This window comes from Clostridium sp. 1001283B150225_161107_B6 (assembly GCF_015556325.1).
GTDB lineage: Bacteria > Bacillota > Clostridia > Lachnospirales > Lachnospiraceae > Enterocloster.
The window spans coordinates 1-230686 of sequence record NZ_JADNMD010000007.1; the positions used below are offsets into that span (position 1 = coordinate 1).

Genomic DNA, 230686 nt, shown 5'->3' on the forward strand with positions numbered 1-230686 from the left:
CCTGGTGTACCGGTTTCTTTTCTCTTGCCATAATAAAAGGCCTCCTATGATTTTTTATTTTATCATAGAAGACCTTTGGCTAATACCTATTTACAGAAAAATTTTCATACACTCGGAAAAACAGGCTGGTCAGAGGGCTCTGGCAGGTATTGGTGAGGGTGACGGTAAAACGGACGGTTTCCCCCACATTGGCAGTCTGGCGGTCAACGGTCTTGACCGGAATAAACCGGGGTACCTGTATCTCGTTAAAGGAGATATCGTCAATGGCATAGTCGTTTCCAATCACTTCAGGACCTTCACTTAAAAATTCAACGGTAAGACGGGTGTTGTTCCGGGAATTAACAACACTGCCAATCTGTTTCCATTCCGGTGCATTCAGATTTGGTGGTATCAGCGCTCCCAGAGTCGCGCTGTAGAGAATGCCGCCATTCTCGTCCAGGACACGTACACCCAGCTGCGGGTCCGGGTAACCGGTAACTTTAAAGAGATTCAGAATCCATGCCGTAAACAGATAACTGGTGTTTGGCTGTACGGTTACAATATCCCGGAAGAAAACTGTGCCGGGATTATCCCCGTTTACAACCATCATCCGTCCTGTTTCGGTGCCGGTGGTATGGTCTGCAATACGCCACCAGGCGCCGATGGCCTGGCTCAGAGCATTATTCATGATATTCTGGACCGTGTATTGGCCGCCAAAGGGCGTATAGGTGTCAGGATTTGGCAGTACGTAGGTGAAATCCGGCGTTACCCCCGGGTATGGTTCAGTGGGAGCGCCGGTATTGGCCGGCGTACCCTGGGGGAAAAACCCAAAGGTCCCATTGTCAGCTGCCTGGATTAGGTTGCTGCCGGAAATGACAGCGCAGGGGTCCAGTATGGTCTGGACCGGGGTATAGATAACGGGTCCGTTTAAAAAGTCCTGGTTGGACAGCCCTGCACTGGTTACTGTTACATACAGGGTATCCGGGGTGACGGAATCCAGGTTGGTGGCTCCGGCTGGCGGATTGCCGGCAGCGGTAATGGGCGGATTGATTCCCTGGGGAATGCTGCCCGGCTCTGCAAGGGAAAAATCGCCGGGTGTGGCAAAGCCGCCTGTGGTTCCATAGGATTCCACAATCCTGTATTCGCCGTTTGGAACATTGATAAAGGAATAGTTGCCGGCAGAGTCAGTCAAAACAGTAAGCCTTAGGCTTGTGCTGATATTCTGAAGCACCACCGGGATATTAGCGAGGCCCGAGTCGCCCCCGGAAATCGTGGCGCTTCGGTCCCGGTCAAAGATTACGCGGCCTGATATGGTAGCCATTGAGATATCCCACCTTTCAATTATGGTTTAAATGCCCGTTTGCGGGCGGAAAACAGATACAAGTTCATGATGTCCTCTCTATAAGAATATGCTGGATTTGGACGAGGTGTGCCTGCTCCGGGTAGATATGAAGAGCGGAATGTGGTAAACTTGAGTGAAAGACGTTTATGGAGGAAAATAGAAGGGTATGGTGAAAAAGATGGTTAAGAAAGAGATGGTATCAAAAACAGATTTAATGAACCTACTGGACCTGATGGAGTCAATATCAGGTATGGGGTACTGGCTGGACGGCGGCTGGGGCGTGGATGTGCTGGTTGGGAAACAGACCAGGGAGCACAGGGACGCGGACATCAACTTTGACGCCCGGTATACAGATGCATTGCTGGAAACATTGATTACCCATGGTTATGAAATTACCACGGACTGGCGTCCTGTGCGGATAGAACTCTGCCACCCGGAGCTGGGCTATGCAGACATCCATCCCTTTGTAATCAATGAGGACGGAACCGCAAAGCAGGCGGACCTGGAAGGCGGGTGGTATGAATTTGAAGCTGATTACTTTGGAAAGGCGGTTTTTGAGGGCAGGACCATACCGTGTATCTCGGCAAAGGGACAGAAGATATTCCATACAGGATATGAACTCAGGGAAGTTGACAAGCATGATATCAGGAATATTGACAATTTGCTCTCCGGTGGCGGGGCATCCGACGGTAAACTGCCGGATGGCGGCCTGTCTGAGGATGGGCGCCATAATTAGCAGGGAGGTTTCCATATGCCGGGTGCAACAATAGCAGAGCGGTTATCCTCGTATCTTAGAAAAAAGAATGAATCCATGCCGTCCCGTACATATGAGCCATTGTCGGATGCCCATGCCGCGTATATAAAGGATTTGGTGAAGCGGGCAGGGAAAAAGGATGAAAACAGGGATGTTTTCGGTTCATCAAGGCATGGGTATAAACTGAATCCCACCGTGACGCGGGAGGAGGTACGGCAGTTTGAGGAGCGATTTCATCTGACCCTTCCGGATGAATATGTATTCTTCCTTACCAAGGTGGGAAATGGCGGGGCCGGGCCGTATTACGGCCTCTATTCCCTGGAAAGCCTGCCAATGTACGCGGGATGCCTGGAGTCCTATGACGACAGGGATAAGGATGGCCTGCCTGCATTCATTGACCGGGATATGAGTCCCGGTGACTGGGCACGGGCCATGGAAGAGTTAGAGGAAACGGATGACGATGAAGCATATAATGCCAGAATGAAGCAGGTCTGTTCCGGCCTGCTGGTCATCGGGACCCAGGGATGCACCTGCGATAATCTGCTGATGTGGAAGGGGAGCGAGAAGGGAAAAATTGTATACATGGATTGGAATCTGGAACCGGAATACGGCCCTTTTTTTACAGGACATACATTTCTGGAGTGGTATGAGCAGTTTTTCCTGGAAATTCTGGCCGGACACGACCTTGTATCCTATGGTTATATCAGCCTGAAATCGGAGCAGGAGCTCAGGCAGGAATATGCGGGCGCTGTCCGGACAGAAGACAAACTGCGGATTCTGTCCGGTTTCCATAAGTTCAGGGAGGCGGAGCCTGAAACCATTGAGCTGCTGATGCAGCGGGACAGACCGGAGACAGATGGAGCCAAGGGAGAGCTGCTGTTCAGGCTGGCGCCGATGAAGGGCCTGGAGGTATTTGAAGAGACCTTGGCGGGAAACCATCCCCAGGGAGCCGTGTCCTGTGCAAGAAGAATGCCGGACCAGTATAAAGACAGGTTTTATGAAAAAATGGTCCGTTTACTGTACCGGCCTGACATAAAGGATAAGTCCAGGATTCTATTTTTCCTGGGAGACTGCAGCTGCAGGAAAGCATCTGATTTGGCTGATTTTGCGGAACATAGTGAAAACAGCATCCAGGACAGGCGGACAGCTGTCTGCGTGATGGGAGGGTGCCCGGATAAGCTGGATTTCATTGAATTATTTGCAGGACTGATGCGGGGAGAGGATTACTGGCTGGCTCACGCCGCATTGCAGGCAATGTCCCGTACCTCCTGTCCGGAGCTGACGGACACATATAAGTGGATGGGGGAGCGGTATAAGGGAGACAGCACAATGGAGTCCAATCTGAAGATTGCGTTTAAGACAAATAAGGTTGCAGATTATACGTTAATAAATCGGAATCAATAGGATTGGGGAAACATGATAATGAAAAAGACAGGGGATATGAAAAATCCTCTGTCTTTCTGTTTTTATAATACCACGAAAACACCCGAAAATCAAGACTTGTAATGCTCCTGCCCCCGCCGTATCATGGGTATCCACTTTAAGGAGGGGTGACGCATATGGGAGAAACAGGGACTTTTTTTATGCTGCTGCAGCAGGAGAAAAGCCGCAGGGAATTAGCGGAGATTCTGGCCTGCAATGAGGAAACGGCCCGGTTCGGGCTGGCACTGTCACAGATGGAGGCGCAGGAACTGGCAGTATGCCGCAACGAGAGCCTGAGAAGATGGCAGCGGGTGGAATTTGGCAGGGGAATACTGGAAAAGCTGCTTTGCGGCAATCCGCCCCTGGCAGGTGCACGTCTGATACTGGAATATCTGAGGGGAATCCGCCTGGAAGCAGATTTTCTGAGTTGCTTTGAACCGGGGATGTGCGCAGAATTAGCCTGTATTTTGAAGGAAAATCCAGGGAGGAAATTACGCTGGATATGGAGAAGGCCATAATACGGGTGATTAACGGAACCGTGGGCATGGTTCCGTATTCATCCATGCCGTCATCCACAGGTGCTGCCCCGTGGAGCCATGTGGTTATAAAGGCGTATTTTCTTCGTGCAGCCAAAGGATTCGGAACACGGATTTGGAACGGACTCCAACAGGACTGCATGGCAGCTGTGATGCATCAGTGTTGCATACATCCCCCTCTCTTTGTTGCATACATGTTACACAATTATCAAAGTTACTTTTAGGGCTGCCATTCCTTCTGGCCGGAAACCCTTGTATTTAAAATGGTTCTCCCTGTTTTTGGTTCATTTCCTCAAGAGGCTGCTTTTGGCATAATATTTGCTAATATATGTTAATAGCAGCAGCTTTATCGGATAAGCATGGGAAATGAAAATATAAAACAGAAAGGAATTGCGCGGTATGGATTACACAACTTTATTGAAGAACAGCGGCGGAAAAAAGTCGAGAGTAGGTATCATTGGTGCGACCCGCGGTTATGGCTATACACTGCTGGCACAGATTCCAAAGGTTGATTCTATGGAATTGAGGCTGATTTCTTCACGGCACGTGACTGAATGTATAGAAGTGCTGACCGGGTTAGGGTATGCTGAAGACAGCATTATCATATGTGAAAATAAAGAGCAGGTCCGGGATGCGGCCAGGGACGCGGTCATTATTGTACATGATTACAGGCTGGTTTTGGAAAGTGATATAACGGCATTGGTGGAGTGCACCGGCAATACGGCCGTGAGTTCAGAGGTAGCAGAGGATGCTTTAAAAAAGGGAATCAATGTATACATGGTTTCCAAAGAAACCGACAGTGTCTGCGGTCCGGTTTTAAACCATATTGCTGACGAGTGCGGAACGGTGTATTCCCTTGTAAACGGTGACCAGCCGCGAAATCTTCTGGACCTTTATTCATGGGGCAGGATTCTGGGATTGGAAATCATAGCAGCCGGAAAGGCCAGTGAGTATGACTTTGTCTGGAATCCGGATACCTGTCAGTTTACCTATATGGAGGGCGAGGAGAAACCCCAGGAGAATATACCGGGACTCAGGGAGTTTTGGAACTATGAAGGACGGGAAACACTTGAGGGGCGCCGAAAGGTGCTGGATAAGTATATGGCTGTCATATCTGCGGACCTTTGTGAGATGAACCTTGTTTCCAATGTGACAGGACTGCTTCCCGCGGACGCACGTTTGAATTATCCGGTTGCCAAAATCAGCGAACTGGCGGATATCTTCATTCCTGAGGAGGACGGAGGAATCCTGAAAAAGACAGGGGTCGTGGATGTGTTCTGCAACCTGAGGGCACCGGATGAAGCAAGCTTTGCAGGAGGTGTATTCATCATTATAAAGTGTGAAAATAAAACCGTGTGGAATCTGCTCGCAAGCAAAGGCCATGTGGTAAGCAGAAATGGCAGATATGCCTGTGTCTATCTCCCCTACCATTATATGGGACTTGAGACGCCTCTGTCCATCCTTCTGGGGGATATGCTGGGAATAGGAACCCACAGGGAATGCCGTCAGGTTTCTGTGATGACAGGAGTTGCCCAGAGGGATTTGGCAAAGGGAACTGTCTTAAAAGTGCAGGGGCATCATCATTCCATTGACGGTCTGGTACCTGAGTTGTGGGAGCTTAAGGATGCAGAGAACATTGCGCCGTTCTACTTGCTGAACGGTATGGAGCTTCTTAGGGATATAAAGGCTGGAGAACCCATAACAAGGGACGCAGTGGACTTGTCAGGAAGCCTGCCGTATGAATTATATAACAAGGGGACAAAGCTTTAAGGAGCTGTCATGGGTAAGGCAGTCATATATACAATATGCTGCAAGGATATGCTGCGGGACTGGCGCTGGTTGGTTTTGCAGCATTATCATTTTTGCAGGTTTAACTGAAACTGGATTTGACGTATAATGATTCAAAGGACTATTTCATAATAACAGGAGGAAGACTATGCCAATATTCGGATGTGTAGCCGATGATTTTACAGGCGCCAGCGATGCAGCCTCATTTCTGGTAAAGGGAGGCATGTCGGTCCAGCTCTTTAACGGTATTCCGGAAAAAGGAAGCAGGATTGCAGAGGGAGTACAGGCCATTGTGATTGCGCTTAAGTCCAGGACCCAGAACACCAGGGAGGCTGTGGCGGATACCATGGAGTCCCTGGAATGGCTGAAGGAGCAGGGTGCTGAGAAGTTTTATCTGAAATACTGCTCCACCTTTGACTCAACACCTCAGGGGAATATTGGCCCTGTTGCGGATGCGGCCATGGAATTTCTTGGCACGCCCTATACGGTCCTGTGTCCGGCGCTGCCGGTCAACGGACGGGCGGTAAGGAACGGGAAACTGTATGTGGGCGGGGTTCCGCTGCATGAAAGCCCTATGAAGAACCATCCTCTGACCCCCATGTGGGACTGCAGAATCGCCAACTTGATGGAGCCTCAGAGCAAATATCCCTGTGTGGAGCTCTGGAAGGAGCAGATGGACGGGCCTGCTGATGAAATCCGCGCCATGTGCATGGGGCAGTCAGGGGCACAGGCGCATTTTTACGTAATACCGGATTATCAGGATATGGCGGATGGGGAGCGGATTGTGGAGCTGTTCGGGGACCTGCCCCTGCTGACAGGGGGAAGCGGGATTCTGGAGCCACTGGCAAAGCGCCTGAGCAAACATCAGGAAATGCCGCCGGAGCTGGACATCCAGGCGGAAGGACCGGCCATCCTGCTGGCAGGCAGCTGTTCTAAGGCTACCCTTGGGCAGATTGGCTATTATCAGGCGCACGGAGGACTCAGCTATAAGATGGACCCCATAGCCATGCTTGAGGGCAGGGAGACGCCGGAGGATGCCTGGAGGTTTGTGAGGGAAAACTGGGGAACCCCGGTGCTGGTGTACAGCTCAGATACAGCCCAAAACGTGAAAGACGTGCAGCGGTACGGCCAGGAGCATGTGGCCCGGATGCTGGAGCAGGCAGCCGCTGAGCTGGCGGAACGGGCTGTGGCCCATGGAATCAGGAGAGTGGTGGTGGCAGGGGGAGAGACATCAGGCGCAGTGACAAAGCGGCTGGGATTTTCTTCTTACCGGATTGGCGCCAGCGTTGCGCCCGGAGTACCGGTCATGGTGCCCATGGAGAACAGGGAAATCCGGCTGGTGTTAAAGTCCGGGAATTTTGGGCAGGAGGAGTTTTTTGAAAAGGTATTGGAGATGACCCGGAGGGAGGAAGGATAGGGATGGACAAGGAATTAGGGCAGAATTTATTAGAGCAGAAATTAAAGGACGCGGTCTGGATTGGAAGAAGCCTGTTTGAACGGAACAAGACAGCCGGTTCATCGGCCAATATGAGTTTTATTCATGATGGAAGAATGTATATCAGCCGGAGCGGAAGCTGCTTTGGGAACATGAAGGAGGATGATTTCGCTGTTATGGATATGGACGGCACCTGTCTGAGCCGGAACAAGCCCAGCAAGGAGTGGCCCCTGCATCTGAAGGTATACCGGAAAAAACCGGAAACAGGCGCTGTCCTGCATACCCACGGCACCTATGGAGTGCTGTGGAGTTTTGTGCCTGCCTTGGACGAGACGGATGCAATCCCGGACCATACCCCATATCTGAAGATGAAGCTGGGAAGGGTGGGTCTGATACCCTATGAGAAACCAGGCTCCCAGGCGCTGTTTGACGCCTTTGAACAGCGCGTAATGGACAGTGACGGCTATCTTCTGAAACAGCACGGGGCAGTGGTGCCGGGAAAAAGTCTGATGGACGCCTTTTACTGCCTGGAAGAACTGGAGGAAAGCGCCAGGATTGCCTGGATGCTGAGGGCGGCAGGGGTGAGGTAAGCGCCGGGACTGCCTTGATTCGTTTTGCTGTTTCCCTTAACACGGCGTCGCCGCAGGCGTGCCCCTGGGTGTCATTGACGGGTTTGAACTTGTCCAGGTCAATATAGAAGACGGCAAAGGTAAAATACTGGTCACGGCAGCGTATATCCATGTATTCCTTCAACCGCCTGCGGTTAAACAACCCGGTCGGCATATCTGTCTCCTGTCAAATATAATCATACTGCCATTGTACCAAATTCCGGACATATTTTCTATATCATACCTTTAAATCAGGCGGCCCCGTCAAGGGGCCGTATTGTTTCTCCCAGCCGGTCCGGTTACACACTAGCTTCATTTGATGGCCTTTCCGGGTCATATGTACTTTAGGGATAGCAAGTCAGGCAAATACGTGATAAAATAAATAACAGCAGGCTTTTGACTTAACCATGGCTGTGTAACACAGCAGAAACCGGACAGGACGGAAAAAAGGAGCTCTGATATGAGAAATTCAATACAGGCAAAAAAGAGGATGGCGGGAGTGGCAGGTGTCCTGGTCTTTTTATGCTTGTTTTTTGTGCTTTCATGCAGCGATGCGCAGGCAGGTATCAGGAACGAAGATAAGGCGCAGGAAGGGGATAAGGTGCTCAGGGTGGCATTCCCGCCTGTGGAGGGAATGTCGGAGACAGACGGGAACGGGACCAGACACGGTATTGTGGTGGACTATCTGAATGAAATAGCAAAGTATACAGGCTGGCAGTACGAGTATATTGATACAACTGCGGAGGCCATGATTCCGGATTTTCTGGACGGGAAATACGACCTGATGGGCGGGACTTATTACCAGCCGGAGTTTGAACAGTATTTCGCCTATCCGGATTACAATACAGGCTACAGCAAAACCGTACTTCTGGCCCGCAGGGATGATGAGAGCATCAAGACTTATGACTGGAAGAGCATGGACGGCAAGACCATAGGCGTATATGAACAGGCTGTGGAGAATACGCGCAGGCTACAGGAATTCCTGGATTTTAACGGGATGGACTGCACCCTCAGATACCTTTCCAAGGAACAGCTGACAGATGGAAATCTTTATCTGCATCTGGCCAATAAGGAAGTGGACATGCTTCTGGGAAATAACTCAGATACAGCGGGACCCTTCCGGGTGGTTGCGGAATTTGACTCCCAGCCATATTATATTGTGACCACTCCGGGGAACCAGGAAATCCTGGATGGCATGAATATGGCTATGAGCAAGATTGTTGACTCCAATCCTAATTTTGCAGAGGAACGGTATAATGCCAATTTTCCGGACAGCGGCATTGAGAGTATTTACCTGAACGAGGAGGAACGGGCATATATCAGCGGAAAGCAGTGTGTGTCGGTTGCAGTGGTCAGGGACTGGCATCCCCTGTTCTGTCTGGAAACAGAAAGTGATATGCACAACGGACTGATTCCGGACGTGCTGGAGATTGTCACTGACTTTTCAGGGCTGGAATTCAGCTACGTATATACAGACACCTATGAGGAAGCCCTGGAGCTGGTACGGCAGGGCAGGGCGGATGTGCTGGGGGCATTCCTGGGTTCCGAGGAGGACGGGGCGGACATGCGGCTGGCTCTTACCAAGGCCTATGCATCCATGAGCGATATCATTGTCAGAAACAAGGGCGTCAGCTATCCTTCGGAGGGCCTGGTGGGGGCTATCATCGAAGGGCGCCGTCTGCCAAAAGGGTTAAAGGCGGATGAGGTCAGATATTTCCCCAATGTCAAGGCGGCGCTGAGGGCAGTAAACAATGGGGAGGTAGACTTTTTTTATGGGATATCCACCAAGATTGAGCACGAAATGCAGGCCAGCCACTATCCTAATGTGGTGCCAAATACACTGATTAACGACAGGAATGATATCTGCTTTGCAGTTACCAGACCGGTTGACGGCGAGCTGCTCCCTATCCTGAATAAGTCCATCAACAGTCTGAGCAGTGAGCAGAAAACAGCATTGACCAACCAGAACATGATAACCATTGGATCCAGCTCCGCTACCATCGTGAAGATGATATATGCGAACCCGGTGATGTTTGTGTCTGTTACGGTGTGCATTTTCCTGATAGTGATGGTCCTGGTAATGGCAGCTGCCCGTTCCAGGGTCCGTGCCGCCAGGATGCAGAGCAGCCTGGAACGGGCAGAGGCGGCCAGCCGGGCCAAGGGCGAATTCCTATCCAGGATGAGCCATGAGATACGTACGCCCATGAACGCTATTGTGGGGCTCAGCGATTTGACCTCAATGATGGAGGATGTGCCGGAGCCGGTAAGGGAGAACCTGAAGAAAATCAGGTCCTCCTCCCAGTACCTCCTGCGGCTGATTAGCGATATACTGGATATGAGCCGCATCGAGAGCGGCAAAATGACAGTGGCACACGAAGCCTTTTCCATGAAGGATACCATGGATGAGCTGGAGGGGATGATGACGGCAGAGGCTGTACGCCGGGGCCTGGAGTTTACAGTGGAAATGGATGTGGGAGACCATACCCTTATGGGGGATTCTATCCGTCTTCAGCAGGTCCTGACCAATCTGGCTTCCAATGCCTTTAAGTTTACACCGGCCGGCGGCAGCATCCGCATGCGGGTGACCCGGACCAGCTGCACGGACCGGCAGGTGACCTACAAGTTTCAGGTAATCGACAATGGCGTGGGTATATCTGAGGAGAACCAGAAACGCATATTCGGAGCCTTTGAGCAGGTGGGCCCCAATTACTCCAAGAGCCAGGGAACCGGACTGGGACTGGCTATCAGTAAGACCATTGTAGGGCTGATGGGAGGAGAGCTGAAGCTTAAGAGCGAGCCCGGTTATGGCAGTGAATTTTATTTTTCAGTTGTATTTCCCGTAGCAGGTCCGGATGCAAAAGACGGTCTGAAGCTGAAACAGGAGAAACGTCTGACAGACAGGTCAGCCGGCAGCCTGGAACACATGAACATCCTGCTGGCTGAGGATAATGACCTGAACGCGGAGATAGCCAGTGAGCTTCTGAAGATGAAGGGGGCCGCTGTGTGCAGGGCGGAGAATGGCAGACGGGCCGTGGAACTGTTTGCAGAGAGCAGCCCCGGGGTCTATCAGGCCATACTTATGGATATTCAGATGCCTGAAATGAACGGGCTGGAAGCCTGCCGCGCCATCCGGGGGATGCAGAGACAGGACGCTGCATCCATTCCCATTATTGCCATGACCGCTAATTCCTTTAAGGAGGATGCGGATGCGGCAGCAGAGGCAGGTATGGACGGCTTTGTGACCAAGCCCGTGGATGTGGAATATCTTTACCAGGTGCTAGAAGGCGCCCTGAAACGCTGACAAAGGGCGGAAGGCGGCAGGCTGATTGAGGACTGCCAGCGATTTTATGCCGCTGTCCGTATCCGGGCTGCCGGGCAGTGATGCACAGGTGATGCAGGAGCCGCTGTAGGTCCGGTAGAAGTATTCTTTGGAGGACAGGTTGATAAAGGCTGTGTACTGGGTGTAATCCGGGGTATCCCGGTCCGTGACAACAGGTCCCTTTGGAATGCTGACGCTTTCCATTATATGGAAACAGGCCGTGACTGCCTCCTCCCGGTCCGCAGGAACAGGCGTATGGGTTTTTAAGAAAGCAGTCCTGACGAACCTGGATGGAGGAGAGTAATCCCCAGGCAGGCCAATGCTTCCTCCGCCCTGTCCAAAGGGGGACAATTCCAGGCTGCCCCAGGTCTGTGTCTGCTTCTGCACAGGGGATGCATTCATGTAATTGCGCAGGTTGGCAAGGTGCCACTGAAAGTCGGGGCTGTTGGAAAGGACGCCTATGGGATTATCCATGAGATGGAGGCCGTCTGCCGTCTTTTCTATGACCATGGATTTGCCGGTCCTGTCCGCTATCAGCCAGTGAAGAGGTGCAATGGTTCCGGTTACAGAGTCCTCAGTGCCCACGATTTGGATGGTGCGCAGCAGGGAGGCTGCCTCCTCCACGGATGGGCTCAGGCCCAGGAGGAAGCCGGCCAGCTCCAGGGCAGAGATGGGTGGCCTGGACCGGTCTTTCAGATTCGGGGCGTCATACCGTGCATAACCCGGAAAGTAGAGCACAGCAGCTCCAAAGCCCATCTCATTGACTCCGTCTGTAAAGATGACAGGGGATATATCCTGTCCAATTCCCATGAAACGGTAACGGTTGCGGACCTGATGGGTGTTCAGGATGTTATTCCACTGATAGCCTTTGGGAACCACATACAATTCAGGTTCAAGAGGATAGGAAAAATCCATGGTCCGGCCAAAGTAAATATCCCCCTGGGCTGTCTGTGTGACGATAGCTGTGCACATGGGTGAAAACCTCCTTCATACGAAGTTTATAGAAGCTATGGTTATATATATTCCCTTTGGAGGAGGAACATTCCCGCCAAAGGTTTTTTGGTTTGGCGGATAGAAACCAAAACCATAAAACGGAACAGACAAAAACCACAGAATGAAGCACCCCCGGAACAGGCAGGGAATCCATTTCCCTTCCCGTTCCGGGGGTGTTTTTTGTTTGGAATCTGTTAATAACCCAGTTTTTTCCCAATCTTCAGTGCTGTATCCTTTACCAGGGCAACGTAGCGGTCCCGGTTCAGTTCCATGCGCGTGGTGGGACCTGAAATACTGATGGCCGCAATAGCCTGCCCCATGCTGACAACAGGGGCGGCGTAGCAGGTAAGCCCTGTCTCGGATTCCTCCTCGTCGCAGGCATAGCCCTGGGCGCGAATCTGAGGTATCAGCCGTTCCAGCTGTGAACGGGAGGGAATGGAGTTGGGGGTCTGCATGGTGAAGGGCGCTTGTTCCATGTAGGTGCCTATGACCTCCGGCGAGGAGTAGGCCAGCAGGGCCTTCCCGGTGGCCGTCATATGGGCTGTGCGGGTAAATCCCACCATGGACTGCATGCTTATGGTAGCAGTGCCGATTACCTTGTCTACAAAGATGATTTCCGTATCTGAATGCCAGGTGACCAGATGGGCTGTCTCTCCGGAAAGGGCTGACAGCTCCATCAGGAAAGGATGTATCAGCTCAATCAGTTCGGAGCGTTTGGTGACAATGGTTCCGATGCGGGCGAACTTGAAGCTTAAATGATACTTGGAGTTCCTGTCCTTTGACACATAGCCTTTGTGCTGCAGCGTGTACAGCAGGCGGAAAACCGTACTTTTTCCAAGATTCATATAAGCGGCCAGCTCGGCCAGCCCTAAATTGTCGTGTTCACAAAGCACATCTATGATTGCCAGTGCATTATTCACGGATTGCAGAAGGTATTTATCATCTGAGGTTTGTTCGGACATAAAATTTCCCTCCTTATAATTTGTATTTTTATTCTATCATAGATTCCTGAAAAAAGATATGTTTCATATAAAGAAACTATAGTTCATATAATAAAACAAAATTCACAAAAATCTTAGCTGATAACCAGGTAAATGTAAGGCTTATTTGTGAAAAACAATGAAAAATATGAAACTAATTGATTTGATATTTACAAATAAGATAAAAAGTTCTATAATCCATTTAGTTCATATAAAGAAACTATATTTCATATAGAGAAACAATGAAGGAGGAATTCAGAATGAAGAGGTTAAAATTCTATGGACTGGGCGGCCAGGGCGTTGTAACTGCCGGAAAAGTCCTGTCTTCAGCAGTGTCCCTGCATGAAGACAAGTATGCCATCACGGTTCCGGCATACGGCCATGAGCGGAGAGGGGCCCCGGTATTCACCGATGTGGTCATGGACGAAAAGCCTGTGCTGGTGAATTGTTTTGTGTATACACCCGATATCGTGGTGGTGATGGACGAGACAATCATCCAAAAGCATGTGGATGTGGCCCAGGGTATTACGGATGACACCGTTCTGGTGCTCAACGCATCCAGCGAGGCCGTTGCAAGAAAGTACCAGGAGGCATTTTCCTTTAAAACCATTTATTATGTCAACGCGACCCAGGTGGCATTGGACAATATTGGAAAGGGGATTCCCAACGGTTCCACCCTGGGGGCGCTGGCAAAGACCGGTGTGGTATCCATTGAATCTGTTGAGAAGGCATTGATTGAATTTTTTGGAGAGAAGGCAGGTGCGAAGAATGCAAAAGCAGCAAGAGACAGCTACAACCAGACAAGACAGATGTAACGTACAGGGGCCATGCGCCTACATATTTGACTCCGGCAACACGGGAAGCTGGAGACTGGAACGGCCAAAGGTGGACTACGATGCCTGCATTAAGTGCGGCACCTGCGCCATGTACTGTCCGGCCAATGTAATCACTGTGGACAAAGAAAAAAAGGAATGTATCGAAATCATGTGGGATTACTGTAAGGGGTGCGGAATCTGCGCCAATGAATGTCCCAGACATTGCATTACCATGATAGATGAGAGGAGTGTGGAATAATGGCTCATTACAAGATGTTGGATGGAAACGGGGCGGCAGTGGAAGCCATCAGGATGGCAAAGGTAAAGGTAGTCTCCGCCTACCCCATAACCCCTCAGAGCACCATTGCGGAAAAACTGTCTGAACTCTGTGACAGCGGGGAACTGGACGCAAAGTACATACGGGTGGAATCAGAGCACACAGCCATGAGCTGCGCCCTGGGAGCCCAGCTTACAGGAATCCGGTGCGCCACAGCAACTGCTTCCGTGGGGTTGGCCCTGATGCATGAGGTGCTGAATGTGGTTTCCGGCTGCCGCGTACCCATTGTGATGCCCGTGGTGAACCGTTCCCTGGCATCCCCCTGGAGCCTTTGGTGCGACCATCAGGACTCCATGGCTGAGAGGGACAGCGGATGGATTCAGCTGTACTGCGAGAATGTCCAGGATGTCTACGACACAATGATTATGGCCTACCGCATTGCGGAGGATGACCGGGTGCTGACGCCTGCCATGGTCTGTCTGGACGGATTTTTCCTTTCCCATTCCATGCAGAAGCTGGTGGTGCCGGAGCAGGAGGAAATCGACGCATTTGTAGGTGAATACGGTAAGAAGAACATGTATCTGGACCCTGCCAATCCTCTGGTCATCGACAACCTGACCGGCTCCAATGAGATTACCGAGATGAAGTACCAGCAGTCCAGGGGATTTGTGAATGCAGAGACTGTAATGGAAGAAGTGTTTGAGGAATTTGCGGCAAAATTCGGCCGCAGGAAATCCACGGTGGAAGGCTACAATATGGAGGACGCAGAGGCTGTGATTGTATGTCTGGGCTCCATGGCCGGAACAGCAAAATACATATCCGATAAACTGCGGGCCGAAGGCAGGAAGGTGGGCGTGGTGAAGGTGGTATCCTTCCGGCCGTTCCCTTACAGGAAACTGAGAAGCGTTATCGGAGACATTAAAAAGGTGGCTGTCCTGGACCGTACCACGGGATTTGGCGGACAGGGTACGCCCCTGTGGACAGAGACAAAGTCAGCCCTGCCTGGAGACTGTCTGGTCAAGGATTACATTGCAGGCCTGGCAGGCAGGGACATCAGCCTGGATACCATAACCAGGGTATACCAGGACATACTGGAAGGAGAGCCGTCAGAGGAGCCCGTCTGGATTGACTGTGACACGGAGCATGCAATGGGAATCAGGGAGGTGCGTAAAGCATGATAGATATAAGGACAGAATCAAAGGGATATGTGGCCCACGGCGTAAGCGCCTGCGCGGGCTGTGGTATGGAACTGATTATCCGCAATGTGCTGGATGTGCTGGGGCAGGACACCACCCTGGTCATTCCGCCGGGATGTTCCGCCTTATTCTGCGGATTTGGCTGCGAGACAGGAATCAAGGTGTCTGCCTTCCAGGGAAATCTGGAAAATTCGGCAGCCATTGCCACCGGTATACGGGCCGGATATGAGGTACAGGGAAACAACCACTCCCATGTGGTGGCATTTGCAGGCGACGGCGGGACCCTGGATATCGGACTGCAGTCCCTGTCCGGCATGATGGAGCGCGGGGAGGATGTGCTCTATATCTGCTATGACAACGAGGCATATATGAACACCGGAATCCAGGGCAGTTCCGCCACGCCTGTGGGGGCCTGGACCACCACCACTCCCGGAGGAAAGAGCGTGTGCAAGAAGGATTTACTGGGAATCGCCATGGCCCACGGTATTCCTTACTGCGCATCCGCCAGCATTGCCAACATACCGGACCTGCGCAAAAAAGTGCAGAAGGCAAAGGACATCAGGGGGCCGCGCCTGCTTCATATCTTTTGTCCGTGTCCAACCGGATGGGGCTATGAACCGGCCAAGAGCGTGGAGGTGGCCCGGATGGCAGTCCAGACAGGAGCATGGGTGCTCTATGAATGTGAGGACGGCAAGGTGCGGGTGACTGTGAAACCCAAGGAGTTAAAGCCTCTGGGTGAATACCTGAAGCTGCAGAAGCGTTTTAAGGGTATCACAGAGGAAGAGGTAAAGATATTCCAGGATTACATAACAGCAAACTATCAGAAACGGCTGGGAGCAGAATAAGAGAGGGCGCCCGCCCACAGGGCGCCGTAAGGGGGTAGCTATGGAACAAAAAAACGGGGTTAGAAAATATGTCTGGATGATAATTACGATTTTACTCTATGTGGTCTGCAGCAGGATGACTCCTCCTGAGGGATTGAGCGTGGAAGGGTGGAGGGCCATTGTGCTGATGGTGTGCGCCATCATTACCTGGGTCACTGAATTCATACCCATCGGCATATCATCCTGTTTGCTGCTGTTTATACCCGGACTGACCGGGGTACAGACCACGAATGTGATAATGCAGAATTTTGGAATCACCACCATCTTCTTTATGCTGTCCTCAGGTATCATTGCCAGGGCATTCATTGACTGCGGTCTGGGATACAGGATATCCCTGTATATCACCCCCATGCTGGGGAAGAAGAGCAGGATGGTGCTGTTAAGCTTCATGATATGCTCAGCAGTCATATCCACGGTGCTGGCGGATATCCCCACCACCATTATCCTCAGCGGAATCGGATACACCCTGTTAAAGGAAAACGGCTGTCTGCCCGGCAAGTCCAGATTCGGACGCAGCATGATGATGGGAATTCCCATTGCAGCCTGCCTGGGCGGGTTTGCCACGCCTGTTGGCAGCGGCATCAATGTGCTGTGCATCAACCTGTTAAAGAACATAGCGGGCCAGGATGTGACCTTTTTGCAGTGGACGCTGATTGGCGCACCACTGGCAGTGGTGCTGACCCTGCTGGCCTGGTTCATCCTCAGCGTGCTGGTGAAGCCGGAGATTGATGAGGTACAGGGACTGGATAATGTGAAGGAGAAGCGGAAAGAGCTGGGAAGCCTGACCCGCGATGAGATGAAGTTCTCCGTCATATTCGGCATTACCCTGCTGCTGTGGCTTACCCAGACATGGACAAAGCTGGATTTGACCCTGATATCACTGACCTGTTCTGCCGTATTCTTCCTTCCGAAGGTGGATTTAATGGACTGGAAGAAGGCAGTGGACGCCACCGGATGGGCCGGCCTTCTGATTGTAGGCGCTTCCAATGCCCTTGCCATGATTTTGAGCCAGCAGGGCAGCGCCGAGTGGATTAGCAACCAGTTCCTGGGAGGACTGGTGGGAAGCTCCATGCTGGTAATCATGCTGGTGGTGACTGCTTTTGGCCTGTTCATCCATTTCCTGGTACCGGTAGGCAATGCGGTGCTGGCTGTATGTGTGCCCCTGATTGTGATTCTTGCGGAGAAGGCGGGAATCAATCCCATGTATCTGGTACTGATTCTGGGCTACACATCCAAGTGCATTTTCCTTCTGCCTCTGGACCCTATACCCATGGCCACCTACGACTACGGCTATTGGAGGCTGGGCCAGATGACAAAGGTGGGATTTGTCATAGCAGTGCTGTGGATTCCCATTATGGTTGCCTTCATGTACGCAGCCATAGGGCTTCACATTATTTAGGAAGAACAGGAGAGACAGAACTATATGAAGGTGTATAAGATTGCTGCAATCAATCTTGGCTCCACATCCACCAAGATTGCCTACTATGAAAATGAGAACTGCGTGTTCAAGGACAGCATTGTCCATCCTGCCAGGGAGCTGGAAGGATTTTCAACCATATGGGAACAGTCTGAATTCAGGAAACAGGCCATTGAAGGCTATCTGAAGGAAAAAGGAATTCTCATATCCGGACTTGACGCGGTGGTTACCAGAGGCGGACACACAGAGCCCATAGTGGGCGGAGTGTACCGCATCACCAAAAAGATGCTGGAACAGTCCGCCAGTGAGAAATATGGGAATCACGCCACGGACCTGGGCCTTAAGCTGGCGTATGAGTTTTCCGGACAGGGACCCCAGGCATTTACCGTGGACCCTCCTACCACAGACGAATTTGAACCCCTGGCCCGCTACAGCGGACTGCCCCAGATTAAGCGCCGCAGCAGTTTCCATGTGCTGAACCACAGGGCTGCGGGCAGGCAGTATGCAAAGGATGCAGGAAAGGACTATAAAGACCTGAACCTGGTGGTTATCCACATGGGGGGAGGCATCAGCATTGCGGCACATAAAAAGGGCAGGCTGGTGGATGCCAACAATGCCATAGACGGGGACGGACCCTTTTCCACCAACCGGTGCTGCTCGGTGCCCATTGGAGATTTGATTAAAATGTGTTATTCTGGAACATATACATATACCGAAATCCGCAGGCTTATCAACGGAAACGCAGGTCTTATGGCATATGTAGGCGAAAATGACGTAAAGACCGTGGAAGAGAGGGCGGCGGCAGGGGACCAGGCCTGCGGCGAGGTGCTGGACGCCATGTGCTACCAGATTGCCAAGGAAATCGGGGCGGCAGCCACCGTACTCATGGGCCGGGTGGATGCCATTGTGTTCACCGGCGGCATTGCCCACTCCAGGCGGATTGTGGAGAGCGTATCGCGCAGGGTATCCTTCATTGCCCCCATTGCGGTTTATCCGGGGGAATATGAGATGCAGTCCCTGGGACTGAACACACTGGCAGCCCTGCGGGGGGAAGAAGAGATAAAGGAACTGAAGGATTGACCGGGTTGACGACAGGGAGGAGACACAATATGTTTCATAATTTCCAGGAAATGGAAGATTATATTAGGAGTCGGAATATCAGGAAACGCCTGGTATTGGCCAACGCCCATGACGATGATGTGCTGGAGGCTGTTGTCACAGCCAGGAGAAAGGGAGTCATAGAGCCCATCCTCATTGGTCTGGAAGACAGAATCAGGGAACTGCTGGCCGGCATGGGAGAGAAGGCTGAGGATTACCACATCATACCCTGCGGGGACGAGCGGGAGGCTGCCAGGATGGCCTGCAGAATGGTTAAGGACAAAGAAGCAGATATTCCCATGAAGGGTCTTATGCAGACAGCCAGCTTCATGCGGGCCATACTGGACAAGGAAGCATATGGGTTTGTGCCGGAGGGAGGCCAGCTGAGCCAGGCCACGGTAATGGAATACCAGGGCCGTCTGATGATTGCCACGGACTGTGCGGTAAATGTGGCGCCGGATTACAGCGAAAAGGTAAAAATTATCAATAATGCGGTAAAGCTGGCCGGAAAGCTGGGAATCCAGTGTCCAAAGGTGGCTGTAATCACCCCGGTGGAGGTGGTGAATCCCAAGATGCAGTCCACCATAGACGCAGCCATGCTGAGTATGGCTGCCCGGAGGGGCCAGATTAAAAACTGTCTGGTGGACGGTCCATTGGCCCTGGATAATGCCCTTTCAGCGGATGCGGCCAGACACAAGGGCATCACCAGCCAGGTGGCCGGACAGCCGGATATCCTGCTGATGCCGGATTTATGTGCAGGCAATATATTTACGAAATCCCTGACCTATTTTGCCCATATGGTATCCTCCGGCACCCTGAACGGCACCACAGTGCCTGTGGTTATGACCAGCAGGACGGATACGCCTGAGGATAAGTACGATTCCATTTTAACGGCCATCGTACAGGGATTATAAAGAAGTAAAAAAGAGGACAGTCTTTATGTGATGTCCGGACGGAGATGCCGGAAGGCGGGATGCATTAAGTGTCCCGCCTTTTAACTTGTCTTTTCCTCTGGGGCTGGTTATAATAAAATGAAATCAGGACACCGGGAAAAACGGATGATGTGCTGCACGGCGCCATAAGCAATTTCATTAAATACGAGAAGTGATTTGGAGAAAAGTATGGAATATCAATGGAATACAGTGACAGAGGAAGAGCTGAAGCATTTATATTATGAGGAAGGCATGACGGACAGGGAGATAGCGGAGCGGTTTGGAGTCTCCATGGGAAAGGTGGCCTATAAGAGAAGAAAGTATGGTATAACCATTAAAAATATGGTATACCAGGAATTCATGGATGAGAATTCAGAATTGTTTGCACAGCTGAATGAAAATTCCAGGGAACGACTGCTCAGAAAGGATAATATTGACGCCATTTCCAAGGCAGTGACCCACTATGTATTCAGGAATGGCCCGGTTGAGGACATGCACGCCAATGGACAGCTGTCGGAACAGGATATGAAGACATTGAACAAGTATATGGTGAACCGCATCGCAGGGCTGCTGACTGCGGCCATGGACGGAGACTGGCTGAATCTGGAACAGCTGTTTTCCTTTTACCGTTTCTTCGGCAGTGACTGGGATGCTGCGGTGCCTGATATGGAAACCATGAAGATGTTGATGGAGCGGATGAAGAAGCAGTGACTGGGCTGGAAAGAGGGAGACAGCGGGGATTCATCCGTCATATCAGAACGGTATCTTTTGGATACCATGGCACTTTATAGTGCGTAATTTACCATGTCCTGCGGGCCGGTTATAATAAAAGCAGATTGGGCGGCTGCCCTGGAAAGGATGGGATGACATTGAGTACCGGAAAGACCGGAGATTATCTTAAGATATTAAAGGACGAAATCCATTCTGCTGTGTTTGCCACTGTGGACAGGGACGGGCATCCTGCGGCCAGGGTCATTGATATTATGCTGGCGGATGAAAATACCCTGTATTTTATTACGGCTAAGGGCAAGGAGTTTTACCGGCAGCTGACAGAACAGAAGTATGTGGCCATCAGCGGAATGACCGGGGGCCAAGGCTCCCTCAGCAAAAAGGCCATATCCATCCAGGGCCGGGTGAAGGAGCTGGGGCCCGGACTGTTGGACCGTGTATTTGAAGAGAACCCTTATATGGCGGAGATATATCCTGACAGGGAAAGCCGCATGGCCCTGACTGTGTTCTGCATAACAGGGGGAAGGGGAGAGTATTTTGATTTGTCCGCAAAACCCATTATAAGACAGGGATTTTTAATTGGGGATTGGGATAGGGAAGAAGAGGTCGGATATTTTATCACCAGCCAATGCCGCGGATGCAGAATCTGCTATTCCAGATGTCCGCAGAAATGCATAACCATGGAACGGGTTCCGTTTGAGATACTTGGGGAACACTGCATCCGGTGCGGAAACTGTCTGGAGGTATGTCCCTTCGGCGCGGTGGAGCGCCGGTGAACCGGCTGGGCAGAACCCAGGAAATCAAACAAAGGAAGTGGGATAATGGAAGTCAGGGAACGGAATAAGGGGCTGTTGGAGCAGAACAAAGAGCAGTTAGAGCGGAACAAAGAGCTGCTGAGACAGCGTCTGGAACAGGCGGATGCCATTGTCATCGGTGCGGGCAGCGGCCTGTCCGCGGCAGCGGGCCTGACCTACGCCGGCAGGCGGTTTGAGGAGCATTTCCAGGAGTTTATAGAGAGGTACGGCATGAGGGACATGTACTCGGCGGGATTCTACCCGTTTCCTACCCAGGAGGAAAAATGGGCCTACTGGAGCCGCCACATTTATTATAACCGTTATGACATGCCGGCGGCAAAGCTGTACAGGGACCTGTATGGGATGATGAAGGATAAGAACCACTTTGTCCTGACCACCAATGTGGACCATCAGTTCTGGCTGGCCGGTTTTCAGGATGAGCGTATATTTGCAACCCAGGGTGATTACGGTTTGTTCCAGTGCAAACGGGCCTGCCATAAGAAGCTGTATGACAATGAATCCCTTGTCAGGGCCATGGTGAGGGAGCAGAAGGACTGCAGGATTCCCTCCGGTCTGGTGCCAAAGTGTCCTGTCTGCGGAGGCGATATGGAAGTGCACCTGCGGTGCGACGGTTATTTTGTGGAGGATGAGGCATGGTACAGGGCAGCGGTGCGTTATGAAACATTTCTGAGGAACAACCAGGAAAAACGTCTGGTTTTCCTGGAATTGGGAGTGGGAATGAACACGCCCGGCATCATCAAATATCCCTTCTGGCAGATGACAAAGCAGTGGGACAATGCATATTATGTCAGCATTAACCTGGAGCAGGCGTGGGCGCCGGCTGACATCATGGACCGGTCTTTGGTGCTGGGGGCGGACATTGCCGGTGTACTGGAGCATCTGACACCAGCATCTGCCGGAACGGATGATGGGAGCGGTATGCGGGAAAATGAGCCCGGTGCGCTTGAAAATAGGCCCGGTATGCAGGAAAGCAGTACCGGTTTCCGGGAAAGGAGCAGACAGTCATGAGGCAGATGGACCAGGAACAGCGTCTGGACTATATTGTGGACGCACTTAAGACAGATTCGGTCCTGTACAGGGATATGGAGGTGAGGCCGGGGGACAGGCGCAGGGTTATGCGCTCCCTGATGAATATCCGCATGCCCAAGCCCCTTCCGGCTGGTTTCCTGGAGATTCAGGATGAATTCCTGAGGGAGGAGGCCAGGGAAAAAGGAATTCTGGGTCTGGAGGATATACCGGATGTACAGGAACAGTATGGAAGCAGTATTCCCTTTGGGGACCGTATATCCATATGGCAGGGTGATATTACCCGCCTGCAGGTGGACGCCATTGTCAATGCGGCCAATTCCCGGATGCTGGGATGCTTTGTACCCTGTCACGGCTGCATTGATAATGCGATTCATTCCGCTGCGGGTCTGGGGCTGCGTGAAGCCTGCCGCCGGTACATGGACGAAAAGCGCAGGGAGGAACCGGATTATGAGGAGCCCGTTGGGAGGGCGGTTCTGACGCCGGGATTCTGCCTTCCCTGTAAGTATGTGATTCATACCGTGGGGCCAGTTGTGGGAATGAGGCTGACAGAAGAATTGAGACAGGATTTGAGGAACTGCTACTATTCCTGCATGGCTGCGGCTGCAGAACGGGGAATAAGGAGCATTGCCTTTTGCTGTATCTCTACCGGGGAATTCCATTTTCCCAATGATGAGGCGGCAGGGATTGCAGTGGATACAGCGGCAGAATTCCTGGAACAACGGCAAACAGCCTTTGACCGAATTATTTTTAATGTGTTTAAGGACGTGGACAGGAAACTATATGAGGGACTGTTATCATAAAAGGGTTATCAGCAAGAATGATTGCAGACAGCGGCAATCCTGTGGTACAATCCCGGCAGGCAGCGGATTGGCGGCGAAGGGGAGCCGTCCTATGACTGATGGAGTCCTGAAATAACATAGGGGAAATATGTCGTTAATAGACGATACGCAGACACACTAAAAGGAGTGCTCCGGCACCATTCTGATATACAGATGGTGCTTCGGAGACACTCCTTTTTTACCTGGCCTTATGCATTCTGCGTATTGCTGTCCGGCAGAGGCTTTTCACAGTACTTTCTGGAGGCTACGTATGCGCCTACCCAGCCCGCGAAGGCGCCCAGGGTCAGGATGAGCAGGAGAATCCAGGCTGTATTGTAGGAGCCGCTGGTATCATAGATGGCAGCCACCATAAGCGCGCCCAGGGAAAGGCCAATCTGTGAGAAGCTGTTGGCGATTCCGTATGCCTCGCCGTATTTTTCAGCGCCGAAGATGGCGGAGGTAATAAGAGGCGGAGTCACGGTGCCGATGGCATCTCCCAGGCCGAAGAGCAGGGCCATGATGTACAGCATGTTTATGTTCTGTCCAAAGAGGATGAAGATGAAGGACAGGGCAAAGGTGATGCATCCAAAGGCAGTGCTGGCCACAACGCCGAACCTGTCATTGAGCCATCCCAGCACCAGTTTGCCGAATATGCCAATCATGGAGTACATGGAGATGATTAAAGCCTGTACCTGGGGACCCTGAAGTTCCTCGATGGCCGGGGGAAAGTGGCCCAGGGAACCGGTATTAATCAGGCCGTTGCACAGCATGCCGAAGATAAAAAGGATGAAGAACACTTTTGTCCTGGATTCCTTTACACTGAGGGGAAATATAATATCTGCCTTTTTGGGGCTGCTTTTGGGCGCAGCCTCCTGTTGGGATACATCCTCGCTGCCGTAAGGCAGGAGTCCCATGTCCTCCGGGCGTTTCCTGAGAATGAACAGGGCAGCGGGAAGGGCCAGCACCAGGATGATGACTGCCATAATGCGGTAGGTGCTCCTCCAGCCGTAGGCTCCCAGCAGCCATGTGATGACAGGGCTGAAGATGGTGCCGCCCACTCCGATTCCGGCCATGGCAATGCTCATGGCAAGTCCCCTCTTTTTGATGAACCAGTTGGTAATCATCATGCTTACGGGAATCAGGGAGGCATTTAGGAAGAAAATGCCGGTGAAAAAGGAGGATATGTAAAGATGAATCACGTTGGTGGCAAGGGAGAAGGAGGCGTATGAAAGGACAAAGCCAATGATGCTGACGGTCTGGATACGCTTCATGTTGCCCCTTGCAAGCCTGGCGGACACCATGGGGGACAGGAAGATTCCCAGGCCCTGGAGAATGGTGTTGGCCAGGGTAAAGGCGCTTCTGGAAATCTGCAGCTCACCGGTGACCTGAATCAGGAATTTATTGCTGAGCGCCATGATGGGGGGCACCATGGTACATGTAATCATGAGACATCCAAAGACAACAAACCAGCCATAATATATTTTTTTGTGCTCCATTATGCGTTCCTCCTGTTCAGCCAGTTATATGCACAGGCTGCATGTACGGCGGCCCCGTAGGGCATGACGGTTTCATCGAATAATACCCCCGGATTGTGGTGCTGGACCGTACATCCTTCCACCCTGCATCCTATCATGAAGTAGACAGAGGGAACCTTCTCAGCCACACGGGCAAAGTCGTCGGAGGGCGTGACGGAGTAATCCGTGCGTTGGATGAAATCAGGCGTTATCTCTGAGGCGTAGCCTGCCAGCTCCCTGGTAAGGTCCGGGTCGGAATAGGTGGAGGGAACCTCGGAGAGGGATTCATATAAAACAGTGACTCCGAAGACCCTGCCCGTGTATTCGGTAATCTCATGCATTCTTTTTACCAGTCTGGCCCGCAGCTCCTTATTATAGGTGCGCAGGGTGCCCATGAGCACGGCGCTGTCAGGAATGATGTTGGAGGTGGAGCCTGCATTGAAGGCGCCCAGGGTAAGGCTTGCCTTCTCGCCCGGGTCGCATTCTCTGGCTATGAGATTCTGGAAGGCGCTGTAAATATGGAAGCCCACATTGATGGGGTCAATGCCCAGATGAGGCATGGCGCCATGGCAGCCCACGCCTTTTACCGTGATTTTAAAACCGTCGCAGGAGGATGTCATGAAGCCGGTGCCATAGTTGAGGGAGGGAACCGGGGTGTCTAACATCACATGTATACCCATGGCGGCATCCACTGTTGGATTGGACAGGAGTCCGGCTTTAATCATGTTTTCAGAGCCTGAGAAAACCTCTTCCGCGGGCTGGAACATCAGTTTCACGTTCCCCCGGAGTTCATCCCTGCGCTCGTACAGAATCCGGGCAGCCGCAAGCAGCATGGCGGTATGTATGTCGTGGCCGCAGTTATGGGCTGCACCCGTGACCGTCTTAAAGGGAAGGCTGTTGGTCTCATTCATAGGGAGGGCATCCATGTCAGCCCTGAGAAGAATGGTCTTACCAGGGTGTCCGCCTTCAATCAGGGCAGTGATGCCTGAGTCGCAGATTTCCTGGGGGGAAAGCCCTATAGAGGCAAGGCGTTCCATGACATATGCCGTTGTGCCGGGCAGGTGTTCGCCTGCTTCGGCGTGCTGGTGCAGATAATGGCGGTCCTTCTGCATCTGGTATTCAAGTTCCATTGCTCGCTGTAAGAATTCATTCATTATGGTACCCTCCTTAAAATATAAAAAGACTATATAGAGACATGTCTTTATTATAGCAAATATACTATGGTTGTCAAGGGAGTAAAAAAGATTTATATACAGAATTAACAAAGAAATAAGGTTTTTTTTATTTGGAGGGTGCGGATTTTACGTTGCTATGTTAAGATTAAGGGACAGAGCGGTTTTGGGAGGAATGAAATTGAAGAGGAAGATTGCAGTTATCGCAACAGAGTATATAAAGGAATTTCTCCAGTCCATGCTTGCGGATTTGGACTTTGATTACAGCATATTTACGTACAGGACATTTGCAGATATACAGCAGATTCATGAAAAGATAACCGATGAGTATGACGGCATTCTTACATCCGGCAGTTTTCCGGCCCACATGATACATCTTTACTATAAAGAAGAGAACCGTCCCATCTGTTTCTTCAATACGGATGAGGCTGCCCTGTACCGTTTGTTCCTGAAGCTGTTAAATGAGAACAGGAATCTGGATTTTACAAGGGTATACGCCGACATTGTGGAAGTCTTCGGCGTGGGTCTTAAGGATTTCGTGGAGGGGCGCAGCCCCATGCCTGATATCCGGGAGCTTTCAGAGGACGAGTTTGACATGGAGCGGATGCTTCAGATTGAGCAGGAGGAGTACAAAAAGCATGTAAGCCTCTGGGAGGAAGGAAAAATTGATTTATCCGTCACCCGGTTTTCCAGTATTATGCCGGCTCTTGTGGAGGCTGGTGTGAAGGTCTATTTTCCCTTCCCCGGCAAGCGGTATGTGGGGGAAGTGTGCGATAAGCTGCTCAATGAGATAGAGCGCAGGAAACTGGAGGAGCAGATACCGGGCGTCATCATTGTGAAGCTGTCGGAGCATGGTTCCGCAGACGAAATGTTCCAGGGACTGGATTACGATTACATGCGGCTTGAAAATCTTGTGATTGAATTTATAGGCGCGTCCATGATTGACTGTTCGGTGCACCGCCGCCATTACGGGCTTGAAATCGTGTCCACCAAGAAACATGTGGCCGGATGGACCGGAGATTTTAGGGAGGACCGGCTGAACGCCTTTCTGCGGGAGAAGAAGCTGTCAGCCCGTTTCAGCATAGGCTACGGCCTTGGAAACAGCCTTTCCCAGGCGCGGTTAAATGCCCTTGACGCCTGCCATGAGGCGGAACTGAAGCAGTCCCCGGCCTATCTGATTAATGAGCGGGAGCAAATCATCGGTCCCATGGGGGAGGCGGGCCAGCTTCTCATAAATGTGGACAACAGCCAGGTACTGGATGTACAGTCCAGGCTTTCACCCCTGACGGTAAAGAAAATATTCACAGCCATCAGCGCCTCTGACAAACAGGAAATCACGGCCAGGACCCTTGCCCTCAGACTGGGCATCACCAAACGCAGCGCCAACCGTTTTCTGGCCGTACTGGAGCAGGAGGGATATCTGAGGATTGCATATAAGACAAGGACCACCACCAAGGGACGGCCGGAGAGCGTGTATATAAGAACAGGACGGCCGGAGGTTCCGGAAGAAGAGCAGGGACAGCAGAGTGAACATTAACAATAGGGGAAAGTCATCGCAGGAACCATCAGCAGGGAGCATCAGCAGGGACCATCAGCAGGAACCATCAGCAGGAACCATGAAACAATGCGGAAATAGAACAAAAAACACAGCGCTTCCAGGCGGCATGGCCGGGAAAGGCTGTGTTTTTGCGTATATATGAATATATGTCTTACGATTTGTCTTCCGGAAGCTCATGTCCTCTGGTGATATGGTCCTTGATTGCACGGAAGCTCTCGGCGCTGACCACATGCTCAATGCGGCATGCATCCTCTGCGGCTGTCTTTTCATCCACCCCCAGATACATGAGCCACTGGGACAGCATGGTATGGCGCTCGTACATGGTCTCAGCAATTTCCTTCCCCATGCTGCTGAGGGTGATATGGCCTTGGTCATCCATGAGGATATAACCGTTTTCACGGAGATTCTTCATGGCTACACTGACACTGGGCTTGGAAAATGCCAGCTCGTTGGCAATGTCGATGGAGCGGACATAGGGGTTGCGGCGGCTTAAAATCAAGATTGTTTCCAGATAATTTTCAGCTGATTCCTGTATTTTCAATTTAATCAAATCCTCCCACTGATAGTAATTCGTTCGTTCTAAGTCTGCGGCAGCTATTATCTATTTTATCATACCCTGGAGGGAAACGCAAATTGGGAACTGAGCTGTAATTGCAAAAAACCCGCATTTAAATTGAAAAAAATTATTGACATTTCGGTTAACTGGTGCTAACCTAAATTTGCAGTTAGGATACCATAACTTTCCAGCTGCAATACGGATATAGGAAACAGAATCACATCAGGTTTCAGAAAGAGGAGTGATGGGTATGCCGTTGACAATGGTAAGGGAAGGTACGGTGACATCCATAGTCCGGGTGGGCGGTAAGGAAGAGGTAAAGCGTCATCTGGAGAACATGGGATTCGTACCGGGAGCAAGCGTGACTGTTGTTTCTGTTAACAATGGCAATGTGATTGTCAATGTAAAGGAATCAAGGGTTGCCATCAGCAAAGAGATGGCCAATAAGATTATGGTGTAAACTGGCCAAGGGTATGAAAAGGAAAGGAGCATGAATAAGATGCGCACATTGAAGGAAGTAAAATGCGGAAACACGGTATCGGTTGTTAAACTGCACGGAGAAGGGGCTGTAAAGCGCCGTATCATGGATATGGGCATTACAAAGGGGACAGAAGTCTATGTCCGCAAGGTGGCGCCTCTGGGGGACCCCGTGGAAGTAAATGTAAGGGGCTATGAGCTGTCCTTAAGGAAAGCGGATGCAGAGATGATTGAAGTGCAGTAGAAACTGCTTTTTTTTAAAGAACTGAGTTAGTTGAAACTAATTTGTTGATAAATTTTCTCAATAAGAAAATGAGGAGGATATGAAAATGTCAATCAAAATTGCTTTGGCCGGTAATCCCAACTGCGGAAAGACCACACTGTTTAATGGTCTCACCGGTTCCAATCAGTTTGTAGGTAACTGGCCTGGTGTCACGGTGGAAAAAAAGGAAGGCAAACTTAAGGGGAACAAGGATGTCATCATCATGGACCTTCCCGGTATTTATTCGCTGTCTCCCTATACCCTGGAGGAAGTGGTTGCCAGGAATTACCTGATTACCGAGCGTCCGGACGCCATACTGAACATTGTGGACGGAACCAATCTGGAGCGCAACCTGTACCTGACCACCCAGCTGATGGAACTGGGGATTCCCGTGCTGATGGCCGTCAACATGATGGATGTGGTTAAGAAGAGCGGGGACCAGATTAATATCGAGGCCCTGAGCAGGGAACTGGGCTGCCCGGTGGCGGAGATTTCCGCATTAAAGGGCACCGGCATCATGGAGGCTGCCAACAAGGCAGTGGAGCTGGCAAGGGACAGCAGGGCGTCTGTGCCGGTACACAAGTTTTCTTCTGATGTGGAGGCGTCCCTGGAGGAAATCGAGCAGTGCATCGGAGGCAATGTGCCTGAGGCACAGAAGCGTTTCTATGCCGTCAAGCTGTTTGAACGGGATGACAAGATTGCAGCACAGATGACCATGGTTCCGGATGTGGAGAGCATTGTAAAGCGTATAGAAGACACCATGGATGATGATGCTGAGAGCATCATTACCAATGAGCGCTATACATACATTACTTCCATCATTGGCAAGTGCTATAAAAAGAAGAGCAGGGAAAAACTGAGTATTTCCGACAAGATTGACCACATTGTCACCAACCGTTTCCTGGCCCTCCCAATCTTTGCAGTGGTAATGTGGATTGTTTACTATGTATCCGTATCCACAGTGGGAACCGCTGCAACCGACTGGGTCAACGACGGCCTGTTTGGCGAAGGCTGGTCCATGTTCGGCATGGATGTCCCTGGCATTCCGGTTGTGGCAGAAGGCTTCCTGGCGGCTGTTGGCTGCGCTGACTGGCTGTCCAGCCTGATTTTAGACGGTATCGTGGCCGGTGTTGGCGCTGTGCTGGGCTTTGTGCCTCAGATGCTGGTACTGTTCATTTTCCTTGCATTCCTTGAGTCCTGCGGTTACATGGCCAGGGTTGCATTCATTATGGACAGGATTTTCCGCAAGTTCGGACTGTCGGGAAAGTCCTTTATCCCAATGCTGATAGGAACCGGCTGCGGCGTTCCCGGAATCATGGCTTCCCGTACCATTGAGAATGACAGGGACCGTAAAATGACCATTATGACCACCACCTTTATTCCCTGCGGCGCCAAGCTTCCGATTATCGCATTGTTTGCAGGCGCGCTGTTCGGAGGCGCCTCCTGGGTTGCACCCAGCGCTTATTTCGTTGGAATCGCAGCCATTATCTGCTCCGGCATCATCTTAAAAAAGACGAAAATGTTTGCAGGGGACCCGGCGCCATTTGTAATGGAGCTTCCTGCCTACCATCTTCCCACTGTATCCAACGTACTGCGCAGCATGTGGGAGAGGGGCTGGTCATTCATCAAGAAGGCGGGAACCGTGATTCTGTTATCCACCATCTTTGTATGGTTTACATCCAGCTTCGGTTTTACGGACGGACACTTCGGGATGGTGGAAGATTTGTCTGACGGACTGCTGGCAACCATTGGCCAGGGCATTGCTTGGATATTTGCACCTCTGGGCTGGGGCAACTGGCAGGCGGCTGTTGCAGCCATCACAGGCCTGGTGGCAAAGGAGAACGTGGTTGGTACCTTCGGCATCCTTTACGGATTTGCAGAAGTGGCTGAGGACGGCGAGGAAATCTGGGGAACCCTTGCACAGAGCTTCACTGTGGCCAGCGCATACTCCTTCCTGGTATTTAACCTGTTGTGCGCGCCCTGCTTTGCAGCCATCGGCGCCATCAAGCGCGAGATGAACAATGCAAAGTGGACCTGGTTTGCAATCGGCTACCAGACCCTGCTGGCATACGCTGTTTCACTGTGCATCTACCAGCTGGGGAACTGGTTTATGACAGGAACCTTTGGAATCGGGGCAATTGCCGCAATTGCAGTAGTGGCTGGTTTTATTTATCTGCTGGTAAGGCCTTATAAAGAAAGCAGCTCCCTTAATGTAAGCATAAAGACAAAAGCAGCATCATAATGTGCCGCCGCAGGCAGACACGGCCTAAGGCCGGCCTGTGTGCGGGGCACCTGAAGGATAGAAGTGTCCGGAAAAGCTAAGGCAGGCATTTTCCGGACACATTCCGATTTAGCCGGTGGAAGGTGAGGAGGGAACTGACATGTGGCAGAAGGCACAGGTGATAGATGAGTTTCAGAGGAGGGGAATGCGGATTACAGAACAGCGTAAGATGCTCTTAGATGTTATACTGGAGGGAAACTGGACAAACTGCAAGGAGATTTTCTACGAGGCGCGGAAACGGGACCCGAAGCTGGGGATGGCCACTGTGTACAGGACTGTAAGTGCGCTGGAGGAAATCGGTGTACTGGTCCGTTCCTATCAATACTCCTTTGTGCCTGCCAGGGAAGACGAGGCAGAGGCCGTGTCCCGGGAGGCTAAATGAGCAAATTTCTCAATAACCTATGTTAGAATTGACTACCCCGGGGGGCGGAAGTTAGTATAAAAATAATAGGAGGGCAAAGGAATGATGGATTGTTTTAAATGTAAGAGAATAGGCCTTTTTTTAGGCGGCGTCCTGTTTGGAACAGCTGGCGTAAAGATTTTGGGAAGTGATGACGCCAAGAAGTTTTACATCAACTGCCTGGCAGCCGGATTAAGGGCTAAGGACTGTGTGATGACTACCGCTACCAATATCCAGGAGAACGCTGAGGACATTCTGGCAGAGGCTAAGGAAATCAATGCGCAGCGCTATCAGGAAGACGTATTTGAGGATGAGAGCGGGGAGGAAACCCCGGAGCAGACCGCAGAAGACTTAAAGGAAGCGGGGACAGCTCCTGCTGATACGGTTACAGCGTAGGATACAATCCGCCTGGGGAAGGATATCTCCGGGCGGTAATTTTTTCCGGAAAAGTGTCCGGCCAGGTTGAGAATAGGAGCTTAAAACAATGAAGTTTGTGATTAGACATGAGATAAGGGGAAGGGTAAGAATTCATTTTTATCAGAAGGATATGAGCATACGGCAGGCTGATTTGCTCCATTATTATATCTGTTCCCTTCCCGGGGTAAAGGCTGTCAGGGTATATGAGAGAACAGCGGATGCAGTGATTGTGTATGAGGGCGGTTCCGGGAAAATCCTGGAGGATATACAGCGGTTCTCTTATGAGAATCAGCGGATTCAGGAACTGGTGCCAAAGAACAGCGGCAGGGCCCTGAACCGGGAATACAAGGAAAAACTGGTGCAGAAGGTGGTGGTGCGGGCATTTACAAAGTCCCTCCTGCCGGCTCCGGTCCGGGCCGTCTATACGGCGGCCCACACCCTCCGGTATCTGATGAAGGGAATCCGGTGCCTGCTCAGGGGAAAGCTGGAGGTGGAGGTGCTGGACGCCACAGCCATTGCCGTCTCTGTGCTGAGAAGGGATTTTGACACAGCTGGTTCGGTCATGTTTCTCCTGGGAATCGGGGAGCTTCTGGAGGAATGGACCCGCAAAAAGTCTGTGGGCGACCTTGCCAGGAGCATGTCCCTGAATATTTCCAGGGTATGGCAGAATGTGGACGGAACAGAGGTCCTGGTCCCTGTTTCAAAAATCCGGGAGGGAGACCTGGTAACGGTCCACATGGGGAATGTCATCCCTCTGGACGGTGTGGTTGCCTCGGGGGATGCCATGGTGAACCAGGCGTCCATGACAGGGGAGTCCGTAGCTGTCAGGAAGGAAGAGGGTTCCTATGTGTATGCAGGGACAGCCGTTGAGGAGGGGGAGATTACCCTCCGGGTCAAAAAGGCGGCAGGCGACACCCGGTTTGAGCGTATTGTGACCATGATTGAGGAGTCGGAGCAGCTTAAGTCCACGGCAGAAGGCAAGGCAGCCACCCTGGCTGACGCCTTAGTCCCCTGGAGCCTGGGCGGAACCGCCCTGACGTGGCTTCTGACGCGCAATGTGACCAAGGCCCTGTCTATTCTGATGGTGGACTTCTCCTGCGCGCTGAAGCTGGCCATGCCCCTTTCCGTGCTCTCGGCCATGCGGGAGGCCAGCAGCTACCATATTACGGTAAAGGGCGGCAAATACATGGAGGCAGTGGCTGCTGCGGACACCATTGTCTTTGACAAGACAGGAACCCTGACAAAGGCCAGGCCCCAGGTGGCGGATGTGGTGGTATTCAACGGCATGAAGAAGGATGAGCTGCTGCGGATTGCGGCCTGCCTGGAGGAGCATTTTCCCCACTCCATGGCCAACGCGGTTGTCCATGAGGCGGTGAAACGGGGGCTGGTTCACAAGGAGATGCATTCCAGGGTGGATTATATGGTGGCCCATGGCATAGCCACCTATGTGGGCGATGAGAGGGTGGTGATAGGAAGCTATCACTTTGTATTTGAGGATGAGGGATGCAGGATACCGGAGGATAAAAGGGATGAGTTTGACAGCCTGCCCGCGGAATATTCCCATCTCTACCTTGCCATCGGAGGAAACCTGGCAGCTGTAATCTGCATTGAGGACCCGCTGAGGGATGAGGCGGATGCTGTCATTGCCGCCCTTCACAGGCAGGATATAACCAAGATTGTTATGATGACAGGGGACAGCGAACGCACGGCTGCCGCCATTGCCAGGCGTGTGGGAGTGGATGAATACGATTCAGAAGTCCTTCCTGAGGACAAGGCCAGGTTTGTGGAGGAAGAAAAGAGAAAGGGCCGCAGGGTTATTATGATTGGCGATGGAATCAATGATTCGCCGGCCCTGTCGGCTGCCGACGCTGGAATTGCCATCAGCGAGGGGGCTGAGATTGCCAGGGAGATAGCAGATATCACCATCTCCGAGGATAACCTGTTCCAGCTGGTGACACTGAGGGCCATCAGCCGGGGACTTATGGACCGGATTGACCGGAACTACCGGTTTGTCATCGGTTTTAACCTGGGCCTTATTCTTCTGGGAGTGGGAGGCGTCATAACCCCGGCCACGTCAGCCATGCTCCATAACACCTCCACGCTGGCCGTCAGCTTAAAGAGCATGACCAATCTTCTGGACTGATTTTTCGGGGCGTATACGGAGAAAAAATAAAATCCCCCTTCCTATATTTTACAATTAATTTAAGAATGGCAGAGAGTAAATGGACATCCGTTTATTTTCTGTCATTTTTTATGGACTATTTTGTGCCAAGTGCATAAAAACACATGCGGATTTTTGTGAAAAAGAAATGAACTGAACATAATTCTATTGCTTTTTTCTATGTTTGATGTTAAAATATAAACAAAGTTAATGACAGACCGGTTGATGAATTCGGGAGAGCTTACCGTCAGGTAACGCCGAAGGGGATGCGCAAACTCTCAGGCAAAAGAATCGAATTCGGACGGGACTCTGGAGAAGGTCACTAAATTGTGAATACCGATGAAGCAACCTGCGGCATAGCAGCAACCGCGTCAGGGAAACTTTCAGGTGAAAGGACAGAGGCAGACATCTACGCTATGTTTATGTCTGTCTCTGTTTTTTTGCAATTTTGGGGACTTCTTCGTTACCTGCATTGCGAAAACTCTACCAAGGATATACCTTAGCTTAAGAGCTATCACAGCGGTAACGGCGGTCTGTGGTGGGAAGCGGCCAAGGGATATCTGCGGAGAGCAAAAAACAGGAGGAACGTAGATTTATGACAATTATTACGGGGTTAGGATTACTATTATTGACGCTGGCAGCATTCTCACTTTTCAGCATGAAGGCACCCAAAGGTTCAGCGGCCATGTCGGGAATGGCCAATGCAGCAGTTGCAACTTTCCTGGTGGAGGCTGTCCACAGGTACATATCCGGAGATTTGCTTCACCTGGCATTTCTTGGAGAGACTGGTACCATATCGGGCAATATGGGCGGTGTGGCAGCGGCAATCATGGTACCGATTGGCATGGGTGTGAATCCTGTGTTTGCGGTAGTTGGAGGCGTTGCATTGGGGGGATACGGCATTCTTCCGGGATTCATCGCAGGATATGCAATTGGCTTTCTTGCACCGTTTATTGAGAAGCACCTTCCGCCGGGCCTGGATTCCGTGCTGGGAGCCCTCTTGATTGCGCCCATTGCCAGATTCATTGCTTTCCTGGTGGATCCGGCTGTAAATGCAGCCCTGGCTCACATCGGCGGCATGATTACGGCAGCTACCGAGCAGTCCCCCATTCTTATGGGACTTCTGCTGGGAGGCGTCATCAAGATGATTTGTACGTCGCCCCTCAGTTCCATGGCCCTCACCGCCATGCTGGGACTCACGGGACTGCCCATGGGCATTGCAGCCATTGCCTGCTTCGGCGGTTCCTTTACCAACGGCGTTATCTTTAAAATGCTCCACTTCGGGGATAACAGCAACGTAGCAGCTGTTATGATGGAGCCATTGACACAGGCGCATATTATTACAAAGCATCCCATACCGATTTACTGTTCCAATTTCTTCGGGGGAGGCTTTGCGGGAGTAGCCGCCGCATTCCTGGGCATCATCAACAATGCCCCGGGAACCGCTTCTCCCATACCGGGACTGCTGGCGCCCTTTGCCTTCAATCCGCCGTTAAAGGTACTGATGGCACTGCTGCTGGCCGGTATCAGCGGCACCCTGGCAGGCGTTGTGGGAGCCATTGCTTTCAAGAAGAAATATGATATGAAGCCGGAATTATCAGTCATTAATTCATTTGATGAGTAATAAGGAAGGGCGGGAACAGCCGGATGAGGAAACTTGTCCGGCTGTTTTTTTGCTCATGTTACAAAAGAAACAATATTAATAATTATTATTAATATTGTTTCTTGACAAACAGCCGGTGATTTGGTAAAATATAACTAAGTTAGTTAAAACTAATAAAGGAGCGGCACTTAAATACCAATATAAACCAAACCGCTGTAACCTGAATGGTTTGCCGGGTTATCAGCAAGATTATCAGAGAAGAACAGCGGGAGAACACCTAAAAACTATCATAAATAACAGGAGGAAACAATATGTCATTAATTGGAAAAGAAATCAGCGATTTTACAGTACAGGCCTATGCAGGCGGAGCGTTCAGGGAAGTAAAGAAATCAGACGTATTAGGCAAGTGGGCCGTATTCTTTTTCTATCCGGCGGATTTTACCTTTGTGTGCCCCACTGAGCTGGAGGACCTGGCTGATAAGTATGAGGATTTTAAAACAGCCGGCTGCGAGATATACAGCGTGTCCTGCGACAGCCATTTTGTCCACAAGGCATGGCACGATGCATCCAAGACCATCCGGAAAATCAATTACCCCATGCTGGCAGACCCCACGGGCAGACTGGCCAGGGATTTTGACGTGATGATAGAGGCGGACGGAATGGCTGAAAGAGGAAGCTTCATTGTGAATCCGGAAGGTAAGATTGTGGCCTACGAGGTTATTGCAGGCAATGTGGGCAGGAATGCGGACGAGTTGTTCAGACGTGTCCAGGCATCCCAGTTTGTGGCAGAACACGGCGACCAGGTGTGCCCTGCAAAGTGGCAGCCCGGAGCAGACACTTTAAAGCCAAGCCTGGATTTGGTAGGACTGATATAGGACAGCTGCCGGCACAGAGGACAGGTGCCCCGGGACCGGGGATTTTACAGCGGTGGGAATATTCTTTTCCACGGCGTTCCCGGCGGCCACGAGTTTCATTCCTTTGTGGTGGCCCTGTACCATATGGCAGGTCCCTGTTGGGGAAGGCGTAGGCAGAAATGGGGAGAGACACATCCTGCCGCCATAGTCTGTAGCACAACTGGCTCCACCAGGCTTACAGCCAGACAGTGGTCTATCTTTAAGCAGATTTACAATTTTCTGTATATGAAAGGATTGTTCTGAATTGTTAGAAAGCAGGCTCCGGGATGCAAATCCCAGAGCCGCTTTGTCTGCAGCAGTCTGAGGTGCTGCTGCAACAGCACCTTTTCTGCATAAAGGTCCCCGGGTTTAATGGAGGAACCTGGCAAAGGAGAGTTCACAGCCTCCGCCTGCCCGGCGGAAAATGTTGACGGCCCTGGACATAACATCGGAGTAATCCTGATTGCCTGTCTCTATTTCCAGATAGTCCAGGCCTGTACTGAAATGGGCCTGCTTGATATCGGGAAGCTCACTTATTTCCCGAAGGATTTCCCTGGCTTGATTATCTGCCAGTTTCTTTGATAAATGATAACTGCGTCCCATGATATTTGTCCTTTCTAATAATTGTTTTTGACAATTTGATGCATTTGGATTAGACTTGTCTAACTTAATCATACTCCAAATCGCATGATTTTAATCAGTTTATTTGAGAAGATTTTTCAAAAAATACAAAAAATGGTTTAATGAGAAAAGGTATCAGTTATATGCATTGACGGATGCCTTTTTTTGTAACATAATAACGATGTTATATAACAGTGTTATAAGGATATGGGGAAAGGACAGGGTGATTGACATGGGGGGCCGGGATAACAGCACAGCTGCAGCCATATTAGAGGCAGGGAAAAAGGAATTTCTTACATATGGATATGAAAAGGCATCCCTCAGGAGAATTGCAAAGGAGGCGTCGGTGACAACCGGAGCCATATACGGTTACTTTCCGGGAAAGAAAGCATTGTTTGACGCCCTGACAGCGGACACGGCAGAGGAACTGCTGGCCATGTATGATAAAGTGCACAAGGAATTTGCTTCCCTGCCGCCCGGATTGCAGCCTGCCCGGCTGAATGAGATTACAGAGCAGTATATTCCATGGATGGTGAATTATATCTATGACCATTTTGAGGTATTCAAACTGCTGCTGTGCTGCAGTGCGCCGGGGGTAAGGGAACGCTATTTTGACAGACTGGCAGCAGTGGAGGAGCAATCCTGCTGGGATTTTATCAATGCCATGGAGTCTTTGGGGCATACGGCAGCGGGGATGAGCAGTACGCTGATTCATATTTTATGCAGGTCCTTTTTCCAGCAGCTTCATGAATTTGTGTCCCATGACCTGCCAAGGGAACAGGCGGTCTCCTGCTCCCTCATCTTAAGCCGTTTCCAACATGCAGGATGGGTGCGCATCATGGGCCTGGATGTGTGAGTATGACAGAAATGGTGCAGGCTGCGGGCGGGAGAGAGGCTGCAGGCAGGAGAGAGGCTTAAGGCGGTAGAGAGGCTTAAGGCGGAAGCCTGACAGCCTTAATTTTATAACAAATGGTTAGTTGAAACTAATAAAAGGAGGATGAAAAAGTGGATGGTAAACGAAAGCATATTATGACACAGCTTCCTGATACAGGTAAGGTGACGCTCAAGACCTTTGCGGGAAAGCACAAATACCTGACGGGAGCAGGCTGCGTCCTGTCAGGAATCAGCGCAGTCATAAGCCTGGTGCCCTATCTGTGTATGTGGAAGGTGATAAAGCTGGCGGTGCTTAACTGGCCCGAGGGCCCGGACGGGGGAATGCTGGTTTACTGGGGATGGATGGCGGTGGCATCCTCGCTCCTCAGTATGCTGATCTATTTTGGAGCTCTGATGTGCACCCATATTTCTGCCTTCCGGACGGCCAGGAACATGAAAACAGTTGCCCTTCACCATCTGACAGAACTGCCTATTGGTTATTTTAAGGGGACCGGCAGCGGAAAGCTGCGCCGCATCATCGACGACGGAGCGGGCCAGACAGAGACGTATCTGGCCCATCAGCTGCCGGACCTGGCTGGTGCCCTGGTGACACCTGCGGCAGTGCTGGTTCTGCTTCTGGTGTTCGACTGGAGATTTGGCCTGATTAGTCTCATCCCCATGGCCGCAGGCGCATTTTTCCTGAGCCGGATGATGGGGACCGGAATGGCCGAGTGCATGAGGCAGTACCAGAATGCTCTGGAGGACATGAACAATGAGGCCGTGGAGTATGTGCGGGGAATACCTGTGGTGAAAACATTCCAGCAGAGCATTTTTTCCTTTAAAAGCTTTCACGATTCCATCATGCGCTACAAGGACTGGGCTGTGAATTATACCCTGTCCCTCAGGATACCTATGTGCTGTTATTCAGTCAGCATCAACGGCATTTTTGCCGTTCTCATACCAGCCGGGCTTCTTCTGGCAGGGGATGCGGCCAGGGGGGAAGCCTATGTGACAACGGTATTGGACCTGGTTTTTTATATCCTCTTTACGCCTGTCTGCGTGACCATGATGGATAAAATCATGTGGACCAGTGAAAATACCGTGGCTGCCAATGATGCCCTGGAGCGCATACTGAATATTATCAGGGAAAAACCCCTTCCTGAGCCAGGTGTTCCAAGGAAGCCTGAAAACCACAGGATTGAGATTAAGGACGTTTCCTTTTCCTATAATAAGGACGGGGTAAATGCCCTGGACCACGTGTCCCTTACCGTACCCCAGGGAGCAACCGCCGCAATGGTAGGGGCCTCGGGAAGCGGCAAGACCACCCTGGTCAGCCTGATTCCCAGGTTCTTTGACGTGGACAGGGGAAGCATATGCATCGGCGGCGTGGATGTGAGGGACATGGGGACAAAAGAGCTGATGAAGCAGGTCAGCTTTGTGTTCCAGGACAGCCGCCTCTTTAAGGACAGCCTGCTGAACAATATACGGGCGGCAAGGCCAAAGGCGGATAAGGAGGAGGTCATGAGGGCCGTGAAAGCAGCCAGGTGTGAGGACATCATTGAAAAGATGCCCCAGGGGCTGGATACGGTGGTGGGGACCAAGGGCGTGTACCTGTCAGGCGGGGAAATGCAGAGAATTGCCCTGGCCAGGGCAATCCTGAAGGATGCTCCCATTGTTCTCCTGGATGAAGCCACGGCATTTGCAGACCCGGATAATGAATATCTGATTCAGCAGGCATTTGAGAAGCTGGTGGAGGGCAAGACTGTGATTATGATTGCGCACAGACTGTCTACGGTGTGCAGGGCCGACTGTATCTTCGTGATGGAGGAAGGCAGGGTGGCTGAGCAGGGAAATCACGATGAACTTCTGAAGGCCCGGGGGCTGTATGCAAAAATGTGGAAGGATTATCAGACCTCAGTAGAGTGGAAGGTAGGTGGAATGGCATGAGCAAGTATCTGCAGAGAAAATTCGCATTGAGCGAACAGGGGGGAAGAGACCTGACAAAGGCCATATTTTCCTGCGCCCTAACTAATATGGGGCTGATTTTCCCCATGGGCATCCTGTTCCTGTTTCTGGAACGGCTGCTGGGCCCTCTGGTGGGTCTTAAGGCTCCTTCCATGGGGATGGCCGGGTATGTAATTATCAGCATTATCCTTTTGATATTAATATTTGTTTTTTGGAGAATCCAGTATAACGCTACCTTTGTGGCCTCCTATACGGAAAGCGCCAATATGCGCATCCGGCTGGCAGAACGGCTCAGGACCCTGCCCCTGTCCTTTTTTGGAAAGAGGGACCTGGCGGATTTAACCACCACCATTATGGCTGACAGCGCGTTTATTGAAAAGGCATTCTCCCATTTCATACCGGAACTCATAGGCGCATTTATATCCACGGCCTTCATTGGAGTGTGCCTTATGGCTGCTGACTGGCGGATGGGCCTGGCTGTGCTGTGGGTGGTTCCTGTGTCCTTTCTTCTGGCAGCAGGCACCCGGCCCATGGTGGACCGGGTGGAGCGCAGGCAGAAGGGGACGAAAATCGCTGCATCCGACGGTATCCAGGAGTGCATTGAGAATATTCAGGATATCAAGGCCAATAACCAGAAGGAGGAGTATCTGCAAGGACTGGACCGGAAGATTATGAATGTGGAGTCCATTACCATACGCCTGGAGCTGTTTAACGGCACCATGGTCACGGCGTCCCAGATGTTCCTGAAAGTCGGCATGGCCACCACGGTACTGGCGGGAGCCTCCCTGCTGTCATCCCGTTCCATTGACTTCATGCTGTTCCTCATGTTCATGGTGGCGTCTACCAGGCTGTACGGCCCTCTTAGCAGCTGTCTGCAGAACCTGTCGGCTGTGTATTCCACCCTTCTGGTGGTGGAACGGATGAAAGGAATTGAGGAACAGCCTGTCCAGCAGGGCAGTAAGGAAGCTGTCTATGATGGTTATGACATTGTGTTTGACCATGTGGGATTTTCCTATAAAGACGGGGAACCGGTTTTAAAGGATGTGTCCTTTACTGCAAAGCAGGGCCAGGTGACGGCTCTGGTCGGGCCGTCAGGCGGCGGAAAATCCACCAGTGCCAAGCTGGCAGCCAGGTTCTGGGATATTGACAGAGGGAAGATTACACTGGGGGGAACGGACATAAGCCAGATAGAGCCGGAGACACTGCTCAAAAGCTTTTCCATTGTGTTCCAGGATGTGGTCCTGTTTAACGATACCATCATGGAAAATATCCGGCTGGGCCGCAAAGGCGCATCCGACCAGGAGGTTATGGAAGCAGCCAGGGCAGCTCAGTGCGGGGAATTCATCCGCCGTCTGCCAAAGGGGTATGAGACACGGATTGGAGAAAATGGCTCCACTCTGTCCGGCGGTGAGCGCCAGCGGCTGTCTATTGCCAGGGCCCTCTTAAAGGATGCGCCCGTGATTCTCATGGATGAGGCCACGGCCTCGCTGGATGTGGAGAATGAGACGCAGGTACAGGAAGCCATATCCAATCTGGTTAGGAATAAGACTGTGCTGATAATTGCGCACAGAATGAGGACCGTGGCAGGAGCAGACCGGATTGTGGTGTTAAAGGATGGCTGCGTGGCAGAGCAGGGGACGCCGGAAGAACTGATGGAGCAAATGGGAATATACCGTCATATGGCGGAACTTCAGGGGAAGAGCCTGAACTGGAGTTTGTAGACAGATGGAAAGAGAAGGGCCGCCGGGAATGGATTTGGGTTCCGGCGGCCGAAATGAATGAGACAGGCGTGAAGTGGCTAATTATCAAGGGAAGCCTGCCAGATTAACCTGGCTCCCATGCCTGCCAGGTATTCCGTGCAATCCTGTAAAACCTCTGAATCAGGATACGCTTCCTTTAGGATTTGGGAAAGGGCAAGGGCCATTGTTCCTTTTCCGCCAATTACAATCTTATGGCCGTGGTTAAAGGTGATTGCTTTTGAACCCTTAAGCGCCTCCAAATCCAGAGCAACGACTGTTCCCAGGAGATAGCTGCCTAATTGCTGAGGCGAACGTTCGCAGAACAGATGAAGGACCCTGGTCAGAAATGCAGCTCTTCCAATACCTAATGCATGGCTGTTTCTGCAGCCGTTCAGGAGCCAATGTGTATCCAGCTCAGACTCATCTAAAAAGCTGCAGTTAACGGACGCTGCCAGTATGGTATTTAACGTAAGAGATGAGAGTATTTCGCCGCTCATTGATGTCATGCATCCGGTAATCCTGCATTTCTCATCTACGGATATATATTTGTTGTGGGAACCAGGAAGAATGAGCAGCATAGGGGTTCCCTTGTGATGGCGGCTCAATAAGGCCATGCTTTCTGTTTCCTCTCCGCGCATCATATCCATCCGGTCCACGGATTCGAAGTCCGGATGATTTACACGGTTTTTCACACCGGGTATAAAATGAATGGGCACAGGACTTACATCGGGAATCAATATGGTTTTTATGCCCTCGGCCAATTCTTTTAATCCGGCAGGTGTACTTAAATGAGCCAATTCATATAGTCCTGAGGAACTGGTAATCATACCGCATGCAAGGACGGATTCCACATCTGCCCAACAATGGCCCGAGGATTCCAATACCTGCTCCAGATTGAGTTTGAGCTGGGTCTTTAGAGCGTCATTTCCGTGTTCAATAGCGCCGTTGCGCGCCCCGATGCTTAATTTGCAGCCGGCTATGACCTGTTCTTCCCGGTTCCAAACCAGACAGCGGGTATTGGTGGTTCCTCCGTCTATTGTTATACATATATTTCCCATAGATATACCTGCTTTACTTGTTTTTGCTATATTGCTGTGTCCGCAATTTCTTTATAAGCTCTGGCCAGGGAGCTGATTTTCCGGAAGTCGCCGTCCTGTATAGCCTTTTTGTCGGCCAGGTTTCCTCCCACTGCAATCATGTGATAACCAGCCTGCAGCAGCTTTCCGGCATTTTCAAGATTGACCCCTCCCACAGCAGCAAACGGAATAAAACCCAGAGGGCCTTTTATCGCTTTGATATAATCTGCCCCCAGATTTCCGGCCGGGAATATTTTGACAATATCGGCGCCATTTTTATAAGCGTCTGCAATCTCCGAGGGGGTCATGGCTCCCGGCATGGAGAATAACCCCAATGCCTTGGTCTTTTTTATGGTTTCAGGGTCCATGTTGGGAGATATAATGTATTTTGCTCCGGCATTGGCCGCGGACTCGGCTTCTTCAGGACTTAATATGGTTCCGGCCCCCAGGAAAATCTGGTCTCCAAAAATCTCATGGGATTTTTGGATGGTTCGGAGGCTGGCTGCTTTGGCGGCAGGAGAGTTATGGCTTAACGGAATCTCAATGGCTTTGATGCCGCCATCCATCAAAGCGTTTATTACGTCTGCGATGTTCTCTGCATCCACATCCCTTAGGATGGCAATTATCCTGTTATCCAGTATATTCATAAGCATTTACCTCCCTATATGGAAAGCTTTCTGTTTCTGGCTGTCACTTCCCAAATATCAACTATTTTACCATCCAGGGCAACCAGGGCTTCAGGATACAGGGCGCTGGTGGGACAGATATGGGTGGGAATCACATATAATACAGTTCCGATAGCGGGCCTCTGGTCCTCATAGCCCTCTTCCATTTTCCAAATCCAATGTTCTTCATTCTGATTCAGGGGAGTGGCATGCCAGTCACCGATAAGACAGCCTCTGAGGCCGGGAGGGTCGGCGGCGATTCCTTTATAGCCCAAATCCAATGTAAAGAGTCCGGGAGCGCCATGACTGACAACACGGGTCATGAGCAATCCGGCAGGCGCAAAGGTTTCATCTGTAAATTTACTGGCGTAACCGAAGTCGGAGATAACGCCTGTGCCAGGTGACAGATAAACACGTTTATAGCGGGCATGACAGGGAAAAGAGGGGGTGCCGCCCATAACCAGAACCGGGCAGGGAAAGCCCGCCTGCTCCAGGGCGGCCACGGTTGTGAATACTGCCCGGTCTATTTCGTCCACTGCTTTTTCCCTGGCATCGTATTGGGCAATGCCGTTGTTGCCGTCATAGCAGTGAAGCCCCTGGACAGAGAGCCAGGGAAGATTACAGCAGTACCGGTAAAAATCCGGCAGTTTATCCATGGAAATCCCGGTTCTGTTGGTACCCATGTTGACGTCGGCCAAAAAATTCACCATGATTTCCTGGGTGCCGGCAGCGCTGTTAAGCAGTGAGACCTGCTCCCGGTCATCTCCAATGGCCCAGAAACGTGTGCCTGTATAGGTTTTAACTAATTCAAGAAACCGTTTTATGTTGGGCCCCACCAGCGGGTAAGCCACCAGTGCATCGGAAGCACCGCTTTCGGCAACCATCTGGGCTTCGGCTATGGTTGCGCATTTGAATCTTGTAATACCCATTTTAATCTGCAGCTCCACCAGCTTTTTCATTTTATGGGATTTCACATGGGGCCATAAACGGTTTGCATTGCCGGCGGCAGATATCATTTCAGTTATATTCTGCTCAATGATATCCTTATAATAGATTAAGCATGGGGTGATAATCTCGTCCGTGTGTTTAAGAAGATAACGGTTTTCGTCCATTCCTATCCCTCCTTCCCAATGTGAGACAGTCTGTATCAAATTTCGAATATGAACTCAATTTCCACTGAAATATTACCAGGTAATTCAATAGCAGAAATAGCAGACCTGGCGCCTACTCCGTTGTCATCACCAAATACGTCCTTTAAAAGCTGGGAAGCACCGTCAACCACAGCGGGCTGGGAATTGAATCCCGGAGCGCTGGCTACAAAGGCCAGAATCTTAACAACACTTTTGATCTTGTTTAAATCGCCCAGATATTCATGGAGCACGCTTAATGCATTCAGCGTGCAGATTCTGGCAGCCTCCTGTCCTTCTTCGATGGTACGTTCACTGCCCAGTTTTCCGGAGACAGCAGGCTGTCCATTGCGTGTAGCTCCCTGACCTGATATGAACAACAGATTTCCTACCTGTTTAACGGGTTTATAGATACCTCCTTTGGGCGGGCTTGGGGGCAATTCGTATCCTGATTTTCTGATATTTTCGTATACATCCATAGCATTATATCCTTTCTATCTTTTATTTTATTCTTTTTCCAAAACTGACCGCAGGAATGAACGGGTGCGTGCCTCTTTAGGCGCTGTGAACAACTCTTCAGGAGGCCCCTGCTCTATGATGTGGCTGTCCGCCATTACGATTACGCGGTCCGCCACCTCCTTGGCGAACTTCATCTCATGAGTCACGATAATCATTGTCATACCGTCCTTTGCCAGCTGGCGCATGACTTCCAGTACTTCTCCGATTAACTCCGGGTCCAGGGCAGAGGTGGGTTCGTCGAACAGCATGTATTCCGGATTCATGGCCAGTGCTCTGGCTATGGCAATGCGCTGCTGCTGACCGCCCGACAGCTGGGGGGGATAACTATACTTTTTGTCAGACAGCCCTACCTTTGCCAGAAGGTCATCCACCGTTTTATCCATGTCCTCTTTGGACATGCTCTGCACACGCTTAGGCCCCAGAGTGATGTTGTCATAGACATTCATATGAGGAAAGAGATTGAACTGTTGGAAAACCATACCAAGGTTGGCCCTGACCTTTCTGATTTGGCTGGATTTGCCGGTGAGAACCTGGCCATCCACCACGATTTCGCCCTTATCAGGAGTCTCCAGATGGTTGATGCAGCGCAGCAGCGTACTTTTTCCTGAACCGCTGGGGCCTATGATTACTACCACCTCGCCCTTGTTTACAGTCAGAGATACATCCTTCAGAACATCCAGAGCGCCAAAGGATTTATAAATATTTTTCACCTCAATCATAAGCCTGCCTTCCTTTCTGTCCACCCTACGTATTTTGAAAGCGGATAACATATAATGAAATAAATCACTGCCACAAGAATGTAAGTCTCAAAAGGATACCCTGTGACATTCATGATGGTTTTCCCTTCCCGCAGAAGTTCGGAATATCCAATGATGGATGCAATGGACGTATCTTTGATTAGTCCCAGATGAAAACCAATCAGTGCCGGCAGGGATATTTTAAAGGACTGCGGCAGTATGACGTCTCTGAGTACATCCAGTGGACGCAGGCCAATACATTTAGCGGCTTCCCACTGTCCCTTTGGAATGCTTTCGATTCCGGAGCGTATGATTTCCGCTATATAGGCGCCTCCGTACAAGGTGTATACTAATACTACAGCTGAAAAGATATCTATCTGTATTCCAAGATAAGCCAGGCCGTAATAACCCATAAACAGCTGCATGAGCAGAGGACATCCTCTGAATAATTCCACATATACCCTTAAAATGCCCCTGACACCCTTGTTTTTTAAGGTAAAGAGCATACCGCACATAACTCCTAAAAGGGTGCTGGTAATGATTACTGTGAGAGAAAGCTTAAGCGTAATCAGAAAACCGTCCAGCAGCAGCCTCCAATAGGAGAAAACTCGTAAAAAACCATCCATTTATTTTACCTCCCGCCGTTGCTGATACTTGGAAAGAACCGGTTGTTAACATATCTTAGGATTTTAGAGCAGAGCACCGACATAATATAGTAGATGCCAATAGCAAAGGTGAATAACTCCAGGGTTCGGAAATTCTGGGAATTCAGTATGGAGGCCACCTGGGTAAGGTCTTTGATGTCAAGAACGGAAAGCAGGCTCGTACCAAAGAGTATCATGATGAACTGATTAATAAGCGAAGGGAAAATGTTGCGCAGGGCCTGGGGAAAGATGACATCCAGAAAAGCGTGGATGGGCTTTAACCCCAGACAGTTGGCCGCTTCCCATTGGCCCTTGGGGATGGACTGGATACCGGAACGGACGATTTCCGCTATGTATGCTGTGTTGTTAATGGTCAGTCCCAGTATACCGGCGAACAAGGCAGGAAGATAAATCTTAAACTGGGGAAGTCCAAAATAGAGAAAGAAAATTTGAACCAGCATAGGGGTGTTGCGGATTAATTCCACATACACAGTTGCGATGCGGTAACCGGCTTTGTGCTGTCTGTTATACCGCAGAAATCCCACAACCGTTCCGAAAAACAGGGACAGCGCGAAGACGGTCAGGGTAAGTTCAAGGGATACAAGTGCACCTCTGAGCAGTGCCGGAAGATTTTCGATGGGAGTCCACCAATCCAGGAACATATTAACACCTCTTTCTATAGAATGGGGCTGCCGTAACGGAGCCCCATTTACTTTGATTAATATTGAGGATTTAAATCAAACGGCATTGGTTCCCCAAACCATTTTGAGTACATTTCATCATTTTTACCTGATACATTTGTGTTAAAGATGAAAAGGTTCAGGTAATTGAGCCAGTCCTGGTCGCCCTTTTTTACGCCGATTGCATTGTATTCCAGAGAAATCAGGGAATCGCCTACCACCTCAAGGTCATCATTCTGGGCTGCCTGGTATTGCTGGAAATTACTGTCCTCCAGGAAGGTGGCGCACTGGCCGTTCTTTACAGCCTGAAGTGCGTCTGCAGACGTTTCAAAGAAGACTACTTCAGCATTGGGGTTTAATGTTGCCATCAGTTCAGCATTTGTTGACCCCTTTGTAACGGCAACCTTCTTGCCCGTTAAATCGTCGACGGAATTAATCCCGCTGCCTTTTTTTACAAGAAGCCGTTCTCCGGCAACAACATAAGGATTTGAGAAATCAATCTTCTGTGCTCTCTCCAGTGTCCTTGTAAAGTTCCCGAATACAGCATCAACCTTGCCTGTCTCCAGGCTGGGAATCCTGGCGTCGGCAGTAACTTCCACAATCTCAACCTCCACACCTAAAGAATCCGCCAGTTCATGAATCATGTCCACATCATATCCCATGGGAGTGCCATCCTCTGATTTGTAGCCAAAGGGAGGGAAGGACAAAATGCATCCCACCGTCATCTTCCTCTCTTTCAGCACTTTCTGGAGGGTTCCTGTCTGGGAAGAGTTTCCCTGGGAGTCAGTTTTTTGCTGACATGCTGTCAGCCCCACTGCAACTGAAACCGCCATTACGACTGCTGCAATCCTTTTAATCTGTTTGATTTTTCTCATTACTACCTCGCCGTCCTTTCTTAATTTTCTACTCTTTGGTAGAAATTTTATTTCTAAATGGACTCTTTACGTTCACGTACTTCATCCAAATAGTTATACAAGGTAAATTTGGAGATTTCCAGAATCTGGCAGATTTTCGTACTGGATTTGCTGATGAGAAACGCTCCTCTGTCATCCAGAAAACGTAATACCTTCATTTTGTCTTCTTTGGTCATCTCGCTGACAGGTCTGCCAATCTTATTTATCCCCTGGTCTATTAGGTATACCAGTAAGTCAGATACATCCGTAGCAAAGAACTCTTCGTTGCTGTCCTTTTTATTCAGCTCTTCGGGAAGCGAAGCATCCAGATATTCCTTTATTTTGATTCTTTCGGATATATCTGTGTTAATGCACAGAGCGCCCAAAGCCTGTCCGTCATCATTCTTTATATACATGGTGGAGGACAACAGGACTTTTCCGTCCCTTGTGCGCGTGACATAGTTGCATTTCATATCGCTTGTAGCGGTTCCGCGTATCACTTCCAGGCCCAGGTTGCTGCCGCAGTCTCCAATCTTGCGGTTTGTGATATGTCCGTTTTCAATGGCTACCACACTATGGTCATAACCTTTTGACCAGTCATGCAGGATAAATTCTGACTCCATACCAAACTGATTTTTTAAAAGTTTAAGCAGGGTTTGGAAAAATGGCATCTCGTTCTCAATGGTCTTCATATAATTTCCTCCTAAGTATAAATGTACTTAGATTGTAACCCCAATGTTTTAAAAAATAAAGTTTTTATTATTTTACGAAAATTATTACTTTATGTTATATGTACGGTATAAGGTCAGGCCGGGAATTGCGCGGGCAGCGCAAAAGCCCCCTCACTGTTTTGAATCTATATTGACATTTTAAAATTAAAATTAATTTGATTTATTGCATTTTTAAAACTTTTAGTCTTTACACATTCAATATAGCAAATGTTTTGTTTTTTGTCAATTGTTAATTTTTTAATTATTTATTTTTCTTTTTTTGAATATTTTTTGAATTATGTGTACGATTTCCGGAAGGTTTTAGAAAACACTGTAAAAGGGAGAATGTAAAAAAGCCAGGGTTATTTGACGGGAAAAATCGAGATATAAGAGAAAACATGGCTTATGATAAGATATAAGACGCCTTATATTTATCATATTGCCATGTTGGTCAGATGATGGGGTATGCCTTATCTCTTTTTCTCTGCAATCAGGCAAATGCGGCCTTTCCGGCGGTCCTCGTCACACTGGATGCTGCTGAACCCTGCTTCCTGCAGATACTGTTCCAGCTGACTGCCGCTGTATACCGTCATTCCGTCTATGATTTTGCTCCACCTGTCGTCCTCCGGATTGCAGGCCTCGTTGCAAATCAGGAACAGACCGCCCGGCCTCAGCACGGTCAATACCTGCCGGAAGCAGGATGGCAGTCCGGGCCAGAAGTAGATGGTCTCAAACGCAGTTACCAGGTCAAAGGAGTCCGGTTCAAAGGGCAGGGAAGAGGCATCCCCCTGAAGGACCCGGCATCGGCCGGATTCAATAAAAGCCTGGTTTTTATGGGAGGATTGTTCCACACACAGAGGGGAATAATCCATTCCGGTGACCATGCCCTGAGGAAAACGGTTCAGCAGGGAGGTCAGATTGGCTCCCCCGCCGCATCCGATGTCCAGGGCGGATTGGCAGTCATTGAGGGACAGATGGGAGAAACCCCATTGGGAAAGGGACATATGTCCTTTATTCATCATATGAATCATCAGTTTCCCGGCAGTTCCCTTGGGTTTGCATGTGTTTTGAAAAAATCGTTTCAGCATTGTAATACCTCCTTAAAATGGTTAGAAAGAACTAACTTACTGCTTTAATAAAATGAGATTTCTTAGGAAATCCCATTTCTGCAGTATATATGCATTTGTTGCCTACTCTCCGCGGCCTTCAAATATATCCCTCCAGCCGCACAGGAAAAATCGCCTTAACTGGGCCGTATAGATTTGGGCTTCTTCACGGGGCATATTCCGAACCACGGTTTCAAAAATACCGGAATAAAAGGCGTTGGTCAGCATGTGCATCAGGTTATGGGAAAGACGTCCGGATTGGTAGACATCACTGCCGATTGTCCTGGCAAAGTTTACATTATACTCCATATCAATTTCCGCCAGCTGATTGATAAAATCCGCATACTCAGTTCCCTCTGAGCAGCCGGTGATGAGCTGGAAGTCAGAAAAATGGTCGTATATATAATCCACGAACCAGATGAATTTATCCTGTCCGTAGGTGTAGGCCTCCTGGTGCTGGATTGCGGAGGGCAGCCGGTGAAATGTCTCATGGGTGTCATGGAACCATTGGAGGAGTCCGTCTGCCGCAGGCGCTACAATAGCCCGAAACAGCCCGCTTTTACCTCCGAACCGGGTGTAGATGGAACCGGTGCTGGTTCCCGCATCTCCTGCAATGGACCGCAGGGATGCATTCTGGTAGCCCTTTGCCAGAAATTCACGGCGCGCGCATTCAAGAACCCTTTCGTACACGCCTTCTCTCTGCTTTGCCATGACTGCCTCCTTTCCCCTGCGTTGTATTCATAACACTGTTTTAAATGCTGTCTTGAATATAACACGGGAGAAGCGTGAATTCAATGGGGGCTTTGGCCGGTAAATGGGAAAAAAATGCAACAGGGAGCTTACTGAGAAAAAAACGCGTTTACTGTTCGCGGAAAATCTCCGGGCCGTTCACAGAAAATCCCCGGCCCGTTCACAGAAAGCTCACGGTTTTACGAGGATTTTTAAGGTTTGTTTCAGTTTGGACTGTTAGGATAAAAGCCATAGAAGATGAAGGAGGCAATGTGTATGACTCAGGAAATATTCAAACGTTATGAGAAAAAATATATGCTTACCGTGAAACAGTACAATGCGTTGATTCCGGCGCTGGAAAGGCAGATGATGGCGGACCATTACGGGGAACACACCATTTCCAATATTTACTTTGACACACGGGATTTTGAGCTGGTCAGACAATCCATTGAAAAGCCGGAATATAAGGAAAAGCTGCGGCTGAGGGCATATGGAAGGGTGACGGACAACAGTGTGGTATATGCGGAATTAAAGAAAAAGTTTGACGGGGTAGTATATAAACGCCGGATTCCCATGAACCTCTGCCAGGCCAGGAAATATCTGTATTACGGAATCAGGCGGCCTGAGGAGAGCCAGATATTAAAGGAAATTGATTATGTTATGAACCGGTATGATTTAAAACCGGCTGCCTATGTGGCATATAGCAGGGCTGCATATTACGGAAAGGAAAATGGAGAACTTAGGGTTACATTTGACCGGGATATCTGCTGCAGGTGCAGCGGACTGGAGCTGCAAAACGGGAAGTACGGCACAATGCTTCTGGATGGGGACCGGATTCTTATGGAGGTCAAAATACCGGGAGCTATGCCTGTATGGATGAGCAGGCTGTTTTCCGATATGGAGCTGTTCCCTGTATCCTATTCAAAGTATGGCGCCTATTATAAAGAATATCTGCACCGCGGTGCATTGGCGGAAGGAGGAAGAATCTGTGCTTGAGAGCGTATTGAGCGAAACCGTATACACTGGTATCACAATGGGACAATTTTTACTCTGTACCCTCGCATCGGTCCTGCTGGGCGCGGCGCTGGCTGCTGTCCATACATACAGGAACCGGTATTCCAGAAGCTTTATCCTTACCCTGGTGCTGCTGCCTGTTATGGTCCAGACAGTGATTATGCTGGTAAACGGAAATCTGGGTACCGGTGTGGCGGTTATGGGGGCCTTCAGTCTGGTGCGGTTCAGGTCCATGCCGGGCAATGCAAGGGAGATTGGAAGCATATTTCTGGCCATGGCCCTGGGGCTGGCTGCCGGAATGGGCTATCTGGGAACCGCGCTGCTTCTGATGATAGTGGCCGGCGGGATTACTATTTTTCTGGTATCCCTTCCGGCCGGCAGTGCAGGGAGGAAGGAATTGAAGGTTACCATACCGGAAAATCTGGATTATTCGGGAATTTTTGACGATATATTTGAGAAATACACTAGAAATTCAGAGCTTGTGCGGGTCAGGACTGTAAATATGGGCAGTCTCTATGAACTGTGCTACCACGTGGATTTAAAATCCGGGACAATTGAGAAGAACATGCTGGATGATATACGCTGCAGGAATGGAAACCTTACCATTGTCTGCGGCCGGCTGCCGGACAGCAGGGAAGAATTATAGGAGGATGTTTGTATGCATAGAGACAAAATAAGATACAGGAGATTTAGAAAAGCTGGCCTGGCAGCCGGTCTGGCAGGCGCCCTGCTTCTTGCCGGCTGTGCAAAAACAGCTGGCAAGGATGAGATAGGAGCGGGGGATACAGGGGGGTCAGAAGGGAATCAGACAGGGGCTTTTAGTGGGAATGGAAAGGAAACCTTAATTATAGGAAATGAAAATACAGTGACCATAGAAGGGGAGGGAGCGGCGGCGGACGGAGCCAATGTCACCATTTCTGCTGCCGGGACATACCGTTTAACAGGAAATATAGCAGAGGGAGGCGTGACGGTGGATGCGGGAAAGGAGGATGAGGTATTTCTGGTGCTGGATAATGTTTCTATTGCAAATTCCGGCTATTCTGCAATCTATGCCAGCCAAAGCGGGCTGCTGACCATTGTCCTGGAGGATGGTTCGGAAAACAAGGTATCTGACGGAAGTGCGTATGTCTATTTGCAGGCCGGGGAGGACGAGCCGGACGCAGCTATTTTCAGTAAGGACGATATGGTATTTGAGGGGAACGGCATGCTGGAAATCAGCGGTAATTATATGAACGGGATACGGGGAAAGGACGGGGTTATTATCAATTCCGGCACCTATGTCATTGATGCGGCAAAAGACGGCGTAAAGGGAAAGAATTTTGTGGAGGTGAATGGCGGAAGTCTTGCCATTACAGCGGGCAGCGATGGAATCCAGTCAAATAATGACACGGAGGAGGACAAGGGATATGTGAGAATTACCGGCGGTACCGTGGCCATAACAGCGGGAAAGAAAGGAATACTGGCTGAGACGCTGGTGGAGGTTGCTGGCGGAGCCATAACAGTGGAACAGAGCTATGAGGGACTGGAAGGGCTATGTGTAGAAATTACCGGAGGAACCATACGGATTCATTCAGAGGACGACGGAATCAATGCAGCAGGTGGCTCTGATGCCTCCGGGGTATCAAATGCAGAGGGGACAGATTCCTTTGGCAGCAGGCGGGGACCGGGCGGAGGTGCCTTTGATGTAACAGAGGGAGCTTACATCCGCATTTCAGGAGGAGACATAAGAATCAATGCCTCCGGAGATGGTATAGATTCCAACGGAGACTTGTTTCTGGAGGGGGGAACCGTCCTTGTGGAGGGACCTGAGAATGGCGGAAATGGTGCTCTGGATTACAACGGCACAGGAACCGTATCAGGCGGAACCATATTGGCTGTTGGAAGCGCAGGTATGTTCCAGACGTTTTCCGAGGACTCATCCCAGCCCATGCTGGTGGTTTTCTTTGATGAGAGTCAGAGTGCCGGAACAACCATATCAATCGAGGACAGTCAGGGGAATCAATTGACGGAAACAGCGGTTTCAAAGGAGTTTGAGGCATTGCTCTTCAGTTCACCGGATTTAAAAACCGGGGAGACTTATCACATAGCGGCCGGAGACCAGGATATCCAGGTGACGGTGGACCGTATATTAAATCAATATGGTACGCCATCCGGCGGCGGTTTTGGAAGAATGCCCGGCGGAGGGAACGGTACTTTTGAAAAAATCCCGGGACAAGGAGGCAGGGAAGGGAAGTTTGAAAGGGTACCGGAAGAAGGAAATGTTTCCGGCAAAGCCTCTGTAGTGGAAATACAGGAGACTTTGCTGGTGAAGAATCTGGGTGAGGGTATCCATGTGTTTGACGGGTCCGGATACATGAATGGGACGGCGTTTCTTGAATAGGCCGGTGAACCGGGGATTATCTGTTTATTCCAGTAAGGGCAGCCGCACCATAAAGAGATTGACACCGGAGCCATCTGTGCCGGCATCAATCTTTCCTCCGTGCTCATTTACAATGCTTTGGGCAATGGAAAGTCCAAGACCGTAGCCGGGAATATTGCTGCGGGTAGCATCTGCACGGTAAAAGCGGAGAAACAAGTGTTTGATTTCTTCTTTTGTGAGAGGCGTTCCCTCATCTGACACAGTGAGGAGCGCCTCTTTCGCGCCGTCCTTTTTCAGCGTCACACAGATAGAACCGTTTTCCCTGCTGTATTTGCAGGCGTTGTCAAGAAGGATATCTGACAGCTGCCGGAGTTTCTTCTCATCTCCATTTACCTGGAGCGAGGCTTCAATATCACAGGTGATGCGCTTGTCCATATCAAAGACAAGAGGTTCAAAGGCCATGAGGCTGCTGTTTACTATGAAGCTCAGGTCAACGGGCTTGTAGACTGCTGCTTCCTGTCCTGAGTCGCTTCGGGCGAGGGTGAGAAGGCTTTCTATCAGCTGTTTCATCCGCAGAGACTCAGCTTTTATGTGGCTTATTCGCTGCCGGTTTTGTCCATTGGGTATATTCCGGTCTTTTTCCAGCATATCCGCATTGGAGAGGATGACTGTGAGAGGAGTCTTCAGCTCATGGGAAGCGTCCGCGATAAACTGACGCTGCTGCTGCCAGGCAATTTCCACCGGCTTTACAGCCCAGCGGGAGAGAAGGGTGGAGAACAGGAAAAAAACGGCAAAGGAACATGCGCCGATAATGGAAGAGTGAATCACCTGCCAATAGAGAGAATTCTGCTCTTCGTATATATCGGCAAATACATACCGTACTGTTTGGCCGGGCATGGTTTTTCCGCGTAAATAACGCAGATGCAGGTCCTTTAGGGTGCCGGATTCACCACCTCTACTTTCTGCCAGGGAAACCAGGGTTTCGGCCTCCTGGCTTTCCGTACTCAGAAGCTGGTTCTTCACAACCGTATAATTGCCCTGCTTTATATCTACGACCATGAGAGGCAGCTCCTGTCTCCGGGGGCGGGAGGGATGGGGAGGGGGTGCCTGTCCCCTCGCACTGCCCGGGGGATTTTCCATCATGGCGGAATGAAGGGTGTCCATGCTTCTCTGGATATAGTTTATTTTTGTTGTGTAGTACAGTGTTATGAAGATGACAGCCAGAAGAAGGGTAACTATGGTCATCATGATGACTGAAAATTTCCATCTCAGTTTCCGTATCATACAGATACCTCCAGTTTATATCCAATGTTTCTCATAACAGAGATGCTGACTGAGGAACCCAGCAGAGCGAGTTTTTTGCGCAGAAATGATATGTAGGCTTCCACGCTGTTGGAATTTACGTTGGCGTCATATCCCCATACCTTAAGGAGAATGGTTTCCTTGGGGAGATACTGGCTGCTGTTCTGTATCAACAGGCTCATGAGTTCCAGCTCTTTGGCGCTTAAGGGTACGCTGCTGCTGCCGCAGCAGAGTTCGGGCATGGAAGGCGTGAGGATAAGGTCGCCGAAGGATAATGTGTCAGGTGCTATATCGCCGTGGCGCCTCAGCACGGTGCGCAGGCAGGCGAGGAATTCTTCTGTGGCAAAGGGCTTTGTCAGATAGTAGTCCGCGCCGGCATCCAATCCCCTGACCCGGTCTGACAGTTCCGACCTGGCAGTCAGCATGAGCACAGGCGTCATGCTGCGGGAGTTCCTCAGCCTTTTCAGGACTTCATAACCATCCATTCCGGGAAGCATTACATCCAGAACAATGGCGTCGTAAATACCGCTTTTAGCCAGCTCCAGCCCTTCTGCCCCATCGTGGGAGACATCGGTATAATATCCGGCCCCGCCTATCATGTCGGCTAATGTAAAAGCCAGCCGTTTCTCGTCTTCAATTACTAATATGCGCATGGAAGCCCTCCTGTTATCAAATGGAATGAGTCTATTATAACATGGAGAACAGGAGCAGAATTTTGAACTTTGTGTGAAATGTTGTGAATTTGATAAGCCTGTAGCATTAGGTTGAAGACAAAGAAAATGACGGCCCGGGGAAAATGACAGGGCCGGAAGGTGCGCGCAGGTGGAATGTGCTGTATGGAAGCGGTTTTGGCAGAGTAATAGAATAAAATCCATGAAGCTGCAGGTAAAAGAAGGCTTCATGGATTTTTTTGTGCACACAAATCAAATCTGCCGTAAAGATTGTATCTACGTGGCACGCTGTGTTTTTTATTTGGGCAGAATCTACTGTAAAGCGGGATGCGCACTATAATTTTATGCTTTCCCAACCGGAGCATACATCTTTGACAAAAGCGTCGGCGGCCTTTGCTACATCGCTTTTTAAAAGTGCGTCGATAATTGCTATATGATTATCGCAGCACAGGACCTTGATTTGCTGGTCCGAGAGGCCGCCGAAGCGGTTACGGTAAGCAATATAGCGGCTATTCATAGTTAAATCGGCAATTATCTTAACCTGGTCGTGAATAATACCCGGAATACATTCATCAAGCAGCCGGTGGAATTCAACATCCAGATAAAATAGCTCTATTAAATCAGGATTGCTTATGTACTTCATGTTTCGGAATCGGCTGAACTCCTCATGGAATTTATTGAGTTCTTCTTTGCTTATCAGATGTCCTGCACTTTCTATAACAAGTTTCCCAAGAGATGCCCTTGCTTTAAATATGATTTCCAGCTCAAAGGGAGTGAGTTCCCTGACAAATGTTCCGCGTTGTGGCTGTACTACCACATAACCGTCTCTCTCAAGAGCGGAAAGGGAAACGGAAATAGGAGTCCGGCTAACCTGGAGTTCCTCGGCAAGGCCGGCAATGCTAAGCTGCTGGCCAGGGTGAAGCTTATCAAATATAATCCTGTTTTTAATGATATTATAGGCGCGTTTATTCAATGCGGGCTCATTCGTGATGGAGTCCTCGTAACTTTTCTGATATTTTCCCATTGCTGTACCTTCTTTTCTTGACGTGTGACATTTTACATATGCAATATAAGTTTAGCACATATGGTAAAATAAAACAATAGAATTTTAGCGTGGATGTGGCGGGGGTTAAAATAAATTGGATAAAAGGTATAAAAATAAAAACAATAAACAAAATATATTAGATATATTGACAACAAAAGAAATGGGTGGTACTATCTAAACATAGACAACTAACATGTTAGTTAAAAATAAAACATGTTAATTAAAGCTAACTAACATGTTAGTAGGGGGAGCTTTGTGAATTTACTTAGGAAAGGAGAAGTATGCGGTTTGGATGTTGCATCAATATGGTTGCTTCAGAACCTGACGGAATTGGGACAGAGCATTTAAATGAATTGGAATATTTGGGATATGACTATGTTGAAATGCCGCTGTCAGAGATGATGGGGCTAGACGAGCAGAAGTTTTTAGAATTAAAGAGCAGGGTAGACCGGTTATCTATCAGATGTGAGGTCTGCAACAACTTTTTTCCAAAACACATAAGGCTGACAGGGCAGGAGGTTCATATGGATAGGATAATGAATTATGCCCGGCATGCCCTGACCCGCGCTGAAGCATTGGGGGCCGCATGTGTGGTGTTTGGAAGCGGAGCCGCTAAAAATGTCCCGGATGGGACTTCACTGGAAAACGGTTATCAGCAGATTGTAGAGCTGCTGAATCAAATTGCACCACTGGCGGAAGACAAAGGGATTATCATATGCATCGAACCATTGAGGAAACAGGAATGTAATCTTATTAACACTTTTAATGAGGGAAGCAGCCTGGCGGATGAAATTAACCACCCTAATATAAAAGTGTTGATTGATTATTTTCACATGATGGCTGAGAGGGAACCAATGAATCATCTGAGGAAACTTGGAAAGAAACATCTGGCGCATGTTCATTTTTCAAGTTCCGGAAGAGAATTTCCCGGATACCGGAAGGAGGCTGCTTATCATATTTTTTTTGATGCGCTGAGGGAGATTGAATATGATGGCAGGGTAAGCTGTGAGGCGTATTCCGGCAATTTTATAACAGAAGCTGCCATGGCATTGGAATTTTTGAAACATGTGGATGTAAAAGCGAAAGGAGGAGACAGTGGTGTATAGTAAGGAACTGATTGAGATGCTTGAAAAAAAGGCGCGGACCCTGCGGCGTGACGTGGTTATCAGTGTGGGAATAGGAGTAGCGGGCCATATAGGGGGCTCCAACTCTTCGGCTGATATTGTGGCTGCTCTTTATTTCTATAAGCTGAGACATGACCCGAAGAATCCTCACAGAAGGGACCGTGACCGGTTCCTGTTAAGCAAAGGCCATGTTGCAATCTTGCAGTATGCAGCATTGGCGGAATCTGGCTATTTTCCAGTGGAGGATTTGCCCCATACCAAGGAACTGGGGTCTTATCTGCAGGGACATCCGGACGTCCTTAAGACACCTGGTATAGAGGCCGGCACTGGCTCGCTGGGACAGGGATTATCCATAGGTCTGGGGATGGCGCTGGGACAAAAACTGGACGGGTTGGACAGAAAAACATATGTGCTTATAGGAGATGGTGAGATAGCGGAAGGACAAATATGGGAGGCAGCCATGGCGGCCAGCTCATTTAAGGCGGATAATCTGGTGGCTATTGTGGACCGGAATGGGCTGCAGGCAAATGGAAAGATAAAGGAAAGAATGGATTCCGGGAATATTGGGGCTAAATTCTTAAGCTTTGGCTGGAATGTCATGGAAATAGACGGCCACAATATGGAAGCGATACTAACAGCCCTGGATGGGGCGGACCGGGTGAAAGGGGTGCCTACGGTTATCATTGCAGATACGGTAAAAGGTAAAGGCCTGAGCTTTGCGGAAAATGTGGTTTCTTATCATAACGGCAAGCTGACTGAGGAAACTTATGTACAGGCGCTTGCTGAGCTGTCTGTATAGATTGGGGGGATTTTAATGAGTGAAACGAATCAGAGAATGGCTTATGGAAATACCTTAAAACTGTTAGGAAAAGATGATGAGCGGATTGTAGTTCTGGACGCGGACTTAGGCGGCTCTACCATGGGGAAAATATTTGAGGCGGCATATCCCGGGCGGCACTTTGAGATGGGGATTGCGGAGGCAAATATGACGAGTGTGGCAGCCGGACTGGCTCAAACCGGAAAGATACCATTCACAAATTCATTTGCGGTTTTTGCCGGAGGAAGGGCTTTTGACCAGATACGGCAGACCATTGCAATTGGCAGGCTGAATGTGAAAATATGCGGCGCTTCCTCGGGCCTCTCGGATTTTGGCGATGGTGCCACTCATCAGTGCGTGGAAGATATCGCCGTATTCCGGTCCATACCCAATATGACAGTGATTTGTCCGGCAGATGCAAATGAAACAGTGGAAGCTGTGAAAGCCATTGCTGCGTTTGAGGGCCCGTGCTACCTCAGACTGAATCGCAATGAATATGAAAATGTGACCCCGGAAGGGAAAAAATTTCAGATTGGCAAGCCTTATGTGATGAAGGAAGGTGACGAAATCGCTATATGCGCTACCGGTTATATGGTGGGAGAAGCACTGGCCGCGGCAGAGGTCCTGAAAGACGAGATAAGTGTAAGAGTAATAAATGTCCCAACGATTAAGCCTATTGATGAGGAAGTACTTATCAGCCTGCTTAAAGGATGCAGAGGGATTGTGACGGCTGAAGAACATACCGTGAGAGGCGGATTGGGCAGCGCGGTTGCTGAAATACTTAGGAAAAAGCCGGTTCCTATGGAATTTGTGGGTATTAAGGATGTGTTTGGCTGCAGCGCCCACTCCTACAGGGAGCTGTTAGAATACTATGAACTGACAGCGGATGCAGTGGCAGGAGCAGTCAGAAGCATTGCGGGAATTTGAGAGGAGTTGGATTTTATGAAAATTGGATTTATAGGTTTGGGTATCATGGGCAGACCCATGGCCAGGAATCTGGTAAGAGCCGGATATGATTTGACGGTATATGATTTGAATGCAGAAGCCGTGGCAGACTTGGTATCATGCGGCGCGAAGGCAGCAGGCAGCAGCAAGGAGGCATCTCTGGGAGCAGAGGCGGTTATTACTATGGTTCCCAACTCACCGCAGGTCAGGGAAGTGGTGTTGGGAAAGGATGGGGTGATAGAAGGTGCTTCCAAAGGAACAGTGCTTATTGACATGAGTTCCATTGACCCTACAGAGAGCAGAAAAATTGGAAAAGAGCTGGAAAAATTTGGGATTGACATGATGGATGCTCCGGTATCTGGCGGTGAGCCGAAGGCGATTGACGGTACTCTGTCCGTCATGGTAGGGGGAAGAGAGGAACAGTTTGACAGATGCTATGACATGCTGAAGGTCATGGCTGGGTCGGTTGTATATGTTGGAGCATTGGGAGCAGGCAATGTGGCAAAGCTGGCCAACCAGATTATAGTAGCAGTAAATATCGCAGCTGTCTCAGAGGCGCTGACCTTTGCAAAGAAGGCAGGGACGGACCCGGAGCTGGTATATCGGGCAATCAGGGGAGGTCTGGCTGGTTCTACTGTTTTGGATGCAAAAGCACCCATGATGCTTAAGGGGGATTTCAAACCGGGTTTTCGCATAGAACTGCATATAAAGGACCTGGGCAATGCGCTTAATGCAGCCCATGCAGTCAGCTCACCGGTAATGCTGACCGGCCAAATGATGGAAATCATGCAGGCCCTGAAAGCGGATGGACTGGAAAAAATGGACCATTCCTGCATTGTGAAATATTATGAAAAAATTTCTAATGTCACAATAAAATCATCAGAAGGGGAATGAGATTCAGCCATGAGAAAGGGGGAGGATGCCGATGGATGGACGGAATCGTGAACCAGTACTGAAGGCGGTTGATATTTCTAAGGCATTTTATTCCACACAGGCATTGCAAAAGGTTTCCTTTGAACTGCTTCCGGGAGAGGTACATGCACTGATGGGAGAAAATGGTGCAGGGAAATCTACTTTGGGTAAATGCATAACAGGAATTTACAAGCCAGATGAAGGGGAGGTGTATTACCAGGGAAGGAAAGTGTCGTATGATAATCCCAAATCGGCTCTGAATGATGGGATTGCAATCGTCCTGCAGGAGTTTAATACCATACCGCATTTGAGTGTGGCTGAGAATATCTTTCTTACAGATGAATCTTTTTACAAAAGAAGATGGATTGCGGATTACGAATCCATGGTGAGGAGGACAGATGAACTCCTGAGGTATTTTCATATGAGGGAATTCATAGACCCCATGGATAAGATGTCCAAACTTTCTGTTGCTGAAATGCAGATAGTGGAAATTATCAAGGCAATGTCCAAAGAAGCCAAGGTCATTATTTTAGATGAACCAACTGCCACTTTATCTGCCAGGGAAGTGGACCGTCTGTTTGACATGATTAGGGAATTGAAGGAAAAGGGTGTTGGGTTCATCATAGTTTCCCATCGGATTAATGAAATATATGAGATATCTGACCGGATTACTGTGTTCCGGGATGGCAGGCTGGTACTTTCGGGTGCAGTTACCAGCGAGCTTCAGGAGATGGAACTTATTAAGGCCATGGTCGGCCGGCAGATTGATGATTTATATGGTAAGGCTGTGCAGCGGGATGAGATGATATCCGATGAAATAGTACTTGATGTGCAGCATATAAGCGATGTACGGAATTTTGTAACAGACTGTTCATTCCAGGTGTATAAAGGTGAGATTCTTGGAATTGCAGGACTGGTAGGGGCGGGAAGAAGTGAACTTATGCGTTGTGTATTCGGGATTGATTCGCGTTCGGGTGGAAAAGTTATTTTTAAAGGAAAGGAAGTAAGGAAAGACTCAATAACGGCCAGTATAAAGGCTGGTATGTGCTTTCTTTCGGAGAAACGTAAGGAGGAAGGGCTTCATCAGGATATATCTATTATGCATAATTTGAATATGGTAATTCATGCAATAGCGGATAAACCATTCATCAGCCGCCGCCAGGAAGAAGATAATTGCAGGGAAATGGTTGAGCGTCTGAACATAAAAGTGGGAGAGCCTTTTAATAAAGTAAGCAGTTTGTCCGGCGGAAACCAGCAGAAAATTCTTTTGGGAAAATGGCTTCTTTCAAAGCCGGAACTGCTGATTATAGATGAGCCTACCAGAGGGATTGATGTAGCCTCTAAAAGTGAGATTTATGCAATACTGCGTGAACTGGCTAATAAAGGATATTCAATCATTATGATATCATCTGAGATGAATGAAATTCTCGGAGTAACGGACAGAACGCTGGTTGTGCGGGACGGAAGAATTGTTGGCAGGCTTAAGACTTCGGAGACCACAGAAGAACAGATTGGCTATTACGCTACTATGGGAAAGACAGGAGGGGATGAGTAAATGGATAACAATGCAAATGAGAAAGAGATTTCCTGGAGCGGAGAATATAAGAAGATGAGGCGCCAATGGGCGCTGCGCAATAACAGGACGGAATTAATCATGCTGGCAGTACTGCTGATTGGCTGTGTCATTATGTCCATGGTCTCGTCCACATTCTTATCAGTAGGAAATATTCTGAATATTTGTTCCCAGCAATCGACCACGGCTCTAATGGCAATCGGCATGACATTGGTTATTATCACGGGAGGAATTGACCTTTCGGTAGGTACCTTGCTCGGTTTTTCGGGCATGCTGGCAGCTATGAGACTGCAGGCCACCGGGAATATATTACAGGCCATCCTGACAGCATACGGTATTGCGCTGCTGATTGGCATCATCAACGGCTTTCTGGTTGGTTATATGAAGCTTCCCGCATTCATTGTTACCCTGGGGACACAGCAGATTTGTCAGAGCATGAATTATGTGGTAACGGACGGTTCTTCCGCATCCAAGTTTCCGGAAGTTTTTGGGTTTATCGGTAAGGGGAAATTGATTGGAACCATACCATTTTATCTTGTTATGATTATTGTGCTGTACGTTATTTTTATGGCTGTATTGACTAAGATGCGTTATGGGCGGTTTCTGTATGCCACGGGGTCTAATGAAGTAGCTGCCAGGATATCGGGTATCAAGACAAAAAAGGTGATTATGATTACATATATCATATCGGCGCTTACTGCGGCAACGGCAGGGCTGGTTATGATATCACGGCTAATGGCTTGTGACCCAACTTACGGGAAAAGTGCTGAGATGGATGTGATTGCAGCGGTTGTTATCGGCGGAACATTTATGTCGGGGGGAAAGGGAACCTTGTGGGGAACAGCAATTGGTGTTTTTATTGTTGGTGTTCTCAGAAATTCGTTGAACCTTCTGGGGGTAAATACGTTCTGGCAGGGAACAGCGATTGGCGTTGTGATTATTCTGGCGGTTTTGGCGGAACAGCTGTCGCATAAGAAAAAGGATAACTAATTAATAAGAAAATAAAATAAAAGTACAGGAGGAAATGAAAATGAGGAAAGCAACAGCAATGTTTATGGCAGCAGTGATGGCAGTCAGCCTGTCAGGATGCTCGGGCAGCAGTAAAACAGCGGATAATACGACTGCGGCAGGAACAGAAGCAAAGGAAACAACGGCAGAGGCGGTAACGGCTGCTGAGACAACACAGAAGGCGCAGGAAACAGAAAGCGATGCAGCGAAATCTGGTGAGAGCTACCATATTGCGTATCTGTGTCCGTCTATGGATACTCCTTTCTGGCGCTATATGGCAACCGGCGTTGAGAGGGAAGCAGAGAAATTGGGAAATGTTACGGTTACAACGTATGACAGTAAGAACAGCGCGGATATACAGTATACAAATGCTCAGGATGTTATAGTAAAAGGTGTTGACGGCATTGTAATCAGTCCTACAGATTCGGCATCCTGCGTAGCGGTGCTTGGTCTGGCCGAAGAGGCGGGAATACCAGTGGCAATCAGCGATATTGGAACAGACTCCGGTGAATACGTGACATTTATTAAGACAAATAATCTGAAAGGTGCGGAAGAAGGCGGCAAGTATCTGGCGTCCCTTCTCAAAGAAGGAGATAAGGTTGCTGAAATCGTAGGTCCCCAGGCGCGCCAGAATCAGCAGGACAGAAAAGCAGGATTTGAAAAGGGGGTTGGAACTGCGAATGTAGAGATTGTTGATTTCAGACAGATGGAACGTGAGAATCGAAGCGAGGGAGAGTCCTACGCCCAGGATTATCTGACAGCATATCCTGACCTGAAGGCGATTTTCTGTACGTCAGACGATGCATCGTTGGGAGTTCTGGCTGCATGTCAGGGGGCAGGCAGAAGTGAGGTTATGATATTTGGTTTTGACAGTAATGAAGAATTGCTGGCAGCTGTCAGGGCGGGTACTATTGTAGGAACCAGTACGCAGCAGCCGCTGTTAATGGGGGCCAAAGCGCTGGATGGAGTGATAGACCATCTTGATGGCAATGAAGTTGAGAAATTACAGGAGATTGAGACATTACTTGTCACAAAAGACAATATTGACGATGTTTACGACATCCTCAGCGAGACAGCTATGGTGATTGAATAGAGGACGAGAGAAGGAGAAGGAATCATGATAAAAGTAGACCCTGCAAAACACACGCATTGGTACAGCCCGTGGAATGTTCCGGCAGCCAAGGTTGATTCGGGAGAAATAGTTAGTTTTACGTGTCAGGATACATGGAATGATGTGATGGTGGACACCAATACCATACAGGCCAGGGCTATGCATGGATACCCCATTAATCCGGTAAATGGTCCGGTTTATGTAAATGGTGCTATGCCTGGCGATACAATGAAGATTACAATTGAAGATGTGCGTGTTACATCAGATGCAACATTAATCTGTAATGATATTCAAGTCTGCAAGGCTTTCAGAAAGTATATAACCGATGATGAGGTGGTTAAATTCCCGATTAAGGACGGACAGGCAGATATGTTTGGCGTAAAGGTGGATTTAAAGCCATTTCCGGGATGTCTCGGAGTGGCTGCTGCACAACGTATGAGTACCCTGGACCAGGGACGCCATGGCGGAAATATGGATTGTAAGCACCTGACAAGAGGCAGCGTTCTGTATCTTCCGGTGTTTGCGCCGGGGGGCCTTGTGGCTACAGGAGATATCCATGCGTACCAGGGAGATGGGGAAATTGTAGGCGGTCTGGAAGTTGCTGGGGAGGTTGACCTTAAATTGGAAGTTATTAAGGGAATCGCTGAGCCATGGCCGATTCTTGAAACCAATGACCGATGGTATGCAATTGTTTCGGATGATACACTGGAAGAGGCAGGATTCAAGGCGGTTCAGTGCATACAGGAATTTATACTGAAACGGACAGACAGATACACACCCAATCATCTGATGCTTATGCTTGCCGAGCTGGGAGATGTGGAAGTGTGTCAGATGGTGGACACATATATGACAATGCGTTTTGGGTTTGAGAAGCGCATTGCACCGGAACTTACTTTCTGATTTGAATTTACAGGCGTGGAAGGAAATATCCACGCCTGTTTTGGTACAGTGCTATGGAAGAAGTATATAGACCGCAGCCGCCACGGAGCATATCATAAAAAATGTTCCGCTGGCCCGCATGAATGTTAAATACAGTCCGGTAGGTCCTCCGCCGTCAACTGCAAAAATATGTTCAACTTCCCAGAGATATTCCGGCTTCATAATCATGGCCAGACCTAAAACAAATAAAGTTATCAGACCCAGATAATCCATCGCAGCCTCCTTATCTTAATACGGATTTTTTGTTTCATATACGTAAAACCAGGATACATATGTTTCATAAACAGAGTATACCATATAAAAATATCAAAATGTCTATATTCATGAAATGGAAATAGAATCTTAAAGTTGGACTGAAAATAGAACAAAAAAAGTAATAATTGGCAGCTTAACACATGGAGTTAACTATGCGGCTTAATGAATAAACATAATTCATTGACTTTTGTTCAATGAGGTGGTATCCTATGATTACTGGAGGGAATAGTTTTATAAAGAATGCGAACAAAAGGTACAGTCAAGTAATACAGTCCAAAATTACAATCAGAAAATAACAGAACTGGGATAAATCCGGAAAAGAGGTGGGTTCACAGATGGAACGCAAGACAGCCAGGATATCCAAGGAGCCGGAGGTCCGCAAACAGGAAATATTGGACACGGCCATGCTGGTTTTTATGGAAAAGGGGTATGAGGCAGCAACCATGAGGGACATTGCCGCTGCCATGAATGTGGTGCCAGGCCTGTGCTACCGGTATTTTGAGTCAAAGCAGGTTCTGTATGACACTGCAATTGAGCAGTACGTAAAGGATATTACGCTGCCAATGATTGAATTGCTGAAAGAGAAGGATGGTTCGCTGGATGGTTTTCTGGACAAAATGGAGCAGCTCTTTCTTCAGTCAGATGGCAGGGAAAAGTATCATCATTTTTTTCATAAGAAGGAGAATCACGGTCTTCAGATGCTTATGTCGGTTAAACTGTGTGAAACCATAGAGCCTTATATGCAGGAAAAGCTGCAGGAGATGAATGAAATGGGAATTACAAGGGTGGGGAATATTCCGCTTACCGCGTCATACATGCTCTTTGGCGCGGTTCCGGTGCTGGAGAATGATGCGTTGTCATCGGCTGAGAAAGCTGCCGGAATCCGTATGATTATGAAACGTATCCTGGGCCCTGGAATTAGTTGAAAATGGTAAATATATGGGTAGGTACAGAGAAGGATTCCCGCTGCCGCTGGTCCGGGAATCTTTTTTTAAAAAGCGAATGAACAATGTTCATTAGAAAGGCGTCAGGAGGTAGGAAGATGGAACAGTATGCATTGATTACAGGGGCGACAAGCGGTCTGGGACTGGCCTATGCAAAGTGGTTTGCAGGAAAGGGATATGACTTAATCATGACCGGGAGAAGGAAAGAGGTGATTGAAAGGAGGGCGCAGGAAATCAGGGACAAATATGGCTGCAGGGTAATTGTGATTCTGGTGGACCTGGCCCGGGATGACGGCGTGAAAAAGCTGCTTGCATCATTGGAGGGCAGGGAGGTTCATGTGCTGGTGAACAACGCCGGCTTTGGCTTCAGAACCTCATTTATTGATACGGATATGGAGGGGCTGAGGCGCCTTATCTATCTTCAGACATCAGCTGTGGCTGAAATCACCCACCATGTCCTGAAGGGGATGAAAGAACGGAATCAAGGCAGTATCATCAATATCTCATCCGACGGGGCATTTGCGGTAGTACCGGGCAATGTCACCTATGCTGCCGCTAAGCGCTTTATGGTTACACTGACCGAAGGGCTCCACATGGAGCTTATGGGGACGGGAATCCGGATTCAGGCTGTGTGTCCGGGATTTGTGGATACGGATTTCCACGAAAATAATGGAATGCCTGTGGATAAAACGAGAAAAGGCATGTTCGGATTCCGGCAGCCGGAGGATGTGGTGGATGAGGCCATGAAGGATTTTGAAGCAGGGTGTGTCATCTGCATACCTGACAAGGCCGGAAAACTGGTGAAGGCCATGGCGGATTATATGCCCAAAAAGGTATATTACCGGTTTGCAAACGATTTTGTGAATAAAAAAATAAGGAAGAGCTAAAAGAGACTCCCCCAGCTGCTTGCTGTACACCGGCAGCTGGGGGAGTCGATTGAATGTCCCGCATCCTAAATAATGAATTTGAATTTGTCTCCAATACAGAGCTGGCGGCAGAGGTTTGTAATCGTATTATCCACATCGTGAATCACACTTTCAATCCTCAAAAGGGGGTAACCGCTGGAAATACCCAGGGCTTTGGCTTCTTTTGAGGTGGCAAACACGATGTCCAGTGTTTTTTGGGAATGGTCTAAAATAATATTATGTTTTTTCAGAATCTCATACAGGGAACTGTCGTTTAAATTTTCGCTGAACAAAAAGGAAAATGACTCAGGAAACTTGTTCAGTTCCAGCTGGACCGGTTTTCCGTCGGCATACCGTATGCGTTCCAATACCAGTATCTTTTCATCCTTGTCAAGTGACATCAGTTCCATCTCTTTTTCTGTTGGGTCCTCCAGGGCTATTTTGGTGATTTTGGCACCGGGAACCGCATTCATCATACTGCACATGTCGGTGAAGCTTAAGACGCCATTGGTGATGCCGCGCTGAATCTTTTTTTCTGCGACAAAGGTCCCCTTTCCGGATTTGCGGTAAAGATAACCTAATTCGGATAAACCGGCCAGGGCTTTCCTGACCGTGACACGGCTTACATTATATGTTTCGCTTAGTTCGTTCTCCGTGGGAAGCCTGCTTCCGGCCGGCCGCTCACCTGTTTCTATCTCTTTCTGCAGCTTTTCCTCCAACTGTTTATATAGAGGGGTGGCAATTGTATTATTTAGTTCCATATACATCCTCCGCGTTACCCTTAAGTTATAATGCTTGATTATATTATAATACAAATTGGCCGTATTGTATATATTTGCGAAAAATTTAATTTGTTATTGACAATAAGTATCATATTGTATTATCATTTATATAGAAACAATTAAAAACAAAAATGCAAAGGAGAGTTAAGACAATGGCATACTTTGGCACGGATATCAAAAATATAATTGCTGAAATTCTGGAAGCAAAGAAATCAAAGGGCGGAGTGAAAAGCCTGTACTTTGTGGGATGCGGAGGGTCTCTGGGAGCCCTTTATCCGGCAAAGACATTTATGGAGAAAGAGTGTGCCTCCATAAAATCCGCATGGATTAACAGCAATGAGTTTGTTCACAGCACACCCAGGGACTTTGGGGAAAATTCCATTATCTGCCTGGCATGTCACAAGGGTAATACGCCGGAGACCATTGAGGCTGCAAAGCTGGGTAAGGAAAAAGGAGCCGCAGTTATTGTGCTGACATGGCTTGAGGAATCGGAAATCATAGAATTTGGCGATTATATTATCCGCTATGCATTTGATGCAAGCCCGGACCATCTGGAGGGTGACATTGACTATGCAGGCGAGAAGACCTTATGCGCCCTGCTTGTGGCGGTTGAACTGGTTGCGCAGACGGAAGGATACGGGAACTACCATAAGTTCCAGGAGGGGCTGGGGATGATTAGCAATATCATCAAAAATGCCCGCGCCCATGTAGCTGAGAGAGCCCTGGAGTTTGCTGAAACGTATAAAAATGACCCGGTTATCTATACCATGGGCAGCGGAGCTTCTTACGGCGCTGCTTATATGGAGAGTATCTGCATTTTTATGGAAATGCAGTGGCTGGATTCCAGCAGCATCCATACCGGAGAATATTTCCATGGTCCGTTTGAGATAACGGATGCAAACCGTCCGTTTATGATTCAGATTTCGGAGGGCTCTACCCGCCCGCTGGATGAAAGAGCCCTAAAGTTCCTTCGTACGTATGCGAAAAGGATTGAGGTCCTGGACGCAAAGGAGCTGGGCCTTTCCACCATTGACGCTTCCGTGGTGGACTACTTTAACCACTCCCTGTTTAATAATGTATACCCGATTTATAACCACGCCCTTGCGGCAAAGCGTGAGCATCCGCTTCCGACACGCCGCTACATGTGGAAGGTGGAGTATTAGGGCACGGCAGAAAGTATGACAACATTGGTGCCCTGCCATTGATGACCCATAAAATATACCCGCGTAGGCAGCGTGCCGGAGCATTTTTCTGCCCGCTCTGAGGCGTACACGGCCTGGCTCCTGTCCGCGGGGGCTTAAACCCCGCAGCGTACTGCGGGGTATTTTGCTATACAAGGAGGAAAACGTATGGAACTTTCTCAGCTCTGCGCAGCAAATTACCATTACAAACGTTATACGCTGGATTATTTTCTGGATTCTGCAGAACGTCTGGGATACCAGTCAATTGAACTGTGGGCTTCCGGGCCCCATCTGCATCTGGAGGATTTTGATGCCGGACGTCTGCGTGAATTAAACAGGTCCATTAAGAAGCATCACCTGAATACAGCATGCTTTACGCCGGAGCAATGCGTTTATGCCGTCAGTGTCTCACATCCGGATAAGAGATACCGGGACAGAACCGTGGATTTTTTTATAAAGCATATAGAAGCAGCCGTATGTCTGGAATGCAGCTGTATGGTGGTGTCCACAGGCTTCGCCTATCTGGATGTGGATGCGGAGGAAGCATTTAAATGGACTGCAGATGCATTTTTGCAAATCAGCCGGAAAGCGGAGCAGGAAGGTGTTACACTGGCACTGGAACCATTCACAAAATACACAACCCATATCTGCAACGAGGCGGGCCAGCTGCTGCGTCTGCTGCGCGCCGTGGGCAGTCCTGCCCTCAAAGGCCTTGCAGATACGGATGTGATTGCCACAACCGGGGTAGATACATTTGAAACTTTCATCGGAATACTGGGCAGGGAGAACCTGGCCCATGTACATTTTGTGGATGGCAGTCCCGGCGGCCACCTGGTTCCGGGAGACGGGAACCTGTATCTGGACCAGGCGCTCCAGTACCTGGAGGCCATGGACTACAGGGGGTATCTGGGCCTGGAGATACTGGACAGGAGGTATGTCATGAATCCGGAAGACGCTATGAAAAGGGCGCTTGCATGGTATTCAGAACGCATAGGATGACGGATGGACAGCAAAAGTGCAGAAGCGCAGCCGTGATATGGAAGTACATGCCTGGAGTATGGAAGTGCAGACCGTGTGGAAGTACGGCCGGAAAATGGCTGCAAACTGACTGAATTATAGGTATTCAAATGTATTCTTGCTAATGATACATTGATGGTCCCTTGATTTGTGAGATTTGCATAAAAAATAGAATGATAACTATACGTTATATACAAAGTACCAAATACTAATTGACAAAACAATCAAATGAATATACTATTGTATTAGATACAAAACAATACAGAATAATACAAAGACATACATAACTGAATTGCTTTTGTATTACCAAGAATGTGCGCACCATTCTTAAAACAAAAGATTAAATCATTTCTTTGACCATGAAGGGGAAACATTTTACAAAGGATTAGGAGGATAATTTATGTTTTGGATAGAATTGATTATCGTTCTGGCTATCATTTTTCTGGGGGTACGAATTGGTGGTACATTCCTGGCGATGGCAGGCGGAATAGGAATGTTCATTATGACATTTATACTGCATGTAGCACCTTCCGACCCGCCGATTACCGTTATTCTGATTATGATTGCAGTAATCTGCGCGGCGGCCACCATGCAGGCATGCGGCGGACTGGACTATCTTGTTAAGATTGCAGAGAAGATACTTCGCAGGAACCCCAGGATGATTACCGTATTGGCTCCGGTTGTGGCTTATGTTTTTACATTTATGTGCGGTACAGGACACATTGTTTACAGCCTTCTTCCGGTTATCAACGAGATTGCCATTGAGACAGGCGTCCGGCCTGAACGGCCCATTTCAGCGTCCATTGTTTCATCCCAGCAGGCCATTACTGCGTGCCCGATTTCAGCGGCTACCGTGGCTGTCCTTGCTTTTATGGCCGAGGCCGCAGGCTATGGCTCTGTGAATATATTCACCCTTCTCCTTGTCTGCATCCCCGCAACCCTGATTGGTACCGTGGTCTGCGCTCTTGCAGTCATCAAAAAGGGCAAGGAACTGGCAGATGATCCGGAATTCCAGGCACGTGTTGCAGCAGGCCAGATTGAGGATTATACAAAGACAGAGAAAAAGGAAAGACCTGCAACTAAGGAAGCAAAGATTTCTGTGGCGATTTTCCTGATTGCCATGGCCGGCATTGTTTTGCTGGGCGCGGTGAAGCCCCTTGTGCCAACGCTTGCTGACGGAAATAAGCTGCCGCTGACAACGGTTATCGAAATCTTCATGCTGGTGGCAGCAGCAGCCATGGTGCTTATCACAAAGCTTGACAGCGACAAGGTGCTGGACCAGCCGGTGTTCCGTACAGGTATGTTTGCAGTGGTGCTGGCATTTGGACTGTGCTGGCTGGTGAATACCTTTATCGGAGACCAGTCATCCTTTATCACTGACAATATGTCTGCCCTGACCAACCAGTATCCATGGATTTATATTATAGCTGTATTCATAGTAGGCGCAATTACCACCAGCCAGTCCTCCACGACCATGATTATGGTGCCTATCGGTATTGCATTAGGACTTCCGGCCAACATCATAGTGGCTGGATGGATTGCCTGCTCATCCAACTATTTCATTCCCGCATCAGGCCAGTGTGTTGCGGCCATTGCCTTTGATTCAGCAGGAACCACAAAGATTGGAAAATTTGTCCTGAATCACAGCTACATGGTACCGGGACTTGTGTGTACGGTGGTATCCGTGGCAGCGGCCCTGCTCCTTGGAAGCATCATCTTTTAATACGGACCGGCAGCTGCCGGGACAGCTAAAAACTGCAGCCTGGAACCGTGATTCGCCTTGTGACAGGTTCCCGGGCTGCAGTTTTGCGAAAATGCGGTTTGTGATATGAAAGGAGGCTATATCATATGAAATTTGCCCCAATGAATTACCATTATTTACGCTATCCCATCAAAAAGTTTCTGGACAAAGTGGAGCGCTCACCCTTTGACAGCATTGACCTTTACTGCTCTGCACCCCAGCTTAACATCTTTGATTACCCCCTGGACCGGCTGATTGAACTGGACCGGGATATCAGGCGGAGACATCTGAAGGTAATGGCCATGACGCCTGAAAACTGCACCTATCCCGTGAATTTCTGTACCCAGGATACAGTCACAAGGCAGTCCAGCATCCGCTATTACCAGAGGGCAATTGATACCGCGGAGTTTCTGGGATGCCCTAACGTCCAAATCAGCACCGGTTTTGGCTATTTTGACCAGCCAAGGGATGAGGCGTGGAAATACTGCCGGGAGTCACTGGAGCAGCTGGATTCGTACTGCCGGAGGAAGCAGGTACGGCTTCTTCTGGAAGAATTAAAGGTAACTACCACCAATGTACTGATTACAAGCAGGGACGTGGCGGAGATGCTGGATGAAATAGGTTCTCCCTGGATTACAGGCATGCTGGATACGGACCAGATGACATATGCAGGGGAAACCGTGGATGATTATTTTGACCATCTGGGAGAGCGGCTTTGGCACATACATTTTAATGACAGGGGGCATACGGTTCCCGGCCACGGGGATTTTCCCATGAAGGAATACTATGATGCTATAAAGGGAAGAGGGTACGGCGGAACGGTTTCGTTTGAAATCTGTGACCGCAGATATTACTGCGACCCGGATAAAGCCATTGACGACATCGTTTCCTGGCTGAGGAAAAATACCCATGAATTAGAGGATGAATGAGAGTAGGAGATATGATATGTGGATTCATGACATGTTTGGGGCGGAGAAACCTATAATTGCACTGCTGCATCTGGATGCCCTTCCGGGGGACCCTGGTTTTTGCGGGGATATGGATGCGGTGCTGGACCATGCGGAGCAGGACCTCATGGCATTGCAGGACGGAGGCGTGGATGGAATACTCATTGCCAACGAGTTCAGCCTGCCGTACCAGCCTGTGGCTGATATTGCCGTTGTATCTGCCATGGCATACATAATCGGAAAACTGAAGGACAGAATCAGGGTTCCGTTTGGGGTCAATGTTGTGAAGAATCCCATTGCAACCATTGACCTGGCAGCAGCCACAGGCGCCTGCTTTGGGCGGAGCTGCTTTTCAGGCGCCTATATGGGAGAGTACGGGGTCTATGTCTCTAACAGCGGAGAGGCTGTCCGTCACAGAAAGGCCCTGGGAATGGAACACCTTAAGCTCCTGTTCAAGGTGAATCCGGAGGCGGATGCCTATCTTGTACAGCGGGACATCCAGGTGGTGGCAAAATCCATCATGTTTGGCGATTTTGCGGACGGCCTCTGTGTATCAGGGGCAGCGGCAGGCGCGGAGCCCGACGATGTGGTCCTGTCCAGGGTCCATGAGGTGGCAAAACAGAAAAATGTCCCGGTGTTCTGCAATACCGGATGCAATCATCAGAATGTAAGGGAAAAACTAAAGCACTGCGACGCTGTCTGCATTGGCTCGGCCTTTAAAAAGAATGGAATCTTTAACGAGCGTGTGGATGAAGAACGGGTCCGCAGCTTTATGGAGATTGTCAAAGAGGTCCGCAGGGAACCATAAGGAGATGGGAAGATTGAGACAATATTTTATGGGAATTGACATCGGAACCTATGAGTCCAGAGGGATGCTCATAGGAGAAGATTTCAGAGTGGCTGCAGAATATACCATGAGCCACGGAATGGCTCATCCAAAACAGGGATGGTTTGAACATGATGCAGACAAGGTGTGGTGGGGAGATTTCTGCGGGATATCCAGGCAGCTGATTGAAACCAGCGGTATTGCCCCGGAACAGATTAGCTGTATCGGAGCCAGCACCCTTGGGACGGACTGTCTTCCTGTGGATGAGCAGTGCAGGCCGCTGCGTCCGGCCATCCTGTACGGAATAGATTCCAGGGCGGACAAGGAGATACAGTGGCTTACCAGCTACTATGGCGGGGATGTGCATAGGCTGTTCGGCCACCCTATCTGTTCCGGCGACACTGCAACAAAGATACTGTGGATTAAAAACAATGAACCGGACGTATACAGCAGGACTTATAAGTTCCTGACAGGCAGCTCCTTTATCACGGCAAAGCTGACAGGAAGGTATGTGATTGACCAGTTTCTGGCCAAGGGTTCCTTCCGGCCCCTTTACCGTGCGGACGGGACAATCAATGAGGAGGAATGCGGGCTTTACTGCAGGCCGGACCAGATAGCATCGTGTGCATATTCGACCGATGTGGTAGGCTGTGTTACCAAGGATGCAGCGGCCCAGACAGGACTGGCAGAGGGAACGCCGGTTATCTGCGGTACAGGGGATTCCACGTCGGAGGCAATCAGCGTGGGGCTGACAGAACCTGGGACCGCATTCTTCCAGTACGGCTCATCCATGTTTTATTACTACTGCGTGGACCGCATGGCTGAGGATTATTCATCTCCCAGGGGAAATGGTTCTGTAAAAGGCGGCAAGGTATTTACCATACCAGGTACATTCTGCCTGGGGGACGGGACCAATGCGGCCGGTACCCTGACACGGTGGGTGCGGGATACGTTTTACCAGGAAGAGCTGGAAAGGGAAACCAAGGGCGGGGAAAACGCATATGCAGTCATGGCAAGGGAAGCAGGGGAGATAGCCCCGGGTTCTGAGGGACTGATGATTCTGCCCTACATATACGGGGAGCGCAGCCCCATACAGGACCCGCTGGCCACAGGCATGATATTCGGGCTGAAGGGAAACCACACGAGGAAGCATATCAACCGGGCAGCGCTTGAGGCTGTTGGCTATTCCACCTGCCAGCACCTGATGCTGTTTGAGGAAATGGGGCTGCCTCCCGATACCCTGATAACAGCCGGCGGAGGCACAAAGAATCACGTCTGGATGCAGATTATCTGCGATATGGCCGGAATGCCCCTGCATATACCGGAATCATTCCAGTGCTCCTCCTATGGGGATGCCATGCTGGCCGCCCTGGGCGCCGGCTGTTTAAAGGATTTTCACCAGCTTAAGGAGAAGCTTCCGGCGGGAAGACTCATACAGCCGGACAGGGAAAACCATGAATTTTACCGGGGAAATTACCCGGTATACAGGGACTTATACCTGAACAACAGGGAACTGATGCACAGGATGCAAAAGACTAAGTGCCAGTGACATGTATCGCACGTAAGCGCCTAAAGTACAGGCGCTAAGTGCTCATAACGAGGAGGCAACCGATATGGTTATTGATACGCATATACGTCCCGCGCTTTTTGAGCCGGTTTGCCGGGATAAGGACAGATTCAGAAAACGGTGCGACGAAATGAATTATCATCTGATGGGACCTTCGGGCATGGAATTGCTGAAGAAGCAGTATGCTCTGGCCGATATACAGAAGATATTCATGCTGCCAAGTGATTATTCATCTGAAACCGGGGAGCCGGCCATATCCAATGATGAGATTGCGCGGCTGGCAGCATATGATTCGGATTTTTTTATTGGGTTTGCATCAGCGGACCCGCGGAATAAGGATGCCGGGGAAGAACTCAGGCGGGCATTTGAACAGCTGGGGCTGAAAGGATTGTATATCAATACGGCCAGGCTTCACATGTATCCCTATGATGAGAGACTGATGCCCCTGTATGACATATGCAGGGAATTCGGCAGGCCAATTATCTTTCATGCCGGACTCAGCCTGGAACAGAAGGCATTTTCAAGATTTTCCAGACCCGCGGATTTTGAGGAGATTTGCTGCAGCTATCCGGATGTCAATGTCTGCCTGGCCCATGTGGGATGGCCCTGGGTCCAGGAAACGGCCGCCCTTCTCCTGAAATACGAGAACTGCTATACAAGCACGGCGCTGATGAATTTCGACGGCCCTTACCAGACATACCGTAAGGTATTTAAGGAAGATATGGGGGAATTGTGGGTGGAGCATAATATTTCCCGTAAAATCATGTTTGGTTCCGGCTCGCCCAGAATCCGCCCGGTCCGGTGTAAGAGAGGGCTTGACAGTCTTGGATTCTCTCCCGAAACCCTGGAGAACATATATTATAAAAATGCCCTCAGATTTTTGGGATTGGAGGAATGGACAAATGGAGTTTAAACTAAAGGAAGCAGCTGTCTGTGCGGACCAGGAATTTGAGATGATTAGGATTACTCCTGAGGTCAGGCAGTTTGTGGAGGAGAGCGGAATTGAAAACGGGCTGGTCTATGTGATTACCGAGCATACCACCACGGGCATCACGGTCAATGAAAGCCTGGACTGTGTGGAAAAGGATATCATGGAATGCTTAAGCCGCATTGCCCCGGAGGACTATCCGTATCATCATAACCATTATCTGCCCACATACGGGACCATTGGAGGAAATACGCCGGGCCATCTGAAGTCCCTCCTGACAGGAAACCACTGTGTGTTTCCCATTGTCCGGGGAGAGCTGAAGCTGGGCCATGCAGCGGATATTTACTTCTGTGAATACGATGGAATCAAAATGCGCCATTATATGATATACGCCGTGGGGGAAAGGAAGGAATAAAGCATGAAACGGGCAATTGCAATGGCAGATAACTGCATTGATGTTTACTATAAGCTGGACCGGTATTACCTCACCGGAAACAGCATTGATTTTGCACTTAATTACCGGGATTTGGGCGGTGACGTGACAGAGATGACCATTCTTGGCAATGATGTATTTGCCATGGCCCTGGAAGAACGCCTGAGGGAAAGGGGAATAGACCTGCGGGTGCTGAAACGCGCGGACCGTCCTACGGGAATGGCTGCCATGGACATTGTGGATGGGGATAAGAAGCATCTCCATTTTGAGGGCAATGCCATGGAGGAGATTGAACTTTCAGGGGAGGACCTGGAATTTGTCAAAACCTTTGATATTGTTTATGCGGAACGCTGGTCCAGGATTGACCGTTATATAAAGGGACTGAAACAGCCGGGGCAGATATGGGTGTATGATTTTTCCAAGCGGCTGGAGCAGGAGAGCAATGACAGGATTATTCCCTATCTGGATTATGCGTTTTTCTCCTATGACCAGGACGACAGCTATATCAGGGACTTTATGGTAAATGTAAGGGAAAAGGGCGCCGGTACTGTGATTACCATGTTGGGCGAACACGGCAGCCTTGCATATGACGGCAACAGGTTCTATGAAAAGGAAGCGGAAAAAGTACCGGTGGTGAACACGGTGGGAGCCGGGGATTCCTATATTGCCGCCTTTACCTATGGCGTAAGCCTTGGGGAATCCATACCTGAATGCATGGACAGGGGAAAGGCGCGGGCCACTGAAATCATTCAGCAGTTCAATCCATATAAATAAAAGAAAGCAGGAGATGAAATGAAGGATTACAAAATAATTGCGGTGGGAGATAATGTCTGTGATAAATACCTTTCCAGAGGCAAAATGTATCCTGGCGGCCAGTGCGTCAACACCTGTGTATATGCCAAGCTCAACGGGGCCCGGACAGCCTACCTTGGCAAATATGGCAGCGACCAGGTGGCGGAATGCGTCCGGGACACCCTGAAACAGATTGGGATTGACGACAGCCGCTGCCGCCGCCATGAGGGTGAAAATGGATTTGCCCTGGTGACACTGAAGGGAAATGACCGGGTATTCCTTGGCTCCAATAAAGGAGGCATTGCCAGGGAATACGGCTATGATTTTACTGAGGAAGATTTTGCGTATATCAGGAATTTCGACCTGATTTATACCAATTTGAATTCTTACATCGAGGACGACTTAAAGAGCCTTAAGGAAACCGGCGTTGCCATTGCCTATGATTTTTCTACCAGATGGACGGATGAGTATCTGGAGAAGGTATGTCCTTATGTGACGGTGGCCATTCTTTCCTGTGCGCATCTGACCAGGGAGGAACGGGAGCAGGAGATGCGGAAGGTCCAGTCCTACGGCGTCCAGGTAGTCCTGGGCACTGTTGGAGAGGACGGGTCCTATGTGCTGTATAAGGACAGTTTCCTGTATGTGCCCGCTGTCCATGCGGACGATGTGATTGATACCATGGGCGCCGGTGATTCTTACTTTGCAGCCTTCCTGTGCTCCCTGCTGGAAACATCGGAGACAGGAGTTGTGGTGGAGGGCTCAGAGGAACGCATGAAGGAAAGACTGGAAGAAGCCATGAAGAAGGGCGCTGCGTTTGCAGCAAAAATGTGTGCAAAGGAAGGGGCATTTGGTTATGGCGTGCCCATTCTTGGCAGGACTGAAATTTAGCACATAAGCGCCTAAAATACAGGCGCTAAGTGCTCATAACGAGCCACTGCACTAAGCTCGAAAGGACCATCATATGACTAAGTTCGTGAGGGACCTCACTAAGTCATATGAATGCATCGCACGTAAGCCGCTAAAAGACAGCGGCAAAGTGCTCATAGCAATCGCTAAGTGCCAGTGACATGTATCGCACATATGCGCCTAAAATACAGGCGCTAAGTGCTCATAACGAGGAGGATATGATAATGAAGCCGGATGTATATGAGAATAACGGAGAAGGAATTCTGTGTGTTTATAAAAATGAAAAGTGGCTTGTAAGTATTAAGAACTGGAAACCGGATAATGACATAGACGGCATTGCCCACCTGGAAATCCATCACTCCACTGACGAGCAGTTTATATTGGCTGCGGGAAAGGCAATCCTGATTACCGCAGAGAAGGAAGAGGATGGGTTTCAGATTGAACTGACTCTGATGGAGCAGGGAAAGGTATACAATGTGCCCAAGGAGTGCTGGTTTTATTCCATTACCCAGAAAGATACCAGGATGATGTATGTCCAGGATTCCAACTGTTCCATGGAAAACAGCGATTTCTGCGACCTTTCCAAAGATGAGATTGCATACATACAGACCAATGCCCGCAGGCTGTTTGAGCAGTAGGCGGTGCGCCTATGGAAACAGAATTCGTACTGTTTGACTTTGACGGGGTCATTGCAAATACGGAGGAGAGCAATGCGGCATATCTGGAGAAGGCCCTGGGAGCTTTTGGAATCCGCCTGACAGAGGAGGACAAAAGGCTGTTAATCGGAACCAATGACAAAACTGCCATCGAAGCCCTGCTTTCAAGAGCCCCTGTGAAGGTCGCGGCAGAGGAACTGGCCAGAATGCGGAAAGAGGTGGGCAATACCTATGAAAACAGCGACATCCGTCCCATGCCGGGCGTGGTATCCCTGATTCAGCATATACGGGGCAGGGGAATGAAAACAGGACTGGTGACTTCCACCTCCACCCGTCTGATTATGATTGCCCTGAACCGAATGAAGATGACCAGCCTGTTTGATGTGGTCGTATGCGGCGATATGTGCACCAACCTGAAACCGGACCCGGAGTGTTATAAAAGGGCAATGGATTATCTGGGAGCAGAGCCGGGCAGATGCATTGTGTTTGAGGATTCCGCCGTGGGCATACACGCCGCAAAGCTGGCCGGAGTCCGGGTGGCAGCCTACCGGGGCTCAGGAATCCCACAGGATGTAAGGGAAGCGGATTATATTGTAGATTCATATATTGGGTATAAGAATACGCTGGATTGCATTTTGCAGGGCCGGATAATGCCCGGTAAACAGATGCCGTAATAAAAGTTCAGGCATGCTTTAAACCCAGGGAACAGGAAAGTCCGCGTCAAATCAACACAATATAACTCTCATTTCTATCGGCATGCCGTTAACCCAGGCATGCCGATTTTCTCTTCCAGTCCTGGTTTGAGTATAACGGATGGAGATGCACCTGACCCTCTGCCGCTTCTGCACTCATATCCAGCCTCTGTCTGATGTTCATAGATAAATTCATATTGCTGCCAATCCGTTTATGGGATAAAATATAGTAACGCTGATTATGGGAGGAATACACTATGATTTTATCGGACAAGACATTATATAGAATGCTGGAGGCAGGTACTTTGTCAATCACGCCTCTGGAAAAAGAGCAGGTACAGCCGGCCAGCGTGGATATACGGCTGGGAAATACCTTCAGTATTGTGGAGGATTTATCCACAGGAATCATCACCTTAAAGGATGAGGTCAGGTATAAGACCATAAGCACAGATACCTACATCCTTCTGCCGGGCCAGTTTGTGCTTGCAACCACCATGGAGTATGTTTCGCTGCCGGACAACCTGACCGCGTTTGTGGAGGGAAGAAGCTCTCTGGGGCGTCTGGGTTTGTTTATACAGAATGCAGGCTGGGTGGATCCGGGCTTTAAGGGAGAGATTACCCTTGAACTCTTTAATGCAAACCGCTGTGCCATTGAACTGAAGGCAGGAAGAAGGGTGGGACAGCTTGTGTTTGCGGAGATGGACGACATAGCGCTCAACCCATATAATGGAAAATACCAGGGGCAGAGGGGAGCCACCGGGTCCCGGGTATATATGGACTGACGGTCTGGTCGGATTAAACGGCTGCCAGCGTCCGGTCATTGATTGACGGAAGATATGGGGGCATGATATGATAGTACCAGTTACAAGGTTCGGCGGAGAATAAAATAAAAACAAATTGAAAAGGAGAAATGACATGGCATTCTATTTTGAGGAACCTTCCCGCACGTTCAGTGAGTATCTTTTGATTCCAGGCTATTCATCCACCCAGTGCGTCCCTTCCCAGGTAAGTCTGAAGACGCCGTTGGTAAAGTATAAGAAAGGAACGGAACCGGATATATCCATCAATATCCCTATGGTGTCCGCCATCATGCAGTCCGTGTCGGATGACAGGATGGCCGTTGCCCTTGCCCAGGAGGGCGGACTTTCCTTCATCTATGGGTCCCAGGCCATTGAAAAGCAGGCTGAGATGATTCATAAGGTGAAGCGGTACAGGGCTGGTTTTGTGGTAAGTGATTCCAATGTATCACCGGATATGACGCTGGCGGATGTGCTGGCCATCACGGAGGAGACTGGCCATTCCACCATTGCAGTGACTGAGGACGGACAGCCAAACGGAAAGCTGTTGGGCATTGTCACCAATAAGGATTACCGTGTCAGCAGGATGGGACCTGATACAAAGGTAAAGGACTTCATGACCACGCTGGAGAATTTGGTCTATGCCGACGAGTCCACCACCCTGAAGGAAGCCAATGACATTATCTGGGAGCACAAGATTAACTGTCTTCCATTGGTGAACAAGAACCAGGAGCTGGTGTATCTGGTTTTCCGCAAGGACTATGATACCCATAAAAAGAATGAGAACGAACTGATTGACAGCTCCAAGCGGTATATGGTGGGAGCCGGTATCAATACAAGGGATTATGCGGAGCGGGTGCCTGCCCTGCTGGAGGCGGGAGCGGACGTGCTGTGTATTGACAGCTCGGAAGGTTTCTCAGAGTGGCAGAAAATCACCATTGATTATATCAGAAAGAATTACGGGGATTCCGTAAAGGTGGGAGCCGGCAACGTGGTGGATGGAGACGGATTCCGTTTTCTGGCAGAGGCAGGAGCTGATTTTGTCAAGGTAGGCATTGGCGGCGGCGCTATCTGTATTACCCGTGAACAGAAGGGAATCGGAAGAGGGCAGGCCACAGCCCTCATAGAGGTGGCAAAGGCCAGGGATGATTATTATAAAGAGACAGGCGTATATGTGCCCATCTGTTCGGACGGCGGCATTGTACACGATTACCATGTCACACTGGCGCTGGCCATGGGCGCTGATTTTATCATGCTGGGGCGGTATTTTGCCAGATTTGACGAAAGCCCTACCAAGAGGGTGAATGTCAACGGCAGCTATATGAAAGAATACTGGGGCGAAGGAAGCGCCAGGGCCAGGAACTGGCAGCGGTATGATATGGGCGGGGATAAGAAGCTGTCCTTTGAGGAGGGCGTGGATTCCTTTGTTCCATACGCAGGAAGCCTTAAGGACAATGTGAACCTGACACTGAGCAAGGTGCGTTCCACCATGTGCAATTGCGGGGCCCTTACCATTCCGGAACTTCAGGAGAAGGCTAAAATCACTCTGGTATCCTCCACCAGTATTGTGGAGGGCGGAGCCCATGACGTTATGCTGAGAGACAAGAGGTAGAAGGCAGGGATATAGGGATAGGGATATCCGGGCCGGGGCATAAGGGAATGGAAGATAGAGAATTTGGAAATTAGAGAATTAGGAAATCAGAGAATAGGAAATTCGGGGGACTGCTGCAATGAATGCCGCAGTCCTTTTTTGGCCCCAGACATTTTGATGTGGATGGAGGCAGGTAATATAATTGCAAATATGGTTTATTCCCGGGCATACCCTGGGAATCGCTGCCCTTAATGCCCTGGGTATGGATGTATGGGAGTGGGAAAAGCCGCAAGGGTGCGGGATATTTAAAAAATCACATGGAAAAGTCTTGCATTTTATGCGGGTTGTTAGTATAATACAGATAGTTAGCCGAAACTAACACATGTGAATCAATCATGGAACTCCTTTTGCCCTGATTCTTACGGGTCAGGGCAGGGGCGTACATGGGAAAGGACGCGTATGGATTATTTAGAGATAGAGAAAGTCATTGGAAGGGAAATCATTGACTCCAGAGGAAACCCCACCGTGGAGGCAGAGGTATATCTGGCAGACGGCACCATTGGAAGAGGAGCTGCTCCCAGCGGGGCGTCCACAGGTGAATTTGAGGCGCTGGAGTTACGGGACGGTGATAAGAGCCGTTTCGGTGGCAAGGGAGTCAGCAAGGCAGTACATAATATCAATACTATTATCAATGACGCTGTCAGGGGAATGGATGCATCCGATATATATGGCGTTGACCAGGCCATGATACAGGCGGACGGCACAGAGGACAAGTCCAATCTGGGGGCAAATGCAATTCTGGCCGTGTCCATTGCCAGCGCAAGGGCGGCTTCCATGGCTCTTGGGATTCCGCTGTACCGCTTCCTGGGTGGTGTGAACGGAAACAGGATGCCGGTGCCCATGATGAACATTCTCAACGGCGGTGCCCATGCGGCCAATACAGTGGACGTGCAGGAATTCATGATTATGCCTGCGGGCGCACCGAACTTCAGGGAAGGTCTGCGCTGGTGCACGGAAGTATTCCATGCCCTGGCAGCGCTGCTTAAGGAAAAGGGGCTTGCCACCTCTGTCGGTGATGAGGGCGGGTTTGCCCCTGACTTGGCAAGCGACGAGGAAGCAATCCGGTTTATTTTAGAGGCAGTCAGGAAGGCTGGCTATGAACCGGGAACGGATTTTGTGCTGGCCATGGACGCGGCCTCCAGTGAATGGAAGAGCGGAACAAAGGGAGAGTACATGCTTCCTAAATGCAAAAAGCATTTTACCTCCGCAGAACTGGTGGGACACTGGAAGGAACTGTGTGCAAAATACCCCATATACTCCATAGAGGACGGCCTGGATGAGGAAGACTGGGAAGGCTGGCAGCTCATGACAAAGGAACTGGGCGGCAGGGTACAGCTGGTGGGCGACGACCTGTTTGTTACCAATACAGCAAGGCTTAAGAAGGGAATCTCCATGGGATGCGGAAACTCCATTCTCATAAAGCTGAACCAGATTGGCTCTGTGTCGGAAACACTGGAGGCCATCAAGATGGCGCACAAGGCAGGGTATACAGCCATTGCGTCCCACCGGTCCGGAGAGACAGAGGATACCACTATCGCGGATTTGGCAGTGGCTCTCAATACCTGCCAGATTAAGACAGGCGCGCCCAGCAGGAGCGAGCGTGTGGCAAAGTATAACCAGCTGCTGAGGATTGAGGAGGAGCTGGGAGACAGCGCTGTTTATCCAGGGATGGGAGCATTTAATTTCCTGTAGGGCATTTTCTGTCACGGACAGGGGAGTGGACTTGATTTTCCTTTGGTAATTTATTATAGTAACGGGGAAAGCATGTTGAGAAAAATGATTTGACGTGCAGGAAAGGGGATTTGACAGGCATGGATATCAGGATAAGACAGTATTCAGAATCTGACGTAGAAGAGGCAGTCAGGATATGGAATCATATTGTGGAGGAGGGCGTGGCATTTCCGCAGATGGATACACTCACAGCAGAGACAGGAAATCAGTTCTTTTCTGAACAGTCTTTTACCGGAATTGCATATGACGCTGGCAGTGGGAGCATCGTGGGTCTGTACATCCTTCATCCCAACAATGTGGGGCGCTGCGGCCATATCTGCAATGCAAGCTATGCAGTAAGGTCCGATATGCGGGGACATCATATCGGAGAGGCGCTGGTGACGCATTGTATGGAAAAGGGAAAAGAACTGGGATTTGGTATCCTGCAGTTCAATGCTGTGGTGAAGAGCAATGCTTCAGTGCTGCATCTGTATGAAAAGCTTGGATTTACCCGGCTGGGCGTGATACCGGGAGGATTCCTGATGAAGGACGGACATTATGAGGACATAATTCCCCACTATCATGTTTTGTAAGGATTTATAAAAGATATTAAAAGGATTTTATATTCTGCGCAAATGTACTTGATTTTCATTTTTAATCATTATATGCTCTTTGCAGACACCGGTGTACTTATAAAAATCAAGGAGCTTTTATGCAAAAAGAAAATTGGCCTGTGCCGCAGTGGCGGTTAGCAGGACCCGGAGAACAGGGCATAAACCCGGAGCTGCCCCGGCAGCTGCATTCCGTTATCACATCAGAATACGGGAATACCAATGGAATCCTGGTTGTCAGGAACGGCTGTATTGTTTATGAGGAATATTTTAATGGCTTTGGGCCGGATAAGCCGGTCCATGTGGCGTCCGTGACAAAAAGTGTTCTGTCTGCACTGGTGGGAATTGCCGTTGATAAAGGATACATACCATCCGCCGGTCAGAGGGTGATGGAGTATTTCCCGGACCAGGTATCGGAGGAACACGTCAGGAATTGCGGCAATGCAACCATTGAGGACCTGCTGAATATGACGGTGCCTTATGGATTTGAGGACTGGAAGGAACCATTGGAGCGGATGTGCACCTCTCCTGACTGGGTGGGATTTACGCTGGACATGATGAGGGGAAATTGGGAAAACAGTAAGGGGAAGAAGCACTTCCAGTACTGCACGGGCGGCGCCCATCTCCTGTCCGCAGCGGTACAGCGGGCCGTTGGGACAAGTGTCCGGGAATTTGCCAACCAGCATTTGTTTGCGCCCACAGGCATGAGGGTGATTCCGGATTATCCCATGGAGTCCTATACCTATGAAAGCCTGTTTGGGGAGAAAGTCAGGGGATGGGTACAGGACCCCGGCGGCATTACCACCGGCGGCTGGGGACTTACAATGACGCCCAGGGATATGGCGCGGTTCGGCCTTCTGTATCTGAATATGGGTATGTGGAATGGAACGCAGATAATACCTGAATCATGGGTCCGAAAGTCTGTGAAGCGTAATTCCAACCGTTATGGTTATATGTGGTGGCAGTTTGAGCGCAAGGGCGTGGCTGTCCATGCAGCGATGGGAGACGGAGGAAATATGATTTGCTGGATTCCTGACAGGAATCTGGTGGTGGCTATGGCATCTGGTTTTAAACCGGATGCGAAAAACAGGTGGCTGCTGGTCAGGGATTATATACTGCCGGCTGTTGAGGCGGTTTAGCGGCAGAGCATGGCTGGGGATATAGAAATCTGAATCTGATGAGCCGTATACAGGTACAGGAGCTGGCAAGGCCAGCTCCTGTTATCTGTTATCTGCGGCTTTATTCAGCTTTAAGAAGCTACGGGTGACGCTGCGGAATTGAATGTTGGGACAAGCCCTGGTTTCCTTCCACTCCGATTATATCTGTCTGTTCCAGTGCATCCGTAATCCAGCTGATGAAACGGCTGTAAAAGTCAAAGACAGTGTCATCGAAATGGATGCGGCTCATGTCATCCTCAATTTTCTGTATAATGATATTCCAGGTACCGGCAGGAATCTGGTTATCCCGGCAAACGTCAAATTCAGGATATTCTGATTCCAGATAGGACAGCAGGAGTTTGGTATAGTCTGTCTTAAAGACCAGCAGTGGGTCCTGACAGCATGCATAGCAGTCCCCCTGGCCAGTGTCGGAGCAGCAGGGATAAAAACTGAGATACACCTTTTCATCCGGAGCCGAAAAACATCTTAATACCATAACCATCCCCCCGTGTATGATTGCGTTGACGTGTGCCTGGTTTACTATGTCTGGTCTTAATGTGATAATTAAATTATAACACGCTGGGGGGAGATTGGATAGTATGAAAAAACAATACAGGTATTACATCTGGGGATTTTTGGGCCGGCTTTCATCGGGATGCAGACTGCAGGGAGCAAGGCGTCAGGGAGGAATGCAAGGCGGATTGACAGGAACCGGGGGCAGCTATAAAATAGAAGGATACCGGTTCTTTATTATGATGCGGGGATGGAAAAAATTGGGACCTGAAAAAATGGGGTGTATAAAAGAAAACAAAGGGGGCAGAAGAAAATGAAGGAATGCCGAGTACTGACAAAGCGGCTTTGCATTCTGCCGCAGAGCATGGAACAAATCGCTGCTTTGCGCGATGCAGAGCCTGATGAAGAGATGAGGCAGGCATATGGGGAAATGATGGAAACCATCAGGCTGCTGCCCGGACAGGAAGAGTGGGGCACACAATGGGAAATCCAGCTGCGCGGCGGGTCTGCCATCGGAGGGCTGTGTTTTAAAGGCGCTCCGGACCAGGATGGGGCGGTGGAAGTCGGTTACGGTATAGATGAAACGTATCGGAACCAGGGATATGCAGCAGAGGCAGTAAGCGGAATTGTGAAATGGGCCTTGGCCCAAAAGGAAGTGACATGTGTGACGGCACAGACTGAGGCGGATAATGTTATATCACAGAGGGTACTGACAAAATGCGGTTTTGTCCGGGACGGGTTGGGACCGGAAGGCCCTCTGTACAGGATTAGATTGGAGGAAAACAGCAGTGGAAGGACAATGGATACGGATAGTTAAAAAGAATGATGAGTTCTCCATGGAATACCAGGCAGGAGATGTCTTTTCCATTGACAGCACCTGGTACGGCGGTGTGAATGTGACCAGTAAGTCGGGGATTCCCCTGTCTCTGGACAAGGAAGAGTACGAATTTGTGAACAGGGAACAGAACCCCCATGTAATTGACGCATATTCCTATGGTCTGGGTGTCATGGACTGCTTCTGTGAGATGGTATCTGCCGGCCTTAAGACACTGGCCATGAGCCATCCCTGTGATACCAGGGAGGAGCGGGATTCCTATCTGGAGGATGTGAAAAGGCTGTGCGGAACATACGGGGTGAAGTTCTATCCGGAGGATGAGGCTTTTATTACGGATTTGTTTCCGGAGGAGTTAAATAAGGGTAAGTATAATTATCTCTTTTACCGGACCGACGATGTGCTGGAGCGCTACCTGGGGCTGAAGGAACAGAAGAAAAATCTGGTTGGAAATGGCGCCTATACAGGACAGGAGAGATTCCGGATTGCCGCGGAGTTTGGGAGGCTGCTGTCTTATCCTGAAGAAGGAATAGAGAGGCTGATTGGGAAAGCAGCCGGAAAAACGCTTGGAGAAAGCAGGTCCGGGGATTAAGGGGAAATCATATAAAGGGTAATGAAACAGGACAATGACGGTTCATAGGGCTGAGTGAAAAAGCCCGGTGAGCCGTCATTTGCGCTGCAGCGGATTTCCGTGATTAGACAATTGCGTCTGAGTTATGGGTATAGTGCAGAATGAACTGGTAAAATGTATCAATGCACGGCACAGATATCCGGTTCCTCCGGACTGCCAGATATATTTCCCTATGGGCCCGGTCGTGCTTAATACGAATGCGTTTGATGGGAAAGTTGGTGAAAAAATCCAGGTCAGGTACAATGGCAATCCCGTAATTAATGGAAACAAGACCGGCAATGGACATTTCTTCCTCTACCTCACATATAATATTCGGTTTCAGGATGCTGGTACTGAATAAGTTGGATATCACGTTCTGGGTTTCACTCGCCTTTGAGTTATAGCCAATAATGGGATATGAAATTAATTCCTCAATGCAGACTTCCTCTTTTACGGATAAGGGATGTTCAGGCGCTGTAATCAGGATTAAATCCTGGTGCAGTACGGGAGTGAACAATATTTCTTCCTCGTTGGGAACAAAGGTACACAGGGCCAGGTCATAGTTGCCTTTTTTAAGATTTTCAACAATGACCCTGGAATTATTCTGCTTCAGGGAAAAGCTGATGTTTTTAGAGGTTTCCAGCTTTAAAAAATTAGAAAGTAATCCGGGAACAAAATTTGCTCCCAGAATATAAAGAAAGGCAAAATCAATCATCCCGGAATCATTTCTGGATAATTTTCTTATGGTTTTTTCGCCGTTTTCAATTTCATCAAATCCCTTCGATATATAGGAACTGAAGATTTTTCCATATTTGGTGAGCTCTACATTGCGTCCTTTTTTTTGAAACAGGGGAACACCCAAATCCTTTTCCAGAGCTGATATGGCATGGCTTAAGCTGGGCTGGGATATGTATAAGAGTTCTGCAGCCTGGGAGTAGTGCTGCAACTGGGCTAATACCTTAAAGTAATACAGTGTGTTCAGATTCATGATTAACCTCCTGGTTTGTCTTTTGTAAAATTTATATACAAACAAATTTCGCATATCACAGATAAATCCATAGATTGTATCTATAGATTGTGGGGTAAATATGCATTTGTGCGAATAAATAAAGGAAGATATAATTAAATCATGAAAAAACTATATTACATCAAAAGATTATAGATTATTTTGCTAAGATTTACAACAAAATAAATCAATTTATCCATGGGAATATTTGGAACAAAAGCAATGAACCGGTTTATGCATAATAAATAAAAAAGGGGTATATGCAAATGGGAGACAATTATAATCCTTATGATGAGGTATTGGAAATTGTGCGTCAAGCCGCGGATTTGTTAGGATATGCGCCAAAGGATTACGAGGCAATCAAATATCCGGAAAGAGAGCTTAAGGTTTCCATCCCTGTGGAGATGGATGATGGTTCAGTGCGTGTATTTGAGGGCTTCCGGATACAGCACTCAACTTCCAGGGGACCTGCCAAGGGAGGTATCCGCTACCACGAGGGCGTAAACCAGAATGAGGTAAAGGCACTGGCTGCCTGGATGACTTTTAAGGCTGCTGTTGTAGGGATTCCCTACGGAGGAGGAAAAGGCGGTGTGGTAGTAGACCCGTCCAAGCTTTCCGAGAGGGAGCTGAGATGTCTTACAAGGCGGTTTACTGCCATGATATCACCCATCATAGGACCGGACCAGGACATTCCTGCGCCGGATGTGGGAACCAATGCAAGGGTGATGGGGTGGATGATGGATACCTACAGCATGCTGAAGGGCCATTGTGTCCCGGGAGTGGTAACAGGGAAACCTCTGGAGATAGGAGGCGCCTTAGGCCGGAAGGATGCCACGGGAAGAGGCGTCATGTTTACTGCCCTCAATGTGCTGGAGGTACTGAGAATGGGCAGGGATGAGGCTACGGTTGCGGTCCAGGGATTTGGAAATGTGGGGGAGACCACTGCAAGACTTCTTCACCAGGCCGGAATCAAAGTGATTGCAGTCAGCGACGTCAGCGGTGGGTTGTATAAACAGGAAGGGCTGGATATTCCGGATATCTGCAGATACGTCACATCAGGAGAAAACCGCCTTTTAAAGGATTACAGGGCGGATGGCGTGACACATATATCAAACAGGGAGCTGCTGGGGCTGGATGTGACCATTTTAATTCCGGCAGCACTGGAGAACCAGATTAACAAGGCAAATGCGGATGAGGTAAAGGCCAGAATTGTATTGGAGGCAGCCAACGGACCCACTACCAATGAGGCTGACAAAATATTATTTGAGAAAAATATCGTGGTAATCCCGGATATATTGGCCAATGCTGGCGGCGTTATCGTGTCCTATTTTGAATGGGTCCAGAATATCCAGGAAGTAATGTGGAGTGAAGAAAAGATTAATCGGAAACTGGAAGAGATAATGGGTAATGCGTTTTTGAGCGTTTGGGATACGGCAACGGGACGGAAGATTTCCCCTCGTATGGCAGCATATCTGATTGCAGTAAAACGGGTTGTGGAGGCAAAAAAAATCAGAGGAATCTGGCCATAGGGAAGGAAACCGATACAGAGGCTGATAAGACGGCAAAGGCGCAAAGACGAAAATAAGTTTTTGCGCCCTTTTACTATGAACCGAATAAACTTAGGAGGATTACTACGATGATGAATGCATGTGAACCAGCAGAGCGGTTAAAAGAAGTACAGTTTTCACCAGTAAGAAAGGTTTTGGAAAAGGCAAATCAGATGGCGGCTGAAGGACGGAAAATTATCCATATGGAGGTTGGGGAACCTGATTTTGATACACCCAAACCCATAGTGACCGCAGCAGTGGATGCGCTGACCAGGAAGAAGATGACCCATTATGCACCCAACAGGGGAACATTAAAACTGAGAAAATCCATTGCATCCATGCTGAAAGCAGAATATCAGGTGGAAGTGGACCCGTCGGATGAGATATTGGTAACAGTAGGTGCGGCAGAGGCTATTTTTGATGTAATATTTTCACTGGTCAATGCATCAGATGAAGTTATCATACTTACCCCTGCCTACATGAATTATGAGAATTGTATCCATATGACCGGCGCGACATGTGTAAAGGTGGCGTTGGAGGAAAAGGACGGATTCCAAATTGACCGGGAACGTCTGGAGGCAGCCGTAACAGAGAAAACAAGAATGCTGGTGGTGACAAATCCCAACAATCCCACAGGGACCGTTCTTACAAGAGAAAGCCTGTCAATCATTGCGGATTTGGCCAAAAAACATGAATTTATTGTATTGGCCGATGAAATTTATTCCAGGCTGTCTTATGGAAACAGGAAGTTCTGTTCCCTGTCTTCCCTGGACGGAATGAGAGACAGGACCATCATGGTAAACGGGTTTTCAAAAGTATTTGCCATGACTGGATGGAGGGTTGGGTTTGTTGCCTGCCATCGCAAATTCATTCCTGCCATACTGAAAGTCCATCAGTACGCGACGACCTGTATACCTGGTTTTATCCAGGAGGGTCTGGCTGAAGGGATGGAAACAGAGGCGTGCACAGAAGCTGTGGACCATATGATAAGCTGTTTTGAGGAGAGGAGGGACTTTGTAGCATCTGAACTGGATAAGATACAGAAGCTCAGTTACGTCGATTCCATGGGGGCATTTTATTTCTTTATTAATGTATCAAAAACAGGAATGGATGGAAATGAATTTGCGGAAAAGCTTTTGGAAAAAAAGGGGGTGGCATTGGTTCCGGGACAGGCCTTTGGCGAAGCCTATGGTGATTTTGTAAGGCTGTCTTACGGAAGGGGGATGGATGTATTATCGGAAGGACTTACTCTGATGAATGAGTTTGTTAGGGAACTGTAAAAAACATACGCACAAATGATTAGGAGGAAACTGGGAATGAGAAAAAGAATCATAAGCTTACTGACAGCGGCAGCTATTGTGGTTTCATTTACAGGATGCACCCCCCAGGGGTCAGCCGGAAATTCTTCTGAAAACAAAGAGACACAGGCGTCTCAGGCAAAGACAGAGGAGGAATCCCAAACCATTAAAATAGGAGCGGTATATCCTCTGACAGGGACCAGCGCTGAGACAGGAAACCAGACAATCAATACACTGAAGGCCATGGCGGAGCTTATCAATCATGAATATGATATTGATTATCCCTTTGCCAAGACCCAGGGACTTCCTAATCTGGGCAATGCAAAGATAGAAATCATTGCAGCGGACAGCCAGGGAAATCCGGAAGTGGGCGCCACGGAAGCAGAGCGTCTGATAACGGAGGAAAATGTGACGGGATTAATTGGCTGTGATGCCAGCGGGGTGACTAAGACAGCCAGCGCTGTGGCTGAAAAATATGGTATTCCGTTCATTAATGCAGAGTCATCGTCGCCTACCCTGACGGAACGGGGACTAAAATATTTTTTCCGCACAGGACCAACGGATGCTACATTTGTGGAAGATACGTTTAATTATATGGACCTTTATAGAAAGGAAGCCGGCTTTGAAAATGTGGCTATCATAGCGGATGAGGCTGAGGCCGGCGTGAATTTTAAGAAATTGTGCGAAGCAGCAGCCGGGAATCATGGCTACAACATAGTCCAGTCCATTACATATCCTGGAAATCCTACCGGACTTACGTCAGAGGTACTTAAACTGAAGGATGCGAAACCGGACGTGGTACTGATTTATGCATTGACCGCAGAGGCCATTCTATATACCAATACATGTAAAGATTTGGATTTCAGCCCTAAGGCGACCTTTACAGCCAGGGGAGGATTTGTTGCAACGGAGTATTTCGACACCTGCGGCAAGGATGTGGATTACATATTTACGGCAAATGCCTGGAGTATGGACCTGGCTAATACAAAACCGTATCTGACCGAAATCAATAATCTGGCCAAGAAATTTTCCAACCATGATATGACTGGAAATACAGCACGCGCAGCCCAGGGTTTCCTTATCTTTGCAGATGCAATCAACCGGGCGGGGAGTACGGACGCCGACGCGATTGTCAAGGCATTGGAAGAGACGGATATGAATGAGGAATACCTGATTGTACCATGGACCGGGGTAACCTTTGACGAAAGCCATCAGAACACCCAGGCAACAGGCATCATCACCCAGATTCAGAATCAGGCATATGTGACCGTATATCCGGATTCTGCCAAGAGTGCTGAGTCTATAATCCCGGTACCGGCATGGAGTGAACGAGACTAGCGGAAAGGCAGGTGCATTTTATGACATTGCTGTTGCAGGTCCTGCTGGAAGGGACATTTACAGGGATGATTATTGCCCTGATAGCGATGGGGGTTTCGCTTATTTGGGGTGTCATGTACATTGTTAATTTTGCTCATGGGGAAATACTGATGCTTGGTATGTTCATATCCTATTATTTCAGCGTTAAATCAGGACTGGACCCGCTTCTCTGTCTGCCTATTGCAGCGGTGGTAATGTATTGTTTTGGAATTGTTTTTTACAAGGTGCTTATAAAGCGTGTCATGAATGCGCCTATGTTAAGCCAGCTTTTGCTTACATATGCCCTCAGTATTGTGCTGGTCAACGTTGCTCAGATAGCGTTTGGTTCTGACTTTAAGACAGTGCCGAACCAGATATTTACAGGCTCGTTTTCCGCAGGAGGTCTAATTATATCCTACTCAAAGCTGGTTCCCTTTATTATCTGTATCGTCACTGCAGTTACCCTGTATTATATTCTGAACAGGACACAGCTGGGGAGGGCCATTAAGGCGACTGCCTTAAATAAGGACGCGGCAGCGCTGGTGGGAATCAATCCGGAAAAGGCATATATGCGCTGCGTTGGTATTGCCGCGGCTACTGCCGGAATCGGCGGAGTGGCGTTGTCCTATTACTTTTATGTATATCCAAGCGTTGGTTCGGTATTCATTAATTTTGGCTTTGTAGCTTGTTGTATCGGCGGTATGGGAAGTATACCCGGGGCTGTAATCGGGGGTGTCCTGATGGGAATCATGGATACGGTGGTGGGAACTTATACCAATGCAGCTCTTAAATACCTGGCTGTATTTGCCCTGTTCCTGCTGGTGGTTTATAAAAGGCCCAAGGGCCTGTTTGGGTGGTGATGCTTATGAAAATTGGAAAACGAATGAGAGAAGCCCTTTTTATCAGCAATATAAAGCCTTGGCATCTGATACTCACTGTCCTGATTATAATTGCATATCCCCACGTATTCACCAAAAGTTTTCAGCAGAATTTGGGAATCCTGATTCTGATGTGGGCATGTCTGGGTTCTGCCTGGAATATATTCGGCGGATATACAGGCCAGGTGTCCCTTGGCCAGGCCATGTTCTTTGGCGTGGGGGCATATGGAGCAGTGCTTCCTTTTTATTACTGGAATGTCACTCCGTGGATTGGCATGCTGATAGGTATGTTTTTTGCAACGCTTCTTGCGCTGCTGGTGGCTCTGCCTATATTTAAATTAAGCGCGCAGTATTTTGCCATTGCCACCATGGCGCTGGGGGAAACCGTACGTATCATAGCGGTGAACCTGCCCTTTACAAAAGGAATGATGGGGATTGATTTTCTTAATATGAAGATGAATCCCTGGTATTCCCTGCAATTCAGGGGAAAGCTGCATTATTATTACATTTTCGGTGTCATACTGATGCTTGTGATATCTATCATGATATATATCAACAGCTCAAGAATCGGATATTACTTCAGAACAATCAAAGCGAATCAGACAGCGGCAGAAAGCGTAGGAATCAATGCCAGAAAATATAAGACCATTGCGCTGGTAATCAGCGCATGCATCGCATCTCTGTGCGGCTCTTTCTACGCCATGTATCAGACCTATATTGACCCGAGCACCGTGTTTATAAATACCCTTTCAACAAAAATGATTATCATGGCGGTAATCGGGGGCGTGGGAACCATTTACGGACCTGTGATTGGGGCTGCGCTTATTGTGCCGCTGGGAGAATATACCAGGGCCACCATCGGAGCCACTATATCAGGGATTGACCTGGTTCTGTATGGCGTCTTAATCATACTCACTATTTTGTACCAGCCTCAAGGCGTTTTGAAGCTGTCCGGTAATCTGATTCACAAAGCCAGGAGTAAGGAGCCGGGCCGCTCCGCCGGGAAGGGGGGCAGTGCATGAGTATATTGGAGGTAACGGGCCTGACAAAAAAGTTCGGAGGTTTGACTGCGGTATCGGATGTGACGTTTGATATTGAAGAAGGTCAGGTGTATGGCGTCGTGGGACCTAATGGGGCAGGAAAGACAACCATGTTCAATCTTATCAGTGGAATTTATCCCGCCACAGCCGGGACCATACTTTTTAATGGGGAGGATGTGACATGCCTGCCGCCGTATGAAAGAGCAAAAAAGGGGATTGGCAGGACGTTCCAGATTCCCATGTCCATGGATTCCATGACTGTGCTTGATAATGCCACTGTAGGCGCCATGCTTCACATTCCGGGCACTATGGAGGCCAAGGAATATGCGGATATGATACTTGAATTTGTGGGACTGGGAAGTAAGAAGGACCAGCTGGCCGGTTCTCTCAGCGTCATTCAGAAGAAACGGCTGGAGATTGCAAGGGCACTCAGTACAAAGCCGAAACTCCTGCTTTTGGATGAATGTATGGCAGGGCTCAATGGAGCGGAACGTGAAGCTGCCATCGACCTGGTGAAGAGGATAAATAAGAGGGGAATCTCCATCCTGGCCATTGAACATGTGATGCCGGTGGTAATGGGAATCTGTGAACGGGTCCTGGTATTGCAGTATGGACAGCGGATTGCAGAAGGAACACCGGAGGAGATTACAAAGGATGAAAAAGTGATTGCTGCTTATCTGGGGGAATGATTATGCTGGAAGTGAAAAACTTGAAATTTGGATACAGCGCTATGATGCCGGTCCTGAATGATATATCCTTCCAGGCCGGGAATCAGGAGATTGTTGCCATTCTTGGCTCAAATGGAGCCGGAAAGACCACGACATTAAAAACAGTTTCCGGATTACTAAAGCCCTGGGAGGGAGCCATAACTTATAATGGGGAAGATATCACCGGCATGCCCGCGTATGAGGTCCTGAAAAAAGGAATATCCCTTGTACCGGAAGGAAGGATGCTGTTCGGAAAACTGACTGTCTATGAAAATCTGTCCATGGGGGCATATACAAGAAAAAATCAGGATGAAATCAAAAAGACACTGGATATGGTCTATGAATTGTTTCCCAGGGTCAGGGAACGCGCAGAGCAAAAGGCGGAGACCTTGTCAGGAGGAGAACAGCAGATGGTAGCCATTGCAAGGGGCCTTATGTCAAAACCATCTTTGCTGATATTGGACGAACCGTCCCTGGGCCTGATGCCTAAGCTGGTAAAAGAAGTGCTGCAGTTTGTAAAGACAATCCGTGAGACGGGCATATCGGTTCTGATTGTAGAACAAAATGTCAACGAAACCCTTGCGATTGCAGACCGGGCCTATGTCATACAGGACGGCACTACGGTGATATCAGGAACCCCGGAGGAACTGAACGGTAATGATGAAATACGCAGGATATATCTTGGAATGTAGGAGGAGCTATGGGAGAAATGCCATTAGGAATCCGGTCTCTTCTGGGACCGATTACCGACTTAAAACCAGAGGAACGAGTCCTCATTGTTACGGATACGGAGAAATTTCAGATAGGAAAGGAACTGTTTGACTGGGCTTCCAAGGCCAATGAGACATCTATGGCAGTGATGACGCCCAGGACGTCCCACGGGGATGAGCCCACTGCGGAGATAGCGGCAGCCATGGACACAGCCGATGTTATCTTCGCAGCCACGTCCATGTCCATGTTCCATTCCCAGGCCAGACGCAGGGTGGTACTAAACGGCCATTGCCGGTATGTGAATCTGGTTGATTATATACCATCCATGTTTCATGAAGGCGGGCTTACAGCCGACTTTTTGGAGATTACAGAGATATTAAACCGCATTGCCCCGCATTTCAGCGGAAAGAAACTGGAACTCACATCACCCGGGGGAACAAACCTGGTATGCAGTGTGGAGGGAAGGGGGCCTGTGATTGATTATGGCCGCAGCATCCGTCCGGGCCAGTCGTCATCGCCGCCTAACGCTGAAATTGCCCTGGGACCGGTGGAGGGAACCGCCCAGGGGGTATTGGTAATAGACGGAAGCATCCCGCACCCCAGTCTGAACATGATACGGGAACCCATTACCATGCAGGTTGAGGATGGACAGATTGTGATGATTTCCGGAACAGATGAAGCTGAAACATTGAGGCGGATTCTGGAACAGTATAAGGACAGCCGGGTTTATAATATCGGTGAAATAGGGCTTCCTGTAAACCGGGAAAATAAAATATGCGGACGCATGCTGGCAGATGAAGGCGCCTATGGGACCGTACATATTGGAATTGGAAACAATCTTTCATTTGGCGGCAATGTGGAGGCTCCCCTTCATATGGATATGGTTATAAGAGATATCACGTTGAAAATTGACGGGAGGGTTATATCTCAAAACGGGATACTGCAGGTATAAAATACGCTCTAAGGCATACGTAAATTAAAGAGAGGGAAAATTATATGAATACAGAATTTATAAAGGGAGTCATTGTCCCCATACTGACACCCATTGATAAAGATGAAGTGATGGATGAAGGAAAAATGAGAAAACAGGTGGATTTCGTCATTGATGGAGGTGTTTCCGGTATTCTGGCATTTGGAAGCAACGGCGAATTTTATATGGCGGAAGAGGATGAGATGATATGGGCCTTGAATATCATGCTGGACCAGTCTTCCGGCCGGGTACCGGTTTATATGGGAATCGGGGCAATCAGCACCAAGAAATGCATCCGCATTGCAAAAGCCGCAGCCGCAGCCGGCGCAGACGGCATATCGGTTCTCCAGCCCATGTTTCTGAAACCCACAGAGGACGAGCTGTACCTGCATTTCAAACGTATTGCGGATGCAGTGCCGGATACCCCCATGTTATTATATAATAATCCGGGGCGTACCGGGTATACCCTGAGCGCCGGCCTGGTGGAACGTCTGGCCAGAGAAGTGCCGAATATTGTAGGTATGAAGGATTCCTCCGGTGATATGACACAGACAGAGGAATTCATAAGAAGAACCTCCGATATAGGCTTTAAGGTTTTTGGAGGAAAGGACACCCTGATTTTTGGGGCAATGGTCCACGGAGCCGCGGGCTGTGTGGCCACAACAGCAAATTTTATACCGGAATTAGTTACAAGTATCTATAATCTTTATATGGAGGGAGATTTGGACGGCGCGAGGAAAGCGCAGTTTAAGCTGAATCCCATCAGATTGTCCATGGATAAGGCCAGCTTTCCGGTGGCCACAAAAGATTTAGCCAATATGCTGGGCCTGGACGTGGGAAAACCATATACACCAAATCTGCCGGGGCATAAGCAGGCAATAGAAGCAATGGAACTGCAGATGCGCGGAGCGGGTTACATAGAATAGAGGTTGAGGCAGATGATGAAAGTTGGATTTATCGGTCTTGGTATCATGGGGTACCATATGGCGTGTAATTTGAGTAAAGGCGGATATCAGGTTTATGCCTACGATATTATGCCGGAGGCTGTGGAACGGGCAGAAAAGTCAGGATGCATCGGCTGCGCAAGCATTAAGGAGGTAGCAGATCAGTGTGAGGATATCATAACAATGCTGCCCAACGGCCCGCATGTGAAATCCGTTGTTTTAGGCAATGGGGGAATCGCTGAATTTGGGGGATGCGGAACATTTATCATTGACATGAGCTCCATTGCTCCGGGAGTCTCCAGGGAAATTGCTGAAGAACTTAGTCTGAAAGGAATCCATATGATGGATGCGCCTGTATCAGGAGGCGAACCAAAAGCAGCAGACGGAACCCTGGCAATCATGGCAGGAGGAAGCCGGGAGGATTTTGAACGGGCCGGAAAATATTTTGATATACTGGGGTCTTCAGCCATACTGGTTGGCGGTGTGGGAAGCGGAAATACATGTAAGCTTACCAACCAGATGATTGTGGCAGTGAACATAGCTGCCCTGTCAGAGGGATTACAGCTGGCAGCAAGGGCGGGCGCAGATGTGGAGAAGGTGTACGAAGCAATTAAAGGCGGCCTTGCAGGTTCAACCGTTATGAATGCAAAGGCTCCTATGATGCTGGAAGGAAATTATAAACCGGGCTTTAAAATTGATTTGCATATTAAGGATTTGACCAATGCAATGGAGACAGGGTACGCCACCCATACCCCAATGCCGCTGACCGCCCAGGTGATGCAGATGTTTCAGGTTCTGAAGGCAGACGGGTGCGGGCAGGAAGACCACGGAGCGTTAATCAAGTATTATCAGAAATTGACAGGAACGGATGTGACACAATAGAGTGGGGAAGGGCGCACGGACACTTGGAGGAATGGGAGCGATATCACCCGCTTGAATCAATTTGAATAAAGGGGAGATTATTTAATCAGGACGATGGGGTCCTTCTTATCTATCGGCATGTCAGTGTATCTGGCATGCCGTTTTTTTGCGGCCTGTAAATGATGCTTCTGCGGACAGGTTAAGACATTGGTTATTGTCCATTTTACCCGGAAGCAGTATAATAAATGCATTATGGATAAAGGGCAGGCACAGAAAACCAATGAAAAACCGGGTACGCATGGAACGGATTATTGTAATTGCAGGAATACTGGTAGTGCTGTTCCTCACGCTGGTCACCAGCTCCTATTACCAGAATGTCTTAAAGCAGGTAGGAGATGAGGGCGGAGAGGATGGGAATGGATACCGCTACCACTATGTCATGATAGTGGAGGACTCCGACATGCCCTTCTGGAAGGATGTGTATGAGAGTACCAGGGAGGCTGCCAGGGAGAACAACGCTCTGGTGGAGCTGATGGGAAAGAGCCTTTCCTCCACCATAGAGATGGAGAGCCTTATGGATATGGCCATTGCCTCCAGGGTGGACGGAATCATCCTGGAATACACAGGCGGCCATAAAATAGATGAGCGGATTAATGACGCGGGTAAGGCGGGAATACCTGTGGTCACGGTTCTTAAGGACGCTTCGGATACCAGCCGTATAAGCTTTGTGGGGGTCAATGATTATCAGCTGGGCCGGCAGTACGGGGAACAAATCCTTAAGCTGGTGCCCCGGGATAAGGATGATGTGGAGGTGATGCTCCTCCTGCATGACAGGGACAACAGCAGCCAGGCCCAGATAGCAGAGCAGGTCAACAACCTGCTGGTGACCTCGCCGGACACATCGGGAAGGGTCAGGCTCATACAGGAAACCATGCGTTCCACCGGAAAGGTGGATGCGGATGAAACCATAAGGAACATATTTTTCCGTAAGGAGGGCATACCGGATGTCCTTGTATGTACGGAGGCCGTGGACACAGAGGCAGCCTATCAGGCTATGATAGACTATAATAAGGTAGGGGAGCTCCAGCTGCTGGGGTATTACAAGTCAGACCAGATTCTGGAGGCTGTTACAAAGGGAAATATTCCGGTTACGCTGGTCATTGACACGGAGCAGATGGGGCGTTACTGTGTACAGGCATTGGAGGAGTATCTGCAGGAAGGACATGCCAACTCCTATTACAGTGTGGATTTGCAGTTTGTCACAAAGGAAAATGTGGGCCAGCTAATGAAACGCGGGCGTTGAGTAAGGAAAAGTGGGCAATGTATATGGAAAGACCGGGAAAGAACATATGGGGCCGCCTGAGCCTGGAGAAAAAGATACTGCTGGCCGTAACCCTTATGATACTGACGTTATTTGTAAGCAATATATTTATCTATCTCCAGGTAAATAAAATAGCCGGAAAAATGGATACGGTATATGCCAGCAATGTCAACCTGAGCGAGCTGTCAGAGGCATTGGAACATGTGCAGAAGGACATGGGGGACTATGTGTCCGTGAAGAGCTCAGACAGCCTGGAGAGCTATTATAAAAGCCAGCAGGAATACCAGGAATTTTTAGAACGCCTGAATGACAAAACAGTTGACAAGCCGGGGAAAATCCTGGAAAAAAACATCCGTATGATGTCGGAATCCTATCTGGCCGTGACCCAGGATGCGGTCCAGGCCAAGAGGGGACGGAATGTGGAGCGGTACAGGGAGGCTTATGAGAGGGCACTTACCCTGTACCAGTACATCAACATGCGTATATCGGAGCTCAACGAGCTTCAGTTTAAAAATAACTCAGCCAGTTATCAGACCATGAGAGAGGCCCTTCGCTATATGGAGGTGTTTAATATGGTAATCCTGATGATTGTGATGATGGCCGGACTTATGGTGCTCAGGATGCTGGTAAAGGATATGGTGACGCCTCTTACCAGTCTGGCAAGGACCGCCAATCTGGTGGGCCAGGGTAATTTTAATGTTAAAATGCCGCATACGGACTCCAATGACGAGATTGGCATTGTCACCAGGACCTTTAACCAGATGGTGGGCAGTCTGGAGGAGTACGTGGCCAAGGTGAAGGAGGGGGCGGAGAAGGAGCAGGAGCTCCTGGAGCGTGAGCTATTAATGGAAAACCATCTGAAGGAAGCGCGTCTTAAATACCTCCAGTCCCAGATTAATCCCCATTTCCTGTTTAATTCCCTCAATGCAGGGGCGCAGCTGGCCATGATGGAGGATGCGGAAAAAACCTGTATTTTCCTGGACAAAATGGCGGAATTTTTCCGCTATAATGTAAAAAAGGGGCTGGAGGACGCCACCGTAGGGGATGAGACTGCTGCGGCTGAAAATTATATTTACATACTGAACGTAAGGTTTGCAGGGGACATACAGTTTAAGGAGTCCATAGACCACCGGGTATTGGATGTGAAGATGCCCAGCATGATACTGCAGCCCATTGTGGAGAATGCGGTCAGGCATGGAATCCGGGGCATGGAAGAGAATGGGACCATCCTGCTGACGGTCCGGGGAGGCAGGGATTTTATCCGCATCAGTGTCCGGGATAACGGAAAGGGCATGAGCAGGGAGAGGATTCTTGAGGTCATGGAAGGCAGGAAGCAGGAAACGCCGGATGACGGCGATTCCACGGGAATCGGACTGGATAATGTGGTAAGCCGTCTGGAGCTGTATTACCAGCAAAAGGGCCTGGTCCAGATTGTGAGCGAAGGCCCCGGAACGGGGACCGAGGTTATCATCCATATTCCGGTGAAGGAGGAAGACGAACATGTTTCGGATATTACTGGCAGATGACGAGGGGATTATGCTGGAGTCCCTAAAGCATATCATTACCACCAGCTTTGGAAGTGAATGTGAGATACAGTGTGTCAAGACAGGAAGGGCTGTTGTGGAGATGGCGGAGAGCTTTCACCCGGACATTGCGTTTGTGGACATCCATATGCCGGGGCTCAGCGGTATCCAGGCCATCCAGGAAATCAGGAAGGTCAATAAGGAGATGATTATCATCATCATCACGGCCTACGACAAATTCGCCTATGCAAAGGAGGCTGTGAACCTGGGGGTTATGGAGTATCTGACCAAGCCAATTTCCAATAAGAAAATCATTCTGGACGTATGCATGAAAGCCATGCAGAGGGTGGAGGAAGCCAGGCAGAAACGCAGCGACGACCTTAAGATAAGGGAACGTCTGGAAATCGTGGTGCCCATGATTGAGAGCGGATTTATCTACAACATGCTCCAGGACGACGGAGGTACGGACAGCTCCGGCTATCAGGAACTGCTGGGAATCCGTGACGGCTACGGTTTCTGCCTGGTGCTGGAATTCGGAGACAGGGATGAGAACGGCAGGCTGACCAATGCAATTGGCTCCAGCGTAAAGGCTAATAAATATTATCAGGATATGAGGGAAATCCTTAAGGATTATTTTTCCTGCATTACAGGACCTGTCATGGGCAACCGGGTGGTGCTGTATGTGCCCTCCCCTGAGCCGGTGCTTAAGTATGAAGAACGGGTGGAGGTCATTACCAGGACAAGAACCATGCTTCAGAAACTGGAGGAGCGCATTGGCAGTGATTTCCGCAGCGGCATCGGGAGTACAAAACCAATGGAAAACGCAAAAGAGTCCTATGGGGAGGCGCTGAGAGCCCTGCGGGAGAGCGGAAGCCATGTGGTCCACATCATGGATATCCCAAGCAGGCAGGAGGACGTGACCGGGGAATATCCAAGGGAGCTGGAAAACAGCTATTATGAGCGGGGAATGAAGGCGGACAGCGAGGGAGCCGCTGCCTGCGGAGCGGAACTGTTTTCCTGCATGGAGGGAAGGTATGGCTGCCGCGAGGACATGGAGGCAAAGGTGCTGGAGCTTATCATGCAGCTGGAGTACCGGATATGCGCAAAAGACGGCACTGAGTTCGGCCTGAAGCCCAGGGGCAGCTATATACGCGAAATAAGGGATGCATCTGACAGCGACAAATTATGCCTCTGGTTCCTGGAAAAGACACGGGAAATATGCAAATGCGCAGGTACTGAGAAAAAGAAGGAGATGGAGTATCTGGTGGATTCAGTGAGGAAATACATTGATGAAAATTACCAGAAGGATATATCACTGGACGAGATATCCAGAATGGTAAATATAAGCCCTTACTATTTCAGCAAGCTGTTTAAGCAGGGAACAGGGGAAAATTTCATCGAGTACCTGACCCGGACCAGGATGAGACAGGCCTGCGTCTGCCTTCAGAACCCGGATTACAGCATCAAACAGATATGCGCCATGGTAGGATACAGCGACCCCAATTACTTCAGCCGTATTTTCAAGAAATACGAGGGCGTCAATCCCAGTGAGTACAGGGAACGGCTGGAGAATGGAACAGGAAAGGGGTAAGGAAGGGGCCGGAGAATGGGCGGGAAAAGGATAAGGAAAAGATGAGGAAAGGATAGGGAAACGGTATGAGTATACGCAAAAGGGGTACTGCAGGACGCATTGCCTGTATACTGGCAGCAGTCCTGTTTACAGTCCTGGCTGCTTCGGGCTGTGCCGGAACAGAGGACGCAGCGGCGGGCAGTGTGGAGCAGGAGGAGCCGAAGGTACAGATTGGTCTCAGCTTTGAATCCTTTGTCATAGAACGGTGGATGCGTGAGCGGGATGTGTTCGTGTCCACGGCAAAGGAGCTGGGGGCGGAGGTCAATGTGCAGAATGCCAACGGGGATGTGCAGGAACAGATTTCCCAGATAGAGTATTTCATCAAAAAGCAGGTGGATGTTATCGTGGTGGTGGCAGGGGACTGTGAGGCGCTGTCGGATGTGATGATTAAAGCACGGGAAGCCGGAATCAAGACGGTTTCCTATGACCGGCTTATAATGAATTCCGGATGCGACCTGTACATATCCTTTGACAATACCGAGGTGGGAAGGCTGATGGCCAGGAGCCTGCTGGAAAACATACCGGACGGAGGCAATATTTTCCTGATTCAGGGTCCGCTGACGGATAACAATGTAAAGCTTATCCGTGAGGGTATTGACGAGACGCTGGCAGGCAGCAATCTCAACGTGGTCTACGAGTCCAACTGTGTGGGCTGGATTGCGGAGAATGCCTATACCTACACCAAGGAGGGCTTAAAACAGGACCGCAATGTAAAGGGAATCATCTGCGGAAACGACGACCTGGCCAGCCAGGCCTTCCGGGCCCTGTCCGAGGAAAGGCTGGCCGGAAAGGTATGTGTGACCGGTCAGGACGGCGACCTGGCAGCCTGTCAGCGCATTGTGGAGGGTACCCAGGAGATGACGGCTTTTAAATCAGTGGAGCAGGAGGCCAGCATGGCAGCCAAATGCGCAGTGCTCCTGGGACTGGGGGAGGAAATCGAGGAGGTGCAGGACACTGCCTATGACGGTACCTATAACGTGCCCTATCTGGAGCTGCAGCCCATTGCCGTCACCAAGGAAAATATGGACGAGGTTATCATTAAGGGCGGGTTTCATGCCAAGGAGGATGTGTATCTGAATGTAAATTAGCATATTTTTAACTAAGAACAATATAAACTGAGCAAAAATGTCCTGTAGAGCACAGGGCATTTTTTTAAATCCCTTAAAAGTGTGCAGATGGGTGCCAAGCAAGTCCAGAGCCGGTTATGGTATATTGAAACCATCAAAAACATTTGGAGGAGGATTTACAATATGAAAAAGAAATTGTTAGTGACCATGCTTACATTAGCCATGGCAGGCAGCCTTATGGCATGCGGAAGCAAGGAGGGAGCCGCTCCTGCTTCAGAGGCAAAGACAGAGGCGCCGGCTGATTCAAAGGCAGAGGATGCCAAGGCTGAGGACACCAAGGCAGAGACAGAAGCAGCAAAGGACGGGGCTGCATCCGGCGAAAAGCATCTGGTTGGCGTGGCAATGCCCACCAAGGATTTGCAGAGATGGAACCAGGACGGAAGCAACATGAAGGCAGAGCTGGAGGCAGCAGGATATGAGGTAGACCTTCAGTACGCCAGCAACGATGTGCAGACCCAGGTATCCCAGGTGGAAAACATGATTTCCAACGGCTGTGAGATGCTGGTAATTGCATCCATCGACGGAAGCTCTCTGGGCGAGCCTCTGGGACAGGCCAAGGAAGCGGGCATACCGGTTATTTCTTATGACAGACTTCTTATGAACTCTGACGCTGTTACATACTATGCAACCTTTGACAACTATATGGTAGGACAGAAACAGGGCGAGTATCTGGTAGAGGCCCTTGGATTAGAGGAGAACGACGGACCGTTTAATATTGAGATGTTCACCGGCGACCCGGCTGACAACAACTGCAACTTCTTCTTCGGCGGAGCCATGGACGTGCTTCAGCCATACATTGACAGCGGAAAGCTGGTTGTAAAGTCCGGCCAGACCACATTTGAGCAGGTGGCAACCGCCAACTGGGATTCAGAGAAGGCACAGAACAGGATGGATACCATCATCGCAGGCAACTATTCCGACGGAACCGTATTACATGCAGTACTTTGCTCCAATGACTCCACTGCACTGGGTGTTGAGAATGCCCTTGCATCTTCCTATACCGGCGAATATCCTATTATCACAGGACAGGACTGCGACATTGCCAATACGAAGAACCTGATTGCCGGTAAGCAGGCCATGTCCGTATTCAAGGATACACGTACCCTGGCATCCCAGGTAGTTAAGATGGTGGACGCTGTTATGCAGGGCGGAGAGGCAGAAGTAAATGATACCAAGTCTTATGACAACGGCACAGGCGTAATCCCCACATATCTCTGCGAGCCGGTGGTTGTCACAATCGATAATTACAAAGAAATGCTGATTGATTCCGGCTATTACACGGAAGACCAGTTAAAGTAATCAGATGGACCGGTGAAACAGGCCGGAAAAGATGAGAATCGTACAGGCGGGGAGAAATACCCGCCTGTACGGTTGTAGGAGGGATAGAATGGCAGAGATACTTTTGGAAATGAGAAATATCACCAAGACCTTCCCCGGAGTAAAAGCCCTTGACAATGTAAACCTGAAGGTGGAAAAGGGAGAAATCCACGCACTGGTGGGGGAAAACGGAGCCGGTAAATCCACTCTCATGAACGTGCTCAGCGGCATATATCCCTACGGCACATATGAGGGCGATATCATTTACGACGGACAGGTGTGCAAGTTCGATAAAATCAGCGACAGTGAGGAAAAGGGAATCGTCATCATCCACCAGGAGCTGGCATTGATTCCATACATGTCCATTGGTGAGAACATGTATCTTGGAAATGAAAAAGGAAAGAAGATGGCAATTAACTGGGATGAGACATACGACGAGGCTGACCGCTATCTTAAGACAGTGGGCCTTAACGAGTCCTCCCATACGCTGATTAAGGATATCGGAGTGGGAAAGCAGCAGCTGGTGGAGATAGCCAAGGCCCTTGCCAAAAAGGCCCGGCTGCTGATTCTGGACGAACCAACGGCTTCCCTTAATGAGGATGATTCCAAGGCCCTGCTGGAGCTGCTGCTTAAATTCAAGCAGGAAGGCATGACATCCATCATTATTTCCCATAAACTCAATGAGATTGCATATGTGGCCGATAAGATAACGGTTATCCGTGACGGCGCCACCATTGAGACGCTGGATAAACAGACCGATGACATTTCAGAGGACCGAATCATAAAGGGCATGGTGGGACGTGAGCTGACGGACCGGTTCCCCAGGAGGGAAAACGTAAACATCGGAGACACTGCCCTGGAGGTTAAGGATTGGGTGGTATACCATCCCCTGTATTCAGACAGGAAGGTGGTGGACCACGTATCCCTCCGCGTCAACAAGGGGGAAGTGGTGGGAATCTGCGGGCTTATGGGAGCAGGGCGTACGGAGCTGGCCATGAGCATTTTCGGAAAGAGCTACGGCACCAATATATCGGGCCAGCTTTTTATCGGGGGAAAAGAGGTCCAGCTGAACACGGTTCACGATGCCATACACCATAAAATCGCATATGTAACCGAGGACAGGAAGGGGAACGGCCTTATCTTGTCCAATCCAATCCGTGTTAACACAACCCTTGCCAATATGGAGGCGGTCAGTAGCCATGGAGTCATAGACAAGGATAAGGAGTATATGGTGGCTGTGGAGTACAAGGATAAGCTGAAAACAAAATGTCCGGGAGTGGAGCAGAACGCAGGAAACCTAAGCGGCGGCAACCAGCAGAAGGTGCTTCTGGCCAAATGGATGTTCACAGAGCCGGATGTGCTGATTCTGGATGAGCCCACAAGGGGAATCGACGTGGGCGCAAAGTACGAGATATATTGTATCATAAACCGTCTGGTGGAGGAGGGAAAGTCCGTCATCATGATATCGTCGGAGCTTCCGGAGGTGCTGGGCATGTCGGACCGCATTTATATCATGAATGAGGGTAAGCTGGCCGGGGAAGTGGACGCAGCAGAAGCGACCCAGGAATATATCATGTCCTGTATTCTTAAAGCTGATAAAGGAGAGTAGACCATGAATCAAAAGCTGAAAATCTCAGAGATTCTGAAAAAATATACAATGATAATCGCTCTTGCGGTCATCATCATACTGTTTACCGCGAATACGGGAGGCAAAATGCTGCTTCCCCAGAACGTCAACAACCTGATTGCCCAGAACGCCTATGTATTCATTCTGGCCACCGGTATGCTGTTCTGTATCCTGACCGGCGGAAACATTGACCTTTCGGTTGGTTCCGTGGTGTGCTTCGTGGGCGCCATCGGCGGTAAGATGATGGTGGAAATGGGCATCAGCCCTTACCTTACCCTTATTGCCATGGCAGTCATGGGAATGCTGGTGGGAGCATGGCAGGGCTTCTGGATTGCCTATGTCAGGATACCTCCTTTCATCGTTACCCTGGCGGGAATGTTAATGTTTCGGGGACTTTCCAACGTGGTGCTCCAGGGCATGACCCTTGCACCCATACCGGACCAGTTCCTGGTGCTGTTTAATACTTATGTACCGGATTTCTTTGCAGTGGAAGGCTTTAACCTGACCTGTTTCCTGGTGGGCGTCATTGCCTGCGTTGTCTATGCATTTATCGTGTTCAATGGAAGACGGCAGAAGCTGGCAAAGGGGTATTATGTGGAACCCCTTACAGGCGTTGTTATCAAGATGGCAGTCATCTGCGTGGTCCTGCTTTCCTTCATGTTCCGTCTGGCCCAGTACAAGGGGATTCCCAACGCTCTTATATGGGTTGCGGTTATCATTGGAATCTACAGTTATATTGCTTCCAAGACCACCACAGGCCGTTATTTCTACGCTGTGGGCGGCAATGAGAAGGCAACAAAGCTTTCCGGTATCAATACCAACCGCGTATATTTCCTGGCTTACCTGAACATGGGCCTTCTGGCAGCCATAGCAGGCATGGTTACGGTGGCCAGACTGAATTCCGCCAACCCAACGGCAGGAAACAGCTATGAGATGGATGCCATCGGAGCTTGCTTCATCGGCGGAGCTTCGGCATACGGCGGAACCGGTACAGTCCCCGGCGTTATTGTGGGCGCTACCCTGATGGGCGTACTGAACCTGGGCATGAGCATCATGGGCGTGGACCAGAACCTGCAGAAGGTGGTAAAGGGCGGCGTTCTGCTGGCAGCGGTTATATTTGATGTGGTAAGTAAGAGAAAGTCGTTTATTGTCAAGTAATTATGTGAGATACAGGAAGAAACAAAATACCCTGCAGCCGGTTGTTTTAACAGCCTGCCGCAGGGTATTTTGCTTGAGAAACAGACGGGCGTCATGTATAATAAAAGTGCATTGCAGCATACAAAGGAGATAGGACATGACAAAGGAAAAACTTGCATTGGAAATCATAGACCGCCTGAAAAAGGAATACCCGGATGCAGGCTGTACCCTGGATTATGACCATGCGTGGAAACTGCTGGTCAGCGTACGTCTGGCGGCGCAGTGTACGGACGCAAGGGTGAATGTGGTGGTGGAGGACCTTTACGCCAGATACCCGGATGTGGATGCACTGGCAGAGGCGGATGTGGAAGAGATTGAACGGATTGTGAAGCCCTGCGGTCTGGGACACAGCAAGGCCAGGGACATCAGCGCCTGCATGAAAATACTGAAGGAACAGTACAAGGGTAAGGTGCCGGATAATTTTGACGCCCTGTTAAAGCTTCCCGGAGTGGGAAGAAAGAGCGCCAATCTGATTATGGGGGATGTGTTTGGAAAGCCGGCCATTGTGACGGACACCCACTGTATCCGCCTGGTGAACCGCATGGGTCTGGTGGATGGTGTCAAGGAGCCAAAGAAGGTGGAAATGGCTCTGTGGAAGCTTGTACCGCCTGAGGAAGGCAGTGATTTCTGCCACAGGCTGGTATTCCATGGCCGGGATGTCTGTACGGCCAGGACAAAACCCCATTGTGAGGCATGCTGTCTCAGTGATATCTGTAAAAAAGCAGGCGTGGAATAAACTTAAAATAATCCGGAATATCATGGGTTCCTAAAATGCGGGATGTGTGCTATATTAAAGAATAATATTCTGTTGCAGGTCAATCATGCTGCGCACATCCCTTGTATGTGCATGAAAGGAGAGGACTATGATGAAGAATTCCGGAACCGTAAGATTGGAGACAGAGCGGCTGGTACTGCGGCCTTTTGCGGCGGAGGATGCTGACGCCATGTACAGGAACTGGGCTAGTGATTCCCAGGTCACAAAGTTCCTTTTCTGGGAACCGCACAAGGATGTGGATGAGACAAGGGGAATCCTGGAGGGCTGGATTCAGTCCTATGGGTCCGGTGATTTTTATAACTGGGCCATAGCCTGGAAGGAAGATGAGAGCAATGTCATCGGAAATCTGAGCGTTCCGCAGCTCAACCAGAAGGCGGGGCGTGTGACAGTGGGATACTGTCTGAGCCGGAAATGGTGGAGGCACGGAATCATGAAGGAGGCATTTGCTGAGGTAATCCGGTTCTTTTTCGAGGAGGAGGGTGCTAACCGTGTGGAGGCCCTCCACGATACACGAAATGTGAACAGCGGAAAGGTTATGGCAGCCTGCGGGCTTAAGAAGGAAGGAACCCTGCGCCAGTATGGGTGGAATAATCAGGGGATATGCGATGAGTGTATCTATGGGATGGTGGCTTCGGATTATTTTGAAGGGAAATAGTAGAAAATATAAGGAATAATTTGTGTTTTCCCACCAAACATAGTATAATCAAACTGTTTTATACGGCTTAACCAAGAAGGAGATTTATATGGAATTGTTTGAAGAAAAAAATACAACAGAGACATCAGCCCCTGCAAATCGATATGAAGGCAAGTCCTTCATTTTCTCAGATATCCCGTCACAGGAAAAAATCATTCAAGTACTGTGCGCAACCTTTGGTCTGGACCCGGAGGGAAAGGGGGATACCCTGGTACTGCATAACGGAGATATAGAGATTCGTCTGGCAGTGGCCAGCGAATCCGCCGGTGAGCAGGCAGAGGAGTTCATAAAGAGACAGGTGGAGGGAACCTGCGACCATTTCTATCAGGTTGAAACAGGGGTGACGGATGTTAAAACCAACCTGCTGTACCAGATTGGACGGGCCAGAAGTTTCGTGCTGGTGGAATACGCCTTTGACGTGGAAGACCAGGAGGACATTGAGGACAAGAAGACCATGATTGAGGACATGTTTGTGTCCATCTTAAACGACCTGGAAGGAATCATTCTGATTCAGAACCAGGAAGAGAAAGAAGACAGCATGTTCTGCTGCGGTGAGAATGGGGAAAAGCTGCTGATTCTGTCCGACAAGGGCGGAAGTGCATTTACCCGCTATCTTCCCTATCAGGAGCCGGAGTTAAAGGCCGGAAAGGATATTACCCAGGAACAGGTAGACCGCAGGATGCGTACCATGCAGACCCTTATCGGCAATGCCGTCTATGTACCCGGATGGCTGCCCCCGGTTGCGCCTGCTTCACAGGTGACCTGTCCCTCCCTGGAAGAGACAGCGCAGAGGGCGCTGGCCATCATGGGCGTGGCCATTTATTCGGAATGCCTGCTGGATGAAAAAAACGGGATGGAAAAGGCCCAGAATTTCCTGATGGATTATATTGATAATAACAATACGCAGGATTATTTTTCACCCAGGGAGTGGAAGTATCTTCACGATACAGCTCCTGACAGGAAGGAAGTCCTGTCATTCTTAAGGCAGTATGAATCTCTATACGTGGTAGAGTGGGCGCTGGGACTGGTGGAGGAGCTGGGATTCCCGGACCATCCATGCAATCCGGCTGATTTGGTGAAGTCCCTGAGAAATGGCACCAGTATCAGTAAGATTATGGCAAAATCAAGGCCCAAGAGCCCAAGGGAGCTGCTGGATGCCTGCGACCTTATTTCCTGTCTGGAATGGTCCTGCATCAATGCCAGACGCCACAGGCTGCCGGAGCCAGTGGGTATGAAGTCAGGAGTGGTAAGGGAATGGCGCAAGGCGCTTAACTGGCTGACAGGCCAGGGCGATTGGGATGGTGTAAGGGCTGATTCCTAAGATGCGTCTGTAAAGAGGTTGATGGAAATGAAAACTGGAATTGTTGTGGAAGGCGGCGGAATGCGTGGCATTTACGCCGCCGGCGTATTGGATGTATTATTGGAACATGGCATTAAGGCAGACGGCCTGGTGGGCGTTTCGGCCGGAGCCATCCATGGGTGCAGTTTTGTGGCGGGGCAGGCCGGACGTTCCATCCGGTATAATCTGAAGTACTGCCGGGACCCCCGGTATATGAGTTTCCGCTCCCTGGTTATGACCGGGGACCTGGTGGGAAATGATTTCTGCTATCACGAACTGCCGGAGCGGCTGGACCCCTTTGACAATGATGCCTTTGAGGCGTCGCCGATGGAGTTTTATGCCACCTGTACGGATGTGGAAACCGGAAGGCCGGTGTACCACAGATGCGACAGCCTGAGGGGGGAGAATATTGAATGGATTCGGGCATCCGCGTCCATGCCCCTGGTTTCCAGGATTGTAGAGATAGAGGGACAGAAACTGCTGGACGGGGGAGTATCCGACTCCATACCGGCGGCAGCATTCCGCAAAATGGGCTTTGGCAAAAGCCTGGTCATACTTACAAGGCCGGATGGTTACCGCAAAAAGCCGGGCCACATGCTTCCCGCCATCCGAAGGGTGTACCGCCGGTATCCTGAATTTATAAAAACCATGGAGTGCCGTCACCTGATGTATAACAGGGAACTGGAAGAGGTCAGACGCATGGAGGCTGACGGGGAAATCTTTGTCATACGCCCCAGCCATCTTATTAAAATCAGCCGGACAGAGAACAGACCGGAGAAGATACAGAAGATGTATGATTTGGGGCGTCTTGACGGGATGAAGGCCCTCCGGGACACAGCAGATTTTTTAGGACTGGAGCCTGTTATGTACAGGTAATACCATAAAGGAGCCATGAACACCGGGATTGTGAAACGTATCCGGGTTCACGGCTCTTTTTGCGTTGATGTCTGTCCCATATTGTTTTTGTAATCCGTTCCCCAGGCCACCATGGAGTCCAGTATGGGCTTCAGGCTGTACCCTGTCTCTGTCAGGGTATATTCCACTTTTGGGGGAACCTGGGGGTATATCTTCCGGGTAATCAGTCCGGCCTGCTCCATGGCCCTGAGATGGCTGGTCAGAACTTTCTGGGTTATGCCGCTGACGGACCGCATGAGCTCGTTGAATATCTTAGTGCCTGTGAGCAAATCCCGGATGATGAGAACCTTCCATTTATCGCCAATGAGCTGCAGTGTCATTTCCACGGGACAGTCAGGGATTTTCATTCCGTTATCCATTATGTATCTCCTTCTGGTATCTTTATGATTGTATGGTGCAAAATAGCTGTTAGTATAATTGTATACCTATAAATGAGCCGTGACAATGGGGAAATTGGAATCAACCATAACAAAAAGTTAGAGCTTACCGTAAAAAATATAATTTTACATCTTACATATGTAAATATATAATGGTTAAATGTATTGTAAACTGTGTTTGAAAGGAGTCAATACCATGGAATATAAAAGATTTGGAGAAAAAATTGTTGTCCGCCTGAATCCGGGCGAGGAAGTGGCGGAGTGCATCCGGGAGGTTTGCAGAAATGAAAAGGTGGCACTGGGCGAGGTTTCCGGGCTGGGAGCTGCCTGCGAGGTGGAACTGGGGGTATTTGACACAGGGGAAAAGAAATATTACGGAAAGTCTTTTAAGGGAATCTATGAGATTGCCTCCCTTACAGGCAACATCACACAGCAGGGAGGAAATCCCTACCTTCATCTTCACATGGTAATCGGCAACCCTCTGGAGGGAGAATGCCATGGAGGGCATTTGAACAGGGCGGTTATCAGTGCCACTGCTGAGATTTTCATTACGGTGATTGACGGAACCGCTGGCAGAAGAATGAGTGAATCAATCGGACTGAATCTGATTGAATTCGCAGAAGTGTAGTAACCGGAAGGACAAAACTGAATTTGCAGAAGTGAAATATCCGGAAAGACAGGTCCGGGCTGCCCCATGTACAGGAGGCGGTCCGGCTTTTTTTGCTCATACCCTTTAATTGGGATTTGGAAATACTAAGGAATCATGATATACTAAGGAAAACGCGTTGTACATGAAAGAAAACAGCGCAGAGGGAGGCTTGATATGGAGCGGACGATTCTGCTATTGGGAAATCCTGAATTATATGAGGTCAGCGGGGAAGTAAAAAAAGAGGAGCTTCCGCAGATGGAACAGGTAAGGGAGGATTTAAAGGATACGCTGCTGGCATTCCGGTCCCGCTATGGCGTGGGAAGGGCCATTGCGGCGCCTCAGATTGGGGTGAGGAAACGTGTTATTTACCGGCATCTGGATACCCCAGTGCTGTTTATCAATCCCCGTCTTTCCTTTCCGGACCAGGAGCTGATAGACGTGATGGATGACTGTATGTCATTTCCCGGCCTTTTGGTGAGGGTCAAGCGGTATAAACGGTGCATCATATATTATAAAGATTTGGAATGGAATGACTGCTCCATGGAGCTGGAAGGGGATATGTCGGAACTGATTCAGCATGAGTACGACCATCTGGACGGAATACTCGCAACCCTCCGGGCTGTGGACAAAAGGGCCCTGGTGATGAAGCCTTATTGACGGATGAAGTATGGCGTCTGTGAGGACACACAGCGGCCATGCATATACAGCCGCCGCGGATATACATGACAGCTGCGGATATACACGGCCGCCGCAAAGATACATGACAGCTGCGGATATACACGGCCGCTGCGGATATACAGACATTTTCGGACACACAGGAGGAATGATACCGGATGATTGAAAAGGAAAGGTTTTTGACAAGCTATAACATTGAACCTGAGGAACTGGAGGCGGCAGGACTGGATTGGGAAGAGCTGGCGGCCATATATGATGATTATCTGTCCATTGAGGGGAAGCTGCGCAGCATTGGTAAGGATTTTGTATACGATTATCTCTATGATATAGAGAGAGCGGGAATCCACTCTTACAGGTACCGCACCAAGGACCCAGGCCACCTGATTGAAAAAATCATACGAAAGCGCAATGAGCATTTTGAACGGTTTGAGGATATAGATTCCGGCAATTACCATAAGTATATCACTGACCTGATTGGCATCCGGGTGTTTTTCCTTTACCGGGAGGATTGGATTCATTTTCACAAATATATAACCAGCGTATTTGAGAATAACCCTGGTCTTTATGTGGTGGACCGCATCAAGGATTTTGATGAGGACCCCGGACATTATTACATTGCGGAACGGCCAAAGGTTTACCGCAGGAACGGGGACACCAGAATTTATGATGAGAATCTGATTGAGATTAAGTCCAATGGAATATACCGTTCCCTTCACTATATTATCAAGTATAAGGGATACTATGTGGAAATCCAGGGGAGAACCCTGTTTGAGGAGGGGTGGAGTGAGATAGACCATGATATCGTGTACCCTTATTTCCAGGACGATGAGATGTTAAAGGATTTTTCCACTCTTTTGAACCGTCTCTCTGGTATGGCGGATGAGATGAGCTCCTATTTCCGCAGGATGAAAGGAGTAAAGGAAGAATGGGAGAAAAAATCAGAGAGGCATGATGAGGGATAGGCAGGGAGAGAAGCTGGAGACAGAGGCCGGGAATCCGGAGCAGACAGAGGCCGGGAATCCGCTCTCTGGAATGAGCCTGGAAGAATTGTGGCGGCTGTTTCCTATTTTCCTTACAGAACACAGGCCGGTTTGGGCGCAGTGGTACCAGGAGGAAAAGGAACGGCTGTGCCGCCTTCTGCCCATGGAGGATATCTGTGAAATCAGCCATGTGGGAAGCACGTCCATTCCAGCCATCTGGGCCAAGCCCATTGTGGATATTCTGGTGGAAATTAGCAAAGACGGAGATATGCAGGCCATGAAGGAACAGATTACCTGCTGCGGCTACACTTGCATGATGGAAAAGGCGGGAAGGATTTCGTTTAACCGTGGATATACGCCTTCTGGATTTGCGGAGCGGGTATTCCATCTGCATCTAAGGACAGCAGGGGATAATGATGAGCTGTATTTCCGGGATTATCTGAGGGAGCATACGGAGGCTGCCAGGGAATACGAGGCCCTGAAGCTGGGGCTCTGGAAGGAATACGAACATGACCGTGACGGATATACAGAACATAAGGCAGCCATGGTGGCAAGATTTACCGGAGAGGCAAAGCGCCTTTATCCCGGCCGGTATGAACGGCCCATGCTGCGGTTTATGAGGGCAGAGACAGGAGAAACAGAGGAACTGCGCCGGCTGGCCAGGGAGTCGGAGGCTCACTGGGGATATGACGAAGCATTTATGGAAACCTTTGACGCAAGATTTAATATTACAGACAGTTTCATCCGCAGCAATCCTGTGTTTGCAGCCAGGGAAGGAGGCTGCCCGGCTGCCTTCTGGGGAATCAGGCAGGATGGATATGAATGGGAGCTGGAGTATTTTTATGTGGCGGAGGGTAAAATGGGGAGCGGTCTGGGAAAACGGATGTGGAAGCATATGACAGGCTGGTGCGCGCACCAGGGAATCGGCCGCATTCACTTTGTCACCAGTCCCCAGGCTGCGGGATTTTACAGGAAAATGGGCGCGGTGCAGGACCGGGAAACCAGGTCCATTGTGGACGGACGGCTTATTCCCCATTTTGTATACGATGTATGATATTACATAGGAAAAGGCGGACTGGATATACTGCAATATTGGTTTGTGCAATAAGGAGGTTATGGCCGTAACCTGTTGACCTTGTACAGGGTATCTGTATATAATCGCATCAAGACATGGATGAAAGCCGGGCGCGGCTTTCGCAAAATTTAAAATCATGAGGAGATGCATGTATGAGCGATTGGTGGAAGAAGTCCGTTGTATATCAGATTTATCCCAGAAGTTTTATGGATTCCAATGGGGATGGTTTTGGGGATTTGCAGGGCATTATCCAAAAACTGGATTATCTTAAGGACCTGGGAATTGACGTAATCTGGCTGAGTCCTGTATATGATTCACCGCAGCAGGACAATGGATACGATATCCGGGACTACCGGCAGATGTATGAAAAGTTTGGCACCATGGAGGACATGGATGAGCTGATAGAAAAAGCCCATGACCGGGGAATCAGGATTGTCATGGATTTGGTTGCTAACCATACCTCAGATGAGCACCAGTGGTTTGTGGAGAGCCGGAAGTCTGCCGACAATCCTTACAGCGATTATTACATCTGGAAAGACCCAAAAAACGATGGAGGAGAACCGAATAACTGGGGCTCCAGCTTCTGTGGAAGTGCCTGGACCTATGACCCGGAACGGGGACAGTATTACCTGCATTTCTATGATAAGAAGCAGCCGGACCTGAACTGGGAAAATGAGACTGTGCGCAGGGAGGTCTACGACCTGATGAAATTCTGGATGGATAAGGGCGTGGACGGCTGGCGCATGGACGTGATTGCATCCATTTCCAAATACACGGATTTTCCGGACTATCCGGAAGAACCCGGCAGGCGTTACTATACCGGTTTCATGCATTCCAACGGTCCAAGACTCCATGAGTTCCTTCAGGAAATGAACCGAGAGGCGCTTATGGGATATGACTGTATGACTGTGGGCGAGGCCCCTGGTTCCACCTCTGAAAATGCCCGGCTGTTTGTGGACCCCAGGCGCCAGGAGCTGAATATGATATTTACATTTGAACACATGAACATTGACCGTATTCCAGGCCATGTGAACCGCAAATGGGCATTGAAGCCATTTGATATCCGGAATCTGAAGCGGGTCATGTCGGACTGGCAGGAGAAGCTGGAGGGCCATGGCTGGAATGCGCTTTATCTGGAAAACCATGACCAGCCCAGAGTGGTTTCCCGGTGGGGCAACGATACCTGCTACAGAAAGGAATGCGCCAAGGCCTACGCGACAATCCTGCACGGCATGAAGGGAACCCCCTATGTATACCAGGGGGAGGAGATTGGGATGGTAAATGCTTCCTATGAGCTGGATGAGTATGAGGATGTGGAAGTGAAGAATGCCTGCCTGGAACTGGTGGAACGTGAGAAAACCATCAGCCGGGAGGAGTTTAAAAAGGCGGTCTGGAATAAGAGCCGGGATAATGCCAGGACGCCCATGCAGTGGACCGGTGGGGAGAACGCAGGATTTACTTCCGGCACCCCGTGGTTCAAGGTAAATCCGCGTTATAAGGAAATCAATGTGGAGGAGGCCCTTAAGGACCAGGATTCCGTATTCCATTACTATCAGAAGCTGATTCGTCTCCGCCATGAGGAGGATATCCTTACAGAGGGAAGCTACCGCCTGCTGCTGCCTGAGGATGAATCGCTGTTTGTGTACGAGAGGGAATATGATGGAAAAAAGTGGCTGGTGGCCGCCAATCTGACAGGCAGCCCGGTGCCGGCCGGCCGCCTTGAGGGGATTTTGTCTCCGGAGTACAAGGTTATCATTCAGAATAAGCCGGAGGTCATGAAGGACGGGATGATACAGCCCTATGAGGCTTTTATTGCTGAGATAAGAGGAGACAGGTTAATATAGAGGAAGCAGGAGTGCCGCTCTCATTATAATTGAGGGCGGCACTCCTGTCTGCGTTCAGTGCGGTAAATGCTAAATATCTGTCAGCACAGAATAACAGTAAATTTAGACACTAATATTGGACACAGCCATTAGACACTTTGCAGGCTGGTGTGGTAAAATTTTTATAGACAGAATGGTGAATAGAATATTTCCTTATAAAATCAAGGATTTTACGGCCGGTTTTTAGTGTCTAAAAAAAGTTGGCATCGTATTTGCTTAATATATAAGTGAAATGAAAATAAAACAGAAAAGGGAAGGAGTTCCAACATGAAGAAGATATTGATAGCCACCCACGGAACCTTTGCCTCCGGGGCGGAGAGTACGGTCAAGTTCCTTATGGGAGATGTTGGGAATATTACCTGCATCAATGCTTATGTGGACCAGGACGAAAATCTGGTGGAGACACTGGAACGGTATTTTGCCCAGGTCCGGCCCGGGGACCAGGTGATTGTGCTTACGGATATCAAGGGGGGAAGCGTGAACCAGAAAATTGTACCCTATGCGGTCCGGGAAAACGTATTTCTGGTTGCAGGCTTTAACCTGCCGCTTCTGGTGGCCCTGGCCATTGCGCCGGAAGGAATCACTAAGGATGAGGTCAGACAGTACATTGAAGATTCAAGGAACCAGATGGAGTTGGTGGAGCTGGAAGCGGAAGATGGCAGGGATGAGGATTTTTTTGAATAGGATGAACGTGACATGTATCGCACGTAAGAGACCAAAGGACGGTCTCTAAGTGCTCGTAACGAGAGGAGAGTATTGTATGGTTAAGGCTTTAAGGGTAGATGAGAGACTGATTCACGGACAGGTGGCAATGGCGTGGACCAGGGATTTGGGAATTCAGGGAATTATGGTGGCGGACGATGAGGCTGCTTCCAATGAGATGCAGAAGATGACACTGAAAATGGCTGTGCCGGATGGTATTAAATGCATCATCAAGACAGTGCCGGAAATCATTGCACTGCTAAGTAATCCAAGGTCTGAGGGGATGCGGATTCTGGTGCTGGTAAAGACGGTGAAGAATGCCCTGGAAGTGTATAAGGCTGTGCCTGGCATCGAATATGTTAATATTGGAAATGCAGGACGGTTTACCAGCGGCGACGGTACGGAGCGCATGGTTATTTCCAGGTCCGTGAGCCTTACGGCTGACGAGGTGGGGGCGCTGAAGGAACTGGTGGAGCTGGCTCCGGGTACGGCTCTTCAGATGGTGCCGTCTGATGAAAAGAAGCTTGTTTCGGAAGTATTATAAATAAAGGGGGATAAATTTATGTTAGCACATACATCCATACTTGTTACTGCGTTTGTCATTGCAGTCATGGTACTGATAGCATCAGGCGTCAGGGACCTTCTGGGGTTTACCATGCTGGACCGGCCGGTGTTCATCTGCCCTATCATCGGATGGCTTTTTGGTGATATACAGCAGGGTCTTCTCATCGGAGCTTCCCTGGAAGCCGTGTTCATGGGAATTGTAAATATAGGCGGTGCGTCGGCGGCAGAGTGCGGAATTGCCAGCGTGGTGGGCTGTGCCTTTGCCATTATGAGCGGCGGAGGCCCTGAGGTGGCTCTTCCACTGGCACTTCCCATCGGAATGCTGGGGCAGCAGGCAAAAAACATTATCTGGATTGGAATTATAGGCTGGTTTGCACCTGTATTTGATAAGCTGGCTGAGAATGGAGAGGACAAAAAGCTTACAAGACTCCACTATGGGCTGTGGTGCCTGAACTGGGGACTATACTGCCTGATTCCGTTCTTTGCAATCCTGTTCGGCTCTAGGGCAGTGGAGGCTGCGGTCAAGGCCATTCCGGCTGTTATCATGAACGGCCTGACGGTCTGCGGAAACCTGCTTCCGGCCGTAGGTATGGCCATGCTGCTGAAGCTGCTGTGGAACAATAAAATCTGCGTTTACTTTTTCCTGGGATTTGTGCTGGTGGCCTACTTAAAGCTTCCGCTGATTGCATTGGCAGCCCTGGGCGTCATAGCAGCCCTGCTGGTGGCACAGAGGGATTTGGAGCTTAACCAGCTGATGAGGGTAAAGGCAGCAGCACCTGCCGGTGTTCCCGCACAGGGGATGTTAGATGAAGAAGAGGAGGATTTTTTCAATGTCTAAGATAACTGATGTTTCCAGAGAAGAAAAGAAGATGCTCAGGTCCGTATTTCTGCGTTCCTTTACCTTATATACATCCGTAACTCCGGCAAAACAGGGGGCGTCCGGCTTCTGCTACTCCATGATTCCCTTTATCAACCGGTTCTATGCCAACGACCCGGAGGGAAAAAAGGAGGCTATGGCAAGGCATATTTCCTATTTTAATACAACAGTGCCCATGTCCACCTTCATCATGGGTCTCTGCGGCGCCATGGAAAAGGAGAACAGTGAAAATAAGGACTTTGACGCAGGTTCCATCAACCCCATCAAGACCAGCCTTATGGGTCCTCTGGCAGGTATAGGAGACTCCATATTCTGGGGCGTATGGCGTGTAATCTGCGCAGGCATAGCCATCAGTATGGCTCTGGCAGGCAATGTTCTGGCTCCTCTCGTATTCCTGCTGCTGTTCAATATACCAAGCAATGTGGTGCGTTACTACGGTACCTTTCTGGGATACAGCCTGGGTTCCGAGTACATTGAGAAACTGTACAGCGGCGGTCTGATTACTGTTCTGACCAAGGCGGCCAGCATCATGGGGCTAATGATGGTGGGAGGCATGGCCAGCAGCATGGTGGTGTTTAACAGCAAGCTGTCAATGTCCATGGAGGGGACAGAGATTTTCTCTCTCCAGAGTATGCTGGACCAGCTGTTTGTGGGCCTGGTGCCCCTGTGCCTTACCCTGCTGTGCTTTTATCTCCTGACTAAAAAGAAAATGAGCATCAATGTGCTGATTGTGGGAGTGATTGTCCTGGGTATTGTGCTCTCTGCTTTGGGAATCGCATAGTTTGGGAATCACGTAGTTTGGGAATTGCATCCCGCCGAAGCAGCATGGTATGATGGTGCTGAGACGGCGGTGGAAACAGAACTGTTCCATTGTGGGAAAAGGAAATCGGAATCAGTAGGATGGGGGTCTTGTCCATGCAGGCAAAAGAACGGGTTTATGAAGCGCTGAAGGAATCTTGCAGCGATGGGAAGGTAACGGCAGCAGAGCTGGCTCAGAAGCTGAACCTGAGCCGTCAGGTGGTAAGCCATTATCTGACCAGGCTCATGGAAGACGGACTTGCGGTAAAAACCAGTACACGGCCAGTGTACTGGTTTCCCGTGACTTCGGAGGATTTGGAATTTTTTGGGGAGGAGCAGTGGGACTGTGTGAGTAACCGGCTGCCACAGGAGGAAGGGGAAGCAGCTGCCGGACAGCCCTGTTCTGTGTTTTCATCCATGGTCGGATACGCGGGAAGCCAGAGACAGACCGTGGAGATGTGCATGGCGGCAGTGAATTACCCTCCGGACGGCCTTCCCATGCTTCTTACCGGTGAAAGCGGAGTGGGAAAAAGTTTCATTGCCCGTTTGATTTATGAATATGCCCTGGAGCAGGGGGCCATTGGACCCGGGGCACCCTTTGTGGTGCTCAACTGTGCGGATTATGCCAATAATCCGGAGCTCCTTTCCGCCACCCTGCTTGGCTATAAAAAGGGAAGCTTTACAGGCGCTGACCGGGACAGGGAGGGACTTTTAAAAGAGGCAGACGGCGGGTATCTGTTTTTGGATGAGGTCCACAGACTGTCCTTTGAGAACCAGGAAAAATTGTTCCTGTTCATGGATTCCGGCCAGTACCGCCCCCTGGGAGACAATGCCTGGAAAAACTCCAGGGTACGTTTTATCTTTGCCACCACGGAAAATCCGGAGGAAGTCCTTCTGGAAACCTTCCGCAGACGTATCACCCTTCAGGTTCCCATACCCAGCATGATGGACCGGCCTCTTAGGGAACGGCTCCAGATGCTGTATCTCTTCTACCAGAAGGAAGCAAAAAAGGTGAACCGCCGGATAGAGGTGGAAGGAGCAGTGGCAGAAGCGCTGCTGTTTACCAGGCTGCAGGGAAATATCGGAAAGCTGGAGAATCTGATACAGGTCAGCTGTGCCAATGCATTTTACAGGCAGCAGCACAGGGATATGCTTCACATTACCATGGGGGAGCTGCCGGAAATAGCGGGTTTCAATCAGAGCAGCCCCGGCCAGAGCGGAGGCAGCCGGAGCAAACGCATCTATATCCTGCCCGATATCCTGGTGGATGGAGACGGCCTGCCCTTTGAGCAGACGGAACTGGCCTGCGAGGGTGCGGAGCAGGAGGCGGATGCCCTGTGGAAGGATATTTCGGGGATTCCCTTTGAACGCATGGAGACCTCGGTGGACAGCGTATATCTGAACTTTAAACGCATGGTGAAGAAGCTGAGAACCCAGGAGTACTCGGCCTGCCGGCAGGAGCCGGACTGGAAGCTGTTCAGCCCGGTATGCCGTGAAATTCTCTGTGCCTACGGTGTGGGCGAGGCAAAGGGTGTTCAGGATGAACTGGGATTCCTCTATGGTATATTTAAGTCCGGCAGTCCTGAGGAGGAAATGTGCCGGAAACTGGACGCCTATTTTGAGCAGGCCATGCCCAAGGCATACTATGTGGCGGGGCGGATTTGCAGGAGTCTGGATGAGATGGACCAGGAAGCAGGAAAGGTCCTTAACTTTTTGTTTGCCCTGTCCCTTCACGAATATATGGTGGAAACCATGGAATTTCACGGATTGATTGTTGCCCATGGGGATTCCACGGCCAGCAGTATCCAGAAGGTTGCCAACCGTACCTGCCGCACCTTTGTGTTTGAGGCCATCGACATGCCCATGGACACGGCAGTAGAGGATACCATAACAAAGGTCAGACAGTATCTGGAGCGGGTCAATGCCAGGAAGGGCATGATACTGCTGGTGGATACCGGTTCCCTCAGCCAGCTGTATTCCTCCATTAAAAATGACCTGGCGGGAGATTTGCTGATTATCAACAATGTGACCACGGCCATTGCCCTGGATGTGGGCATTAAGATGCTGGGACGCTGCTCCTTTCTGGATATCGTTAAGGCCGCCAGGGAGACCTATGCCTTTGAAATCCAGTATTTTGAGGGAGTATCCAGAGGAAGAAACATCATTGTTTCCTGCATGTCGGGCGTGGGCATTGCAGAAAAGCTTCAGGAGGCCATGTGCAAGGTGGTTGACCCGTCTGTCATTGATATTGTGACCATGGATTATCAGGAACTGCGCAGGCTTCTGGACGAGAATCAAAGGGAATATTTTAAGCAGACACTGCTCATCCTTACCACATCAGCCCTGCCGGAACATGTGAGGGTGCCCTGGCTGAACATCTATGACATACTGGACGGCAAGGGAGAGGACCTGCTGTGGGGTTCCTTTAAGGGCTTGTTGACCAGGGAGAAATTTGAGGAACTGAAACGGGAATACATCCGCTTTTTTTCTATTGAGGGAATTGTCAGCCGTCTCAGATTCCTCAATCCAACGGTGGTCATCAACGAGGTGGAGCTGGTGCTTATGAAATATGAGCAGTATTACCACCTGGAAATGACAGGACATATCAGGCTTAACCTGTATATGCACATTGCGTTTATGATTGAGCGCCTTATGACCACGGACCCGGCTCCGGAACAGGTACGGGAGCTGCCGCCGCGGGAAAAGCGGTTTTATGGGATATCCAGGGAAATTTTTAGCGACATGGAACAGAAATACAGAATCAGGATGAATTGCTATGAACTTTCCCTGCTCTATGAGCTGTTCCGCAGAATTATCATAGAAGAAAACAGTTAGGGCTGGCCAGAATCTTTGGAGGTAAAAACATGCCAATTAAAGTACACGGGGACGGAAGGGAATTCCACCTGTATAATCATAAGATAAGTTATATCATGACCATACTGCGCAACGGCCAGTTGGGCCATCTGTACTATGGAAAGGCTATCCGGGACCAGGCGTCCTTTGAACACATGCTGGAAATACGGATTCGTTCCATGGCTCCCTGTTTTTATGAAGGAGACAGGGAATTTTCCATGGAGCACATCAAACAGGAATATCCATCCTATGGCCACGGAGATATGCGCTGTCCGGCCTATGACATTCTCCAGGCGGACGGGAGCCGCATCACGGAATTTGTCTATGAATCCCACCGCGTTTATGAAGGGAAGCCTGTACTTAAGGGACTTCCGGCCACCTATACGGAAAGGCCCGAGGAGGCTGCCACCCTGGAGATAACCCTGTGGGATGAGTGGATAAAGACTAAGCTGGTTCTCACCTATACGATTTATGAGAATCTTCCTGTTATTGCAAGAAGCGCCCGGTTTATCTGCCAAAATGAGCATGGCGTGATTCTGGACCAGGCCATGAGCGCCAGTGTGGACCTGCCGGACAGCAGTTTTGAGATGGTGGAGCTTACAGGGGCCTGGGCCAGGGAGCGGAGCATAAAGACCAGAAAGCTGGAACATGGAGTCCAGTCCGTGTACAGCATGAGAGGATGCAGCAGCAGTAATTACAATCCTTTTCTTGCCCTCAAACGGCCGGAGACAGGGGAGCATGCAGGGGAGGTTTACGGCTTCAGCCTGGTGTACAGCGGTAATTTCCTGGCCCAGGCAGAGGTGGATACATACGATGTCACCAGGGTTATGCTGGGGATTCATCCCCATTGTTTTTCCTGGCCGTTAAAGTGCGGAGAGGTGTTTCAGACTCCCGAGGTGGTTATGGTATATTCGGACAGCGGACTCAACGGCATGAGCCAGACCTATCATGAGTTATACCGGAGCCGCCTGGCCAGAGGAGCCTGGAGGGATAAGGCCAGACCCATATTAATCAATAATTGGGAGGCCACTTACTTTGACTTTGACGAAGAAAAAATCCTGGGGCTGGCCAGGACTGCCAAGGACGTGGGCGTGGAGCTTTTTGTGCTGGACGACGGATGGTTCGGCCACCGGGACAACAGCTGCTCCTCTCTGGGAGACTGGTATCCCTGCCGGAAAAAACTGCCGGACGGGGTGGCGGGAATTGCCCGTAAGATAGAGGATATGGGGCTTAAGTTCGGCCTGTGGATAGAACCGGAGATGGTGAACAAGGAAAGTGATTTATACAGGGACCATCCTGACTGGATGCTGTCCGCACCCGGCCGCAGCGCCTGCCACGGCAGGAACCAGTTTGTCCTGGATTTTTCCAGTGAGGAAGTGGTGGATGGTATTTACCAGATGTTAAGACGTGTGCTGGATGAGGCTCCTGTCTCCTATATCAAATGGGATATGAACCGGTGCATGTCAGAGGTATATTCCCATTTCTGCCGGCCGGAGGAACAGGGAATGGTATTCCACCGGTATATACTGGGGGTATACAGCCTGTATGAGAAACTGACCAGGCGCTATCCCCATATATTGTTTGAATCGTGCGCCAGCGGCGGGGCGCGGTTTGACCCGGGTATGCTGTATTACGCACCGCAGTGCTGGACATCCGACGACACGGATGCAGTGGAGCGGTTAAAGATACAATACGGCACCTCCATGGTCTATCCTTTAAGCAGCATGGGCGCTCATGTGTCGGCTGTGCCAAATCACCAGGTCCTGCGCACCACGCCCATTGAAACCAGGGCCAATGTGGCCTGCTTCGGAACCTTTGGATATGAACTGGACCTGAATCAGCTGCCAGGGGAAGAGCTGGAAAAGGTGAGGAGACAGATTGCTTTCATGAAGGCGAGCAGGGAGCTCATCCAGTTCGGAACCTTTTACAGGCTGCTGAGTCCCTTTGAGGGAGGAGGGAATGTGACCGCCTGGATGGTGGTATCCAGGGACAGGAAAAAGGCCCTGGTGGGATATTACCGGATATTGGAGCCGGTAAATGAAGGGTACAGGAAAGTCCGTCTGGCCGGTTTAGAGGCAGGACTCCGTTACCATGTGTCTGTACAGGGAGGAGGATATCACGGCGGATTCAGGGAAGTGGATGTGTATGGCGATGAACTGATGAATTTCGGTCTCATTGTATCCGATTCATCCTCCGGGGACAATAAGGAGAAATACGACGGGACCAACGGGGATTATCAGTCCAGGATATATATACTGGAGGCTTAATATGGATGAGGACATGGGGACAGGGAATCGTGTGCAGAGGGAAAAGCGCATGGATAAGCCGCAGGACAGACGTGTTACCATAAGGGAGATGGCAGAACTGGCAGGGGTCAGTACGGCTACGGTATCCAATGTCATTCACGGGAAAACCAGGCGTGTGTCTCCGGAAACAATACGCCGTGTGCAGGACCTGATTCAGACCATGGGGTATGACCGGGACGGTACAGGGGATGAGAAAAAGGCCGGCGGCTCCCGGCTGGTGGCGCTGGTGGCAAACCCGCATAAGACCTACGAGGAGGCCATTGGAGCCGACCCGTTTTATGGGAAAATAATTGGTATGGCAGAGCAGTATCTCAGGGAAAAGGGGTACTATATGATGTTTTATTCATCCTCCGACATGGACGATATTTTCCGTATGGTTATGGAACGGGAGGTAGAGGGAATCATAACCCTGAGTTTTCATAAGAATGACTGCGATAAGCTGGCAGGCCTGTTAAAACGTCCCGTGGTTTCCATTGATGCCAGCGGGTATCAGGGAAGGGTGCCCAACATTGGCCTGGATGACTGGCAGGGAGGCAGGTTGATGACAGAGTATCTGCTGGAATGCGGATACGGACCTGTCTATGTGTGCGCGGGGAGAGACCATGGCGTGGACCATATCAGGTATCTGGGGTGCCAGAGCGCCTGGAAGGAATGGGGAAAGAAAGGAGCTGCGGGGGAGAGCGCCGGACGGGATAGGGAGGGGAAATATAACCAGGTGTATTTTGTATCCCTGGGCATGAACCGGGAAAAGAGAATGGATACTCTGGCATCCCTTGTCCAGCCGGTGAAAGCCAATATCAGGGAAGGCCTCAGGCCGGCCTTATTCTGCCTTTCAGACCTGTATGCCCTGGAAACCCTGAACCATTTCATGGCCCATGGGATAAGGGTACCCCGGGACCTTGGGATTGCCGGATTTGACGATATAATGTATGCATCCCTTTCAAGTCCGGGCCTGACCACTGTGCGGCAGGATATGAAGCGGAAGGCGGCACTGGCTGTGGACACGCTGGTGGACATGGCGGAGGGACGGAAGGGGACAGGGGACGGGGGAGAGACCCTGCTTCCGGTTAAGCTGGTGGTCCGTGGGACCACGGAAATAGGATAGCTGAATGGGGCGGTGTGCGGGCAAACATGGGGACCATAATAAAGGAAAGTGACTGAAATGACATTGTATAAAAAGACAGACACCGTAATTCCCAATATTAAGCTGATGGCAATCAATATGGACGGAACCCTGATGGACAGCAGCGACCATATTATGGAGCACAGATTTGGAGGCTGCACCCCCTCTCATCCTTATACAGGGCAAAGCTTCCGGGCGGGACCGTATAAACTGTCTTGGAATTCCTGAAAGGGCGGGAAGGGTATGGGGAACTGTTTTCACAAGGGAAATCATACATAAACGAAGGGGACTGTATCAGGGCATCCCGCATGAAGCAGGATTATAATTTTGTCCAGTATTTTACCCGGAACCATACACTGGTCCCTGACTTGTCAAAAGCCGCGGACCTTTGGAATGAAACAGAGAAAATAAACCTGTTTTTTCTGGAGGCAGGGGACCGGAAGGAACTGGAAGAAATACTGCGGAAGCAGGGAGGAGTTAGGCTGACCAGTTCCATGGCCGGAAACATGGAAATCAATGATGGGTCAGCCCACAAGGGCGCTGCGCTGAAATGGGTGGAAGGATAAAGGGATGAACAGGCATCCGGCCGGGAAATGGCTGCGGACGCCTGTTTTACTTATAATCTGTGCTTTATTTTAAGAACAATGAGGGCAAAATGCATTCAGACGGTTGCTTTTTTTATGAGCTGTTATATAATCGGTACTGTTAAAAGCGGAATGTATCGCACGTAAGAGACCAAAATATGGTTACTAAGTGCTCATAACGAACCGCTGCACTAAGCGGTCAAAAGACGCCCGCCAAGTGCCAGCGGAATGTATCGCACGTAAGAGACCAAAATATGGTTACTAAGTGCTCATAACGAGGAGGCAGGAATATGCGAGGAGTGGAGACACGTATACAGGAAATAAGGCACAGGATATTCAGGGAAGTGGCAAGGATGGCTTACCATACGGAATGGCCGGTGGATAAACGTATTGAAGAGCTTCCATATAAAATTATACCGGGAGAAGTGGGCAATTTCCGCAACGACGTTTTTCTGGAGCGGGCTATTGTGGGGGAGAGACTGAGACTGGCCATGGGGCTTCCTTACCGCAGCGCGGCGGAACATGCTCCGGTTTCGGATAATATAGAGGCAGCAGACAGGCCGGAGACTTACTATACGCCGCCTCTGATTAATGTAATTAAATTCGCTTGCAATGCCTGTCATGAGAAGCGGGTATTTGTAACCGACGGCTGTCAGGGGTGTCTGGCCCATCCGTGTGAGGAGGTCTGCCCCAAGGATGCCATTAAACTGGACAGGACCAACGGCCGTTCCCATATTGACGACGAAAAATGCATCAAATGCGGAAGATGTGCGGATGTCTGCTCCTATAAGGCCATCATTATCCAGGAAAGACCCTGTGCAGCTGCCTGCGGCATGGACGCCATTTCCACGGATGAAAATGGGAAGGCGGATATTGATTACGACAAATGTGTGTCCTGCGGCATGTGTCTGGTGAACTGCCCCTTTGGCGCCATAGCGGACAAATCCCAGATATTCCAGGTCATACGCGCCATTCAGTCAGGAGAACGGGTTTATGCCGCGGTTGCCCCTGCCTTTGTGGGACAGTTCGGTCCCAAGGTGACGCCGGGCAAACTCCGTGCAGCCATGAAGGCGCTGGGGTTTGCAGATGTATTTGAGGTGGCGGTAGGCGCAGACCTGTGCGCTACCCAGGAGGCAATCGACTTTATTCAGGAAGTGCCGGAAAAGCTTCCCTTCATGGCAACATCCTGCTGCCCGGCCTGGTCCATGATGGCAAAAAAACTATTCCCGGAACAAGCGGACTGCATTTCCATGGCACTGACTCCCATGACCCTGACGGCAAGGCTGATTAAACGCCACCATTCCAATGCAAAGGTGGTGTTTATCGGTCCCTGCGCAGCGAAGAAGCTGGAGGCCATGCGCACGGATATACGAAGCGACGTGGATTTTGTCCTTACCTTTGAGGAAATGGACGGCATCTTTGACGCCAGGCATGTGGATGTGGAGAAGATAGAAGAAGACCCGGAAGGCGTCAATGACGCTTCCACAGACGGCCGTAACTTTGCAGTGGCAGGCGGTGTGGCCAAGTCCGTGGTGGATGTGATTCATGAACGTTACCCGGATAAGGAGATTAAGGTGGCCAATGCAGAGGGACTCAGGGAATGCAGGAAGCTGCTGACCATGGCAAAGGCAGGGAAATACAATGGCTACCTGCTGGAGGGAATGGCGTGTCCCGGAGGGTGTGTGGCCGGGGCTGGCACCATGCAGCCTATTAAGAAATCCCAGGCATCCGTAAATCTGTACGCATCCAAGGCAAAGCATAAGACATCCAATGAGACAGAGCATGTGAAGGAACTGGATAAGCTGGTTGACTAAAGGAGCTGCGGTTTCGGGTTTCACGTCAGGCGGAATGATATTGACTATAGAGGCAAGTAGGAAGCAGCAGGAAAACGCAGGCTGGCATGCGTTTTCCTGCTGTTTTGCTGTCGGGATTTGTTGCGGGAAGTGCGCTCCTTCCATTTAACTTCTTTCCAATGAAGAAAAAATAATATATAATAACAATGGCATGTGCACTATCATATGCGGCGGGGAGGGACTGATTTGCGCAGAGGCATTTTTCATAAATATTTGTTGGGTTTTACATCTTTTTTCCTGGTACCTATGGTGGTGCTTTCCATTTGTTTACAAATCATTATGTACCGGAATCTCTCCAGGGAAATTCTCGGGTACAATGAGAATATCCTGGAGCGCCTGGGGGATGATTTGGTCACTATGAACGGCCGCCTGATGGAGGCAGGGAACCGAATCAGCTTCAGCAGTCCTGTGGTGTCCAGGAGCCGGGACACAGACAACCAGATACAGATGATGGACATGCTGCGCCGGGAAAATGCAGCCAATCCTTACATAACAAAAGCCTATATTATTTATGAAAATAAGGATATGAGCTTTTCCTCCCAGGGCCGGTATGACAAGGATATTCTGCTGGCGGGCCAGCTGAGGATACCGGAGGGGGAGAGACAGCCTTTTCTGGATAAACTGTATGAAATGGACCATCCCGGGTACGACATCATCAACAAGGAATACCACATGAAGGACGGGGTCATAACAAAACCGCAGATGGTATTTATTTATCCGGTATATAATTATTCCTATAAAGCGGAATCCTGGGTGGTGCTGGAGCTTCAGTCCTCCAAAATCAGCCAAAGCATGACCACATCCCCGGGCAGCTACAGCCATGGAATCGCTGTACTGAATGGAGATGGGAAACCGCTGGTGACAGAAGGGGAGGATATGGAACCGGACGGAGTGATGGGACAAATCCTGGAGGCGGAGCCGGGACTCTGCACCGCATTCCAGGCGGGCCAGGGCCGTTATATCGTATATCCCATGGACCATCCGCCTCTTATCATATTAAGCAGAATTACCATGCCGGACCTGCTGGGGGACGTGGTGCAGAACAACAGCCTGCTGGTTACAGGGGTTTTGGTATTTTTGATTCTGGGATGTTTTATGGCAATTTACATGGCCTACCACTATTACAAGCCCATCCGTCAGCTGGCCCAATATATGAAGCAGGACAATGAAAACAGTGAGGACAGGAGCCGGGATGAGCTGGTATTTATAAAGAACCGGTATGACAGCCTGAATTCCGTCAAGGATTCCCTGGCAAAGGAGATTGAGAACCAGTGGCCTCTGGTGGAGGAACGGCTTGTGACAAAGCTTCTTTACGGGGAGGATGATGCCGGAGAGGATGATATGGTGAACGGCATTCTGACAGAGCAGATGAAGGGGCGGAATCACATGGTGGTCCTGGCGGCGGGAGGCAGCCTGTCCTCCAGGGAATTATCCGCCCTCTACAAGGAGAAGGAAGGCCCTATAAAAGAAAAATTCCAGACGGATTACGGAGTGTATACAAGTTTTCTGTACTATTTTGGTGCAATCGCTGTTATCCTCAGCCGCAAGGTTCTGGCTGAGGAGCATAAGAGTGAGGCAAAGGAGCGCCTGAGGGAGGTATTCGGCAGTCATGAGTGCATCATTTCCGTGGGCAATATTCACGAAGATGCATCGGGGGTGCATCTGTCCTATCTGGAGGCTCTTACCAACATGAAGTTCCGCCTGCTCAATCCCCACAAGGAGCTGGATTTTGAGAGTATGGAACAGGGAAGGGGCGAGGAGTACAGCGCCACCATCAGCCGATATCAGACAGAGTGCCTTCTGTGTATTAACCGGTGTCTGGACAGCGGTTCTCCGGAGGAGGTGGAGGGTTCTGTGCAGGAGGTGATGCTGAGTCTGGAGGAGCTGCCGGGCCAGATGGCGCTGATGTGCTGTTATGACATCGTGAGCCATCTCCTGAAGGAGGTAAAGAAAAATGACATCCGCCTGACGGAGAAGGAATTGTACCAGCTCACTGCATTCAGGACAGTGGAAGAATTCGGGGATAAGCTGGGGGATGCCCTTATGAGAATCAATGGTGTCCTGGCAGCCTCCAGACAGGATGCGCGCAATGATTTGATAAAACAGGTGCTTGCCTATATAGAGGATAACTACAGGGACAGCAGTCTCTGTCTGGTGGGGATGGCGGAGCATTTCGGCTACTCGTCCAGCTATATGAGCAAGTTCATTACCCAGAATCTGAATACCAGCTTCTCGGAACTGATATCCAAAAAACGTCTGGATTACACAAAGGATTGCCTGGTTCATACAGATAAGCAGATAGCCCAGATTGCCCAGGAAGCAGGCTATGCCAATCTGTCCAATTTTACCAGAAGGTTTAAGAGTTCGGAGAATGTGACGCCGGGACAGTATAGGAACTTGTATGGGGATGGTAAGAGGGCATAGAATGAGTATGGCAGGAGATATGGCGGTGAGAGTACCGCCATTCTCCTGCTATTTCTTTGATTGATAGAAAAAATGGACTAGATGCCATGTTATTGTACGTTAAAATTAAAACAGACCCGCATGCTGAATCCATCATATTCGCAGAGATAAAGCCTTTTACCATCAAAGGAGTATATGGCCATTGGGAGGCGCTTGACCATATGACAAATATGTAATAAATGCACAAAAATATGACACTAATATAGTGCAATATTTATCTATTGACAAATATAAAAAATAGTAATAAGATTAAATCACGAAATAAATATGGAAAAACGCTTTACTAAAAGCTTTTTCCTGGTAAAAGAAAACAACTATATTTTAGGTGAAGGAAGGAGTAGTTTTTATGAAGAAACGTTTTTTGGCAATGACAATGGCAGCGGTATTGGGATTAAGTCTGGCAGGGTGCGGCTCCAGCAGTACAGGAGCAAAGGCAGAGAGCAATGCAGGTAATGAGCAGACTGCAGGGGAAGGCGCCGGTGAGGCTGCGGATGCCCAGGGTGAAAGCCCGGTAAAGGTAGCGGTTGTCTATTCCGGTAATCTGGGTGATAAATCCTATAATGATTCCTGTAATGCCGGTGCACAGCAGGCAGCCAAGGATTTTGGAGTAGAGGTAAAGAACCTGGAGGGCACAACTGCAGACGAGTGGGAAGCTAACCTTCTGGCATGCTGTGAGGGAGGTTATGATTTGGTTATTTGTTCCAACTCTAATTTCCAGGAATACCTTGAGAAATATAAAGACAGCTATCCGGATGTTAAATTTGCTATCATTGATACAACTGTAAAAGGACCAAATGTGGTTTCCATCAGTTTTGCCCAGAATCAGGGGTCATTTTTAGCAGGTGCAGTGGCAGCTATGTTTACGACCCATTCCGAGATTGAGGGAGTAAATGACGATGCCATCATAGGCTGGGTGGGAGGCCAGGATATTCCGGTGCTTCACGATTTCTATGTTGGATTTGAACAGGGTGCAAAATATATTAATCCTGATATTACGATTCTTCAGTCTTATGCCGGAACATGGATAGACCCCCTTAAGGGCAAGGAGCTTACACTGGCTCAGTATGAGCAGGGCGCTGACATTGTTATGAATGTTGCTTCCGGTACAGGCACAGGTATTCTGGAAGCTGCCAAAGAAGCAGGAAAGTATGCAATTGGCGTTGATTTAAATCAGGATAACGACCAGCCGGGACATGTGGTAACATCCATGGTTAAGCGGGTTGATACAGCCTGCTATAGTGTGATTCAGTCCGTTGTGGATGGTACTTTTAAAGGGGATACAACCAGTTATTTGGAAATTTCCAATGATGGTGTGGACTTAACTGATTTTGCAGTTATTAAAGAGCATTTAGGCGATAAGTTCCCGGCAGATATCCAGGACAAGGTGCAGGAACTGAAAGATAAAATCATTTCTGGTGAGATTGTGGTAAATAACTACGAAGGATTCGGCAAAGACGCTCAGTAAGGCAGTAAAAGATGCAGGAATACTTCAGGGGCGGCAGGGCGTGAATAGGTCCTCCCGCCCCGGGTTTTATGAAACCTTTACAGGCAAAGATTCAGGGAAAAAGGTGACCGGAATGAACGGATATGTAGTGGAAATGAATAGCATCAGGAAATCATTTGGTTCCGTACAGGCGGTAAAGGATGGACAGTTCAACCTGAAAAAGGGTGAAATACATTCTCTGATTGGTGAAAATGGAACAGGAAAATCCACCATGATGAAACTGCTATACGGACTATATGATTTTGATGGGGGAGAGATAAAAATTAAAGGTGAAAATATGAACCACATCACCCCCAAGATTGCCATAGAAAAGGGAATTGGCATGGTGCACCAGGAATTTATGCTGGTTAATGAACTTACTGTGCTGGAGAACATTATTCTGGGATTTGAGCCCAGAAAGGGATGTACCATAGATTTCGAAAAAGCGAAAAATACGGTGCAGAACTATATAGACCAGTACGGCATGGATATACAAATGAGCAAGAAAATAAATCAGATTTCCGTGGGAGAAGCCCAGAGAGTGGAAATCATTAAGATATTAACCAGAGGAGCAGATGTAATCATACTGGACGAACCAACAGCTGTGCTGACTCCCCAGGAAACCCGCAGACTTTTTGAGATTCTGGAGAATCTGAGGAAGGACGGCAAGTCCATCGTTTTCATCTCACACAAACTCAATGAGGTTATGGAGATATCTGACCGTATTACGGTAATGCGTCAGGGATGTTTTATTGGTACGGTAGATAAACAGGATACATCGCCTTCGGATTTGGCCAGGATGATGATAGGAAGGGAAGTTTTCCTGGACATAAAAAAGGAAAAGGCCGATATCGGGGATGTGGTTCTGGAAGTCAAGGATTTGTGGACATCTGGTGAAAAAGAAATATCCAAGATACGCGGGGTTTCCATGGAGGTCAGAGCTGGAGAAATCGTGGGAATTGCCGGGATTGACGGTAATGGACAGAGCGAGTTTATAGAAGCTATAACCGGATTGAGGAGAGTGGAGAAGGGAAGCGTTATTCTGGGAGGGACGGAAATTACGAATTTCTCCCCGAAAAAATCCAGAGAAGCCGGACTTGCCCATATTCCTGAGGACCGTAATACCAGAGGATTGAACCGTACCATGACGATTCGGGAAAATCTGGTGGCTGTTCAGGAGGATACAGCCCCCTTTGCCAAAGGAATTCTGGTAAATGATGCTGCTTCCTATCCGTTTGCAAAAGAGATGGCGGAAAAGTTCGATATACGTCCCAGGGATACGGAAATCCCCACATCCTCTCTTTCAGGCGGAAATGCCCAGAAGGTAGTGGTGGCCAGAGAGGTTTCCATTGGCGGAAAACTTCTGGTGGCATCCCAGCCTACAAGAGGTGTTGATATAGGCGCTATAGAATCAATCCGTACTATTTTGCAGGATGTTAAGAAAAAGGGTCTGGGAGTTCTTTTGGTATCTGCGGACCTGGAGGAAATCATGTCCCTGTCTGACCGGATTGTGGTCATGTATGAAGGACGGATTACAGGGCGTATGATGGCGGAAGAAGCAGACGAGGAGAAACTGGGTCTTCTGATGATGGGCGGTCACGATATGGAAGGCCACAATATTCAGGAGCAGGAAGGAGGCAGACAATGAACCCAAAAGTAGAATCAGTGATGAAAAGCCTGAGGAGGATTTTACTGCTGGCACTTCTGGCACTGGGCATAGGAGCTGTTTTTATACTGCTGATTCATGAAAATCCGCTGGAGGCATATGCTGCTTTGTTTAAGGGGGCTTTTGTCGGGAAGCTAAAGATAGGAACCACTCTGGCAAACTTTACCCCGCTGCTTTTGACATCCATCGCATTTGCAGTGGCAGCTAAAGCTGGTGCCTTCAATGTTGGCGTAGAGGGCGAGGTATTCCTGGGCGGTATGGCGGCCGCCTATGTAGGAATTTACTGTACATGGCTTCCTAAGCCCCTACTGCTGGTGGCATGCTTCGCAGCTGCCGTTGCAGCCGGCGCAGCGTGGGCCTGGATACCAGGATTTTTAAAAGCATATTATGGTGTCAGCGAGGTGTGTACTACCATTTTAATGAACAGTGTGGCATTGTACATTACTTCTTATCTGGTAAGCGGACCAATCAGTGCAGGTGTTGCCAACCCGCAGTCCATACCGGTAAATGTGACGCTTCCTAAGCTTTTGAAACCAAGTAATGCCAACGCAGGGCTGTTCATAGCGATTATAGCGGTGATAGCGGTTATCTGGATGCTGAACAAAACGACCCTGGGTTATAAGATAAGAACGGTGGGAACCAATCCGGCCAATGCCGAGTATGTTGGCATCAATCCCAAGAAGGTGTTTATTCGTACCATGATGCTCAGCGGTGCAATTGGCGGGCTGGCAGGCTGTATTGAGGTACTGGGTACATATGGATACTTCCTGAATAATTTTGCGACCAACCTGGGGACAAACGGAATGCTGGCTTCCCTGATTGTTAAAAACAATGTGGTTACTACCCCGTTTATCGCATTTTTCCTGGCGGTGCTGCGTTCCGGCGCTTTGGGTATGCAGCAGAATACCGGCGTTCCAAAATCCATTGTAGATACTATTACTGCTATTTTTATCATCGTGGCTACCATGGAATTGCTGTTTCAGTTTAACAAGAAACGCAAGGCAAAAGCAGATGCGTAGTAGGAGGAGGACATATGCAATTTGATAAAATTTTTGATATTTCATTAATATATGCGACGTTCCGTTCAGCTACGCCCATCATATATGCTGCTCTCTGTGCAGCCATTACCCAGCAGGCAGATATTCTTAATATTGGTACTGAGGGTATTATGCTTACAGGTGCATTTACAGCTGTAACCGTTAGTTATCTGACCGGAAGCTGGGTTCTGGGAATCCTTATCTCAATGGTAGCCGGCCTTCTCATTGCCATGATAATGGCTGTGGGACACATTAAGTACAAGGCTGAGATTTGCGCAATTGGAATGGGTATTAACCTGTTTGCCGTTGCTTTTACTAAATTTATGCTCAATAGTGTACTTGGAGTAAGCGGCTCCTTTACCAGTCCTCAGATTAAAGGCATACCTAAGGTACATATGCCGTTTTTGGATGGTGTGCCTGTTCTGGATAGCTTGTTTAATAACTGGAGCGTGACGGAGTGGTTTGTGATTGTACTGGTATTTCTTATGATGTTCCTTTTTTATAAGACAGTATGGGGACTGCGGCTGCGGGCAGTGGGGCAGTTTCCAATGGCTGCAGAAACAGCGGGAATCAATGTCAATGCCATGAAATACCAGGCAATTGCCATATCCGGATTGATTGGAGGGCTGGCAGGAGCCCATCTGTCCCTGGGATACAGCCAGCTTTTTACAGAAGGCATGACCAATTCCAGAGGATTTATGGGCGTGGCTGCCATGTACTTTGGAGGTGCTCATCCTGCACTCACCGCGGTGGGCTGTCTGATATTCGGATTTACAGATTCATTGGGGGCCCGCATACAGGCTTATGGTGTTCCGTCCCAGTTTGTACTGCTGATGCCCTATGTAGTAACCATAGCTGTGCTGGCAGTTTCCATGATTTCTAAGAAAAAAGCCCAGGAGAAGAAAAAGAGTTCGCTGGTTACGATTGAATAACAGGAGGTTGATATATGGATAAGCGTAAGATTATTTTAGACTGTGACCCTGGACACGACGATGCGGTGGCCATCATGCTTGCGGCTAAAAGTCCGCAAATTGATTTATTGGGTATCACGGTGGTCGCCGGCAACCAGACCTTGGAGAAGACTACTGCCAATGCATTGAATGTATGCCAATATCTGGGATTGGATATTCCTGTGTATGCAGGCTGCGGACAGCCTATGATACGGGATAAGCAGGTTATTGCAGATGATATACATGGGGAGACCGGACTTGACGGACCGGTATTTGAGCCTCTTCACCGTAAGGTGGAAGATAAACATGCAGTGTTGTATATCATAGATACGTTAATGGCCTCGGACGGTGATATTACCCTTGTACCCACAGGTCCTTTGACTAATATAGCCATGGCGGTAAGGCTGGAACCAAGAATCCTTCCCAAGATTCGTGAGATTGTGCTTATGGGAGGCTGCTATCAGCTGGGAAATGTGACGCCCGCAGCGGAGTTCAATATTTTGGCAGATGGTGATGCGGCTCATGTGGTATTTACCTGTGGAAGACCCATAACCATGGTTGGACTGGATGTTACCAGAAAAGTACTGTGTTATCCTTCTGTCATTGAACGGATGGAAAAAATCGGAACAAAGTCTGCAAGGCTGTTTGCAGATTTGATGCGATTTTTCAGTAAAAGCCAGAAAGCTGTATTTGGATGGGAGGGAGGGCCTCTTCATGACCCTCTGACAATCGCATACCTGATAGACCCAACCGTACTTACAACAAAGGCTATGTTTACAGAAATAGATATTCGCAGTGTCCAGAGCTATGGCCGTACAAATTGTGACTTCTTCGGATATTTCAAGAGGGAGCCGAACAGCAATGTGGCAGTGGAAGTGGATGTGGATAAGTTCTGGGATATTATTGAACAGGGAATCCGCAATTATGGTTGATACGGTCTGCTGGTTATGAATTGCAGCAGCCATGTCCGGCTGAAAAAGGAGTTGAAATCATGAGGCATCTAAAAGAAGTTCTGGAGCAGAATAAGCAAGCATATATACAGCATTTGATGGACCTGATAGCGATTGACACCCATGACTTAGGCCACGGAATATCAGGGGGACTGGAGAAACAGGGGCAGGAGTATATGGTGAAATTATTCGAGGATATGGGAGCAGACAACATCCGCCGGGACCCCATGACCGAGGAAGCCATCAAAGAATGCCTGGACAGATATCAGGAAGGAAATCCCGGTCATAATTACGACGGCCGCTATAATGTGTATGCTGTTTTCAAAGGGGACCAAAACGGCAGGAGCCTGATGTTCAATGGCCATATAGATACCATGCCTGCCGGTAATGAAAATGAATGGAATACACCGCCGCATACGCCAACCATGAAAGACGGTAAGATTTACGGCCTGGGTGCAGCTGATATGAAGGGCGGCCTTATGGCGTCCGTTATGGCAGTACAGCTGCTTAAGGATGCCGGGATAAAACTGCCCGGAGACATACATATCACTTCCGTCTGCGATGAGGAGGGCGGGGGCAACGGCTCCATGGCGGCAATCATGTCAGGAGAAAAGGCGGATGGAGTGGTTGTCTGCGAACCTTCTTCTGATGAACTGATTCTGGCTCATATGGGATTTGTCTTTTTTAAGGTGGAATTTGAAGGAAAAGCAAATCATTCCGGTGCAAAGTGGAAGGGAGTCAGCGCCATTGATAAGGCCCTGAAGGTCATCAGGGAGCTGGAGGAATTGGAACACAATTGGCTTCTTACCTATAAACATCCTCTGCTCCCTGCTCCTAATCTGAATATAGGTACGATTCATGGAGGAAGCGCTGGTTCTACCGTACCAGGACATTGCTATTTTGAGACATGCATCCATTATCTGCCCGGGCAGATGAGCTATAATCAAATCGTAGAAGAATTCACAGATGCAGTGAACCGGGTGGCTGACAGTGATGTATGGCTTCGCCAGCATAGGCCGGTGATAACTATGTATCAGGCTGGAGGGGCTTTCGAACAGGAGCCCGGCGACAGCTTTGTGGCCTGCTTTATGGATGGATATGAGAAGGCGCTTGGAAGACAGGTGCGCCAGGTAGGCTCTCCGGCTGGCTGTGATTCACGATTATGGAAGAATATTGCGGGCTGTCCAACCATGCAGTTCGGACCGGGACGTCTGGAAGAGTGCCATTCTGTCAATGAGTATGTGGAGACGGATTCTTATCTGGAGGCCATTCTTGTGTATGCTCAGCTCATACTGGAATGGTGTAAGGCAAAAGAATAGAATGAATAATAAGGAGAATAGAGATGAGTAAGAAAGTATTGTTAGCAGGCGAGTCCTGGATGAGCTATACCACACACGTGAAAGGATTTGACAGTTTTTATACTTCTGTATATGAGACAGGAGAAAAGTGGCTGAAGGCAGCGCTGGAAGAAGGCGGATATGAGGTTACTTTTCTGCCGAACCATCTGGCAGGAGAGGAGTTTCCGTTTACGATGGATGAATTAAAGGCATATGATGCGGTTATTCTTTCTGATATCGGTGCCAACACGCTTCTTCTTCCAACAGCAACATTTATGAGAAGCGAGAAGAAACCAAACAGATGCAACCTGATTCGCGATTATGTTTTGGATGGAGGAGCCCTCATGATGGTGGGAGGATACCTCACCTTTTCAGGTGTGGATGCAAAGGGAAAATGGCATGATACTGCAGTGCAGGAAGTCCTGCCGGTAGAGGTGCTTACGGTTGATGACCGTATGGAGCACTGCGAGGGAACTGCGCCGGTGATGGTTGCTGAACATGAAGCCCTGAACGGGATTCCAAGGGAGTTCCCCCAGGTACTGGGTTACAATAAGACCATTGCAAAGCCGGAAGCAGTTGTGGCTGCCGTAGTGGATGACGACCCGTTTATTGCCTTTGGAGTATATGGGAAAGGAAAGAGCGCTGTGGTAACCACGGACTGTGCTCCTCACTGGGCTCCGCCGGAATTCTGTGAGTGGGAGTATTATAACAGGATGTGGCAGGGAATCATGGACTGGCTGACAAAGTAAGAATAAGGATGGGGACTGCTGCCTGAAATCAAGGGATTCCATGGGCAGCAGTCCCTTTTTTACAGGAGGATTGCAGATGGAAGCAGAGAAGAAAACAGAGGAACGGAAAAAGACAGCGGCTCTGGAGCTTTTAAAACATATACTGGATATTCCCAGTGTTAATGGAAAGGACAGAGAACAGAGGGTAGCTGATTATCTGGCAGAATATTTAAGAGGAAAGGGTATGGAAACCACAGTACAGCTGATAGATGAGCATCACGGCAATCTGATTGGTGTGCTTAAAGGAAAAACAGAAGAAACCATACTTTTTAACGGTCATCTTGATACGGTTCCGTACGGTGATATACAAGAGTGGAATACCAATCCGGCGGTATGCGAGGAACAGGATGGACGTTTTTATGCAAGAGGAGCCAGCGATATGAAAAGTGGGCTGGCTGTAATGACCTTTGTTCTGGGAGAGCTTGCGCAGAGCGGATACGTTCCTGAAAAAACAATTGTTTTTGTGGGAACCTGCGATGAAGAGCGGGGAGGCCTGGGGGCAAGGGAAGTAATAAAGAAATATCCTGATTTATTTCCGGAACTGGTTATGATTGGAGAGCCTACTTCATGCCAGGCAGGTGTCGCCCAGAAGGGGTGTATCTGGTTAAAACTTACTGTTTCAGGAAAGACAAGCCATGGAGCAGAGCCTTGGCAGGGAATCAATGCACTGGAGCAGGGCTTTGGCCTGCTTGGTGATTTGAGAGAGGAGCTGCAGGGAGAGGAACATCCTGTGCTGGGACGCAGTACACTCCAGATTACCATGGCAGAGGGAGGAATTGCCCCCAATATGACTCCGGACAGGGCGCAGTTTCTGGCTGATATCAGGATTGTACCGCCCTTGGATAAAAAAAAGGTCCTAAACCGTCTGGAATATCTTATAGAAAAGCGTTGTGAAGAATATAAGGGGGAACTGCTTTTTGTACCTGAGATATCAAATTATAGAATGCCGGTAGAAACTGATTCGGAAAACCAGTGGCTTCACAAGCTGAAAGGCCTCATCGGCGATGAGGTCAGGGAGGTTGGCATTAATTATTTTACGGATGCATCCATTTTCCTGACAGCCTGGCCGGACTGCCCGGTACTGCTCTTTGGACCGGGAGAACCTCAGATGTGTCATAAACCTAATGAATACGTTGAGATATCCAAATATTTTGAAGCAATTCAGGTCATGGAAAAGTTTTGCAGGCACATTGCTAAATGATAAACTTATGATATAATGAAATGTAAGACTTTGAGCATAGTTTTAACAGGGGGCAGGATTTGCGAACTACAATTAAGGATATAGCGAAACACACAGGATTTTCAATTACCACCATATCTTTGGTGCTGAATGGTAAGGCACATAAAATCCCAAAGGCTACAGAGGAGGCAATTCTCCAGGCTGCGAAGGAACTTAATTACCGGCCAAATCAATTAGCGGTAGGATTGGTAAAGAAGCAGACAAAAACCCTGGGACTGATTTTATCTGACATCCGAAACAGCTTTTTCGCAAATATGGCTAAATCCATAGAAGATGAATGCCGCAGAAACGGATGGAATCTTATTCTGTGCAATACCAACGACCTTCATGAGCGGGAGATGAAATATCTGCAGATGCTGGCTGACAAAGGCGTGGACGGAGTATTGATTTGTATGGCAAGGGAGAATGACAGTGAGAAAGTAGAGGAGATGGTAGCGCTGATGGATTCCCTCAACATACCGTTTGTACTTGTGGACCGTTTTTATCCTGAAGTCAAAGGCTGTTCCGTGATTGTGGACCATGACGAGGGCGGATATCTGGCAACCAGGCATCTGCTGGAGCTGGGGCACACCAGAATTGGCTGTGTGGGCGGACCGAAGGACCTGGCTGATTCCAACCGAAGAACGCAGGGATATATAAGAGCGCTGATGGAGAAAGGAGTGGAATTTAACCCCTCCCTTATCTTTTATGGGGATTATGACCTGAACAGCGGCGTGCGGGGGGCAGAGTATCTGCTCAAAAAAGATGTAACAGCAATATTCGCTTATAATGATATGTCGGCATACGGCGTATTTCACTATTTAAAACAGCAGGGAATTTCTGTTCCGGAGGACATATCATTGATTGGATATGATGATATCTTTTTTTCTGAGATATTAAGCGTACCTCTTACATCAGTCCATCAGCCGGTGGAGGAAATGGGAACAGAGGCGGTCCAGCAGATGATTCGGATTATCCGCCAGAAACAGAAGCAGGATACAAAGAAAAATATTATGTTTCAGCCATACTTAGTGGTCAGGCAGAGTACGGCAGCTCCAACAGCTGTAATGCATGTATAGATGTATCTGTATTTCCCGCATCTTAAGAAATTTCAGATTTTTATAATAATTTGTTCACATTCGGTTCAGAGGCAGGCATTATACTTATATAGAGAATACGGGAAGAAGGAGTGAAAAAATGAACATACTGTTTTTCCTGACTCCTAAAAGTGACGTGGCGTATATAAGTGAGGATGATACGTTAAGGCAGGCTTTGGAGAAAATGGAGCACCACAAGTATTCCGCGGTACCGATTGTCAGCAGGACAGGGCGCTATGTGGGGACGCTGACGGAAGGTGATCTGTTATGGGGAATCAAGAACCAGTTCAATCTGGACCTGAAAGGGGCTGAGAAGATACCTGTCACAGCCATACGCCGCCGGTGTGACAACCGTCCGGTTAAGGCAGACGCAGATATGGAGGACCTGATTGGGAAGGCGCTGAACCAGAATTTTGTGCCGGTTCTGGATGACCAGAAGAGTTTCATTGGTATCATTACCAGAAAGGACATTATTAAGTATTTCTACCAGAAGTGCGAGACCGCTGAGGAACGTTCCAGGAAGTGTCAGGAACAGGGCGGAAAGGAACATAAAAAGACGGACCTGTCCGCAGTGGTAAAGCTGCGCAGCCAGGAGGGAGTCCTGGTGTAGCAGGACAGAGCCGTCCGGCACAGTAAAGGCTGTGCGATTGCAGGGAATCATGCAGAACGCCGTGGGGCGGGGCATGATTCCCTGTTTTCATAAAGGGACATTGGCAATATGTCCCTTTCCCCATATGGCCTAAGTCATGAAACTGTGATAATATGTATATATGGTCGCTCTCTTGTTTTGTGCAGATGATTCCGGCGTTAAAACCGGGGACAGAAAACTCATATGGAATTTGCACGAAAACAGCAGACAAACCCGGGAAAAGATGGTATAATGTCGCCAGACATTATAATGCGCCAATGCGTTGTCACGTCAAAGCGGGATAGTACAGGAAACCGGACAGGAGACACGGGTGCAGGGAAAGGGAGGTCAGGCAACATGATTTGGGCAAAAGAAGAGACAATGTCCAGGGCGGAGATTGAGGCAATACAGCTGAGACGCCTAAAAGACACGGTGAGCCGGGTTTATGAGAGGGTACCGGCATACCGCGCCAAGATGGAGGAGGCAGGTGTAAGGCCGGAGCACATACAGACACTGAAGGATTTGCAGAAGCTTCCTTTTGTAACAAAGCAGGATATGAGGGATAATTATCCCTATGGCCTGTTTGCGGTTCCGAAGAAGGAACTGCGGAGAATCCATGCATCCAGCGGTACCACGGGAAAGCCTACTGTGGTGGGATATACGGAGAATGACCTGGAGGTATGGAAGGAATGTGTGGCCCGTCTGGCAGTGGCAGGAGGCGCATCGGACGAGGACGTTGCCCAGATTTGTTTTGGGTACGGCATGTTTACAGGCGCCCTGGGACTTCACAATGGCCTGGAAAAGGTGGGCGCTGCCGTGGTTCCTTCCTCCACCGGCAATACCCAGAAGCAGCTGATGTACATGAAGGATTTTGAGACCACCCTGCTTGTGGCCACCCCGTCCTATGCCATGCGTATTGCTGAGGTGGCTCTGGAGATGGGAATTAATCCAAAAACAGACCTGAAGGTGAAGACGCTTGTACTGGGCAGCGAGCTGATGACAGAGGCCATGAGGAACGAGCTCTACAAGGTATGGGGAGAGGATGTAAACCTGACCCAGAATTACGGCATGAGCGAACTGATGGGTCCCGGCGTGTCAGGAGAATGTCTGGAACTGAACGGAATGCATATCAATGAGGACCATTTTATTGCGGAGGTAATCGATTCCGCCACAGGCGAAGTCCTTCCTCCCGGAGAAAAGGGGGAGCTGGTTATCACCTGTATATCCAAGGAAGCGCTGCCTCTTATCCGCTACCGCACCAGGGATATTACCAGGCTTATGTATGAACCGTGTTCCTGCGGCCGTACCACTGCCAGGATGGAAAATCTGTCAGGACGTACGGACGATATGTTAAAGATTCGCGGTGTCAACGTATTCCCAAGCCAGATTGAGGAAGTGCTGATTAATACAGAGGGAATCGGACCTAACTACGAAATTGTGGTGGACAGGAAGAACCATTCCGACATATTGATTATCAAGGTTGAGGTGGAAGCAGAGAGCATGATGGACTCCTATGCTGCACTGGAACGGCTGGAAGACACATTGAAGGATAAGATGCGCCTGATGCTTGGCCTGGATGCCAAGATTCAGCTGGTATCCCCCAACACGCTCCAGCGGTTTGAGGGAAAGGCAAAGAGGGTCACGGACCTGCGCAAAGAAGTCTGATGAGGCAGCAGGACAGTCCTTAAGATGTCCGGTGCATTTAATACATACTGAAAGGAAGGAAGAAACGTGTCAGAGAAAAGAATATTACTTGGCAATGAAGCCATAGCAAGAGGTGCCTATGAGGCAGGGGTAAAGGTATCCGCCGCCTACCCGGGCACTCCCAGTACGGAGGTCAGCGAGTCACTGGTCCAGTACGATGAGATTTATGCAGAGTGGGCTCCCAATGAGAAGGTGGCCACAGAGGTGGCTATCGGCGCGTCCATAGCGGGCGTGCGTTCCATGTGTGTCATGAAGCACGTGGGAATGAATGTGGCTGCGGACCCCCTCTATACGGCTGCATACACTGGTGTAAGGGGAGGGCTGGTACTGGTGGTGGCCGATGACCCGGGCATGTACAGTTCACAGAACGAGCAGGACAGCCGCATGGTTGCCAGGGCTGCCATGGTCCCCATCGTGGAGCCATCGGACAGCGCCGAGGCCAAGGAATTCATGAAATACGCATATGACCTCAGTGAGAAATATGACACTCCGGTCATTCTGCGGAGCACCACCCGTCTGTCCCATTCCCAGGGTCTGGTGGAGCTGGAGGAAAGGGCGGAGCCCTTTGACATCCCTTATGAAAGGGATATGGCCAAGTATGTTATGATGCCTGGAAATGCCATCAAACGCCATGTGGTGGTGGAAGCCCGCATGAAGCAGCTGGCGGAGGACGCGGACAGCCTTCCAATCAACCGGGTGGAATACAATGATTTGTCCGTGGGTTTCATCACGGACGGTATTGCATACCAGTATGTGAAGGAAGCCATGCCCCAGGCATCTGTCCTGAAGCTGGGACTTCTGAATCCACTGCCCAGGAAGCTGATTGAGGAATTTGCGGCCAAGGTGGATAAGCTTTACATATTTGAGGAGCTGGAGCCCGTTGTGGAGGAGCAGGTTAAGTCCTGGGGCATCACCAAGGCAGTGGGAAAGGAAATATTCACGGTCCAGGGTGAATACAGCGCAAACCTGATTCGGGAGCGTGTGCTGGGCCAGGCATCCCAGGTGGATAAGGCGGCCCAGGTGCCTGCAAGACCTCCCATACTCTGTCCGGGATGTCCCCACAGAAGCGTATACACGGTGCTTAACAAGCTGAAGATACATGCTGCCGGAGACATCGGATGCTATACACTGGGAGCCGTGGCGCCTTTAAGCGTCATTGACACCACCATCTGTATGGGAGCCAGCATCAGCACCCTTCACGGTATGGAAAAGGCAAAGGGAAAGGAATATATAAAGAACTGGGTGGCTGTAATCGGTGATTCCACCTTTATGCACACAGGTATCAACTCCCTTATGAACATGGTTTACAACCAGGCCACGGGCACGGTCATTATTCTGGATAATTCCACCACAGGAATGACAGGCCACCAGGACCATGCTGCCACAGGCAAGACCCTTAAGGGCCAGGTGGTTCCTGCCATCAATATCTACGGGCTGTGCAGGTCGCTGGGAATTGAACATGTATGTGAGGTAGACGCTTTTGACCAGGCGGAATTAGAGCGGGTAATCAAAGAAGAGGTGGCCAGGGATGCGGTATCCGTTATCATCACCAAGGCGCCCTGCGCCCTGCTTAAGGGAATCAAGTTCCCCAATAAGTGCAGGCCTCTGCCGGATAAATGTAAAAAATGCGGAGCATGTTTAAGGCCGGGCTGTCCTGCCCTTACAAAGAATGAGGACGGCACCATATCCATTGACGAGACCATGTGCAATGGGTGCGGACTGTGCAAACAGCTGTGTAAATTTGACGCAATCAATCTGGTAAAGGCGGGTGAATAAAATGACATCAAAGAATATTATGATAGTAGGCGTAGGCGGCCAGGGAACCCTTCTTACCAGCCGCATACTTGGAAAGCTTGCAATCGGAGCAGGTTATGATGTGAAGCTGTCCGAAGTGCACGGCATGGCCCAGCGCGGCGGCAGCGTGGTTACCTTTGTGCGCTATGGCGAGGATGTGGCGGAACCCATTGTGGAGGAAGGCCAGGCAGATGTGCTGATTGCCTTTGAGCGCCTGGAGGCGCTGCGGTATCTCCATTTCCTCAAAAAGGACGGAGTGGTTATTGTCAATGACTGGCGCATTGACCCCATCACGGTGGTGACAGGGGTGGCTGAATATCCGGAAGGAATCATTGACCGGTTAAAGGAGGCGCGCAGGACCATTGTGGTGGAGGCCACGGAGGAAGCGAAAAAAATGGGCGCGCCCAAGGCATTCAATGTCATTGTCCTGGGAGCAGCTGCAAAGCATATGGGTTTTGAAAAGGAAGACTGGCTGAAGGTGATTGAGACAACGGTTCCGCCCAAGACAGTGGAGATTAATAAAAAGGCATTTGAGACCGGTTATGCACTTTCAGTATAGATGGGCTGAAGCCGGAAGAAAATCCGGAAACGGACTGTAAGCGGAAAAGGGATATGAAATTATATCAAGTGAAAGTTGGAGGGGTTACAGGCAAATGATATGGAATGAGACGAAGGAGTGCATGAGCAGGGATGAGATGACCAACCTGCAGAGCGCAAGGCTGAGAAAATTAGTTGACAGGGTGTACCACAGTGTGGAATATTACCGCAAGAAAATGCAGGCAGTGGGATTGGAGCCCGGAGATATCCGGGGAATCGAAGACCTGGAACGGCTTCCGTTCACCACAAAGGATGATTTGAGGGACACATATCCCTTCGGCATGTTTGCAGTGCCCAATTCCCAGATTACCCGTATCCACGCATCCAGCGGCACCACGGGTAAGTCCACGGTGGTGGGATATACCCGCAAGGACATTGATGTGTGGAGCGAGTGCGTGGCCAGGTGCATCACCATGGCCGGACTGGGAAGCAATGATATCATCCAGGTGGCTTACGGATACGGACTGTTCACCGGGGGGCTGGGTGCCCACTACGGAGCTGAGGAGATGGGCGCCACCGTGGTCCCCATGTCCACAGGCAACACCAAGAAGCTGGTGACCATGATGGTGGATTTCGGGGTCACAGGAATCATGTGTACGCCGTCCTACCTTCTTCATATTGCAGAAACCATCGAGGAGATGGGAGTAAAGGATAAGATTAAGCTGAAGGCATCCATTAACGGAGCAGAGCCATGGACCGAGAAGATGAGGACCCAGATTGAACGGCAGCTGGGAATCCATGCCCATGATATCTACGGCCTCAGCGAAATTATGGGACCGGGCGTTGCCACGGACTGTCAGTTCCATGAGGGGCTTCACATTCATGAGGACCATTTCCTTCCGGAGATTGTGGACCAGAATACATTGAAGCCGCTGCGGGATGGCATGACCGGAGAGCTGGTAATTTCCACCCTGACCAAGGAAGGACTGCCCTTAATCCGTTACCGCACAAAGGATTTGACCAGTCTTGACCACAGTGTCTGCAAGTGCGGAAGGACCACGGCCAGGATTGCCAGATTCACGGGAAGGACCGATGACATGCTGATTATCCGCGGCGTCAATGTATTCCCGTCCCAGATAGAGTCAGCCCTTCTGGAAATGGGCGGCACCACGCCTCATTATCTTCTGATTGTGGACCGTGTAAACAATCTGGACACCTTGGAGGTCCAGGTGGAAGTGGAGGAGCGCTTCTTCTCAGATGAAATCCGGGAGCTGGAGAATCTGACCGGGAAGATTGCCTATATGATTCAGCAGGCCATAGGTCTGGCGGTAAAGGTAAAACTGGTGGAGCCAAAGAGCATTGAACGCAGCATGGGCAAGACAAAGCATGTGATTGACAAGAGGAATCTGATTTAGGAAAGGGCGGGGTGAAAGAATGTTTGTAAAACAATTATCTGTATTCATAGAAAACCGTGAAGGCAGGCTGGAGCAGGTCACAGAGGTACTGAGGGAGGAGGGAATCAACATACTGTCCCTCAGCATGGCGGATACCACGGAGTACGGTATGCTGAGAATGATTGTGTCTGACCCGGATAAGGCAAAGGCAGCGCTGAGGGAAAAGGGATTTTCAGCTATGCTGACCGATGTGCTGGCAGTAAAACTGGAGGACCAGGTGGGCGAACTCCACAAGATGACCCACATTCTCTGCAGCCAGGGGCTGAACATAGAGTATATGTATGCCCTGGCTTCTGCAAACCGCAGGGCCATGATTGTGAAGGCATCTGACGGAGAGACAGCCGCCAAGGCAGTGACAGACGGGGGATTGGTGCTGTACAGCAATGAGGAGATGTGCTGGTAGGATGTGACGGCAGTTCTGCAGGGTAGGGATTGTGCGGCAGGAAGATATGCGGCAAAAAGATGTGCGGCAAAAAGATGTGCGGCAGAAATATATGCGGCAGAAATATATGCGGCAGAAATATGTGCGGCAGGTAAAATAGAGGCGCCGTACTATCATCTGAGAGGATGATGGTACGGCGTCCCTGTTTTTTGCTTTTATGTGCTCCAAAAGGATGCCCTTAGCTGGAAGTGTCCTTCTTGACCATATTTTACCTCCGGATGCAATGACTATCCTTTGGAGAAGCCGCTGGATGTTACGTGGGCCACCTCATTGCCCAGGTCGTCCTTTACATCTACCAGATAGTAACAGGTGCTGCGTCCTTCCTTTACTTTATGCGCCTCGGCTATGAGCCGTGCGCCTCTGGCAACACCCAGGTAGGTGATTTGAGACGTGGTTGAGACGTGAAGAGGTTTGTTCCAATTGGAAGCCACTGCAAAGGCAAAATCAGCCAGAGTAAAAATAGCGCCCCCCATGACCGTGCCCGCTGCATTGAGATGGTGCGGTTGTATTTCCAACGAACATTTTGCATATCCCTCATCCACCTGTTCAATAACAGCACCGTTTTCCGTGGCAAAACGGTCATTGGAAAAGACCTTCTGTATTTGTTCCAGTTTCTGTGCATCCATATGGAATACCTCCTGTGGTTGAATGTATGGGTTAAAAATGAATATAAACCAACTATATACCAGAAAAAGGAAGATTGTCAATGATTGTCGGCTATGTAAGGCATTATGTGTGATGAGAAAGAAGGAGAGAGGTAAAAGAGGGAGTGTGCAACAACAGGATATACGAAAAAACAGGGCCTCGTTGGGAGGTCCTGTTTCGTATGGTTTCACTTATTACCATTTATTTTAGTTGCCGCAGCCACAGCCGTCTTCTGCTACGGCTGGTCCGGGCCCTCCGGCTGTACGCGGTGTGGGGCCGCCGCATCCCGGATTATTGCCCCAGGTGGCATCGTTGAAGCCTTCCCAATATCCATTGCGGAAGCCTTCCCTGAATGCCTGACGCCTGGCGCCTGCACAGATGTCATGGCCGCCGCTGTTATTTCCACAGCCACAGCCACAGCTGCAACCGCAACCGCAGCCGCAGCCACTGCCGCTGTTTCCGCCGCAACCGCTGTTATTTCCGCATCCACAACCGCAACCGCTGTTACTGCCGCAGCCGCAGCCGCATCCACAATTACAACGATTCCATCCACATCTACAAAATCTAAAGCAACACATATATTGCACTCTCCTTTTTTGTTGGTTTGTACTATATCATATGGGACGCCCAGATGAAGTGTGAGTGATTGTCTCAATGTATTTTATTGTCACCTGCTGTTTTTATTCTCATAAACTATAGTAGAAAAAGATATATGGAAGGAGTATCCAACCTATGGATTCTTATACAGATGTAAGCACTCAGTGCTGCGGCCGCAGCCGTATGTCATGCGGCACATCATTTGGAAATGAATGCGGTTCTTATACAAGTCCGGATTATCGGGATATGAACGCATTTCCATGGGACTCATGGGGGAGCAATCCTGAGCTTTCTTATCCTACCCCAGCAGCCCCAGCAGCCCAGACCGCCAATATGTCATGTCCCTCAACTGAGGGCGGTGTGTTGGAACAGCAGTTTCCGGTAGCCATGGCTTATGTGCCATGGCAGCAGTGGCAGACCACCTATGCCCCTGAGCGGGGCCTTGTCCAGGGGACTATTTTCCCTGACCTGGACCTTCAATTTAATTACGGGAGGTGCGGCAGATGACGAATCAGATGATGAATCCTGACTTTAATGTTTCCCGTGCTGCCATGCTCCGGGAGGTAGACCAGGCCGGCTTCGCAGTGGTTGACGCTAACCTTTACCTTGACACCCATCCGTGTGATGCAGCTGCCATTGATTATTATAATCAGATGGCAGACGCATACAGAAATGCAGCGGCGGCCTTTGAGGCCCAGTTCGGACCTTTGACTGCTTCCGCCAATAATGATGCTTCATACTGGTCCTGGATTAACGACCCGTGGCCATGGGAAGGAGGGTGCTATTAATGTGGATTTATGAGAAGAGATTGGAGTTTCCGGTTAATATCAAAGAGCCCAATGCCCAGATGGCCCAGTTTATAATGAGCCAGTACGGAGGGCCGGATGGCGAAATGGGCGCATCCATGCGTTACCTTTCCCAGCGCTATGCCATGCCATATAAAGAATGTAAAGGTGCTTTGACCGATATAGGTACAGAAGAGCTTGCCCACCTGGAGATTGTGGCTGCCATCATTCATCAGCTGACAAAAGGCCTGTCTGCAGACCAGCTGGTAGAGCAGGGCTTCGGACCTTATTATATCGACCATACCACAGGTATCTGGCCTCAGGCGGCAGGAGGAATTCCTTTTAATGCATGTGAGTTCCAGTCAAAGGGAGATGTAATTACAGACCTTCATGAGGATATGGCTGCTGAGCAGAAAGCCAGAAGCACCTATGACAATATTCTGCGTGTTGTTAAGGATTACGATGTATGCGAACCCATCAAATTTCTGAGGGAAAGAGAAGTGGTCCATTACCAGAGATTCGGTGAACTGCTGCGCATTACCCAGGAGAAACTGGACAGCAGGAACTTCTATGCATTTAATCCAGCCTTTGACGTGCCAGCACCTTCCTGCCAGGACCAGATGGGGCAGATGTAAGCTGCACTTAGTACTGGATAAATAAAGTGCAATAAGGTGTAACAGATATAAGGCTGTCCTGCACCGAATCATGCGTGAAAGGCGCTGCGGGCCATTGGTAAAACCATGGGCCGCAGCGCCTTATCGTGATGTTGCCGGCAGGCAATACATATCATTCGTTTTGCTTCCGGTTCAGAGCAGTTGTCATCCGTGCAGCATTGATTCCGGTACAGAGGAGCTGTCAGTCACCCATACAGCGTTCCAACCGCACCAGTTCCCCGCCAATGAGTTCCACATCCTCCTCCTGATGGGTTGACAGGATGAGCAGCCGTCCATCCTGTTTCTCCTTAATATATGAAATGACATTGCGTTTCAATTCATCATCCATACCTGTAAAGGGCTCGTCCATAAGAAGAATATGGGAGGGGGTGAGGAGGGCGCGCACCACAGCTACCCGGCGTTTCATGCCGCCGCTTAAGGTGGATACAGGACGGTTCAGGCATTCCTCGGGAAGCAGGCGGGACAGTTCCCATTTTATCCGGGAGGGTTTGACTGACCGGCCGGCACACATGGATACATTTTCAATGGGAGAGAAGGATTCGCAGAGCCTGTCCTCCTGAAAGACAGGGGAAACAGTCAGGGAACTCATGTCCTGGGGCTGTCCGTCTGCCAGGATTCTGCCCTGGTCCGCCTGCTCCAGTCCCATCAGAATACGCAGAAGGGTGGTTTTGCCTGAGCCGGAAGGACTCATCAGACAGTAACAGTGTCCCTGATGAAAGGCCAGGTTCAGGTTTTTCAATACAGGCAAGCCGTCAAAGGATTTAGAAATATTCTGTAATTCCAGGGTCATTCCACATACGCTCCTCAATGCTTTATTTTCTTTAACAGATAAAGAAAGAAACGCTCAAACAGTGCGCTGATTACTATGATGACAAAAGTCCAGGCAAAGAGTCCGGCCGTGTCAAGGTACAGCTTGGAGTAGTAGAGCTGTTCTCCGATGGAGCCTTCCGGTATGCCGATAACTTCTGCGGCCACGCCGGATTTCCAGCTCATTCCCAGGGCGGTACGGCATCCATTTATAAGGTAGGGAAGGAGGGCCGGCACATAGATATAATGAATCCGCTTCCACATGGGCATGCGAAAGACCCTGGCCATCTCCAGCAGCTTTTCATCCGTGTGCTCCAGTCCGGACAAGGTGCTTACATAGACCATGGGCACCACGACCAGGAAAGCGGTAAACACTGCCAGGTTGCGTGAGCCAATCCAAATCAATGCCAGAATGACAAACGAGGCAACAGGGACTGACTTAATCAGCAGCATGACCGGGTCCAGCAGTTCTTTGACCAGGGGAAACAGGTAGGCCAGGCTTCCCAGGAGGATGCTCAGGGCAAAGGCCCCCAGGAAGCCAAGGCTAATCCTGCCGAACGAATTCAGGATGGTGGTCCAGAAGGAAGGGTCCGCCGCCTGCTCTGCCAGGGCCTTTATCATGTCCAGAGGGCCTACGAATATGATGCTGTTGTGTATCAGCAGATTGGCTGCCTGCCATACTGCAATCCAGAACAGCCAAACCAGATATTTTCTTATTCGTGTATTATGTTTCACGGGTTGGTTCATGAGGTATGTCTCCGAATTTTAAGGCACATAGTAAAAATCGTCTCCGGGCATCTGGCCGCCGATGGATTTAGGGTCCTGCTCATGTAAGGTGGACAGATAGCCGCTTAAGGCGTCCTTCATCTCCTGTCCTGTCAGACATACGATGTTGCAGTAGGGAAGGGCTTTCTGGGCAATGGGAGCCTTCTCCACAATACCCTGCTCTGCAATCAGCCGGGCGGCATCCTCTTCATGTTCCGCAGCGAAAAGGGTGGAAGCCTCATGGTCTTTTACGAAGTCTTCAATGGGGGAACGGTTTTCTCTGAGGAAATCGCTGCGCACCAGGGTAACGCCTGTCACCAGCATGCTTCCGGTGTCTTTGTTCAGGAGGTTCCACTGCTCCGTCAAATCCAGCACTGTTTTTAAGTCAGGGTTCTGGATGCAGGCAGCGGTGGCAAAGGGCTGGGGGAGGACGCCGATGGCGCCGGAATCCTGTTTCAGCAAAGATGCCACCTCGGTGGCTTCGGACTTAAACTGCAGGTCCACATCTGAGGCGGAAAGGCCATTTCCTTTTAACAGGTAATTCATCACATATTCAGGTGTGGTACCCTTTCCGGTCATGTAAATGGTGCGTCCCTTTAAGTCGGCCATGGAGGTAATGGAATCGTCTGAGGCCACCACATAGAGAACACCCAGGGTGTTGATATCCAGGACCGTGACATTTCCCTGGGTCTTGGCATAGAGCACGCTTGCAACATTGGCAGGCAGCAGGGCAATATCCAGGTCCCCGTTTGCAATCTTGCCTACCAGCTCGTCTGCCTTGCCGGCCATGGTGAATTCATAGACATTGGAGGTTTCGCCCCTGGCAGCTTTATCCATCAGGGATACAAGTCCCATGGAGGTAGGGCCTTTTAAGGAACCTACACGGATGGCTGCCTGGCAGGTCAGCTTGGTTTCATCAGAGCCGGTGTTCAGTTCACTGCCGGAACCGGATTCAGAGTCAGCGGATGAGGCTGCACCGGAAGGGCTGTCTGGGGCCTGGTTCTGGGCAGTTTTGTCCTCAGCTCCGGCTGCGGTCTGGGCATCAGACGGCATATCGGTCTGAGCCTCAGTCTGAGTCTCCGGGGAAGGCGTGACGGCAGTTTTTTTGCCGCATCCGCCCAGTACCAGGGAGGCGCCCATAAATGCCATTAAAAGTAAGGAAATATGTTTTTTCATTATACTTCAACTCCTCTCGTAAATATCCTTAACTATAGCACAACAGGCCTGTCTTTTCTATAAAATATTTGAGAAATATTATTGATATAAATATCACAATGTGAGATAATGAAGCCATGGTTTGGGTGAGCCCATAATACACGCAGATAGTGGAGGAATAAGGGATGAAAGTAACGATATGTATTGGAAGTGCCTGTCATTTAAAAGGGTCCAGAGAGATTATCAGTAAGCTCCAGAAGCTGGTGGATGAGAACGGCCTGTCTGATAAAGTGGACTTAAACGGTGCGTTCTGTTCCGGCAACTGTGACCATGGAGTATGCGTGACGGTGGAGGGTGAGCTGTATTCCCTGAAGCCGGAGGATACAGAGGAATTTTTTGAAAATGAGATTAAGGGGAGACTTTGATTATGGGCATGGAAATCATCGATTTCAAAGCCACAAAGTGCAAACACTGCTATAAATGCGTCCGTTACTGCGGGGTAAAGGCCATCCAGGTCAAGGATGAGAGGGCAGTCATCATGCCGGACAAGTGCATCCTGTGCGGCCATTGTCTGAAAATATGCCCCCAGTCAGCAAAAACCCTTAAGAGCGACCTGAATATGGTCCGCGGATTTTTGCGCGAAGGCATGCGGGTAGTGGTGTCCATTGCACCGTCCTATATGGGGTTATTGAAATACAAGACAATCGGTCAGGTGCGGGGAGCTCTGCTGCGCCTGGGATTCGAGGATGTAAGGGAGACTTCCGAGGGGGCTGCTTTTGTGACCGCCGAATATACGAAGCTCCTGGCAGAGCACAAGATGGAGAATATCATCACCACATGCTGTCCAAGCGCCAACGACCTGGTGGAAATCTACTATCCACAGCTCATACCTTACCTGGCCCCGGTGGTGTCGCCCATGATTGCCCATGGAAAGCTGCTGAAGGAAGAACTGGGACGTGATGTGAAGGTCGTGTTCCTGGGACCGTGCATTGCCAAGAAAAAGGAAGCCATGGACCTGCGGCATGAGGGCTATATTGACGCTGTATTAAATTTCAATGACATAAACAAATGGCTGGAGGAAGAGGACATCGTAATTGAGGACTGTGAGGACCGGCCATTTACAGCATTTGACCCAAAGGTGAACCGCCTGTATCCCGTGACCAACGGCGTGGTAAATTCCGTGCTGGCCACCGAGGAAAAGGGGGACGGATACCGGAAGTTTTATGTTCACGGAGAGGATAACTGTATTGATTTGTGCAGGAGCATGTCCCGCGGTGAAATCAAGGGCTGTTTTATAGAGATGAATATGTGTTCCGGCGGCTGTATCAAAGGGCCTACGGTAGATGACGAGTTCATATCCAGATTCAAGGTAAAGCTGGACATGGAGGAAAGCATCAGCAGGGAGCCGGCTGAGGAAAGGCAGATGGAGCCGGTGTGGGAAAATGTGAATTTCAGGAAACGGTTTGAGGACCATTCGCCCAGAGACCCCCAGCCTACGGAGGAACAGATACGGGAAATCCTGCGCATGACCAACAAGTTAAAGCCGGAGGACGAACTGAACTGCGGCGCCTGCGGATATCCTACCTGCCGGGAAAAAGCCATTGCCGTATTCCAGCACAAGGCGGAAGTGAGCATGTGCATCCCCTTTATGCATGAAAAGGCAGAATCCATGGCCAACCTGGTAATGGAGACCTCGCCTAACATTGTACTGATTGTGGGAGAAGACATGCGCATCATGGAGTACTCGGATGTGGGCGAGAAATATTTTGGCAGAACCCGTTCACAGGCATTGCAGATGTACCTGTATGAGCTCATCGACCCGGTGAATTTCCAGTGGGTATTTGATACACATCAGAATATCCACGGCAAGCGGGTGAATTATCCGGAGTATAATCTTTCCACCCTGCAGAACATTGTGTACATAGAGAAGGAAAATGCTGTTCTGGCCACCTTCATAGACATAACCCGAGAGGAGGAGCTGGCCAAGGAGGAGTATGAGAAAAAGCTGGAAACCATTGATTTGGCCCAGAAGGTCATACATAAGCAGATGATGGTGGCCCAGGAGATAGCCGGTCTTTTAGGCGAGACAACAGCTGAGACAAAGACCACTCTGACCAAGCTGTGCCATTCCCTGCTGGAGGACGGCAGCGATGCCGTGTATGCCGGGGGAGAACTGGACCGGGAGATACCGGGCGTACAGCTGGGAAGCGGAGCCGTGCCCTTAAAGGGAGTCATGACAGCCGGAAATCCGGCTGATGATGGAGGGGAGCAGAAGAAGCCTTCTACGGGATATGTCCATATCGGCAGCGCAAATCCGGGCGGCGGAAAGACCGGGTATGTCCATCTGAGCAATGCGGATTTAAAGAAACCAGGCGGCAACGGAGGTAGATAATGGGAATTACAGTGGATGTTGCATATAAAAGCCTGAACAAATACACCGAAATCCTGTGCGGGGACAAGGTAGAACTCCTGCAGACCGAGGATTCCAATATAATGATTCTGGCGGACGGCATGGGAAGCGGGGTCAAGGCCAATATCCTGTCCACGCTGACCTCCAAGATACTGGGAACCATGTTCCTCAACGGGGCTACCCTGGAGGAATGTGTGGATACTATCAGCGAGACCCTGCCCATCTGCCAGGTAAGACAGGTGGCCTATTCCACCTTTAGTATTCTGCAGGTATACCATAATGGGGATGCATATCTGGTGGAGTATGATAATCCCGGCTGTATATTCATACGGGATGGAAAGCTCATGGAGATACCCAAGAATGTACGGGTTATCCAGGGCAAGGAAATCAATGAATACAGATTCAAAGTCAAAAAAGGCGATGCCCTGATTCTCATGAGCGACGGCACCATCCATGCAGGTGTGGGAGAATTGTTGAATTTCGGATGGCTGTGGCAGGATATAGCTGATTATGCAGTGAGACAGTATCCTCTGACCGTGTCAGCCATGCGTCTGGCTGCATCCATCAGCAGGGCCTGTGACGAGCTGTACCAGTTCCGGCCGGGGGATGACACCACGGTGGCGTGTATGCGGATTATTGACAGCAAGCCTGTCCATCTGATGACAGGACCGGCCAGAAATCCGGAAGACGATATGCGCATGGTCCATGACTTCATGGATGACCCCAATGCCAGGACCATTGTATGCGGCGGAACCAGTGCAACCATTGTGTCCAGGGTGCTGGGGAAAAAGCTGGATGTATCGTTGGATTATGTGGACCCGGAGATACCGCCCATCGCGTACATGGATGGCGTGGATTTGGTTACGGAGGGTGTCCTTACCCTTAACCGGGTGCTTCAGCTGCTTCGCAGATATGTGAAAAATGAGACTGTATCCGAAGAATTTTTCCAGGAGCTGGATAAGCCCAATGGAGGCTCCATGGTGGCCAAGGTACTCATAGAAGACTGCACGGAGGTCCACCTGTATGTGGGCAAGGCCATCAACAGTGCATACCAGAATCCGGGACTTCCCTTTGACCTGGGCATCCGTCAGAATCTGGTGGAGCAGCTGAGGCATGTGATTGAGGAGATGGGAAAGACAGTGATGGTTACGTATTACTAGTTTTGTACTCCATTTAATACTTGCATTTTTAGAGTAAATATAGTAGATTTCTAGTGTTGATATAATTTTAACAAACTCGAATTGTGATAATAGAGCAGACATATATGGCACGGGCCGGTGATATGTATCGCACGCAGGAGACCAAAGGACGGTCTCCAAGTGCTCATAACGAACCACTGCACTAAGCTAGAAAGGGACCTCGCTAAGTGCCAGTGATATGTATCGCACGTAGGGGACCAAAGGACGGTCTCCAAGTGCTCATAACGAGGAGGAGAAAAAAATGGTAACCAATGATGCGACAATCCTGCGTTTGAAACACGATGTACTTTACGAGGTGGCTAAGGCTGCATGGGAAGGGAATCTGGACGAGAAGCGGGAGAAGATTCCATATTCCATGATACCGGGGCCTCAGGCGACGTACCGCTGCTGTATCTATAAGGAGAGGGAAATCATCCGGCAGAGGGTACGCCTGGCAGAAGGAAAATGTCCTACCGGGAAGGACACATCCAATGTGGTCCAGGTCATCAATGCGGCCTGCGAGGAATGTCCCATTGCATCCTACATAGTGACTGACAACTGCCGTAAGTGTATGGGAAAGGCCTGTCAGAATTCCTGTAATTTCGGAGCCATCAGCATGGGGCGTGAGCGCGCTTATATCGAGCCCAGCAAATGTAAGGAATGCGGTAAATGTTCACAGGCCTGTCCCTATAACGCGATTGCCCATCTGGAGCGTCCGTGTAAGAAAATTTGTCCGGTGGATGCCATTACATATGATGAGTACGGCATCTGTGTGATTGATGAGAAAAAATGTATCCAGTGCGGAGCTTGTATCCATAGCTGCCCATTCGGAGCCATTGGTTCCAAGACCTTCATGGTGGATGTGATTCGTCTGATTAAGGCAGGAAAACGGGTGGTTGCCATGGTGGCGCCTGCCACAGAGGGACAGTTTGGTTCTGACATTACTATGGCCAGCTGGAAAATTGCATTAAAGCAGCTGGGATTTGCAGATATGATAGAAGTGGGATTGGGCGGAGACATGACAGCTGCCTACGAGGCAGAGGAATGGGCCCAGGCCCATAAGGAGGGGAAGAAAATGACAACCTCCTGCTGTCCTGCCTTTGTGAACATGATTAAACAGCATTTTCCCACATTGCTGGAGAATATGTCCACTACGGTGTCCCCTATGTGTGCAGTCTCCAGAATGATAAAGAGCGAGAATCCGGATACGGTCACTGTCTTTATCGGTCCCTGCATTGCCAAGAAGAGCGAGAGCCTGGATTTGAATGTAAAGGGTAATGCAGACTATGCAATGACCTTCGGTGAGATAAGGGCCATGATGCGCGCCAAAGGAGTGGAGCTTCAGCCGGCTGAGAATGACTATCAGGAAAGTTCTGTGTTTGGAAAGCGTTTTGGAAACGGCGGCGGTGTCACAGCAGCCGTACTGGAGTGCCTGAAGGAGATGGAGGAGAGCACAGATATCAAGGTAGCCCGCTGCAACGGGGCCGCAGAATGCAAGAAGGCACTGCTGCTCATGAAGGTTGGAAAACTTCCAGAGGATTTTGTGGAAGGAATGGCATGCGTAGGCGGCTGCGTGGGCGGTCCCAGCCGGCATAAAACCGAGGTGGAGGCCAAGAAGGCCAGAGACCAGCTGATTGGTTCTGCAGAAGAGAGACATGTGCTGGAGAATCTGAAGAAGTATCCGATGGGTGCGTTTTCGATGCATAGGCATTAAGCTGCGGTAGTTTGGATGCCGAATTGTGGTTTTGAAGAGAGATGACGGATGAAACCACAAGATATAGTGGTTTTTGAGGAAAAATTGAGTGGATTTGCGACCTGAAAATGGGTGTTTTTCAGGGCGTGAGAAATAGATGCCAAGCCCCGGAAGATGACTTTTCCGGGGTATTTTATTGGTTTTAACACACAAGAGGTACGAAAGTAAAAAGAACATAAAGAATAGTCTGATTATAAAAACAATAAGTATAAAAAATTTTGATTCGATATATCAACTCTTAATTTTTCATAAGGTTAAGGAGGGAATCTACATACATCTTTTCAAAGGGGATAAGAGAAAGGCAGCCCTCCAAAAGGTGAACGTTATCCAATTATCTATATTGTTCCAGTAGCTGTTCAATCCTGTTCTGCATTTCTTCTACGGTATGAGCTCTGGAACGGGCACAGTCCTGTGCCTGCTTATTACAGATAAGGCATTTACGATAGACAGGCCTTGATAACTTTTCACCGTTCGTATCTATTACATCAATATCGAATAAGCGGCCAAGTGGGTGGGATTCTTCAATCCCACTCATTATTTTTTTAAGTGTTACTGGGGGTCCTGCTACACATAGTATGTATTCATCACCAGTTTTTTCGTGGATTTCCCATTCTTCTAAAATAGGACAGGAATCCGTGCTAAGGGCGTTCAATATTTCCATTTTCCCATCATGGAATAATCTACGGATTTCAGGTGTGGTTTTTACGGGACCAGGAATATTCATGCAGAACGAAATAACAGGAGCATGATATTTTTCAATAAGCAGCTGTTGCCCGCCCGCCCGTTTCTCGCGCCGTTCCATCATATCTGTAATGGTTACATAAATTCCTGACAGCATTTATTCATCCTCTTTTCATTTTGTTTTTAGTAATGAATCACATTATTACTTGCTTTTATCTTACTAATTACAGGGGCAGCTTTGTCACTGGAAAAATATTCATATGTGGAAAATGGAACCAGCTCCTTCAAGCGGGTAAAGTCATGGTTTTGAATTGCTTTCCTGACAGTTGAAGCACTGATTGGATTCCCTTTCCATTCTTTTCGGGGGACAATGATGCAGTCGATTCCACCTTCGGGCAGTTTCTGCTTCATGATGCCGTTATATATTCTGGTAACGACGCTGTCAGGCTCCTCCCCTACATATCTGCGTGTTATTCCAAGTACTTCTGCAATACGGCAAAAGACGGTTAAATCAAGCATGGCATGACTTTCAATTACAGTATTTTCGTCTTTTTGAAAGTAACTGGGAAACGTTGCATTACTGATGATATACGGGCCGCTTTCATGATAAATAATATTATGCAGGTGCGCCGTACCTTTCATGATTAAATCTTTTCTTATATTAAAAGGTACCAGGCTTGCATCTTCGCTTACCATAAACAGATGGACAATATCATTTTCGAGACTTGCTGTTTCTGCCAGATATTGATGGCCCAGCGTAAAGGGGTTGGCGTTCATGACAAGGGCGGCAACCTTTTCCCCGCTTTTTCTTGTTTTTTCTAAGCTTGAAAGATAAGATGAAAATCCGTTTTTTTTATTTTCCATAAATACAAGCTGATTTTCAATTCTTACAGTTTCATAAAAACCTAAATCCCGGAAGAATTTAGCGGAGTTACATTTTGTGTAGAGGAAGATATGTGCGTTTCCTCTGGAAAACTGCTCCTCCATCAGATGCGTGACAACCTGATTCATCAGGCCTTCTCCTTGGTGGGCGCTGCTGACGGCCAAACAGCGGAGCGTATTATTAAAACAGCTTCCAGTGGCTATGATATTCATATCATCGTCAAAAATGCCGCAGGTGTAATCAAGATTTATATCCCGGCGGATTCCCTCATCAGCCAGAAGCCTGTCAATTAAATGATGACTTCTTTGGTCGGAAGGGTATATCTTGGAAATATTATAGACTGACATTTGAATCCTCCTCTTTTAATTCCTTGAATATGTTAATGAACGCTTCCACTTGTGCAAGCGACAGCGCGCTGTCTGAATACATAAGATAAGTGGAGCGGACAAAGGGCTCGCCGTTTGCAAAGAATAGCGGTTTCATATTACCATGAAAATCTCTCAGACATATTTCCGGGACGATTGCCCAGCCAAGTCCACGGTTTACCATTTCAACACAGGTTCCTATACTGTCTACGATAATTCCCTTTGCCTGATTCACTTGAATGTTATTTTCGTGAATCCATTGCGCAAGTTCCCGTTCAAATACAGAATCGGTTTTATGGCCAATATATGGGATTTCGCTGAGTGGCAACCCTTTATAAGCAGGGGACGATATTACATATATATTTTCCCTGTCTAATAATAGTCTGCTGCCTTTCCATGGATATTCTCCCCTTATGATTGCCACATCCAGCTCCCCATCTAGAATCTGAAGATATAATTTTCTGCTATGGTCAGTAACGATGTGGGTATTTACATGGGGATATCTGTTCCGGTACGTTGCGAGGATATCAGGAAAGCGGTAAAGAGCATAATTGATTGATATACCGGCATTCAGCGTGCCACAGACGTAAGGACGTTTGGTATTCAAAGCTGTACGCATTTCCTCCATCTGTGCGGCGGCTGTTTGGGCATAATGCAGGACAATCTCACCTTCCGGGGTAAAGTGGATGCCCTGTCTGGAACGGATTAGGAGTTTGATGTCCAGCTCCTGCTCAATGGCATTAATACGTTTGGAGAGAGAAGACTGTGTAACATATAAAAGGTCGGCTGCATGTGTAATGTTTTTTGTTTTATCTAAGGCTGTAAGTAGTTCAAAATCCCTTTCATCCATAGGGGGTTCCTCCTGACTTTGTGGAATATGCACAAAAATCAATATGCGTTTTTGGTGAAAATATATAGCTGATTTATTCCAAATAAGTATGAAATAAAGAAATTATAATTAATGTTTGGAATGTATATATTTGGATGTGTCAATTAGAATATCATCCGTTTTTGTTTGATTTTATAAGAACTATTATACATCATGAAATAAAAATGTAAATAAAATAATCATTCTAAAATGGAATGGAATATACAGAAAAAAGTGACTTTTACATTTACTATAAAAAGGTGTTTAATGTAATTATCTGATAAACGCAGTGTAGCAGAACAAAATATTAAAGGAGAATGAGCATGGAAATTCAGAAAACAGCAATTGCTGGAACCTTAGAATCCAGCGATGCACAAATCACGGTAGAACCATCAGCCGCAGGAATTGAGCTGTCAATTGAAAGCAGTGTCATGAACCAATACGGACGCCAGATTAAAGCAACCGTTATTAAGACATTGGAGGAACTTGGTGTTAAGAGCGGTAAGGTTGCGGTAGTTGATAAGGGTGCGTTGGAATGTACGCTGAAGGCACGTGTGGAATGCGCGGTATTAAGAAGCAATGGCGCTTCTGAAAAAGATATTCCATGGGGAGGTGCGGTAAGATGATTAAACGTAAAAAACCGGAAAAGAACAGACTTCGCAGGACAATGATGTTTATGAATGCCCAGAAACCGGGGTTGATTAAGGATGCCTATATTTATGGTACGGACAGCATTATCCTAGACCTTGAGGATGCGGTGGCGGAGAATCAGAAAGACGCGGCAAGGTTTTCCTTATATCAGGCGCTTAGAAATATTGATTACGGTGATACGGAAGTGATTGTACGGATTAATGGTCTGGACACGCCGCACTGGAAAGAAGACATACGCTGCGTAGTGGCCGGCGGGGCGGATGGTATCCGTATTGCTAAATGTGAGAGCGCACAGGATGTCCGTGATGTTGAAGATCAGGTGGTTGCAGCGGAGAAAGAATTTGGAGTTGAGATAGGGAGAACACTTCTTATGGCAGCCCTTGAAAGCCCAAAAGGAATCATGAATGCTTATGAAATCGTAACAGCATCGGAAAGGATGTTTGGTTGTGCAATTTCTGGAGGCGATTTTAGAAAGAGCATGCATGTGCGTATTGAAGAAGGTGGAATTGAAATGCTGGCTGCCAGAGGCCAGATGCTGCTTGCGGCCCGTGCGGCAGGTGTGCAGTGTTTTGATACGATGTTCCCCAATATTGACGACATGGAGGGCTTCAAGGCGGAAGTTATCCAAAACAGGAAGATGGGGTTTGACGGTAAGAGTATTGTTAATCCCAAACAGATTAAGTTTGTCCATGATACCTTTGCCCCAACACCCAAAGAAATTGCTTATGCGGAGAAGCTGGTCCGCTCCTTTAACGAACAGGCTGATTCAGGAGTCGGTGTTTATACGGTAGATGGCAAAATGGTTGATATTCCATTTTTTGAGGATGCAAGAAGAGTCATTGCGCTTGCGAAAGCCTGCGGCGTCTATCACGGCGATTTATAAGAAAGGGGATGGAAAAATGAAGAATGCAGTGAATAGGGAAATACCGGATGAACTTTTGGTAAATGGCAAGGAGGTTTACCAGGGTAAGTATTATATGGACGGGAAATATATCAAAAAGGATTCGCCAAAGTCATGTCGAAAGGTGAAGCCGGAGGAAAGCAAAATCTGTCAATCAATTCGCGAAGCATGCGAAAAATGCGGAGCTCATGATGGAATGACATTTTCTTTCCACACGGAACTGCGGGACGGCGATTACGTCGCAAGTATGGTGGCAAGAGTATTAGTTGAAGAAATGGGTCTTAAAGACATAACAGTTGCATCTACCTCCCTGGGAACTGCCCAGGACGTTATTGCGGATTACATTGAGCAGGGAAAGGTAATCGGAGTTCAGACTTCAGGTGTAAGGGGAAGGATTGGCGAGGTCATTTCGGCTGGAAGGCTTGCCAGTCCTGCCATCATCAGAAGCCATGGAGGGAGACCCCGCGCGGTAGAGGCAGGAGAGGTACATATTGATATTGCTTTTCTGGCAGCAGCCTCTTCCGATTGTTGTGGAAATGCAAGCGGCACAGGCGGTAAAAACAACTTTGGATCAATGGGCTTTGGTATCCATGATTCCCATTATGCAGACCACACGGTCATCATCACAGATACGCTGGTTGACTTCCCTAATTTACCGTCATCCATCTCTGCCATAGACGTAGATTGTGTATGTATAGTGGATGATATCGGTGATGCAACAAAAATCTCAACAAAAGAGGCGAGGATTACAGATAATCCAAGAGAACTTATGATGGCAGAAAATGCTGCAAAGGTAATTGCCGCGACACCGTATTTTAAGGACGGGTTCTCTTTCCAGACAGGAGTTGGAGGCCCATCCCTGGCGGTTAACCGGTTCCTGGAAGAACATATGCTTGGAAAGGGAATTACCATGAGCTTTGCGTTGGGTGGAACCAGTAGTTCGGTATGTCAGCTGATGGATAAAGGATTGGTAAAACACATTTGCGATACACAGGATTTTGATATGGGCGCAATTGCCCATATCACACAGAATCCAAACCACCACGAAACAGATTTGAGCGAATATGCAAATCCCGCCAATAAAGGTGCATATGTTAATAAGCTGGATTTTGTTGTGCTAGCAGCACTGGAGATAGATACAAAGTTCAATGTAAATGTCATCACTGGTTCAGATGGGGTACTTCGCGGCGCGCCAGGCGGACATCCCGATACCGCGGCAGGAAGCAAATGCTGCATTATCGTCACGCCGCTGACAAGAGGGCGTATGGCCACTGTGTGCGATGAAGTGGTGACCGTTACGACACCGGGCGACTGCGTGGATGTATTGGTAACTGACTATGGCATTGCGGTCAATCCGCTGCGTCAGGATTTAATTGATTGCCTGGAACGGGCGGGGATTATCCATGTTACAATAGAAGAGCTTAAAGATAAAGCATATAGCCTTGTGGGTACGCCGGATCATCTGGAATGGGAGGACAAGGTGGTGGCGATTGTGGAATCCAGGGATGGTACAATCCTGGATGTTGTTAAAAAAATCAAGCCATTACAATTAGACTAACAATCATACGTACAAAAGTTCATAATAAAGTAATGTATATGGGAGGTTCTTGAATGCAGTTAGCTGTGATTGGTTTTATTTTGATGTTAGTACTGATGTATGTACTAATCAGGGAAAAATTATCCCCGCCAGTGGCATTTATTCTTCTTCCGCTTATTGCGGCAGTTGTTGCCGGCTGTAATATGGAAGCCATAGCGGGGTTCATTAAAGATGGAATGGCAACCATGCTTAGTACAGCGATTTTATTTATTTTTTCAATTTCATATTTTACGTTGATGTCAGACGCAGGGTTATTCGACCCTATTATTAACTTTTTAATTAAACGTACCGGGAAGGGCTTAACAACAATTTTTCTGGCAATTGTGTTAACAACTTTTGTTGCTCATTTAGACGGTTCCGGTGCTACAACCTTTTTAATTGTAGTACCGGCATTCCTTCCAATTTGTAAAAAAGTCGGCATCAGGCCCCAGGCCCTTTTAGGCTCCATGTGTGGCGCCTATGCAACAATGAACATTGTTCCGTGGGGTGGGCCTACCATGCGTGCAGCGTCAGTAGCAGGTATAGAAGCAGGCGATTTATATGCTTTTATCGGGCCGGGAGTCATAGCAATTGCGCTTATGGCTTTTGTGATTGCATACATAGTTTCCAAAATTGAAAAAAAGAGGGGCGCCGGGACTGCTGTGATTGAATCAAATGCAACAGGAGCAGTGAATGAAGCAGAAACAGAAGGAAAGAAGGTAAAGAAAGGAATTTACTATTTCAATCTTATCCTTACGCTGACTATGCTGGTGGTGTTGTTTATCGATCAGCCATTGCCGTTGTATTCCGTATTTATGCTTGCTTTTGCTGTTGCACTTGTAGTAAATTTCCCAAATGTGAAGGACCAGAATCATAAAATCAAACATTATGGTACCAATGCAATGGTAATGTGTATGACATTATTTTCGGTAGGCATTTTTATGGGAGTGATTAGCGGCTCCGGAATGGTGGAAGCTATGGCAACCACGATTGTAAATGTCCTTCCGGCAGGCCTGTCCCCGCACATGCACTGGATTATGGCGCTTTTTGCAGTCCCTCTTATGATGATATTGGGAACGGATGCATTTTATTATGCGCTGTTGCCGATTATCATAGGTGTGGTGGAACCATTTGGTGTAGCCCCAGAAATCGTTGCGGCCACATTTCTTTTAACGGCAACGTTTGGAACACCGGTAAGTCCCTCTGTTGCGGCAGTTTATGTTGGGCTCGGTCTTACGGATGTCTCGATTGGTGACCATATTAAATATTCTCTCCGGCTGGTATGGCCAGCCAGCATCGCAGTTTTAATCATCTCTACAATACTTGGAGTGATTAAATTTTAAATATTCATGAAGGAAAGGCGGTATTTTTATGGAAGATGTAATGGAAATCATCCTCAACAAAATATCTTCGCTGGCAATGGAAGGAATTCTGTTTGAGGTTTCAGCGACTCCCAAACCAGGTCTTGTGGACAGGAATAATGCTGGCGCACATAAGGATATGGATTATTTTACGTTCATGTCTTCCGCTGCCGCCCTTCATGATACATTTGACATTTTTGCAAGGCTGGGTTGGGAGTATAGAAATGAACCCATAGAAAGTCTGCTTCAGTCACTTCGCTGCGTAGGTGTAAAAGCAGAACATAGAATGTTTGCATTTACAAATGGGGTTAATACCCATAAAGGCATGATTTTTACTTTGGGAATTCTCTGCGGCTGCGCAGGATGGGCAGTCGGAAAAATGCCATTATCCGCTGTCAATTTAAGCAGGCTTGCAGCCAGGATGTGTAAAGGCATCTGTATGCGTGAATATACGGATTTGGAACATAAGACCACATTGACTAAAGGTGAGCGCATGTACTTAAAATATGGATGTACAGGCGTAAGAGGAGAAGTGGAACAGGGATATCCAACTGTGATTCAGATTCTGCCAATCTATAGTAAACTTCGCAGCGTTGATATCTGTATTAATGATGCTCTGGTTCAGACACTGCTGCATCTGATTGCCGATACATGTGACACTAATATACTCTCCAGACATGATATGCAGACAGCTTTGTTTGCCAGACAATGCGCAAAAGAAGCGCTGCGGCTTGGAGGGATATTTACAGAGCAGGGGAAGGAATCAATAGAGAACATGGATCAAGTGTTTATAGAACGATATATCAGTCCTGGGGGATGTGCAGACCTTTTAGCCGTTACTCATTTTATATATAGTATAGAAAATTCTGAATTACTCAAATATAATATCCTTATCGGGAGTCAGTCGGAATATGTGGAGGTATAATTATGGGGCTTCAAATAATAGCATTGGTTACACTTACCGCAGCAATTGTGCTGGGGTTTGTTAAAAAAATAAATGTAGGAATTGTATCATTAGGTCTCTCATTGGCCCTTGGTTTGGTTGGAGGGGTTAAAGCGAATGTTATATTTGCAGGTTTTCCGGGAAAACTCTTTATCACACTTTTAGGGACCATGTTTTTATTCTGTTTGCTGCAGGAAAATAAAACGCTGGAATTGTTATCAAAGAAAATGGTCGCGTTAGTTGGGAAACATACATATCTAATACCTATTCTGATTTATCTGTCATCTTTTATTCTGTCTGCGGCCGGACCGGGGGCCATATCAGTACAGTCGGTCATGATTATTTTTGCAGTGTCGCTTTCCGTACAAATGAATGCGTCCCCGATTTTGATGGGAGGCATGGCTATTCTTGGGGCGGTAGGAGGAACTGCGTCACCCATAGCGTTAACGGGTATCATTGTCACTGACATTACTGCGGAAATGGGGTATTCGGGTCTTGCAATGCCTGTATTTATAGGGATTAGCGCGGCAAATCTTATCTGTGCCCTGGTACTTTATATCGTATTCAAGGGATATAGATTAAAATCAGAAGTGACGGTGAACCGCGCGGGGATTCCGAAGTTTAATAAACAGCAGAAACTGGGGATAGCAGCGATTATTATATTGATTATCATTGTGGTTGGACTTCAGTATGATGTTGGATTGGTATCATTTGCTTTAGCACTTATCCTTATTTTATGTAAATCCGTAAATGAAAAAGCAGCCTTTAAACTGATTCCATGGAATGTCTTAATCCTGATCTGTGGTGTGAATGTCCTGATGGCCGTGACAAAGGATATGGGAGGAATTGATTTACTCTCAAGGATTCTTGCTTCCATGATGAACCAATATACAGCCTCACCGCTTATTGCTTTAACAGCTGGTCTGATGTCGTGGTTCAGTTCTGCAAATGGGGTGGTCTTCCCAACACTGATACCCACAGTTGCTGATATAGCAGGTAATGTAGGCGGGACAGTTACTGTGTTAGAGATGATAATGGCTATTGTGGGCGGTGCAACCGTAGCAGGAATCAGTCCGCTTTCTACAGGAGGCAGCTTAATCCTGGCTTCCTATACGCAGGAAACGGATGCGACAGACAAGGAACAGCAATCCTTATTCGCCAGGCTGTTTGGCGTATCATTTGCAGCGGTTGTAATCGTGGTTGTTTTTGCACTAATCGGTGGTTTTAAGCTGTTTTGTTAGTGGGAAAGGAGCAGTAAGTGAAACAATATGCATATGTTGGCTGCAGGACAACAAAAGAAAGAAATGCAAGAGGAAAAGGAATCAGCGTTTATGAGATAGAAGATGGAAAATGGAATTTAAAGCAAATAAAAGGTGACCTTATTAATCCGTCATATCTTTGTATGGATAGGACAGAAAAATTCCTGTATACGGTTCATGGGGATCAAAGTGAAATCAGCTCCTTTTTGATTGAAGAAGATGGGACATTAGCATATATCAATACGGTTTCTACAGGCGGGGTTAATCCGGTACACTTGTCTGTTGATAAAACAAACCAATGGATATTTGTGGCTAACCTTCAAACCGGGACAGTTGCTGTGATTCCACGAGTCGAAGATGGAAGCCTGCAGGAGTTGAAACAGCTCTATACGATTCCGGGAAAAGAGGAGGGGACCGTATCACATCCACATCAGGTATTACAGGATATTCATCAGAATTACCTGCTTGTATCCTGTCAGGGAAGGCTTTATGGCTTTGGTCAGGTTGATGTATTCCGAATCAATAGCGATACAGGGGAACTGGAAAAAACATGTGTGGTCAGCTCGCGGGAAATAGCGGAGCCCAGGCATATGGTATTTCATCCAAATAACAGATTTTGCTACGGTGTGAATGAGAAAGACTATTCAGTTACTTATTATCAGTTTGATGAAGAAGATGGCCGGCTTGAGGCGAAACAGATTGTACCTGCTTTGCCAGATACTTACACCGGAGATGGCTGGGCAAGCGGCATATTGATGGAGCAGGCAGGGAGACATCTGATTGTATCAAACCGTAAACATGATAGTGTTACCTGCTTTGAGATTAATCAGGATAATGGCATGTTAACCTTTAAAGATAACATAAAAACAGAAGGAAAGCAGCCCCGCTTTATTGCGGTGAACCCATTAAATAACACTGTGATAGCAGCAAATGAACTTTCCGATAATTTAAGGGAAATCAATGTTTGTCCAGAACGGGGAAAGCTTGAAATGATGGATATGGAAATACATACAGAAAGCCCTGTATGTGTAATATTTAAGCAATGATAGTGAGTTTATTTCTAATAACTCCAGTTAAGAGAACTTTATAAAACTAATAAATTAATAAGCAGATGAGAATTACTTTGGGGGTAGGTACTTTAAATTATGCCTTGTAACACGCTGTAAGCCACCGTGTTGGCTTTTTAGGCGAGGGATGGAGAAATGGGCCATACTACAATAGGTCTGGCTAGATTGGCCCAATATGAAAAATTCTACTTTTGTATAAGGAAAACCGATATTGACACTTCACATTAGCATCCATAAATCAAACCGTATTCCCCGTTCGATTTGTGTGCAGGTTAAAGGGAGGTGCACCTAAAGGCGCCCCTCCCGGCCACAAACGCCCGCAATGCGGGCGTTTTTTCTTTTCCACGAAGGTGCACCTGTTTGGAGCTTTGGTCACCTGACAGGTGGTCGGTTTTAGCTGGAGGTTACGTAAATACAAGCAAAATAGCACATTCTTAGGTGTACCTTGTAGGTGGTTCTGCTGTATTTGGGACAAAATCTTTATGGCATGTGGATATGGACTTCTGCCAGGATATCCGATATGGTGTTGGCGGAAGGAGGAGTGCCCATGAAGAAGACTACAAGGGAACAGTGTGAGGAAATGATAGCAGTTAGGGTAGAAGCGCTGGTAAGCCGCTGGCAGGAAGAAAAAACACAGGAAGAAAGAAATGCAGACCACAAGTTGAATGAGCGCATGGACCATTGGATGAAGGAAATCACCATGGAGCAGAGAGATGCCATAGAGGATTGTATTGATGACATGCTGGATGGAAATGGGATGTGTCAGATGTATCTGTATGAGGAAGGGGTGAAGGATGGGATACGGTTGATGAAAATGATTTGGGATTTGTGACAGTATGTTCGTGGGATAGCCGTCATATCGTGTGGCGGCTTTTTTGTTTGGAAAGGAATAACGACACGAAAAAAAACAAATACATGCATCACCCGTACAAAAAAATATATGCCACGCCAAGGGGGGAGTCTGTCTATCCGGTGGGCTATGCTCTGGCCCATGGTGGGCTGCCAAGAAGTACCCAATGGAATATTTAGTACAGATGGAAAGAATAAAAAGCATTTAAGGCGTGATAAGCTGAGTAAAAATAACTAAAGTTGTATGTGAATTTTTGACGAAATCGAATTTTTGAGGTTATCAAAAGGGGCCTGAAACTGAACTAATAGTGAGGGGAATATTTTTTCTAGAAATGTAATCTGCAAGCTTGGTCGTATGCTGAAATTGTGTATCTTAAGAAAATTGTAAGAAGAAATCTGGTTATCAGAAGGCCTGTTTTTTACCACTAGTGGTAGGGGGATATTTTCTTTAGAAGAGGATGGTATGAGGGTGAGAAACTGGTTAGTCCATTCGTGTGTAAAGAAAAACATAAGTCCATCCCGGGCAACCCATTGAAATTGTCCATTAATGAGAGGGGAATGTATGAGTACAGGGGAGGCTGATTCAACGAAGTTATCTGAAGGATTCACATGAAGGAAGAAAACATCTCCCATCAACAACAGATAAATTCAACTAAAATACTATGTATTTTCATAGGGATTTTCAGGGGAGCACTGTGTATAAATTCTGAAAATTAAATTTGTTGGTTATCAGAAGGCCTATTTTTTGGCTCTTAAATAATAGAGGGGTATTTTTTAAAAACGGGAATGGAAGGAGAGAAGGGGGTATAACCGGTCCATCTCTTAAGCGGGAGACTGGATATATTATATTCCACAAAAGAAAAAATGAATCATACAGGCCTGACCAAAAAGGATGGGAGTATGCCTGTCCGCCGTACATTGACAACTTCATATCCAGCCAATCTGTTACATTGGCTGTCCGGTCGTGAGGAACGAAAGCGACGTGAGGGGTGCGCGATGACTGCCTGCAGGACGTGGTCCTGTCCATAGATGTGTGTTACATCTTAAGGCAAGAGCGGTATACATCTGACTCTCAATCAATCTTAAGCAGGGTTGAATCGCCATGGCCCCGGACAGCTGACAATGATACTTCCGTCCAGTCACAGCCCCCTTGGCCGGGGACCACGCAATGAGGGCGGCCCCCGGAGAACCCGGAGGAGGTGGGATTCCTATGATGCCTGTCAGCTGCAGGCAGGCGGACTGGCTGCCCTGTCCGGGCATTCTTCTGGACAAGCTTCGGGGAGTAGTGTCGAATAGAAGCACAAATAGGAAATGGAAAGAAGGTGGTTTCAATGTCAGACCATGCAGGCATTCTTCCGGGATGACTGCATGGATGTGGGATGGAACGAGGCCAGGATGGATGAACGTGTTAAGGATGAGCATTCCCATAATGGCTCAAGGAGCGATACGCATGAAGACATCCGTGAGGTGGAAATAGGGTATTCCCGGAGGAACTATGGAAACAATGGAGCTGCTTCAATACCTGCGATTCAGGGAAGTACAAAAGATACTGGATGAACTGCTGCGCCAAAGGATGATTGACCCCGTCATGTATGACTTGGTCCTTCGGAAGTACCAAAGGATATGTTCCCAACATGTTGTATAAAAATGTGGAAATTCGGAGAACTAATACTTGATATGGTGCAGGAAGTGTGGTAATGTGTCTTGTTGAAAACGGAGGAAAGGAGGTACAACAAGTGGCAGAAGTATTATGCATCCCAAAGACCATACCAGAGCATACAGGATACCGGATACGGAGCATTCGTGTGTGTGCATACTGCCGTGTGAGCACGGATGACGATGGCCAGTATCACTCTTATGACGCACAGATGGAGTATTATAAGGGGCTTATCCAGAAAAATCCGGACTGGGAATTCTGTGGGATTTATGCGGACGAGGGCATAAGCGGAACCAGCCGATGGGGGAGGGAGGACTTCTGGCGGATGCTGGAGGAATGCGAAAAAGGAAGGATAGACCTCATACTAACCAAATCAATCACCCGGTTTGCCAGGAACACAGTGGACACCTTATCCACGGTCCGCCATCTGAAGGAACTGGGGGTAAGTGTGTATTTCGAGAAGGAACGCCTGAATACCCTGATGGAGGAGAGCGAGGGAATCCTGACCGTATACGGTGCGGTTGCACAGCAGGAGTCCGAAAACATATCCCAAAACGTCCATTGGTCAGCAGTGAACCGGTTCCGGCATGGCACATTCGTGTTAAGCAGGCGGCCGTATGGATATGATAAGGATGAAGAGAAGGAACTGTTTGTCAAGGAGGATGAGGCAGCATGGGTCCGCAGGATGGCCAGCATGTACGTGAATGGAGTGAGCGGGATGAGGATAGCCGAATACCTGAATCAGAACCAAGTACCGGCACCTTATGGCGGGCGCTGGTCCTCCGAGGCGGTCCTTCGGATTTTGTTCAACGAGAAAACGGTGGGTGACTGCCTTCACCAGAAAACCTATTCGACTGGAACGGTGCCGTTCCGGACGGAGAAAAACCATGGGAAGAAGCCGCAGTACTATATAAGGGATGACCATGAAGGTATCCTGAGCAGGGATGAACAAATGAAGTTACAACAGATAAAGGAGCACCGTCTTGGCAGCCGGACCAGGATGAATCAGCGTGAGAGTGGAGGAGCCTATATCCTAAGCGGGAAGGTGGTATGCGGGGAATGCGGGAGAGCTTTCATCCGTAAGAAGGAGCAGAAACAAACGAGAGTGTCCATCAAGTGGAGATGTCCGGGCCACCGGTCAGAGGCATGCCAGTGCTTTACCAATGAGATATGGGAAGAGGATATAAAAAACACGTTTGTGAATGCTTTTAATACTCTCGCGGGACATGCCGATGAGTTATTTGGCCCAATCATACAAGGGGTAAAGAGGATACAGGAGGCCAATGGTCTCCATGAGGAATCAGCAGCGTTAAACCAAAAGAAACTGGAACTAAAAGAGCAGAGACATATACTCAGGCAGTTAAAAGCAAATGAGTGTATCGACTCTGCTCTTTATTTTGAGGAGAGCCGAAAGATTGAAGGAGAGCTAAACAGATGCAGGTCAGAGGAAAAACAGCTGCATTGTAACGGCACCCACCGTGCTATAATAACAGGATTGCAGTCCACCCTGCACCAGCTCCAGGGATATGATGGGAAGATGCAGGCATTCGATGGTGACCAGTTCATCCTCCTGGTCCGGGAAGTCTCGGTGGGAAAGGGACGGGAGCTGAGTTTCCATCTGCGGTGCGGACTTATCCTATATGAGCCGGTCATATGACAGGAGGGATGCTATGTGAACAACTATATCACCTACGGGTACCATCTGGTTGACGGATACATGAGAATGAATCCAGAGCAGAGTGAAGCTGTACGCCTTATCTTTGATGCATATGACGGAGGGGCATCCATCAAAAGGATAGCTGGGATGCTAAAGGACAAGAAGGTACCATCCTCCCGTGGGAAACCGTCCTGGTCACCAGCCCTTATCCGGAAAATCTTGCGTAACAAGGACTATCTGGGAGTAGAGCCGTACCCAAGAATGATTGAAGAAGAGAAGTTTGACCGGGTACAGGGGTGTTTAAAACGCTCCCGGGATTTATGGAACCAGCGTCATCCATCCGGCACCGTCCAGGGAACATCCATGTATACAGGCCGGTTGATATGCAGCAGCTGCGGAGGGGTATATTCCATCTATAAGCAGAGTGGCAAAGAGGACAGTAGAAAAGTCCGGTATTGGAAATGCAGGCATTACGACCCGGCCACGAAGGACCCCTGTAAGATGCCCATCTTGACAGAGAAGCAGCTGGATGGAATGTTCTTACAAGTACTTATGCGGATGAAAACAGAGCCGCCCCTGTACCATGAGGAAACGAAAAAGATACTGACCGGAATCATCAAAGAAAGACAGCGTATGGAATCGGAATTAAGTGTGTGCTGGAACAGATGCAACGAAGACTATGAAAGGATGGAGCAACTCTATTTTCAGATTGCTGCCAAGCGATACCAGGAGATAAAACTGGCAGACTTGACCCATAAGATAGAGGATTATCTTCGGGGATTGGATGGTTCCATCCAGGCAGAAGAAATTGATTCGTCCATATTTAAAATAATCAAGAGGGTAGAGGTTCAGCCGGACAGAAGCCTGAGATTTGAGCTGATAAACAATGCGATAGTACTTCAATATCCAGAAATAAAAATGAAGGATAAGAAAACGAAAAACATACGTTACTGCGTCCCCTTCGGATACTGGCTGGATGGACAGGAAGTGCCAATCATCCATGAGCAATACGGTCCAATCGTCCAGATGATATTCCAAACCTACGCGAAAGGGATGTCGCTGACAGCACTGGCAAACAAGTTGGAGAGCCAGTCCATACCCAACCAGAAAGGAAAGCCAGCATGGAGCCATAGCTGCATCCGCAATATCCTTACCAACCCTGTTTATCTGGGGGACAAGAAATTTCCTGCTCTGGTGACACGGGAACTGTTTACACAAGTACAGACCAGATTGGAAGAAACCGGCCGGAAGAAACGGGAGAGCCGGACTAAGGCGGCAGATGGAAAGGAGGGATTACGTGCCAAGGGCGGAACGAATCGTAGAGGTCATCCCGGCAACCTGGAACCCGACAGATGAGTCATCCCGGGAAATTCGGAAGCTGCGGGTAGCGGCATACTGCCGCGTCAGCACGGAGCTGGAACAGCAGCAGTCCAGTTATGACATACAGATTGAGTATTATACCAGGCACATCATGCAGAACCCCAACTGGATATTCGCCGGTGTCTTCGCAGATGATGGACGCAGCGCGACCAATACCTTTCGCAGGGATGATTTTAATCAGCTGATGGACCAGTGTCTGAAGGGGAAGGTGGACATGATTATTACGAAATCCATCAGCCGGTTTGCCAGGAATACGGTGGACTGCATCTCCTGGGTGAGGAAGCTCAAGGAAAAGAACGTGGCCGTGTACTTCGAGAAGGAGAATATCAACACTCTGGATGATTCAACGGAAATGATACTGACCATCCTGAGCAGCCAGGCACAGGAGGAAAGCCGGGCCATCAGCACCAACGTCAAGTGGGGATACGCGAGAAAATTTGAAAAGGGAGAATCCACAAGACAGAGAAGCTATGGATTCAGAAAAGCGCCAACGGGAGAGATGTGTATTGTGGAGGAGGAAGCCGCTGTTATCCGCAATATGGCCCGGTGGTTCCTGGACGGGGACAGCCTGGAAGGAATCAAGCATAGGCTGGAGGATGCAGGGATAGAGACCACTACAGGTAAGAAAGTATGGAGTACGGGCACCATCTACAACATACTGACCAATGAAAAAATCATGGGAGATGTGCTCCTGCAGAAAACATTTACGGCAGATTATCTGACCAAACGGAGAGTGAAGAATGCAGGCCAGCAGAAGCAGTACTATGTGAAGAATCACCATGAGGCAGTTATCCCGAAGTCGGTGTACTACAAGATACAGGAGGAGATTGCCAGACGCTCTTCCTTAAGAAAAGCCGGGACCAGGAAGGGGAAGACGGGCCAGGGGGTGTATAGCTCCAAGTATGCGTTGACAGGCATCATGGTATGCAATGAGTGCGGAGCCCATTACCGGAGGACAACCTGGGCAAAGAAGGGGAAGAAGGCAATCGTCTGGAGGTGCATCAACCGTCTGGAACATGGGACGAAGCGATGCCATGAATCGTCTACATTAAAGGAAGATGCAATTCAGGAAGCCATTATGAAGAAGCTGCACAGCCTGTCAGTAGACCAGGAGGAAGAGATGTTCTTAAAGGGAGTAAAGGAGGACATCCTTCGGGCAACCAAAGTTTCAGGAGGAGCGTGCACAGAGGAAGAGATTGATAAAACCATAGAAGAACTGCGTGACCAGCTTATGGACTATGTGGGCATGGCAGCCAGGGAAAATGGTGGTGAGAACTGGTACAGCGACCGAATGCGAAAGCTGGGATTACAGATAAGCGAATTAAAAAAGAGGAGAGAAAACATACGAGAGCAGGAAAAGATAAGGGAGGAGTATGAATATCTGGACCAGGAAATCAGCCGAATCATAGGTGAGACAGGCGGGGCCTCAGGAGCCGAATTTGATAATATCTTCATACGGCAGATTGTCCGGGAGATACGTGTGATATCGAAAAACAAACTTCAAATCCAGCTAAGGACAGGTATGATGTTGGATGTGAATCTGTAAACGAGAGTAGGATTAGAAGCTATACTATTATCAAAATGGAAATCGTTTGACAGGCCTTGGTGGCTGATATTGCTAATGGGTACCCGGAATGATAAAATATAAGAACAACAGTAGGCTATAAAGAAGAATTAAAAACAATAAAGTTTTCGTAAATGATAAATGTCATTGATAGTATCGGGAAGGGAGGACTTAAAGATGTTCAAAGTTAAATTGAGCTTTGATACGGATAAGCTGGAACAGGATATCCTGGAACAGCTTTATGCTAAAGTGGACGAAATATTTGAGTCTGAGGACTTAAACTGCGTGGACAGAGCGTTGGTCCGGGTCTATGAAGATAAAGGGAGGGAGGAGGATTACGGGCGTTTTTGGGCGGCAATTTTTGCATTGAAGCAAACACCAGAGCTTGCTGAGAATTTAAAGGAGTGTATATGGTATAATGGTTCAGCAAAAGAAAACCTGCTTACAGGGTTTCTGAGAAATTAGTATATGAATAGTGGGCAAAAGAAAGGGATAAATTTTGACCTGGATACAAACGCGTTGAAAATATACTATACAAAAGGGGACTGGCGTAATGCATACCATGATGTCAGGAACTTTTTTAAGAAGAATGGCTTTGAACATATCCAGGGCTCAGGATATCATACTCTGATGCCGATGTCAGAACCTGATGTAATGACCATTGTGTATCAGATGACAAAAAGATTTCCATGGATTAATTACTGTGTGAGTGTTTGTACGCTTGCAGATGTTCCGGAAACGTTTGATATTTCGCATATCTTTGTCCGGGAGGCAGAGCGGCTGGACGAGGCTATGACGTCTACGACGCAGGGAATTGATACTTTAAGCATGTAGGTGATGATGTCCCTTAAATGATGAAGCACAAAGTATTTTGGATTAATTTGATTAAGAATTATATCATCCCTGAAACCGTTTCAAAGTTTGTGTAAACTCAAAAAACTAAAGTAAGATAAGTTAATAGTTACGAAAGGGAAAAGCTATTTTACCGGGACTTGCCCTTTGCTTGTATAATAATGCTGATTCTGGGGATGTCAAGCAGCGCCACTTAAACGGCGCTACCTCCATTCAGAACAGTTTATAATCAAGATAACCGTTCTTCAAAAGATATCTCAAGCTGGGAATGTATCTGCCCCAGTCCTGACGATGCCCTGTCCATTTCTTCGTGATATCCATCATTGCCAGATACAGCATTTTCAATAGGCTGTCATCGGATGGGAATACGGTCTTGGATTTGGTCACTTTACGCAGCTGGCGGTTAAATCCCTCTATGGTATTCGTCGTATAAATCAGGCGTCTGACCGCTTCCAGATACTTGAAATAAGTGGATAGATTGGCCCAGTTGTCTCGCCAGGATTTGGCGATTTTGAGGTATTACCCACTCCATTTTTCATCAAAGTTCCTCAACTGCGATAACGCAGTTTCCTCCGTCGGCGCTGCATACACTTTCTTTCAATCAGCCATCAGCGGCTTAATCTCCTTATAGGAGACAAACCAGGTTGTATTGCGAATCTGGTGGATAATGCACTGATGAATTTCGGTCTGGGGATAGACGGCTTCTATGGCCTGTGGAAAAGCGGAAAGCCCGTCCACACACGCAATCAGGATATCCTCCGCTCCCCGGTTCTTCAATCCATTCAGGATAGAGAGCCAGAATTTCGCACTTTCATTCTGGCCGACATACATGCCAAGGATGTCCTTTTTCCCGGACATGTCAATCCCTATGGCAATATACACGGCCTGCTTTACAATATGCCTGTCGCTGCGTACATGGAAGTGGATGGCATCCAGAAAGACCACAGCGCAGACTTCCTCTAACAGCCTTTCCTGCCATTCCTTCACAATAGGCAGGATTTTGTCCGTAGTCCGGCTGATTGTGCTGTCTGAGATGTCTATATCATACAGTTCCCGCATATGGCTTTCGATATAATTGGTCGTCATGCCTTTGCCGTACATGGAGAGTATTTTTTCTTCCATGTCCTGGGTGACGGTATTCTGGTATTTCTTGATAATCTGGGGTTCGTATTCCACTTTTCTGTTCCGTGGAATATCAATTCCCATATCTCCATAGCTGGTGTGCATGGTCTTCTGGGAATGGCCGTTTCTGCTGTTGTCCGTTTCTTTGCTGCGGTAATCATACTTGGAGTAGCCAAACTCCTCATTCATTTCCTCATCGAGGGTGCCCGCCAGTATGACGCTCATCATGTCACGCATAATAGCATTGACATCTGTGCCATCTTTGATTTTGGCGTTATTCTGTTTCAGGTAACCGCTCATGAGTTCCCGCATTGCCGCTTTCTGTGGTGTGTCATTTTTTCTTGCCATAGACAAAACCTCCAAACTGAGTGATTCTATCTTACCTCAGTTTGGAGGTTTACACAATCTTTGGGATACTCCCTCATCTATACAATAGGGAATATGCGGATGGTGTCAGCTATCAGCATATTTGAGAGATTATGGTATTAAACATTATATAATAATTAAACAATCCAATTGGTGTAGTCCCGCCGGGCATCCACAACAGCATATACAATAACAGTAAAATCCCGTTTTCTGATTTTATAAAATACCAGATGGTTTTCTACAATAATCATACGAAACCCCATACGCCTTAAAGATGGATGTTTGGCAATCACACCATAATAAGGCTGCTCTGCTAATAAGCCAATGGCGTGCTCTAATTTGTCCAGATATGCGAGGGCAATGTCCACGTCACCTGAATCATCTGCTATATAAAAAAGTATATCCTGTAACTGTGTATCTGCAGTATCTGTTCGGATAATCTCGTATTTCATCGTGTTTTCCTTGCCAGTAAGGCCTTTCTGATATTATCAAATGTTTCCTGTATCGGCGCAGTCCGTCCATTATTCACATCATCCTGTGCTTCGACCAGCATACTTAATAATTCGAGTTCCGATTTCATTTTACCATATTGGGCATGTCCAATTAAAACGGTATCTTCATGTCCATTGACAGTTATATAAATAGGCTCACCAGTTGCTTTAACCATAGAAGATAATTCTGGATATTTATTTCTTAAATCGGATGAAGGTCTAATTGATTCCATGTATAATCCTCCTTTTATAATATATCATAATATTATCATATTTACGATATATATTCAATGGATATATTAAAGTTGTTAGAATGGATTACCAGGAAATCGGCTGTACTATAGGCGAGACAGGCAGAATCAGAAGAGAGATATTGATTGCAACACAACGAAAGACCGCCTATAATCTTAGAAAAAGATTACGGAGGGGAGGATTCTGTTAAATGGAGGTTGACACGGTTTCAAAAAAGAACGCGCGAGAAAAAACAATAGCCAGATTATATGAGCTTCTGGAACTACAGGAAAAGGTCAAGAAGCGGTTTGGTATAGATGGATATAATGTTTTTGGCAGCTATGTGACAATTCATTATGTGGAGGGAAAGAGTGATATCGACATTGCTATTTATACAGAAGATTTTGATTTATATAAAAGGATATCTATGTATTTGGAAGAATATTTTGCTGAAAAAGGAATTGAAAGTGATATTTTCTATATAGACCTAACGATGGAGGCGCCTGTTTATTGCGCGCCTTTAAAGTCGGAGTTACAATTTACAGACTATTATCCTAAAAAGTTAGTGGAGTTTAGGGAAAATTGTCAGCATAAGCTGGAAGAAATTAAAATGGGATATCAGTGAGCAGATGAAGGAAATTTAAGTGAATCATCTCCCGAAATATCAAATATTTTGTGTTCTCTTTTTTATTCTGCTATACTAATATTAGCGGCGAATTCCAATTAATGTTATGGAAAGGCCTATCGACAGATAAGTTAGTGGAAATATAGCCGGGTAAGGGGGATGTAAACATGGACCTGATTCATATAGCAATTGTAGAGGATGAACCGTTATTCGTTCAGCAGCTTAAGGAATATATCGGGCGATATGAGAAAGACAGGGGGAGACGGATTAAAATTACAACCTTCGCAGATGGAGAGGATATCACAGATGATTACCGTGGAGGCTATGACATCATATTAATGGACATTCAGATGCGGTTCATGGATGGCATGACGGCTGCTGAGAAAATCAGAACGCTGGATCACGAAGTGATTATTATGTTCATTACCAATATGATTCAGTATGCGGTGCGGGGATATGAGGTGGATGCCATGGATTATGTAGTAAAGCCAGTCGAATATTTCGCCTTTTCCCAGAAGCTGGACAAGGCCATTGGCCGGATGAAAAAGGCAGTGCAGACATATATATCGGTCCCCACGGAGGACGGTCTGCAGAAGCTGGCAGTTTCGGATATTTACTATATTGAAAGCCAGGGGCATAATGCATGTTACCGGACAGCCAGAGGTGAGTTTCTGTCCAGAATCACATTAAAAGAATTGGAAGATTCCATGGGTGGGTATGGCTTTTTTCGTTGTGGAAAAGGATATCTGATTAATATGAAGCATGTGGATGGAATATCCGGCAATGACTGTATCATTTGTGGTGAACGGATTCCCGTCAGCCGGAATAAGAAGAAAGAGTTTATGGAACTGTTAATACAATACATGAATGAGGGATAGATCATGCTTTACAATCAGGATATTCCCAGAATATGTACTGCCCTGGCAGAGTGGGGCGCCTGTATGGTATATTTATATCTGATTAAAAGGGAAAAGCTAAGGCGTCCCTCTTTTTGGTATATCAGTCTGGCAGTGATGGCTGTACAGATTGCGTTTCTTGAGCTGACGGGTGATCTGCCGGTGGCATTCTGGCTTACATGCATGGCAATTGCTGTGGCTATTATGTATGTATTCCTTTTGATGGGCGGTGAATTGTCTGCTTTGGGCGCCGGTTACTGTGGTGCCAGGGCATTTCTTCTGGCAGAGTTTGCCGCATCACTGGAATGGCAGGTATTTGCATTCATGCGGTCCATTGGATATGGGAGTGTGTGGATTCAGGTGATTTTTGTTATTATTATATACGGGGGCTGCTTTTGGATTGCTGCTTATCTGGAGCGTCCGTCACTTACAGATGACTATCTTAACCAGCTGACCATCCGGGAGGTTTTGGCTGCGGCCGGAATTGCGGCAGCGATTTTTGCGTTCAGCAACCTGAGTTACCTTTATAGCAATCTTCCCTTTACCAGCACCCGTATGGCAGATATTTTTTCAATCCGCACCTTGGTGGATTTTGGCGGGATTGCGGTTCTATTTGCCTATCAAAGCCGGATTTGTGACTATATGGCAGAGCGTGAACTGGCAGCCATGAACGCGGTTCTTAAAAGCCAGTATGACCAATACAGAAATTATCAGGACAGCCTGGATTTAATTCATATAAAATATCATGATTTGAAGCATCAGATTGCAGCCCTGCGAATGGAAACAGATGAGCAGAAGCGAAGGAAATGGCTGGATGCCATGGAAGAAGAGGTCAGTGCATTTGGAACTCTGAATAAAACAGGAAATCAGGTGCTGGATACAATCCTGGCTGCGAAATTGTTCCATTGCAGAAAGAACAAGATTCAGATTACATGTGTGGTTGACGGAAAACTGCTGGATTTTATACATGTTATGGATATCTGTTCCATTTTTGGAAATGCACTGGATAATGCCATCGAACATGTGATTCTGATTCCGGAAGAGGAGAAGCGGCTGATTCATATGTCGGTATCAGCAAAGAAGAATTTTGTATTCATCAAGATTGAAAACTACTGTGAGTCGGAAATCATTAAGAATCAGCACAGTTTAATTACAACAACAAAAGCAGACAAGCAGAACCACGGATTTGGACTGCGAAGTATTTGTGCGGCGGCAGAGAAGTATGGCGGCAGCGTGAGCTTTGAACAGGTCCAGAATTGGTTTGAATTAAAAATTTTGTTACCCAGAGGTTAATTTACCTCTGGGTTCTGCATTTTGTGTGAGCTGTTTCATGTGTTGTCTGCATCTTGTGCCGGATAGATGCATTTCATGCCAAATTCCGCATAGCAGGAAACAGGGTGATATAATGTGGACACGAAACGAGTGCTGAATAAAGGGAATGCACAAAGTGTAAAAATCCACTAAGTAAAAAGCAGGAGGTATGAACATGATTAGTGTTGAGATGGAAGATGTCCTTGCAGTTCTTCAATTATGTAAACCCTACATAATTGGAATGATTGCGGCCGTCATAATTGGGATAGGGGTTATGATTGCGTGCCGTAAGATGTCAAGGGGAAGGCGCTTCTTTGTAAGGGGTAACGCGGTGATTGCCATGCTTCTGGTAATCATAGTGTGTGTAAACATGATTTGTTTTGGTCCCATGTCCACATTGATTGGATTGGCAACAGGAAACGGAACTGTAAGCGATGCCACGAATGAGGAATCTGCCCGGACAGCAGAGGAAATCATGGAAGAGGGAATCGTACTTTTAGAAAATGAGGGGATGCTTCCTCTTTCCGGAACACAAAAACTGAATCTCTTTGGCTGGGAAGCAGTTAATCCCGCTTATGGCGGAGCTGGATCGGGAGGCATTAATGACCTGTATGAAATCGTAAGCCTTGTTCAGGGGCTTCAAAATGCCGGTTTCACGGTCAACCAGGAGCTGCTTGATTTTTATGACAGTTACGGAACGGACAAACCGGAAATGTCGATTCAGAAGCAGAGCTGGACGCTTCCGGAACCGCCGGTTTCTGCTTATCCGGAGGGACTGATTCAGGATGCAAAGGAATTTTCAGATGTGGCGGCCATTGTGATTTCCAGGAAGGCAGGAGAAGGCCATAATGACATCCCTATGGATGTGAGCAAATCCTCTTACGACAATAATTCAGCGGATTACGAGGATTTTCCGGCGGGGGAGCATTATCTCCAGCTGTCCCAGACGGAACGTGACATGGTGGAGATGGTCTGCGCCAATTTTGATAAGGTGGTTGTAATTTATAATGGCGCCAATCAATTTGAGCTGGGATTTGTGGAAGAGTACGACCCAATCAAAGCTGTGGTATGGTGCCCTGGTACAGGCAATGTAGGATTTAATGCACTTGGTAAGGTGCTCAATGGGGAGATAAATCCTTCCGGCCGGACACCGGACACCTTTGTATACGATATGAAGTCAGCTCCATGGTGGAATAATGGGGAAAAGACTGCGTATGTGAATCTGGCAGATCTGGCTGTGGAAGGCATGAATGCAGGCAAGCCCCAGGTATTTGCGCCATCCTTTACCAACTATGTGGAAGGAATCTATGTAGGATATAAGTTCTACGAGACAGCAGCGGATGAAGGAATCATTGATTATGAACACACGGTTCAATATCCCTTTGGATATGGCCTGGGCTATACCACCTTTGAACAAAAAATGGGGGAGCTTAAGGAGAAAAATGGACTAATTGAACTGGATGTGACAGTAACCAATACAGGAGAAACGGCTGGTAAGGATGTGGTGGAACTGTATTTTAATCCGCCTTATCAGAATGGCGGTATAGAAAAGGCGACGGCAAATCTTCTGCAATTTGCAAAAACAGATTTGCTGCAGCCTGGACAGTCCCAGACCCTTACCCTGTCCTTTGCAGCGGAAGATATGGCGTCGTTCGATTATATGACAGAAAAGGCTTATGTGCTGGAAGCAGGTGACTATATCCTCTCTGTAAACAGCGATTCCCACAATATACTGGACCAGAAAGAATATCAGGTATCTCAGACAAAAGTATATAATCAGGAAGAAAAACGGGAGTCTGACCAGATTGCGGCCGTCAATGTATTCGATGAGGCGGCAGGGGATGTGGTCTACCTTTCCAGGGCAGACCGGTTTGCCAATATGGAGAAGGCAATTGCTGCTCCGTTAAATTTGGAGCTGAAAGAGCCATATCTGTCCGAATATCATCTGAACAGCACGTTTGATAAAACTACTTATTTAAACAGCAGTGATACCATGCCTGTCACCGGGGCAAAGAATGGAATGAAGCTGGCCGACATGCGGGGCGCTGATTATGATGATCCACGCTGGGAAACATTGCTAGACCAGCTGACCGTGGATGAGATGGCAGGAATGGTTGCCATGTCCGGATATCAGACACCGGCCATTGAATCTGTAGGCAAAATTGGCACATTGGATTTTGATGGACCGGCTGCTATCAACAACAACTTTACCGGGGTTGGCTCCATCGGATTCCCGATTGAAGTAGTAATTGCTTCCACATGGAATCAGGAGCTGGCAGGTGAATGGGGCAGCTGCATGGGTAAGATGAGCCGGGAGATGGGGGCCCATGGTTGGTATGCACCGGGGATGAATACCCACAGAACTCCGTTTGGAGCACGAAATTATGAATATTTTTCGGAGGACGGAGTACTGGCAGGAATGATAGGGGCCAGTGCAGTGGCAGGAGCTATGGACCAGGGTGTTTATTCCTATATCAAACATTTTGCCTTATATGAAGGCAATGGAAAGATGGTCAGTGTATGGTCCAATGAACAGGCAATCCGCGAAATTTACTTAAAGCCTTTTGAGATATCCGTGAAAAAAGGCGGAGCCAATGCAGTGATGGTGTCCTGGAGCTTTCTTGGACACAGATGGACCGGTGAGAACAGCAACTTGTTAAATACGGTACTTAGAGGTGAGTGGGGATTCCGTGGAATGGCGCTGACAGATTTCTTCCGCAACAACGGACATGGATTCATGAATGCGGATGCGGCATTAGCCAATGGCGTAGATGCCATGTTATCCACCTTTGACGGACCTGAGAATAATGTAGCGGACCGCAGTCATCCTACCTCTGTGAAACAGATGAGAAATGCCTGTAAAAATGTCATGTATACGGTGGTTGGAAGCTGGGCCTATGATGGTAAAGGGGCCAGTGTTGGCATGGAAACATGGAAGAAGGCAGTCATTGGTCTGGATGCGGTTCTAATAATTGGTTTGGCGGCTGTGGAGGCAATGGTGATAAAAGGCAGCAAAAAGCGCAAAGAGTCGTAAGAATGCAAGCAGGTATAAATATGCCTTAAACAGAGGAAATGGCTGGGGAGGGAAAAGGTTTGAAACATGCAGAATTGATAGGAAAAATGACATTGGAGGAAAAAGCGGCTTTTTTAAGCGGTAAAAACGAATGGCAGAGCCGGGATATTCCCCGTCTTGGTATTCCATCCATCTTTTGTTCAGATGGCCCTCACGGTATCCGCAGGCAGGCGGGGGCAGGGGACCACTTAGGGCTGAATCCCTCCCTGCCAGCAACCTGTTTTCCTACGGCCGCAACCGTGGCGAACAGCTGGGACGAAGAACTGGCCCAGGAACTGGGCGAGGCTCTGGGGGAGGAGGCGGCGGTACAGGGAGTCAATGTACTTCTGGGACCGGGGCTGAATATCAAGAGAAGTCCTTTATGTGGGCGCAACTTCGAGTATTTTTCAGAGGACCCATATCTGGCGGGAAAGATGGCGGCGGCTTATGTACGGGGAATCCAGAAAAAGGGCGTTTATGCCTGCCCTAAGCATTTTGCGGTCAACAGCCAGGAACTGCGCCGTATGGCCATGAATGCGGTGGTGGATGAGCGCACCCTGAGGGAGATTTACCTGACTGCATTCGAGATTGTCGTGAAAGAGGGGAAAGCCAAAGCGCTGATGACCAGCTATAACCAGATAAATGGAAGCTACGCCAACGAGAATGAACATCTGCTCAAAGAGATTTTGCGCGAAGAGTGGGAATATGAGGGGATGGTGGTGACAGACTGGGGCGGTTCCAATGACCATGTCCGCGGTGTATCCCTCCGCTCCAACCTGGAGATGCCAACGCCGGGGCTGGACTCTGCAAGGCAGCTTTTAAAAGCGATACAGGAAGGAATGCTTACCGAAGAACAGCTGGATATCTGTGTGGATGACTTAGTGGATGCAGTCCTGGAGCTAACAGCCGGAAGTTCTGTGAAGACGGCTGAAATCGACTGGACTGCCCACCATTCGCTTGCCGGACGGGCAGCAGCAGAAAGCATCGTACTGTTAAAGAATATGGCCGCTCCGGATCCGATTCTTCCGCTGAAAGAAGATTGCAGCGTAGCTCTGATTGGGGATTTTGCTATCCGCCCGCGTTATCAAGGGGCAGGTTCCTCCATGGTAAATCCTGCAAAAGAGGTGGAAACAATGGAGAAGATGATAGAGAACTATCCGGTTCATTGTGTTGGCTGCGCGGCGGGATATAAGCGGAACGGTGAGGTGGACGAAGCACTCAAAAAGGTGGCTCTGGACCTGGCGCAGAATGCCGATGTAGTGATTTACTGTTTTGGTCTGAATGAGATAAACGAGGCAGAAGGAATGGACCGCGGACACATGCGCCTTCCGCAGAATCAGATTGATTTCCTGGAAGCTCTTGTCAGGGTAAATCCCAACATTGTGGGAGTTTTAAGCGGCGGATCGGCTGTGGAGATGCCATGGCAGCATTGCTGTAAGGCAATCCTGCATGGATATCTGGGAGGACAGGCTGGCGCGGGTGCTATGATGGATGTTCTGACAGGCAGGGTGAATCCTTCCGGGCGTCTTGCCGAGACCTATCCCATCCGGTATGAAGATACTCCGGCGTTCCGGTATTTCCCAAGTGCAGAACGCAATTCAGAATATCGTGAAGGGCTTTATATCGGATACCGGTATTACGATACCAGCAGGGTGCGGGTACAGTACCCCTTTGGTTTCGGACTTTCTTACACCTCCTTTGAATACGGGAATCTGGAGGTAAGAAAAGGTGGGGTCAGGTTCTGTTTGAAGAACACAGGAAGCCGGGATGGGGCTGAAATAGCGCAGTTGTATGTGGGCTGTTGGGACGGGGCCGTATTCCGCCCGGAAAAAGAGTTAAAAGGATTTAAAAAAGTTTTTTTAAAGGCAGGAGAAACAAAAGAGGTAGTTATCCCATTTGATGATAAGACCTTCCGGTACTGGAACAGCCGGACGAACCACTGGGAAGTAGAGGGAGGAACGTATCAGATTCTGGTCGGAGCCTGTGTGATGGATATACGCTTAAGCGGCAGTATTACGCTTAAGGGAACCACAAAGGAGCTGCCCTATGAGGGCAGGAATCTGCCTTCGTACCGTACCGGATTTATCCAGAATGTGGCAAAGGAAGAATACGAAATCCTCCTGGGGTATCCGGTGCCTTCCGGAAAATGGTCGGGCGAGCTGGGATTCAATGACGCGGTCTGTCAGATGTATTATGCAAAGAGCGCACTTGCCAGATGGGTGTATAAAATCCTTACAGATAAAAAAGCGAAAAATGAAGCTATGGGCACACCGGACTTAAACCTGCTGTTTCAGTATAATATTCCCTTCCGTGCCATTGCCAAGATGACGGGAGGGCTGGTGAGCATGGATATGATCCGGGGAATCCTGCTTGTGATAAACGGACAATTCCTGAAAGGAATGAGGCAGGTCATAACAGGTTTCTTTGTCAATCGGAGAGAAAACAGACGATATGAGGCTGTTTTGACCGGAAAGGGAAAATCATGGAAGGAATAAGAAACTGGGTGAAGGCGCATCCGAACCTTTGGGAATTTATTCTGTTCAATCTGCTTTCCAATTGTGCTACGATTATCAACTTTATTGTGATGTGGCTATGTACAGGATTTATTTTTACAGCTTTTAATACCCGCCCGTTTCAGTTTTTCATCTTCCGCTATACAAACGTGGACCGTGATTTGGGATTGTGCGGATTTTTAAGTTTTCTGGTGGCTACAGCGGTTGCACAGACTGTAAACTTTTTTGTGCAGAAGAATCTGGTGTTTAAATCCAACGCAGCCTTTGGAAATGCAGTTCCCAAATATATGGTTCTGGCAATTGCTCTTGTGGTTATGTCGGCGGCGCTTCCGGCTTACAGCCAGACAACACTGATGGCTTTGGGGGTACCGGCAGCACTGGCACCTACTCTCGCCAATGTGGTGAACATTGTGGTGCAGGTAACGGTCAGTTTTCCGGCCATGAAGTTCTGGATTATGCCGGAGGGATGACAACAGGGAGTATAGTCTTAGCGATCCTTCTGCCAATATTAATAACTATAGAGGTACAGAATATCATAGAATCTTTTTGGTGCTGAGGACGGATAGATGTATGAATTATGATATAACAGCTCCACTCAAAGATATTCTAGATTAAAGAAAAAGGGGTAATTAAAGTGGAGCAACAAATGAGTGGCATTTATATACTATAGCGGGATAATGTGCTTCAGTCTATAAATGCCACATTTTTATAAAGGAGATAAGTGTAATATTGTAGAGTGTTTTATATACGGGCAACCCCGCTTTTTCTTGCCGCAGCAGCCACTGCGGCAGCTACCGCTTCCCCGACCCTTGAATCAAAAGCAGCGGGAATAATATAGTCTGAGGACAGTTCTTCATCTGTAATAAGGTCGGCCAATGCATATGCAGCAGCCATTTTCATTTCTTCATTAATATCGCTGGCACGGACATCGAAGGCACCGCGGAAGATTCCGGGAAATGCCAGTACATTGTTGATTTGGTTTGGAAAATCACTACGTCCTGTGGAGATGACCGCTGCACCGCCTGCTTTTGCCTCATCTGGGAAAATCTCAGGTGTCGGATTTGCACAGGCGAAGATGATGGCATCGTGATTCATGGTTTTTACCATCTCTGTGGTTACGGTACCAGGGCCGGATACGCCGATAAATACATCTGCATCTTTTAATATATCAGCCAGAGAACCAGTCTTTTTGTCCAGATTCGTGATTTGGGCCATTTCTTCCTTAATCCAGTTTAGCCCATCACGCCCGGCGTAAATGGCGCCTTTGCGGTCACACATGGTTATATCCTTAAAGCCGGCAGAAAGCAGTAACTTTGTGATGGCAATAGCAGCAGCGCCAGCGCCGGATGTAACGATTCTCACATCTTCCTTCTTCTTCCCAACTACCTTCAAAGCGTTGAGCAGTCCGGCCAGGGTAATGACAGCTGTACCGTGCTGGTCATCATGGAAGATGGGTATATCACACTTTTCCTTTAGTTTCCGTTCAATCTCAAAGCAACGGGGAGCAGAGATGTCCTCCAGATTAATACCGCCAAAGCTGCCGGATATCTGATAGACAGTCTCTACAAATCTGTCTACATTCTGTGTCTTGATACACAGAGGAATGGCATCTACATCACCAAAAGACTTAAAAAGGACACATTTTCCCTCCATGACAGGCATACCTGCCTCGGGTCCGATATCTCCAAGTCCGAGTACGGCGGAACCGTCCGTGATGACTGCGCAAAGATTATGCCGGCGGGTCAATTCATAACTTTTATTAACATCCTTTTGGATTTCCAGACAGGGTTCTGCGACTCCTGGTGTGTAGGCCAGAGATAGATCCTCTTTTGTGTCCACGGGAACAGTGGCTATCATTTCAATTTTTCCTCTCCATTCTCTGTGAAGGCGGAGGGATTCTTTTGCATAATCCATAATAATTCCTTCTTTCTGTGATTCTATCGTTTTGTAATTCTAATGGTTTAAGGTTTTATGCTTTCGTCATTTCGTTGTTATATAACTCTATTGTTTTTATCAAGACCAGCCGATGGTCTGCAGGAACATGATTGCAACAGCGCCAAAGGCCATTAATGTGCAAACATACGGTATGATATATTTCATCCATTTAATATAGTTCACGTTAGCAATCATGAGTCCGGAAGCAAGGACTGTGGACATAGGAGTTATGAAATTGGTCAGGCCGTCGCCTAACTGATAGCAGAGGGAAAGAATCTGACGGCTGATTCCAAGAATATCTGCCACAGGAACAAACAGGGGCATCAGCACCGGAATCTTAGCCAGACCGTTGGGCATCAACAGATTGAACAGGGATGTGAATATGAACATGCCAACTGCAGAACCTGCCGTGCCAAAACGTCCGATGAGCTGGACGGCTGCATTTGAAATGGTATTGATAATGCTGCTGTCAGAGAGCACCATTCCAGCCACACGGCCAAATCCTACCAACATACATACAGCCCCCATATCGCCGGCGCCTTTCATGAAGCGTCTTGCGAATTCGTTAGGAGTCCATTTGTGGACCAACGAGACGATGATAGCGGCTCCGAGGGAAAGTCCAATCAGATGTCCCAGGCCAAATCCCATGGATGCAGACCCAATAGCATAAATTACAAAAGGAAGAATCAGAAACAATACGGTAAGTACAGCCTTGGCACTGAGGGACTTTTTCTGTGAAAGGTCCAGTTCCTCCCCTTCTGCCATGTGTTCGGTTTCACCTATGATACTTAATGATGGGTTTTTTGAAATCTTTTTACAATAACGCATGGTATAGAAGATGCAGAATGATGTGATAATGACCCACAGGATGGCGCGTACAGCCAGACCGGACATGACAGGCAAACCGCACGCTTCCTGTGCCAGAACAATGATTCCTGTCGTAGGTCCAACAGCCTGTCCGCTTATGTATGGGAGATAAAAGATTGACATAGCGGCAATACGGTCCAGATTTAGACGTTTGACAAACAGCAGTCCGACGATGATAAATGTAATCATAGAATCATTGCCGGCCAGCGTTCCCATGAGGGAAATAAGTATCATGATGACTGGAATTAGAACCGTCATGCCCTTTTCCTGCAGACGCCACAGAGCATAGTCGATGATTTCCTCTACAGAATTACTGGAAATAATCATATAAATCATACCGCCAATGACCATGATTAATGCAAACATGTTGCCTGATTGCGCAATACCGTCATATAACATGAAAAGGGCGCTTAATGGACTAATTGGATTTTGGTCTACATAGTGGAAAGATTCCGGCAAAACAACCCCGGTTGCCGGATCAACATCATATACACCTGCAGGTACTATATAAGACATGATACATAAAATTATAATCAGGCTTATCATGATTAGCAATACATGGGGAAATGCCAATTGTCTCTTGTTTTTTGAACTGTCAGCAGCTTTATTCATATGAAAGACCTCCTTCAGGGTGAGTTTTATGGTGGATTACATGGTTGCCAGCAGAATACCAAGTAATTGGGTGCGCTCTGTTAATGTACGGATCAACATGTGTTCATCCGTGGTGTGGATATTATACATATAGGGTCCGAGGCCGTCCACCACAGGAACGCCCAGTTCAGAGAAGAAACCACAGTCCGCCGGATTGGAGGATTTTTCTTCAGGCAGTTCAAGTCCCATGAGTTCGCCGGCATGCCGGATTTTATCATATAGTTTAACGTTCTCCTCATTGCGGACCATAGCCGGGAATTCCATCTCAATTGATGTTTCAATGGTACAGCCTGGAACAATTCCCTGTTCTGGCAGATATTCCAGGACATCCTTTTTGGTGCGTTCAAATACTTCAGGAGAGTCAATGGGTACGCAAAAGGATGCCTCCGCATAATCAGCCACTACAACCGTATTTCCACCTCCGGATATGGGGGCCACATTATAGTTCATGCCAATACTTAAGTCGGAGCGGTCCGTCAGTTTTATGATGAGGTTTGCAAGCTCCCTGACAGCACTTGCACCCACGCCACCGTCAAGCCCGGCATGTGCGGCAATACCGTGAACTATGATTTTTCCCAGTGCCAAGCCGCGCCGTACAGTAAGTATTCCATTTTTATTGCGGGCAGGTTCAAAACAGATGGCAGCTTCCGCACCGGAGGATTCTTTTTTAAAAAGCTGCTTTCCTATGAGTGAGCCCACTTCTTCATCACAGTTAAAAATAATTACAATCTCTTTGTTGGGAAGCAGTCCTGCTTCTTTCATACTTTTTACCGCATATAGTATAGTTACCACGCCGCCTTTACAATCTGCTATTCCCAGACCATAGGCATATTCACCATCAATATGGAAGGGATGGTCTTCTACTCTATCATCAAAAAAGGCTGAGTCCAGATGGGCATTCAGAATGATTTTTCCATCAGGCGATTCCGGTTTCAGCCGTGCCACAATATATGTACCATATTCTTCAGAATCAATATGCTCAATATCGGCACCAATTTCCTCCAGCACATGGTCCACCAATTGAACAACCCTTTTGTTGCCCTCCACATTTCTGCTGCCGCAGTTGATTCCGCAGAATTGCTCTAGTAACTCCATCTGGGCTTCAAAACTTTTTTCCGCCCCTGTCTTTGCTGCAGCTACAATTTTTTGATAATCTTGTTCCATACCATTTTCTCCTTTTTATAATTGGTTTCGCTAAATCACTAGCTCACTTGTTCGCTATTTAATTATACGGCGTATAAATCATAAGTCAATAGGTCAATTAAAAAAATGACGAAAACTACAAAATAATAATTGGTATTTTGTGCAAAATACACATTGATTTATTACATATGGTGAGGAGACGGTTAAAGTTGGCTTGACAAATAATTCACCTATCTTATAATTAATTATGAAGACACGATACAAGGAGCGTTTGCAGTGGAAAAAAATAAAAAGATAAGAAAGATGTCCGCGCCGGATTTGGTATGCGAGAGGATTCAGGAAATGATTGCCCAGGGAAGCTGGTCCTATGACCAGAAAATTCCTTCTGAAAATGAGTTGGCTGAAAGTTTTGGGGTTAACCGTCTTACGGTACGGATTGCGTTACAGAAATTGAATACATTAGGCATCCTGGATACCAGGGTGGGTGATGGTACATATGTGAGGCACTTTAATTTTGACCAGCATATTGAAGATATTGCAGAGTTTTATATGACACCAAAACTTTTGGATGATGTGTTTGAATTCCGTGTGATGATTGAGGTTGAGAGCGCCAGGCTGGCCATTCAGAGATATACCCCGGAAGAACTGGAGGACTTAAGAAAATATGCAGAACAGTTTGAGACGGCCTTTGATACATTTTTTCAGCTCCAAAAGAAGTCAAAAAACCTTCAGGAGATTCAGGACGCTTATTCCGTAGTCAATGATATGGACATTGCTTTTCATAGGCAGATTTGTGTTATGTCACATAACGATTTAATACTACACGCCTTCTCAGTGGCCAAACCTGCAGTACGCACATATATGGAGAAGGTTGGGTGGGACAGGATACCTAACATCATGGATGGAAAGGTGAATACGAGTGCCAGACATCACTGGGATATTTATAATGCTATAAAGAGTAAAGATTTTGAGACCTGCCGCAGGTTGTGTACAGATATGCTGGATTATCATATATTAGAGCCGCGGACACTTTAAAGACAGGGGTGAAGGAAAGCAATAAGCTTTCTTTCGCCCCTGTCCTTTTTCTTCCATTTATCTTACGGCATAACCCAGGAGGTTGGATAATTTGCGGCCGGAAGAGAGTACCATACTGCTGATTTCCTCCTCCTCCTGGGATGTAAGGCTTGAGCCGCTGACGCTGATTGAACCGATGGGCCTGTTGGAAAAGTCCATAATGACTGTACCTACACAGAACACATGGTACTCGTTTTCCTCCCTATCCAGGGCATATCCCCGCTGGCGGGTCAGACCGATATCCTGAAGGAACATCTGCAGGTCCGTCAGTGTGTTTTCCGTCAGTGGCTGGATATTCATCTTTTCCCACTTTTCGATTATTTCCCCGTTGGAATAGGTGGACAAGAGAGCTTTGCCAGCACTGGTGCTGTACAGGGGCGAACGGTGGCCGACACTGGTATATACGGAAAAGGACATAGCCTCTTTTCCGATGCTCTGAAGGCATAAAAGCTGGTTGTTATCCTCTACTGAAAACTGGGCAATACGGCCACTTCTGTTATTTAGGTCTACGAGAGTGGATTTAATCAGGGACAGCTTATCCAGATTTTGGACAGCATTCAATCCCACCTCATATGTCTTGAGGGTCAGGGAGTAATCTCCGTTCTTCTCATTTTTTGCAAGATAACCATTCTGCACAAGGGTGTATACAAGGCGTGAAAGAGATGCCTTATTTACCTTTATTTCCTTATTTAGTTCTGCAAGGCTCATACTGTTGACACGTCCTATTGTTTCCAGAATCTGAAAGGCCCTGTCCACAGCCTGTATAGTCTCTATCTTAACTGCTCCGTCTGACATTGTGAATCCTCCTAATAAATAATAAGTATCGTATTTTGATACAGTCGTTACAGTATTTATACTCTATTATAGGAGAAAGTTTATATATTTGCAAGTAAAAAAAGATAAATGAAATTTAGTATCAATAAAATAAAAATAGTACTTGAAAAACAATATAAAAGATGATATTATGAAATTACAAATTAAAAAGTGAAACGAAATAATAAAAAATGTAACAAATTAATAGGAGGTAGAAATGGCAAAAGCAAAAGCAACGGCAGATGTAAATCTCTGCAAAGGATGTCGTCTCTGTGTGGGTGCCTGTCCTGTTCAGGCGATTGAGCCACTGGGAGAGATTAACAAAAAGGGGTACGAAATCATTCGCATTCATGAGGATGCCTGTATTGGCTGCGGGCGCTGTTACACGATTTGTCCGGATTATGTATTTACCATTAGCACTGTAGATTAACAGGGGAGGAAAAAGAGACATGGGTGAAAAATTTAGGCTTATGAAGGGTAATGAAGCGATTGCTGAGGCTGCACTGAGGGCCGGCTGCCGCTTCTACGCAGGATATCCGATTACACCTCAGAGTGAGATTCTGGAATATATGTCGGCTAACATGGCTGATCGGGGTGGTGTTTTTGTTCAGGGTGAAAGCGAGATAGCCAGTATGAGTATGCTGTGGGGCGCGGCTGCCTGCGGGGAGAGGGTTATGACCAGCTCTTCAGGACCAGGATACGACTTAAAGCAGGAGGGTATTTCCTATCTGGCATCCTATAACTTGCCTGCTGTTCTGGCTGATGTCATGAGATATGGCGTGGGTGACGGTGAGATTACCGAGGGACAGGATTCCTACTGGGAGGCTGTGCGCGGAGGCGGACATGGTGATTCCAGGCAGATTGTACTGACGCCTGCATCCGTGCAGGAGTGTGCCGACCTTACATATCTGGCATTTGACCTGGCGGAGAAATACCGCACAGTTGTTATCATCTTAAGTGACGGCGGTATCAGCCAGATGATTGAGAAGGTGGTCCTGCCGGAAGCAAAGGAGCATGACAAGGATAAGTTTGACTGGGCTATTAAGGGCTGTAAAAAGCTTGATGAGCCGAAGGTTAAAGTGACCAATCTGGACCGCTCCATGAACTATGCAGACTATGACCACATGGTTCAGGCTAAGTTCAAGGAGATGCATGATAATGAGCAGCGGTGGGAGGAATTCATGATAGACGACGCAGAGCTGGTTCTGGTGGCATATGGAATTTCATCCAGGATATGTAAGTCAGCTGTCCGCCGTGCCAGGACACAAGGCCTTAAATTAGGGCTCATCCGTCTTATCAGCGCATGGCCATATCCGGAAAAGGCATTTAAGAATTTACCGGCCAGCGTGAAGGCTCTTGTTTCGGTTGAGATGAGCCTGTCCGCACAGATGGGCCAGGATGTTTGTCTGGCTACCAGATTCACCCTGCCTGTATATGCCTATCTGACATCCAAGTATGTTCCGAAGACACAGGGAATCGTGGATTACTGCAAACGTGTACTCGAAGGAAAAGAAAAGGAACTGGAGGTTTACTAATATGGCTGTTAAGTTAACAAAACCGGAAATGATTAACCAGCAGGTAGGCTGGTGCGGCGGCTGTGGACATGGCATCATCCAGAGGCTGATTGCGGAATGCTGTGAGGAATTAGGAATCGTAGAGAAAACCGTGCAGGTAGTGGATATAGCCTGTGCTTACTGGTCTATCGACACTTTGAACTGTGACGGCATTGCAGGGCCGCACGGACGGTGTGCTGCTGTTGCCACAGGAATTAAGAAGGTACGCCCGGAGGCCAATGTCTACGTACATGCAGGTGACGGATGTTCTTATGTAATCGGACTTTCAGAGACATGTTTTGCTGCCCAGAGAAATGTTCCCATTACCATGATTGTGGTAAATAACGGAATCTTTGGTATGACAGGAGGACAGATGTGCCTTGCCACCACCCTGGTAGGAGATAAGACCACCAGCAGCAAGAAGGGAAGGGACGACCGTGTTGCAGGCGAACCCTTTGATATGCTTAACATCATCAGTCAGTATCCCATTGAATACGCTGCCCGTGGTGCCCTGTATGACCCCCAGCATATTAATGAGACAAAGAAGATGATTAAGAAGGGTTTTGAGAACCAGAGGGATAATAAGGGATTTTCCATCATTGAGGTCCTGTCACCCTGCCCTACCAACTGGAAGATGACTCCGGTTGACGCAATGAAGAAACTGAAAGAGGAAAATGAAAAGGTATTTCCGGTAAAGGTGTACATAGATCATACAAATAACGGGGGTGTGGCAAATGGCTGATATAATGTTTGCGGGAATCGGCGGTCAGGGAGTTCTGACAGCCGGAAAGGTTTTGATTCAGATTGCTGCTGAAAACGGAAAAAATGTGAGTTGGACCAGTGAGTATTCCGCTGAGATGCGCGGCGGTATTGCGCTCTGCCGTGTGGTTGTTTCAGACGAGGAGATCGGCAGCCCTTATCCGGATACCCTGGATGTGTTGGTGTGTATGAACGAGGATGCATACAATACATATATTGACCAGGTGGCGGATGGCGGAAAGGTCATCATCAACAGTTCGCTCTTTAGCGACAGAAAGTATCCGGAACATATAGAGGTCATAGGGGTTGATGCCATGGGAATTTCTGCTGACCTGCACAATGCAAAAGGGGCAAACCTGGTCATGATGGGAGCCATGATTTCAGCCACCCGGATGATGGATAAGCAGCAATTTTCCGATACCCTGAAAGACTATTTTGACCATAAGGGTATACCAAGCGGGAAGAACGTGCAGTGTTTTGAGGCGGGATACGAGAAAGCGGAGAAGGTCTGCTGATTTAGCTGTGTATAGATTATGGGAGGAAGGGTTTTGGCATGAATCTTAGAAAATTATTAAAACCAAGAACCATTGCGATTGTAGGTGCCAGTGAAAAGGCTGGCTTCGGCGGTGATACGACCAGGAACTACCTTAAATTTTCAAGGAATTTAGATAAACTGTATCTGGTGAATCCCGGAAGAGATACCATATTCGGGCATCGAGCCTATCACTCCCTCTCGGAGATAGAGGGGGACGTGGATCTGGTCATCCTGTGTACGCCTCAAAAAACAATCATTCCTTTGTTGGAGGAGGCTGCAGGTAAGAACTGCGGCGGGGCGGTGGTGTTTGCCAGCGGCTACAGCGAAGTGGGGCCGGAGGGCAAGGAGCGCCAGAAGGAGTTGGTGGAGGTTGCGGACCGTCTCGGTATTGCGGTCATGGGGCCAAACTGTGCAGGCTTTGCCAATTTTGTGGATGGTATTTTTGCTTTTGCCTTCTTAGTGGAGGAGCGTGAGCGCAGGGGAAACATCGGCATGATATCACAGAGCGGGCAGATTGTCCTTGGGGGACTGGACAGTCCCAACATGGGTTTCAGTCATGTGATTTCATCCGGTAATTCCTGCAATGTGAAGGTGGAGGACTATCTGGATTTTTTGGTGGATGATGAGGATACCAAGGTGGTGGCTGCCTATATGGAGGGAGTAACCAGACCGGATAAGCTGGTGGCCACCTTCCAGAAGGCTGCACTGAAAAGAAAACCTGTGGTGGTATTAAAGACAGGACGTTCCAGCAAGTCACAGGAGCTGGCAGCTTCTCATACCGGTTCACTGTCAGGAGCTGACAAGGTACTTCGGGCCGTGTTCAAACGGTACGGTGTGGTGGAAGCCAGCGATTTGGAGGAGCTTATGAGCCTTGCAGCCGCATTTTCGTGGCTGAGGGAGCTGCCGAAGGGTGAACGATGTGTATTTATGAATGTGTCAGGAGGCGAAGCCGGCGTAATGGCGGACCTGGCTGAGGAATACGGAATCACACTGGCAGAAATGGGACAGGAGACAAAGGATTATCTGCGCACATTGGTGCCTGATTACGGTTCCGTAAATAACCCCTTCGATATGACGGCAGGTATAGGTTACAATACCCCTGTCATGGTTCAGGCCATGGAGGCTATTTCTAAAGATGAAAATGTGGATGCCATTGTGGTGGCTTATACCATTACTCCGGAGATTTGGGATGATACTATCTCCCACATGGTGGAGGCGGTTTCCATCGCACGCCGGCAAGAGAAATTAAAACCGGTATTCTGGATTCCATTTATCGAGCATACAAGGCACCAGGAAAGTGCGGATGCGTTAAAAGCTTCAGGAACCCCACTACTTCCCACTGGCAGGTATGGGTGCAATGCCCTTAAGAAGATGCTGGATTTCGCGGTCCATACATTTGAACCTATGACGCCTGCTATCCCAGAGAAGAGGCATGCTGTTTCCCACAGCCTGAGTGAATTCGAGAGCCTGAATTATCTGAAGGAGCATGGTGTGCCGATTCCCCCACAAGCAGTTGCTGCAACGGCTGACGCCGCTGTGGAGGCGGCCGGGAAGTTAGGGTATCCTCTGTCTGTGAAAATTCACTCAAGAGACATACAACACAAGTCGGATGTGGGCGGGGTAAAGTTAAATATAAAGAATGAGGCAGAACTGCGGGCTGCGTTTGACACAGTTATGGAGAATTGCGCTGCCAATGCCCCCAAGGCAAAGCTGGAAGGCGTTCTTTTAAAACCCATGCTGAGGCCGGGGACGGAAATGATTATCGGTGTCAACAATGACAAGGATTTTGGCCCCATGATTATGGTAGGAATGGGCGGTGTGTTTGTAGAACTGTTTAAGGATGTGCAGCTTGCGCCGGCACCTCTCACCCAGAGCCAGGCTGAGCGCATGATAGAGAATCTGGCCTCCTATCCATTGTTAAACGGCTACCGTGGAGGCGCTGTCTGTGATAAGGCGGCACTGGCGGGACTCCTTGTTAAAATAAGCCAGATGGCAGCAGAGGGCAAGGACAAGGTAAAGGAGTTGGATATCAATCCCGTTTTCATTACGGAAGATGGTGCGGCTATTGCGGATGCCTTACTGGTCGTCTATGATGACTGATATGTATAACAATTAGCCTAATAATTGGCTCTATGTGAATATGAATATGTAACCGGAAACAGGTATGCGCGGAGAAATTTATCGTGGATACCTGTTTTTGGTGCTATTTTCTAAAAAAAACCGCCAAAGTGAAAGTATATTGGACAATATTGCCTAAAAAAGTAATGATATTTAGCCATAATGAACAATATTTTTATAATATGAAACATAATATTGACATTATAAATAAATAATCGTATTATACTTAATATAAATGCAAAAAATGAAATGATAAATAAAAAAATGAAACACAAAAAAATAATATGGAGGGGGAAAGAATGAAAGTGAAACTAGAGGAATTAATCAGCTCAGAGGCATCTCCGGCATTAGGGCCATATTGCCATGGCCGTAAATATGGAGATATGATTATTACGTCCGGACAGATACCACTTACAAAGGATGGAAAATATGTTTATGAGATTAAAGAGGCTACAACCCTGGTTTTAAAGAATCTGCTCAGCATTGTAGAGGCAGGTGGGGGAAGCAGGGAGAGCGTTGCCAGGGTGGATGTCTATATTAAGGACCTGAAGGATTTTGACCAAATCAATGAGGCATATAGAGCGTTTTTTGGAGACCACAGACCTACACGCGTATGTGTGCAGGTGGCTGCACTTCCAGAGAATGTACCATTAGAAGCTTCCATGATTGCGTTTGCAGAGGGGAACGCGAAGGAGTAGTAATGAAGGGAACAGCAAAAGAACTGGCAATACTGGCGGCAGGATGTATACTATATGTGTTATCCACCATTCTGATTAATCCGGTGGATATTGTTCCGGGAAGTGTCCTTGGGGTATCGGTCGTTGCCAATAGTATTTTGGGCGTGTCCATAGGAACTGTGAATATGATTTGTAATATTCCGATTATGATTTTCTGTACCATGTGTTTCGGAAAAAAGATACTGATTTATACAATCATGATTATAGTCAGTACCTCTGTCATGATTGACTGGTGGCTTCCATATTTTCCAGCTGTGCTTGTACAGCACGGACTGCTGCTGGCAATTCTTGGAGGGATTCTCATGGGAATCGGCGCGGGGCTGTTGATGCGGGCCGGTGGTACTATGGGAGGGACAACTGCCATTGGGAGAATCCTTGAGAAAAGAAATCCGAGGCTGAATATGGGGAATACATTGTTCGTTATGGATACAGCCATTATTGTTGTGGGTTCGGTTCTGCTGAAAAGTTTTACAGGGTTGTTATATTCGGTTGTCTATACTCTGGTATGTTCTAAGGCAATCGGAATGATTTATTCCTGTAAAAGGGCGCATTGACAAAGTGATTATATAACAGGAGGGGTTATAGAACATGGATAATAAGACAAACGATAATCGAAAGATAAATAAATGGGCGTTCTGGCCGGCAATTATTATTCTGCTGGCATTCATTTTAGCCGGTGTGCTGTGGACGGAACAGGTTGGAGCCGTCATGACAAAGCTGCTTTATGCAATGGCGGATTACTTCGGGGCTTACATAAACCTGCTGTCACTTACATTTATCATTCTTGCTGTTGTATTTTTGATTGGAAGATACGGCGATGTGGTAATTGGCGGCGAGGATGCCAAACCGGAATACAGCATGGCTTCCTGGTGCGCTATGTCTATCTGTTCAGGTATCGGAACAGGGCTTCTGTTCTGGGCCATGGGAGAACCTATCTTCCACTACATGTCAACTCCGGCGGCCATTGGAGAGCCGGCTACCAGAACCGCAGGCATCTTTGCCGTGGCCCAGGCCATGTGGGACTGGAGTTTTGTACAGTACTGTATGTATGCAATTTGCGGAGCTGCATTTGCAATCGTCTGTTATAACCGCAGAAAGAGCTTATCCTTTAATTCCATTGTGGAATGTGCTACAGGCAAGAAGAGACCATGGTTAAACACGCTGGTGACAGCCGTTGTTATATTCTGCCTTATGGGTGCCACATCTAACTCCATGGGTGTGGGACTGATGCAGATTGGCGCAGGACTTGAGGCAGCGTTAGGCATACCGCAGTCCGCAGTGACCTGGCTTTTTGCGGCCATTTTTGTCACCACCATATTCATTCTTTCCTGTGTTTCCGGTATAGGAAAGGGACTAAAGCTGGTATCATCCGCCTGTATGTATTTCTTTTTCTTCCTGCTGGCCTATGTATTCATCTTTGGAAATACAGAATTTATCACAAAGATTACTTCAGAGTCAATTGGTTTTATTGTGGACCATTGGGGAACACAGACCACTATGGCTAACGCAATGGCTGCTAATGACAAGTGGTTTGCAGACTGGATTGTTCAGTACTGGGCTTCCTTTATCGTATATGCACCTGTTATCGGTATGTTCCTTGCACGTATGGGCAGAGGCCGCAAGGTCCGTACTTTCATGCTGGTTCAGATTCTTGTACCGTCCATTTTCTGTATTCTGTGGATTGGCGTATTTGGCGGACAGACTATTTATCTGCAGACATCAGGAACTCTGGATGTTTGGGAAGCAGTGAACAAGTCCGGTATGCAGGCAACTGTATTCCAGATTATAGGGACACTTCCTTTCAGCAAGATTATTACTATTTTATTCCTTTGTACCGTAACTTTGAGTTTTTGTACACTGGCCGACCCCATGGCGTCGGTTGCGGCAACCCTGTCGGTAAATGGACTTTCAGCCGAGGATGAACCACCTAAGAAGCAGAAGATATTAGTTGGCTGTATTTTGGGAGGTACCGCATATACGCTGGTTGCCACAGGAGGCATCAATTCCGTTAAGGGTATGTTCACTCTGGTGGGCCTTTTACAGAGCATTGTACTGATTATGTGCGCCATTGTATTGTTCCGGTATGCGAAGAAATGCTATTACCTGAAAAACTCCGGTTATATTGAGACTCCGGAAGATGTGGAGGAATAATTGCCTGATTGAAGAAAGGAGACATGAATGAGATTAACTGATTATGAGAAGGAGATGCTGGACGGCGGACAGGGTGAAATGCGCCAGCAGGCCATGCAGGCCCTGTGCGATCTGGCCGAGTTCTATGATGTGGAAGAATTTGTGGAAATCGTGGGATGTCATGATGACAGCACTGTGTATGCGGGAGAAGCTCAAGTAGCCTTCGCGGAGCATCTGGCTGATCATGGAGCCAGGTTTGCGGTTCCTACTACCACCAATGCCACTGCGTGTGATATCAATCTCTGGGACCGTCAGAGGCATGATGTGGAAACTATGGCTGCTACCCGCCGGATTGAGGCGGCCCATGTGAAGATGGGAGCCATTCCCACCTGGTCCTGCGCCCCTTATCATGTGGGGGTGACGCCATCCTTTGGTCAGCAGTTTGCCAGTGCGGAGTCTAATGTAATCTGTTACTATAATTCCATTATCGGAGCGCGGACCAACCGTTATGCAGGACCTTTGGAGCTTTTGTGCGGTATTGCGGGGCGAGTTCCTTACTTCGGCCTCCATGTTCCTGAGAACCGGTATGCACAGGGATTGGTAAAGCTGGGAGATGACATAAAACCGGAGTATTTTGAGGAGGAGGATATTTACAACCTTGTTTCCTACTCATATGGCTCTATTGTAGCGGACAGGATTTGGGCGCTTCAAGGTATACCAGCTAAAGGAATTACGAATGAGATCTTAAAACAGTTCAGCGCCACGGCTGCTTCGTCCGGCGGCATTGCTTTGTTCCATATGATTGGCATCACACCGGAAGCACAGACGTTGGAGCAGGCCTTTAATGGGCAGAAGCCCGAGGAAGTGGTGGAAATTCATTTATCGGATTTAGCCGAGGCAGAACGGCAGCTTACAAATCCGGATGTGACGGATATTGATGCAGTGGTTCTGGGATGTCCCCATTGTTCCTATAATGAATGTGCCAGAGTTGAAGAACTTTTCAGGGGAAGAAGAGTGAATGACAATGTTAAATTCTGGCTGATTACTCCCAGGAGTGTCAACGACCGGTTAAAGGACAGCGGGCTTTACGAACGCCTGACCCGGCTGGGGGTGGAGATTTATTGTGATGGCTGTATACTGGAATACAGGAATAAAAATTTAGGGACCAATACCATGATGTCGAATTCCGGTAAATTTGATACATACTGCTTCTCCATGCGCGGCCTGCAGCCGGTATTTGGAAGTATGAAGGAGTGCATTGAATCCGCGGTAGCGGGTAAGGTGGTAAAGGAGGTTAAGCCATGGAGAAAGTAACAGTAAAATGTAAAACGGCAGTCTATGGTAATGCCAAGGCAGAACTTCTATGGGCTAATGAACCAATGAGCTTCTGGGGAACCGTGGATCCCAAGAGCGGAGTGATTCGGGATAATCGTCACGCCCTGTACCAACAGAATATGTCAGGCAAGGTGCTGGCATTTACCACACCGAAAGGCAGCAGCGGAACCGGCTTGATTATCCTGGAACAGATTCGTAATCACTGTGCACCGGCAGCTATCATTAATCTGCGCAGCGACCCGGTGGTGCTCACTGGTCCGCTTATCGCAAAACGGTTCTACAATGTGGCAATTCCGGTTGTCAACATAAGCGAAGAGGACTATGCAAAGCTTGAGGGCGCAAAAGAAGTGGAATTCTTTGAGGACAGGGATGAAATAAATATTTATTATTAATATGCCAATAAAGAAATAGAAAACAACAAGGAGGAAGTAAAAATGAGTTTTAAGAGAGTAATTAATGTGGTAGAGACTCATGACGGGGAACCTATGCGCGTTGTAACGGGCGGAGTTGGACATATCCCGGGAAACAGTGTATATGAGATGGAGGAGTATTTACGACTGTATAATGACGGGCTGCGCAAGTTCCTGCTTCGTGAACCAAGAGGATACCCGCCAATGTGCTGTAACATTATTGTTCCCCCAAAGCACCCGGATGCGGCAGCAGGGTTTATCATTATGGAGCAGACCGAATATCCCATGATGTCAGGAGGCAATGTAATATCGGTGGCTACCGTTCTTCTGGAGACAGGAATGATTGAGATGAAGGAACCCTATACAGAGTTCCAATTGGAGGCTCCTGCCGGATTAATAGGCATCAAGGCGAAATGTGAGAATGGAAAGGTGACGGAAGTGACCTTTAAGAACGTGCCGGCATTTGCTGTATACACAGACACGGAAATCACAGTTCCCCATATCGGTCATGGAGTGGAAAAGGTCAAAGTGGATGTTGCCTGGGGCGGGATGTTCTATGCAATGGCGGATGTGCGCCAATTCCCATGGATTGAACTGACACCAGACATGGGCCGCGAGATTACCCGTGTTTCCTCTCTGATTCTCAAGGCAGCCCAAGACCAGCTGCCAGTGGAACATCCAAACTATCCTGGTGTGGGAATCACCATCTCCCAGTTGTTCGGACCTACCGACGATCCGAAGGCAGACATCCGAAATGCCGTTACCGTTGCCAGCGGAGCCGTTGATTTTGACAATCCATCCACTTGGATTGGTGCGCTGGACCGGTGTCCATGCGGAACCGGCACATGTGCCAGAATGGCTGCCATGTATGCAAAGGGTGAGTTAAAATTGAACCAGCCATTCCGTCACCAGGGATTGTTGGGGGTTGTTTATAAGGGAGAACTGGTTGAGGAGACAGAGATTGGCGGACGCAAAGCGGTAATTCCTACCATCGCCGGAGAATCCTGGATTTATGGGTATGGCAATCTTGTGCTGGATTCTACCGATCCATTTACAGAGGGATTTACAATTGGTGATATCTGGGCATAGAGATTGTTTGACTCACGTATCTTGTGCGTGAAAACAGGAAAAGCGCTTTAAAGGAGAGATTATGAAAAAATATGCATTTCGGGGCGGGCTGCTGATTGACGGGACAGGAGCGGCAGCAGTGGAAAACAGCCTTGTTCTTGTGGATGGAGATAAAATCACCTATGCTGGTGTGGACCAGGCTGTACCGGACGGATATGAGGTATATACTATAAGCGGAAAAACAATCATGCCAGGCCTGATTGATGCCCACCTCCATTTTTCAGGAAACCTGACAGACAACGATACAGACTGGCCCACGGAAGATAACCTTCAGAAAGCGGTGGTTGCCGTACAGCAGGCTCATGAATGCCTGGAGGCAGGGCTTACAACGGTGGGAGAGGTTTCACTGTTTGGTATCCATATCCGCAATATGATTGAACAAAAAGTGATGAAAGGCCCGCGTGTGGTTGCAACGGGCCGTGGGTTCTGTGCCACCTGTTCCCACGGAGATTCCCACAAGGTTTCCATCGAGAGAAACCGGGAAGGACATCCGTGGGGCGAGTGTGTGGACAGTCCATGGGATTTGAGGAAAGCTGTTCGGCGAAGACTTCGCGAAAACCCTGATGCAATCAAAATCTGGGCAACCGGAGGAGGCATCTGGCGCTGGGAAACTGCCATGGACCAGCATTATACCATGGAAGAAGTCCAGGCCGTTGTGGATGAGTGTAAGATGCGCCACATCCCCGTCTGGTCTCACTGCTTTGGCAGCGCAGCCAATTCCGTGAAGGCAGGTGTGGACTTAATCATTCACGGCCAGTCCCTGGATGACGGGACGCTGGATTTGATGGCGGAAAAGGGAATCGCACTTTGTCCTACCATCAACTTCATGCCTGCCTGGTTGACCACATTTCCACCAAAGTATGACCCGGCTCTTCATGACCAGTATCCGGGTGAAACGGTTGCGGAGAAGGATTTAAACCGCATTTATGCGAATTTGAAGAAGGCCAAGGAGAGAGGGATTCTTCTGACCACTGGTTCGGATTCCTTTAACTCTCAGATGACACCTTACGGGGAGACCACGGTGGGAGAGCTTCATGCCTTTGTGGAGTGTGCAGGAATCAGTGAAATGGACACCATTGTTGCCGCTACATTAAACGGAGCTAAAGTACTGCGCGTGGATGATATAACCGGTTCCCTTGAGGCAGGAAAGAGTGCTGACCTGCTGGTAGTCAATGGAAATCCTCTAAAAGACATCCGGGAGCTTACGGTTGATACCATGGATGTAATCATGAAGGAAGGGGATTTCATAAGAAAGGATTTGTAGAAATAAAGTTTTAAAATATGATACCGCCTATCTTGTTCTGGTACAAGGTAAGCGGTATTATTGTTTGAATTTATACATATTTTGCGCCAAGGCGATGAAGCGCTTCACGGCGCTGTTTGAGTCCACCCTGTAACCCAGACCAATGTCAATGGGAAAATCCATGGTTATGTCCATGGGAAGCGACGCAAGGGACGGAAAGCTTTTCCAGTACATGGAGTAGTAAATCAGTATCAGGTTATCCAATTCACATTTCAGGGGTAGAGAACTGCCATAGTGGTGGATGTCAATAATCTGGACATCGGGGGCAACTGATGTTATGTAATCCCGTAGACGGTCATCTGCCCGGGTGATGCCTTTCGCATACATCATGATTTTCTGTCCATGTAAATCGTGTATAGAGATACGTTTTTTGACAGCAAGAGGATGCTTGGGGGACATTCCGCAGCAATGTCTGTCTTCCATTAGCTTTATGAAACTGTAACGGGAATCTTCAAATACATAACCGCACATATATTCTGTGGTAATGTCAAAATTATCATTCAGAAAATTTTTGAAATAACTTTCTAATGGATATTCGATGAACTGAAGGGTGATATTTGGATATTGCTCCGCAAATCTGCGGCATATTTGCGGAAGAAGTTCTGCCGTAAAGTTCGGCAGAGTTCCTATACGAATAATTTCCCTGGATTTTTCTTCTAATTCTTTACAGCGCATCAGTACTGTATTAGATGTGTGTATTATCTTTTTTGCTTCCCGATAAAAATATTCTCCGGCAGGTGTAAGGGTAACTCCCTTATTATGGCGGTCAAAAATATGGAATCCCAGCTCTTTTTCCAATAGATTTATCTGCTGTATCAGCGCAGTGCGGGAAATGAACAATTTGTCGGCGGCGGATGAAAAGCTGCCTGATTCGGCAATTACGATAAAAGAATCCAGGTGTTTATCATACATAGGATATTACCTCCTGCAAGGATGGCTGGATGTAAGGTTTTCCTTTACGCGGATATAGCTTATTTATTCTTCTTTGAGAGAGAAAAGCGTGGTAAGATTCAGGTATAAAGAGATTGTTAAAAATGCTTATATAAATCGTATAAAACAAATAAATATTTATAATATTTTACTGTATTTTGACCAGTAATGTCAATAGCTAAGTTTTTATTCCACGGCCATGGAATTTAATTAATAAGCCAGTGCACGGTGATTTAAGAAAAACGGACCTGACAAAAACTATGAAGCCTATCGTCGATGTATTTTAAGGAGGAAATGATTTATGCAGAAAACTGGAAAAGTTAAATTGCCGCCTGGAAAGAAAGTCGCTGTCAACCTTGGATGTGATTTTGATGCTCAAAGTATATGGGATGGTTCCTATAATCTTCTTTCACCTGCCTATATGAGCCGTGGAGAGTTTGGCGCAGAGGTAGGAGCCCCGCGTCTGTTGGAGCTGTTTAAGAAGTATAACATTAAGACCAGTTGGTTTATACCGGGTCATACGGCTGATACCTTCCCGGATATCTGTAAGGAAGTCCTGGCCGCAGGACATGAAGTGGGATGTCACGGATATGTACATGAGAATCCCACTAAGTCGGCTTACGAGCAGGAGAACAAAGTGTTACAGATGGCGTTGGAGTCCTTAGATAAGATTGGAGCTCCCAGGCCGGTCACCTATCGTTCACCGTATTGGGATTTCAGCCCGAATACTATTAGAATCCTGGAAGAAAACGGATTTCTGTATGACAGCAGCCTGATGGGGAATGACCTGCATCCATATTATCCAAGACCTGTGACGCCTCATTCGGACCGTGCCAATGAATTTGGTGAACCATCCAAGATTCTGGAACTGCCTGTGTCCTGGTTCCTGGATGATTTCCCGCAGACGGAATATCTGACAGGAGGACAGGAAGGACAACGTCCTGCCCAGGATATCTATGACAGATGGGCTTCCATTTTTGACTATGCCTGTAAGCTGGATGGGGCATGCTACATTCTGACGACACATCCGCAGACAATTGGTCGTGCCCATATGATTCAGATGTATGAAAAGCTGATTAACTATATGGCAGAAAACGGAGCCTGGTTTGCTACTGCTGCGGAGATTGGCGCTAATTTTATCCCTGACTAGAGCGCGGAAAGCGAAAGGAGTGGAGTTGTGTTAAATAAGGAATTATTTCCTATCATAATTGCTTCAGGTACACCTTACGAGATTGGATTAACTCATGGGCGGGAGGCAAAAAAACAGGTAGAAATCAGCATTAATACATACAAAGCGATGTTTTGGGATTATTCCAATATCAGGTGGGAGGACGCGTGTAATTATGCAAGAAGCTTCATTCCGACCATCAATGAATATGACCCGGATTACATGGAAGAAATCAGGGGTATTGCAGAGGGGTCCGGTTATGGGACTGACGAAATATTGGCCCTTAATGTCCGCAGTGAGATTGTACTGCAGGGCAGCCAGATTAACAGCAGCAATACAGATGGATGTACTACATTCGTGTTTACACCCATGATGACGGAGAACGGTTCGACCCTGTTGGGCCAGAACTGGGACTGGAAAATGACAGAGCAGGCAGGCTGTATCATCATGCATATCAAACAGCAGAAAAAACCGGATATAACAATGGTCACAGAGGCCGGAATTATAGGAAAGATTGGATATAACAGCGCGGGAGTTGGCGTTACCCTTAATGCGCTGTCATCCAGCCAGAAGGTGGAAGGTAAGGTTCTGCCCCTGCACATCGCCATGAGGGGAATGCTTGACAGCCAGACTCTTTCTGACGTAATCCGGGCAACTACCTGTATGAACCTATCCTGCTGCGCTCACTATATGATTGGCAGTTCCAAGGGAGAGGGAGTAAGCCTCGAAGTAGGACCTGGCGATTTTGACGCACTGTATGCGGAGGAAGGCTGGCTTGCCCATACCAATCATTTTATTACTCCGAGACTCATGTACGTAAAAGATACCACAAGGGTCTCTCTTCCAGACAGTTTCCTGCGTCTGGGAAGGATGAGGACTATGGTGCGTATGCTGGACCATAAGGTGAGAGTGGCGGATATCAAGAAAATGATGAGCGACCATACAAGCTATCCTGACAGTATCTGCCGTCATGAAGATGAACTTGAACCGGAAGGCAAACGTCTTGGAACCATTTTTAGCATTATTATGGATTTGGAACGTGAAGAAATGTATTTTGCGCCCGGCAATCCATGCAAAGCGGAATATCATCTTATAAAGTTTTAGTATCATATAGCAGATGAAAGGGTGCGTCTCACAAATCCTCTGGAGGAGAGGCGCATCCTTTTGCGTTCATGAAAATAAAAAAGTTGGGAGGGTATTGGGATGAATCCATTGTTAACAGTTTTTATAATCGGCGTGTTGGGTTATCTGCTAGGAAGTATTAAGGTAAAGGGGCTGTCATTGGGAACCTCCGGCGTTCTGATCGTTGCCCTGTTGTTCGGTCATTATGGGATGGAAATCCCATCTGTGATTCGCGAGTTCGGTTTAATTTGTTTTGTTACGGCAGTAGGCTTTATAGCAGGTCCTGTATTTTTTCGCAATTTTAAGAGTAAGGCATTGTCTTATGTGGTAATTGGCATCTTAATCATTATTGTCGGTGCGGGAAGCTGTATCCTGGTCATCACCCTTGCGGGGATTCCCACACCTTTGGCAGTGGGAATGATGACAGGGGCATTGACAAGTACACCGGGACTGGCTGCGGCCATTGATGCAACCGGTGATTCCATGGCATCCATTGGCTATGGAATCGCCTATCCGTTCGGCGTCATTGGGGTGGTGCTGTTTGTACAGCTCATACCGAAGCTGTTAAGGGTCGATATACCGGAGGAGGTGAGTAAATTAAACCGCTCCATGGAAAAGAACGTACATCATGATATGTCTGCAGATAAACACATGGAGCTGGATGAATTTGGTTTTTTCCCGTTTATGATAGCAACCATAGCTGGTATACTCATCGGAAAGTTAGTCATTCCCCTTCCGGCAGGTGCAAGCTTTACTCTTGGAACATCGGGCGGACCTCTTTTAGCCGGACTTGTAATGGGACATTTTATGCATGTAGGACCTGTGTCTATATCTGTTCCCAAGCCGACCTTGGAGACGCTTCGTGAGTTTGGTCTGGTGTTGTTCCTGATGGGGGCCGGGACCAATGCCGGTAAAGGATTTGTTGAAATATTGGCTCAGTATGGAATTGCGCTGTTCTTCCTGGGAGCTCTGATGACACTGCTTCCCATGGTAATAGGTTACGTACTGGCAACCAAAATTTTCTCCATGGATATACTGAACTCATTGGGATCTATATGCGGAGGCATGACCAGTACTCCGGCTCTTGGCACGCTATTGGCAGTCACTAAGACAGAGGCAGTGGCAGCTTCCTATGCGGCCACCTATCCTGTTGCATTGATTTTCGTTGTATTATCATCGCAGTTCATATCTATCTTGTTGATGTGAGCAGAACCAGGAGGTCTCGTATGTTTGCATTAATTGAGATGATACTTCCGGAGATGATTCATTTTCTGGAACTGATTGGGATTGTCATTATCTTTATTGGCGCTACAAGGGCTTTCCTGTACTATGTCGGTACTTATTTCAATCGTAATAAGGGAAGCAACATTAAGCTGATGCTGGGGTCTTCGCTGGAACTTGGTCTGGAATACAAAATGGGTGCGGAGATTTTAAAGACAGTTCTGATACGTGATATGAATGAGATATTGATACTGGGATCCATCATAGTATTGAGGGCACTGCTATCATTCCTGATACATTATGAAATGAAGCATGAGACAGTAGGGAATTTGAATTAAACAGTATCTGGCTGTCAAAGACAGTATGGTTTGAGAAGAAAAACCAGGAGGGATTGCATAGTGGATACATACAAGATAGCTGTCATTGCAGGCGACGGCATAGGTCCGGAGGTCCTGGAAGAAGGCGTAAAGGTATTAAAACAGGCGGCGGAATGCGATGGCGGTTTTTCCTTTGAATTTACGTATTTTCCATGGGGATGTCAGTACTATTTAGAGACCGGAAAAATGATGGATGAAGACGGGATAGAGACACTCGGGCAGTTTGATGCTATATTCCTGGGAGCAGTGGGATATCCGGGGGTACCGGACCACATTTCCTTGTGGGATTTGCTTTTGAATATCCGAAAGAGTTTTGACCAATATGTGAATCTTCGTCCGGTTAAGCTTTTGGAAGGGGCGCCTTGTCCGTTAAAGGGCGTAGACAGAAAAGACGTTGATATGATATTTATAAGGGAAAACAGCGAGGGTGAGTATGCAGGAAGTGGGAACTGGCTGTATAAGGGAAAGCCCCATGAGGTAGTACTCCAGGAAGGGGTATTTTCCAGGCATGGATGTGAGCGTATTATCCGGTATGCCTATGAGTTTGCAAGAAAGCATGGTAAGACCCTGACCAGTATCAGCAAGGGAAATGCGCTCAACTATTCCATGGTGTTCTGGGACAGCATTTTTAAAGAAGTGGGAAGTGAATACCCGGATGTAACGACATCTTCCTATCTGGTGGATGCAGCGAGTATGTTTATGATAAAAGACCCGGGGCGTTTCCAGGTCGTTGTCACCACTAATCTTTTTGGAGACATCCTGACGGATCTGGGTGCCGCAATTGCAGGTGGCATGGGGCTGGCTGCCGGGGCAAACCTGAACCCTGAACGGGAGTTTCCGTCCATGTTTGAACCAATCCATGGTTCGGCACCAGATATCGCAGGTCAGGGAAAGGCAAACCCACTGGCTGCTGTCTGGTCCTCCAGCCAGTTGCTGGACTTCTTGGGGCATGAAGATTGGGGAGCAAAGTTGGTTGATATCATCGAGGATATACTAATAGAGAAAAAGGTGCTGACACCTGACTTGGGCGGCACATCGACTACCAGCCAGGTAGGAGATGAGGTGGTTTTAAAGTTAAGGCAGTATACGATATGACTTATTATTTTATATTTTGAGATAGGGGCGGTTGCGTAGATTGATGTATGTCCAGGCAACGGCTCCTTTTTGTTGAAATCAGGCTGGGATTATAAGAACAGGTGAGATGCTAAATGGATGAAGTCAAAAAGCAACAGAACTGCAACAAATTAGCCACTTTTAGGCTGCAAAATCCCTGGTTTGGCCTGTTCTTTGATAGAATGCATTCATAGCGCTATAACACTATAAGAGAAGGGAAGATATAGGTGTATGAAGGGTGAGACATTAAAAAAATATTTTCTTTTAACCGTAGTTGCACTGGGGGCTGGTGTGATTTACAAAGTCACCTCCCTGAGAGAGGTGTTCTATGATGCAATGCTGGCTGGATTTCAGATAACGAATACACAGCTTGGAACTTTGAGCTCCATTTTTGGGACGGTATCTATGATTTGTTATCTGCCGGGAGGCATTTTGGCGGATAAGGTTTCTTATAAAAAACTGCTGGTTTTTTCGTTTTTGGGCAGTGGAGCTTTAACTCTGTGGTGTTCGACCATGCCGTCATTCAATACTCTTAAACTGATATTCGGACTTTTGGGATTCACGACAATTCTTACCTTTTGGTCAGCATTTGTAAAGACAGTGCGTTCCCTTGGAAGCGACGAGGAACAAGGAAGGATGTTTGGTCTTGCGGAAGGAATCCGTGGAATCAGTGGAATTGTGGCAAGCTTTGTGGTTGCGGGAATCATTCATGTGGCTGCTACGGAAATCGGAGGGATGAAGGGAACTCTGATATTTTACGGGGCCCTGTATATTGTTATTGGTATTCTTGCTGCGGTTCTTCTTCCTAATGCAGTACAGACCAAGGAAGAAAAATCCTTTGCCATGGGAGACCTGGTCCTGGCATTTAAAAATAAAGGTACATGGCTGGTATGCGCACTTGTTTTCTGCTGGTATATGGTTTACTGCGCCACAACCTATGCGATTCCATATCTGACGAATGTATATGGTGCCTCGTCCTCGGCCATCAGCATATTGAGTGTGATCCGGGCATATGGAATTGGAATCGTGGCAGCGCCTGTTGCCGGTTTCCTGGGCGACAAGATGAAATCCTGCTCTAAGGCATTGAGTTATACTTCTGTTCTTGGCGTTGTCATGATGATTATCTATCTAATAGTACCGACAAGACAGGATTTGATTGTTGTACCGGTGATCCTTACATTGACGTTTAGTTTCCTGGTCTTTGCGGCCCGCGGTATCTATCTTTCTCCCATGACTGAGGCGGGAATCCCGATGGCCCTTACAGGTGCTGCGTCCGGACTGATTTCTGTTTTGGGATATGCGCCGGATACATTTGCCTATAGTGTCATGGGGAACTGGCTGGACAAATATCCGGGAGCGCAGGGGTACCATTATATATTCATCATGTCGGCAGTATTTCTGGTTTTGGCTACCGGCGTTGGACTTTATATTTACTCCTATGGCAAGAAGTTAAACAGAGAAAAGCATTGATGAAATACATAAAATAAAGGAGGATTCGATTATGGGACGCTACGATTTTGGAGCTCAAAGGGACATGAGAGGTACAAATACCTGGAAATGGGATGGGGAAGGAAAGGTGTGCAAGTATCCCTTTGGGTGTGCGGATACAGATTATATACCACCCCAGGAAGTAACGGATGCGGTTGTCAAAAAAGCTATGCAGGGCAATCTGGCCTATGGCATATTGCCGCCGGAATTTGCCCAGTCCGTATCCCATTGGTATAGAAAACGGTTTAATACGGATGTAAACACGGGATGGGTCACCTATTCTCCGGGACTCATTGTGGCAATTAAAATGATGATGGATGCTATGACCCATGTAGGCGATAATGTGATAATCCAATCCCCGGTATATTTCAATTTTTCTTTAATCGTTAAACGAAATGGAAGAAATTTGGTGGAAAATACCCTGATATATGAAGAAGGTAAGTACCAAATTGACTTTGAGGATTTGGAAAAAAAGGCTTCGGATCCAAGAACAACCATGATGATTTTCTGTAACCCACACAATCCTGTGGCACACGACTGGAGCCGGGAAGATTTAGAGAGAGTAGCGGAAATCTGTAATAGAAACCATGTATTTGTATTAAGTGACGAGTGTCACAGCGATATCCTGTTTAATGGGACCAAACACATTCCGTATATAGCTATTAATGAGGAAACCTCTAGGAACAGTGCTGTAATTAATGCCGGTGGAAAGACTTTTAATATCAATGGTTTATATGTGGCATATGCGATTATTCCAAATGAGCAGGTGCGTAAGGCGTTTGAGATTGCTTATGCAAACCATCACTTTGATTTTAGCATGATTGGAGTTCCAGCTCTGATTGCTGCATATGAACACGGGGATACATATGTAGATGAAATGAATGCATATATCTGGGACAACATCATGTATTTAAAGGAGTTCCTAAAGGAGAGGATGCCGGAGGTAAAAATGGTGGAGCCCGATTCCACGTATTTGATGTGGCTCGATTTTCGGGCATGGGGAATGGATTGTGAACAGATTGACGCCTTTTTCCGCAGTGCAGGGGTTGCCTTGAATAAGGGAAGTACATATGGGGAAGATGCAGAAGGCTTCATGAGATTGAATGTGGCATGTACAAGAGAAGTACTGGAGAGCGCTATGGAGGATGTGTACAGTAAATATAAGGAAGTTTTTTTGAAACAGGAATAATAGCTTCCGGGACACAATGGAGAGTCGGGGATTATGGGGACGGGATGAAAGTAGTTCTGTCCCCCCTTTTTGAAATCTGCTATAATGGGAATGGAATTTTAGAAAGAGGGGTGGACTTATGAAGTCAATACTTATTGTTGAAGATGACCTTCCCATAGCAAAACTGATTCGAACCTATATTTCCTTTGCGGGATATGAAGCCAGCATAGCGCCGGATGGTGAGCGGGCCTTGCTGATGCTGGGGGAAGAAAAATATAATCTTGTAATTTTGGATTTAATGCTTCCGTATATGGACGGAGAGAAGATACTGGAAACAATCAAAAAATTGGACATTCCTGTCATAGTGGTTTCTGCCAAGTCAAATTTGGTAGACCGTGTACGTCTTCTGCGGGCAGGAGCAGACGATTATATTGTAAAACCATTTGAGAGCGCGGATTTAATTGCCAGGATTGAAGCTGTTTTAAGACGGTCAGAGAGGGCGAGTAAAGTTTTGGTATTCAAGGATATAGTGATGGATGTAGACCGGTATGAGGTACATAAGGGAAAGGATAAACTGGATATAACACCAAAAGAGTTTGAACTGTTCCGGTACTTTCTGGAAAATCAGAACAGGGTGCTTAAAAGAGAAGAGCTGTCTGCTCATGTTTGGGGCCAGGCATATATCGACAGCAGCAGAACTGTGGAAGCCCATGTCCAGCGGTTGCGTAAAAAGACAGGACTTGGCGATGAACTGCGGACGGTAAGTAAGGTTGGTTATATACTGGAGGATAAAAAGAACTGAAATGATTTATAAAATGAAGCTATGGCAAAAGATATTTATCAGTTCCCTGATAGCCAGCATCTTATTATTTGCTGTCTGTGGTATCATTGTTACGATTTCCGGCCACAAGAGAAACCTTCAATCCGAGAAAGAAGAAGCTTTTTGGATGGCATCACAAATGAAGAAGTGTGTGCAGCAGGCTGACCAAATGGGGGAAGATATAACAGACTGTTTCCAAAATCCACTTGTTTCGGATAAATTTTTTTTCCAATTATACCGAGGAGATACGTTAATATATGATGATTTCCATAAGCAACCAGATTCCCCCCGATATGATTTCGGATACGAATTAAAAAAAGAACCATTGGAAATCAGGGATATAGATAGAGTAAGCTATGCCTTTCTGGAGGATGAGATACTCTTAGGTGGTGAAAAGGGCAGATTCATACTGATTGAAGACTTTTCAGATGTATATGCCAGGTGTAATGCGCAGCTCCAGACCTTGTTTTTGATATGCGGAATATTATCAGTGGTATCTGCCTTTGTTATGCTCATAACCTCTCTTATTATCACACTTCCAATCAAAAAGATAAATGAAGCAGTAAAGATAGTATCCAATAACCATTATGCTTACCGGCTTCCCATTACAGGAACGGACGAATTGAATGAGCTTTCTGGCAATTTTAACATAATGTGTGAGGCAATTGAAAATAATATAAAAAACTATAAATCGGCAATTGATAATTTTGTCCATGAGGTGAAAACACCGTTGACTTCTATCATTGGCTACGCAGAGATGATTCAGTCATATCAGTGTACGGATGAGTGCAGGGAAGATGCTGTAAATTATATACTGATGCAGTCACGAAGACTAAACTCACTTGTCAGGAAAATCATGGGCTTTCTGATTGTGGAGTCCAAGCAGATTGAGAAGGAAATGATACTACTGGATGATGTAGTGAGTATGGCCTGTATTTCTGTTAAGATGCAGGCAGAGATTGAGGATATTCAGATTATATATAAAAACAAACCAGAAATATTTATGTATGGGGACCTGGAACTCTTGGCCACCTTGCTGGTGAACCTGCTTGATAATGCAATCAAAGCGTCTAATGCACATTCTCGAATTATAATAGAGACTGCTGACCAGGACGGCGCAGTGGAAATGATATCTGTGCAGGATTTTGGAATAGGGATACCGGAAGAGGAGCTGGACAAACTGACGGAGCCATTTTATATGGTTGATAAATCAAGAAGCCGTGCTCAAAATGGGGTTGGATTGGGTCTCTCCATATGTATGTCCATAATCAGGGCACATGAGGGAGACTTAAAAATTGTGAGCAAACCAGAAGAGGGGACAACGGTTTGTATATATTTTCCATTCGAGGACTATCTGCATGTAAAACGGGCGCAGGGTGCTCTGTTTAAAGGAATGGAGTAGGGGAGGGGAAAAGCATATGGACTGCAATTTTAAGAAAGTGAGTACCTTTTTGGCAGTAGTATTGGGATGGTCGATTATATTTGAACTCCCATATATTAGAAATAGCTTTTACATTCCCATATGTCAGGCTCTTAATTTAACAAACAAGGAGTTTGGTGGACTGTCCAGTATTTACTCCTGTGTGTGCGTGATTGTATATTTCTTTGGCGGTATTCTCTCTGACAGGATTCATTCACGCTGGATTTTGCTTCTGCCGTTTGTGGGGACTGGAATTCTTGGTTTTTGGTTCTCCAGCTTTCCTGATTATGAAGAACTGAAAATCATTTTTGCGCTCATGGGAGTTACAACTGTTATGACCTTTTTCTCCACAGCTATTCGGATTTTAAAGTGTTTGGGGAACCGATATGAGCAAGGCAGAATATTCGGTCTTACAGAGGCAGGTAAGGGCGCGTTCGCAGGGCTTACATTTTTAGTCATTCAAATTATGTTTAGGGCTCTTGGAGGAAGCAGGTTTGGGTTCGAATGGGTAATAAAGTCTTATTCTATTCTTAATGTTATAGTTGGGATTGGATTGGTGTTGATTGTGCCGGATGAGTATCTCTATGTTAGTCAGACCATGACTCTGAAACAGGAACTGAAGAAGGTTATTTCGGATTACAGGGTATGGAGTATGGGACTTATCGTATTTTTATCTTACTCTATGTATACATTTTTGAGTTTTATCCCCTCCTTTTTCCTGAAAGTATATGGTCTTTCCTTGGAAACCAGCCAGTCCATATCTATATGGCGTTATGGGATGCAGGTGGTGGGGGCTATCCTGGCCGGATGCCTGGCCGATAAGGTAAAATCCAGCTATAAGATGATCTTTGGAAGCTTCGTCATCATATTGTTATCACTTTTAAATTTTCTTACTCAGTTACATGCGGTGCCTTCTTTAATAATGGGCGTAATAGGGTTTGGAATTTTTTCTATAACTGTATACGGGGGAAAGGCTCTATACTATACAATGCTTTCTGAGAATTCCATTGATGAAGCCTGCATAGGCGGTACGGTTGGATTGATTGCAGCGATTGGATATCTGCCGGATACGTTTATGTACAGTATGGTAGGTAACTGGATTGACCTGGGAGGGAAGGGATATTATAAGATGTTTACTTATGCAATTATATTGACTTTGATTGGAGTTTTGGTTACAGGCATGACACTATATGGAATGAAGCGCAAGAGGAGGATTTGTGAAACAGACAGAAGAGAATAAAAAGTTGGATATATGGGCGTTTTGGCCAGCAACCATCCTGCTTACTGTCATGATTTTACTTGGTATATTTTTCCAAGAACAGATGGGACAGCTATTGAATAGCATGTTGTATCGTATGGCCAATTCTTTTGGCTGGTATGTTAACCTGATTTCTCTACTCTGCCTTATATTATCAGGTGTTTTTATTGTATATAAGTTTGGAGATATGAAAATTGGGGGCAGGGATGCTGAACCGGAGTTTAAGATATTCCACTGGTGCGCTATGTCCATTTGTGGAGGAATTGGAACCGGACTGCTTTTTTGGGCTATTGGGGAACCAATTTACCATTTTGCAGCGCCGCCTGCAGCCGCCGGTGTAAAAGCACTTACCAGAGAAGCAGGTATATTCGCCATATCGCAGTCCATGTGGGACTGGTCCTTTGTCCAGTATGCCATGTATAGCTTGTGTGCAGTTGCATTTGCCATAGTTACTTACAATTGCAGGAAAAGTCTTTCATTTGAGTCCCTGGTAGAACAGGTATTTGGTCAACCTGTTCCGTGGCTGACAACACTCATTCACGGATGTTCTATTTTCTGTTTATGCAGTGCGGTTGCCAACTCAATGGGAGTAGGACTGATGCAGATTGGGGCTGGCGTAGAGGCGGTTTTTGGGGTTTCACAGTCGTATGTATTATGGCTGGTCATTGCAGTTATCATGGGAGTAATTTTTATATTGTCCTGTACGTCCGGAATACAGCGTGGATTGAAATGGATATCATCCATTACGATGTGTATGTTTTTTGCTCTTCTGTTGTATGTGATTTGCTTTGGGGATGCAGAATTTATCGGGAAAATAGGTGTGGAAGGGTTTGGAAATCTTCTGGATAACTGGGCCTCAAAAACCGTTATCACAAATGTGATGGCTGAACAAGATACATGGCCGGCTAATTTCACTATTCAGTATTGGACCTCTTTTATCGTATATGCTCCTGTTATTGGTATGTTTCTCAGCCGTATGGCTAAAGGCCGAACAATACGGCAGTTTGTGCTAGTGAATATATTAGTTCCGTCGTTTTTTTGTTGTATATGGATTGGAGTCTTTGGAGGCATGACAATACGTCTTCAGTTCAAAGGAATCATGGATATATGGGGCGCTGTAAACCAGTATGGCATGCAATCTACTGTATTTCAAATTTTGTCTTCATTACCAATGGGAACCGTTGTTACGGTGTTCTTTCTCATAGCAGTCTGTTTATCATTTTGTACCCTGGCAGACCCTATGTCTTCTGTGCTGGCGACACTGAGCGTCCGGCAACTTTCTGTGAATGATGAAGCGCCAAAACGTGTTAAGATTTTTATGGGAATACTGATTACGGTGTTTTCTTATCTGCTGGTTGCCTCGGGAGGAATATCATCCATTAAAAGTATGAATTTATTGATTGGAATAATCATGTCTTCCGTGATGCTCCTATGTATTGTGGCAGCGTTCCGGTTGACAGCAGGGTATTTAATTACTGATAAGGATCCGGTAAAAGAAGAGCATTCACAGTAAGTACTAAAAGCTGTTGTAAGATGACTGGCAATCAGTGTCTTGCGGCAGTTTTTTACTCTGTCTCTTTTTTTGCAAAGTAGACATGGTTTTCAGAGGCAAAGGCCTCAAATTCTTCCATATTTGCGCGTGCCTTTTCAGGATTTTGGTTCACTATCTCCAACATCAGACAGTTAATCAGACAGAATACGGAGGAAAAGGAATCCACATAGGAATAGTAAGCAACAGGAACCTCGAAAATAATGTCGGCTAAATCACAGCAAGGAAAAGCCAAACTATCGGTAATGAGTATAACGGAGATATTCTTTTGGGCAAAATGTTTCATGAAATCAATTGTGATACTGGGATAGCGGGAAAGAGCTATCACGATTGCGATACAAGAATCATTAGCTTCATTAACGAGTGTGTGTGCCTCTCGATTCCATTCATGGAACTGATATACCCGACCGCGTATTTTGGAGAGTGTATACCGGCAGTAGTTTGCCAGGGAATGAGATGCCTGAAACCCTGTAACAATAACATTTTGAGCCTGGCTGATGTGTTGGGCTGCCTCCGTAATTTGTTCGGGATCAATGCTGTGCAATGTATTTTTTAGATTAGTTTGCTCCTGGTAAAAAAAGGACAGACGTTCATCATAACTTTGTGAGGACTTCTGGTTTTGGCCCACAAGAAGAGATAGCCTGTCCACAGAGGAGAGCTCTTGCTGAATCATAGATTGAAGTGCCTGCTGCATTTGATTAAATCCCTCGTAGCCTAATATAGTAGCAAAGCGAATTACGGTGGCATTGCTGACACCGGCATCATTGGCAAGCTGAACAGAATTTAAAAAAGCTGCATTTTTATAATCGTTTAAGATGAATTCGGCCAAAGCATTCTGCTTTTTGGTACATTTTGTTCTCAACTCTTCTATTTTTTGAAGAATATTTTTTTTTTGATTCGTGATAACAATCTCCCCTCTCTCTAAGAATATGAAAAGATTTCTTCATATAGATAATACTAGATGAAGAAAGATATGTCAATCACTACTATTGAATGACAAAAAAATAACAATAAATTTGGAGAAACTTCATTTGAGTTATACAATATGCATAAAAAATCCTGTACTAATTTGTGAAAATGAGAAAATGAAGAGATATCTTCAAAATGGCATTGACGATGACATAATATTGTGATAATCTGCAATTAAGAAGAATATTCTTCACAATGTGGAGTGGCGAGGGGCTGTCGCCGTTGAAAACTTAATAGTGAATTGGAGGAGTAGCATGAAGTTGTTTAAAAACAAAAAGGGAGATGTGGCACATCCATGGTTTGCACTGCTGATTATCCTGCTGCTGCTGGCTGTGGCGGTGAATTTTATACCCAGCGGTGAGTATACAAGAGTGGCAGTAAACGGACGCATGGTGGTTGATCCGGATTCGTTTAGGTCAATTGATAAGATTTATTCCGGCATAGGAAATTTTTTTGTTTCGTTTTATGAGGGATTTTGTAACGCGGCAGGTTTGATTGCCATGGTGTTCTTTGTTGGTGCAGGGTTTGGCGTTGTAAAACGTATCGGGCTGCTTCAGACAACAATATCCGCAGCCTGTATTAAACTAAGAAAACTCCCTTTTGCAGCGTCATCCTTTATTGTGATGCTTTTGATTACATCGCAAGGACTATTTACGGGTGTGTGGGAGATGAATCTGGTATTTCTGCCCGTAGTAATTCCGCTTTTTATGACGATGGGATATGATTTGATGACAGGCGCGGCAATTGTTATCCTGGCTTCCTGTGTCTCCAGCGGATGTGCATTGGCAAGCCCTTTTACAACTGCAATTGCCCAATCCATATCAGAACTTCCTATTTATTCGGGATTATGGTATCGCTTTATCTGCTTCTGTCTGATTTTCGTTACCGGCTGGTTATTTCTTATGCTTTATGTGCACAAGGTAAAAAAGAATCCCGTAAAATCGCTTACCAGGGGTATTGAGAACCAGTATCAATTACTTGATACAGAAAACGTGGTATTCACGCCTGCATTAATTCGATCTGGTGTAGTATTTTTATTGATTTTTGTTTACATGATTTATGGCGCATTGGCAAAAGGCTTTTCCTTTGCAGAGATGTCGGCCTGCTTCGTGGCTATGGGTATTTTTGTCGGTCTGACATATGGAAGCAGCATGAATGAAATCTGTGAAATGATGGCGGATGGTATGAAGGAAATGTTTCTTGCAGGTACAGTCATGTTCTTTGCACAGTCAATTCTCTATCTGCTCAACTATACCATGGTAATTGACACGGTGATTCATTTCCTGGCAGGACTTTTGGAGGGAGCAGCGCCCATGGTTTCGGCTGTAGGAATGAACCTGATTCAGAATATACTGAATTTTTTTGTTCCTTCCGGATCGGGAAAGGCAGCGATTACCATGCCGATTCTTGTAACGCTGGCGGATATTGCGGGAGTGACGAGACAGACGGCCTGCCTGGCATATCAGTTTGGAGACGGGTTCTCTAACTTTTTCTGGTTTACCAATGGAGCATTGATTGCAATGCTGGAAATTGCAGGTGTGCCATATCAACGTTGGATTAAGTTCTTCTGGAAAATCTTCCTGGCATTTTTGATAATTGGAATGATTATGGTTGCCATTGCAGCCCAAATTCATTTGGGACCGTTTTGATTAACAATATAAAATAATACATAGAAAGGGAAAATAAAAATGAAAATGAGAGTGGAGCAGGACTGTATCGGAACAAAGGAAATTCCGGCGGAGGTATATTACGGAATTCAGACAGAAAGAGCAAGAGAAAATTTTATGGTGTCTGGGCGGACTGAAGAAGACTATCCGGAATTTGTGGCCGCAATTGCAAAAATAAAAAAGGCGGCAGCTTTGGCAAACGGAGACTGCGGGGCTTTGACAAAAGAGGTGAGCGAGGCAATCTGCCGGGCGGCGGATGATGTGATTGAGGGAAGGTTGATTGGTCAGTATCCGATTGATATTATCCAGGGCGGAGGAGGGACCTCTGCAAATATGAATCTGAATGAGGTAATTGCAAACCGGGCAAATGAGATACTGACAGGAGAAAAGGGCTACACAGCCGTACATCCCAATACCCATGTAAATATGGGGCAGTCCACCAATGATGTGATTCCTTCTGCTATGAAGATTGCCTGCTATGATTACTTTGAAAAGCTGATTGCTTCTGTTAAGAATATGGAAACTGTACTTGCAGCAAAGATGCAGGAATATAAGAATGTGGTGAAAATCGGAAGAACCTGTATTCAGGATGCTTTGCCGGTAACATTTGGACAGGAATTCAGCGGATATTATGAAATCATGAAGCGTCGCAGAGAAAAGCTGGAAGAACTGCAGAATAAATGTAGAAAGGTACCGCTGGGAGCAACTGCAGTGGGCACAAAGATGAGCGTTCATGAGGGATATATGGATTATTTATACCCGGAACTTTCAAAGGTGCTGGGACGTGAGATGGTTCAGGATCCGAACCTGTTTGACGGGCTTCAGAATGCAGACGCTTATGTGGATTTTTCGGCAGGCTTAAAGGCTCTGGCTTGTGCGGTATCAAAACTAGCCACTGACTTGAGAATCTATTCCTCTGGTCCCAGAGCAGGATTTCAGGAGATTACACTTCCATCCGTACAACCGGGTTCTTCTATTATGCCCGGCAAAATTAACCCGGTTATGCCGGAGCTGATGAATCAGATCTGCTATCAGGTATGTGGAAATGATGTGGTTATTACCATGGCCTGTGAAGGTGGTGAATTGGATTTGAATGTGTGGGAGCCAGTTATCATTAAAAATATTGAGGAATCTGCAAAACTTCTGACAAACGGAATCCGGCTTTTTACGGATAGGTGTCTGAAGGATTTAAAAGTTAATCAGGATATCTGTAGGGAGTATAGTGAAAAATCCCTGGCGCTTTCCACCGTAATTGCAACCTTGATTGATTATCCCGCAGGAGTTAGGGTGGCCAAATTGGCAGAGGCAGAAAATATCTCCATTAAAGAGGCATGTCTTAAAACAGGAGTGTTGACAGAGACAGAGGCAGAGTATTTGCTGAATCCCATGCTCCTTACAGACGGAGAGGCATTCGCACGTACTATTCGTAAATATAAAGAAGAGCATCATGTGGACTAAGGAGAACGGAAAAATGGGATATCGAATTGAACATGATACAATGGGTGAAGTGAGGGTACCCGAAGAACACTGGTGGGGGGCCCAGACACAGAGAAGCCTTGAGAATTTTGCTATTGGAATAGAGACTATGCCGATAGGAATTATCCAGGCGTTTGCAGTGCTTAAATCCTGTGCGGCTATGGCAAATTTTGAGTTGGGAAAATTGGATGAGGAGAAAAAAAGGGCTATTGTTCATTCGGGCCAAAGAATTCTGGCAGGAGAATTTTCAGAGGAATTTCCTTTGAAGGTATGGCAGACCGGCAGTGGTACTCAGAGCAATATGAATATGAATGAAGTGTTCGCTCATATTGCAGAGGAGGATGGAGTTAAAGTGCATCCCAATGACCACGTGAATATGTCCCAGAGCTCTAATGATACATTTCCTACAGCAATGTATATTGCAGCCCGTCTGGCGATCAGCCGGGAGCTTCTCCCGGCAATTGACCGGGTAATCGAAACACTTAAACGTCTGGAGGCCGAAAATCAGGACGTTATCAAAATCGGAAGAACTCACTTGCAGGATGCGGTGCCGCTGCGATTTTCACAGGAAATCAGCGGATGGCGTGGTATGATGGAAGTGAGCAAAAAAATGATTGAAACGGCATCGGAGTATCTTGGATTTCTGGCAATCGGAGGAACTGCAGTGGGTACAGGACTGAATTGCCCGAAAGGCTTTGATGAAATTTGTGTACGCTATATTTCGGAGATGACAGGCGTTAAATTCTTTCCGTCTCAGAATAAGTTTCATGCATTGACATCAAAGGATGCCTATGTGTTTTCACACGGAGCATTAAAAGCGCTGTCAGCAAACCTGATGAAAATTGCCAATGATGTGAGATGGCTGGCCAGTGGGCCGCGCTGCGGTATCGGTGAAATACAAATTCCAGAGAATGAGCCGGGCAGTTCTATCATGCCAGGCAAAGTAAATCCTACGCAGTGTGAAGCGGTTACCATGGTCGCGGTGCAGGTGATGGGAAATGATGCAGCAATCGGTTTCGGGGCATCTCAAGGAAATTTTGAACTGAATGTGTTTATGCCGGTGTTGGCTTACAATATGATGCAGTCCATCCGCCTCTTGTCGGATAGCATGATTTCCTTTGAGATGAATTGCCTGCAGGGGTTGATGGCTAATCGTGAACGAATGAAATATTATCTGGATCATTCGCTGATGCTTGTCACCTGTCTTGCCCCGGAAATCGGATATGAGAATGCAGCAAAAGCCGCAAAGATGGCGTTTAAAGAAAATATAACGTTGAAAGAGGCGGTTCTCTCTCTTGGTTTCCTGAATGAAGAGAATTACGATGAAGAGGTTCGGCCTGAAAAAATGGTATAGGGGGGAAAGAAAAATGGATTATGCAGCAGAATCAATGAAGCTACATTATGAGCGAAAAGGTAAGATTGAGATGGTATCCAGAGTGAAGGTGGATTCAAGGGAAGCGCTTAGTTTAGCATATACACCGGGGGTTGCACAGCCGTGTCTGGAAATTAAAAAGGATTTAAATAAAAGTTACGAACTGACAAGACGTTGGAATACAGTTGCGGTTGTGACAGACGGAACCGCTGTTCTTGGCCTTGGTGATATCGGTCCGGAAGCCGGAATGCCGGTTATGGAAGGAAAATGTGTTCTGTTTAAAGAGTTTGGCGGTGTGGATGCAATTCCACTCTGTATCCGAAGCAAGTCTGTGGAGGAAATTATCAATACGGTACGTCTTCTGGCGGGCAGCTTTGGCGGTGTCAATCTGGAGGATATTGCCGCACCTAGATGCTTTGAGATTGAGCAGCAGTTAAAGAAGTGCTGTGATATCCCAATATTTCACGATGACCAGCATGGGACAGCGGTAATTGTTCTGGCAGGAATCATCAATGCACTGAAGGTGACAGGTAAAGAAAAGAAGAATTGCAATGTTGTGGTAAACGGAGCCGGTTCTGCCGGCATAGCAATCACAAAACTTATGCTTGCCTACGGCTTTGAGAAAATTACGATGTGTGATATGAATGGTATGATTACAGAAAATTCTCCTGATTTGAACTGGATGCAGAAAAAAATGACAGAAGTGACGAATCTGGAGCATAGACAGGGAACTTTGGCAGATGCAATGAAGAATGCAGATGTTTTTATTGGAGTATCAGCTCCCGGTATTGTTACAGAGGAGATGGTGGCTTCCATGAGCAGTGATGCCATCCTGTTTGCGATGGCAAATCCGGTTCCGGAAATCATGCCGGATCTGGCAAGAAGGGCAGGTGCGAGGGTGATCGGCACCGGGCGGTCCGATTATCCGAATCAGATTAATAATGTGCTCTGCTTCCCAGGGATTTTCCGTGGGGCGCTGGACGTGCGGGCCTCCGATATTAATGATGAAATGAAACTGGCAGCGGCACTTGCGATAGCAGATCTGATTAGTGATGAGGAACTGAATGAAAATCGCATACTACCGGTGCCGTTTGACGTACGAGTAAGCAATGTGGTATCGAAAGCAGTGGCAGAAGCAGCCAGAAAGAGCGGAGCAGCCAGAATCTAATTTATTGGTTATAGAAAAAGCCTGATAACATGTGATATAGTTATCAGACTTTTTTTTCGTCAAAACAGTCTTGGATAGTATCAAGAATCGTATTGAGAACCCTTTTGTCAGTATTAGGATTCCAGGTACAACCAATTTTCAGTGTGAACGGGCAGGAGAGGAACTCATTGGGAATCAGCAGCATATCTTCTGTGACCATAGATTCCGGCAGCAGAGAGATGGCGGAACAGGACTGAACACATGCTGAAAGATTATCCATTATTTTGCTTGTGAAAACAATTCGGAAATTTATGTTGGATTTTTTCAAACAATGCAAAGAATGATTGTTTATGATACAGTCATCAGAAAAAATCGCTACAGGAAATGGGTCATTATCCAGCAATTGAAACTCTTTGTGGCAAACCCACATCAGAGGTTCCTCCCACAACAGGATATCATCCTCATATTGTGGTTCCAGAGCAGCCATGCCGATATCCAGCTTTCGTTCCCCGATTTTTTTACGAATCTCACGGCTCCTGGAAAAATCAACAGTGAGTTGGTAATTGGGTAGGGCTGCTTTCAGCCTTGGATAAGCATTTTGCATGAAAGTCTTTGCATAGTCGGTGGGTATGCCGATTCCGATATTTCCGTTCCAGGTTTTGCCGGTCAGAGATTTGAAAGCAATATGATTGGTATTAATAATCTCTTTTGCGTAAGTATAGAGAAGCTCTCCGCCTCTGGTCAAGGTAAGCGTATTCTTATTCCGGATAAAAAGAGGTGTGCCAATCAGTTCTTCCAGTTTTTTAATCTGTGTGCTGACAGCAGAATGGGAACGGTATGTCAGCTCAGCTGTTATGTTCAGCTTCCCGGTATCTGCGGCAATTAAAAAGGTATTCAAATATTCAAGATTAAAGTATTGCTCCATGAAATAGCTCCTTTTGTGGTAAATTCCCACAACAAGTATATCATAGGATTCAATTGTTTTGAATATTACATTCAATAAAACTTGTTTGATATTTGTCAAACATAAAAATATAATAAATACATAATCAATATTAACGTTTGCGCAAACCACAATATAGATAAAAACCTATGGAGCAATGTAAATCTATATATAATGAGGAGGAGAAGAAATGATGTCAGCAATTCCTGAAACAATGAAAGGCGTGTGTCTCACCGGATTTGGCGGATTTGATAAACTGGAGTATCGTGAGGATATTAAGGTTCCTACACCGAAAAAAGGGGAGGTATTAATTAAAATTGGAGCAGCGGCAGTAAACAATACGGACATAAATACCCGTATCGGCTGGTATTCAAAGAATGTAAAAAGCCAAACCAACGATGGTGGTGAGAAAGGGTTTAAGGATGTGGATGAAGATGGTTCCTGGTTGGGAAAGACCCTGGTGTTTCCAAGAATCCAGGGGGCTGATGCCTGCGGTACCATCGTAGCAGTGGGAGAAGGTGTAAGCAGGGATCGAATTGGAGAAAGAGTTCTGGTACAGAGCGTACAGCCATCCTATGCCGGAGACAATGCCTTTGACTGTATCACCTGGGGCTCAGAGTGTGACGGCGGATTTGCCGAGTATGCAACTGCACTGGACAGTGAGACATTTGCGGTAACCTCCGGATTGACCGATGGTGAGCTGGCCACGTTCCCTTGCTCTTATGGAACGGCCAACAACCTGATCTGGAGAACTGGAATCAACAAGGGGGATGTATGTCTGATAACAGGCGCTTCCGGGGGTGTTGGTTCGGCACTGGTACAGCTGGCAAAAATCAAAGGTGCGAAGGTCATTGGCGTGTGTGACCCAGGTCAGGAAGACAGGGTGCGCGGCTACGGTGCGGACGATATTATTCTTCGCGGTGAGAATTACGAGGAGAAGCTGGGGGCGATGTCTGTGGATGTGGTGCTTGACGTGGTAGCCGGTTCCCAATGGCCACAGCTTATGAAGATTATGAAAAAGGGCGGAAGATATGGGGTGTGCGGAGCAATTGGAGGACCGTTGGTTGAGTTCGATATTCGTGACTGCTATCTGAAGGACCTGACTCTCTGTGGAACTACTTTCCAGTCCAAAGAATCTTTCAAAGAATTGATTGATTACATTGAAAAAGGATTAATTCAGCCGGTGGTGGCAGAAGAGTTCCCGCTGAAAGACATTGTAAAGGCACAGGAGGCATTTCTTTCCAAGAAGTTGGTTGGTAAATTTGTTCTGAATATAGCTGAGGACTAATTTATGGATGCAGAGAAGATGTCAGCAGCCAAAAAATGGGCAATGATTGGACTTCTTACCTTTTTCGGCAGAGCGATTGCTAATGTTCCCTACATGAGGGAGGTCTACTATGATCAGGTGATTGAGGCGCTGAATATTACCAACACGCAGCTGGGGATTCTCTCCAGTGCGGTTGGCATCGCCAGCATATTTGGATACTTCTTCGGAGGTTTTCTGGCAGACCGGTTCAGCTCAAAAAAAATCATTATTCTGTCGGGCCTTATGGGGGGAGTCATTACCTTGTGGTATGCATCTTATCCACCATTCCCGGTGCTGGTTTTTATTCATGCGGCAGTTGCACTGGACGGAACGCTGCTTTTTT

213 protein-coding genes, 3 pseudogenes and 1 riboswitch (1 of these 217 cut by a window edge) are annotated in these 230686 nt (G+C 48.1%); of the genes and pseudogenes, 171 read left to right on the top strand and 45 right to left on the bottom strand.

What is annotated here, in order from left to right:
• Positions 1-112: 112 nt before the first annotated feature.
• A pseudogene (locus I2H39_RS16510) lies at positions 113-1300 on the bottom strand (SdrD B-like domain-containing protein); the annotation flags it as partial.
• 199 nt (positions 1301-1499) lie between these two features.
• Here I2H39_RS16510 and I2H39_RS16515 point away from each other — a divergent pair.
• The 6 genes from I2H39_RS16515 to I2H39_RS16540 all read left to right on the top strand — a co-directional run bounded on the left by I2H39_RS16515 (position 1500) and on the right by I2H39_RS16540 (position 7846).
• Entirely contained in the window at positions 1500-2057 is a 558-nt protein-coding gene (locus tag I2H39_RS16515) for an aminoglycoside adenylyltransferase (RefSeq protein ID WP_138308547.1), read from the top strand.
• 15 nt (positions 2058-2072) lie between these two features.
• Positions 2073-3479, top strand: coding sequence for an SMI1/KNR4 family protein (locus tag I2H39_RS16520; RefSeq protein WP_195627034.1), 1407 nt, complete (start codon positions 2073-2075; stop codon positions 3477-3479).
• Positions 3480-3634: 155 nt separating this feature from the next.
• Positions 3635-4015 (top strand): DUF6323 family protein, encoded by a 381-nt coding sequence (locus I2H39_RS16525; RefSeq protein WP_195627035.1) that lies wholly within the window; start codon positions 3635-3637, stop codon positions 4013-4015.
• A 417-nt stretch (positions 4016-4432) separates the two neighbouring features.
• Positions 4433-5803: a homoserine dehydrogenase gene (locus I2H39_RS16530; protein ID WP_138308453.1), complete on the top strand. Its 1371-nt coding sequence runs from the start codon at positions 4433-4435 to the stop codon at positions 5801-5803.
• 166 nt (positions 5804-5969) lie between these two features.
• Complete coding sequence (otnK, locus tag I2H39_RS16535; protein WP_138308451.1) at positions 5970-7238, top strand: 3-oxo-tetronate kinase; 1269 nt, start codon at positions 5970-5972, stop codon at positions 7236-7238.
• Between the two features lie 2 nt (positions 7239-7240).
• Entirely contained in the window at positions 7241-7846 is a 606-nt protein-coding gene (locus I2H39_RS16540; protein ID WP_138308450.1) for a class II aldolase/adducin family protein, read from the top strand.
• A gap of 22 nt (positions 7847-7868) precedes the next feature.
• On the opposite strand, the pseudogene I2H39_RS29505 reads toward I2H39_RS16540, so the two are convergent.
• Positions 7869-8039, bottom strand: a pseudogene (locus I2H39_RS29505) (diguanylate cyclase); the annotation flags it as partial.
• A gap of 285 nt (positions 8040-8324) precedes the next feature.
• On the opposite strand from I2H39_RS29505, the gene I2H39_RS16550 reads away from it, so the two are divergent.
• Positions 8325-11165, top strand: coding sequence for a transporter substrate-binding domain-containing protein (locus I2H39_RS16550; RefSeq protein ID WP_195627036.1), 2841 nt, complete (start codon positions 8325-8327; stop codon positions 11163-11165).
• Here the strand turns inward: I2H39_RS16550 and I2H39_RS16555 are convergent.
• Complete coding sequence (locus tag I2H39_RS16555; RefSeq protein ID WP_195627037.1) at positions 11142-12155, bottom strand: choloylglycine hydrolase family protein; 1014 nt, start codon at positions 12153-12155, stop codon at positions 11142-11144. The genes I2H39_RS16550 and I2H39_RS16555 overlap by 24 nt on opposite strands.
• 215 nt (positions 12156-12370) lie before the next feature.
• On the bottom strand, positions 12371-13138 hold the full coding sequence (locus I2H39_RS16560; RefSeq protein WP_138308445.1) for an IclR family transcriptional regulator: 768 nt from the start codon (positions 13136-13138) through the stop codon (positions 12371-12373).
• Between the two features lie 278 nt (positions 13139-13416).
• Here I2H39_RS16560 and I2H39_RS16565 point away from each other — a divergent pair, with 278 nt between their 5' ends.
• From I2H39_RS16565 to I2H39_RS16615, 11 genes are all read left to right on the top strand, one after another.
• Positions 13417-13971, top strand: coding sequence for a 2-oxoacid:acceptor oxidoreductase family protein (locus I2H39_RS16565; protein WP_138308444.1), 555 nt, complete (start codon positions 13417-13419; stop codon positions 13969-13971).
• Positions 13925-14230 carry a 4Fe-4S binding protein gene (locus I2H39_RS16570; protein WP_138308442.1) on the top strand — a complete coding sequence of 102 codons (306 nt, stop codon included), beginning with the start codon at positions 13925-13927 and terminating at the stop codon, positions 14228-14230. The genes I2H39_RS16565 and I2H39_RS16570 overlap by 47 nt, the downstream gene beginning before the upstream one ends.
• Positions 14230-15426: a pyruvate ferredoxin oxidoreductase gene (gene porA, locus I2H39_RS16575; RefSeq protein ID WP_138308440.1), complete on the top strand. Its 1197-nt coding sequence runs from the start codon at positions 14230-14232 to the stop codon at positions 15424-15426. The genes I2H39_RS16570 and porA overlap by 1 nt, the downstream gene beginning before the upstream one ends.
• Positions 15423-16289: a thiamine pyrophosphate-dependent enzyme gene (locus tag I2H39_RS16580; RefSeq protein WP_138308439.1), complete on the top strand. Its 867-nt coding sequence runs from the start codon at positions 15423-15425 to the stop codon at positions 16287-16289. The genes porA and I2H39_RS16580 overlap by 4 nt, the downstream gene beginning before the upstream one ends.
• A gap of 40 nt (positions 16290-16329) precedes the next feature.
• Positions 16330-17727, top strand: coding sequence for an SLC13 family permease (locus tag I2H39_RS16585; RefSeq protein WP_227147270.1), 1398 nt, complete (start codon positions 16330-16332; stop codon positions 17725-17727).
• Between the two features lie 24 nt (positions 17728-17751).
• Positions 17752-18825 carry a butyrate kinase gene (buk, locus tag I2H39_RS16590; RefSeq protein ID WP_138308437.1) on the top strand — a complete coding sequence of 358 codons (1074 nt, stop codon included), beginning with the start codon at positions 17752-17754 and terminating at the stop codon, positions 18823-18825.
• Between the two features lie 50 nt (positions 18826-18875).
• The gene (locus I2H39_RS16595) at positions 18876-19757 is read left to right on the top strand and encodes a phosphate acyltransferase (protein ID WP_243281817.1); all 882 of its coding nucleotides are present in this window, start codon (positions 18876-18878) and stop codon (positions 19755-19757) included.
• A 207-nt stretch (positions 19758-19964) separates the two neighbouring features.
• Positions 19965-20486 (top strand): hypothetical protein, encoded by a 522-nt coding sequence (locus I2H39_RS16600; protein WP_195627039.1) that lies wholly within the window; start codon positions 19965-19967, stop codon positions 20484-20486.
• Positions 20487-20638: 152 nt separating this feature from the next.
• Positions 20639-21280: a 4Fe-4S binding protein gene (locus I2H39_RS16605; protein ID WP_138308433.1), complete on the top strand. Its 642-nt coding sequence runs from the start codon at positions 20639-20641 to the stop codon at positions 21278-21280.
• A gap of 45 nt (positions 21281-21325) precedes the next feature.
• Complete coding sequence (locus tag I2H39_RS16610; protein WP_227147235.1) at positions 21326-22327, top strand: Sir2 silent information regulator family NAD-dependent deacetylase; 1002 nt, start codon at positions 21326-21328, stop codon at positions 22325-22327.
• Entirely contained in the window at positions 22324-23148 is an 825-nt protein-coding gene (locus tag I2H39_RS16615) for a protein-ADP-ribose hydrolase (protein WP_178332147.1), read from the top strand. The genes I2H39_RS16610 and I2H39_RS16615 overlap by 4 nt, the downstream gene beginning before the upstream one ends.
• A gap of 227 nt (positions 23149-23375) precedes the next feature.
• Here the strand turns inward: I2H39_RS16615 and I2H39_RS16620 are convergent, their stop codons facing one another.
• Together I2H39_RS16620 and I2H39_RS16625 are read right to left on the bottom strand one after the other, a co-directional pair.
• A complete protein-coding gene (locus I2H39_RS16620) occupies positions 23376-24662 on the bottom strand; it encodes an MFS transporter (protein WP_195627040.1) in 1287 nt (428 codons plus the stop codon).
• Positions 24662-25834, bottom strand: coding sequence for a M20 family metallopeptidase (locus I2H39_RS16625; RefSeq protein ID WP_195627041.1), 1173 nt, complete (start codon positions 25832-25834; stop codon positions 24662-24664). The genes I2H39_RS16620 and I2H39_RS16625 overlap by 1 nt, the downstream gene beginning before the upstream one ends.
• A 199-nt stretch (positions 25835-26033) precedes the next feature.
• On the opposite strand from I2H39_RS16625, the gene I2H39_RS16630 reads away from it, so the two are divergent.
• Positions 26034-27389, top strand: coding sequence for a hypothetical protein (locus I2H39_RS16630; protein WP_138308322.1), 1356 nt, complete (start codon positions 26034-26036; stop codon positions 27387-27389).
• A gap of 172 nt (positions 27390-27561) precedes the next feature.
• Here I2H39_RS16630 and I2H39_RS16635 read toward each other — a convergent pair whose 3' ends face one another.
• Positions 27562-27951, bottom strand: coding sequence for a metal-dependent transcriptional regulator (locus I2H39_RS16635; RefSeq protein WP_178332149.1), 390 nt, complete (start codon positions 27949-27951; stop codon positions 27562-27564).
• A 265-nt stretch (positions 27952-28216) separates the two neighbouring features.
• On the opposite strand from I2H39_RS16635, the gene I2H39_RS16640 reads away from it, so the two are divergent.
• From I2H39_RS16640 to ahpC, 8 genes are all read left to right on the top strand, one after another.
• Complete coding sequence (locus tag I2H39_RS16640; protein ID WP_138308320.1) at positions 28217-28426, top strand: ferrous iron transport protein A; 210 nt, start codon at positions 28217-28219, stop codon at positions 28424-28426.
• Between the two features lie 39 nt (positions 28427-28465).
• Positions 28466-28687 (top strand): ferrous iron transport protein A, encoded by a 222-nt coding sequence (locus I2H39_RS16645; protein WP_138308317.1) that lies wholly within the window; start codon positions 28466-28468, stop codon positions 28685-28687.
• A gap of 85 nt (positions 28688-28772) precedes the next feature.
• Positions 28773-30947 carry a ferrous iron transport protein B gene (feoB, locus tag I2H39_RS16650; RefSeq protein WP_195627042.1) on the top strand — a complete coding sequence of 725 codons (2175 nt, stop codon included), beginning with the start codon at positions 28773-28775 and terminating at the stop codon, positions 30945-30947.
• Positions 30948-31086: 139 nt separating this feature from the next.
• A complete protein-coding gene (locus tag I2H39_RS16655; protein ID WP_195627043.1) occupies positions 31087-31368 on the top strand; it encodes a transcriptional repressor in 282 nt (93 codons plus the stop codon).
• Positions 31369-31449: 81 nt separating this feature from the next.
• Positions 31450-31782 carry a DUF6110 family protein gene (locus I2H39_RS16660; RefSeq protein ID WP_195627044.1) on the top strand — a complete coding sequence of 111 codons (333 nt, stop codon included), beginning with the start codon at positions 31450-31452 and terminating at the stop codon, positions 31780-31782.
• 88 nt (positions 31783-31870) lie between these two features.
• Positions 31871-33946 carry a heavy metal translocating P-type ATPase gene (locus I2H39_RS16665; protein ID WP_195627045.1) on the top strand — a complete coding sequence of 692 codons (2076 nt, stop codon included), beginning with the start codon at positions 31871-31873 and terminating at the stop codon, positions 33944-33946.
• Positions 33947-34186: 240 nt separating this feature from the next.
• Positions 34187-34268: riboswitch (glycine riboswitch) on the top strand.
• 291 nt (positions 34269-34559) lie between these two features.
• Positions 34560-35588, top strand: coding sequence for a PTS sugar transporter subunit IIC (locus I2H39_RS16670; protein ID WP_138308306.1), 1029 nt, complete (start codon positions 34560-34562; stop codon positions 35586-35588).
• 290 nt (positions 35589-35878) lie between these two features.
• Complete coding sequence (gene ahpC / locus I2H39_RS16675; RefSeq protein ID WP_195627046.1) at positions 35879-36442, top strand: alkyl hydroperoxide reductase subunit C; 564 nt, start codon at positions 35879-35881, stop codon at positions 36440-36442.
• 387 nt (positions 36443-36829) lie between these two features.
• Here the strand turns inward: ahpC and I2H39_RS16680 are convergent, their stop codons facing one another.
• Positions 36830-37063, bottom strand: coding sequence for a hypothetical protein (locus tag I2H39_RS16680; protein WP_138308300.1), 234 nt, complete (start codon positions 37061-37063; stop codon positions 36830-36832).
• Positions 37064-37262: 199 nt separating this feature from the next.
• Between I2H39_RS16680 and I2H39_RS16685 the strand changes: the two genes are divergently transcribed.
• The 3 genes from I2H39_RS16685 to I2H39_RS16695 all read left to right on the top strand — a co-directional run bounded on the left by I2H39_RS16685 (position 37263) and on the right by I2H39_RS16695 (position 41640).
• On the top strand, positions 37263-37937 hold the full coding sequence (locus tag I2H39_RS16685) for a helix-turn-helix domain-containing protein (RefSeq protein ID WP_330641040.1): 675 nt from the start codon (positions 37263-37265) through the stop codon (positions 37935-37937).
• Positions 37938-38110: 173 nt separating this feature from the next.
• Positions 38111-39901, top strand: a complete 1791-nt coding sequence (locus I2H39_RS16690) for an ABC transporter ATP-binding protein (RefSeq protein WP_207746866.1) — start codon at positions 38111-38113, stop codon at positions 39899-39901.
• A complete protein-coding gene (locus I2H39_RS16695) occupies positions 39898-41640 on the top strand; it encodes an ABC transporter ATP-binding protein (protein WP_195627048.1) in 1743 nt (580 codons plus the stop codon). Before I2H39_RS16690 ends, I2H39_RS16695 begins: the two co-directional genes overlap by 4 nt.
• Positions 41641-41717: 77 nt before the next feature.
• Here the strand turns inward: I2H39_RS16695 and I2H39_RS16700 are convergent, their stop codons facing one another.
• From I2H39_RS16700 to I2H39_RS16750, 11 genes are all read right to left on the bottom strand, one after another.
• Positions 41718-42716 (bottom strand): 2-dehydro-3-deoxygalactonokinase, encoded by a 999-nt coding sequence (locus I2H39_RS16700; protein ID WP_195627049.1) that lies wholly within the window; start codon positions 42714-42716, stop codon positions 41718-41720.
• A gap of 26 nt (positions 42717-42742) precedes the next feature.
• Positions 42743-43381, bottom strand: a complete 639-nt coding sequence (locus tag I2H39_RS16705; RefSeq protein WP_138308290.1) for a bifunctional 4-hydroxy-2-oxoglutarate aldolase/2-dehydro-3-deoxy-phosphogluconate aldolase — start codon at positions 43379-43381, stop codon at positions 42743-42745.
• A gap of 14 nt (positions 43382-43395) precedes the next feature.
• Entirely contained in the window at positions 43396-44511 is a 1116-nt protein-coding gene (locus I2H39_RS16710) for a D-TA family PLP-dependent enzyme (protein ID WP_195627050.1), read from the bottom strand.
• Between the two features lie 35 nt (positions 44512-44546).
• Positions 44547-45005: a RidA family protein gene (locus tag I2H39_RS16715; protein WP_138308285.1), complete on the bottom strand. Its 459-nt coding sequence runs from the start codon at positions 45003-45005 to the stop codon at positions 44547-44549.
• Between the two features lie 27 nt (positions 45006-45032).
• A complete protein-coding gene (locus I2H39_RS16720) occupies positions 45033-45764 on the bottom strand; it encodes an amino acid ABC transporter ATP-binding protein (protein ID WP_138308284.1) in 732 nt (243 codons plus the stop codon).
• Positions 45761-46408, bottom strand: coding sequence for an amino acid ABC transporter permease (locus tag I2H39_RS16725; RefSeq protein ID WP_138308282.1), 648 nt, complete (start codon positions 46406-46408; stop codon positions 45761-45763). Before I2H39_RS16725 ends, I2H39_RS16720 begins: the two co-directional genes overlap by 4 nt.
• A 5-nt stretch (positions 46409-46413) precedes the next feature.
• Positions 46414-47088 (bottom strand): amino acid ABC transporter permease, encoded by a 675-nt coding sequence (locus I2H39_RS16730; RefSeq protein WP_138308280.1) that lies wholly within the window; start codon positions 47086-47088, stop codon positions 46414-46416.
• Positions 47089-47144: 56 nt separating this feature from the next.
• Positions 47145-47981, bottom strand: coding sequence for a transporter substrate-binding domain-containing protein (locus I2H39_RS16735; protein ID WP_138308277.1), 837 nt, complete (start codon positions 47979-47981; stop codon positions 47145-47147).
• A gap of 53 nt (positions 47982-48034) precedes the next feature.
• Positions 48035-48691: a helix-turn-helix transcriptional regulator gene (locus I2H39_RS16740; RefSeq protein ID WP_138308275.1), complete on the bottom strand. Its 657-nt coding sequence runs from the start codon at positions 48689-48691 to the stop codon at positions 48035-48037.
• A 488-nt stretch (positions 48692-49179) separates the two neighbouring features.
• Complete coding sequence (locus tag I2H39_RS16745; RefSeq protein WP_195627051.1) at positions 49180-49797, bottom strand: class I SAM-dependent methyltransferase; 618 nt, start codon at positions 49795-49797, stop codon at positions 49180-49182.
• A 102-nt stretch (positions 49798-49899) separates the two neighbouring features.
• Complete coding sequence (locus I2H39_RS16750) at positions 49900-50526, bottom strand: TetR/AcrR family transcriptional regulator (protein ID WP_195627052.1); 627 nt, start codon at positions 50524-50526, stop codon at positions 49900-49902.
• A gap of 294 nt (positions 50527-50820) precedes the next feature.
• Here I2H39_RS16750 and I2H39_RS16755 point away from each other — a divergent pair, with 294 nt between their 5' ends.
• From I2H39_RS16755 to I2H39_RS16765, 3 genes are read left to right on the top strand one after another with little or no spacing between them, the layout of a single operon-like run.
• Positions 50821-51540, top strand: coding sequence for a polyphosphate polymerase domain-containing protein (locus I2H39_RS16755; RefSeq protein WP_195627053.1), 720 nt, complete (start codon positions 50821-50823; stop codon positions 51538-51540).
• Positions 51533-52204, top strand: a complete 672-nt coding sequence (locus I2H39_RS16760) for a DUF4956 domain-containing protein (RefSeq protein ID WP_195627054.1) — start codon at positions 51533-51535, stop codon at positions 52202-52204. Before I2H39_RS16755 ends, I2H39_RS16760 begins: the two co-directional genes overlap by 8 nt.
• A 12-nt stretch (positions 52205-52216) precedes the next feature.
• On the top strand, positions 52217-53938 hold the full coding sequence (locus I2H39_RS16765; RefSeq protein ID WP_195627055.1) for a carbohydrate-binding domain-containing protein: 1722 nt from the start codon (positions 52217-52219) through the stop codon (positions 53936-53938).
• 24 nt (positions 53939-53962) lie between these two features.
• Here I2H39_RS16765 and I2H39_RS16770 read toward each other — a convergent pair whose 3' ends face one another.
• The 3 genes from I2H39_RS16770 to I2H39_RS16780 all read right to left on the bottom strand — a co-directional run bounded on the left by I2H39_RS16770 (position 53963) and on the right by I2H39_RS16780 (position 56914).
• Positions 53963-55201: a HAMP domain-containing sensor histidine kinase gene (locus tag I2H39_RS16770; RefSeq protein ID WP_195627056.1), complete on the bottom strand. Its 1239-nt coding sequence runs from the start codon at positions 55199-55201 to the stop codon at positions 53963-53965.
• Positions 55198-55872, bottom strand: a complete 675-nt coding sequence (locus I2H39_RS16775) for a response regulator transcription factor (protein WP_195627057.1) — start codon at positions 55870-55872, stop codon at positions 55198-55200. Before I2H39_RS16775 ends, I2H39_RS16770 begins: the two co-directional genes overlap by 4 nt.
• 352 nt (positions 55873-56224) lie before the next feature.
• Positions 56225-56914, bottom strand: a complete 690-nt coding sequence (locus I2H39_RS16780) for a GntR family transcriptional regulator (protein WP_195627058.1) — start codon at positions 56912-56914, stop codon at positions 56225-56227.
• 326 nt (positions 56915-57240) lie between these two features.
• Between I2H39_RS16780 and I2H39_RS16785 the strand changes: the two genes are divergently transcribed.
• From I2H39_RS16785 to I2H39_RS16820, 8 genes are read left to right on the top strand one after another with little or no spacing between them, the layout of a single operon-like run.
• Positions 57241-58041: a sugar phosphate isomerase/epimerase family protein gene (locus I2H39_RS16785; protein WP_227147276.1), complete on the top strand. Its 801-nt coding sequence runs from the start codon at positions 57241-57243 to the stop codon at positions 58039-58041.
• The gene (locus I2H39_RS16790) at positions 58034-58858 is read left to right on the top strand and encodes a transketolase (protein WP_195627060.1); all 825 of its coding nucleotides are present in this window, start codon (positions 58034-58036) and stop codon (positions 58856-58858) included. Before I2H39_RS16785 ends, I2H39_RS16790 begins: the two co-directional genes overlap by 8 nt.
• 15 nt (positions 58859-58873) lie before the next feature.
• The gene (locus I2H39_RS16795) at positions 58874-59803 is read left to right on the top strand and encodes a transketolase C-terminal domain-containing protein (RefSeq protein WP_195627061.1); all 930 of its coding nucleotides are present in this window, start codon (positions 58874-58876) and stop codon (positions 59801-59803) included.
• 15 nt (positions 59804-59818) lie between these two features.
• Positions 59819-60715, top strand: a complete 897-nt coding sequence (gene garR, locus I2H39_RS16800; protein ID WP_195627062.1) for a 2-hydroxy-3-oxopropionate reductase — start codon at positions 59819-59821, stop codon at positions 60713-60715.
• Between the two features lie 31 nt (positions 60716-60746).
• On the top strand, positions 60747-62288 hold the full coding sequence (locus I2H39_RS16805) for a sugar ABC transporter ATP-binding protein (RefSeq protein WP_195627063.1): 1542 nt from the start codon (positions 60747-60749) through the stop codon (positions 62286-62288).
• Positions 62289-63296 (top strand): ABC transporter permease, encoded by a 1008-nt coding sequence (locus I2H39_RS16810; RefSeq protein ID WP_195627064.1) that lies wholly within the window; start codon positions 62289-62291, stop codon positions 63294-63296.
• A gap of 40 nt (positions 63297-63336) precedes the next feature.
• On the top strand, positions 63337-64407 hold the full coding sequence (locus tag I2H39_RS16815) for a substrate-binding domain-containing protein (protein WP_195627065.1): 1071 nt from the start codon (positions 63337-63339) through the stop codon (positions 64405-64407).
• Positions 64408-64431: 24 nt separating this feature from the next.
• Complete coding sequence (locus tag I2H39_RS16820) at positions 64432-65325, top strand: acetamidase/formamidase family protein (RefSeq protein WP_195627066.1); 894 nt, start codon at positions 64432-64434, stop codon at positions 65323-65325.
• 51 nt (positions 65326-65376) lie between these two features.
• On the opposite strand, the gene I2H39_RS16825 is transcribed toward I2H39_RS16820, so the two are convergent.
• Positions 65377-65577, bottom strand: coding sequence for a DUF6199 family natural product biosynthesis protein (locus I2H39_RS16825; RefSeq protein ID WP_195627067.1), 201 nt, complete (start codon positions 65575-65577; stop codon positions 65377-65379).
• A 377-nt stretch (positions 65578-65954) separates the two neighbouring features.
• Here I2H39_RS16825 and I2H39_RS16830 point away from each other — a divergent pair, with 377 nt between their 5' ends.
• Entirely contained in the window at positions 65955-66545 is a 591-nt protein-coding gene (locus I2H39_RS16830; protein ID WP_138308266.1) for a TetR/AcrR family transcriptional regulator, read from the top strand.
• A 116-nt stretch (positions 66546-66661) separates the two neighbouring features.
• A complete protein-coding gene (locus tag I2H39_RS16835) occupies positions 66662-67450 on the top strand; it encodes an SDR family oxidoreductase (RefSeq protein WP_195627068.1) in 789 nt (262 codons plus the stop codon).
• A gap of 65 nt (positions 67451-67515) precedes the next feature.
• Here I2H39_RS16835 and I2H39_RS16840 read toward each other — a convergent pair whose 3' ends face one another.
• Entirely contained in the window at positions 67516-68229 is a 714-nt protein-coding gene (locus I2H39_RS16840; RefSeq protein ID WP_195627069.1) for a GntR family transcriptional regulator, read from the bottom strand.
• Between the two features lie 173 nt (positions 68230-68402).
• Here I2H39_RS16840 and I2H39_RS16845 point away from each other — a divergent pair, with 173 nt between their 5' ends.
• The 17 genes from I2H39_RS16845 to I2H39_RS16925 all read left to right on the top strand — a co-directional run bounded on the left by I2H39_RS16845 (position 68403) and on the right by I2H39_RS16925 (position 85844).
• Positions 68403-69413: an SIS domain-containing protein gene (locus I2H39_RS16845; protein ID WP_138308261.1), complete on the top strand. Its 1011-nt coding sequence runs from the start codon at positions 68403-68405 to the stop codon at positions 69411-69413.
• Positions 69414-69599: 186 nt separating this feature from the next.
• Positions 69600-70430 carry a sugar phosphate isomerase/epimerase family protein gene (locus I2H39_RS16850; RefSeq protein WP_195627070.1) on the top strand — a complete coding sequence of 277 codons (831 nt, stop codon included), beginning with the start codon at positions 69600-69602 and terminating at the stop codon, positions 70428-70430.
• 418 nt (positions 70431-70848) lie between these two features.
• On the top strand, positions 70849-72171 hold the full coding sequence (locus I2H39_RS16855; RefSeq protein WP_138308257.1) for an anaerobic C4-dicarboxylate transporter family protein: 1323 nt from the start codon (positions 70849-70851) through the stop codon (positions 72169-72171).
• A gap of 125 nt (positions 72172-72296) precedes the next feature.
• Positions 72297-73118 carry a sugar phosphate isomerase/epimerase family protein gene (locus tag I2H39_RS16860; RefSeq protein WP_138308255.1) on the top strand — a complete coding sequence of 274 codons (822 nt, stop codon included), beginning with the start codon at positions 72297-72299 and terminating at the stop codon, positions 73116-73118.
• Between the two features lie 16 nt (positions 73119-73134).
• A complete protein-coding gene (locus I2H39_RS16865; protein WP_138308254.1) occupies positions 73135-73944 on the top strand; it encodes a BtpA/SgcQ family protein in 810 nt (269 codons plus the stop codon).
• Between the two features lie 13 nt (positions 73945-73957).
• On the top strand, positions 73958-75511 hold the full coding sequence (locus I2H39_RS16870; RefSeq protein ID WP_138308251.1) for an FGGY family carbohydrate kinase: 1554 nt from the start codon (positions 73958-73960) through the stop codon (positions 75509-75511).
• Positions 75512-75575: 64 nt separating this feature from the next.
• Positions 75576-76442, top strand: coding sequence for an amidohydrolase family protein (locus I2H39_RS16875; protein WP_138308249.1), 867 nt, complete (start codon positions 75576-75578; stop codon positions 76440-76442).
• The gene (locus I2H39_RS16880) at positions 76432-76872 is read left to right on the top strand and encodes a secondary thiamine-phosphate synthase enzyme YjbQ (RefSeq protein ID WP_138308247.1); all 441 of its coding nucleotides are present in this window, start codon (positions 76432-76434) and stop codon (positions 76870-76872) included. The genes I2H39_RS16875 and I2H39_RS16880 overlap by 11 nt, the downstream gene beginning before the upstream one ends.
• 3 nt (positions 76873-76875) lie before the next feature.
• Positions 76876-77664: a PfkB family carbohydrate kinase gene (locus tag I2H39_RS16885; protein ID WP_195627071.1), complete on the top strand. Its 789-nt coding sequence runs from the start codon at positions 76876-76878 to the stop codon at positions 77662-77664.
• A gap of 18 nt (positions 77665-77682) precedes the next feature.
• The gene (locus I2H39_RS16890; RefSeq protein WP_195627072.1) at positions 77683-78570 is read left to right on the top strand and encodes a fructoselysine 6-kinase; all 888 of its coding nucleotides are present in this window, start codon (positions 77683-77685) and stop codon (positions 78568-78570) included.
• A 242-nt stretch (positions 78571-78812) separates the two neighbouring features.
• Positions 78813-79226 (top strand): cupin, encoded by a 414-nt coding sequence (locus tag I2H39_RS16895; RefSeq protein WP_195627073.1) that lies wholly within the window; start codon positions 78813-78815, stop codon positions 79224-79226.
• 11 nt (positions 79227-79237) lie between these two features.
• A complete protein-coding gene (locus I2H39_RS16900; RefSeq protein ID WP_195627074.1) occupies positions 79238-79918 on the top strand; it encodes an HAD family hydrolase in 681 nt (226 codons plus the stop codon).
• Between the two features lie 275 nt (positions 79919-80193).
• Positions 80194-80718 carry a dCTP deaminase gene (dcd, locus tag I2H39_RS16905; protein ID WP_138308237.1) on the top strand — a complete coding sequence of 175 codons (525 nt, stop codon included), beginning with the start codon at positions 80194-80196 and terminating at the stop codon, positions 80716-80718.
• Between the two features lie 133 nt (positions 80719-80851).
• Positions 80852-82345 (top strand): IMP dehydrogenase, encoded by a 1494-nt coding sequence (locus I2H39_RS16910; protein WP_138308234.1) that lies wholly within the window; start codon positions 80852-80854, stop codon positions 82343-82345.
• Between the two features lie 438 nt (positions 82346-82783).
• Entirely contained in the window at positions 82784-84076 is a 1293-nt protein-coding gene (gene eno / locus I2H39_RS16915; protein WP_138308232.1) for a phosphopyruvate hydratase, read from the top strand.
• A 119-nt stretch (positions 84077-84195) separates the two neighbouring features.
• Positions 84196-84687: a GNAT family N-acetyltransferase gene (locus tag I2H39_RS16920; protein ID WP_195627075.1), complete on the top strand. Its 492-nt coding sequence runs from the start codon at positions 84196-84198 to the stop codon at positions 84685-84687.
• Between the two features lie 119 nt (positions 84688-84806).
• Entirely contained in the window at positions 84807-85844 is a 1038-nt protein-coding gene (locus I2H39_RS16925; RefSeq protein ID WP_138308228.1) for a serine hydrolase, read from the top strand.
• Between the two features lie 118 nt (positions 85845-85962).
• Here the strand turns inward: I2H39_RS16925 and I2H39_RS16930 are convergent, their stop codons facing one another.
• A complete protein-coding gene (locus tag I2H39_RS16930) occupies positions 85963-86358 on the bottom strand; it encodes a hypothetical protein (protein ID WP_195627076.1) in 396 nt (131 codons plus the stop codon).
• Positions 86359-86688: 330 nt separating this feature from the next.
• Here I2H39_RS16930 and I2H39_RS16935 point away from each other — a divergent pair, with 330 nt between their 5' ends.
• Both I2H39_RS16935 and I2H39_RS16940 read left to right on the top strand, forming a co-directional pair.
• On the top strand, positions 86689-87192 hold the full coding sequence (locus I2H39_RS16935; RefSeq protein WP_138308224.1) for a GNAT family N-acetyltransferase: 504 nt from the start codon (positions 86689-86691) through the stop codon (positions 87190-87192).
• Positions 87164-87799 (top strand): hypothetical protein, encoded by a 636-nt coding sequence (locus I2H39_RS16940; RefSeq protein WP_195627077.1) that lies wholly within the window; start codon positions 87164-87166, stop codon positions 87797-87799. Before I2H39_RS16935 ends, I2H39_RS16940 begins: the two co-directional genes overlap by 29 nt.
• 103 nt (positions 87800-87902) lie before the next feature.
• Here I2H39_RS16940 and I2H39_RS16945 read toward each other — a convergent pair whose 3' ends face one another.
• Complete coding sequence (locus I2H39_RS16945; protein WP_171042610.1) at positions 87903-88805, bottom strand: LysR family transcriptional regulator; 903 nt, start codon at positions 88803-88805, stop codon at positions 87903-87905.
• 284 nt (positions 88806-89089) lie between these two features.
• Between I2H39_RS16945 and I2H39_RS16950 the strand changes: the two genes are divergently transcribed.
• The 21 genes from I2H39_RS16950 (at position 89090) to I2H39_RS17050 (ending at position 112561) form a co-directional block, all read left to right on the top strand.
• The gene (locus I2H39_RS16950; RefSeq protein ID WP_138308218.1) at positions 89090-90352 is read left to right on the top strand and encodes a Glu/Leu/Phe/Val dehydrogenase; all 1263 of its coding nucleotides are present in this window, start codon (positions 89090-89092) and stop codon (positions 90350-90352) included.
• A gap of 107 nt (positions 90353-90459) precedes the next feature.
• Entirely contained in the window at positions 90460-91650 is a 1191-nt protein-coding gene (locus tag I2H39_RS16955) for a pyridoxal phosphate-dependent aminotransferase (protein ID WP_138308215.1), read from the top strand.
• Between the two features lie 36 nt (positions 91651-91686).
• On the top strand, positions 91687-93006 hold the full coding sequence (locus I2H39_RS16960; RefSeq protein ID WP_171042609.1) for an ABC transporter substrate-binding protein: 1320 nt from the start codon (positions 91687-91689) through the stop codon (positions 93004-93006).
• Between the two features lie 20 nt (positions 93007-93026).
• Entirely contained in the window at positions 93027-93884 is an 858-nt protein-coding gene (locus I2H39_RS16965) for a branched-chain amino acid ABC transporter permease (RefSeq protein ID WP_138308211.1), read from the top strand.
• Positions 93885-93889: 5 nt separating this feature from the next.
• Positions 93890-94924 (top strand): branched-chain amino acid ABC transporter permease, encoded by a 1035-nt coding sequence (locus tag I2H39_RS16970; protein WP_171042608.1) that lies wholly within the window; start codon positions 93890-93892, stop codon positions 94922-94924.
• A complete protein-coding gene (locus I2H39_RS16975) occupies positions 94921-95631 on the top strand; it encodes an ABC transporter ATP-binding protein (protein WP_138308207.1) in 711 nt (236 codons plus the stop codon). Before I2H39_RS16970 ends, I2H39_RS16975 begins: the two co-directional genes overlap by 4 nt.
• Before the next feature lie 2 nt (positions 95632-95633).
• Complete coding sequence (locus I2H39_RS16980; RefSeq protein ID WP_330641038.1) at positions 95634-96341, top strand: ABC transporter ATP-binding protein; 708 nt, start codon at positions 95634-95636, stop codon at positions 96339-96341.
• Positions 96342-96349: 8 nt separating this feature from the next.
• On the top strand, positions 96350-97312 hold the full coding sequence (locus I2H39_RS16985; protein ID WP_138308203.1) for an aminopeptidase: 963 nt from the start codon (positions 96350-96352) through the stop codon (positions 97310-97312).
• Positions 97313-97356: 44 nt separating this feature from the next.
• Complete coding sequence (locus tag I2H39_RS16990; protein WP_195627078.1) at positions 97357-98256, top strand: dihydrodipicolinate synthase family protein; 900 nt, start codon at positions 97357-97359, stop codon at positions 98254-98256.
• A gap of 15 nt (positions 98257-98271) precedes the next feature.
• On the top strand, positions 98272-99156 hold the full coding sequence (gene garR, locus I2H39_RS16995) for a 2-hydroxy-3-oxopropionate reductase (protein WP_138308534.1): 885 nt from the start codon (positions 98272-98274) through the stop codon (positions 99154-99156).
• Positions 99157-99415: 259 nt separating this feature from the next.
• A complete protein-coding gene (locus tag I2H39_RS17000) occupies positions 99416-100438 on the top strand; it encodes a substrate-binding domain-containing protein (RefSeq protein ID WP_138308199.1) in 1023 nt (340 codons plus the stop codon).
• 17 nt (positions 100439-100455) lie between these two features.
• Positions 100456-101982 (top strand): histidine kinase, encoded by a 1527-nt coding sequence (locus I2H39_RS17005; RefSeq protein WP_138308197.1) that lies wholly within the window; start codon positions 100456-100458, stop codon positions 101980-101982.
• Positions 101957-103570, top strand: a complete 1614-nt coding sequence (locus tag I2H39_RS17010) for a response regulator (protein WP_195627079.1) — start codon at positions 101957-101959, stop codon at positions 103568-103570. The genes I2H39_RS17005 and I2H39_RS17010 overlap by 26 nt, the downstream gene beginning before the upstream one ends.
• A gap of 65 nt (positions 103571-103635) precedes the next feature.
• Positions 103636-104697, top strand: coding sequence for a substrate-binding domain-containing protein (locus I2H39_RS17015; RefSeq protein WP_195627080.1), 1062 nt, complete (start codon positions 103636-103638; stop codon positions 104695-104697).
• A gap of 162 nt (positions 104698-104859) precedes the next feature.
• Positions 104860-106035: a multiple monosaccharide ABC transporter substrate-binding protein gene (gene chvE, locus I2H39_RS17020; RefSeq protein ID WP_138308190.1), complete on the top strand. Its 1176-nt coding sequence runs from the start codon at positions 104860-104862 to the stop codon at positions 106033-106035.
• Between the two features lie 88 nt (positions 106036-106123).
• Entirely contained in the window at positions 106124-107662 is a 1539-nt protein-coding gene (gene mmsA, locus I2H39_RS17025; protein ID WP_138308188.1) for a multiple monosaccharide ABC transporter ATP-binding protein, read from the top strand.
• A 3-nt stretch (positions 107663-107665) separates the two neighbouring features.
• A complete protein-coding gene (gene mmsB / locus I2H39_RS17030) occupies positions 107666-108838 on the top strand; it encodes a multiple monosaccharide ABC transporter permease (RefSeq protein ID WP_138308186.1) in 1173 nt (390 codons plus the stop codon).
• 136 nt (positions 108839-108974) lie between these two features.
• The gene (gene nth / locus I2H39_RS17035) at positions 108975-109613 is read left to right on the top strand and encodes an endonuclease III (RefSeq protein WP_195627081.1); all 639 of its coding nucleotides are present in this window, start codon (positions 108975-108977) and stop codon (positions 109611-109613) included.
• 127 nt (positions 109614-109740) lie between these two features.
• Positions 109741-110307 (top strand): GNAT family N-acetyltransferase, encoded by a 567-nt coding sequence (locus I2H39_RS17040; RefSeq protein ID WP_330641036.1) that lies wholly within the window; start codon positions 109741-109743, stop codon positions 110305-110307.
• A gap of 88 nt (positions 110308-110395) precedes the next feature.
• On the top strand, positions 110396-111667 hold the full coding sequence (locus I2H39_RS17045) for a DUF4272 domain-containing protein (protein ID WP_138308182.1): 1272 nt from the start codon (positions 110396-110398) through the stop codon (positions 111665-111667).
• A 27-nt stretch (positions 111668-111694) separates the two neighbouring features.
• The gene (locus I2H39_RS17050; protein WP_195627082.1) at positions 111695-112561 is read left to right on the top strand and encodes a patatin family protein; all 867 of its coding nucleotides are present in this window, start codon (positions 111695-111697) and stop codon (positions 112559-112561) included.
• Between the two features lie 47 nt (positions 112562-112608).
• Here I2H39_RS17050 and I2H39_RS17055 read toward each other — a convergent pair whose 3' ends face one another.
• Positions 112609-112959 (bottom strand): helix-turn-helix domain-containing protein, encoded by a 351-nt coding sequence (locus I2H39_RS17055; RefSeq protein ID WP_195627083.1) that lies wholly within the window; start codon positions 112957-112959, stop codon positions 112609-112611.
• A gap of 214 nt (positions 112960-113173) precedes the next feature.
• Here I2H39_RS17055 and I2H39_RS17060 point away from each other — a divergent pair, with 214 nt between their 5' ends.
• The 31 genes from I2H39_RS17060 (at position 113174) to I2H39_RS17205 (ending at position 149409) form a co-directional block, all read left to right on the top strand.
• Positions 113174-113605: a PPC domain-containing DNA-binding protein gene (locus I2H39_RS17060; RefSeq protein ID WP_138308176.1), complete on the top strand. Its 432-nt coding sequence runs from the start codon at positions 113174-113176 to the stop codon at positions 113603-113605.
• 195 nt (positions 113606-113800) lie between these two features.
• Complete coding sequence (locus I2H39_RS17065) at positions 113801-114283, top strand: peptide deformylase (protein WP_138308174.1); 483 nt, start codon at positions 113801-113803, stop codon at positions 114281-114283.
• A 176-nt stretch (positions 114284-114459) separates the two neighbouring features.
• The gene (locus I2H39_RS17070; RefSeq protein WP_195627084.1) at positions 114460-115263 is read left to right on the top strand and encodes a GTP pyrophosphokinase; all 804 of its coding nucleotides are present in this window, start codon (positions 114460-114462) and stop codon (positions 115261-115263) included.
• Positions 115250-116335: a GNAT family N-acetyltransferase gene (locus I2H39_RS17075; RefSeq protein ID WP_227147225.1), complete on the top strand. Its 1086-nt coding sequence runs from the start codon at positions 115250-115252 to the stop codon at positions 116333-116335. The genes I2H39_RS17070 and I2H39_RS17075 overlap by 14 nt, the downstream gene beginning before the upstream one ends.
• Before the next feature lie 173 nt (positions 116336-116508).
• Positions 116509-118200, top strand: coding sequence for an alpha-glucosidase (locus I2H39_RS17080; protein ID WP_195627085.1), 1692 nt, complete (start codon positions 116509-116511; stop codon positions 118198-118200).
• 306 nt (positions 118201-118506) lie between these two features.
• The gene (locus I2H39_RS17085; protein ID WP_138308167.1) at positions 118507-118923 is read left to right on the top strand and encodes a PTS fructose transporter subunit IIA; all 417 of its coding nucleotides are present in this window, start codon (positions 118507-118509) and stop codon (positions 118921-118923) included.
• 76 nt (positions 118924-118999) lie between these two features.
• On the top strand, positions 119000-119485 hold the full coding sequence (locus I2H39_RS17090; protein ID WP_138308165.1) for a PTS sugar transporter subunit IIB: 486 nt from the start codon (positions 119000-119002) through the stop codon (positions 119483-119485).
• An 18-nt stretch (positions 119486-119503) separates the two neighbouring features.
• Positions 119504-120343: a PTS sugar transporter subunit IIC gene (locus I2H39_RS17095; RefSeq protein WP_138308163.1), complete on the top strand. Its 840-nt coding sequence runs from the start codon at positions 119504-119506 to the stop codon at positions 120341-120343.
• Complete coding sequence (locus tag I2H39_RS17100) at positions 120336-121163, top strand: PTS system mannose/fructose/sorbose family transporter subunit IID (RefSeq protein WP_195627086.1); 828 nt, start codon at positions 120336-120338, stop codon at positions 121161-121163. The genes I2H39_RS17095 and I2H39_RS17100 overlap by 8 nt, the downstream gene beginning before the upstream one ends.
• Before the next feature lie 134 nt (positions 121164-121297).
• Positions 121298-124015 (top strand): sigma 54-interacting transcriptional regulator, encoded by a 2718-nt coding sequence (locus I2H39_RS17105; protein WP_195627087.1) that lies wholly within the window; start codon positions 121298-121300, stop codon positions 124013-124015.
• 29 nt (positions 124016-124044) lie between these two features.
• Complete coding sequence (locus I2H39_RS17110) at positions 124045-126300, top strand: alpha-galactosidase (RefSeq protein ID WP_195627088.1); 2256 nt, start codon at positions 124045-124047, stop codon at positions 126298-126300.
• A gap of 1 nt (position 126301) precedes the next feature.
• A complete protein-coding gene (locus tag I2H39_RS17115; RefSeq protein WP_195627089.1) occupies positions 126302-127444 on the top strand; it encodes a LacI family DNA-binding transcriptional regulator in 1143 nt (380 codons plus the stop codon).
• Between the two features lie 57 nt (positions 127445-127501).
• Positions 127502-127690, top strand: coding sequence for a hypothetical protein (locus I2H39_RS29255; protein WP_227147222.1), 189 nt, complete (start codon positions 127502-127504; stop codon positions 127688-127690).
• Positions 127678-128028 (top strand): HAD family hydrolase, encoded by a 351-nt coding sequence (locus tag I2H39_RS29260; protein ID WP_240305622.1) that lies wholly within the window; start codon positions 127678-127680, stop codon positions 128026-128028. The genes I2H39_RS29255 and I2H39_RS29260 overlap by 13 nt, the downstream gene beginning before the upstream one ends.
• Before the next feature lie 308 nt (positions 128029-128336).
• Positions 128337-129860 carry a 4Fe-4S dicluster domain-containing protein gene (locus I2H39_RS17125; protein WP_195627090.1) on the top strand — a complete coding sequence of 508 codons (1524 nt, stop codon included), beginning with the start codon at positions 128337-128339 and terminating at the stop codon, positions 129858-129860.
• A 252-nt stretch (positions 129861-130112) separates the two neighbouring features.
• Positions 130113-132323: a helix-turn-helix domain-containing protein gene (locus tag I2H39_RS17130; protein ID WP_240305621.1), complete on the top strand. Its 2211-nt coding sequence runs from the start codon at positions 130113-130115 to the stop codon at positions 132321-132323.
• Positions 132324-132708: 385 nt separating this feature from the next.
• Entirely contained in the window at positions 132709-133827 is a 1119-nt protein-coding gene (locus tag I2H39_RS17135; RefSeq protein ID WP_138308147.1) for a BMP family ABC transporter substrate-binding protein, read from the top strand.
• 133 nt (positions 133828-133960) lie between these two features.
• Positions 133961-135493 (top strand): ABC transporter ATP-binding protein, encoded by a 1533-nt coding sequence (locus I2H39_RS17140; RefSeq protein ID WP_330641035.1) that lies wholly within the window; start codon positions 133961-133963, stop codon positions 135491-135493.
• The gene (locus tag I2H39_RS17145; RefSeq protein ID WP_195627093.1) at positions 135490-136530 is read left to right on the top strand and encodes an ABC transporter permease; all 1041 of its coding nucleotides are present in this window, start codon (positions 135490-135492) and stop codon (positions 136528-136530) included. The genes I2H39_RS17140 and I2H39_RS17145 overlap by 4 nt, the downstream gene beginning before the upstream one ends.
• Positions 136531-136544: 14 nt before the next feature.
• Positions 136545-137480: an ABC transporter permease gene (locus I2H39_RS17150; protein WP_138308140.1), complete on the top strand. Its 936-nt coding sequence runs from the start codon at positions 136545-136547 to the stop codon at positions 137478-137480.
• 14 nt (positions 137481-137494) lie between these two features.
• Positions 137495-138430: a ribosylpyrimidine nucleosidase gene (rihB, locus tag I2H39_RS17155; protein WP_138308137.1), complete on the top strand. Its 936-nt coding sequence runs from the start codon at positions 137495-137497 to the stop codon at positions 138428-138430.
• Between the two features lie 59 nt (positions 138431-138489).
• Positions 138490-139767, top strand: coding sequence for an ArgE/DapE family deacylase (locus I2H39_RS17160; RefSeq protein ID WP_207739897.1), 1278 nt, complete (start codon positions 138490-138492; stop codon positions 139765-139767).
• 23 nt (positions 139768-139790) lie between these two features.
• On the top strand, positions 139791-140534 hold the full coding sequence (locus I2H39_RS17165) for a glutamine amidotransferase (RefSeq protein ID WP_195627094.1): 744 nt from the start codon (positions 139791-139793) through the stop codon (positions 140532-140534).
• Positions 140535-140610: 76 nt separating this feature from the next.
• Positions 140611-141774 carry a M20 family metallopeptidase gene (locus I2H39_RS17170; protein ID WP_195627095.1) on the top strand — a complete coding sequence of 388 codons (1164 nt, stop codon included), beginning with the start codon at positions 140611-140613 and terminating at the stop codon, positions 141772-141774.
• Between the two features lie 59 nt (positions 141775-141833).
• Positions 141834-142871, top strand: coding sequence for a LacI family DNA-binding transcriptional regulator (locus I2H39_RS17175; RefSeq protein WP_138308131.1), 1038 nt, complete (start codon positions 141834-141836; stop codon positions 142869-142871).
• Positions 142872-142989: 118 nt separating this feature from the next.
• Positions 142990-143499 (top strand): CBS domain-containing protein, encoded by a 510-nt coding sequence (locus tag I2H39_RS17180; RefSeq protein ID WP_138308128.1) that lies wholly within the window; start codon positions 142990-142992, stop codon positions 143497-143499.
• Positions 143500-143874: 375 nt separating this feature from the next.
• Positions 143875-145182, top strand: coding sequence for a phenylacetate--CoA ligase (locus I2H39_RS17185; RefSeq protein ID WP_195627096.1), 1308 nt, complete (start codon positions 143875-143877; stop codon positions 145180-145182).
• A 66-nt stretch (positions 145183-145248) separates the two neighbouring features.
• Positions 145249-146997 carry an indolepyruvate ferredoxin oxidoreductase subunit alpha gene (gene iorA / locus I2H39_RS17190; protein ID WP_138308124.1) on the top strand — a complete coding sequence of 583 codons (1749 nt, stop codon included), beginning with the start codon at positions 145249-145251 and terminating at the stop codon, positions 146995-146997.
• Between the two features lies 1 nt (position 146998).
• On the top strand, positions 146999-147574 hold the full coding sequence (locus tag I2H39_RS17195; protein WP_138308122.1) for an indolepyruvate oxidoreductase subunit beta: 576 nt from the start codon (positions 146999-147001) through the stop codon (positions 147572-147574).
• 94 nt (positions 147575-147668) lie between these two features.
• Positions 147669-148967, top strand: a complete 1299-nt coding sequence (locus I2H39_RS17200; RefSeq protein WP_138308120.1) for a phenylacetate--CoA ligase — start codon at positions 147669-147671, stop codon at positions 148965-148967.
• Positions 148968-148986: 19 nt separating this feature from the next.
• Positions 148987-149409 (top strand): ACT domain-containing protein, encoded by a 423-nt coding sequence (locus tag I2H39_RS17205; protein WP_138308117.1) that lies wholly within the window; start codon positions 148987-148989, stop codon positions 149407-149409.
• A gap of 266 nt (positions 149410-149675) precedes the next feature.
• On the opposite strand, the gene I2H39_RS17210 is transcribed toward I2H39_RS17205, so the two are convergent.
• Together I2H39_RS17210 and I2H39_RS17215 are read right to left on the bottom strand one after the other, a co-directional pair.
• The gene (locus tag I2H39_RS17210; protein ID WP_138308115.1) at positions 149676-150074 is read right to left on the bottom strand and encodes a PaaI family thioesterase; all 399 of its coding nucleotides are present in this window, start codon (positions 150072-150074) and stop codon (positions 149676-149678) included.
• A gap of 254 nt (positions 150075-150328) precedes the next feature.
• Positions 150329-150646 (bottom strand): hypothetical protein, encoded by a 318-nt coding sequence (locus I2H39_RS17215; protein ID WP_207746851.1) that lies wholly within the window; start codon positions 150644-150646, stop codon positions 150329-150331.
• Between the two features lie 179 nt (positions 150647-150825).
• On the opposite strand from I2H39_RS17215, the gene I2H39_RS17220 reads away from it, so the two are divergent.
• Genes I2H39_RS17220 through I2H39_RS17230 form a run of 3 tightly spaced genes read left to right on the top strand, consistent with a single transcriptional unit; the run spans position 150826 to position 152110 of the window.
• On the top strand, positions 150826-151197 hold the full coding sequence (locus I2H39_RS17220; RefSeq protein ID WP_138308113.1) for a spore coat associated protein CotJA: 372 nt from the start codon (positions 150826-150828) through the stop codon (positions 151195-151197).
• Complete coding sequence (locus I2H39_RS17225; protein ID WP_138308110.1) at positions 151194-151478, top strand: spore coat protein CotJB; 285 nt, start codon at positions 151194-151196, stop codon at positions 151476-151478. Before I2H39_RS17220 ends, I2H39_RS17225 begins: the two co-directional genes overlap by 4 nt.
• Positions 151478-152110: a manganese catalase family protein gene (locus I2H39_RS17230; RefSeq protein ID WP_195627098.1), complete on the top strand. Its 633-nt coding sequence runs from the start codon at positions 151478-151480 to the stop codon at positions 152108-152110. The genes I2H39_RS17225 and I2H39_RS17230 overlap by 1 nt, the downstream gene beginning before the upstream one ends.
• 220 nt (positions 152111-152330) lie before the next feature.
• On the opposite strand, the gene I2H39_RS17235 is transcribed toward I2H39_RS17230, so the two are convergent.
• From I2H39_RS17235 to I2H39_RS17245, 3 genes are read right to left on the bottom strand one after another with little or no spacing between them, the layout of a single operon-like run.
• Positions 152331-152939 (bottom strand): ABC transporter ATP-binding protein, encoded by a 609-nt coding sequence (locus tag I2H39_RS17235; RefSeq protein WP_195627099.1) that lies wholly within the window; start codon positions 152937-152939, stop codon positions 152331-152333.
• A gap of 14 nt (positions 152940-152953) precedes the next feature.
• On the bottom strand, positions 152954-153703 hold the full coding sequence (locus tag I2H39_RS17240; protein WP_138311813.1) for an ABC transporter permease subunit: 750 nt from the start codon (positions 153701-153703) through the stop codon (positions 152954-152956).
• Positions 153704-153721: 18 nt separating this feature from the next.
• A complete protein-coding gene (locus I2H39_RS17245; RefSeq protein WP_195627100.1) occupies positions 153722-154897 on the bottom strand; it encodes a PhnD/SsuA/transferrin family substrate-binding protein in 1176 nt (391 codons plus the stop codon).
• Positions 154898-155061: 164 nt separating this feature from the next.
• On the opposite strand from I2H39_RS17245, the gene I2H39_RS17250 reads away from it, so the two are divergent.
• The 4 genes from I2H39_RS17250 to I2H39_RS17265 all read left to right on the top strand — a co-directional run bounded on the left by I2H39_RS17250 (position 155062) and on the right by I2H39_RS17265 (position 160178).
• Positions 155062-155301, top strand: coding sequence for a (2Fe-2S) ferredoxin domain-containing protein (locus I2H39_RS17250; RefSeq protein ID WP_002568891.1), 240 nt, complete (start codon positions 155062-155064; stop codon positions 155299-155301).
• A 2-nt stretch (positions 155302-155303) separates the two neighbouring features.
• Positions 155304-157268 (top strand): [Fe-Fe] hydrogenase large subunit C-terminal domain-containing protein, encoded by a 1965-nt coding sequence (locus tag I2H39_RS17255; RefSeq protein ID WP_138311815.1) that lies wholly within the window; start codon positions 155304-155306, stop codon positions 157266-157268.
• A complete protein-coding gene (locus I2H39_RS17260; protein ID WP_138311816.1) occupies positions 157268-158446 on the top strand; it encodes a SpoIIE family protein phosphatase in 1179 nt (392 codons plus the stop codon). The genes I2H39_RS17255 and I2H39_RS17260 overlap by 1 nt, the downstream gene beginning before the upstream one ends.
• A gap of 280 nt (positions 158447-158726) precedes the next feature.
• Complete coding sequence (locus I2H39_RS17265; RefSeq protein WP_195627101.1) at positions 158727-160178, top strand: 4Fe-4S dicluster domain-containing protein; 1452 nt, start codon at positions 158727-158729, stop codon at positions 160176-160178.
• Positions 160179-160548: 370 nt separating this feature from the next.
• Here the strand turns inward: I2H39_RS17265 and citX are convergent, their stop codons facing one another.
• The 3 genes from citX to I2H39_RS17280 are packed head-to-tail and all read right to left on the bottom strand — an operon-like array spanning position 160549 to position 162996.
• Positions 160549-161055, bottom strand: coding sequence for a citrate lyase holo-[acyl-carrier protein] synthase (gene citX, locus I2H39_RS17270; protein ID WP_202048797.1), 507 nt, complete (start codon positions 161053-161055; stop codon positions 160549-160551).
• Between the two features lie 26 nt (positions 161056-161081).
• Positions 161082-162128, bottom strand: coding sequence for a [citrate (pro-3S)-lyase] ligase (citC, locus tag I2H39_RS17275; protein ID WP_195627102.1), 1047 nt, complete (start codon positions 162126-162128; stop codon positions 161082-161084).
• Positions 162115-162996, bottom strand: a complete 882-nt coding sequence (locus tag I2H39_RS17280; protein ID WP_165640826.1) for a LysR family transcriptional regulator — start codon at positions 162994-162996, stop codon at positions 162115-162117. The genes citC and I2H39_RS17280 overlap by 14 nt, the downstream gene beginning before the upstream one ends.
• A 341-nt stretch (positions 162997-163337) precedes the next feature.
• On the opposite strand from I2H39_RS17280, the gene citD reads away from it, so the two are divergent.
• From citD to I2H39_RS29265, 14 genes are all read left to right on the top strand, one after another.
• Complete coding sequence (citD, locus tag I2H39_RS17285) at positions 163338-163640, top strand: citrate lyase acyl carrier protein (RefSeq protein WP_156703742.1); 303 nt, start codon at positions 163338-163340, stop codon at positions 163638-163640.
• Positions 163637-164548, top strand: a complete 912-nt coding sequence (locus tag I2H39_RS17290) for an aldolase/citrate lyase family protein (RefSeq protein WP_156703744.1) — start codon at positions 163637-163639, stop codon at positions 164546-164548. Before citD ends, I2H39_RS17290 begins: the two co-directional genes overlap by 4 nt.
• A 16-nt stretch (positions 164549-164564) precedes the next feature.
• The gene (gene citF, locus I2H39_RS17295; protein ID WP_165640827.1) at positions 164565-166124 is read left to right on the top strand and encodes a citrate lyase subunit alpha; all 1560 of its coding nucleotides are present in this window, start codon (positions 164565-164567) and stop codon (positions 166122-166124) included.
• A gap of 53 nt (positions 166125-166177) precedes the next feature.
• Positions 166178-167485, top strand: coding sequence for a citrate:proton symporter (locus I2H39_RS17300; RefSeq protein ID WP_165640828.1), 1308 nt, complete (start codon positions 166178-166180; stop codon positions 167483-167485).
• Between the two features lie 28 nt (positions 167486-167513).
• Complete coding sequence (gene citG, locus I2H39_RS17305) at positions 167514-168428, top strand: triphosphoribosyl-dephospho-CoA synthase CitG (protein WP_207746853.1); 915 nt, start codon at positions 167514-167516, stop codon at positions 168426-168428.
• A 2-nt stretch (positions 168429-168430) separates the two neighbouring features.
• Complete coding sequence (locus tag I2H39_RS17310; RefSeq protein WP_165640830.1) at positions 168431-169687, top strand: SLC13 family permease; 1257 nt, start codon at positions 168431-168433, stop codon at positions 169685-169687.
• A gap of 17 nt (positions 169688-169704) precedes the next feature.
• Positions 169705-170751 (top strand): lactonase family protein, encoded by a 1047-nt coding sequence (locus tag I2H39_RS17315; RefSeq protein ID WP_156703749.1) that lies wholly within the window; start codon positions 169705-169707, stop codon positions 170749-170751.
• Positions 170752-171319: 568 nt separating this feature from the next.
• Positions 171320-171604, top strand: coding sequence for a hypothetical protein (locus I2H39_RS17320; RefSeq protein ID WP_195627103.1), 285 nt, complete (start codon positions 171320-171322; stop codon positions 171602-171604).
• A gap of 1328 nt (positions 171605-172932) precedes the next feature.
• Complete coding sequence (locus I2H39_RS17325; RefSeq protein WP_195627104.1) at positions 172933-173178, top strand: hypothetical protein; 246 nt, start codon at positions 172933-172935, stop codon at positions 173176-173178.
• 179 nt (positions 173179-173357) lie between these two features.
• On the top strand, positions 173358-174935 hold the full coding sequence (locus I2H39_RS17330) for a recombinase family protein (RefSeq protein WP_227147556.1): 1578 nt from the start codon (positions 173358-173360) through the stop codon (positions 174933-174935).
• A 15-nt stretch (positions 174936-174950) separates the two neighbouring features.
• Complete coding sequence (locus tag I2H39_RS17335; protein WP_195627106.1) at positions 174951-176291, top strand: recombinase family protein; 1341 nt, start codon at positions 174951-174953, stop codon at positions 176289-176291.
• On the top strand, positions 176215-177861 hold the full coding sequence (locus I2H39_RS17340) for a recombinase family protein (RefSeq protein ID WP_207746855.1): 1647 nt from the start codon (positions 176215-176217) through the stop codon (positions 177859-177861). The genes I2H39_RS17335 and I2H39_RS17340 overlap by 77 nt, the downstream gene beginning before the upstream one ends.
• Positions 177862-178056: 195 nt before the next feature.
• Positions 178057-178344 carry a hypothetical protein gene (locus I2H39_RS17345; RefSeq protein ID WP_195627108.1) on the top strand — a complete coding sequence of 96 codons (288 nt, stop codon included), beginning with the start codon at positions 178057-178059 and terminating at the stop codon, positions 178342-178344.
• Between the two features lie 207 nt (positions 178345-178551).
• Positions 178552-178713, top strand: a complete 162-nt coding sequence (locus tag I2H39_RS29265; protein ID WP_243281818.1) for a hypothetical protein — start codon at positions 178552-178554, stop codon at positions 178711-178713.
• A gap of 247 nt (positions 178714-178960) precedes the next feature.
• On the opposite strand, the pseudogene I2H39_RS17355 reads toward I2H39_RS29265, so the two are convergent.
• From I2H39_RS17355 to I2H39_RS17365, 3 genes and pseudogenes are all read right to left on the bottom strand, one after another.
• Positions 178961-180201 (bottom strand): annotated as a pseudogene (locus I2H39_RS17355) (IS256 family transposase).
• A 155-nt stretch (positions 180202-180356) separates the two neighbouring features.
• Entirely contained in the window at positions 180357-180671 is a 315-nt protein-coding gene (locus I2H39_RS17360) for a type II toxin-antitoxin system RelE/ParE family toxin (protein WP_195627110.1), read from the bottom strand.
• Positions 180668-180943, bottom strand: coding sequence for a type II toxin-antitoxin system prevent-host-death family antitoxin (locus tag I2H39_RS17365; protein ID WP_195627111.1), 276 nt, complete (start codon positions 180941-180943; stop codon positions 180668-180670). The genes I2H39_RS17360 and I2H39_RS17365 overlap by 4 nt, the downstream gene beginning before the upstream one ends.
• A gap of 209 nt (positions 180944-181152) precedes the next feature.
• Here I2H39_RS17365 and I2H39_RS17370 point away from each other — a divergent pair, with 209 nt between their 5' ends.
• The 6 genes from I2H39_RS17370 (at position 181153) to I2H39_RS17395 (ending at position 189808) form a co-directional block, all read left to right on the top strand.
• Positions 181153-181566: a nucleotidyltransferase domain-containing protein gene (locus I2H39_RS17370; RefSeq protein WP_195627112.1), complete on the top strand. Its 414-nt coding sequence runs from the start codon at positions 181153-181155 to the stop codon at positions 181564-181566.
• A gap of 167 nt (positions 181567-181733) precedes the next feature.
• Complete coding sequence (locus I2H39_RS17375) at positions 181734-182444, top strand: LytTR family DNA-binding domain-containing protein (protein WP_227147562.1); 711 nt, start codon at positions 181734-181736, stop codon at positions 182442-182444.
• Between the two features lie 3 nt (positions 182445-182447).
• Positions 182448-183755: an ATP-binding protein gene (locus I2H39_RS17380; protein ID WP_195627113.1), complete on the top strand. Its 1308-nt coding sequence runs from the start codon at positions 182448-182450 to the stop codon at positions 183753-183755.
• 193 nt (positions 183756-183948) lie between these two features.
• Positions 183949-186807 (top strand): glycoside hydrolase family 3 N-terminal domain-containing protein, encoded by a 2859-nt coding sequence (locus tag I2H39_RS17385; RefSeq protein WP_195627114.1) that lies wholly within the window; start codon positions 183949-183951, stop codon positions 186805-186807.
• Between the two features lie 59 nt (positions 186808-186866).
• Positions 186867-189320, top strand: coding sequence for a glycoside hydrolase family 3 C-terminal domain-containing protein (locus I2H39_RS17390; RefSeq protein ID WP_195627115.1), 2454 nt, complete (start codon positions 186867-186869; stop codon positions 189318-189320).
• Positions 189308-189808, top strand: coding sequence for a polysaccharide biosynthesis protein GtrA (locus I2H39_RS17395; RefSeq protein ID WP_195627116.1), 501 nt, complete (start codon positions 189308-189310; stop codon positions 189806-189808). Before I2H39_RS17390 ends, I2H39_RS17395 begins: the two co-directional genes overlap by 13 nt.
• Before the next feature lie 271 nt (positions 189809-190079).
• Here the strand turns inward: I2H39_RS17395 and I2H39_RS17400 are convergent, their stop codons facing one another.
• From I2H39_RS17400 to I2H39_RS17410, 3 genes are all read right to left on the bottom strand, one after another.
• Positions 190080-191252 (bottom strand): malic enzyme-like NAD(P)-binding protein, encoded by a 1173-nt coding sequence (locus I2H39_RS17400; RefSeq protein WP_195627117.1) that lies wholly within the window; start codon positions 191250-191252, stop codon positions 190080-190082.
• A gap of 99 nt (positions 191253-191351) precedes the next feature.
• Positions 191352-192752 (bottom strand): AbgT family transporter, encoded by a 1401-nt coding sequence (locus I2H39_RS17405; RefSeq protein ID WP_195627118.1) that lies wholly within the window; start codon positions 192750-192752, stop codon positions 191352-191354.
• 36 nt (positions 192753-192788) lie between these two features.
• Positions 192789-193955, bottom strand: a complete 1167-nt coding sequence (locus I2H39_RS17410) for a M20/M25/M40 family metallo-hydrolase (protein WP_195627119.1) — start codon at positions 193953-193955, stop codon at positions 192789-192791.
• A 255-nt stretch (positions 193956-194210) separates the two neighbouring features.
• Here I2H39_RS17410 and I2H39_RS17415 point away from each other — a divergent pair, with 255 nt between their 5' ends.
• Positions 194211-194969, top strand: coding sequence for an FCD domain-containing protein (locus I2H39_RS17415; protein WP_195627120.1), 759 nt, complete (start codon positions 194211-194213; stop codon positions 194967-194969).
• Positions 194970-195026: 57 nt separating this feature from the next.
• Here I2H39_RS17415 and I2H39_RS17420 read toward each other — a convergent pair whose 3' ends face one another.
• Positions 195027-195803, bottom strand: a complete 777-nt coding sequence (locus tag I2H39_RS17420) for an IclR family transcriptional regulator (RefSeq protein WP_195627121.1) — start codon at positions 195801-195803, stop codon at positions 195027-195029.
• 235 nt (positions 195804-196038) lie between these two features.
• On the opposite strand from I2H39_RS17420, the gene I2H39_RS17425 reads away from it, so the two are divergent.
• The 12 genes from I2H39_RS17425 to I2H39_RS17480 all read left to right on the top strand — a co-directional run bounded on the left by I2H39_RS17425 (position 196039) and on the right by I2H39_RS17480 (position 207790).
• On the top strand, positions 196039-196251 hold the full coding sequence (locus tag I2H39_RS17425; RefSeq protein WP_195627122.1) for a 4Fe-4S binding protein: 213 nt from the start codon (positions 196039-196041) through the stop codon (positions 196249-196251).
• 19 nt (positions 196252-196270) lie between these two features.
• The gene (vorB, locus tag I2H39_RS17430; RefSeq protein ID WP_195627123.1) at positions 196271-197356 is read left to right on the top strand and encodes a 3-methyl-2-oxobutanoate dehydrogenase subunit VorB; all 1086 of its coding nucleotides are present in this window, start codon (positions 196271-196273) and stop codon (positions 197354-197356) included.
• A 1-nt stretch (position 197357) separates the two neighbouring features.
• On the top strand, positions 197358-198116 hold the full coding sequence (locus tag I2H39_RS17435; protein ID WP_195627124.1) for a thiamine pyrophosphate-dependent enzyme: 759 nt from the start codon (positions 197358-197360) through the stop codon (positions 198114-198116).
• Positions 198109-198648 carry a 2-oxoacid:acceptor oxidoreductase family protein gene (locus tag I2H39_RS17440; RefSeq protein ID WP_195627125.1) on the top strand — a complete coding sequence of 180 codons (540 nt, stop codon included), beginning with the start codon at positions 198109-198111 and terminating at the stop codon, positions 198646-198648. Before I2H39_RS17435 ends, I2H39_RS17440 begins: the two co-directional genes overlap by 8 nt.
• Positions 198649-198686: 38 nt before the next feature.
• Positions 198687-200768 carry an acetate--CoA ligase family protein gene (locus tag I2H39_RS17445; protein ID WP_195627126.1) on the top strand — a complete coding sequence of 694 codons (2082 nt, stop codon included), beginning with the start codon at positions 198687-198689 and terminating at the stop codon, positions 200766-200768.
• A 317-nt stretch (positions 200769-201085) separates the two neighbouring features.
• Entirely contained in the window at positions 201086-201484 is a 399-nt protein-coding gene (locus I2H39_RS17450) for a Rid family detoxifying hydrolase (protein WP_195627127.1), read from the top strand.
• Positions 201485-201486: 2 nt separating this feature from the next.
• A complete protein-coding gene (locus I2H39_RS17455; RefSeq protein WP_195627128.1) occupies positions 201487-202077 on the top strand; it encodes a YitT family protein in 591 nt (196 codons plus the stop codon).
• 34 nt (positions 202078-202111) lie between these two features.
• Positions 202112-203674, top strand: a complete 1563-nt coding sequence (locus I2H39_RS17460; RefSeq protein WP_195627129.1) for a BCCT family transporter — start codon at positions 202112-202114, stop codon at positions 203672-203674.
• Positions 203675-203701: 27 nt separating this feature from the next.
• Positions 203702-204967, top strand: coding sequence for an aconitase X catalytic domain-containing protein (locus I2H39_RS17465; RefSeq protein WP_195627130.1), 1266 nt, complete (start codon positions 203702-203704; stop codon positions 204965-204967).
• The gene (locus tag I2H39_RS17470; protein ID WP_195627131.1) at positions 204955-205380 is read left to right on the top strand and encodes a DUF126 domain-containing protein; all 426 of its coding nucleotides are present in this window, start codon (positions 204955-204957) and stop codon (positions 205378-205380) included. The genes I2H39_RS17465 and I2H39_RS17470 overlap by 13 nt, the downstream gene beginning before the upstream one ends.
• A gap of 42 nt (positions 205381-205422) precedes the next feature.
• Entirely contained in the window at positions 205423-206487 is a 1065-nt protein-coding gene (locus I2H39_RS17475) for a proline racemase family protein (RefSeq protein ID WP_195627132.1), read from the top strand.
• A gap of 61 nt (positions 206488-206548) precedes the next feature.
• The gene (locus I2H39_RS17480; RefSeq protein WP_195627133.1) at positions 206549-207790 is read left to right on the top strand and encodes an amidohydrolase family protein; all 1242 of its coding nucleotides are present in this window, start codon (positions 206549-206551) and stop codon (positions 207788-207790) included.
• A gap of 57 nt (positions 207791-207847) precedes the next feature.
• Here the strand turns inward: I2H39_RS17480 and I2H39_RS17485 are convergent, their stop codons facing one another.
• Complete coding sequence (locus tag I2H39_RS17485; RefSeq protein ID WP_195627134.1) at positions 207848-208741, bottom strand: LysR family transcriptional regulator; 894 nt, start codon at positions 208739-208741, stop codon at positions 207848-207850.
• A gap of 319 nt (positions 208742-209060) precedes the next feature.
• Between I2H39_RS17485 and I2H39_RS17490 the strand changes: the two genes are divergently transcribed.
• The 11 genes from I2H39_RS17490 (at position 209061) to I2H39_RS17540 (ending at position 221427) form a co-directional block, all read left to right on the top strand.
• The gene (locus I2H39_RS17490; protein ID WP_195627135.1) at positions 209061-209909 is read left to right on the top strand and encodes a polysaccharide deacetylase; all 849 of its coding nucleotides are present in this window, start codon (positions 209061-209063) and stop codon (positions 209907-209909) included.
• Positions 209910-209936: 27 nt separating this feature from the next.
• On the top strand, positions 209937-211031 hold the full coding sequence (locus tag I2H39_RS17495; protein WP_195627136.1) for a C45 family peptidase: 1095 nt from the start codon (positions 209937-209939) through the stop codon (positions 211029-211031).
• A gap of 99 nt (positions 211032-211130) precedes the next feature.
• Complete coding sequence (locus I2H39_RS17500; protein WP_195627137.1) at positions 211131-212255, top strand: permease; 1125 nt, start codon at positions 211131-211133, stop codon at positions 212253-212255.
• A gap of 20 nt (positions 212256-212275) precedes the next feature.
• Complete coding sequence (locus I2H39_RS17505; protein ID WP_195627138.1) at positions 212276-212608, top strand: DUF1622 domain-containing protein; 333 nt, start codon at positions 212276-212278, stop codon at positions 212606-212608.
• A gap of 60 nt (positions 212609-212668) precedes the next feature.
• Positions 212669-213742, top strand: coding sequence for a tartrate dehydrogenase (locus I2H39_RS17510; RefSeq protein WP_319638402.1), 1074 nt, complete (start codon positions 212669-212671; stop codon positions 213740-213742).
• Positions 213743-213991: 249 nt separating this feature from the next.
• The gene (locus I2H39_RS17515; protein ID WP_195627139.1) at positions 213992-215230 is read left to right on the top strand and encodes an MFS transporter; all 1239 of its coding nucleotides are present in this window, start codon (positions 213992-213994) and stop codon (positions 215228-215230) included.
• 64 nt (positions 215231-215294) lie between these two features.
• On the top strand, positions 215295-216437 hold the full coding sequence (locus tag I2H39_RS17520) for a PatB family C-S lyase (protein ID WP_227147581.1): 1143 nt from the start codon (positions 215295-215297) through the stop codon (positions 216435-216437).
• A 118-nt stretch (positions 216438-216555) separates the two neighbouring features.
• Positions 216556-217218, top strand: a complete 663-nt coding sequence (locus I2H39_RS17525) for a response regulator transcription factor (RefSeq protein WP_195627141.1) — start codon at positions 216556-216558, stop codon at positions 217216-217218.
• The gene (locus I2H39_RS17530; protein WP_207746859.1) at positions 217187-218638 is read left to right on the top strand and encodes a HAMP domain-containing sensor histidine kinase; all 1452 of its coding nucleotides are present in this window, start codon (positions 217187-217189) and stop codon (positions 218636-218638) included. Before I2H39_RS17525 ends, I2H39_RS17530 begins: the two co-directional genes overlap by 32 nt.
• 16 nt (positions 218639-218654) lie before the next feature.
• The gene (locus tag I2H39_RS17535) at positions 218655-219896 is read left to right on the top strand and encodes an MFS transporter (protein ID WP_195627143.1); all 1242 of its coding nucleotides are present in this window, start codon (positions 218655-218657) and stop codon (positions 219894-219896) included.
• A complete protein-coding gene (locus I2H39_RS17540) occupies positions 219874-221427 on the top strand; it encodes a BCCT family transporter (protein WP_227147566.1) in 1554 nt (517 codons plus the stop codon). Before I2H39_RS17535 ends, I2H39_RS17540 begins: the two co-directional genes overlap by 23 nt.
• 52 nt (positions 221428-221479) lie before the next feature.
• Here I2H39_RS17540 and I2H39_RS17545 read toward each other — a convergent pair whose 3' ends face one another.
• Positions 221480-222394 (bottom strand): MurR/RpiR family transcriptional regulator, encoded by a 915-nt coding sequence (locus I2H39_RS17545; protein ID WP_319638403.1) that lies wholly within the window; start codon positions 222392-222394, stop codon positions 221480-221482.
• Positions 222395-222686: 292 nt separating this feature from the next.
• Here I2H39_RS17545 and I2H39_RS17550 point away from each other — a divergent pair, with 292 nt between their 5' ends.
• The 4 genes from I2H39_RS17550 to I2H39_RS17565 are packed head-to-tail and all read left to right on the top strand — an operon-like array spanning position 222687 to position 228115.
• On the top strand, positions 222687-224081 hold the full coding sequence (locus tag I2H39_RS17550) for an AbgT family transporter (RefSeq protein WP_195627145.1): 1395 nt from the start codon (positions 222687-222689) through the stop codon (positions 224079-224081).
• A gap of 39 nt (positions 224082-224120) precedes the next feature.
• Positions 224121-225557 carry an aspartate ammonia-lyase gene (locus I2H39_RS17555; protein ID WP_207746861.1) on the top strand — a complete coding sequence of 479 codons (1437 nt, stop codon included), beginning with the start codon at positions 224121-224123 and terminating at the stop codon, positions 225555-225557.
• 13 nt (positions 225558-225570) lie between these two features.
• Positions 225571-226929 (top strand): class II fumarate hydratase, encoded by a 1359-nt coding sequence (fumC, locus tag I2H39_RS17560; RefSeq protein WP_195627146.1) that lies wholly within the window; start codon positions 225571-225573, stop codon positions 226927-226929.
• A gap of 13 nt (positions 226930-226942) precedes the next feature.
• Positions 226943-228115, top strand: a complete 1173-nt coding sequence (locus I2H39_RS17565; RefSeq protein ID WP_195627147.1) for an NADP-dependent malic enzyme — start codon at positions 226943-226945, stop codon at positions 228113-228115.
• Positions 228116-228158: 43 nt separating this feature from the next.
• On the opposite strand, the gene I2H39_RS17570 is transcribed toward I2H39_RS17565, so the two are convergent.
• Positions 228159-229019, bottom strand: coding sequence for a LysR family transcriptional regulator (locus I2H39_RS17570; RefSeq protein ID WP_195627148.1), 861 nt, complete (start codon positions 229017-229019; stop codon positions 228159-228161).
• Positions 229020-229227: 208 nt separating this feature from the next.
• Here I2H39_RS17570 and I2H39_RS17575 point away from each other — a divergent pair, with 208 nt between their 5' ends.
• Entirely contained in the window at positions 229228-230325 is a 1098-nt protein-coding gene (locus I2H39_RS17575; protein WP_227147569.1) for an alcohol dehydrogenase family protein, read from the top strand.
• A 3-nt stretch (positions 230326-230328) separates the two neighbouring features.
• A protein-coding gene (locus I2H39_RS17580) for an MFS transporter (protein WP_195627149.1) crosses the window boundary here: on the top strand, positions 230329-230686 show its 5' portion. 884 nt of this gene lie beyond the right edge of the window; the window shows 358 of its 1242 coding nt (coding positions 1-358); it begins with the start codon at positions 230329-230331; its stop codon lies beyond the right edge, outside the window.

Bases quoted from the DNA above. Each gene is read 5' to 3' on its own strand.
- citF (WP_165640827.1), top strand. From the start codon at position 164,565: ATGAAGAATGCAGTGAATAGGGAAATACCGGATGAACTTTTGGTAAAT.
- I2H39_RS17210 (WP_138308115.1), bottom strand. From the start codon at position 150,074: ATGGATGCACAGAAACTGGAACAAATACAGAAGGTCTTTTCCAATGAC.
- I2H39_RS16765 (WP_195627055.1), top strand. From the start codon at position 52,217: ATGCATAGAGACAAAATAAGATACAGGAGATTTAGAAAAGCTGGCCTG.
- I2H39_RS17205 (WP_138308117.1), top strand. From the start codon at position 148,987: ATGTTTGTAAAACAATTATCTGTATTCATAGAAAACCGTGAAGGCAGG.
- I2H39_RS16945 (WP_171042610.1), bottom strand. From the start codon at position 88,805: ATGAATCTGAACACACTGTATTACTTTAAGGTATTAGCCCAGTTGCAG.
- I2H39_RS17150 (WP_138308140.1), top strand. From the start codon at position 136,545: ATGCAATTTGATAAAATTTTTGATATTTCATTAATATATGCGACGTTC.
- eno (WP_138308232.1), top strand. From the start codon at position 82,784: ATGGATTATTTAGAGATAGAGAAAGTCATTGGAAGGGAAATCATTGAC.
- ahpC (WP_195627046.1), top strand. From the start codon at position 35,879: ATGTCATTAATTGGAAAAGAAATCAGCGATTTTACAGTACAGGCCTAT.
- I2H39_RS16710 (WP_195627050.1), bottom strand. From the start codon at position 44,511: ATGGACGAAAACCGTTATCTTCTTAAACACACGGACGAGATTATCACC.
- I2H39_RS17260 (WP_138311816.1), top strand. From the start codon at position 157,268: ATGGGAATTACAGTGGATGTTGCATATAAAAGCCTGAACAAATACACC.
- I2H39_RS17095 (WP_138308163.1), top strand. From the start codon at position 119,504: ATGTTAGCACATACATCCATACTTGTTACTGCGTTTGTCATTGCAGTC.
- I2H39_RS16960 (WP_171042609.1), top strand. From the start codon at position 91,687: ATGAGAAAAAGAATCATAAGCTTACTGACAGCGGCAGCTATTGTGGTT.
- I2H39_RS17265 (WP_195627101.1), top strand. From the start codon at position 158,727: ATGGTAACCAATGATGCGACAATCCTGCGTTTGAAACACGATGTACTT.
- I2H39_RS17165 (WP_195627094.1), top strand. From the start codon at position 139,791: ATGAGTAAGAAAGTATTGTTAGCAGGCGAGTCCTGGATGAGCTATACC.
- I2H39_RS16515 (WP_138308547.1), top strand. From the start codon at position 1,500: ATGGTTAAGAAAGAGATGGTATCAAAAACAGATTTAATGAACCTACTG.
- I2H39_RS16835 (WP_195627068.1), top strand. From the start codon at position 66,662: ATGGAACAGTATGCATTGATTACAGGGGCGACAAGCGGTCTGGGACTG.
- I2H39_RS16965 (WP_138308211.1), top strand. From the start codon at position 93,027: ATGACATTGCTGTTGCAGGTCCTGCTGGAAGGGACATTTACAGGGATG.
- I2H39_RS16745 (WP_195627051.1), bottom strand. From the start codon at position 49,797: ATGCTGAAACGATTTTTTCAAAACACATGCAAACCCAAGGGAACTGCC.
- I2H39_RS17435 (WP_195627124.1), top strand. From the start codon at position 197,358: ATGGCTGTTAAGTTAACAAAACCGGAAATGATTAACCAGCAGGTAGGC.
- I2H39_RS16805 (WP_195627063.1), top strand. From the start codon at position 60,747: ATGGATGGACGGAATCGTGAACCAGTACTGAAGGCGGTTGATATTTCT.
- I2H39_RS16695 (WP_195627048.1), top strand. From the start codon at position 39,898: ATGAGCAAGTATCTGCAGAGAAAATTCGCATTGAGCGAACAGGGGGGA.
- I2H39_RS17200 (WP_138308120.1), top strand. From the start codon at position 147,669: ATGATATGGAATGAGACGAAGGAGTGCATGAGCAGGGATGAGATGACC.
- I2H39_RS17380 (WP_195627113.1), top strand. From the start codon at position 182,448: ATGCTTTACAATCAGGATATTCCCAGAATATGTACTGCCCTGGCAGAG.
- mmsA (WP_138308188.1), top strand. From the start codon at position 106,124: ATGGCAGAGATACTTTTGGAAATGAGAAATATCACCAAGACCTTCCCC.
- I2H39_RS17300 (WP_165640828.1), top strand. From the start codon at position 166,178: ATGCAGTTAGCTGTGATTGGTTTTATTTTGATGTTAGTACTGATGTAT.
- I2H39_RS16860 (WP_138308255.1), top strand. From the start codon at position 72,297: ATGAAATTTGCCCCAATGAATTACCATTATTTACGCTATCCCATCAAA.
- I2H39_RS16925 (WP_138308228.1), top strand. From the start codon at position 84,807: ATGCAAAAAGAAAATTGGCCTGTGCCGCAGTGGCGGTTAGCAGGACCC.
- I2H39_RS16820 (WP_195627066.1), top strand. From the start codon at position 64,432: ATGATAAAAGTAGACCCTGCAAAACACACGCATTGGTACAGCCCGTGG.
- I2H39_RS16890 (WP_195627072.1), top strand. From the start codon at position 77,683: ATGAAGGATTACAAAATAATTGCGGTGGGAGATAATGTCTGTGATAAA.
- I2H39_RS17000 (WP_138308199.1), top strand. From the start codon at position 99,416: ATGAAAAACCGGGTACGCATGGAACGGATTATTGTAATTGCAGGAATA.
- fumC (WP_195627146.1), top strand. From the start codon at position 225,571: ATGGGATATCGAATTGAACATGATACAATGGGTGAAGTGAGGGTACCC.
- I2H39_RS17075 (WP_227147225.1), top strand. From the start codon at position 115,250: ATGATGAGGGATAGGCAGGGAGAGAAGCTGGAGACAGAGGCCGGGAAT.
- I2H39_RS16655 (WP_195627043.1), top strand. From the start codon at position 31,087: ATGTGGCAGAAGGCACAGGTGATAGATGAGTTTCAGAGGAGGGGAATG.
- I2H39_RS16735 (WP_138308277.1), bottom strand. From the start codon at position 47,981: ATGAGAAAAATCAAACAGATTAAAAGGATTGCAGCAGTCGTAATGGCG.
- I2H39_RS17455 (WP_195627128.1), top strand. From the start codon at position 201,487: ATGAAGGGAACAGCAAAAGAACTGGCAATACTGGCGGCAGGATGTATA.
- I2H39_RS17050 (WP_195627082.1), top strand. From the start codon at position 111,695: ATGAAAACTGGAATTGTTGTGGAAGGCGGCGGAATGCGTGGCATTTAC.
- I2H39_RS17290 (WP_156703744.1), top strand. From the start codon at position 163,637: ATGATTAAACGTAAAAAACCGGAAAAGAACAGACTTCGCAGGACAATG.
- I2H39_RS16725 (WP_138308282.1), bottom strand. From the start codon at position 46,408: ATGGATGGTTTTTTACGAGTTTTCTCCTATTGGAGGCTGCTGCTGGAC.
- citC (WP_195627102.1), bottom strand. From the start codon at position 162,128: ATGTCAGTCTATAATATTTCCAAGATATACCCTTCCGACCAAAGAAGT.
- I2H39_RS17230 (WP_195627098.1), top strand. From the start codon at position 151,478: ATGTGGATTTATGAGAAGAGATTGGAGTTTCCGGTTAATATCAAAGAG.
- I2H39_RS16840 (WP_195627069.1), bottom strand. From the start codon at position 68,229: ATGGAACTAAATAATACAATTGCCACCCCTCTATATAAACAGTTGGAG.
- I2H39_RS16815 (WP_195627065.1), top strand. From the start codon at position 63,337: ATGAGGAAAGCAACAGCAATGTTTATGGCAGCAGTGATGGCAGTCAGC.
- I2H39_RS16705 (WP_138308290.1), bottom strand. From the start codon at position 43,381: ATGAATATACTGGATAACAGGATAATTGCCATCCTAAGGGATGTGGAT.
- I2H39_RS16850 (WP_195627070.1), top strand. From the start codon at position 69,600: ATGGAACTTTCTCAGCTCTGCGCAGCAAATTACCATTACAAACGTTAT.
- I2H39_RS17555 (WP_207746861.1), top strand. From the start codon at position 224,121: ATGAAAATGAGAGTGGAGCAGGACTGTATCGGAACAAAGGAAATTCCG.
- I2H39_RS16910 (WP_138308234.1), top strand. From the start codon at position 80,852: ATGGCATTCTATTTTGAGGAACCTTCCCGCACGTTCAGTGAGTATCTT.
- I2H39_RS16750 (WP_195627052.1), bottom strand. From the start codon at position 50,526: ATGGCAAAGCAGAGAGAAGGCGTGTACGAAAGGGTTCTTGAATGCGCG.
- I2H39_RS16720 (WP_138308284.1), bottom strand. From the start codon at position 45,764: ATGATTGAGGTGAAAAATATTTATAAATCCTTTGGCGCTCTGGATGTT.
- I2H39_RS16755 (WP_195627053.1), top strand. From the start codon at position 50,821: ATGACTCAGGAAATATTCAAACGTTATGAGAAAAAATATATGCTTACC.
- I2H39_RS16875 (WP_138308249.1), top strand. From the start codon at position 75,576: ATGGTTATTGATACGCATATACGTCCCGCGCTTTTTGAGCCGGTTTGC.
- I2H39_RS16780 (WP_195627058.1), bottom strand. From the start codon at position 56,914: ATGGGAAAATATCAGAAAAGTTACGAGGACTCCATCACGAATGAGCCC.
- I2H39_RS17115 (WP_195627089.1), top strand. From the start codon at position 126,302: ATGGATGAGGACATGGGGACAGGGAATCGTGTGCAGAGGGAAAAGCGC.
- I2H39_RS17105 (WP_195627087.1), top strand. From the start codon at position 121,298: ATGCAGGCAAAAGAACGGGTTTATGAAGCGCTGAAGGAATCTTGCAGC.
- I2H39_RS17185 (WP_195627096.1), top strand. From the start codon at position 143,875: ATGATTTGGGCAAAAGAAGAGACAATGTCCAGGGCGGAGATTGAGGCA.
- garR (WP_195627062.1), top strand. From the start codon at position 59,819: ATGAAAATTGGATTTATAGGTTTGGGTATCATGGGCAGACCCATGGCC.
- I2H39_RS17425 (WP_195627122.1), top strand. From the start codon at position 196,039: ATGGCAAAAGCAAAAGCAACGGCAGATGTAAATCTCTGCAAAGGATGT.
- I2H39_RS17410 (WP_195627119.1), bottom strand. From the start codon at position 193,955: ATGGAACAAGATTATCAAAAAATTGTAGCTGCAGCAAAGACAGGGGCG.
- I2H39_RS17135 (WP_138308147.1), top strand. From the start codon at position 132,709: ATGAAGAAACGTTTTTTGGCAATGACAATGGCAGCGGTATTGGGATTA.
- I2H39_RS16625 (WP_195627041.1), bottom strand. From the start codon at position 25,834: ATGAATGAATTCTTACAGCGAGCAATGGAACTTGAATACCAGATGCAG.
- I2H39_RS17125 (WP_195627090.1), top strand. From the start codon at position 128,337: ATGCGAGGAGTGGAGACACGTATACAGGAAATAAGGCACAGGATATTC.
- I2H39_RS16615 (WP_178332147.1), top strand. From the start codon at position 22,324: ATGAGGCAGATGGACCAGGAACAGCGTCTGGACTATATTGTGGACGCA.
- I2H39_RS17310 (WP_165640830.1), top strand. From the start codon at position 168,431: ATGGGGCTTCAAATAATAGCATTGGTTACACTTACCGCAGCAATTGTG.
- I2H39_RS17065 (WP_138308174.1), top strand. From the start codon at position 113,801: ATGGAGCGGACGATTCTGCTATTGGGAAATCCTGAATTATATGAGGTC.
- I2H39_RS16785 (WP_227147276.1), top strand. From the start codon at position 57,241: ATGGTTGCTTCAGAACCTGACGGAATTGGGACAGAGCATTTAAATGAA.
- I2H39_RS16985 (WP_138308203.1), top strand. From the start codon at position 96,350: ATGGGAGAAATGCCATTAGGAATCCGGTCTCTTCTGGGACCGATTACC.
- I2H39_RS17145 (WP_195627093.1), top strand. From the start codon at position 135,490: ATGAACCCAAAAGTAGAATCAGTGATGAAAAGCCTGAGGAGGATTTTA.
- I2H39_RS16620 (WP_195627040.1), bottom strand. From the start codon at position 24,662: ATGGAGCACAAAAAAATATATTATGGCTGGTTTGTTGTCTTTGGATGT.
- I2H39_RS17465 (WP_195627130.1), top strand. From the start codon at position 203,702: ATGAGATTAACTGATTATGAGAAGGAGATGCTGGACGGCGGACAGGGT.
- I2H39_RS17345 (WP_195627108.1), top strand. From the start codon at position 178,057: ATGTTCAAAGTTAAATTGAGCTTTGATACGGATAAGCTGGAACAGGAT.
- I2H39_RS17470 (WP_195627131.1), top strand. From the start codon at position 204,955: ATGGAGAAAGTAACAGTAAAATGTAAAACGGCAGTCTATGGTAATGCC.
- citD (WP_156703742.1), top strand. From the start codon at position 163,338: ATGGAAATTCAGAAAACAGCAATTGCTGGAACCTTAGAATCCAGCGAT.
- I2H39_RS17490 (WP_195627135.1), top strand. From the start codon at position 209,061: ATGCAGAAAACTGGAAAAGTTAAATTGCCGCCTGGAAAGAAAGTCGCT.
- I2H39_RS17375 (WP_227147562.1), top strand. From the start codon at position 181,734: ATGGACCTGATTCATATAGCAATTGTAGAGGATGAACCGTTATTCGTT.
- I2H39_RS16690 (WP_207746866.1), top strand. From the start codon at position 38,111: ATGACACAGCTTCCTGATACAGGTAAGGTGACGCTCAAGACCTTTGCG.
- chvE (WP_138308190.1), top strand. From the start codon at position 104,860: ATGAAAAAGAAATTGTTAGTGACCATGCTTACATTAGCCATGGCAGGC.
- I2H39_RS17015 (WP_195627080.1), top strand. From the start codon at position 103,636: ATGAGTATACGCAAAAGGGGTACTGCAGGACGCATTGCCTGTATACTG.
- I2H39_RS17450 (WP_195627127.1), top strand. From the start codon at position 201,086: ATGAAAGTGAAACTAGAGGAATTAATCAGCTCAGAGGCATCTCCGGCA.
- I2H39_RS17235 (WP_195627099.1), bottom strand. From the start codon at position 152,939: ATGACCCTGGAATTACAGAATATTTCTAAATCCTTTGACGGCTTGCCT.
- I2H39_RS16740 (WP_138308275.1), bottom strand. From the start codon at position 48,691: ATGAAGACCATTGAGAACGAGATGCCATTTTTCCAAACCCTGCTTAAA.
- I2H39_RS16680 (WP_138308300.1), bottom strand. From the start codon at position 37,063: ATGGGACGCAGTTATCATTTATCAAAGAAACTGGCAGATAATCAAGCC.
- I2H39_RS17320 (WP_195627103.1), top strand. From the start codon at position 171,320: ATGAAGAAGACTACAAGGGAACAGTGTGAGGAAATGATAGCAGTTAGG.
- I2H39_RS17570 (WP_195627148.1), bottom strand. From the start codon at position 229,019: ATGGAGCAATACTTTAATCTTGAATATTTGAATACCTTTTTAATTGCC.
- I2H39_RS16865 (WP_138308254.1), top strand. From the start codon at position 73,135: ATGTGGATTCATGACATGTTTGGGGCGGAGAAACCTATAATTGCACTG.
- I2H39_RS17195 (WP_138308122.1), top strand. From the start codon at position 146,999: ATGACATCAAAGAATATTATGATAGTAGGCGTAGGCGGCCAGGGAACC.
- I2H39_RS16685 (WP_330641040.1), top strand. From the start codon at position 37,263: ATGTTATATAACAGTGTTATAAGGATATGGGGAAAGGACAGGGTGATT.
- I2H39_RS16530 (WP_138308453.1), top strand. From the start codon at position 4,433: ATGGATTACACAACTTTATTGAAGAACAGCGGCGGAAAAAAGTCGAGA.
- I2H39_RS17395 (WP_195627116.1), top strand. From the start codon at position 189,308: ATGGAAGGAATAAGAAACTGGGTGAAGGCGCATCCGAACCTTTGGGAA.
- I2H39_RS16715 (WP_138308285.1), bottom strand. From the start codon at position 45,005: ATGGATGTATACGAAAATATCAGAAAATCAGGATACGAATTGCCCCCA.
- vorB (WP_195627123.1), top strand. From the start codon at position 196,271: ATGGGTGAAAAATTTAGGCTTATGAAGGGTAATGAAGCGATTGCTGAG.
- citG (WP_207746853.1), top strand. From the start codon at position 167,514: ATGGAAGATGTAATGGAAATCATCCTCAACAAAATATCTTCGCTGGCA.
- I2H39_RS17515 (WP_195627139.1), top strand. From the start codon at position 213,992: ATGAAGGGTGAGACATTAAAAAAATATTTTCTTTTAACCGTAGTTGCA.
- I2H39_RS16825 (WP_195627067.1), bottom strand. From the start codon at position 65,577: ATGGATTATCTGGGTCTGATAACTTTATTTGTTTTAGGTCTGGCCATG.
- I2H39_RS17520 (WP_227147581.1), top strand. From the start codon at position 215,295: ATGAGAGGTACAAATACCTGGAAATGGGATGGGGAAGGAAAGGTGTGC.
- I2H39_RS17005 (WP_138308197.1), top strand. From the start codon at position 100,456: ATGTATATGGAAAGACCGGGAAAGAACATATGGGGCCGCCTGAGCCTG.
- I2H39_RS16585 (WP_227147270.1), top strand. From the start codon at position 16,330: ATGGAACAAAAAAACGGGGTTAGAAAATATGTCTGGATGATAATTACG.
- I2H39_RS17500 (WP_195627137.1), top strand. From the start codon at position 211,131: ATGAATCCATTGTTAACAGTTTTTATAATCGGCGTGTTGGGTTATCTG.
- I2H39_RS16795 (WP_195627061.1), top strand. From the start codon at position 58,874: ATGAGTGAAACGAATCAGAGAATGGCTTATGGAAATACCTTAAAACTG.
- I2H39_RS17080 (WP_195627085.1), top strand. From the start codon at position 116,509: ATGAGCGATTGGTGGAAGAAGTCCGTTGTATATCAGATTTATCCCAGA.
- I2H39_RS16970 (WP_171042608.1), top strand. From the start codon at position 93,890: ATGAAAATTGGAAAACGAATGAGAGAAGCCCTTTTTATCAGCAATATA.
- I2H39_RS17070 (WP_195627084.1), top strand. From the start codon at position 114,460: ATGATTGAAAAGGAAAGGTTTTTGACAAGCTATAACATTGAACCTGAG.
- I2H39_RS16810 (WP_195627064.1), top strand. From the start codon at position 62,289: ATGGATAACAATGCAAATGAGAAAGAGATTTCCTGGAGCGGAGAATAT.
- I2H39_RS17385 (WP_195627114.1), top strand. From the start codon at position 183,949: ATGATTAGTGTTGAGATGGAAGATGTCCTTGCAGTTCTTCAATTATGT.
- I2H39_RS17420 (WP_195627121.1), bottom strand. From the start codon at position 195,803: ATGTCAGACGGAGCAGTTAAGATAGAGACTATACAGGCTGTGGACAGG.
- mmsB (WP_138308186.1), top strand. From the start codon at position 107,666: ATGAATCAAAAGCTGAAAATCTCAGAGATTCTGAAAAAATATACAATG.
- I2H39_RS17170 (WP_195627095.1), top strand. From the start codon at position 140,611: ATGGAAGCAGAGAAGAAAACAGAGGAACGGAAAAAGACAGCGGCTCTG.
- I2H39_RS16610 (WP_227147235.1), top strand. From the start codon at position 21,326: ATGGAAGTCAGGGAACGGAATAAGGGGCTGTTGGAGCAGAACAAAGAG.
- I2H39_RS16830 (WP_138308266.1), top strand. From the start codon at position 65,955: ATGGAACGCAAGACAGCCAGGATATCCAAGGAGCCGGAGGTCCGCAAA.
- I2H39_RS16895 (WP_195627073.1), top strand. From the start codon at position 78,813: ATGAAGCCGGATGTATATGAGAATAACGGAGAAGGAATTCTGTGTGTT.
- nth (WP_195627081.1), top strand. From the start codon at position 108,975: ATGACAAAGGAAAAACTTGCATTGGAAATCATAGACCGCCTGAAAAAG.
- I2H39_RS16920 (WP_195627075.1), top strand. From the start codon at position 84,196: ATGGATATCAGGATAAGACAGTATTCAGAATCTGACGTAGAAGAGGCA.
- I2H39_RS16595 (WP_243281817.1), top strand. From the start codon at position 18,876: ATGGAAGATTATATTAGGAGTCGGAATATCAGGAAACGCCTGGTATTG.
- I2H39_RS16980 (WP_330641038.1), top strand. From the start codon at position 95,634: ATGCTGGAAGTGAAAAACTTGAAATTTGGATACAGCGCTATGATGCCG.
- I2H39_RS16605 (WP_138308433.1), top strand. From the start codon at position 20,639: ATGACATTGAGTACCGGAAAGACCGGAGATTATCTTAAGATATTAAAG.
- I2H39_RS16700 (WP_195627049.1), bottom strand. From the start codon at position 42,716: ATGGGAAATATATGTATAACAATAGACGGAGGAACCACCAATACCCGC.
- I2H39_RS17240 (WP_138311813.1), bottom strand. From the start codon at position 153,703: ATGAACCAACCCGTGAAACATAATACACGAATAAGAAAATATCTGGTT.
- I2H39_RS16775 (WP_195627057.1), bottom strand. From the start codon at position 55,872: ATGCGCATATTAGTAATTGAAGACGAGAAACGGCTGGCTTTTACATTA.
- I2H39_RS17280 (WP_165640826.1), bottom strand. From the start codon at position 162,996: ATGGATGAAAGGGATTTTGAACTACTTACAGCCTTAGATAAAACAAAA.
- porA (WP_138308440.1), top strand. From the start codon at position 14,230: ATGGCTCATTACAAGATGTTGGATGGAAACGGGGCGGCAGTGGAAGCC.
- I2H39_RS16580 (WP_138308439.1), top strand. From the start codon at position 15,423: ATGATAGATATAAGGACAGAATCAAAGGGATATGTGGCCCACGGCGTA.
- I2H39_RS17440 (WP_195627125.1), top strand. From the start codon at position 198,109: ATGGCTGATATAATGTTTGCGGGAATCGGCGGTCAGGGAGTTCTGACA.
- I2H39_RS16520 (WP_195627034.1), top strand. From the start codon at position 2,073: ATGCCGGGTGCAACAATAGCAGAGCGGTTATCCTCGTATCTTAGAAAA.
- I2H39_RS17045 (WP_138308182.1), top strand. From the start codon at position 110,396: ATGGAATTGTTTGAAGAAAAAAATACAACAGAGACATCAGCCCCTGCA.
- I2H39_RS17480 (WP_195627133.1), top strand. From the start codon at position 206,549: ATGAAAAAATATGCATTTCGGGGCGGGCTGCTGATTGACGGGACAGGA.
- I2H39_RS16665 (WP_195627045.1), top strand. From the start codon at position 31,871: ATGAAGTTTGTGATTAGACATGAGATAAGGGGAAGGGTAAGAATTCAT.
- I2H39_RS16670 (WP_138308306.1), top strand. From the start codon at position 34,560: ATGACAATTATTACGGGGTTAGGATTACTATTATTGACGCTGGCAGCA.
- garR (WP_138308534.1), top strand. From the start codon at position 98,272: ATGAAAGTTGGATTTATCGGTCTTGGTATCATGGGGTACCATATGGCG.
- I2H39_RS17140 (WP_330641035.1), top strand. From the start codon at position 133,961: ATGAATAGCATCAGGAAATCATTTGGTTCCGTACAGGCGGTAAAGGAT.
- I2H39_RS17245 (WP_195627100.1), bottom strand. From the start codon at position 154,897: ATGAAAAAACATATTTCCTTACTTTTAATGGCATTTATGGGCGCCTCC.
- I2H39_RS17475 (WP_195627132.1), top strand. From the start codon at position 205,423: ATGAGTTTTAAGAGAGTAATTAATGTGGTAGAGACTCATGACGGGGAA.
- I2H39_RS17535 (WP_195627143.1), top strand. From the start codon at position 218,655: ATGGACTGCAATTTTAAGAAAGTGAGTACCTTTTTGGCAGTAGTATTG.
- I2H39_RS17505 (WP_195627138.1), top strand. From the start codon at position 212,276: ATGTTTGCATTAATTGAGATGATACTTCCGGAGATGATTCATTTTCTG.
- I2H39_RS17225 (WP_138308110.1), top strand. From the start codon at position 151,194: ATGACGAATCAGATGATGAATCCTGACTTTAATGTTTCCCGTGCTGCC.
- I2H39_RS16570 (WP_138308442.1), top strand. From the start codon at position 13,925: ATGCAAAAGCAGCAAGAGACAGCTACAACCAGACAAGACAGATGTAAC.
- I2H39_RS17525 (WP_195627141.1), top strand. From the start codon at position 216,556: ATGAAGTCAATACTTATTGTTGAAGATGACCTTCCCATAGCAAAACTG.
- I2H39_RS17055 (WP_195627083.1), bottom strand. From the start codon at position 112,959: ATGGATAACGGAATGAAAATCCCTGACTGTCCCGTGGAAATGACACTG.
- I2H39_RS17550 (WP_195627145.1), top strand. From the start codon at position 222,687: ATGAAGTTGTTTAAAAACAAAAAGGGAGATGTGGCACATCCATGGTTT.
- I2H39_RS17325 (WP_195627104.1), top strand. From the start codon at position 172,933: ATGGAAAGAAGGTGGTTTCAATGTCAGACCATGCAGGCATTCTTCCGG.
- I2H39_RS17180 (WP_138308128.1), top strand. From the start codon at position 142,990: ATGAACATACTGTTTTTCCTGACTCCTAAAAGTGACGTGGCGTATATA.
- I2H39_RS16600 (WP_195627039.1), top strand. From the start codon at position 19,965: ATGGAATATCAATGGAATACAGTGACAGAGGAAGAGCTGAAGCATTTA.
- I2H39_RS16550 (WP_195627036.1), top strand. From the start codon at position 8,325: ATGAGAAATTCAATACAGGCAAAAAAGAGGATGGCGGGAGTGGCAGGT.
- I2H39_RS16975 (WP_138308207.1), top strand. From the start codon at position 94,921: ATGAGTATATTGGAGGTAACGGGCCTGACAAAAAAGTTCGGAGGTTTG.
- I2H39_RS16885 (WP_195627071.1), top strand. From the start codon at position 76,876: ATGAAACGGGCAATTGCAATGGCAGATAACTGCATTGATGTTTACTAT.
- feoB (WP_195627042.1), top strand. From the start codon at position 28,773: ATGTCAATCAAAATTGCTTTGGCCGGTAATCCCAACTGCGGAAAGACC.
- I2H39_RS16525 (WP_195627035.1), top strand. From the start codon at position 3,635: ATGGGAGAAACAGGGACTTTTTTTATGCTGCTGCAGCAGGAGAAAAGC.
- I2H39_RS17110 (WP_195627088.1), top strand. From the start codon at position 124,045: ATGCCAATTAAAGTACACGGGGACGGAAGGGAATTCCACCTGTATAAT.
- I2H39_RS17445 (WP_195627126.1), top strand. From the start codon at position 198,687: ATGAATCTTAGAAAATTATTAAAACCAAGAACCATTGCGATTGTAGGT.
- I2H39_RS17040 (WP_330641036.1), top strand. From the start codon at position 109,741: ATGATGAAGAATTCCGGAACCGTAAGATTGGAGACAGAGCGGCTGGTA.
- I2H39_RS16560 (WP_138308445.1), bottom strand. From the start codon at position 13,138: ATGTCCGAACAAACCTCAGATGATAAATACCTTCTGCAATCCGTGAAT.
- I2H39_RS29265 (WP_243281818.1), top strand. From the start codon at position 178,552: ATGACAAAAAGATTTCCATGGATTAATTACTGTGTGAGTGTTTGTACG.
- I2H39_RS17010 (WP_195627079.1), top strand. From the start codon at position 101,957: ATGTTTCGGATATTACTGGCAGATGACGAGGGGATTATGCTGGAGTCC.
- I2H39_RS17565 (WP_195627147.1), top strand. From the start codon at position 226,943: ATGGATTATGCAGCAGAATCAATGAAGCTACATTATGAGCGAAAAGGT.
- I2H39_RS16990 (WP_195627078.1), top strand. From the start codon at position 97,357: ATGAATACAGAATTTATAAAGGGAGTCATTGTCCCCATACTGACACCC.
- rihB (WP_138308137.1), top strand. From the start codon at position 137,495: ATGGATAAGCGTAAGATTATTTTAGACTGTGACCCTGGACACGACGAT.
- I2H39_RS16845 (WP_138308261.1), top strand. From the start codon at position 68,403: ATGGCATACTTTGGCACGGATATCAAAAATATAATTGCTGAAATTCTG.
- I2H39_RS17250 (WP_002568891.1), top strand. From the start codon at position 155,062: ATGAAAGTAACGATATGTATTGGAAGTGCCTGTCATTTAAAAGGGTCC.
- I2H39_RS17360 (WP_195627110.1), bottom strand. From the start codon at position 180,671: ATGAAATACGAGATTATCCGAACAGATACTGCAGATACACAGTTACAG.
- I2H39_RS16930 (WP_195627076.1), bottom strand. From the start codon at position 86,358: ATGGTATTAAGATGTTTTTCGGCTCCGGATGAAAAGGTGTATCTCAGT.
- I2H39_RS16565 (WP_138308444.1), top strand. From the start codon at position 13,417: ATGAAGAGGTTAAAATTCTATGGACTGGGCGGCCAGGGCGTTGTAACT.
- I2H39_RS17485 (WP_195627134.1), bottom strand. From the start codon at position 208,741: ATGTATGATAAACACCTGGATTCTTTTATCGTAATTGCCGAATCAGGC.
- I2H39_RS17060 (WP_138308176.1), top strand. From the start codon at position 113,174: ATGGAATATAAAAGATTTGGAGAAAAAATTGTTGTCCGCCTGAATCCG.
- I2H39_RS17160 (WP_207739897.1), top strand. From the start codon at position 138,490: ATGAGGCATCTAAAAGAAGTTCTGGAGCAGAATAAGCAAGCATATATA.
- I2H39_RS16640 (WP_138308320.1), top strand. From the start codon at position 28,217: ATGCCGTTGACAATGGTAAGGGAAGGTACGGTGACATCCATAGTCCGG.
- I2H39_RS16555 (WP_195627037.1), bottom strand. From the start codon at position 12,155: ATGTGCACAGCTATCGTCACACAGACAGCCCAGGGGGATATTTACTTT.
- I2H39_RS16645 (WP_138308317.1), top strand. From the start codon at position 28,466: ATGCGCACATTGAAGGAAGTAAAATGCGGAAACACGGTATCGGTTGTT.
- citX (WP_202048797.1), bottom strand. From the start codon at position 161,055: ATGCTGTCAGGAATTTATGTAACCATTACAGATATGATGGAACGGCGC.
- I2H39_RS29255 (WP_227147222.1), top strand. From the start codon at position 127,502: ATGACATTGTATAAAAAGACAGACACCGTAATTCCCAATATTAAGCTG.
- buk (WP_138308437.1), top strand. From the start codon at position 17,752: ATGAAGGTGTATAAGATTGCTGCAATCAATCTTGGCTCCACATCCACC.
- I2H39_RS17340 (WP_207746855.1), top strand. From the start codon at position 176,215: ATGGAAAGGAGGGATTACGTGCCAAGGGCGGAACGAATCGTAGAGGTC.
- I2H39_RS16660 (WP_195627044.1), top strand. From the start codon at position 31,450: ATGATGGATTGTTTTAAATGTAAGAGAATAGGCCTTTTTTTAGGCGGC.
- I2H39_RS17405 (WP_195627118.1), bottom strand. From the start codon at position 192,752: ATGAATAAAGCTGCTGACAGTTCAAAAAACAAGAGACAATTGGCATTT.
- I2H39_RS16540 (WP_138308450.1), top strand. From the start codon at position 7,241: ATGGACAAGGAATTAGGGCAGAATTTATTAGAGCAGAAATTAAAGGAC.
- I2H39_RS17220 (WP_138308113.1), top strand. From the start codon at position 150,826: ATGGATTCTTATACAGATGTAAGCACTCAGTGCTGCGGCCGCAGCCGT.
- I2H39_RS16880 (WP_138308247.1), top strand. From the start codon at position 76,432: ATGGAGTTTAAACTAAAGGAAGCAGCTGTCTGTGCGGACCAGGAATTT.
- I2H39_RS16770 (WP_195627056.1), bottom strand. From the start codon at position 55,201: ATGATACGGAAACTGAGATGGAAATTTTCAGTCATCATGATGACCATA.
- I2H39_RS16950 (WP_138308218.1), top strand. From the start codon at position 89,090: ATGGGAGACAATTATAATCCTTATGATGAGGTATTGGAAATTGTGCGT.
- I2H39_RS17255 (WP_138311815.1), top strand. From the start codon at position 155,304: ATGGGCATGGAAATCATCGATTTCAAAGCCACAAAGTGCAAACACTGC.
- I2H39_RS17400 (WP_195627117.1), bottom strand. From the start codon at position 191,252: ATGGATTATGCAAAAGAATCCCTCCGCCTTCACAGAGAATGGAGAGGA.
- I2H39_RS16955 (WP_138308215.1), top strand. From the start codon at position 90,460: ATGATGAATGCATGTGAACCAGCAGAGCGGTTAAAAGAAGTACAGTTT.
- I2H39_RS16730 (WP_138308280.1), bottom strand. From the start codon at position 47,088: ATGTTCCTGGATTGGTGGACTCCCATCGAAAATCTTCCGGCACTGCTC.
- I2H39_RS17100 (WP_195627086.1), top strand. From the start codon at position 120,336: ATGTCTAAGATAACTGATGTTTCCAGAGAAGAAAAGAAGATGCTCAGG.
- I2H39_RS17370 (WP_195627112.1), top strand. From the start codon at position 181,153: ATGGAGGTTGACACGGTTTCAAAAAAGAACGCGCGAGAAAAAACAATA.
- otnK (WP_138308451.1), top strand. From the start codon at position 5,970: ATGCCAATATTCGGATGTGTAGCCGATGATTTTACAGGCGCCAGCGAT.
- I2H39_RS17365 (WP_195627111.1), bottom strand. From the start codon at position 180,943: ATGGAATCAATTAGACCTTCATCCGATTTAAGAAATAAATATCCAGAA.
- dcd (WP_138308237.1), top strand. From the start codon at position 80,194: ATGATTTTATCGGACAAGACATTATATAGAATGCTGGAGGCAGGTACT.
- I2H39_RS17085 (WP_138308167.1), top strand. From the start codon at position 118,507: ATGAAGAAGATATTGATAGCCACCCACGGAACCTTTGCCTCCGGGGCG.
- I2H39_RS16900 (WP_195627074.1), top strand. From the start codon at position 79,238: ATGGAAACAGAATTCGTACTGTTTGACTTTGACGGGGTCATTGCAAAT.
- I2H39_RS17090 (WP_138308165.1), top strand. From the start codon at position 119,000: ATGGTTAAGGCTTTAAGGGTAGATGAGAGACTGATTCACGGACAGGTG.
- I2H39_RS16935 (WP_138308224.1), top strand. From the start codon at position 86,689: ATGAAGGAATGCCGAGTACTGACAAAGCGGCTTTGCATTCTGCCGCAG.
- I2H39_RS16855 (WP_138308257.1), top strand. From the start codon at position 70,849: ATGTTTTGGATAGAATTGATTATCGTTCTGGCTATCATTTTTCTGGGG.
- I2H39_RS17575 (WP_227147569.1), top strand. From the start codon at position 229,228: ATGATGTCAGCAATTCCTGAAACAATGAAAGGCGTGTGTCTCACCGGA.
- I2H39_RS17460 (WP_195627129.1), top strand. From the start codon at position 202,112: ATGGATAATAAGACAAACGATAATCGAAAGATAAATAAATGGGCGTTC.